The sequence below is a fragment of the Pedobacter frigoris genome (genome assembly GCF_005116445.1).
GTDB lineage: Bacteria > Bacteroidota > Bacteroidia > Sphingobacteriales > Sphingobacteriaceae > Pedobacter > Pedobacter frigoris.
In genome coordinates this window covers 346,029-576,714 of sequence record NZ_SWBQ01000003.1, presented here as the reverse complement: position 1 = coordinate 576,714, position 230,686 = coordinate 346,029, and the positions used below count along the sequence as shown (strand labels likewise).

At 40.2% G+C, this 230,686-nt stretch carries 207 protein-coding genes and 5 tRNA genes (1 of these 212 running past the window's edge); 118 read left to right on the top strand and 94 right to left on the bottom strand.

Annotation, left to right across the window (positions count from 1 at the left end; all coding sequences use genetic code 11):
- The 8 genes from FA047_RS13280 to FA047_RS13245 form a co-directional block, all read left to right on the top strand.
- On the top strand, nucleotides 1-377 hold the 3' end of the coding sequence (locus tag FA047_RS13280; RefSeq protein WP_136836542.1) for a glutaminase family protein. 2,077 nt of this gene lie to the left of the window's left edge; 377 of the gene's 2,454 nt are visible here — the last part of the coding sequence; the start codon falls outside the window, past its left edge; the stop codon is at nucleotides 375-377.
- A gap of 58 nt (nucleotides 378-435) precedes the next feature.
- Nucleotides 436-927: a regulatory protein RecX gene (locus tag FA047_RS13275; protein ID WP_136836541.1), complete on the top strand. Its 492-nt coding sequence runs from the start codon at nucleotides 436-438 to the stop codon at nucleotides 925-927.
- Nucleotides 928-1,063: 136 nt separating this feature from the next.
- Nucleotides 1,064-1,136, top strand: a tRNA-Gly gene (locus FA047_RS13270).
- A 48-nt stretch (nucleotides 1,137-1,184) separates the two neighbouring features.
- A tRNA-Leu gene (locus FA047_RS13265) sits at nucleotides 1,185-1,269 on the top strand.
- 147 nt (nucleotides 1,270-1,416) lie between these two features.
- A complete protein-coding gene (locus tag FA047_RS13260; RefSeq protein ID WP_136836540.1) occupies nucleotides 1,417-2,103 on the top strand; it encodes a substrate-binding periplasmic protein in 687 nt (228 codons plus the stop codon).
- A 155-nt stretch (nucleotides 2,104-2,258) separates the two neighbouring features.
- Nucleotides 2,259-3,779 carry a sulfatase family protein gene (locus tag FA047_RS13255; protein ID WP_136836539.1) on the top strand — a complete coding sequence of 507 codons (1,521 nt, stop codon included), beginning with the start codon at nucleotides 2,259-2,261 and terminating at the stop codon, nucleotides 3,777-3,779.
- Between the two features lie 93 nt (nucleotides 3,780-3,872).
- A complete protein-coding gene (locus FA047_RS13250; RefSeq protein WP_136836538.1) occupies nucleotides 3,873-6,332 on the top strand; it encodes a bifunctional UDP-N-acetylmuramoyl-tripeptide:D-alanyl-D-alanine ligase/alanine racemase in 2,460 nt (819 codons plus the stop codon).
- A gap of 25 nt (nucleotides 6,333-6,357) precedes the next feature.
- A complete protein-coding gene (locus FA047_RS13245; RefSeq protein WP_136836537.1) occupies nucleotides 6,358-6,948 on the top strand; it encodes a DUF502 domain-containing protein in 591 nt (196 codons plus the stop codon).
- Here FA047_RS13245 and FA047_RS13240 read toward each other — a convergent pair.
- Both FA047_RS13240 and FA047_RS13235 read right to left on the bottom strand, forming a co-directional pair.
- Complete coding sequence (locus tag FA047_RS13240; protein ID WP_136836536.1) at nucleotides 6,945-7,652, bottom strand: LOG family protein; 708 nt, start codon at nucleotides 7,650-7,652, stop codon at nucleotides 6,945-6,947. The two genes, FA047_RS13245 and FA047_RS13240, sit on opposite strands and share 4 nt — an antisense overlap.
- A gap of 19 nt (nucleotides 7,653-7,671) precedes the next feature.
- Nucleotides 7,672-9,180, bottom strand: a complete 1,509-nt coding sequence (locus FA047_RS13235) for a sodium:solute symporter (protein ID WP_136836535.1) — start codon at nucleotides 9,178-9,180, stop codon at nucleotides 7,672-7,674.
- 84 nt (nucleotides 9,181-9,264) lie between these two features.
- Here FA047_RS13235 and recR point away from each other — a divergent pair, with 84 nt between their 5' ends.
- The 6 genes from recR to trpA all read left to right on the top strand — a co-directional run bounded on the left by recR (nucleotide 9,265) and on the right by trpA (nucleotide 14,526).
- Nucleotides 9,265-9,882, top strand: coding sequence for a recombination mediator RecR (gene recR / locus FA047_RS13230; RefSeq protein WP_136836534.1), 618 nt, complete (start codon nucleotides 9,265-9,267; stop codon nucleotides 9,880-9,882).
- A gap of 2 nt (nucleotides 9,883-9,884) precedes the next feature.
- Nucleotides 9,885-10,700, top strand: a complete 816-nt coding sequence (locus tag FA047_RS13225; RefSeq protein WP_136836533.1) for an SDR family oxidoreductase — start codon at nucleotides 9,885-9,887, stop codon at nucleotides 10,698-10,700.
- A 241-nt stretch (nucleotides 10,701-10,941) separates the two neighbouring features.
- The gene (trpD, locus tag FA047_RS13220) at nucleotides 10,942-11,934 is read left to right on the top strand and encodes an anthranilate phosphoribosyltransferase (RefSeq protein WP_136836532.1); all 993 of its coding nucleotides are present in this window, start codon (nucleotides 10,942-10,944) and stop codon (nucleotides 11,932-11,934) included.
- A complete protein-coding gene (locus tag FA047_RS13215; protein WP_136836531.1) occupies nucleotides 11,931-12,563 on the top strand; it encodes a phosphoribosylanthranilate isomerase in 633 nt (210 codons plus the stop codon). Before trpD ends, FA047_RS13215 begins: the two co-directional genes overlap by 4 nt.
- Entirely contained in the window at nucleotides 12,560-13,741 is a 1,182-nt protein-coding gene (gene trpB / locus FA047_RS13210; protein WP_136836530.1) for a tryptophan synthase subunit beta, read from the top strand. The genes FA047_RS13215 and trpB overlap by 4 nt, the downstream gene beginning before the upstream one ends.
- A gap of 17 nt (nucleotides 13,742-13,758) precedes the next feature.
- On the top strand, nucleotides 13,759-14,526 hold the full coding sequence (gene trpA / locus FA047_RS13205) for a tryptophan synthase subunit alpha (RefSeq protein WP_136836529.1): 768 nt from the start codon (nucleotides 13,759-13,761) through the stop codon (nucleotides 14,524-14,526).
- Here trpA and nhaA read toward each other — a convergent pair.
- Together nhaA and FA047_RS13195 are read right to left on the bottom strand one after the other, a co-directional pair.
- Nucleotides 14,516-15,658: a Na+/H+ antiporter NhaA gene (gene nhaA, locus FA047_RS13200; protein WP_136836528.1), complete on the bottom strand. Its 1,143-nt coding sequence runs from the start codon at nucleotides 15,656-15,658 to the stop codon at nucleotides 14,516-14,518. The genes trpA and nhaA overlap by 11 nt on opposite strands.
- A 3-nt stretch (nucleotides 15,659-15,661) precedes the next feature.
- The gene (locus tag FA047_RS13195) at nucleotides 15,662-16,285 is read right to left on the bottom strand and encodes an L-threonylcarbamoyladenylate synthase (protein WP_136836527.1); all 624 of its coding nucleotides are present in this window, start codon (nucleotides 16,283-16,285) and stop codon (nucleotides 15,662-15,664) included.
- A 78-nt stretch (nucleotides 16,286-16,363) separates the two neighbouring features.
- Here FA047_RS13195 and FA047_RS13190 point away from each other — a divergent pair, with 78 nt between their 5' ends.
- The gene (locus FA047_RS13190; RefSeq protein ID WP_169304403.1) at nucleotides 16,364-18,034 is read left to right on the top strand and encodes an FMN-binding glutamate synthase family protein; all 1,671 of its coding nucleotides are present in this window, start codon (nucleotides 16,364-16,366) and stop codon (nucleotides 18,032-18,034) included.
- Nucleotides 18,035-18,107: 73 nt separating this feature from the next.
- Here FA047_RS13190 and asnS read toward each other — a convergent pair whose 3' ends face one another.
- The 3 genes from asnS to sucC all read right to left on the bottom strand — a co-directional run bounded on the left by asnS (nucleotide 18,108) and on the right by sucC (nucleotide 22,044).
- Complete coding sequence (asnS, locus tag FA047_RS13185) at nucleotides 18,108-19,556, bottom strand: asparagine--tRNA ligase (protein ID WP_136836525.1); 1,449 nt, start codon at nucleotides 19,554-19,556, stop codon at nucleotides 18,108-18,110.
- 550 nt (nucleotides 19,557-20,106) lie between these two features.
- Nucleotides 20,107-20,613 carry a plastocyanin/azurin family copper-binding protein gene (locus FA047_RS13180; RefSeq protein ID WP_136836524.1) on the bottom strand — a complete coding sequence of 169 codons (507 nt, stop codon included), beginning with the start codon at nucleotides 20,611-20,613 and terminating at the stop codon, nucleotides 20,107-20,109.
- Between the two features lie 240 nt (nucleotides 20,614-20,853).
- A complete protein-coding gene (gene sucC, locus FA047_RS13175) occupies nucleotides 20,854-22,044 on the bottom strand; it encodes an ADP-forming succinate--CoA ligase subunit beta (protein WP_136836523.1) in 1,191 nt (396 codons plus the stop codon).
- A 65-nt stretch (nucleotides 22,045-22,109) separates the two neighbouring features.
- Between sucC and FA047_RS13170 the strand changes: the two genes are divergently transcribed.
- The 5 genes from FA047_RS13170 (at nucleotide 22,110) to FA047_RS13150 (ending at nucleotide 25,808) form a co-directional block, all read left to right on the top strand.
- Nucleotides 22,110-22,760, top strand: coding sequence for an ABC transporter ATP-binding protein (locus FA047_RS13170; RefSeq protein ID WP_136836522.1), 651 nt, complete (start codon nucleotides 22,110-22,112; stop codon nucleotides 22,758-22,760).
- Nucleotides 22,761-23,066: an ATP-grasp domain-containing protein gene (locus FA047_RS13165; protein ID WP_136836521.1), complete on the top strand. Its 306-nt coding sequence runs from the start codon at nucleotides 22,761-22,763 to the stop codon at nucleotides 23,064-23,066.
- Between the two features lie 18 nt (nucleotides 23,067-23,084).
- Nucleotides 23,085-23,699 (top strand): HAD hydrolase-like protein, encoded by a 615-nt coding sequence (locus FA047_RS13160; RefSeq protein WP_136836520.1) that lies wholly within the window; start codon nucleotides 23,085-23,087, stop codon nucleotides 23,697-23,699.
- 80 nt (nucleotides 23,700-23,779) lie between these two features.
- Nucleotides 23,780-25,435, top strand: coding sequence for a S41 family peptidase (locus tag FA047_RS13155; RefSeq protein ID WP_136836519.1), 1,656 nt, complete (start codon nucleotides 23,780-23,782; stop codon nucleotides 25,433-25,435).
- Nucleotides 25,436-25,541: 106 nt separating this feature from the next.
- On the top strand, nucleotides 25,542-25,808 hold the full coding sequence (locus tag FA047_RS13150) for a hypothetical protein (RefSeq protein ID WP_136836518.1): 267 nt from the start codon (nucleotides 25,542-25,544) through the stop codon (nucleotides 25,806-25,808).
- 2 nt (nucleotides 25,809-25,810) lie between these two features.
- On the opposite strand, the gene FA047_RS13145 is transcribed toward FA047_RS13150, so the two are convergent.
- From FA047_RS13145 to lpdA, 6 genes are all read right to left on the bottom strand, one after another.
- A complete protein-coding gene (locus FA047_RS13145) occupies nucleotides 25,811-26,752 on the bottom strand; it encodes a M28 family peptidase (RefSeq protein ID WP_136836517.1) in 942 nt (313 codons plus the stop codon).
- A gap of 62 nt (nucleotides 26,753-26,814) precedes the next feature.
- Entirely contained in the window at nucleotides 26,815-28,263 is a 1,449-nt protein-coding gene (locus tag FA047_RS13140) for a glyceraldehyde-3-phosphate dehydrogenase (protein ID WP_136836516.1), read from the bottom strand.
- Between the two features lie 105 nt (nucleotides 28,264-28,368).
- Nucleotides 28,369-29,229, bottom strand: a complete 861-nt coding sequence (locus tag FA047_RS13135; protein ID WP_008242129.1) for a sigma-70 family RNA polymerase sigma factor — start codon at nucleotides 29,227-29,229, stop codon at nucleotides 28,369-28,371.
- 394 nt (nucleotides 29,230-29,623) lie between these two features.
- A complete protein-coding gene (locus tag FA047_RS13130; protein WP_136836515.1) occupies nucleotides 29,624-29,953 on the bottom strand; it encodes a YegP family protein in 330 nt (109 codons plus the stop codon).
- A 92-nt stretch (nucleotides 29,954-30,045) separates the two neighbouring features.
- Nucleotides 30,046-30,894, bottom strand: coding sequence for an MBL fold metallo-hydrolase (locus FA047_RS13125; RefSeq protein WP_136836514.1), 849 nt, complete (start codon nucleotides 30,892-30,894; stop codon nucleotides 30,046-30,048).
- Between the two features lie 162 nt (nucleotides 30,895-31,056).
- The gene (gene lpdA / locus FA047_RS13120) at nucleotides 31,057-32,445 is read right to left on the bottom strand and encodes a dihydrolipoyl dehydrogenase (RefSeq protein WP_136836513.1); all 1,389 of its coding nucleotides are present in this window, start codon (nucleotides 32,443-32,445) and stop codon (nucleotides 31,057-31,059) included.
- A 333-nt stretch (nucleotides 32,446-32,778) separates the two neighbouring features.
- On the opposite strand from lpdA, the gene FA047_RS13115 reads away from it, so the two are divergent.
- From FA047_RS13115 to FA047_RS13085, 8 genes are all read left to right on the top strand, one after another.
- A complete protein-coding gene (locus FA047_RS13115; protein WP_136836512.1) occupies nucleotides 32,779-35,364 on the top strand; it encodes a TonB-dependent receptor in 2,586 nt (861 codons plus the stop codon).
- A gap of 10 nt (nucleotides 35,365-35,374) precedes the next feature.
- Nucleotides 35,375-36,499 (top strand): hypothetical protein, encoded by a 1,125-nt coding sequence (locus FA047_RS13110; protein ID WP_136836511.1) that lies wholly within the window; start codon nucleotides 35,375-35,377, stop codon nucleotides 36,497-36,499.
- Nucleotides 36,500-36,860: 361 nt separating this feature from the next.
- Nucleotides 36,861-37,190: a hypothetical protein gene (locus tag FA047_RS13105; RefSeq protein WP_136836510.1), complete on the top strand. Its 330-nt coding sequence runs from the start codon at nucleotides 36,861-36,863 to the stop codon at nucleotides 37,188-37,190.
- A gap of 173 nt (nucleotides 37,191-37,363) precedes the next feature.
- Nucleotides 37,364-37,759: an SDR family NAD(P)-dependent oxidoreductase gene (locus FA047_RS21005; protein ID WP_262709988.1), complete on the top strand. Its 396-nt coding sequence runs from the start codon at nucleotides 37,364-37,366 to the stop codon at nucleotides 37,757-37,759.
- On the top strand, nucleotides 37,756-38,145 hold the full coding sequence (locus FA047_RS21000) for an SDR family NAD(P)-dependent oxidoreductase (RefSeq protein WP_262709987.1): 390 nt from the start codon (nucleotides 37,756-37,758) through the stop codon (nucleotides 38,143-38,145). The genes FA047_RS21005 and FA047_RS21000 overlap by 4 nt, the downstream gene beginning before the upstream one ends.
- Before the next feature lie 5 nt (nucleotides 38,146-38,150).
- The gene (locus tag FA047_RS13095; protein WP_136836509.1) at nucleotides 38,151-38,423 is read left to right on the top strand and encodes an NAD-dependent epimerase/dehydratase family protein; all 273 of its coding nucleotides are present in this window, start codon (nucleotides 38,151-38,153) and stop codon (nucleotides 38,421-38,423) included.
- Entirely contained in the window at nucleotides 38,378-38,668 is a 291-nt protein-coding gene (locus tag FA047_RS13090; RefSeq protein ID WP_169304402.1) for a LytS family sensor histidine kinase, read from the top strand. Before FA047_RS13095 ends, FA047_RS13090 begins: the two co-directional genes overlap by 46 nt.
- Nucleotides 38,646-39,416, top strand: coding sequence for a LytR/AlgR family response regulator transcription factor (locus tag FA047_RS13085; protein WP_225872725.1), 771 nt, complete (start codon nucleotides 38,646-38,648; stop codon nucleotides 39,414-39,416). Before FA047_RS13090 ends, FA047_RS13085 begins: the two co-directional genes overlap by 23 nt.
- Nucleotides 39,417-39,420: 4 nt before the next feature.
- On the opposite strand, the gene FA047_RS13080 is transcribed toward FA047_RS13085, so the two are convergent.
- Nucleotides 39,421-40,854, bottom strand: coding sequence for an aminotransferase-like domain-containing protein (locus FA047_RS13080; RefSeq protein ID WP_136836507.1), 1,434 nt, complete (start codon nucleotides 40,852-40,854; stop codon nucleotides 39,421-39,423).
- A 104-nt stretch (nucleotides 40,855-40,958) separates the two neighbouring features.
- Here FA047_RS13080 and FA047_RS20875 point away from each other — a divergent pair, with 104 nt between their 5' ends.
- From FA047_RS20875 to FA047_RS13060, 4 genes are all read left to right on the top strand, one after another.
- The gene (locus FA047_RS20875) at nucleotides 40,959-42,251 is read left to right on the top strand and encodes a PhzF family phenazine biosynthesis isomerase (RefSeq protein WP_169304401.1); all 1,293 of its coding nucleotides are present in this window, start codon (nucleotides 40,959-40,961) and stop codon (nucleotides 42,249-42,251) included.
- A 58-nt stretch (nucleotides 42,252-42,309) separates the two neighbouring features.
- Nucleotides 42,310-44,508 carry a S46 family peptidase gene (locus FA047_RS13070; protein WP_169304400.1) on the top strand — a complete coding sequence of 733 codons (2,199 nt, stop codon included), beginning with the start codon at nucleotides 42,310-42,312 and terminating at the stop codon, nucleotides 44,506-44,508.
- A gap of 164 nt (nucleotides 44,509-44,672) precedes the next feature.
- Nucleotides 44,673-46,922: a GH92 family glycosyl hydrolase gene (locus tag FA047_RS13065; protein WP_136836505.1), complete on the top strand. Its 2,250-nt coding sequence runs from the start codon at nucleotides 44,673-44,675 to the stop codon at nucleotides 46,920-46,922.
- 33 nt (nucleotides 46,923-46,955) lie between these two features.
- Entirely contained in the window at nucleotides 46,956-47,654 is a 699-nt protein-coding gene (locus tag FA047_RS13060; protein ID WP_136836504.1) for an SGNH/GDSL hydrolase family protein, read from the top strand.
- Nucleotides 47,655-47,656: 2 nt separating this feature from the next.
- Here the strand turns inward: FA047_RS13060 and FA047_RS13055 are convergent, their stop codons facing one another.
- On the bottom strand, nucleotides 47,657-48,841 hold the full coding sequence (locus tag FA047_RS13055) for an AIR synthase related protein (protein ID WP_136836503.1): 1,185 nt from the start codon (nucleotides 48,839-48,841) through the stop codon (nucleotides 47,657-47,659).
- Nucleotides 48,842-48,925: 84 nt separating this feature from the next.
- Entirely contained in the window at nucleotides 48,926-51,112 is a 2,187-nt protein-coding gene (locus FA047_RS13050) for a glutamine synthetase III family protein (RefSeq protein WP_136836502.1), read from the bottom strand.
- Between the two features lie 338 nt (nucleotides 51,113-51,450).
- On the opposite strand from FA047_RS13050, the gene FA047_RS13045 reads away from it, so the two are divergent.
- The 5 genes from FA047_RS13045 (at nucleotide 51,451) to FA047_RS13025 (ending at nucleotide 57,671) form a co-directional block, all read left to right on the top strand.
- Nucleotides 51,451-52,302, top strand: coding sequence for an energy transducer TonB (locus FA047_RS13045; protein WP_136836501.1), 852 nt, complete (start codon nucleotides 51,451-51,453; stop codon nucleotides 52,300-52,302).
- Nucleotides 52,303-52,464: 162 nt separating this feature from the next.
- Nucleotides 52,465-53,319, top strand: coding sequence for a GLPGLI family protein (locus FA047_RS13040; protein ID WP_136836500.1), 855 nt, complete (start codon nucleotides 52,465-52,467; stop codon nucleotides 53,317-53,319).
- Nucleotides 53,316-55,958, top strand: coding sequence for a hypothetical protein (locus tag FA047_RS13035; protein WP_136836499.1), 2,643 nt, complete (start codon nucleotides 53,316-53,318; stop codon nucleotides 55,956-55,958). Before FA047_RS13040 ends, FA047_RS13035 begins: the two co-directional genes overlap by 4 nt.
- Before the next feature lie 42 nt (nucleotides 55,959-56,000).
- The gene (locus FA047_RS13030) at nucleotides 56,001-56,381 is read left to right on the top strand and encodes a BlaI/MecI/CopY family transcriptional regulator (RefSeq protein WP_136836498.1); all 381 of its coding nucleotides are present in this window, start codon (nucleotides 56,001-56,003) and stop codon (nucleotides 56,379-56,381) included.
- Nucleotides 56,382-56,387: 6 nt separating this feature from the next.
- Entirely contained in the window at nucleotides 56,388-57,671 is a 1,284-nt protein-coding gene (locus FA047_RS13025; protein ID WP_136836497.1) for a M56 family metallopeptidase, read from the top strand.
- 13 nt (nucleotides 57,672-57,684) lie between these two features.
- On the opposite strand, the gene FA047_RS13020 is transcribed toward FA047_RS13025, so the two are convergent.
- The 3 genes from FA047_RS13020 to FA047_RS13010 form a co-directional block, all read right to left on the bottom strand.
- On the bottom strand, nucleotides 57,685-58,002 hold the full coding sequence (locus tag FA047_RS13020) for a hypothetical protein (protein ID WP_136836496.1): 318 nt from the start codon (nucleotides 58,000-58,002) through the stop codon (nucleotides 57,685-57,687).
- Nucleotides 58,003-58,162: 160 nt separating this feature from the next.
- The gene (locus FA047_RS13015; protein ID WP_136836495.1) at nucleotides 58,163-59,248 is read right to left on the bottom strand and encodes a metallophosphoesterase; all 1,086 of its coding nucleotides are present in this window, start codon (nucleotides 59,246-59,248) and stop codon (nucleotides 58,163-58,165) included.
- A 21-nt stretch (nucleotides 59,249-59,269) separates the two neighbouring features.
- The gene (locus tag FA047_RS13010; RefSeq protein WP_136836494.1) at nucleotides 59,270-60,193 is read right to left on the bottom strand and encodes an AraC family transcriptional regulator; all 924 of its coding nucleotides are present in this window, start codon (nucleotides 60,191-60,193) and stop codon (nucleotides 59,270-59,272) included.
- Between the two features lie 129 nt (nucleotides 60,194-60,322).
- Between FA047_RS13010 and FA047_RS13005 the strand changes: the two genes are divergently transcribed.
- The 4 genes from FA047_RS13005 to FA047_RS12990 are packed head-to-tail and all read left to right on the top strand — an operon-like array spanning nucleotide 60,323 to nucleotide 65,659.
- A complete protein-coding gene (locus FA047_RS13005; protein ID WP_136836493.1) occupies nucleotides 60,323-61,651 on the top strand; it encodes a sugar porter family MFS transporter in 1,329 nt (442 codons plus the stop codon).
- Between the two features lie 21 nt (nucleotides 61,652-61,672).
- Complete coding sequence (locus FA047_RS13000; protein WP_225872724.1) at nucleotides 61,673-65,017, top strand: DUF5107 domain-containing protein; 3,345 nt, start codon at nucleotides 61,673-61,675, stop codon at nucleotides 65,015-65,017.
- Nucleotides 65,018-65,070: 53 nt separating this feature from the next.
- Entirely contained in the window at nucleotides 65,071-65,301 is a 231-nt protein-coding gene (locus tag FA047_RS12995; RefSeq protein ID WP_136836492.1) for a DUF6965 family protein, read from the top strand.
- Nucleotides 65,288-65,659, top strand: coding sequence for a VOC family protein (locus FA047_RS12990; protein ID WP_136836491.1), 372 nt, complete (start codon nucleotides 65,288-65,290; stop codon nucleotides 65,657-65,659). Before FA047_RS12995 ends, FA047_RS12990 begins: the two co-directional genes overlap by 14 nt.
- 173 nt (nucleotides 65,660-65,832) lie before the next feature.
- On the opposite strand, the gene FA047_RS12985 is transcribed toward FA047_RS12990, so the two are convergent.
- A complete protein-coding gene (locus tag FA047_RS12985) occupies nucleotides 65,833-67,527 on the bottom strand; it encodes a hypothetical protein (RefSeq protein WP_136836490.1) in 1,695 nt (564 codons plus the stop codon).
- A gap of 371 nt (nucleotides 67,528-67,898) precedes the next feature.
- Here FA047_RS12985 and FA047_RS12980 point away from each other — a divergent pair, with 371 nt between their 5' ends.
- Nucleotides 67,899-68,342 carry a hypothetical protein gene (locus FA047_RS12980; protein ID WP_136836489.1) on the top strand — a complete coding sequence of 148 codons (444 nt, stop codon included), beginning with the start codon at nucleotides 67,899-67,901 and terminating at the stop codon, nucleotides 68,340-68,342.
- Nucleotides 68,343-68,427: 85 nt separating this feature from the next.
- Complete coding sequence (katE, locus tag FA047_RS12975) at nucleotides 68,428-70,563, top strand: catalase HPII (protein WP_136836488.1); 2,136 nt, start codon at nucleotides 68,428-68,430, stop codon at nucleotides 70,561-70,563.
- A 51-nt stretch (nucleotides 70,564-70,614) separates the two neighbouring features.
- Here the strand turns inward: katE and FA047_RS12970 are convergent, their stop codons facing one another.
- Nucleotides 70,615-71,088, bottom strand: a complete 474-nt coding sequence (locus tag FA047_RS12970) for an ankyrin repeat domain-containing protein (RefSeq protein WP_136836487.1) — start codon at nucleotides 71,086-71,088, stop codon at nucleotides 70,615-70,617.
- A 203-nt stretch (nucleotides 71,089-71,291) separates the two neighbouring features.
- Between FA047_RS12970 and FA047_RS12965 the strand changes: the two genes are divergently transcribed.
- The 3 genes from FA047_RS12965 to FA047_RS12955 are packed head-to-tail and all read left to right on the top strand — an operon-like array spanning nucleotide 71,292 to nucleotide 76,665.
- Nucleotides 71,292-72,032, top strand: coding sequence for an ImuA family protein (locus tag FA047_RS12965; RefSeq protein ID WP_136836486.1), 741 nt, complete (start codon nucleotides 71,292-71,294; stop codon nucleotides 72,030-72,032).
- The gene (locus FA047_RS12960) at nucleotides 72,029-73,534 is read left to right on the top strand and encodes a Y-family DNA polymerase (protein ID WP_317130918.1); all 1,506 of its coding nucleotides are present in this window, start codon (nucleotides 72,029-72,031) and stop codon (nucleotides 73,532-73,534) included. The genes FA047_RS12965 and FA047_RS12960 overlap by 4 nt, the downstream gene beginning before the upstream one ends.
- Before the next feature lie 2 nt (nucleotides 73,535-73,536).
- Entirely contained in the window at nucleotides 73,537-76,665 is a 3,129-nt protein-coding gene (locus tag FA047_RS12955) for an error-prone DNA polymerase (protein WP_136836485.1), read from the top strand.
- A 60-nt stretch (nucleotides 76,666-76,725) separates the two neighbouring features.
- Here the strand turns inward: FA047_RS12955 and FA047_RS12950 are convergent, their stop codons facing one another.
- From FA047_RS12950 to FA047_RS12935, 4 genes are read right to left on the bottom strand one after another with little or no spacing between them, the layout of a single operon-like run.
- Nucleotides 76,726-77,550 carry a hypothetical protein gene (locus tag FA047_RS12950; RefSeq protein WP_136836484.1) on the bottom strand — a complete coding sequence of 275 codons (825 nt, stop codon included), beginning with the start codon at nucleotides 77,548-77,550 and terminating at the stop codon, nucleotides 76,726-76,728.
- Nucleotides 77,543-78,055 carry a hypothetical protein gene (locus tag FA047_RS12945; RefSeq protein ID WP_136836483.1) on the bottom strand — a complete coding sequence of 171 codons (513 nt, stop codon included), beginning with the start codon at nucleotides 78,053-78,055 and terminating at the stop codon, nucleotides 77,543-77,545. Before FA047_RS12945 ends, FA047_RS12950 begins: the two co-directional genes overlap by 8 nt.
- 13 nt (nucleotides 78,056-78,068) lie before the next feature.
- A complete protein-coding gene (locus FA047_RS12940) occupies nucleotides 78,069-78,494 on the bottom strand; it encodes a hypothetical protein (protein WP_136836482.1) in 426 nt (141 codons plus the stop codon).
- Between the two features lie 4 nt (nucleotides 78,495-78,498).
- The gene (locus FA047_RS12935) at nucleotides 78,499-78,882 is read right to left on the bottom strand and encodes a hypothetical protein (protein ID WP_136836481.1); all 384 of its coding nucleotides are present in this window, start codon (nucleotides 78,880-78,882) and stop codon (nucleotides 78,499-78,501) included.
- 308 nt (nucleotides 78,883-79,190) lie between these two features.
- Here FA047_RS12935 and FA047_RS12930 point away from each other — a divergent pair, with 308 nt between their 5' ends.
- The gene (locus FA047_RS12930; RefSeq protein ID WP_136836480.1) at nucleotides 79,191-81,464 is read left to right on the top strand and encodes a DUF5703 domain-containing protein; all 2,274 of its coding nucleotides are present in this window, start codon (nucleotides 79,191-79,193) and stop codon (nucleotides 81,462-81,464) included.
- Here the strand turns inward: FA047_RS12930 and FA047_RS12925 are convergent.
- Entirely contained in the window at nucleotides 81,441-84,551 is a 3,111-nt protein-coding gene (locus FA047_RS12925; protein WP_136836479.1) for a DUF5107 domain-containing protein, read from the bottom strand. The genes FA047_RS12930 and FA047_RS12925 overlap by 24 nt on opposite strands.
- Before the next feature lie 90 nt (nucleotides 84,552-84,641).
- Nucleotides 84,642-85,142 carry a GNAT family N-acetyltransferase gene (locus FA047_RS12920; RefSeq protein WP_136836478.1) on the bottom strand — a complete coding sequence of 167 codons (501 nt, stop codon included), beginning with the start codon at nucleotides 85,140-85,142 and terminating at the stop codon, nucleotides 84,642-84,644.
- Nucleotides 85,143-85,568: 426 nt separating this feature from the next.
- Between FA047_RS12920 and FA047_RS12915 the strand changes: the two genes are divergently transcribed.
- Both FA047_RS12915 and FA047_RS12910 read left to right on the top strand, forming a co-directional pair.
- Nucleotides 85,569-87,266 (top strand): S1C family serine protease, encoded by a 1,698-nt coding sequence (locus FA047_RS12915; RefSeq protein ID WP_136836477.1) that lies wholly within the window; start codon nucleotides 85,569-85,571, stop codon nucleotides 87,264-87,266.
- An 88-nt stretch (nucleotides 87,267-87,354) separates the two neighbouring features.
- On the top strand, nucleotides 87,355-87,663 hold the full coding sequence (locus FA047_RS12910; protein WP_136836476.1) for a YtxH domain-containing protein: 309 nt from the start codon (nucleotides 87,355-87,357) through the stop codon (nucleotides 87,661-87,663).
- Between the two features lie 17 nt (nucleotides 87,664-87,680).
- Here FA047_RS12910 and FA047_RS12905 read toward each other — a convergent pair whose 3' ends face one another.
- Nucleotides 87,681-88,571 (bottom strand): LysR family transcriptional regulator, encoded by an 891-nt coding sequence (locus FA047_RS12905; RefSeq protein ID WP_136836475.1) that lies wholly within the window; start codon nucleotides 88,569-88,571, stop codon nucleotides 87,681-87,683.
- A gap of 84 nt (nucleotides 88,572-88,655) precedes the next feature.
- Here FA047_RS12905 and hutH point away from each other — a divergent pair, with 84 nt between their 5' ends.
- Both hutH and FA047_RS12895 read left to right on the top strand, forming a co-directional pair.
- A complete protein-coding gene (gene hutH, locus FA047_RS12900; protein ID WP_225872723.1) occupies nucleotides 88,656-90,227 on the top strand; it encodes a histidine ammonia-lyase in 1,572 nt (523 codons plus the stop codon).
- An 11-nt stretch (nucleotides 90,228-90,238) separates the two neighbouring features.
- Nucleotides 90,239-92,239, top strand: coding sequence for a urocanate hydratase (locus FA047_RS12895; protein WP_136836473.1), 2,001 nt, complete (start codon nucleotides 90,239-90,241; stop codon nucleotides 92,237-92,239).
- A gap of 26 nt (nucleotides 92,240-92,265) precedes the next feature.
- On the opposite strand, the gene FA047_RS12890 is transcribed toward FA047_RS12895, so the two are convergent.
- The 5 genes from FA047_RS12890 to FA047_RS12870 form a co-directional block, all read right to left on the bottom strand.
- Nucleotides 92,266-95,016 carry an outer membrane beta-barrel protein gene (locus FA047_RS12890; protein ID WP_262709993.1) on the bottom strand — a complete coding sequence of 917 codons (2,751 nt, stop codon included), beginning with the start codon at nucleotides 95,014-95,016 and terminating at the stop codon, nucleotides 92,266-92,268.
- Between the two features lie 131 nt (nucleotides 95,017-95,147).
- Nucleotides 95,148-96,377 (bottom strand): RNA polymerase sigma factor, encoded by a 1,230-nt coding sequence (locus FA047_RS12885; protein ID WP_136836471.1) that lies wholly within the window; start codon nucleotides 96,375-96,377, stop codon nucleotides 95,148-95,150.
- Nucleotides 96,378-96,422: 45 nt separating this feature from the next.
- On the bottom strand, nucleotides 96,423-96,761 hold the full coding sequence (locus FA047_RS12880; RefSeq protein ID WP_136836470.1) for a YciI family protein: 339 nt from the start codon (nucleotides 96,759-96,761) through the stop codon (nucleotides 96,423-96,425).
- A gap of 25 nt (nucleotides 96,762-96,786) precedes the next feature.
- Nucleotides 96,787-97,254, bottom strand: coding sequence for a carboxymuconolactone decarboxylase family protein (locus FA047_RS12875; RefSeq protein WP_136836469.1), 468 nt, complete (start codon nucleotides 97,252-97,254; stop codon nucleotides 96,787-96,789).
- Between the two features lie 130 nt (nucleotides 97,255-97,384).
- Nucleotides 97,385-97,843 carry a MaoC family dehydratase gene (locus FA047_RS12870; protein ID WP_136836468.1) on the bottom strand — a complete coding sequence of 153 codons (459 nt, stop codon included), beginning with the start codon at nucleotides 97,841-97,843 and terminating at the stop codon, nucleotides 97,385-97,387.
- A 283-nt stretch (nucleotides 97,844-98,126) separates the two neighbouring features.
- Here FA047_RS12870 and FA047_RS12865 point away from each other — a divergent pair, with 283 nt between their 5' ends.
- The 7 genes from FA047_RS12865 to FA047_RS12835 all read left to right on the top strand — a co-directional run bounded on the left by FA047_RS12865 (nucleotide 98,127) and on the right by FA047_RS12835 (nucleotide 108,787).
- Nucleotides 98,127-99,524, top strand: coding sequence for an aminopeptidase P family protein (locus FA047_RS12865; protein ID WP_136836467.1), 1,398 nt, complete (start codon nucleotides 98,127-98,129; stop codon nucleotides 99,522-99,524).
- A 245-nt stretch (nucleotides 99,525-99,769) separates the two neighbouring features.
- Complete coding sequence (locus tag FA047_RS12860; RefSeq protein WP_136836466.1) at nucleotides 99,770-100,462, top strand: DUF421 domain-containing protein; 693 nt, start codon at nucleotides 99,770-99,772, stop codon at nucleotides 100,460-100,462.
- Between the two features lie 35 nt (nucleotides 100,463-100,497).
- Nucleotides 100,498-101,988 (top strand): alpha-amylase, encoded by a 1,491-nt coding sequence (locus FA047_RS12855; RefSeq protein ID WP_136836465.1) that lies wholly within the window; start codon nucleotides 100,498-100,500, stop codon nucleotides 101,986-101,988.
- A gap of 91 nt (nucleotides 101,989-102,079) precedes the next feature.
- Nucleotides 102,080-102,673: an RNA polymerase sigma factor gene (locus FA047_RS12850; RefSeq protein ID WP_136836464.1), complete on the top strand. Its 594-nt coding sequence runs from the start codon at nucleotides 102,080-102,082 to the stop codon at nucleotides 102,671-102,673.
- A gap of 69 nt (nucleotides 102,674-102,742) precedes the next feature.
- Complete coding sequence (locus FA047_RS12845; RefSeq protein WP_136836463.1) at nucleotides 102,743-103,903, top strand: FecR family protein; 1,161 nt, start codon at nucleotides 102,743-102,745, stop codon at nucleotides 103,901-103,903.
- A 27-nt stretch (nucleotides 103,904-103,930) separates the two neighbouring features.
- On the top strand, nucleotides 103,931-107,410 hold the full coding sequence (locus FA047_RS12840; protein ID WP_136836462.1) for a SusC/RagA family TonB-linked outer membrane protein: 3,480 nt from the start codon (nucleotides 103,931-103,933) through the stop codon (nucleotides 107,408-107,410).
- 15 nt (nucleotides 107,411-107,425) lie between these two features.
- Nucleotides 107,426-108,787 carry a RagB/SusD family nutrient uptake outer membrane protein gene (locus FA047_RS12835; protein WP_136836461.1) on the top strand — a complete coding sequence of 454 codons (1,362 nt, stop codon included), beginning with the start codon at nucleotides 107,426-107,428 and terminating at the stop codon, nucleotides 108,785-108,787.
- 44 nt (nucleotides 108,788-108,831) lie between these two features.
- Here FA047_RS12835 and FA047_RS12830 read toward each other — a convergent pair whose 3' ends face one another.
- The 4 genes from FA047_RS12830 to purL all read right to left on the bottom strand — a co-directional run bounded on the left by FA047_RS12830 (nucleotide 108,832) and on the right by purL (nucleotide 114,575).
- Nucleotides 108,832-109,140 (bottom strand): hypothetical protein, encoded by a 309-nt coding sequence (locus FA047_RS12830; protein WP_136836460.1) that lies wholly within the window; start codon nucleotides 109,138-109,140, stop codon nucleotides 108,832-108,834.
- Between the two features lie 78 nt (nucleotides 109,141-109,218).
- Nucleotides 109,219-109,668 (bottom strand): MauE/DoxX family redox-associated membrane protein, encoded by a 450-nt coding sequence (locus FA047_RS12825; protein WP_136836459.1) that lies wholly within the window; start codon nucleotides 109,666-109,668, stop codon nucleotides 109,219-109,221.
- An 82-nt stretch (nucleotides 109,669-109,750) separates the two neighbouring features.
- Nucleotides 109,751-110,722, bottom strand: coding sequence for a helix-turn-helix transcriptional regulator (locus FA047_RS12820; protein WP_136836458.1), 972 nt, complete (start codon nucleotides 110,720-110,722; stop codon nucleotides 109,751-109,753).
- 181 nt (nucleotides 110,723-110,903) lie between these two features.
- Nucleotides 110,904-114,575 carry a phosphoribosylformylglycinamidine synthase gene (gene purL / locus FA047_RS12815; protein WP_136836457.1) on the bottom strand — a complete coding sequence of 1,224 codons (3,672 nt, stop codon included), beginning with the start codon at nucleotides 114,573-114,575 and terminating at the stop codon, nucleotides 110,904-110,906.
- A gap of 102 nt (nucleotides 114,576-114,677) precedes the next feature.
- Here purL and FA047_RS12810 point away from each other — a divergent pair, with 102 nt between their 5' ends.
- From FA047_RS12810 to fbp, 3 genes are read left to right on the top strand one after another with little or no spacing between them, the layout of a single operon-like run.
- Nucleotides 114,678-115,391, top strand: a complete 714-nt coding sequence (locus FA047_RS12810) for a tRNA1(Val) (adenine(37)-N6)-methyltransferase (protein ID WP_136836456.1) — start codon at nucleotides 114,678-114,680, stop codon at nucleotides 115,389-115,391.
- A 49-nt stretch (nucleotides 115,392-115,440) separates the two neighbouring features.
- Nucleotides 115,441-115,932 carry a metallophosphoesterase family protein gene (locus FA047_RS12805; RefSeq protein ID WP_136836455.1) on the top strand — a complete coding sequence of 164 codons (492 nt, stop codon included), beginning with the start codon at nucleotides 115,441-115,443 and terminating at the stop codon, nucleotides 115,930-115,932.
- A gap of 21 nt (nucleotides 115,933-115,953) precedes the next feature.
- On the top strand, nucleotides 115,954-117,039 hold the full coding sequence (fbp, locus tag FA047_RS12800; RefSeq protein WP_136836454.1) for a class 1 fructose-bisphosphatase: 1,086 nt from the start codon (nucleotides 115,954-115,956) through the stop codon (nucleotides 117,037-117,039).
- Here the strand turns inward: fbp and rnhA are convergent, their stop codons facing one another.
- A complete protein-coding gene (gene rnhA / locus FA047_RS12795) occupies nucleotides 117,040-117,513 on the bottom strand; it encodes a ribonuclease HI (protein WP_136836453.1) in 474 nt (157 codons plus the stop codon).
- Nucleotides 117,514-117,690: 177 nt separating this feature from the next.
- Here rnhA and FA047_RS12790 point away from each other — a divergent pair.
- Nucleotides 117,691-117,766, top strand: a tRNA-His gene (locus FA047_RS12790).
- A 131-nt stretch (nucleotides 117,767-117,897) separates the two neighbouring features.
- On the opposite strand, the gene FA047_RS12785 is transcribed toward FA047_RS12790, so the two are convergent.
- Nucleotides 117,898-118,461, bottom strand: coding sequence for a dihydrofolate reductase family protein (locus tag FA047_RS12785; protein ID WP_136836452.1), 564 nt, complete (start codon nucleotides 118,459-118,461; stop codon nucleotides 117,898-117,900).
- A gap of 202 nt (nucleotides 118,462-118,663) precedes the next feature.
- Between FA047_RS12785 and FA047_RS12780 the strand changes: the two genes are divergently transcribed.
- The 3 genes from FA047_RS12780 to FA047_RS12770 all read left to right on the top strand — a co-directional run bounded on the left by FA047_RS12780 (nucleotide 118,664) and on the right by FA047_RS12770 (nucleotide 120,523).
- Entirely contained in the window at nucleotides 118,664-118,864 is a 201-nt protein-coding gene (locus FA047_RS12780) for a helix-turn-helix domain-containing protein (protein WP_136836451.1), read from the top strand.
- Nucleotides 118,865-119,037: 173 nt separating this feature from the next.
- On the top strand, nucleotides 119,038-119,874 hold the full coding sequence (locus FA047_RS12775) for a helix-turn-helix domain-containing protein (RefSeq protein ID WP_136836450.1): 837 nt from the start codon (nucleotides 119,038-119,040) through the stop codon (nucleotides 119,872-119,874).
- A 73-nt stretch (nucleotides 119,875-119,947) separates the two neighbouring features.
- Nucleotides 119,948-120,523, top strand: a complete 576-nt coding sequence (locus FA047_RS12770) for an NAD(P)H-dependent oxidoreductase (RefSeq protein ID WP_136836449.1) — start codon at nucleotides 119,948-119,950, stop codon at nucleotides 120,521-120,523.
- A 195-nt stretch (nucleotides 120,524-120,718) separates the two neighbouring features.
- On the opposite strand, the gene FA047_RS12765 is transcribed toward FA047_RS12770, so the two are convergent.
- The 8 genes from FA047_RS12765 to FA047_RS12730 form a co-directional block, all read right to left on the bottom strand.
- Complete coding sequence (locus tag FA047_RS12765; RefSeq protein ID WP_136836448.1) at nucleotides 120,719-121,837, bottom strand: TlpA disulfide reductase family protein; 1,119 nt, start codon at nucleotides 121,835-121,837, stop codon at nucleotides 120,719-120,721.
- 20 nt (nucleotides 121,838-121,857) lie between these two features.
- Nucleotides 121,858-123,405 (bottom strand): PKD-like family lipoprotein, encoded by a 1,548-nt coding sequence (locus FA047_RS12760; RefSeq protein ID WP_136836447.1) that lies wholly within the window; start codon nucleotides 123,403-123,405, stop codon nucleotides 121,858-121,860.
- A 30-nt stretch (nucleotides 123,406-123,435) separates the two neighbouring features.
- Entirely contained in the window at nucleotides 123,436-124,281 is an 846-nt protein-coding gene (locus FA047_RS12755) for a DUF4843 domain-containing protein (RefSeq protein ID WP_136836446.1), read from the bottom strand.
- A 15-nt stretch (nucleotides 124,282-124,296) separates the two neighbouring features.
- Nucleotides 124,297-125,298 carry a RagB/SusD family nutrient uptake outer membrane protein gene (locus tag FA047_RS12750; protein WP_136836445.1) on the bottom strand — a complete coding sequence of 334 codons (1,002 nt, stop codon included), beginning with the start codon at nucleotides 125,296-125,298 and terminating at the stop codon, nucleotides 124,297-124,299.
- Entirely contained in the window at nucleotides 125,258-125,755 is a 498-nt protein-coding gene (locus FA047_RS12745) for a RagB/SusD family nutrient uptake outer membrane protein (protein WP_136836444.1), read from the bottom strand. Before FA047_RS12745 ends, FA047_RS12750 begins: the two co-directional genes overlap by 41 nt.
- Before the next feature lie 18 nt (nucleotides 125,756-125,773).
- Entirely contained in the window at nucleotides 125,774-129,106 is a 3,333-nt protein-coding gene (locus tag FA047_RS12740) for a SusC/RagA family TonB-linked outer membrane protein (protein WP_225872722.1), read from the bottom strand.
- A 172-nt stretch (nucleotides 129,107-129,278) separates the two neighbouring features.
- Nucleotides 129,279-130,421 carry a FecR family protein gene (locus FA047_RS12735; protein ID WP_136836443.1) on the bottom strand — a complete coding sequence of 381 codons (1,143 nt, stop codon included), beginning with the start codon at nucleotides 130,419-130,421 and terminating at the stop codon, nucleotides 129,279-129,281.
- Nucleotides 130,422-130,491: 70 nt separating this feature from the next.
- Entirely contained in the window at nucleotides 130,492-131,082 is a 591-nt protein-coding gene (locus FA047_RS12730; RefSeq protein WP_136836442.1) for an RNA polymerase sigma-70 factor, read from the bottom strand.
- Nucleotides 131,083-131,208: 126 nt separating this feature from the next.
- Between FA047_RS12730 and FA047_RS20525 the strand changes: the two genes are divergently transcribed.
- Nucleotides 131,209-131,370: a hypothetical protein gene (locus tag FA047_RS20525; RefSeq protein ID WP_169304399.1), complete on the top strand. Its 162-nt coding sequence runs from the start codon at nucleotides 131,209-131,211 to the stop codon at nucleotides 131,368-131,370.
- 54 nt (nucleotides 131,371-131,424) lie between these two features.
- Here FA047_RS20525 and FA047_RS12725 read toward each other — a convergent pair whose 3' ends face one another.
- From FA047_RS12725 to FA047_RS12715, 3 genes are all read right to left on the bottom strand, one after another.
- Nucleotides 131,425-131,862 (bottom strand): DUF1801 domain-containing protein, encoded by a 438-nt coding sequence (locus FA047_RS12725; RefSeq protein ID WP_136836441.1) that lies wholly within the window; start codon nucleotides 131,860-131,862, stop codon nucleotides 131,425-131,427.
- A gap of 341 nt (nucleotides 131,863-132,203) precedes the next feature.
- Complete coding sequence (locus tag FA047_RS21150; protein WP_449415936.1) at nucleotides 132,204-132,578, bottom strand: ISL3 family transposase; 375 nt, start codon at nucleotides 132,576-132,578, stop codon at nucleotides 132,204-132,206.
- 267 nt (nucleotides 132,579-132,845) lie between these two features.
- Complete coding sequence (locus FA047_RS12715; RefSeq protein ID WP_136836439.1) at nucleotides 132,846-133,802, bottom strand: ISL3 family transposase; 957 nt, start codon at nucleotides 133,800-133,802, stop codon at nucleotides 132,846-132,848.
- Nucleotides 133,803-134,047: 245 nt separating this feature from the next.
- Here FA047_RS12715 and FA047_RS12710 point away from each other — a divergent pair, with 245 nt between their 5' ends.
- The 5 genes from FA047_RS12710 (at nucleotide 134,048) to FA047_RS12690 (ending at nucleotide 137,815) form a co-directional block, all read left to right on the top strand.
- A complete protein-coding gene (locus FA047_RS12710) occupies nucleotides 134,048-134,647 on the top strand; it encodes a Crp/Fnr family transcriptional regulator (protein ID WP_136836438.1) in 600 nt (199 codons plus the stop codon).
- Between the two features lie 88 nt (nucleotides 134,648-134,735).
- Entirely contained in the window at nucleotides 134,736-135,491 is a 756-nt protein-coding gene (locus tag FA047_RS12705) for a LuxR C-terminal-related transcriptional regulator (RefSeq protein WP_136836437.1), read from the top strand.
- A gap of 104 nt (nucleotides 135,492-135,595) precedes the next feature.
- Nucleotides 135,596-137,038, top strand: coding sequence for a hypothetical protein (locus tag FA047_RS12700; RefSeq protein ID WP_136836436.1), 1,443 nt, complete (start codon nucleotides 135,596-135,598; stop codon nucleotides 137,036-137,038).
- A 22-nt stretch (nucleotides 137,039-137,060) separates the two neighbouring features.
- Complete coding sequence (locus FA047_RS12695; protein WP_136836435.1) at nucleotides 137,061-137,318, top strand: hypothetical protein; 258 nt, start codon at nucleotides 137,061-137,063, stop codon at nucleotides 137,316-137,318.
- 104 nt (nucleotides 137,319-137,422) lie between these two features.
- On the top strand, nucleotides 137,423-137,815 hold the full coding sequence (locus FA047_RS12690) for a DUF6266 family protein (RefSeq protein WP_136836434.1): 393 nt from the start codon (nucleotides 137,423-137,425) through the stop codon (nucleotides 137,813-137,815).
- 242 nt (nucleotides 137,816-138,057) lie between these two features.
- Here the strand turns inward: FA047_RS12690 and FA047_RS20870 are convergent, their stop codons facing one another.
- Both FA047_RS20870 and FA047_RS20865 read right to left on the bottom strand, forming a co-directional pair.
- Entirely contained in the window at nucleotides 138,058-138,429 is a 372-nt protein-coding gene (locus FA047_RS20870) for a hypothetical protein (RefSeq protein ID WP_225872721.1), read from the bottom strand.
- A 70-nt stretch (nucleotides 138,430-138,499) separates the two neighbouring features.
- The gene (locus FA047_RS20865) at nucleotides 138,500-138,859 is read right to left on the bottom strand and encodes a KilA-N domain-containing protein (RefSeq protein ID WP_225872720.1); all 360 of its coding nucleotides are present in this window, start codon (nucleotides 138,857-138,859) and stop codon (nucleotides 138,500-138,502) included.
- Nucleotides 138,860-138,952: 93 nt separating this feature from the next.
- Here FA047_RS20865 and FA047_RS12680 point away from each other — a divergent pair, with 93 nt between their 5' ends.
- The 3 genes from FA047_RS12680 to FA047_RS12670 all read left to right on the top strand — a co-directional run bounded on the left by FA047_RS12680 (nucleotide 138,953) and on the right by FA047_RS12670 (nucleotide 140,663).
- Nucleotides 138,953-139,342: a hypothetical protein gene (locus FA047_RS12680; protein ID WP_136836433.1), complete on the top strand. Its 390-nt coding sequence runs from the start codon at nucleotides 138,953-138,955 to the stop codon at nucleotides 139,340-139,342.
- 119 nt (nucleotides 139,343-139,461) lie between these two features.
- Complete coding sequence (locus FA047_RS12675) at nucleotides 139,462-139,974, top strand: C40 family peptidase (protein WP_225872719.1); 513 nt, start codon at nucleotides 139,462-139,464, stop codon at nucleotides 139,972-139,974.
- 47 nt (nucleotides 139,975-140,021) lie between these two features.
- Nucleotides 140,022-140,663 (top strand): DUF6266 family protein, encoded by a 642-nt coding sequence (locus FA047_RS12670; protein WP_136836432.1) that lies wholly within the window; start codon nucleotides 140,022-140,024, stop codon nucleotides 140,661-140,663.
- Nucleotides 140,664-140,669: 6 nt separating this feature from the next.
- Here FA047_RS12670 and FA047_RS12665 read toward each other — a convergent pair whose 3' ends face one another.
- The 3 genes from FA047_RS12665 to FA047_RS12655 are packed head-to-tail and all read right to left on the bottom strand — an operon-like array spanning nucleotide 140,670 to nucleotide 144,079.
- On the bottom strand, nucleotides 140,670-141,731 hold the full coding sequence (locus tag FA047_RS12665; RefSeq protein ID WP_136836431.1) for a glycoside hydrolase family 43 protein: 1,062 nt from the start codon (nucleotides 141,729-141,731) through the stop codon (nucleotides 140,670-140,672).
- The gene (locus tag FA047_RS12660) at nucleotides 141,728-142,450 is read right to left on the bottom strand and encodes an AAA family ATPase (protein WP_136836430.1); all 723 of its coding nucleotides are present in this window, start codon (nucleotides 142,448-142,450) and stop codon (nucleotides 141,728-141,730) included. Before FA047_RS12660 ends, FA047_RS12665 begins: the two co-directional genes overlap by 4 nt.
- Before the next feature lie 42 nt (nucleotides 142,451-142,492).
- Nucleotides 142,493-144,079 (bottom strand): beta-galactosidase, encoded by a 1,587-nt coding sequence (locus FA047_RS12655; protein ID WP_136836429.1) that lies wholly within the window; start codon nucleotides 144,077-144,079, stop codon nucleotides 142,493-142,495.
- 132 nt (nucleotides 144,080-144,211) lie between these two features.
- Here FA047_RS12655 and FA047_RS12650 point away from each other — a divergent pair, with 132 nt between their 5' ends.
- A complete protein-coding gene (locus tag FA047_RS12650; protein WP_136836428.1) occupies nucleotides 144,212-144,790 on the top strand; it encodes a PhnA domain-containing protein in 579 nt (192 codons plus the stop codon).
- 201 nt (nucleotides 144,791-144,991) lie between these two features.
- The gene (locus tag FA047_RS12645) at nucleotides 144,992-146,002 is read left to right on the top strand and encodes a hypothetical protein (RefSeq protein WP_169304398.1); all 1,011 of its coding nucleotides are present in this window, start codon (nucleotides 144,992-144,994) and stop codon (nucleotides 146,000-146,002) included.
- A 137-nt stretch (nucleotides 146,003-146,139) separates the two neighbouring features.
- On the opposite strand, the gene FA047_RS12640 is transcribed toward FA047_RS12645, so the two are convergent.
- Genes FA047_RS12640 through sufB form a run of 8 tightly spaced genes read right to left on the bottom strand, consistent with a single transcriptional unit; the run spans nucleotide 146,140 to nucleotide 152,334 of the window.
- On the bottom strand, nucleotides 146,140-146,400 hold the full coding sequence (locus tag FA047_RS12640; RefSeq protein WP_136836426.1) for a hypothetical protein: 261 nt from the start codon (nucleotides 146,398-146,400) through the stop codon (nucleotides 146,140-146,142).
- Complete coding sequence (locus FA047_RS12635; protein WP_136836425.1) at nucleotides 146,387-146,857, bottom strand: RrF2 family transcriptional regulator; 471 nt, start codon at nucleotides 146,855-146,857, stop codon at nucleotides 146,387-146,389. Before FA047_RS12635 ends, FA047_RS12640 begins: the two co-directional genes overlap by 14 nt.
- A gap of 18 nt (nucleotides 146,858-146,875) precedes the next feature.
- The gene (locus tag FA047_RS12630; protein ID WP_205943305.1) at nucleotides 146,876-147,193 is read right to left on the bottom strand and encodes a DUF59 domain-containing protein; all 318 of its coding nucleotides are present in this window, start codon (nucleotides 147,191-147,193) and stop codon (nucleotides 146,876-146,878) included.
- Nucleotides 147,190-147,636, bottom strand: coding sequence for a SufE family protein (locus FA047_RS12625; RefSeq protein ID WP_136836424.1), 447 nt, complete (start codon nucleotides 147,634-147,636; stop codon nucleotides 147,190-147,192). Before FA047_RS12625 ends, FA047_RS12630 begins: the two co-directional genes overlap by 4 nt.
- Nucleotides 147,636-148,895 (bottom strand): cysteine desulfurase, encoded by a 1,260-nt coding sequence (locus FA047_RS12620; RefSeq protein WP_136836423.1) that lies wholly within the window; start codon nucleotides 148,893-148,895, stop codon nucleotides 147,636-147,638. Before FA047_RS12620 ends, FA047_RS12625 begins: the two co-directional genes overlap by 1 nt.
- Before the next feature lie 5 nt (nucleotides 148,896-148,900).
- Complete coding sequence (gene sufD, locus FA047_RS12615; protein ID WP_225872718.1) at nucleotides 148,901-150,088, bottom strand: Fe-S cluster assembly protein SufD; 1,188 nt, start codon at nucleotides 150,086-150,088, stop codon at nucleotides 148,901-148,903.
- An 11-nt stretch (nucleotides 150,089-150,099) separates the two neighbouring features.
- Nucleotides 150,100-150,873: a Fe-S cluster assembly ATPase SufC gene (gene sufC, locus FA047_RS12610; protein ID WP_136836421.1), complete on the bottom strand. Its 774-nt coding sequence runs from the start codon at nucleotides 150,871-150,873 to the stop codon at nucleotides 150,100-150,102.
- Between the two features lie 15 nt (nucleotides 150,874-150,888).
- A complete protein-coding gene (gene sufB, locus FA047_RS12605; protein WP_136836420.1) occupies nucleotides 150,889-152,334 on the bottom strand; it encodes a Fe-S cluster assembly protein SufB in 1,446 nt (481 codons plus the stop codon).
- A 245-nt stretch (nucleotides 152,335-152,579) separates the two neighbouring features.
- Here sufB and FA047_RS12600 point away from each other — a divergent pair, with 245 nt between their 5' ends.
- Nucleotides 152,580-152,777: a hypothetical protein gene (locus FA047_RS12600; protein WP_136836419.1), complete on the top strand. Its 198-nt coding sequence runs from the start codon at nucleotides 152,580-152,582 to the stop codon at nucleotides 152,775-152,777.
- A gap of 101 nt (nucleotides 152,778-152,878) precedes the next feature.
- Nucleotides 152,879-153,211 (top strand): DUF6266 family protein, encoded by a 333-nt coding sequence (locus FA047_RS12595; RefSeq protein ID WP_225872735.1) that lies wholly within the window; start codon nucleotides 152,879-152,881, stop codon nucleotides 153,209-153,211.
- 74 nt (nucleotides 153,212-153,285) lie between these two features.
- Here the strand turns inward: FA047_RS12595 and FA047_RS12590 are convergent, their stop codons facing one another.
- Both FA047_RS12590 and FA047_RS12585 read right to left on the bottom strand, forming a co-directional pair.
- Nucleotides 153,286-154,824 carry a choice-of-anchor I family protein gene (locus tag FA047_RS12590; protein ID WP_136836417.1) on the bottom strand — a complete coding sequence of 513 codons (1,539 nt, stop codon included), beginning with the start codon at nucleotides 154,822-154,824 and terminating at the stop codon, nucleotides 153,286-153,288.
- Nucleotides 154,825-154,946: 122 nt separating this feature from the next.
- Complete coding sequence (locus FA047_RS12585; protein ID WP_136836416.1) at nucleotides 154,947-155,771, bottom strand: metallophosphoesterase family protein; 825 nt, start codon at nucleotides 155,769-155,771, stop codon at nucleotides 154,947-154,949.
- A gap of 167 nt (nucleotides 155,772-155,938) precedes the next feature.
- On the opposite strand from FA047_RS12585, the gene FA047_RS12580 reads away from it, so the two are divergent.
- Entirely contained in the window at nucleotides 155,939-158,662 is a 2,724-nt protein-coding gene (locus FA047_RS12580) for a carboxypeptidase-like regulatory domain-containing protein (RefSeq protein ID WP_136836415.1), read from the top strand.
- Here the strand turns inward: FA047_RS12580 and FA047_RS12575 are convergent.
- The gene (locus tag FA047_RS12575) at nucleotides 158,655-159,404 is read right to left on the bottom strand and encodes a DeoR/GlpR family DNA-binding transcription regulator (protein WP_136836414.1); all 750 of its coding nucleotides are present in this window, start codon (nucleotides 159,402-159,404) and stop codon (nucleotides 158,655-158,657) included. The two genes, FA047_RS12580 and FA047_RS12575, sit on opposite strands and share 8 nt — an antisense overlap.
- 146 nt (nucleotides 159,405-159,550) lie before the next feature.
- Between FA047_RS12575 and FA047_RS12570 the strand changes: the two genes are divergently transcribed.
- The 3 genes from FA047_RS12570 (at nucleotide 159,551) to uxaC (ending at nucleotide 162,828) form a co-directional block, all read left to right on the top strand.
- Entirely contained in the window at nucleotides 159,551-160,090 is a 540-nt protein-coding gene (locus tag FA047_RS12570; RefSeq protein ID WP_136836413.1) for a 5' nucleotidase, NT5C type, read from the top strand.
- Nucleotides 160,091-160,223: 133 nt separating this feature from the next.
- Nucleotides 160,224-161,417 (top strand): mannonate dehydratase, encoded by a 1,194-nt coding sequence (gene uxuA, locus FA047_RS12565; protein WP_225872717.1) that lies wholly within the window; start codon nucleotides 160,224-160,226, stop codon nucleotides 161,415-161,417.
- Between the two features lies 1 nt (nucleotide 161,418).
- On the top strand, nucleotides 161,419-162,828 hold the full coding sequence (uxaC, locus tag FA047_RS12560) for a glucuronate isomerase (protein ID WP_136836412.1): 1,410 nt from the start codon (nucleotides 161,419-161,421) through the stop codon (nucleotides 162,826-162,828).
- A gap of 6 nt (nucleotides 162,829-162,834) precedes the next feature.
- On the opposite strand, the gene FA047_RS12555 is transcribed toward uxaC, so the two are convergent.
- From FA047_RS12555 to FA047_RS12545, 3 genes are read right to left on the bottom strand one after another with little or no spacing between them, the layout of a single operon-like run.
- Entirely contained in the window at nucleotides 162,835-163,419 is a 585-nt protein-coding gene (locus tag FA047_RS12555) for a LutC/YkgG family protein (protein ID WP_136836411.1), read from the bottom strand.
- Entirely contained in the window at nucleotides 163,412-164,791 is a 1,380-nt protein-coding gene (locus tag FA047_RS12550; RefSeq protein WP_136836410.1) for a lactate utilization protein B, read from the bottom strand. Before FA047_RS12550 ends, FA047_RS12555 begins: the two co-directional genes overlap by 8 nt.
- 14 nt (nucleotides 164,792-164,805) lie before the next feature.
- The gene (locus FA047_RS12545; RefSeq protein ID WP_136836409.1) at nucleotides 164,806-165,552 is read right to left on the bottom strand and encodes a (Fe-S)-binding protein; all 747 of its coding nucleotides are present in this window, start codon (nucleotides 165,550-165,552) and stop codon (nucleotides 164,806-164,808) included.
- A 456-nt stretch (nucleotides 165,553-166,008) separates the two neighbouring features.
- Here FA047_RS12545 and FA047_RS12540 point away from each other — a divergent pair, with 456 nt between their 5' ends.
- From FA047_RS12540 to FA047_RS12515, 6 genes are all read left to right on the top strand, one after another.
- A complete protein-coding gene (locus FA047_RS12540; protein ID WP_136836408.1) occupies nucleotides 166,009-167,040 on the top strand; it encodes a LacI family DNA-binding transcriptional regulator in 1,032 nt (343 codons plus the stop codon).
- Nucleotides 167,041-167,185: 145 nt separating this feature from the next.
- Nucleotides 167,186-168,028 carry a 5-dehydro-4-deoxy-D-glucuronate isomerase gene (gene kduI, locus FA047_RS12535; RefSeq protein ID WP_136836407.1) on the top strand — a complete coding sequence of 281 codons (843 nt, stop codon included), beginning with the start codon at nucleotides 167,186-167,188 and terminating at the stop codon, nucleotides 168,026-168,028.
- A gap of 20 nt (nucleotides 168,029-168,048) precedes the next feature.
- Nucleotides 168,049-169,188 carry a DUF4861 family protein gene (locus FA047_RS12530; protein WP_136836406.1) on the top strand — a complete coding sequence of 380 codons (1,140 nt, stop codon included), beginning with the start codon at nucleotides 168,049-168,051 and terminating at the stop codon, nucleotides 169,186-169,188.
- Nucleotides 169,189-169,353: 165 nt separating this feature from the next.
- Complete coding sequence (locus FA047_RS12525) at nucleotides 169,354-170,124, top strand: SDR family oxidoreductase (protein WP_136836405.1); 771 nt, start codon at nucleotides 169,354-169,356, stop codon at nucleotides 170,122-170,124.
- A gap of 36 nt (nucleotides 170,125-170,160) precedes the next feature.
- On the top strand, nucleotides 170,161-171,777 hold the full coding sequence (locus FA047_RS12520; protein WP_225872716.1) for a beta-N-acetylhexosaminidase: 1,617 nt from the start codon (nucleotides 170,161-170,163) through the stop codon (nucleotides 171,775-171,777).
- Nucleotides 171,778-171,916: 139 nt separating this feature from the next.
- Complete coding sequence (locus tag FA047_RS12515; RefSeq protein WP_136836404.1) at nucleotides 171,917-173,347, top strand: Gfo/Idh/MocA family protein; 1,431 nt, start codon at nucleotides 171,917-171,919, stop codon at nucleotides 173,345-173,347.
- A gap of 61 nt (nucleotides 173,348-173,408) precedes the next feature.
- On the opposite strand, the gene FA047_RS12510 is transcribed toward FA047_RS12515, so the two are convergent.
- The gene (locus FA047_RS12510; protein WP_136836403.1) at nucleotides 173,409-175,259 is read right to left on the bottom strand and encodes an alpha-L-fucosidase; all 1,851 of its coding nucleotides are present in this window, start codon (nucleotides 175,257-175,259) and stop codon (nucleotides 173,409-173,411) included.
- A gap of 6 nt (nucleotides 175,260-175,265) precedes the next feature.
- Nucleotides 175,266-176,135, bottom strand: coding sequence for an AraC family transcriptional regulator (locus tag FA047_RS12505; RefSeq protein ID WP_136836402.1), 870 nt, complete (start codon nucleotides 176,133-176,135; stop codon nucleotides 175,266-175,268).
- A gap of 282 nt (nucleotides 176,136-176,417) precedes the next feature.
- Here FA047_RS12505 and FA047_RS12500 point away from each other — a divergent pair, with 282 nt between their 5' ends.
- Both FA047_RS12500 and FA047_RS12495 read left to right on the top strand, forming a co-directional pair.
- Nucleotides 176,418-176,861: a response regulator gene (locus FA047_RS12500; protein WP_136836401.1), complete on the top strand. Its 444-nt coding sequence runs from the start codon at nucleotides 176,418-176,420 to the stop codon at nucleotides 176,859-176,861.
- 29 nt (nucleotides 176,862-176,890) lie between these two features.
- Nucleotides 176,891-177,202, top strand: coding sequence for a hypothetical protein (locus FA047_RS12495; protein ID WP_136836400.1), 312 nt, complete (start codon nucleotides 176,891-176,893; stop codon nucleotides 177,200-177,202).
- Between the two features lie 31 nt (nucleotides 177,203-177,233).
- Here the strand turns inward: FA047_RS12495 and FA047_RS12490 are convergent, their stop codons facing one another.
- On the bottom strand, nucleotides 177,234-177,473 hold the full coding sequence (locus FA047_RS12490; RefSeq protein ID WP_136836399.1) for a hypothetical protein: 240 nt from the start codon (nucleotides 177,471-177,473) through the stop codon (nucleotides 177,234-177,236).
- Between the two features lie 102 nt (nucleotides 177,474-177,575).
- Here FA047_RS12490 and FA047_RS12485 point away from each other — a divergent pair, with 102 nt between their 5' ends.
- From FA047_RS12485 to FA047_RS12465, 5 genes are all read left to right on the top strand, one after another.
- Nucleotides 177,576-179,648, top strand: a complete 2,073-nt coding sequence (locus FA047_RS12485) for a sulfatase-like hydrolase/transferase (RefSeq protein WP_136836398.1) — start codon at nucleotides 177,576-177,578, stop codon at nucleotides 179,646-179,648.
- Between the two features lie 199 nt (nucleotides 179,649-179,847).
- Nucleotides 179,848-180,411, top strand: coding sequence for a UbiX family flavin prenyltransferase (locus FA047_RS12480; RefSeq protein WP_136836397.1), 564 nt, complete (start codon nucleotides 179,848-179,850; stop codon nucleotides 180,409-180,411).
- A gap of 33 nt (nucleotides 180,412-180,444) precedes the next feature.
- Nucleotides 180,445-181,764 (top strand): tRNA (N(6)-L-threonylcarbamoyladenosine(37)-C(2))-methylthiotransferase MtaB, encoded by a 1,320-nt coding sequence (mtaB, locus tag FA047_RS12475; protein WP_136836396.1) that lies wholly within the window; start codon nucleotides 180,445-180,447, stop codon nucleotides 181,762-181,764.
- A gap of 31 nt (nucleotides 181,765-181,795) precedes the next feature.
- Nucleotides 181,796-182,950, top strand: a complete 1,155-nt coding sequence (locus FA047_RS12470; RefSeq protein WP_136836395.1) for a prolipoprotein diacylglyceryl transferase — start codon at nucleotides 181,796-181,798, stop codon at nucleotides 182,948-182,950.
- A 12-nt stretch (nucleotides 182,951-182,962) separates the two neighbouring features.
- Complete coding sequence (locus tag FA047_RS12465; RefSeq protein WP_136836394.1) at nucleotides 182,963-183,757, top strand: inositol monophosphatase family protein; 795 nt, start codon at nucleotides 182,963-182,965, stop codon at nucleotides 183,755-183,757.
- A gap of 148 nt (nucleotides 183,758-183,905) precedes the next feature.
- Here FA047_RS12465 and FA047_RS12460 read toward each other — a convergent pair whose 3' ends face one another.
- From FA047_RS12460 to FA047_RS12450, 3 genes are all read right to left on the bottom strand, one after another.
- On the bottom strand, nucleotides 183,906-184,457 hold the full coding sequence (locus tag FA047_RS12460) for a NifU family protein (protein ID WP_136836393.1): 552 nt from the start codon (nucleotides 184,455-184,457) through the stop codon (nucleotides 183,906-183,908).
- A gap of 153 nt (nucleotides 184,458-184,610) precedes the next feature.
- Nucleotides 184,611-185,957 (bottom strand): adenylosuccinate lyase, encoded by a 1,347-nt coding sequence (gene purB, locus FA047_RS12455; RefSeq protein ID WP_136836392.1) that lies wholly within the window; start codon nucleotides 185,955-185,957, stop codon nucleotides 184,611-184,613.
- A 214-nt stretch (nucleotides 185,958-186,171) separates the two neighbouring features.
- On the bottom strand, nucleotides 186,172-186,387 hold the full coding sequence (locus FA047_RS12450) for a hypothetical protein (protein ID WP_136836391.1): 216 nt from the start codon (nucleotides 186,385-186,387) through the stop codon (nucleotides 186,172-186,174).
- 272 nt (nucleotides 186,388-186,659) lie between these two features.
- On the opposite strand from FA047_RS12450, the gene FA047_RS12445 reads away from it, so the two are divergent.
- The 4 genes from FA047_RS12445 to FA047_RS12430 all read left to right on the top strand — a co-directional run bounded on the left by FA047_RS12445 (nucleotide 186,660) and on the right by FA047_RS12430 (nucleotide 190,153).
- Nucleotides 186,660-187,226, top strand: coding sequence for an RNA polymerase sigma factor (locus tag FA047_RS12445; RefSeq protein WP_136836390.1), 567 nt, complete (start codon nucleotides 186,660-186,662; stop codon nucleotides 187,224-187,226).
- Between the two features lie 39 nt (nucleotides 187,227-187,265).
- Complete coding sequence (locus FA047_RS12440) at nucleotides 187,266-188,363, top strand: S1C family serine protease (protein ID WP_136836389.1); 1,098 nt, start codon at nucleotides 187,266-187,268, stop codon at nucleotides 188,361-188,363.
- Between the two features lie 101 nt (nucleotides 188,364-188,464).
- Complete coding sequence (locus FA047_RS12435) at nucleotides 188,465-189,406, top strand: DUF72 domain-containing protein (RefSeq protein WP_136836388.1); 942 nt, start codon at nucleotides 188,465-188,467, stop codon at nucleotides 189,404-189,406.
- 111 nt (nucleotides 189,407-189,517) lie between these two features.
- Nucleotides 189,518-190,153, top strand: coding sequence for a peroxiredoxin (locus FA047_RS12430; RefSeq protein ID WP_136836387.1), 636 nt, complete (start codon nucleotides 189,518-189,520; stop codon nucleotides 190,151-190,153).
- Between the two features lie 77 nt (nucleotides 190,154-190,230).
- Here the strand turns inward: FA047_RS12430 and FA047_RS12425 are convergent, their stop codons facing one another.
- The 6 genes from FA047_RS12425 to FA047_RS12400 all read right to left on the bottom strand — a co-directional run bounded on the left by FA047_RS12425 (nucleotide 190,231) and on the right by FA047_RS12400 (nucleotide 197,761).
- Nucleotides 190,231-193,227 (bottom strand): protein O-mannosyl-transferase family, encoded by a 2,997-nt coding sequence (locus tag FA047_RS12425; protein WP_136836386.1) that lies wholly within the window; start codon nucleotides 193,225-193,227, stop codon nucleotides 190,231-190,233.
- 107 nt (nucleotides 193,228-193,334) lie between these two features.
- Nucleotides 193,335-194,516: a THUMP-like domain-containing protein gene (locus FA047_RS12420; RefSeq protein ID WP_136836385.1), complete on the bottom strand. Its 1,182-nt coding sequence runs from the start codon at nucleotides 194,514-194,516 to the stop codon at nucleotides 193,335-193,337.
- Nucleotides 194,509-195,783, bottom strand: coding sequence for an aspartate kinase (locus FA047_RS12415; RefSeq protein ID WP_136836384.1), 1,275 nt, complete (start codon nucleotides 195,781-195,783; stop codon nucleotides 194,509-194,511). Before FA047_RS12415 ends, FA047_RS12420 begins: the two co-directional genes overlap by 8 nt.
- A 3-nt stretch (nucleotides 195,784-195,786) precedes the next feature.
- Complete coding sequence (locus FA047_RS12410) at nucleotides 195,787-196,611, bottom strand: DUF3298 and DUF4163 domain-containing protein (protein ID WP_136836383.1); 825 nt, start codon at nucleotides 196,609-196,611, stop codon at nucleotides 195,787-195,789.
- Nucleotides 196,608-197,075 (bottom strand): GNAT family N-acetyltransferase, encoded by a 468-nt coding sequence (locus FA047_RS12405; RefSeq protein WP_136836382.1) that lies wholly within the window; start codon nucleotides 197,073-197,075, stop codon nucleotides 196,608-196,610. Before FA047_RS12405 ends, FA047_RS12410 begins: the two co-directional genes overlap by 4 nt.
- A complete protein-coding gene (locus FA047_RS12400) occupies nucleotides 197,072-197,761 on the bottom strand; it encodes a YggS family pyridoxal phosphate-dependent enzyme (protein WP_136836381.1) in 690 nt (229 codons plus the stop codon). Before FA047_RS12400 ends, FA047_RS12405 begins: the two co-directional genes overlap by 4 nt.
- 71 nt (nucleotides 197,762-197,832) lie before the next feature.
- Between FA047_RS12400 and FA047_RS12395 the strand changes: the two genes are divergently transcribed.
- From FA047_RS12395 to FA047_RS12375, 5 genes are read left to right on the top strand one after another with little or no spacing between them, the layout of a single operon-like run.
- Nucleotides 197,833-198,336, top strand: a complete 504-nt coding sequence (locus tag FA047_RS12395; RefSeq protein WP_136836380.1) for a DUF4296 domain-containing protein — start codon at nucleotides 197,833-197,835, stop codon at nucleotides 198,334-198,336.
- Between the two features lie 7 nt (nucleotides 198,337-198,343).
- A complete protein-coding gene (locus FA047_RS12390; RefSeq protein ID WP_136836379.1) occupies nucleotides 198,344-200,716 on the top strand; it encodes an endonuclease MutS2 in 2,373 nt (790 codons plus the stop codon).
- Nucleotides 200,717-200,761: 45 nt separating this feature from the next.
- Nucleotides 200,762-201,853 (top strand): PQQ-dependent sugar dehydrogenase, encoded by a 1,092-nt coding sequence (locus FA047_RS12385; RefSeq protein ID WP_136836378.1) that lies wholly within the window; start codon nucleotides 200,762-200,764, stop codon nucleotides 201,851-201,853.
- Between the two features lie 49 nt (nucleotides 201,854-201,902).
- Nucleotides 201,903-202,604, top strand: coding sequence for a CoA transferase subunit A (locus FA047_RS12380; protein WP_136836377.1), 702 nt, complete (start codon nucleotides 201,903-201,905; stop codon nucleotides 202,602-202,604).
- 16 nt (nucleotides 202,605-202,620) lie between these two features.
- A complete protein-coding gene (locus FA047_RS12375) occupies nucleotides 202,621-203,280 on the top strand; it encodes a CoA transferase subunit B (RefSeq protein ID WP_136836376.1) in 660 nt (219 codons plus the stop codon).
- A gap of 205 nt (nucleotides 203,281-203,485) precedes the next feature.
- Here the strand turns inward: FA047_RS12375 and FA047_RS12370 are convergent, their stop codons facing one another.
- Together FA047_RS12370 and FA047_RS12365 are read right to left on the bottom strand one after the other, a co-directional pair.
- Complete coding sequence (locus FA047_RS12370; protein ID WP_136836375.1) at nucleotides 203,486-204,127, bottom strand: uridine kinase family protein; 642 nt, start codon at nucleotides 204,125-204,127, stop codon at nucleotides 203,486-203,488.
- Entirely contained in the window at nucleotides 204,117-205,286 is a 1,170-nt protein-coding gene (locus FA047_RS12365) for a LysM peptidoglycan-binding domain-containing protein (RefSeq protein ID WP_136836374.1), read from the bottom strand. The genes FA047_RS12370 and FA047_RS12365 overlap by 11 nt, the downstream gene beginning before the upstream one ends.
- Before the next feature lie 173 nt (nucleotides 205,287-205,459).
- Here FA047_RS12365 and FA047_RS12360 point away from each other — a divergent pair, with 173 nt between their 5' ends.
- Entirely contained in the window at nucleotides 205,460-205,939 is a 480-nt protein-coding gene (locus FA047_RS12360; RefSeq protein WP_136836373.1) for a Dps family protein, read from the top strand.
- A gap of 39 nt (nucleotides 205,940-205,978) precedes the next feature.
- On the opposite strand, the gene FA047_RS12355 is transcribed toward FA047_RS12360, so the two are convergent.
- Entirely contained in the window at nucleotides 205,979-207,394 is a 1,416-nt protein-coding gene (locus FA047_RS12355; protein ID WP_169304397.1) for a S41 family peptidase, read from the bottom strand.
- Nucleotides 207,395-207,460: 66 nt separating this feature from the next.
- On the opposite strand from FA047_RS12355, the gene FA047_RS12350 reads away from it, so the two are divergent.
- Nucleotides 207,461-209,299: a UbiD family decarboxylase gene (locus FA047_RS12350; protein WP_136836371.1), complete on the top strand. Its 1,839-nt coding sequence runs from the start codon at nucleotides 207,461-207,463 to the stop codon at nucleotides 209,297-209,299.
- Between the two features lie 57 nt (nucleotides 209,300-209,356).
- On the opposite strand, the gene FA047_RS12345 is transcribed toward FA047_RS12350, so the two are convergent.
- Both FA047_RS12345 and FA047_RS12340 read right to left on the bottom strand, forming a co-directional pair.
- Entirely contained in the window at nucleotides 209,357-210,874 is a 1,518-nt protein-coding gene (locus FA047_RS12345; RefSeq protein WP_136836370.1) for an OmpP1/FadL family transporter, read from the bottom strand.
- A gap of 25 nt (nucleotides 210,875-210,899) precedes the next feature.
- Nucleotides 210,900-211,853, bottom strand: a complete 954-nt coding sequence (locus FA047_RS12340) for a hypothetical protein (protein ID WP_136836369.1) — start codon at nucleotides 211,851-211,853, stop codon at nucleotides 210,900-210,902.
- Nucleotides 211,854-211,958: 105 nt separating this feature from the next.
- Between FA047_RS12340 and proS the strand changes: the two genes are divergently transcribed.
- From proS to FA047_RS12315, 5 genes are all read left to right on the top strand, one after another.
- Entirely contained in the window at nucleotides 211,959-213,431 is a 1,473-nt protein-coding gene (gene proS / locus FA047_RS12335) for a proline--tRNA ligase (protein ID WP_136836368.1), read from the top strand.
- Nucleotides 213,432-213,445: 14 nt separating this feature from the next.
- Nucleotides 213,446-214,141: a hypothetical protein gene (locus FA047_RS12330; RefSeq protein WP_136836367.1), complete on the top strand. Its 696-nt coding sequence runs from the start codon at nucleotides 213,446-213,448 to the stop codon at nucleotides 214,139-214,141.
- Nucleotides 214,138-215,277, top strand: coding sequence for a cystathionine gamma-synthase (locus FA047_RS12325; protein ID WP_136836366.1), 1,140 nt, complete (start codon nucleotides 214,138-214,140; stop codon nucleotides 215,275-215,277). Before FA047_RS12330 ends, FA047_RS12325 begins: the two co-directional genes overlap by 4 nt.
- 140 nt (nucleotides 215,278-215,417) lie before the next feature.
- Nucleotides 215,418-216,278: a TIGR02757 family protein gene (locus FA047_RS12320; RefSeq protein WP_136836365.1), complete on the top strand. Its 861-nt coding sequence runs from the start codon at nucleotides 215,418-215,420 to the stop codon at nucleotides 216,276-216,278.
- A 29-nt stretch (nucleotides 216,279-216,307) separates the two neighbouring features.
- The gene (locus tag FA047_RS12315; RefSeq protein ID WP_136836364.1) at nucleotides 216,308-216,820 is read left to right on the top strand and encodes a YdeI/OmpD-associated family protein; all 513 of its coding nucleotides are present in this window, start codon (nucleotides 216,308-216,310) and stop codon (nucleotides 216,818-216,820) included.
- A gap of 204 nt (nucleotides 216,821-217,024) precedes the next feature.
- Here the strand turns inward: FA047_RS12315 and FA047_RS12310 are convergent, their stop codons facing one another.
- From FA047_RS12310 to FA047_RS12290, 5 genes are all read right to left on the bottom strand, one after another.
- Nucleotides 217,025-217,750 (bottom strand): polyprenol monophosphomannose synthase, encoded by a 726-nt coding sequence (locus tag FA047_RS12310; RefSeq protein WP_136836363.1) that lies wholly within the window; start codon nucleotides 217,748-217,750, stop codon nucleotides 217,025-217,027.
- 33 nt (nucleotides 217,751-217,783) lie between these two features.
- Nucleotides 217,784-219,340: a peptide MFS transporter gene (locus FA047_RS12305; protein ID WP_136836362.1), complete on the bottom strand. Its 1,557-nt coding sequence runs from the start codon at nucleotides 219,338-219,340 to the stop codon at nucleotides 217,784-217,786.
- 64 nt (nucleotides 219,341-219,404) lie between these two features.
- Entirely contained in the window at nucleotides 219,405-221,174 is a 1,770-nt protein-coding gene (locus tag FA047_RS12300; RefSeq protein ID WP_136836361.1) for a peptide MFS transporter, read from the bottom strand.
- A 115-nt stretch (nucleotides 221,175-221,289) separates the two neighbouring features.
- Nucleotides 221,290-222,210 (bottom strand): hypothetical protein, encoded by a 921-nt coding sequence (locus FA047_RS12295; protein WP_136836360.1) that lies wholly within the window; start codon nucleotides 222,208-222,210, stop codon nucleotides 221,290-221,292.
- A complete protein-coding gene (locus FA047_RS12290) occupies nucleotides 222,211-223,389 on the bottom strand; it encodes an acetyl-CoA C-acyltransferase (protein WP_136836359.1) in 1,179 nt (392 codons plus the stop codon). It lies immediately after the preceding gene.
- Between the two features lie 368 nt (nucleotides 223,390-223,757).
- Between FA047_RS12290 and FA047_RS12285 the strand changes: the two genes are divergently transcribed.
- The 3 genes from FA047_RS12285 to FA047_RS12275 all read left to right on the top strand — a co-directional run bounded on the left by FA047_RS12285 (nucleotide 223,758) and on the right by FA047_RS12275 (nucleotide 226,158).
- The gene (locus FA047_RS12285; protein WP_394347576.1) at nucleotides 223,758-225,836 is read left to right on the top strand and encodes an HD family phosphohydrolase; all 2,079 of its coding nucleotides are present in this window, start codon (nucleotides 223,758-223,760) and stop codon (nucleotides 225,834-225,836) included.
- A gap of 68 nt (nucleotides 225,837-225,904) precedes the next feature.
- A tRNA-Ser gene (locus FA047_RS12280) sits at nucleotides 225,905-225,991 on the top strand.
- Between the two features lie 93 nt (nucleotides 225,992-226,084).
- A tRNA-Pro gene (locus FA047_RS12275) sits at nucleotides 226,085-226,158 on the top strand.
- Nucleotides 226,159-226,300: 142 nt separating this feature from the next.
- On the opposite strand, the gene FA047_RS12270 is transcribed toward FA047_RS12275, so the two are convergent.
- Nucleotides 226,301-226,795: a toxin-antitoxin system YwqK family antitoxin gene (locus FA047_RS12270; RefSeq protein ID WP_136836358.1), complete on the bottom strand. Its 495-nt coding sequence runs from the start codon at nucleotides 226,793-226,795 to the stop codon at nucleotides 226,301-226,303.
- A gap of 208 nt (nucleotides 226,796-227,003) precedes the next feature.
- Here FA047_RS12270 and FA047_RS12265 point away from each other — a divergent pair, with 208 nt between their 5' ends.
- The 4 genes from FA047_RS12265 to FA047_RS12250 all read left to right on the top strand — a co-directional run bounded on the left by FA047_RS12265 (nucleotide 227,004) and on the right by FA047_RS12250 (nucleotide 229,326).
- On the top strand, nucleotides 227,004-227,513 hold the full coding sequence (locus tag FA047_RS12265; RefSeq protein WP_136836357.1) for a hypothetical protein: 510 nt from the start codon (nucleotides 227,004-227,006) through the stop codon (nucleotides 227,511-227,513).
- 88 nt (nucleotides 227,514-227,601) lie between these two features.
- Entirely contained in the window at nucleotides 227,602-227,988 is a 387-nt protein-coding gene (locus tag FA047_RS12260) for a hypothetical protein (RefSeq protein WP_136836356.1), read from the top strand.
- Nucleotides 227,989-227,990: 2 nt separating this feature from the next.
- A complete protein-coding gene (locus FA047_RS12255; RefSeq protein WP_136836355.1) occupies nucleotides 227,991-228,779 on the top strand; it encodes a hypothetical protein in 789 nt (262 codons plus the stop codon).
- Complete coding sequence (locus FA047_RS12250; protein ID WP_136836354.1) at nucleotides 228,772-229,326, top strand: hypothetical protein; 555 nt, start codon at nucleotides 228,772-228,774, stop codon at nucleotides 229,324-229,326. Before FA047_RS12255 ends, FA047_RS12250 begins: the two co-directional genes overlap by 8 nt.
- Nucleotides 229,327-229,339: 13 nt before the next feature.
- Here the strand turns inward: FA047_RS12250 and FA047_RS12245 are convergent, their stop codons facing one another.
- Both FA047_RS12245 and FA047_RS12240 read right to left on the bottom strand, forming a co-directional pair.
- A complete protein-coding gene (locus FA047_RS12245) occupies nucleotides 229,340-229,636 on the bottom strand; it encodes a hypothetical protein (protein ID WP_136836353.1) in 297 nt (98 codons plus the stop codon).
- A gap of 203 nt (nucleotides 229,637-229,839) precedes the next feature.
- Entirely contained in the window at nucleotides 229,840-230,547 is a 708-nt protein-coding gene (locus FA047_RS12240) for a hypothetical protein (protein ID WP_136836352.1), read from the bottom strand.
- Nucleotides 230,548-230,686 lie beyond the last annotated feature (139 nt).

The window sequence follows — 230,686 nt, the reverse complement described above, 5'->3', positions numbered from 1 at the left end:
ATGATAAAAATACCTGGAGTCAGAAGTACAACCTGGTATGGGACAAAGTATTAAGTTTGAACCTTTTTCCTAAGGAAGTTTATGAAAAAGAAGTGAAGTATTACCTGACCAAACAGCAGAAATATGGATTGCCGTTAGATAGCCGCAAGACCTATACCAAATCAGACTGGATCACATGGACGGCCACACTAGCAAATAATCGTAAAGATTTTGAGGCATTGATTGCCCCGGTATATAAGTATGCATTGGAGACACCTGACAGAGTCCCAATGAGCGACTGGTATGAAACACTTGATGCCAGGCGTCAGAATTTTACTGCCCGAAGTGTAGTGGGCGGATTTTATATTAAAATGCTTGAAGATAAGTTGAAAAAGTAATTGGTATTTATTGCAGCGGTATTGACTCACTTAATTGCTGTATTTAGTAATATTGCATATGTTCGAATCTTCAAAAAAAGTAGTTGTTAAACTCGATAAAAAGGCTGCACTTGCAAAAGCTGAGCATTATTGTGCTTATCAGGAACGTTCACAGCAGGAGGTGAGGGATAAACTGTATGAATGGGGATTGTGGAGTAACGATGTTGAAGAAACGATTTCTGAGCTTATACAGACTAATTTTTTAAATGAAGAACGCTTTGCTATGGCTTACGTGTCAGGTAAGTTTAATATCAAAGGCTGGGGGAAGATCAAAATTAAACAGGGACTGAAGCTGAAAAAAGTTCCGGATAAGATGATCGTGAATGTATTGAAGACGATAAATTATGATGATTATCTGAGAACGATATTAACATGTGCAGAGAAGAAGTTGAAGACAATTTCTGAAAAGGAAGCCTATAAAAGAAAATATAAGCTTGTAAATTACCTTTTGACTAGAGGTTTTGAAAATGATTTAATTTTAGAGGTACTGAAAAACAATAACTTAACCTGATTGTAGCATTTTTTATGAAAAATAACTTGACGGAAATATAAATCTGCTTATATTTGCATTCCCAAACGGAAACAAAGGGTGTAATTAAAAAAAACCTTTTAGAGTTTGGAATGATATCGGAGATGTCAAAGATCATGCGAAAGTAGCTCAGTTGGTAGAGCACGACCTTGCCAAGGTCGGGGTCGCGAGTTCGAATCTCGTCTTTCGCTCTAAATGCCTTCTTTAGAAGGCATTTAATTTTAAAAGGTTATTCACCTGCTCAGATGGTGGAACTGGTAGACACGCAGGACTTAAAATCCTGTGACCTTAAAAGTCGTGCGGGTTCGATTCCCGCTCTGAGTACAAAAGTAACGAAGCCCTGTAGATTCTACAGGGCTTTTTTTATTTCACAATTATCGATTTATGAACATTTAGGGGCTATTTATTAATTTATTGCTAAAAAGATGTAAATTGGCTCATCCAAGGAACCCTCAGTCATCAGCTCCTAATATGAGTCAAAAAAGAGTACTAAAAGTCGGATTAGATTCTGCAGCACCATTTCCAATGCATTCAGATTATAATGCCGAGAATTTTGAAGGCTTTGAGGTCGATTTAATGAAAGCAATTACTGAATTGCTGGATTTGGAGGTGGAGTACGAAGTATCATTATGGTCTAACATATTGGAAAAACTCTTTAAAGGTGAACTCGATTTAATTTGCTCTGCAGTTACTGTAACGGCATCCAGAAGGCATATTTTGGAGTTTAGCAACCCTTACCTTCACTTCAGGCTTTGTGCAGTCGTTAATCAGGCTGATTCTCTTTTAGAGATCGCTGATTTTAAAAATAAGACTATTGGGATCAGAGAAGCTACTGAGGCGGAAAAATATGTACATACTCATTTTCCTGCGAATAACATGGTGCATGCAGAAACAAACAGGGAGCTTTACAGAAAATTACAGGCGGGTAAGATAGATATGCTTATTGACGACTCACCAATTGCAGGAGGTTTTCTTCAAAAAAATAAAAAACTTAAGGTAGGAATGTATCTTCCCAGAACGGATTCACAATATGCAATAGCTATGAAGAAGGGTGATCTGAAGCTTAAGGAACAGTTTGACGGGGCGCTTACAACATTAAAGGAAAATGGAATGTATCAGAACATTTATAAAAAGTGGTTCGCTGACATTCAATTTTAATTCACTGAAAAAATATTCTAAATCATGCTGTGGCTGAGTGAAATCAGCTGTAATTTTTAAATGTGTATTCTGCTGCAAGCAAAACAATACACATTAAGTATTACATAATGTTAATCAAATTATTTACTTTAGATTCCTGAACAACCAACACACAAATGAAAAAAAATACGTTACTGATCTTATCAATGTTAATAGGACATCTATTATATGCCCAGAAAAAGCCCAATATCATTGTTATTGTTTCAGACGATCATGCCTTTCAAGCCATCAGTGCTTATGGAAACAAATTGGTTAAAACACCAAATATCGATAGAATAGCTAAAGAAGGAGCAGTATTTAACAAGGCTTATGTGACCAATTCTATTTGTGGACCAAGCAGAGCGGTGATATTAACAGGTAAATACAGTCATAAAAATGGGTTTAAAGATAATGAAACCTCAAAATTTGACCATAGTCAGGATAATTTCGCGAAACATTTACAAGCAGGAGGCTATCAGACAGCCTGGGTAGGGAAAATACACCTTAGTGGAAAACCTCAGGGTTTTGATTTTTATAGTTTGTTGCCCGAGCAGGGGCAATATTATAATCCCGATTTCATTGGAATGGACGGGAAAGTGATCAGGAAAGAAGGATATGTGACCAATTTAATAGAAGATGCCTCCGAGCAATGGCTGGATTCCAGAGACTTATCTAAGCCGTTTTGTCTGGTGATTGGCCATAAGGCAACTCATAGGACCTGGCTTCCGGATACCACTGATATGGGTAGATATGATAGCGTTAAATTTCCTTTACCAGCCAATTTTTACGATGATTATAAGAACAGAGCTGCTGCAAATGTGCAAGATATGACTATTGATAAAACCATGGCTATGGGATATGATTTGAAAATGCTTTCGAATGTGAAAAATGGAGATGGAACTGTTAACCGTATGAATGTTGCTCAGAAAGCAAAGTTTGATTCCTATTATAAGCCAATTGAAGCTGATTTAAACAAAAAGAAATTATCGGGTAAAGCGTTAGTAGAATGGAAATACGAACGGTATATGAGAGATTACATGAGTACGGCGGCATCACTGGACAGGAATATTGGGAGGACCTTAGCTTACCTTGATAAACACAATCTAACTGAAAATACTATTGTAATCTACCTTTCAGATCAGGGCTTTTATATGGGAGAGCATGGGTGGTTTGATAAACGATTTATGTACGAAGAGTCTTTTAGAACGCCAATGGTGATGCGGTATCCAAGTGTGATAAAGCCTGGTACTAAATCAAATGATATGGTGATGAATCTTGATTTGGCACCTACAATTTTGCAAGCTGCAGGTTTAACTGTTCCTGCTGATTTTCAAGGAGAATCAATGCTTCCGCTATTTAAAGATAAAAATGCAAAAAGGAGAGATGCCATGTTCTATCACTATTATGAAAATGGAGAACACTCTGTGTCACCTCATTTTGGTGTAAGCACGAAGAGATATAAACTCATACGTTTTTATAAAAGAGTAGAGGGTTGGGAGCTTTATGATCTACAGAAAGATCCTTCAGAAATGAATAATATTTTTGGTAAAAAAGGATATGAAAAAATAACAGATGAATTAAAGGCAAAATTAAATAACCTGATTGCTCAATATCAGGATGAAGAAGCTAAGGAAATACTTAAATACGCAACACATTAAGTTATTGTTGACAACATCCGGCGGCCTGAATTTTATGAGTAAGCAGTAAAACTCTGTGCTGATATCATGAACTAAAATAGCTAATTTTGGTGCATGACTGACTCCAATTATAGCATTGAAAATATTGCAGGTATTTTACAGGCAAAATTATTTGTACAGAATCAGCCTGCACTGATTAGCAAGCTGGTAATTGACAGCAGAAGTGTAATAGATCCTGAGGAGTCTTTGTTTTTTGCGCTAAGTGGAAAACGGGACGGTCATTATTATATAGATCATGCTTATTCAAACGGCATTAGAAATTTCGTAGTTAGTGATGAAAATTACACGAGAACCTATTCTGACGCAAATGTAATTTTAATTGACGATGTGTTATCTGCACTTCAGATATTGTCCGGATATAATCGCAAGTATTATCATCTGCCTGTTTTAGCGATTACAGGTAGCAATGGTAAAACAATTGTTAAAGAATGGCTTTACCAATTGCTTGCAGCTGATTATAATATTGTAAGGAGTCCTAAAAGCTTTAATTCGCAGATCGGGGTACCGTTATCGGTCTGGCAAATAAATGAAATGCATACCCTTGGTATATTTGAAGCAGGGATATCCAGGGAGGGAGAAATGGATGCTTTAGCTGAAATCATAGCGCCAACAATAGGGATATTGACAAATATAGGTGAGGCCCATGCAGAAGGATTTTCATCACATACGGAGAAGCTACTGGAGAAGTTGAAGCTTTTTAAGGAAACAGAGTTGTTTATATACTCTCCTGAATATACAGCCGGATTAGATGAAAATGAATTGCCCGGAAAGACCAGGTTTTCCTGGAGTACGAAACAAAAGGCTGACCTGCAAGTTTTATTCGTAGAACCTATTGATGGTAGAAATTATATCAGAGCACTATATAAAGGTGAAGAGATTGAATGTCTGATTCCATTCAGTGACAATGCTTCTTTGGAAAATGGCATCATTTGCTGGGCAACGTTACTAGCCATGGGATACACTGCTGCGCAGGCAGATGCCAATCTGGAAAAACTAACGCTGGTGAGCATGAGATTGGAGTTAAAAAACGGTATAAACCAATGCTCTGTCATCGATGACTCTTATAGTGCAGATATTTCATCACTGGCTATTGCTCTTGATTTTTTAAATCTTCAAAACCAACATCCTAAGAGAACGCTGATACTATCAGATTTGTATGAAACCGGTAAACCAGATGAAGTACTGTATGCTGAAATAGCGGCTTTATTGAAGCAAAAGAATGTCAACAGAATCATAGGTATAGGTACCCATATTTCGGCATGCAGTGAAGCGTTTGAAATAGAATCTGTATTTTATGAAAATACTCAATCCTTTATAGATAATTTTCCTTCCGTTCATTTCAGTAATGAAACCATTTTAGTCAAGGGTGCCAGAAGGTTTGAGTTTGGAAGAATTAGTAAATTGATTGTTCAGAAAATACATGATACGGTATTGGAAATAGATCTCAATGCACTAGCCGGGAACCTGCAATTTTATCGCAATAAATTAAGACCTGGTGTTAAGGTAATGGCTATGGTCAAAGCATTTTCTTACGGAAGCGGTAGTTTTGAAATTGCGAACTTGCTACAATATCACAAAGTAGATTATTTGGCTGTTGCATATACAGATGAAGGGATTTCTTTAAGAAAATCAGGAATATCCATCCCCATTATGGTCATGAGTCCTGAGCCTTCTGCTTTTGATGCTATAATAAAACATAACCTGGAACCCGAAATCTATAACCTGGATATACTTCGAAGTTTTACCACATTCCTTGGAGAAAATGAACGCAATTATCCGGTGCATTTAAAAATAGATACAGGTATGCATCGATTGGGTTTTGAGGAACCTGATCTGAAAGACCTGCTTCTTTTGCTGAATGAATCAGATAAAGTTAAAGTTGTTTCTGTTTTCTCTCATCTTGTGGGCAGTGAAGATGAAGTTCATGATGAATTCACTACGCATCAGCTATCCAGGTTTACTGCTATTGCCGATGAAATAAGTCGGGGATTGGATTACACTTTCATCAGGCATATTTCCAATACTTCCGGAATCAGCAGGCATCCCGAAGCTCAATTCGACATGGTGAGGATTGGAATCGGATTATATGGTTTTGACGGAGGATTAAAAAATAATAGAGGATTACAAACTGTTGCAGTGTTGAAAACTACGATCACCCAGTTAAAACACGTTAAACCTAATGAAACTGTGGGATACAGCAGAAAAGGGATGCTTAGCGAAGGGGGAACAATAGCAACTGTGAAAATTGGTTATGCAGATGGATATAACCGGAAGTTTGGAAATGGAAATGGTAAGATGCTTATTAAAGGTAAACTGGTGCCAACAGTCGGTGTAATTTGCATGGATATGTGTATGATCGACGTAACAGGCTTAGATGTTAAGACCGGGGATGAAGTTATTGTTTTTAATGGTGAATTGACTATTGCAGAGTTGGCCAGACAAATTGAAACTATTCCTTATGAAATACTCACCAATATATCTCAAAGAGTGAAAAGGGTATATTTTTACGAATAGTCTTTATTTTACCTAAGTTTGCATTATGAATAGAATTGGCAGGGCCTTATTAAATTACCTGATCAAAGGTTTACTAATTGTGCTTCCTATCGCACTAAGTGTTTTTATTGTGGTATGGGCTGTAACTACGGTAGACAGCTGGTTGAATATCAACAATATACTTGGGGTAGATCCTCGTACTGGTGCAAGTAGAAATATTCCGGGACTTGGACTTGGGCTTGTCATTTCAATCATATTGGTGGCTGGGATATTTGTAACCAATTTCGTTACAGAGCCGATGTACAACTGGTTTCAAAAGATAATGGATAGGCTGCCAATACTGAAATTTATCTACTCCTCAATTAAAGATCTGACTGAAGCATTTGTTGGTGATGAGAAGAAGTTTAACAATCCGGTGTTGGTCGATGTTGAAGGGGATTTAAAACGCATAGGTTTCCTGACACAGGGCGATTTGGCATCTATTGGTCTGCCAGGTGAGTCTATTGTGTATTTTCCTTTTTCATACTCTTTTGCCGGACAGGTATATGTGGTCAAAAATGAAAAAATTAAACCTTTGAAGATGAGTGCCCCTGAAGCGATGAAGCTTGTGGTGTCAGGAGGCGTTAGTCATATCTAGAAATTTGGTTTTAATACATACTTATCATAGAACCTGAAGATATGTTCTGTAGCTTCTTCTGCAGTATCGACTAATCTGAAAAGGTTTAAATCCTCTTCATGGATGTTATGTTCTTTTTTAAGCATGGTGCTGGTAATCCAGTCAATTAACCCACTCCAGTAATCCTTTCCTACAAGTACGATAGGGAAACGTGCGATTTTCCCTGTTTGAATTAAGGTAATGGCCTCAAAGAGTTCATCCATAGTGCCCATTCCACCAGGTAAAACAATAAAGCCCTGGGAATATTTCATAAACATTACTTTTCTAATGAAGAAGTAATCAAATTCCAGTAATTTGTTGTGGTCTATATATTTGTTATGAAACTGTTCAAAAGGGAGTTCTATGTTTAATCCTACGGACTTGCCGCCATTCATATGTGCTCCTTTGTTTCCAGCCTCCATAATACCCGGGCCACCTCCGGTTATTACGCCATATCCTCTTTCTGTCAACAGGCGTCCACATTCTACTGCTATATCATAATATGGATTGGTTTCTGCAGTTCTGGCTGATCCGAATATGGATACGCAAGGGCCAATTTTTGCCAGCTTTTCAAAACCATCAACAAATTCAGCCATTATTTTGAAGATTTGCCAGGAGTCTGTTACTTTAATTTCCTGCCAGTTTTTATTTTCAAATGCACTTCTTATTTTCTCTTCACTTGTCATTCTATAGGTATTAAATGTATTAAAACTTTGTTTGCTGATCAGTCTTTTTACTGATCAATAATAATCCAATAAAGGTAATCAACCCATTCACAAGAATAAGTTCTACACTAAAAGTATAGCCTCCAAATAAAGAAGCAGAGTTTGCATTCAGGTAATAGCAAATTGCAGGGGATATGATACATATAAACGGTACAAGCTTATCATGTAGCCCCCTGTTTCTGACAAACAGACCGAAACTGTACAAACCCAGCAATGGGCCATAAGTGTATGATGCCACCTTGAAAATTCCTTTTACTACTGATTCATCATTGAATGCATTAAAGATGATGATCACCAGAAACATCAGGATAGAAAAAGCAACATGTACTGTATGTCTTTTATTTACGGATTCCTTTGAATTTTGGTTGTCTCCCTTATTCATTTGTAAAAAGTCTACACAAAATGAGGTAGTCAATGCTGTCAAAGCCGAATCAGTGGTAGCAAATGTGGCTGCAGTAAGGCCCAGCATAAATATGATTGCGGGAACAACTGTCAAATGATTGAACGCGATTTCAGGGAAAAGGAAGTCAGTTCTTGGCTTGCCTGTAATATGATCTAAAGGTATTTCTATTCCATTTTTAGAAGCATATACATATAGCAAAGCTCCTACGCTCAAAAAGAAGATATTTAGAATAACAAAAATACCTGTAAAGGTAAACATGTTCTTTTGTGCCTCACCAATAGTTTTCATACTCAGGTTCTTCTGCATTAAGTCTTGATCTAGTCCGGTCATTGCAATCGTAACAAATACTCCGCCAATGAAGGCCTTGGTGAAATGGAATCCATTGGTGAGAAAGTCTTCAAAGAAGAAAACCTTGGAATAACCACTGTTCTTGATGGTTTCAAAAGCTTGGGGAATGTCCAGATTCAGACTGCTGCAAATGAAATACAATGTCAAAAATACAGAGAGTACCAAAAAGAAAGTCTGCAGCGTATCTGTAATGATGATGGTTTTGAGCCCCCCTTTAAATGTATATGACCATATTAATAACAATGAGATCAATACTGTAACCCAGAAAGGGATACCATAGCTATCAAAAATAAAACGTTGGAGTACGATTACAACCAGATAAAGTCTGAATGCAGAACCTATTGTACGGCTGATTAGAAAGATAGAGGCAGCAGTTTTGTAACTGTAGTGACCCAAACGTTGTTCTATATAGCTATAAATGGAAGTCAGGTTCATTCTATAGTATAGGGGGAGTAGTACCGTGGCAATAATAATAAAGCCGACCGCATTTCCAAGGATGAACTGAAAATATTGAAATTGATTCCCTGCAGGTGCTCCAACTTCACCCGGTACTGAAATGAATGTTACCCCTGAGAGCGCAGTTCCTATCATTCCAAATGCAACCAGATACCACTTGGAATTTCTGTTGGCTATAAAAAATGTAGAATTGTCCGATGACTTCTTTGATGTCGCAAAAGCGATAGCAATGAGCAATAAAAAGTAACCGATTAAGAAAGATAAGAGTATAGCTGGACTCATGTTAATTATTTTGTTAAGATTCTAAATGTAAGAAACCGCTATGAGTTTATGCTCAAAAAAGATAAAATTATCTAAGTTTGTAAGATGAACTTTTCTTCTAAATTGCTTGAAGATGCTGTCAACGAATTTTCGAAGTTGCCCGGTGTTGGTCAAAAGACAGCTTTGCGGTTGGTACTGCACTTATTAAATAAGGAGCAGGAGGAAGTGGAGCATTTTGGAAATGCTATTGTGAGACTTAGGAAGGAAATTAAGCATTGCAGTGTTTGCCATAATATTTCAGATAATCACATTTGTGAAATTTGTACGGCAAGTAAACGTGATAAAGAAGTGATTTGTGTAGTGGAAGATACCAGGGATGTAATGGCAGTGGAAAATACCTCGCAATATTTTGGTGTTTATCATGTTCTGGGCGGACTGATCTCTCCTATGGATGGGATAGGCCCATCTGACCTGTATATAGATTCATTGGTACAAAGGGTTGCTACAACTCCTGTAAAAGAAATTATATTAGCGCTTAGTGCTACTATGGAAGGAGATACTACGCTTTTTTATCTTTATAAACGACTAAAGGATTTTCAAATTCCAATCACTACTATAGCCAGGGGAATTGCGTTCGGGGGTGAACTTGAATATGCTGATGAAATTACGCTGGGGAGGTCTATCGTTACGAGAGTTCCCTATGAAAACTCATTAATAAAATAAGAATGGATTTTAAGAATAAAGTAGTCATCATTACAGGTGCGTCTTCTGGGATCGGCAAATCTTGTGCAGAAGAGTTTGCAAAACGTGGTGCTAATCTTGTACTTGCTGCGAGGCAGTATGTAACATTATGCGAAATTACTTCAGATCTTGAAAAAAATTATGGAATAAAAGCTGTTGCTGTTCAGACTGATGTAAGTAAGGAATCTGATTGTGAGCAATTGGTAAAACAGGCACTGGTTACTTTTAACCGCATTGATATTTTGGTTAATAATGCGGGGCTTTCTATGAGAGCTTTGTTTAATGAGCTGGATCTTTCCGTGCTCAAAAATCTGATGGATGTAAATTTTTGGGGAACAGTATATTGTACAAAATATGCACTACCGGAAATTATTAAAAGCAATGGAAGTGTGGTTGGTATCTCTTCTATTGCCGGTTATCGTGGCTTACCTGGACGGACAGGTTATTCAGCATCAAAATTTGCGATGAATGGTTTTATGGAATCCTTACGTACCGAGTTGCTAAAAACTGGAGTGCATGTGATGGTTGCCTGTCCTGGTTTTACAACATCAAATATCAGAGTGGCTGCATTATCAAAGGATGGTGCCTCTCATGGTGAAACAAGTATGGAAGAAGGTAAAATGATGAGTTCTGAAGAAGTTGCGGTCCGGATTGTCGATGGTATTGCAGCCAGAAAACGTACATTGATCATGACTGGGCAGGGTAAATTAACTGTGTGGATTAATAAATTATTGCCCGCATTGGCTGACAAGCTGGTTTTTAATCATTTTACCAAGGAAAAAAATGCATTGATCAAATAATATTTGTAATAAAATTTCATTTTTTAGTAGAAACATTTGCTGTTTTGCAAAAACAATTCCCATATTTGTTGCAATGATTTTAACAAACGGACTTAATAACTGGTGGTGGCACAACGCAATTGCGTAGTGTAACCCCGTTTTGGACGTTTTATTTTATATAGAAAATATAATGAGGGTTGCTTAAAGCAGCCCTTTTTTGTTTTATAACCTTTTTAATTATTTGTTTGAAAAGCTAAACAGCATGAAGAAGATATTAAATCATTTATTTGAAAACAAAACCTTTAGCCGTACGGAAGCCCAGAAGATCTTGACTTCTATTGCTTTGGGAGAATTCAATACCTCACAGGTAGCTGCTTTTATTACGGCTTATGGCATGCGCAATATTACTGTAGCTGAATTGCAGGGTTTTCGTGATGCCATGCTTGATCTTTGCATAAAACTTGATTTTTCTGATTACGAACTGGTAGATCTTTGCGGTACGGGAGGTGATGGAAAAGATACTTTTAATATCTCAACACTTGCTTCTTTTGTAGTAGCAGGAGCGGGTTATAAAGTAGCTAAGCATGGTAATTATGGTGTGTCCTCAGGTTGTGGATCTTCAAACGTAATGGAATACTTGGGCTATACTTTTACTAATGATCAGGATACATTGAAACGTAGCCTTGACTCGGCAGGAATATGTTTCATTCATGCCCCTTTATTTAATCCCGCTATGAAAACTGTAGCGCCAATACGTAAAGAATTGGGTGTGAAAACGTTTTTCAATATGCTGGGTCCGATGGTAAATCCAGCCCAACCTAAAAATCAGATTGTAGGAGTGTTTAGCTTAGAGCTGGCGCGGTTATATGCCTATTTATATCAGGATACTGATAAGAACTATACCATATTACATGCTGTGGATGGCTTTGATGAGGTATCTCTGACCTGTGATTTTAAAACCTTTAGTAAAAGAGGGGAGGCATTGGTAAGTGTAGCTGATCTGGGTTTCTCTGAAATAGACGAGCAGGCCATAAAAGGTGGTGATACTGTAGAGTCTTCAGCAGAAATATTTATAAATGTTATCCACGGAAGCGGTACTGATGCACAACAAAATGTGGTATTATGTAATGCAGCATTAGCCATACAAACCATTGATAGCACCAAGTCCTTTTCAGATTGTTTCTATGAAGCAGAAGAATCCTTGTTAAGTAAAAATGCGTTAGGCAGTTTTAATAAATTAACAAATAGATCATGACAACTAAACTCAAAATATGCGGAATGAAAATTCCTGAAAATATCATGGCTGTTGCTGCGCTACAACCGGATTATTTAGGTTTCATATTCTTTAGGGAATCTAAGAGGTTTATAGAAGGATTGACACCTTCTTTTGTTAGTGGATTGCCCGCAGGGATAAAAAAAACCGGTGTATTTGTTAACGAAGAATTGAATCGGATCGCGGAATTGGCTGTTTTGTATGGTTTGCAAACCATACAATTACACGGCGATGAGCCACCAAAATATTGCATGGCGCTTAGAGGATTGCTGGCTGATACAGGTATTGAATTGGTTAAGGCTTTTGGAATAGATGAGCATTTTGATTTTCATAAGCTTGATGGCTACGCAAATATAGTTGACTACTTTTTGTTTGATACACAGACATCTGGTCATGGAGGATCGGGTACGACATTCAACTGGGCTCTTCTTGAAAAATTTAAGCTGAATAAACCGTATTTTTTGAGTGGGGGAATCGGTTTAGATCAGGTTGAACAACTAAAAGAAATAAAAGATGAGCGCTTATATGCTATAGATGTCAATAGTAGATTTGAACTGGCGCCAGGACTAAAAGATGTAGATAAATTGATTGATTTTAAAACTAAACTATGAGTTATTTTGTAAACGAAAAAGGGTATTATGGAGATTTTGGCGGAGCATATATTCCTGAGATGTTATATCCTAATGTAGAGGAACTGAGAGAGAATTATCTTAAAATAATTGAAGATGAAGATTTTAAAAAGGAATTTCATCAATTGTTAAAGGATTACGTTGGCAGGCCTTCTCCACTATATTTGGCAAAACGTCTTTCTCAAAAATACAACGCCAATATATTTTTAAAGCGCGAAGACTTAAATCATACTGGAGCACATAAAATCAATAATACGATTGGACAAATTTTATTGGCAGAACGATTAGGTAAAAAACGGATTATAGCCGAAACAGGTGCTGGTCAGCATGGTGTAGCAACTGCCACAGTATGTGCTTTGAGAGGTTTGGAGTGTGTGGTGTATATGGGAGAGGTAGACATTAAACGTCAGGCACCAAATGTAGCCAGGATGAAGATGCTCGGTGCTAAGGTAGTGCCCGCAACTTCCGGTAGTAAGACTTTAAAAGATGCGACGAATGAGGCGATGCGAGACTGGATTAATAATCCTGTTGATACACATTACATCATCGGTTCCGTAGTAGGTCCACATCCTTATCCCGATATGGTGGCAATTTTTCAATCAATTATTTCGGAGGAGACGAAAAAGCAGTTGATTGAACAAACCGGTAATGATCAGCCTGATTATGTTCTCGCTTGTGTAGGTGGCGGTAGCAATGCGATGGGTATGTTCTATCATTTTATAGACGATGAAAAAGTTAAATTGATCGCTGTGGAAGCCGGAGGTAAAGGAGTAGACAGTGGATTCTCTGCTGCAACGACAGCTCTGGGAAAAGAAGGAGTATTACACGGTAGCAGAAGTATACTGATGCAGACTCATGATGGACAGGTTGTAGAGCCACATTCAGTTTCTGCAGGTTTGGATTATCCAGGAATAGGTCCACAGCATGCTCACTTATTTAAAACAGGGAGGGGAAGTTATGTCTCTATTACCGATGATGAATCTTTACAGGCCGGACTTTTACTTACGCAGATGGAAGGAATCATTCCCGCTATCGAAAGTGCACATGCATTAGCTTACCTTGAAAAAATGACGTTTAAAGGTGGGGAGAATGTAGTGATTTGTTTATCCGGAAGAGGAGATAAGGACATGGATACTTACATGAAGTACTTTAATTTATAATGAAGTCGATTTTAACTATGAGCAGAATAACAGAACTCTTTGAGGCAAAGAAAAATATACTATCAATATACTATACCGCAGGTTATCCGAATTTGGGGGACACAGTGTCCATTGCAGAAGAATTGGAGAGATCTGGAGCAGATCTATTGGAAATAGGGTTTCCTTATTCCGATCCCGTAGCAGACGGGCCTATAATTCAGGCAAGTAGTAAAGATGCTTTGGATAATGGCATGGATTTGAAATTACTGTTCGAACAGTTAAAAGACTTGCGCAAAACAGTCAGCATCCCTGTACTTTTAATGGGCTACGTAAATCCAATGCTTCAATTTGGCGTAGAGAATTTTTGTGCAGCTTGTGCTGAAGTTGGAGTAGATGGCTGTATTGTTCCGGATTTGCCAATGATTGAATATGAAGAGTTGTATGAGCCGATTTTTACCAAGCATGGATTAAGTAATATTTTTCTAATTACTCCGCAGACATCTCCTCAGCGTATTCAGAAAATTGATGGCTTGAGCAATGGGTTTATTTATCTTCTTTCTTCATCTGCGACGACAGGGCAAAATTTGGAGGTTTCCGACACTACCGAAGCATATTTCTCAAGAATTGCAGCGCTTAAACTCAACAATCCCACTATGATTGGCTTTGGCATCAGCAGTAAAGAGACTTTTGATAAAGCTTGTCAATATGCAAATGGAGCAATTATAGGCAGCGCATTTGTTAAAAGCCTTGATGCAAAAAATGTGAAGCAAAGTGTTCAGCAATTTATGAAGAAATTCAAGGTTTAACGGTTTTTCGAATTGACTTCAGGTAAATAAAACCAGCAAGGCCAGATATAACCGAGGCGCATAGTATTGCAAACTTTGCTTCGGTTATATGCATTTTATCATCAAAAGAAAGCAATGCTATGAAAATAGACATAGTAAAGCCTATGCCGGCTAGCATACCGAGTCCTATAATATGCTTCCATCCAGATCCTGAAGGTAGGGTGCCCAACTTAAATTTTACTGCCAGCCAGGAAAATAATGTTACCCCAATTGCCTTACCGGCGAACAGACCGGCTATGATGCCCAGGCCCAAAGGAGAGCTCAACCCGCCGATCATTTCTTTCTGAAATGTAATATTGGTGTTTGCTAAAGCAAAGAGGGGCATGATAAAATAATTGACAGGCCCATTTAGCAGATGTTCCAGTTTTTCAAGCGGCGATGGTGCATTTGAAATATTGGTGGGGATAGTTAATGCCAATAAGACGCCAGCTATGGTCGCATGAATTCCCGAATGATGTATGAGATACCATAATAAAATTCCAGGAATCAGATAAAAGTAAAGTGATTTTACATTGAAAAAGTTTAGGGCAACAAGGAAAGCTGTCACTCCGCCCGCCATTAGCAGGTAGTTGAGATTAACTTCATTGGTGTAGAAAACTGCAATTACCAAAATAGCCCCCAGATCATCAACAATAGCTAATGCGGCTAAAAAAATCTTTAAAGATGACGGAACACTTCTACCAAGCATGGCAATGATTGCCAATGCAAACGCAATGTCGGTGGCCATGGGAATACCCCATCCTGAAACAGTAGCAGCGTCTTTGTTCAGAAGAAAGTAAATAAATGCAGGGATTAACATCCCTCCCAGAGCTGCTACGACAGGTAGGGTGGCTTTTTTTAAAGAAGACAATTCTCCCTCCACAAGTTCTCTTTTTATTTCCAGGCCTACCAATAAAAAGAAAATGGCCATTAAAGCGTCATTTATCCAGGCTGAAATGGTATAAGGTGTGCCAAAATCACGTGTAAGAAAAGAGCTAAAACCAGAAGCAAACCCTGAATTGGCTATGATCAATGATATAGCAACACAAACCATGAGTAAAATTCCGCCTATCTGACCCGATCTGAAAAATTCCTTAAATGCTTGTAAATTCATTTGCTATCCAATAAAATTTTCCAAATCTCCCTTTCCCTGACGAATAATCTCGAAGTCTCCGGAAGTACAGTCCACGACAGTAGATGGCTCATTGTCGCCAAAACCTCCATCAATGATAATATCTACTGTGTCTTCATATTTCTCATGAATAAGCTCGGGATCTGTTGAGTATTCTATCACATCATCATCATCATGGATAGAGGTTGAAAGTATGGGATTGCCCAACTGCATTACAATTTCTCTGGCAATATTATTATCAGGTACCCTGATACCTACGGTTTTTTTATTGGAACTAAGTAATTTAGGTACGTTATTGTTTGCATTGAGGATAAAAGTAAAGGGACCAGGGAGTGCTTTTTTGAGTACCCTGAATACAGTAGTGTCAATGGGCTTTATAAAATCTGATATGTGCCTCAGATCAGAACATATAAACGAAAAGTTAGCCTTTTCAGGCTTTATTCCTCTTAGCCGGCAAATTTTCTCTATAGCTTTCTGATTAGTAATATCACAGCCAAGGCCATACACCGTATCGGTAGGATATATAATGATTCCTCCTTTTTTTAGTATTTCTACAACCTGCTCGATTGCTTTAGGATTTGGGTTCTCCGGATAGATTTTAATAAGCATGTTTAAAATTACACAAATCTTATAATGAAATCCGATAAATATTGCTCAATTGGCATGTTTTTTAGTAAATTGATAGATATGAGAAAAGCATTTATCGCAATTGCAGCGTTTTTAGTAGCACTTACAATTATGTTAGGTCTTACTTATTCTCCACTATGGTGGATAGCTATTTTTACTGGTCCCATTGTGCTTTTAGGTATTTATGATCTTTATCAGCCTAAGCATAGTATAGTGCGGAATTATCCGGTAGTGGGTAGGCTAAGGTACTTTATGGAAGATCTCAGGCCGAAAGTTTATCAGTATTTCGTAGAAAGTGACACCAATGGAAAGCCATTTAGCAGATTAAGCAGGTCACTGATCTATCAACGGGCTAAAATGGAAAATGATACCATTCCATTTGGTACACAACTCGACGTATATGAAAACGGATACGAGTGGCTGAGCCATAGTATTTCGGCAATCAGTCACCACGAATTGAATGAAAATCCTCGGGTGCTTGTTGGAGGTCCCGACTGTATAAAACCGTATTCGGCCAGTATTTATAACATCTCCGCGATGAGTTTTGGTTCTTTAAGTCAGAATGCTATTTTAGCTTTGAACGGGGGCGCTAAACTGGGGGATTTTGCGCATAATACAGGAGAAGGAGGGATTAGTGATTATCATTCTAGTCCTGGCGGCGATTTGATCTGGCAAATAGGAACCGGCTACTTTGGCTGTAGAAATCATGAAGATGGCTCATTTAATCCTGTCGCCTTCGCTGAAAGGTCAAAATCTGAACAGGTTAAAATGATTGAAATTAAATTATCTCAAGGAGCAAAACCTGGTCATGGCGGTATTTTACCTGCACGTAAGGTGACTCCCGAGATTGCGAGAATCAGGCTCGTTAAGGAAGGTTACGATGTGATTTCTCCACCCGCACATTCAGCTTTTAGCACTCCTATAGAATTGATGAGCTTCGTAAAGCAATTGAGAGAACTGTCAGGAGGAAAGCCAATTGGGATTAAACTTTGTATAGGACGAAGAAGTGAATTCATGGCAATTTGTAAAGCCATGGTAGAGACGGGTATTTATGTAGACTTTATCACTGTAGATGGTGGTGAAGGAGGAACAGGAGCTTCGCCACAGGAATTCTCAAACGCTGTGGGTATGCCTTTAAGGGAAGCGGTTGCATTTGTTTACGATGTGCTCAGCGGCTTTGATCTGAAAAAACATATCAAAATTATTGCTTCAGGAAAGGTAGCTTCAGGCTTTGATCTGGTAAAAAATATAGCTCTTGGAGCAGATTTGTGTAATTCCGCAAGAGGTATGATGTTTGCGCTGGGGTGTATACAAGCTTTGGAGTGTAACAGTAACACTTGTCCGACGGGCGTGGCTACTCAGGATCCTAGTTTAATGAAAGGGCTGGTAGTTGAGGATAAAAGAGTGCGTGTTTTTAATTTTCACCGGCTTACAGTAGCTAGCGCAGTTGAATTACTGGGCGCTGCAGGTCTTCGGCATCCGTATCAACTGACAAGAGCTTATATTAATAGAAGGATAGCTCCTAATGTGATGCAATCTTATCTGGAGAGTTTTCCTTATATTCCCGAAGGAAGCTTATTGAATACTCCATATCCTTTAAGATTTGAATTGGGAATGGCGCTTAGTGTATCTTCCAGTTTTATACCTACGGATTATAAAGTGTCGCTGGTCGACTATGCACATGCAAATTCCTACGCTGATGACTTAGATGAAAGTAAGAGTAAACCTTAGGGTATTTGTGTTTTAAAATACAAAGGCCGTAAGTTTGTCGCTTACGGCCTTTTTTATTGGGGTTAAATGTGAATTAAAATTCTGCATTTCTTGGAAAACGAGGGAAGGCTATTACATCCCGGATGTTAGTCATGCCGCTTACAAAAAGAACCAGACGTTCAAATCCTAATCCAAAGCCCGAGTGAGGTGCGGAACCAAATCGTCTTGTGTCGAGGAACCACCATAGTTCTTCCTGAGGGACATTCATGGCTTCCATTCTTGCTGTAAGTTTGTCCAGGCGTTCTTCCCTTTGAGATCCGCCTACTATTTCTCCAATTCCAGGGAAAAGGATATCCATAGCGGCAACAGTTTGTCTTCCTTGTGCATCGGGTTCATTCTGGCGCATATAGAAAGATTTGATGTCTGCAGGATAATCTGTAAGTATTACAGGTTTTTTAAAATGTTTTTCGACAAGATAACGCTCATGTTCTGATTGAAGATCTGCTCCCCATTCATCAATAAGATATTTAAATTGCTTTTTTTGATTCGGCTTAGATGATTTTAAGATAGCGATGGCCTCGGTATAAGTCAGGCGCTCAAAATCATTGCTTAGACAGAAGTTTAATTTATCAATAAGCGACAGTTCGCTTCGTTCGTTCTGAGGTTTTGATTTTTCTTCTTCCAGCAAACGGGCGTTTAAGAATTCAAGTTCCTCTTTGCAATTTTTTAATGCATAATCTATTACGTATTTCAGCATGTCTTCTGCAAGCTGCATATTGTCTTCCAGGTCAGCAAAAGCTACCTCTGGTTCAACCATCCAAAACTCAGCAAGGTGACGTGTCGTATTAGAATTTTCAGCTCTAAAAGTGGGGCCAAAAGTGTATATCTGGCCAAAAGCCATCGCTGCTAATTCGCCTTCCAGTTGTCCTGAAACTGTTAAGTTGGCCGAACGGGCGAAGAAATCTGCTGAATAGTCAACATTTCCATCTTCAGTACGAGGAGGATTGTCCAAGTCTAATGTAGTAACCTTAAACATTTCACCTGCTCCCTCAGCATCAGAAGCAGTAATGATAGGGGTGTGCATATATACAAAACCTCTCTCATTATAAAATTGGTGTATCGCGAAAGCTAAAGCATGTCTGACTTTAAAGACCGCATTAAAAGTGTTTGTTCGAAAACGAAGATGGGCGATCTCCCTTAAAAATTCTAAACTATGTTTTTTAGGCTGTAAAGGGAATTTCTCAGGATCACTGTCTCCCAATATTTCAATGGACTCGGCTTTAATGTCAACTCTTTGACCTTTTCCTAATGATTCAACTATAGTTCCTTTTACGGAAATTGCAGCGCCTGTAGTAAGTCTTTTAAGAATTTCTTCGGGCGTGTTATTAAAATCAACCACAATCTGGATATTTCCTAAGCAAGATCCATCATTTATAGCAATAAACTGATTGTTGCGAAATGTACGCACCCAGCCCATAACCGTTACTTCTCTGTTAAATTCGCTGGTCTCTAATAGACTTTTTACTTTTTCTCTTTTAATCATGATTTTATTGTGGAGAGCGTCAAAAATAAGGAATTTCATCAATAAATAGTAGATATGTTTATTTGGTTCTGTTTTTTGGTGTTTTCGTAATTTTTCATGGTTTATTTATTGTTTGTTTGGTTTTTTATTGATGTTTTTGAGTTTTTTGTTATTCTATTTGTTCTTTTTTTAATTTTACTAGCGGTACTTTTATGATTAACGTGATTAATTTCAAATTATTTATGTTATTTTAGTAGATTTTTACGTTATTTTTGATTATTTAGTCTTTTAAATGTGTTTTTTGTGTAATTTAATTATGTGTAACTCATTTTTTATATAAAATTTATCTTTTTTATTTAAAATTTAGTGTGTAATTAATAATAATACTTATATTTGTGATGCTCGTTTAATTTATATTTGGTTAGAGAGGCCTACAATTGGATAGTTGTAGGCCTCTTCTTGTTTAAAATCGCTTTTGATTTCGCCTGATAAATTCATTTATACGTATTATAAATAAAAAATCCCTGGTTATACAACATAACCAGGGATTTTATTGGATTGGAGATCAGTTTTACTCTACAATCAGGACGCCTTTCATCATTGAAAAGTGGCCAGGGAAAGAACAGATGAATTCGTATTTACCTTTTTCAGTGATTGTAAATTCAATAACATCTTCTTCACCACCGCCTAAAAGTTTTGTATGTGCTATAACTGAAGCTGCTTCAGATGCAGGAATATAGTCTGTTGCTTTTGCTTCCAATGCTTTAGCAGCATATGCTGCAGCGTCAGTGCCTGGTTTTAAGATAACTACGTTATGTCCCATTGCTTCTTTAGCAATTGTTCCGATATGCTTAAATGTAAGTTTAATAGGTTTTCCAGCTACAGCCTTCAATTCGTTAGTGCTAAACTTCATCTGATCGTTACCTGCCAATACAAGTTCGGTTGTGGTAACTTCTGGTGTAGTAGTTGTAGTAGTAGTAGTTGAATCAGTAGCGGTTTCTTTTTTTTGTTCACTATTGCATGAAACAATTGTAGTTGCAGCTAATAAGAAGGTCAGGACTTTGATTGATGTTTTCATTGTTGATTTTGTTTTATTTGTTATGTTAATGTTTGTCAATTTTCTTTTCCGTATATAGTGTGTATTATTTACACAAACGTGCGAACAAGGTAATGAAAATCACGCTTATTTACGGATATTAAATGTAGACTTTTTTTAATCTAATGTCAGTCAGTAATAATACACTATTTTTTATTCAGGGTAGAATAAAAAAAGCCGTCTTTATAGACGGCTCTTAAATATTTCGATAAAAACGTTGTCTTATGCCAATACCTTAGTCACTAAATCAGATGCATCTTGCAATGCGATAGCTGAATAAACTTTTAAACCTGATTCATCAATCAGCTTTTTAGCTTCTTCTGCATTTGTACCTTGTAAACGGCAAATGATTGGGACAGGTACATTGCCAATTTCATTGTAGGCGTCTATAACTCCTTGCGCAACGCGGTCACACCTAACAATACCTCCGAAAATATTGATCAGGATCGCTTTAACGTTAGGGTCTTTAAGGATGATATTGAAACCAGCTTTAACTGTTTGCGCATTTGCAGTACCACCTACATCAAGGAAATTAGCAGGCTCACCACCGGCAATTTTAATGATGTCCATAGTTGCCATAGCTAGACCAGCACCATTTACCATACAACCTACGTTTCCGTCAAGTTTTACATAGTTAAGGTTTGATTCACTTGCCTCTACGTCTGTAGGGTCTTCTTCTAGTTTATCACGCATAGCAGCATAGTCAGGATGACGGAACAATGCATTCTCATCAAGATCTACTTTTGCATCAACAGCAATGATTTTATCATCAGAAGTTTTTAGCACTGGATTAATCTCAAACATTGAAGAATCAGTGCTGTCATATGCTTTATAAAGGGCGGTAACGAATTTTACCATCTCTTTAAATGCTCCACCACTTAACCCTAAATTAAAAGCAATTTTGCGGGCCTGGAAGCCTTGAAGGCCAACTTTAGGATCTATTTCTTCTTTGAAAATCAAGTGTGGGGTATGTTCAGCCACTTCCTCAATGTCCATACCACCTTCGGTAGAATACATGATGATGTTTCTTCCATTTGAACGGTTTAACAGAACACTGATGTAGAATTCTTTGGTTTCTGAAGCTCCTGGATAATAAACATCCTGTGCTACTAAAATTTTATTCACTTTCTTTCCTTCCGGACCAGTTTGAGGAGTTACAAGCTGCATACCAAGTATAGCAGTAGCTCTTTCTTTAACCTCGTCAAGATTTTTGGCAAGTTTAACACCTCCACCTTTACCTCGTCCACCTGCGTGAATTTGGGCTTTAATCACAACCCAGTCAGAATTGTAATCAGTTTTCATTTTTTTAGCAGCTTCTACAGCCTGCTCAACCGTGTCGGCTACTACGCCTTCTTGTACGGCTACTCCAAAACTTTTAAGTATTTCTTTACCTTGATATTCGTGGATATTCATTTGCTGAAAAAATTTGTCCAAATCTACAATTTCAGATTGGTTTTAAAAACAGTAAGTTTGCATTTATGCTAAAAGCAACAGGTATAAAAAAAGCTTATGGGAATTTACCTATTCTAAAAGGTGTAGATTTTGAAGTTGAAAAGGGGGAGATTGTAAGTATTATTGGTGCTTCGGGAGCTGGGAAAAGCACTTTACTCCATATTTTGGGCACATTAGATAAGCCAGATGAGGGGGCTGTTATACTTAATGGCACTAAAATAAATCAGTTGAACGGAGAACTGCTAAGTGTTTTTCGTAATAAAAATATAGGTTTTGTGTTCCAATTTCATCACCTGCTTCCTGAGTTTACTGCAATGGAAAACATTTGTATTCCAGCTTTCATTGCCAAAGTTTCCAAAAAGCAGGCTGAAATCCGTGCGATGGAGCTATTAGAGCTCCTTGGCTTACGTGATAGAGCAGATCATAAACCGAATCAACTGTCTGGCGGTGAACAGCAACGGATAGCGGTTGCAAGGGCGCTAATAAATAACCCGGCAATTATTCTGGCGGATGAGCCTTCGGGCAACCTAGACTCAGCAAATGCCAACTCATTACATGAGTTTTTCATCACTTTACGTGATAATTTCAAACAAACATTTGTCATTGTTACTCATAATGAAAATCTCGCAAAGATCAGCGATAGGGTAGTTACAATGAAAGACGGATTAATTATATAAGTGTTGAAAATATTAATTACAGGCGGAAAGTCAGTTCAGGCCTTAAAACTGGTAGACAGGTTTGCTAATGATACAGTGATTTTAGCCGACTACGGTGAAGCTCCTTCATTTCCATCAACTAAATATTTTTTTATTTCTCTAGGAGAAAGAAACGACGATGTCATTGCTCATAATTTGTTGAATCATTGTTTGAATGAAGCTGTAGATGCTATTTTGCCATTGAATACTTTTGAGAAAGAAGAAGTGTTGAAATCGACTGTCTTGTTTAAGGAATTTAATATTGATGTATTGGCATCTGATTTTTAACCCAGCTATAGAATTTACATGGCATTTCAACAATACCTAAAAGAAAAACAAGCATTTATCTTCGAATTAGACGATGTAATTTATCCTCAAAAGGATTATTTATTACAGGTTTATTACCTGTTTGCGCAGTTTATAGAATATGCCGAACAAATCAGTGCAGCTGAGATTATTTCAGAGATGCAAAATCTTTACTTTGTGGAGGGATCTGAAAACATATTTGAAAAAACAGCTGCTAAATTCGGGATCCCTGAAAAATACAAAGTGAATTTTGATTTACTGTTTTTGAGTGCCCGATTGCCGTTAAAGTTGCTTATCTTTAATGAAGTACTGAGTTTGTTGCAGGCAATTGTCATAGAACGCAAGCAAATATTTTTATTAATTGACGGGGATCCGGGGATGCAGCTGAATAAAATTAAGCAAATAGAATGGAATGGTCTCGAACAATACCTCACAGTTTATTTTACTGCTGAGACTTCTCCAAAACCCTCAAATGAATCTTTAACGCAAATCCTTGAAAAACATAACCTTGAGAAAGAACGTGTATTGATGATAGGGGAAGATGAAAAAGATGAATTATGCGCAAATAATTCAGGTATAGAGTTTTTGCAAGTCGACAAACTATTGTTACCTTAATTGCGTTTATACAGCTGATTGAATAAGCCCATTACCATAAAATTAACGAACTCACATGACTCAAGAAAAAACTCATTCTGATGAAAAGCTATAGCTATAAAAATTACGGCGTTGTTGCGGCAATGATGGTTTTAACCGTATTTGGCGCCTGTAAGAAAAATAAAACCCAGCCCAAAACAGATGAACCTACGGTTCAATCCAATACCAAGCAGACACCCACTACCAACAGGCGTGAACTCACCAATGATTCGCTGTTCCTTTATGCAAAAGAGATTTACTTCTGGAATACGACTCTGCCGACCTACGATGCTTATGAACCTAGAAAATACACTACTCAAAGCACAGATCTCGCGAATTATGAGTTGAATTTATTCAATATTGTAAAATCTTCGGGCTTAGCAGATTATGTGCCTACATCTACTTATCCAAAGTACTCTTTTATAGAGGATATTACCACAAGGAATCCTGCTGTAAAATCAGCTGCTCCAGACCCTAAAGCATCAGTAGATCTTGAAGGTAATGGCAATGACATGGGGATTTATGATATCAGTGCTGTAGGAATTGGAAATAGCATGTATAGGTTGTACATACTCGCCGTTAATAAAGATTCACCAGCAGATCTGGCACAAATAACCCGGGGGTCGTACATTACCAAAATTAATGGAACGAATATAGGTACTGTAGTTAACGTCGGAACGAGCAGTCAGATAGCTCCCGCAGAAATTACTTTAATCAATGCCACAATATTTGGAAAACCAACAACTTTACAACTTGAGGGAGTAAAAACAGATGGTAGTACATTTAATGTTACACTGCAGAAAACAGCCTACAGAAGTAATCCGATCTATAAGACGAATGTTATAACCGCAGGGACTAAAAAGATCGGTTATTTGGCTTATGCAAGATTTTCGAATGCTGAGAATTCAATAACAGCGTTGAATGCGGCCTTTGCTGATTTTACAACTAAAGGAGTTACAGATCTTGTTATCGACCTCCGTTTCAATGGCGGGGGCTATGTAAGTACTGCCAGGCATCTAATTAATCTTATTGCACCTTTGACGGCTACTGGTACGATGTATGTCGAACACTTTAACAATAACTTAAAGAACAGGAAGAAATCAGATCCTAGTATTTTAAGTAACCAGCCTTTGCTGGATGCGAATGAAAAAGTTCAGTATGAAAACGGAAAAATGGTAACCTATGCGGATATTGATTTTTCTGTAGTTAATAATACTGAAGAGTTCAGTAAGGTAGGGGGGCTCACTGGTGTGAAGAATGTAGTATTTATTGTTACGGGTAGTACTGCCTCTGCAAGTGAATTGGTAATTAATAGTTTAAAGCCACACATGACTGTTAAGTTAGTAGGCCAAAGAACTTACGGGAAACCAATTGGTTTTTTTCCGATCAGACTTGAAAATCGATATGATGTTTATTTTTCTCTTTTTGAAAGTAAAAATTCATTAGGGCAGGGAGGGTATTACAGTGGAATGGCTCCGGATTACCTAATGAGTGACGACCTTGGGACTTTTGATTTCGGAAATCCAGATGATCTATATCTTAAACAAGCATTAAATTATCTTGCTCCTAACATCACAACATTTAGTTCTGTGAATAAAGTGATGAGCGTTTCGGCAAAAACAGGTAATGTTTCATTGAGTCGGATTGAGGGTCAATTCAACAATGGGGAGCGTGGATTTGTTGGAATGATTGAGACAAATCACAAGATTAAAAAATAACTGCTACTGAGACAATACATTATACATTTTAATGTAACTCTTTTTATATATTATTGCTATTTAAGTAGATTAAATGCATATTTAAGTAAGAAACAGCCATTATAATATGTTAGGGGAATTAATAGAAAAGGAATCAATTGCAGTTAATGAAATCATACCTGCCGATCAAAATCATTCAGAAGAATTACGTGATAAGTTAAACTCTGCACAGCGATTAGGGAACGAATTTAAATCAAAGGCAGACATTACATTTAATACTAAAGATGGACCGAAAACAGTAAGTACTACTGTGTGGTCTGTTACAGAAAAGTACTTACAGCTCAAGAGTGGAATTCATATTCCTTTAAACAGTTTAATTGATATAGATTTTTAATATCACTGTTTTTTCATCTTTAGGTTTTCTTTAAAGATCTGTTGACTATCTCTTTTTTTATCGATGTTGTTGATGATTTCCAGAATTGATTCTGCAGCATCGGTAAAAAAAGTCTTGTTGATGTTCTTATATTCATCAGTCGCTTTGTGATAGTCTTTATGGTCTTCTACGCCGAAATAAATAAAAGGTATATTTTTAGCATTAAAGGCTCCCTGGTCACTTTGGTTTGTCCAGTCGTCATGACCTTGCTTAGGATCGTCATGTCCTAGTAGAACTTTAATGTTTGGATTCGTAGTAATGATGTACTTTTTTAGCCCTGGATGTTTAAAGGTGCCACAGGCATAAAGTTCTCCTTTGTCATTATGGCTGATCATATCCATATTAATGTTCAACTTAATTTTTCCCAATGGCACCGGAGGGGTTGCTACAAAAGCCTTTGCTCCCTGTAGCCCCATTTCTTCTGCATCAAAAGCAGCAAATACCAATGTATGATTTGGTTGATTCTTGGCAAAATAGGTGGAGAACTTTAGCAGTGCGGCTACACCTGAGGCATTGTCATCAGCACCATTGTATATCTCTCCCTTTATAATTCCTATGTGATCATAGTGTGCAGATATCACAATTATGCTATCGCTTTTTCCCTGGATATAGCCAATAAGGTTTTTTCCTTTTATGGTTTCTCGAGCAGACTTGAAGTCGAAAGTTTGCTCGTATCCCTGTACTTCACCTGAAAAAGTCTTCAGGCCTATTTCTTTAAATCTATTGATGATGTAAGCTCTAGCCATTTCAGCCCCCTTCGTTCCTGTTTTTCTGCCGTTATAAGCATCAGAAGAAAGTATTTCTACATCCTTCAGGAGCTGACTGCCGGGAGTCTGTCCTTCAGTTTTTTTTACAGCATTGCAGCTTAGTAGTAGCGCGAGTGAAACGAATAGATATGATTTCATTTTGTATTCAACTTAAAGGTGGCTATATAGAAAGAGGTCTTTTTCAATGCAACTATTTATAATTAATAATAGGTCAAACGCACAACACCGGCTAGCTTTTTAGCCAGCCTGATTACTTGTCTTGTGTATCCATATTCGTTGTCATACCACGCGTAAAGCACTACAGATTTGTTGTCTTTTGCAATAATTGTAGCCGGCCCGTCGATAATAGAGGCATGGCTGTTGCCAATCAGATCGCTACTCACCAGTTCATTAGAGATAGAGTATTCAATTTGCTCTGAAAGGTCACCAAATAATGATGCTTGCCTAAGAACGTCAGCTACTTCTTCCTTCGAAGTCACTTTGTTTAGTGAAAGGTTTAATATCGCTAATGAGACATTTGGCGTAGGTACACGAACCGCATTCCCTGTAAGTTTACCTCCAAGATGTGGAATTACCTTTGCTACAGCTTTATCGGCACCCGTTTCTGTGATGACAAGATTTAATGCCGCCGCACGTCCCCTGCGGTATTTCTTATGGTAATTGTCTAATAAATTTTGGTCATTGGTATAGGAATGTACAGTCTCTATATGACCTTTTTCAATTCCAAATGCATCATCTATTAGTTTTAATACTGGAACGATAGCATTAGTAGTACAAGAAGCGTTAGAAAGTATATTTTCCACTGTGAAATCGATACTGGCGTCATTAATTCCAGTGACAACATTGGGTATGTCGCCTTTCGCCGGAGCCGTAAGCAGCACCTTGCTGATACCCTTAGCTTTTAAATGCCTGCCCAAACCTTCACGATCCCTGAAAATTCCTGTATTGTCAATTAGCAAAGCGTCCTCAATTCCGTAAACTGTATAGTCTACATCCTCAGGTTGTTTAGCTTCAATGAAGTAAATGGTCTGACCATTAATTACCAAAGCTTTATTTTCGAAGTCTTCTACAATTGTACCGCTGAAAGGACCGTGGATGGAGTCTGTGCGCAGGAGCTCTCCTCGTTTGATTAATTCCTCGTCACTATAGCTGCGTGTCACAATCGCTCTCAAACGAAGTTGCTCTCCTTTTCCAGCCTGAAGAATTAATTCTCGTGCAGCTATTCTTCCAATTCTTCCAAACCCGAAAAGTACCACATCTTTCGGTTTCAGACTGATTTTGTCTTTGCCAATGTGTTTGCCCAATTTACTGATTACAAAATCATGTATAGAGGAGTAATTGCTGTTGTCTTCCAGCCATTCTGAAGCCAGACGCCCCACATCAATACGAGAGGGGGCAAGATTACATTTTCCTATAACTATTGCCAGCTCCAGAGTTTGATAGATGCTAATGTCTTTACCGCTTACTTCTTTCGCATATTGGTGGTGACTCAATATTTCACTACTGCTTACATCAAATAAAGGTTTACGGAATAATACAAGTTCAATAGATCTGTCGAACCAGAGTTGGCCAACTACATTAATTAATTCAATTGCTTTTTTTTCTTTTTCAATCCAGTTCTGAAATTCGGATTGGTATTTATTTAGCATGTTATGAAATTTTGGTTAGAATGGCACAAAAGTAAAAAGATCGGGCGAGTACCCAATCTTTTTATTTTATATATTTCAGGATGATGACCATATTGGCCTGATGCATTATCCTAAATAAGATTTTAATATTTTACTTCTTGATGTATGACGAAGGCGTTGTAACGCTTTGTCTTTAATTTGGCGAACACGCTCACGTGTTAAGTTGAATTTTTCACCAATCTCTTCAAGCGATAGGGGATGGTTTGTACTTAATCCAAAGAAAAGAACGATAATTTCACGCTCACGCTCAGTTAGCGTAGAAAGTGAACGTTTGATTTCTTCTGAAAGTGATTCGTTAATCAGACTGCTGTCAGTATTTGGTTCATGGTTTTCCAATACATCAAGTAGTGTGTTTTCCTCACCCTGAACAAACGGAGCATCCATTGAAACGTGGCGGCCTGAGTTGCTCAAAGTGTCAGATATTTTATCTACCGTAGTTTCCAGTATATCTGCAAGTTCTTCAGGAGATGGCTCACGCTCGTATTCCTGCTCAAGTTTAGAGAAAGCTTTACTGATTTTACTCAATGAACCAACCTGGTTTAAAGGTAAACGTACAATACGGCTTTGTTCCGCAATAGCTTGTAATATTGACTGACGAATCCACCAAACTGCATAAGAGATAAACTTGAAACCTTTAGTCTCATCAAAACGCTTTGCGGCCTTAATTAAACCAAGATTACCTTCGTTAATTAAGTCTCCCAGTGTTAATCCTTGATTCTGATATTGCTTAGCAACAGAAACTACGAAACGCAAGTTGGTTTTAGTTAAACGTTCTAATGCAGCCTGATCTCCTTCCCGTATCTTTCTTGCTAAAATTACTTCTTCTTCGGCGGTGATTAAATCTACTTTACCAATTTCGTGAAGATATTTGTCTAGGGATTGACTTTCGCGATTGGTAATTGATTGCGTGATTTTGAGTTGTCTCATCTATATGCTTTGGTACTCGTTATGTGTTTTGAACGTGCAAAAGTAAGAATTTAAAGGCAATTAGAAAACATAAATTACTGAAAACGTTACACTTTACACCTTTTATTTATACAATAATTCCACAGCAAAAATTATTCCAAAATACTTTTGTCAGTATAGCTACTTTTGGATGTTTTTATATGTTAATGTGTTGTTTTCCAGTTTGTTGTTTTGTAATTTCTAAGGAAGATTAAGTGTTTTGCTACCGAAATTTTATTTTGTAATGTAAGATTATATAGATAAAACTCAAAAATCTGACTTCAAAAAATAAAACGATTACACGAAAAAATGTATAATAAAAAGTCCTGTCTGCATGCTTATGCTGACAGGACTTTTAAATTTAATATTCTTTTTTCTACGTTAAATCAGAAAGTTCAGCTTCGGGAGCGTTCTTTTTCACGGACTCAATACCATTGTCTCTGCTGGCTATACTTTCGTACATTTCACTCGCTCCAATGATCTGCCCATTACTCGCTTTCAAATTGAAATAAGGTTTTCCGTTTGAGGAAGTCAGCTTGTCATATCTGCTGTCATCCTGAGAATTTTTTTTAACTGATTCTATACCGTTCAGACAAGCGCTTTTGCTTGAGTATCCTTCACTCGTTAAAATAACCTGGCCATTTCCTGCCTTTAGATTGAACTGAGTTTCGCCATTTTTTCTTGTTGTAATTTCAAATTTACCCATAATGTTTTTTATTTGTTTTTACTTAGGTTGATAACATTACCTAAATTTATAAAAAAAAAATAAACAGAAATGGTTTGGAGCTATTTTTTTGTTTATGTCGAGGTAAGCTCATTTAAATTGAATGTCTGATTGACCCTAATGCCTTTTTCAGTCTGTTGAAGTGTACAGCATTCATTTACCGGGTCATGCTCCAGGTATAGTATGTAATTGTTATCCGTTGCCTCCTGTAAAAATGACTTTTTCTCTTTCAATGTTTGTAGTGGAAACATGTCATACGACATTACATAGGGCAGGGGTATGTGTCCTGTCGAAGGCAGTAAATCTGCCATATAAACTATCGTCTTGTCTTTATATTTTATTTGCGGAATCATCATGGCATCCGTGTGTCCATAAGCAAATCTAACATTGATGCCATCATGAAACTCAATGCCGTCAGTATCTTCAATAAATCTCAATTGTCCGCTTTCCTGTATAGGCAGAATGTTATCTTTCAAAAAAGAGGCTTTCTCCCTGTCATTAGGATTTACTGCCCAGTCCCAGTGTTTTTCATTGCTCCAGTAGAACGCATTTTTAAATGCAGGGCGAAGTTTGTCGCCAACACGCACAATAGAGCCCCCGCAATGATCAAAATGAAGGTGGGTGAGAAAGACATCTGTAATATCATCTCTGCTGAATCCCTTTGCTGCAAGAGATTTATCCAGCGTATCGTCTCCATGCAAATGATAATGGCTCAGGAATTTTTCATCCTGTTTGTCTCCGATCCCATTGTCTATAAGGATCAATCTTTCACCATCTTCGATCAGCAGACAACGCATGGCCCATGTACACATGTTGTTGGCATCTGCAGGATTACTTTTTTGCCATATAGATTTGGGAACCACGCCAAACATAGCGCCACCATCAAGTTTAAAAAGTCCGGTCTCAATCGTATGTAAATTCATATTTGGAATAAGTAAGCTATGGTAAAACTAAATAAAAAAGGCCGCACACGCGGCCTTTTTTATTTAGTTTTTTGGCGGTAATTTTAGTGTCTGGGAGAGGGCATAGCGTTCTTTGCACTCCTTTAGCGCAAAGTAATGCAGCCCTCAAGCAGATCACTCAAATTACAAATGTATTACTTCTCCGTAAGCATCAGCAGCAGCTTCCATAATTGCTTCACTCATGGTTGGGTGAGGGTGTACAGATTTAATCATCTCATGTCCGGTTGTTTCCAGTTTACGCGCAACAACGATTTCAGCGATCATCTCAGTTACGTTTGCACCAATCATGTGTGCGCCTAACAATTCGCCGTATTTAGCATCAAAGATCAATTTCACAAATCCATCTTTAGCACCTGCAGCACTTGCTTTACCTGAGGCAGAGAAAGGGAACTTACCGATCTTCAATTCATAGCCTGCCGCTTTAGCCGCTTTTTCTGTATAACCTACAGAAGCAATTTCTGGACTGCAATAAGTGCATCCAGGGATGTTGTTGTAATCTAATGGTTCTGGTTTGTGTCCGGCAATTTTCTCTACACAAATGATACCTTCTGCAGAAGCAACGTGAGCTAAAGCTTGTCCGCCTACAATGTCACCAATCGCATAATATCCCTTTACCGAGGTGTTGTAAAACTCGTCAACAACAACTTTTCCTTTTTCTGTTTTTATTCCGGTTTCTTCTAAACCGATATTTTCAATATTGGCTACTACTCCTGCGGCAGAAAGGACGATGTCACATTCTAGCGTCTGCATTCCGGAAGCAGTTTTAACCTGTACCTTACAACCTGTTCCGCTGGTATCTACAGATTCAACACTTGAAGAAGTCATCACCTCAATACCTGCTTTTTTGAAGCTGCGAAGCAATTGTTTCGATACATCTTCATCCTCTACTGGCACTACATTCTCCATGAATTCTACCACGGTAACTTTAGTGCCAAGCGTAGCATAGAAATAAGCAAACTCCACACCTATAGCTCCTGATCCTACCACCACCATAGATTTTGGCTGCTCAGGTAATACCATCGCTTGTCTGTAGCCAATTACTTTTTTGCCATCTTGTTTCAGATTGGGTAATTCTCTGGACCTGCCGCCTGTAGCCAGGATAATGCTGGTTGCAGTATATTCCTTTTGAGACCCGTCAGCAGCTTTCACTTCCACCTTGTTTCCAGGTTTAGCTTTTCCGATGCCCATAATTACATCAATCTTGTTCTTTTTCATTAAAAACTGAACGCCTTTGCTCATGCCATCGGCAACGCCACGGCTACGTTTAATCACAGCAGCAAAATCAGCCTCGGCTTCAGCAGTTTTAATACCATATTCTGAAGCATGATTGATATATTCAAAAACCTGTGCACTTTTAAGAAGCGCTTTTGTTGGTATACATCCCCAGTTAAGGCAGATTCCACCCAACGACTCACGTTCCACAACTGCAGTTTTCAAACCCAACTGAGAAGCTCTTATCGCGGCTACGTATCCACCCGGACCGCTGCCTATTACAATTACATCGTAGTTCATATCTTTATTTAAAGGAATTTTAACTTTAGTAAAGGCCAAAAATAAAAAAAATGTTTGTTAATAACCTCTTTATGATTTTTGACCTCGTCATTTTAATCCTATAATTTCAGGTTCTTGAGTAAGAAACAGACGAGGAATTATGTAGAACGAGTACAAATAACTGGTAAACTGAAAGTTATAAATGTGATTTTTATGTTAAATGTTGAAAAGTTTTGACATTATTAATAATTATTTAACATGCAGATCAATTATGCTTGCATAATTAATTTTTACCTTTGCAGGTATTAATACTTATTACCCTAATAAATATCATAATTAAAACAATCAAAAAGTATGAAGAAATCTCTACTCATCATCTTCACTTTGTCACTTCAATTTCTCGCTGTCAGTGTTTTTGCCCAGCAGATTAGGGGTACGGTGGTAGATTCATTAACAAAAGAATCGTTGCCGGGAGCAGCGGTAAGTCTTAAAGGTACATCTCTGTCTGTTTCCACATCTACAGACGGCAGCTTTTCAATCAAAAAGCAAGATGGATCAAATGTTTTGGTAATTTCTTATGTAGGATACCAAAAGAAAGAAGTTGTAGTGCCTGCGGGAACTACTGATTTGGGACAAGTTATTTTGGTCTCCAATACCAATACCATGAATGAGGTAATGATCATAGCTAATGCAAGAGCTATCGACAGAAAAACCCCCGTAGCGGTTTCAACTATTAATGCCGAGCGTATAGAAGAAAAAGGAGCTCAGCAGGAATTTCCTGAATTGCTGAAATCCACGCCAGGTGTTTATGCTACAAAAGGTACCGGAGGCGGTTTTGGTGATGCCAGGATTAACATGAGGGGATTTCAAAGTGCCAATATCGCTGTCTTAATTAATGGTATTCCTGTAAATGACATGGAAGATGGTCGTGTATTTTGGAGTAACTGGTCAGGTCTTACAGACGTAACCAGTTCCATACAGTCACAACGTGGTCTTGGGGCTTCTAAAGTAGCAGTGCCTTCCCTTGGTGGTACCATCAACATCCAGACCAGAACAACAGATGCTAAAAAAGGAGGATTTATTTATCAGGGACTTGGAAACAACGGTTACAGTAAAACTACTTTTTCTTATTCAACGGGATTAACGGATAAAGGCTGGGCATTTTCTGCTATGGGCTCACGCAATGTGGGCGAGGGTTATGTAAATGGCCTTGCTTATGAAGCTTACAGTTATTTCTTTAACATATCTAAAGTAATCAACGCAAACCATAGCCTCTCATTAACAGGGTTTGGTGCTCCGCAGTACCATGGTTCAAGATTTGAACGTTTTAACCTGGCCTATTACGAGAATGCCCCTCAAGGCAATAGATTCAATCCTAACTACGGGATATTGAATGGAAAAGAGAAAACAATAAGCGGTAACTATTACCACAAACCGCAGGTTTCATTAAATCACAATTGGATCATTGACGAAACATCTACATTATCTACTGCACTTTATGGTTCTATAGGCAAGGGAGGAAACGAATTTCCCAATAACGCAGGTCTATTTTTAGAGACCAGAACAGGTAACAAGTATACACCTGTAGATATCGATGCATTAGTAGATTTAAATACGGCATCGCCTGATGGAAGTGCTAAAGCCTACCTTCAATCCTACAGAAATGACCACAAATGGGGTGGTTTGCTGAGTACTTATAAGAAAAAACTAAATGATAAAATCGACCTGCTTGCAGGACTCGACTTAAGGCAGTATAAAGGTGAACACTACAATTCTGTAAGGAATTTGTTAGGTGCTGAATATGTTTTAGAAATAGCAAATGGCAATCCTACTACTTCCCGCGGTGCCGGTGATATCAATAATCCGGTTAAGATGGCCAAAACCGGCGATAAAATCGGGTTCAATTATGATGGATTGGTAGGCTGGCAGGGAGCGTTCGTACAAGCTGAATACTCCTATGACAAGCTTTCTGCTTTTGTTTCATTATCGGGAAACAATCAATCTTATCAGCGTGTGGATCATTATAAATACCTGAATAGCGACCCAAACCGTAAGAGCGCAACCGTTAATAATCTGGGTTACCAGGCAAAAGGTGGTGCAAACTACAATATTGATGCGAACCATAACGTATTTGCCAATGTTGGTTATTTAGAGAAGGCACCTATTTTCGAAGCTGTTTTTGCAGGCTATCAAAACAAGAAGAATCCTGATGCAGTAACAGAAAAAATACTGAGTTACGAATTAGGTTACGGATACAGAAGCAGGAAGTTCTCTGGAAACTTAAATTTATACCGCACCAGCTGGAAAGACAGATCTACCATCAATCCATATTATGATCAGGCAACTCAGCAGTTTTACACGGCAAACCTAAGCGGTGTTGATGCCTTGCATCAAGGGGTAGAAGTTGATTTTAAATATATGCCGGTACACGGTCTGACTATCAATGGTATGCTATCTGTAGGTGACTGGAAATGGGATAGTAATGTTCCAAAAGCGGTAATTACTGATGTGAATGGTACAGCTTTAGCCGGCGGTTCAATTGGCCCCCTTTACACAAAAGGCATTAGGGTAGGTGATCAGCCACAAACCACTTTGGCTCTGGGTGCATCATTTGATGTAACAGAAGACTTAAGGATTGGCGCTGACTATAACTATTTTAGCCGTTTTTATTCCTCATTTGTTCCTACTGCCATTACCTCAGAGAATTTAGTGCCATGGCAATTGCCTAATTACTCGCTTGTTGATGTAAATGCAGTATTTAAATTCAAATTTGCAGGTGTAAGATCTTCTATGTTTGCCAACGTAAACAATTTGCTTGATGCTGAATATATCTCAGATTCAAATGCTCAGTTTAATAATGGGATTAGTGATGTAAACAATTCGAACGTATACTACGGTGTAGGCAGAACATGGACAGTGGGTTTAAAAGTTAACTTTTAAGATGATTATCATGAAAAAGAATATAATGTATCTGGCAGCTTTTATTAGCTTGGTTTTTGCTGCCTGTAATCCGTTAAAGGATGAGATAAATAATATAAAACCAGTCGCGGAAAACAGAACATTAACGATTGCCAGTACGACACTTTATGCGACTGCCGATGCAGCCAATACAGGTATTGCTGCAATGCTGAATACTAACTATCCGCATCTGACCAATGGATATAAAGCAAATGTAACTTACAGCTTTAAGACAAACACAATAAAGCCGGCCGACAGTGTTTTTGCTAATATACAGTACACTGTAACTACTAATGATTATACAGATGCGGCCGCAGCAGTAGGTAACGGTACATTTAAAACTTACAGCGTTGCCCAGGCAGCAGCTTTCCTGGAGTGGAAATACCCACAGGCTATAACACCTGCATACAAACTGGTGTTACTTACTTACCAGTTCTTTCAGTCCAATGCTACACCATCAGCAGGGGTTACAGTTACAGACGCGTTTCTATTGTTGCCTAACGGCTGGCAGAAAATATATCTAGTGTTGCCAGCCCAATACGCTGCTTTGGGAAGAGGAATCAACAACGGGTTTACTTCGGCTGATGTAGCCAACCTGCCTGCTTATTTTAATACGTTATTGAAATCAGATCCTAGCATAGTGGCTCCTAAAGTTGGTGATGTGAGGTATGTGACCTACAAGTATATGCAATCTGGTACTATCATGCATCAAAAGGTATATGCGCTTAGTTACGATATTACGGGCAACTGGGTGCCATCGCTTACGCTTGCCTTTCTAAAAAAGGATAGTAAATGGATACCAGACCCTACTATTTATTATACTTTGGTAAGGGCAGACTATAATACTATCGGAGGCAGCACTGCCGGAACAGCAGCCGGACGTGGCAACTTAGCACAGTTCGGTTCATTTGATGTAACTGGTGGTGCCAATAACTGGACAGAGGCTCAAATAGCTGACGGATTAATTGTAATCCTGAACGTCAAGTATCCGAATGCTCCGGTAGATCCGGGTGTTTCATATAAAGTTACTTATGCGCTTTTCAGAGGAGCAACTCCGACAGGAACTAAATCTTTTATCAAAACAGCAACAGGCTTTGTTATTGCGCCTGAGAACTAAGATCACTTTAATTTAAAAAGCCCTGCTTCATATTTTGAAGCAGGGCTTTTTTGTTTTTATGGACACCCTTAAACCACCTTATTACAAAGCTTAAACTAATCCCATAATTAACCTATACTTAATTCACAGTAACCCCACCTTTTTATATAAAAACGTGGGGTTACTGTGGGGTCATGGTGGCCTAATGGTGGGGTCAATAATAACATGCCTAAACTAATTATACTTAAAGGAAATTAAAGCCTGATCAGGCTCCGCGGATAAATATTACAGTTCATCCTGAAATATTTACACCTCATGGATTATTTGTTTCTCTACTGATCACTTATGCACAGCTTTGCATCACTAAAAAAGCAAATGTATTATGTTGACCGGTAGTTTTTCAGAAAATAATAAAGACGTACATGTTCTTGGTGATGCCTTAGACCTGACTGCATTACACCATACTGTTCGCAAAATTATGTTAGTCATCCTTGATTACCTGCCTGTTGACAATGATGCGTTCAACATCCTCGTTAGTTTTGTCGAACGGATAGAGCAGGCCTATCTGGGCAAAGCGCTTAACAAGCAGTTGCATGCCTGTCACCGTCAGTTGAGTTATCAGGGTTTTATCACCAATCATAAAGAATTACTAATCGTAAACCATCTACTCAATACTTTATCCGCATATACAGTTTTGGATGAAATGGATTAGGCGAATTTGATCTGCCTTGAAAAATTTGCAAGACAAACCGCTACATCAGTTAAGGATAAAAGCCATATAAATGATTCTGACCTGCACTTGAACATTAAGACCTTTATTGAAGGTTTCAGCTGTAGAATCACCAATTCCGGTCCAGACGATATTTTTCTAAAACAATGAACATCATGAAATATACCTTAATCACCGGAGCAAGTTCCGGATTGGGCAAAGAGTTTTCTATTCAGTGTGCCGCAAAAGTAATGAACCTCATTATGATCGCCCTGCCCGGAAGCAATACCATATCTCTGGCCGCCAACCTTCAAATAGAGTATAGCATAGATGTAAGTGTTTTTGAATTTGACCTCACAGATAGTATTTTATTGATCGAAAAACTCAATCATATTCTTGAAAGGTTTGAAATTAATTTTCTCATCAATAATGCGGGGATTGGAGGAACGGTTTCGATTAGAGAAAGCTTGATGGAGGCGATAGACAGGATTTTGCAAGTCAACATCAGGAGTATGGTATTGATCACACAAACGATGCTGCCGTATCTTTTGAAGGAACAGCCTATATCATGAACATAGCCAGTATGGCCGCTTTTACACCGATTGCTTATAAAACTGTTTATCCTGCATCTAAGGCCTTTATATCCTCATTTTCATTGGGACTAAGGGAAGAGCTGAATGATACCTCAATTTCTATAAGTGTAGTTTACCCCGGACCAATAATGACCAATTCAGGTGTCTCTGCCAGAATCATAAAGCAGGGGATAAAAGGTAAGATGGGTTTATTGTCGACACCGGAAATTGCCCGAGTAGCTTTAAGGCAAACGCTGGTTGGAAAGGCTATAATCATCCCGGGTTTCTGGAATCGACTCAATCAGCGTCTGATGGCCATGCTACCAATGGAAATCAAGCTAAAAATTGTATCGCAAGCAGTAAAAAAAGAATTAGCAATCAAATAATAGATATGGAAATTGGTAAGGTACTGGTAACCGGTGGAAATGGTTTTTTGGGTTCTAATGTTGCACGGGAGCTTTTCAGAAGAGGTTATGAAGTGAAGTTGATGATGAGGCCATCGGCGGATACTAGTGTGATTCCTGATGTTTCATGCGAATTATATTGTGGAGAAGGATCAGGCACCAAAGTAGCATTGAATTCAGCATATAGATTAGTGAAGAGATTCAGAATTCAGGAATGGTACCACCGGCCACGCTACAGATGCTTGTGGAAAATGCTGTAAAACATAACCGCTTTTCAGGAAACGATCCGCTGCGTATTTGCATAAGGGAAGAGGATGAGTTTTTGGCCATTACAAATGACCTGAGAAAAAGGATGGGGGTACAAAATTCCATTGGCGTTGGTCTGGAAAACATCAGCAAAAGATATGAACTGACCAGCGACAAAAGGATAGAGATTACAGAAACAAAAGATAAATTTATAGTTAGGGTTCCAATAATAAACAATGATGAAGGTCATCATATTTGAGGATGAAAAACACAATGCAGAACGGCTGATTCAGTTATTGGAGAAGTGTGTTCCTGATGTTAAAATAGCAGCAATCATTGAATCCGTAGAGGAAGGTTTAAAATGGTTTGCTTGCAACAATGCGAAAGATGTGGAGCTGATATTTATGGATATACAGCTCTCTGATGGGAATTGCTTTGAGTTGTTTGAGCAACAGGAAATCCTCATTCCGGTAATTTTTACTACAGCGTATGATAGCTTCGCACTACAGGCTTTTAAAGTTTATAGCGTAGATTATTTACTGAAACCCATAGACCTTAAAGACCTCAAACGTGCTTTGGAGAAATACGCTTATTTTAAGCTGCCTGCAAATCCTGCGCTAAATATATCCAGGATTGCGGAGGAATTTTCTAAGCGTGAAAACACGCGGTTTATTGGTAAGATTAACAACCAACTCATTTATGTAAAGGCTAAGGAAATTGCACACGTCCATTTTTCGGATGGACTCACCTGGGCTACTACTATGGGCAGTCAGAGAATACCTCTGGATTATTCTCTCGATCAAATGGAAAAACTGCTGGATAAGAACTTATTCTTCCGGATCAACCGTAAACTGATTGTACAGATTGATGCAATAAAGAAAATCACCATCTATTACAACAGTCGTTTTGTATTGCAGCTGGCCCCGGAAATAGATATCGATGCGATCATCAGCAGAGAAAGGGTTGCTGGTTTTAAAGCCTGGCTGGAAGGGCAGGAAATCGCGTAGTTGTCTAAATCATTGCCTTTATTAAGGTCCCAAGGATCTTGATCTTTTTCTCTATCTCATCGGTCCATTGTAATCCGAAACTTAGCCTCAGGCAATTGTCGAACTGATCCTGCAACGTAAACATTTTTCCGGGCGCTATGCTTATTTTATGCTTTATGGCACGCTCATAAAGTTCAAGTGTATTTATCTTCCCGTCCAGTTCTATCCATAGAAAATAGCCGCCCAATGGCTGACTCACACGCGTGCCTTCCGGGAAATGGCTGGCAATAGCGCTGATGTATTTCATGCTATTGTTGTACAAAGTCTGTCTCATTTTTCTTAAATGATTTTCATAACGCCCGTTTTTAAGAAAATCGGCCACCACCTCGGATGTAATGGTTGTAGAGGAGATGGAGTGATTTAATTTGAGCCTGATTACTTGCTCCTTGAAAATACCGGGGGCTACCCAGCCAACCCTGTAGCCCGGAGCAAGTGTCTTCGAAATGGAATTGCAATAAAGCACCAATCCACTTTCATCATAGGTTTTACAGGTAGAAGGACGGTTGTTGCCGAAATACAAATCGCCATATATGTCGTCTTCAATCAATGGCACATTAAAATGCTGAAGCAGCTTAACCACTTCTTTTTTATGTTCATCAGGCATAGAAGAACCGCAAGGGTTATTGAAATTACTGACCAGGATGCATGCACTGATGTTGTTCGAAGAAAGTGCTTTTTTCAGCGTATCAATCTCTATTCCTGTGATCGGGTTTGTTGGCAGTTCCAGTACATTCAGTCCAAGGCTTTTGGTCAGTTGCAGTATCCCAAAATAGGCGGGGCTTTCAATAGCAATGGTATCGCCTGGTTTGGTAAGTGCCTGTAAACAATAGGATACTGCATTCATACATCCGGAAGTGGTGATCAGATCATCCTCATTAAAACTGGCTCCCCAGGAAAATGACCATTTCGCAATCTCTCTTCTCAGTTTTTCGTTGCCCTGTACCTGATCGTAGGCTGTTCCGCTGCCTGGAAGACTCCGGGTTGCATGTATCAACGCTTTGTTTAGCTTGGCAATGGGAAGCAAGCTGACATCGGGTACGCCCAGCGATAGTAACGTGATCCCGGGGTCTGTACTGTCCTTATGTACCCTGGTGATCAGATCATCCTGATGACGGGGTTTTTGTATGCTGGCGGGCTTACTGGTATTTGGTACGTCCATTCGCTTTTTGGGCGGCAGGCAAACGTAATAGCCCGACCTGGGTCTGGTTTCAATCAACGATCTGCTTTCGAGTTCATAATATGCTTGTGTTACCGTACTCATATTGTGTCCAAGTTCGCGGCAAAGCATCCTTACAGAAGGTAGTTTATCTCCCGCCCTCAATACTTCGTCCGTAATTTGTTTTTCAATCCGGGCAGCTATCTGCATGTATAAAAAAGGTTCGGTATGTTGTTTTCTCATATCGGGCTTGCTGAACTGTGCTGGTCAAAAATAATAAAATTGTATCTGTATTGGTTGGATTGTTTTCCTGAAATTTGTTGAACACCATTAAAATATAGTACAGCATGGAAATTTTAAACAGCACAATCGAAGATATAGACACCCTTTTTAGACTTTATGAGGCAGCTACGGCTTATCAAAAAGAAGTGGGTATAAAAAAATGGAAAGGATTTGAACGTGCATTGGTCGAGCAGGAAATCCAGGAAAAAAGGCAGTATAAAATCATTGAGGATGGAAAAATTGCCTGTGTTTTTGTGATCACTTATAATGATCCCTTGATATGGAAAGAGGCGGATGCTGATCCTGCAATATACATTCACCGCATAGCGACAAATCCGGATTACAGAGGCCGTTCTTATGTAAAACATATTGTAAATTGGGCAAAGAAACATGCCGCAGAGCAGAACAGGAAATTTATCAGAATGGATACAGGAAGCGGTAATGACCGGTTGAATAATTATTATATCAGCTGCGGGTTTACCTATAAGGGAATTACAGGTATAGAACAGACTGAGGGATTGCCTGAACACTATAAAAACGGAACTTTCAGTCTGTTTGAAATTGACCTCTCAAAGCTTGCTTTTTATCATGTAGATGCTTTCACTGACCAGCTTTTTGAAGGGAATCCTGCTTGTGTGGTTCCATTGGAAAACTGGCTTCCTGATGCGATACTGCAAAAAATTGCTAAAGAAAATGCAGTGCCTGAAACCGTGTTTTTCATTCCTGAAGGTAGAAATTTTCACATCAGGTGGTTTACTCCGGAACATGAAATGGATTTATGCGGACATGCAACACTGGCAACTGCACATATTTTGAAAACTGAGCTGTACCGGGGAGAGGATAAGTTCAGGTTCCATTCAAAAAGCGGACTGCTGGAGGTGGAAGTAAATGGAGATCAGTTCACGCTGAACTTTCCTTCGAGAAAACCTGTAGCGGCAGAATTGCCGGCAATCATATCGGCTTCATTGAGTAAACAACCGAAACAGGTTTTAAAATCAAGGGACTATGTGCTGGTCTATGACACAGAACAGGAAGTACGTGAACTTGTATTGGATAGGGCAATGCTGGAACAGATAGATCTGAAACCGGGCGGTATTATTGCTACAGCAAAGGGTGAACTGGTGGACTTTGTATCCAGGTTTTTTATTCCCCAGGCCTCGATTTTTGAAGACCCGGTTACAGGATCTGCACATTGTTCGTTGATTCCTTACTGGTCAGAACAACTTGATAAAACCGAAATGGATGCCTTGCAGGTTTCTGAAAGAGGAGGAAAATTACGATGCGAACAGTTGGGAGACCGGGTGCTGATCACCGGAACTGCCGTGACCTATGCTTCTGGTTTATTGAAGGTTTTCTGATTACTCAGGACTTAAAATATTGCTTAACTTTACGTCATCACTAACTAATTAATTTATCATGAAGAAGACAGTTTATCTGTTGCTGTGTGCATTGGTTTTTTCCTTTGCCGGTACAGTAAAAGCAGATGAGGGAATGTGGATCCCAATGCTGATAGGCAAGAACTATGAGCAAATGAAAAAGCAGGGTTTTAAACTCACTGCAAAAGACCTTTACAACGCAAACGGCTCTAGTTTAAAAGATGCAATTGTACACTTTGGCGGATTTTGTACAGGGGAGATCGTTTCAGACAAAGGATTGATCTTTACCAATCACCATTGCGGTTATGATGCGATCGCTTCTAATTCTACGGCTCAGAACAATATCCTTGACAATGGTTTTTATGCTAAAAACTATGGTGAAGAAAAGCCGATCAATGGCTTATTTGTTCGTTTCCTGCAAAGGATGGAAGACGTGACAGCGAAAGTAAATGAAGCAACTAAAGGATTAAAAGGGACAGAAAAGGATTCAAAAATGCTTCAGGTATTTGATGCAATTGCAAAAGCTGCAGTTACAGGGCCTACTATCGAGGCGAATGTGAAAGATTTTTACAAATCAAACCAGTTTATCCTGTTCGTTTACGAACGTTTTGACGATGTTCGTTTGGTAGGTGCGCCGCCACAAAATATTGGAAAATTTGGCGGTGATACGGACAACTGGGAATGGCCGCGTCAGACCGGAGATTTTTCTGTATTCAGGGTATATTCAGCAAAAAGCAATGCTCCTGCGAAATACTCGGTAGAGAATGTGCCCTATAAGCCTAAAAAATTCCTTCCCGTCTCTATAAAAGGGGTTAAGAATGGTGATTTTTCTATCGTTTATGGTTATCCAGGCCGTACCGACAGGTACCTGACTTCTTACGGTGTAGACCTGGCGACTGAAAAAGTTAGTCCAACTATCGTAAAACTACGTGACATTCGTCTGAAAGCATGGAAAACAGAAATGGATAAAAGTGTAGATACCCGTTTGAAATTGTCTTCTAAATATGCAAATATTGCAAATTATTGGAAGTATTACATCGGACAGACAGAGCAATTGAAACGTCTTAAAGTTTCCGAAAACAAGCGTAAGGAAGAAAAATCATTTACGGAATGGGCTGCTCAGAAAACAGAATTTGCCGGTTTAATGGAGCAGTATGACCAGATTTATAAAAATTATGATCCTATTGCTGTTCAGCGTACTTATATCAATGAAGGCTTTTTGGCTTCGGGATGGGTAACGAATGCAATTACCATCGGTCGTTCATGGGCTGCTATAGCGCAAAAGAAGGACGATGCGGCTTTCGCCGGACAAGTTAAGACAAGTGTTGATCAGGGCATCGCTGCTTATGAGGAAACTTATAATGAAAACGCAGATAAAAAGATCTTTGCACAAATTTTAGCAGCATTTTACAATGATGTACCTGTTAAGTCCCAGCCTAAGTTTTATGCGGAGATTGCAGAGAAGTACTGGACAGGAAATCCTGAAACTACCTTCCAGAAATACACAGACTACCTGTGGGAGAACAGCAAGTTGATCAAGCCTGAGAAATTAAAAGCATTTATGGCCACCAATCCATCTTTGGATGCTATAAAAGAAGATCCAGGATATAAATATGCGATGAATCTGTATCCCGCTGATTATATCAAGGCCAATTTTGGTTCTGCGGTAGCTGATTTTGAAACTAAAAAGGCAGAACTGGATCATTTGTACCTGAAAGCAGTACTGGAGAAAAATGCTGGTAAACTGATGTATCCTGATGCAAATTCGACGATGAGGCTTACTTATGGTAATGTACAGGATTATTCTCCTAAGGATGGCATGACTTATAATACCACGACAACTATTGATGGTATCATTGCAAAATACATCCCCGGTGATGATGAGTTTGATTTACCTGCAAACCTCATAGAAAATTACAATAAGAAAAACTTTGGTCAGTATGGTAATAACGGAACCTTAACTGTTGGTTTCATTACGAATAATGACATTACAGGAGGAAACTCGGGTTCTCCGGTGATCAATGGCAATGGCGAACTGATCGGTCTTGCGTTTGATGGTAACTGGGAAGCGATGAGCGGTGATATCGCCTTTGATAAGAAATTTAAGCGTACCATTTGTGTGGATGTACGTTATGTGCTTTGGTGCATAGATGTGCTTGGCGGTGCTAAAAACTTAATTGCGGAACTGGATATCAGAAAAGATGCGCCAGCTGCTAAGAAGGTAAGCAGTAAAAAATAGAGACTTGGGTTTTCAAAGAAAATCAATGGAGAGGCTGTCTGAGAAGACAGCCTCTTTTTTATATTAGCTTTTTGCTATAAGGGTTTAGTAATATTAAAAACCTTGTTTTTTATGGATGGAGTTTTATATCTTAGCTTAACGCACGATATAAATTTAAACCAAATATGTCTTTCTTCTTTTCTAAACCTGTCAATGCAACCTTTGGATTAGCATGTACTGCTATCTTTTTATTTACCCAGGCAGCTGTCGGGCAGATAAAGACCTATGAAGGTGCTGGCAATCTTAAGTACGTAGATCCCAGGATCGGGAATGTGGGTGCGATTTTAGAACCTACACGGCCAACAATTCAGTTGCCAAATCAGTTGATCAGAATGACGCCGCAAAGGGCGGATTATATGGACGATCAGATCAGCAGCTTTCCGCTGACAGTAGTTTCTCACCGTCAGGGGCAGATATTTTCCATCAAACCGAGTACTGTAATGCCAAAACCGGGCGAATGGGGGAAAAGATTGACTTATGATCATGACCTGGAAATCAATCGTCCGTGGTATTATTCGAACTGGCTGGTAGATGAGGAAATTAAAGTTGAATTTGCACCTGGTAAGAAGGCTGGTTTCTATCAGTTTGAATTCCCTGAGAAAGGTGAGAAAATAGTCTTGTTTGACAGGTATAATGGCGGGACTAACGATTATAAGTTTCTTTCCGGCACGGAAATTACAGGGGTTGAAACTTATAACGGGATTAAAATGTACATGTATGGGGAGTTCAATACCGGCGCGCTGACAGAAACAGGCGTTATAGAAGAAGATGGTGATGGCAGGGTACGTAAAAGAGTATGGGTCAGGTTTACAGTAAATGCACCCAAAGTAATTAAGTTCAAATATGCCATTTCTTATGTAAGTCCGGAACAGGCGAAAAAGAATTTTAATAAAGAGCTTAAGGGGGTTAGTTTTGACCAACTGGCAAAACAAGGAGAAGAGGCCTGGTCTAAGGTGATCAACCAGATTAAGACCAAAGGGGGTACGGAAGCTCAGAAACGCTCTTTTTATACTGGGCTTTACCGTTCTTATGAACGCATGGTTGATATCACTGAAGATGGGCAGTATTACAGCGGATATGATAAAAAAATCCATAAAACTACCCGTCCTTTTTATGTGGACGATTGGGTTTGGGATACTTATCTTGCTCATCACCCATTACGCACTATCCTTAATCCTGAACAGGAAGCAGATATGTTGAACTCTTATGTCAACATGTATGAGCAGAGCGGCTGGGTGCCTACATTTCCTTTGATCTATGGTGATCATGCCTGCATGAATGGCTTTCATTCGACCATCAGCTTTTTAGATGCCTACAATAAGGGCATCAGGAATTACGATGTAAAAAAAGCATACGAAGGGATGCTGAAAAATGCGACCCAGGCTACCATGCTACCCTGGAAGAATGGACCGAAAGGGCCACTGGAAGATTTTTACTATGAAAAAGGCTTTTTTCCGGCACTAAAGATAGGTGAAAAAGAAACCGATCCTAATGTACATGGCTGGGAGAAACGCCAGTCGGTCGCAATTACACTTGGTCATAGCTATGACGACTGGGCGCTGGCTCAGTTTGCAAAAGAACTTAAAAAGCCGCAGGACTATGACCGGTTTATGCTGAGAAGCAATAATTATAAAAACCTGTGGGACAGCAATACACAGATGTTCCTGCCAAAAGACAAAGATGGCAACTGGATTAAGATAGATCCTAAGTTTGACGGAGGTATGGGTGGACGTGACTATTATGACGAGAACAATGGCTGGACTTATTTATGGCAGGTACAACATGATGTAAAAGGATTAATCGGACTTTTTGGAAGCACGAATAGTTTTGAAGATAAACTGGATCAGCTTTATCGTGAACCCCTTGGAAGAAGTAAATATGAGCTCTGGGCTAAATTTCCTGATTTCACAGGAATCACGGGCCAGTTTTCTATGGGCAATGAACCAAGCTTTCACATTCCTTATTTGTATAATTACACGAGTTCACCATGGAAAACCCAGAAGCGCATCAGGTTTTTGCTGGATACCTGGTTTAAAGACAACGTGTTTGGTATTCCCGGCGATGAAGATGGAGGTGGCATGTCTGCTTTTGTGGTGTTTTCTTCAATGGGCTTTTATCCGGTAACACCGGGAACTCCAGTATATACCATCGGCAGCCCTGTATTTGAAAATGTAGTTATAGACCTGCCGGGAGGTAAACAATTCCAATTGGTCGCAAACAATTGTTCGGTGGTTAATAAGTATATTCAAAGTGCTAAATTTGATGGAAAGGTACTCGATACCCCTTGGTTTACACATGAACAATTGATTTCCGGTGGCAAACTGGAACTTGAAATGGGACCTAAGCCTAATAAAACATGGGGCTTGGGTAAGTAATAGATTAATAAATAACAAAGTTTATCGGCAGATATGAATTCAATAGTTAAAAATTTACTGATCATAATGGCACTTTTATTGCCTTCAGCGCTTCTGAAAGCCCAGGACTGGGCCAATCTTAAAAGGTATCAGGAAGAAAATGCAAAATTGGGCGTTCCTGCGGCCAATGAAAACCGGGTGGTTTTTATGGGTAATTCGATTACTGAGGGCTGGAAAAATAACCGTCCTGAGTTTTTTTCTGACAGGCCTTATGTTTGTCGCGGGATTAGCGGACAAACTACTCCCCAGATGCTGGTTCGTTTTCACCAGGATGTGGTGGCGCTGAAGCCAAAAGTAGTGGTCATGCTTTGTGGTATCAACGACATTGCCGGAAATACTGGTCCCTCTACACTGGAGATGATTGAAGATAACATTGCTGCCATGACAGAGATCGCCCGCGCCAATAAAATCAGGGTTGTACTTTCTTCTGTGCTTCCGGCTTATGATTTTCCCTGGAGACCGGGTCTGGAGCCGGCCGGTAAAGTCATTGCCCTTAATAAATGGATCAAGGCTTATGCGGAGGAGCAAAAGTTCATTTACGTGGATTATTTCTCTGCGATGAAAGATGAGAGAAACGGGTTGCCGAAAAGCCTGGCCGGAGATGGTATACATCCGAACAAAGCAGGATATGCCATCATGGAGCCGCTTGTAGAGCAGGCCATTGCAAAGGCATTAAAACAGAAATTTAAATAGGCTTAGTTGTAAACAAACTCTCCGTTTTCAGTAAGAATCGTTACCTGTTTTTTACCTGAAGCCTCTACCTTACCAATAATTTGTGCGTCAATGTTAAAGCTTTTTGATATTTCAATAATATCAGCAGCAATTTCAGCAGGTACATAAAGTTCCATACGGTGACCCATATTGAATACTTTATACATTTCCTTCCAGTCTGTTTCGGATTGCTCCTGAATCAGTTTAAACAATGGAGGGATAGGAAACAGGTTGTCTTTAATGATGTGGACGTTGTCGTTCACGAAATGAAGCACTTTAGTCTGGGCACCACCACTGCAATGTACAATACCATGGATCTGCGATCTGAAGCCTTCCAGTATTTTTTTAATTACCGGTGCATAAGTACGTGTAGGAGATAATACGAGTTTTCCAGCTGTTACAGTAGTGCCAGCCTCATCGATTTGAACAGGATCGGTCAGTTTCTTTCCTCCGGAGAATACCAGGTCAAAAGGAACTGAAGGATCATAGCTTTCAGGAAATGCTGTAGCTACCGATTTGTCAAACACATCATGACGGGCGGAAGTAAGTCCGTTAGAACCCATACCGCCATTGTATTCCGTTTCATATGAAGCTTGTCCATAAGAAGATAAGCCAACAATTACATCGCCGGCCTGTATTTTATCATTGCTGATGATTTTGTCGCGTTCTATACGGCAGGTAACCGTTGAGTCAACGATAATGGTACGAACCAAATCACCTACATCTGCAGTCTCGCCTCCTGTAGAATAGATAGAGATGCCCTGTGAACGTAGTTCGGCCAGGATTTCTTCTGTCCCGTTGATGATGGCTGCAATTACTTCACCTGGAATCAGGTTTTTATTGCGGCCAATGGTAGAAGATAAGAGGATATTGTCGGTAGCGCCAACGCATATCAGGTCATCAATGTTCATGATAATGGCATCCTGTGCAATACCTTTCCAGACCGATATATCACCAGTTTCTTTCCAGTAAACATAAGCCAGGGAAGATTTAGTACCTGCACCATCAGCATGCATAATGTTGCAAAATGCTTCATCATTACCCAGAATATCAGGGATGATTTTGCAGAAAGCCTGCGGGAAAATACCTTTGTCTATGTTCTTGATGGCTTGGTGCACATCTTCTTTCGAGGCAGAAACGCCGCGCTGGTTGTACCTGTTATCACTCATGTTGCTGCAAAGATAAAAAAATAACCCCTACTAATTAAAGCAGGGGTTATAAAACTAAAAAATAGTTAGCTATTAGGGGTTTGGTTATTTCAAAAATAATAATTCCCTGAACTTAGGTAGAGGCCATACACTGTCATCTACGATTTGTTCTAATTTATCAGTATGGTAACGGATGGTATCAAAGTAAGATTTTACTTTTTCATCATAATTGATTGCTTTCTCACGAGAGTCTTCAATTGCATTTACCTTTTTACGTTGCTCAAGCATTGCATCGATGCTGGTCTTAACGATATTTAAGTGTTCAGATACTTTGTTGATGATCGCCAAAGGAGTAGCTAAAGCGTCGTTTCCTAAGCCTAGTTCTTTTAATCCTTTTGCATTTTCGATCAAAGTGTTTTGATAAGCGATAGCAGCTGGAATGATCATGCTGTTGGTTACTTCACCCATAACCCTTGCTTCGATCTGAAGTTTTTTGTAATAGCTTTCTAACAATATTTCGTGACGTGCATGTAATTCGCGCTCACTGAAGATATTTAATTTAGCAAATAACTCAGTAGATTTTTCGCTTACGTAAGCATCTAAGGCTTTAGGTGTAGTTTTGATGTTAGCCAGACCGCGTTTTTCAGCTTCTGCAGCCCATTCATCACTATAACCATTTCCTTCAAAACGAATGTCTTTAGATTCCTTGATGTATCTTTTAAGTACGGTCAATAAGGCAACATCTTTTTTCTCACCTTTTTTGATCAGCTTATCAACTTCAACTTTGAATTTAATCAACTGATCAGCAACGATCGCGTTTAATACGGTCATTGGTGCTGAAGAGTTTTCAGATGAACCAACTGCTCTTAATTCAAATTTATTTCCTGTAAAGGCAAAAGGTGAAGTACGGTTACGGTCAGTCGTGTCAAAAGAGATCTGAGGGATTTTAGGAATACCTAACCACAGAGAATCTTCATTTTTTACTTTCTTGATGATGCTTCTTGAAGATTCGATCTCATCCAGAACCTCAGCTAACTGAGAACCAAGGAAGATAGAGATGATCGCTGGAGGAGCTTCGTTGGCACCTAAACGGTGATCGTTGCTTACAGAAGCGATTGAAGCTCTTAGCAAGTCTGCATGCTCGTGAACAGCTTTGATGGTGTTAACGAAGAACGTTAAGAACATCAGGTTGTTTTTAGGCGTTTTTCCTGGTGATAATAAGTTCTTACCAGTATCAGTGATCAACGACCAGTTGTTGTGTTTACCTGATCCATTGATGCCTGCATAAGGTTTCTCATGTAAAAGCACTTTGAAGTTGTGTCTCAAAGCAACTTTTTCCATCAAGTCCATCAATAATTGGTTGTGGTCAATTGCAAGATTGATTTCTTCGTAGATGGGCGCACACTCAAATTGAGAAGGAGCAACCTCATTGTGACGGGTTTTCAAAGGAATACCCAATTTTAAGGCTTCGTTTTCAAAATCTACCATGTAAGTAAATACACGCTCAGGAATAGATCCGAAGTAGTGATCTTCTAATTGTTGTCCTTTTGCAGACATGTGTCCGAATAAAGTACGGCCTGTTAAAGCCAAATCCGGACGTGCATTGTATAGTGCAAGGTCAACCAGGAAGTATTCCTGCTCGATACCTAATGATGCATTTACTTTAGTGATGCTTTTATCAAAATACTGGCAAACATCAACAGCCGCTTTATCCATAGCAGAAAGTGCTTTTAATAAAGGAGCTTTATAATCCAGGGCTTCGCCTGTGTAAGCAACAAATACTGTAGGAATACAAAGCGTTTTACCTGCTTTGCTTTCCATGATGAAAGCCGGAGAAGAAGGATCCCATGCAGTATAACCGCGCGCCTCGAAAGTGTTGCGGATACCACCATTAGGGAAACTTGAAGCATCTGGTTCTTGTTGAACCAATGCACTACCTGCAAATACCTCAATTGCACCATCACTGCTTGGCTCAAAGAATGAGTCATGTTTCTCAGCAGTAGTACCAGTTAGAGGCTGAAACCAGTGTGTATAATGTGTCGCGCCTTTACTCATTGCCCAGCTTTTCATAGCTGTTGCGATATGGTTGGCATCTTCATGGTTAATTAATTCACCCTGTTCAATTGAGGAAATAAGTTTTTGAAATACTTCTTTTGATAAGTAGTCTTTCATCTTTTTCTTATCAAAAACATTCACGCCAAAAAAATCAGAAATTTTAGTCGAAGGAGACTTTACTTCTGGTGAAATTCTTGTTTGTGCCTCTTTTAATGCAATTGTTCTTAAGCTTTTCATCTATTTATTTAAAGTTTGGTCAAAAATAGGATTTTTATTTAAATATTTCTGTCGAATTGTTTGTAAAAATACAAATGTCGATAAATATTTAAAGATATTTTAGAGTTTTTGGTTGTTTTTGAGGGGAAATAATGTAGAAATGGCAATTATTTTGCATCCGTTAAGTAAGCCTGAGCGATACTTTAATTATGAGATATTTAAATAGAAGCCTATTTAATTGAACCCTATTTAAAGATAATGAAAAAAAAGTAGGGTTTTTTGACATTTTCTCAATTTTCTTTATGGAATAACGAATTAGGTTTCATCGTGTATTTAAATTAACACTAAAACTTACCGTTATGCTAAACATTTCATCAAGTTTGTACAAGTCTGAGTGGCTCGATCTTGTATTTAAGAACCGCAATCAAAATTATGGTGCTTATGCCCTCAGAGCCCAGTCGGCAGGTACGACTACCAGAGCCCTGTTTATTGCCGGCCCACTTTTTATTTTGTTATTTGCCGGGCCACTAATTTATAAACATCTAAATCCCACAGCAGATATAGTCCCAGATCAGGAAGACACTTTAACATTTGTTGAAGTTGCCCCGCCAATTCATGAAATGACGAAACCTGAAGAAATGCCAATGCCTAAAGCAGAACCTTTAAAGGAAAAAATTAAAACCGTAGCGCTTCCCGGTAGTCCTGTGGTAGTTAACCATGAGGTCGTTACTGATCCTCCAACTTTAGAGGAAGTAAAAAATGCTGCAATAGGTCCCACTACTCAGGATGGTTTAGAAACCAATATTGCTGTGGCACCAGCAGTGGGCCATGGAAACGGCACAGGCACAGGCAGTGCAAACGGAGGTGAAGGAACAGGAGTAGATAATGGGGTTCATGAACTAGAGGGTGTAGAAATATTCCCGGAGTTTGAAGGGGGCATGAAAGCCTGGGCAAAATTTATTCAGAGAAATATGAGGTATCCTGATGCGGCTCAGGAGCGAGGTTTGCAAGGTAAGGTGTTCATTAGTTTTGTTATCGAAAAAGACGGTTCGGTCTCAAATGTGACTATTATAAAAGGTATAGGTGGTGGCTGCGATGAAGAGGCAACCCGCGTCATTAAAAAATCGCCAAGATGGAAGCCTGGTCGCCAAAACAATCAAAATGTTAGGGTTAGGTACCAAATGCCATTGTCATTTGCTATCCAGCAGTAAGCATTCGTACGCTCTCGGTACAGATAAGACGGGTTGAATAGGGTAAAGGGTTGTAATTAATTTTACAGCCCTTTTTTGTTGTCTAATTTTTTAGACAAAATATTTGTATTTCCTTGCTTGTCTAAAAACATAGACGTATATTGGTCCTATAAATACTCGTATATGAAAAAATCACTGATAATTTTTAGTTTATGTGTGTTCAGCGCTGCTGTGTCGGGACAAGAGCAAAAAAAAGGTAAAGTCATAGACCAGGCCTCTCTAAGGTGTTATTATTTGTTTAGTAAAAAAAATGAAGGTGAAGCAAAGCCGTACCGAAAGGATACTATGGTCTTAGAGGTCGGTTCGGTTGCCTCCAGGTTTTATAATCCGGCCAGACTGACAAGAGATTCTTTGGTAAATGCGAAGATGAAAAATATTGATCCGTCTTCTATTAAAAGTATAACCGTTTTTAAAGCTGATGCTGGTAAGGATTTGACTGGAATGCCCGGAACAGCAGCTTCCAGTTCAATAGAAGGAGAAAGCTATCAAATCATTAAAGACAGGTCCGCAAAAAAGGTGACTGTAGCGGACTATGTTAGTGTGATGAGGGATAAGTTTCAGTATGTTGACGAAATTGGGGCACTGCCCTGGAAAATATCAAAAGAGACTGATACTGTAGCTTCTTACACTTGTCAGAAAGCAACATTGAATTTTAGGGGGAGAGATTATGTAGCCTGGTTTACAGAGGATGTACCAGTCAATGACGGACCATGGAAATTCGGTGGTTTGCCCGGACTTATCCTGAAGATAGAAGATACGAAAGGTTTATTCTTGTTTGAACTGATTGGTCTTGATCAATTGTCAGCTCCGATCCCTATTGGAGTTGACGATTCAAAAAGTATCAAGTGTACCCGTGCTGAATTTGAAAAACAAAAGAAAAACCAAGGCGCAGGTATGCAGATCAATTTTAACGCCGGAGCGATGATCATCGCTGAGATGCCTGGTAAATTTGAATATTTTCCCATGGAATTGGAATGATCAGGCTGCTTGTATTAATCGTATGTTCGTTCTTTAGTTACGAATTAAGTGCTCAGACAGTGATTACCGGGACTGTAAGTAATAACACAGATGGAAAGCCTTTGGCGGGAACAAGTGTAACGATAAAGGATAAAACCGGGGTACTGGTTTACGGCCTCACTAATGAGAAAGGTGATTACAAGCTGAGTTTCAAAAGTGAAGAAGACAGCTTACAGCTCATTGTTGCAGGATTGAATTTTAAAAAACAAGTCCGGATGTTCGATAATAAAAGCCAGAACCTAAACTTTGCGATTATTTCAGAAACTATTAAACTTAAAGAGATTAAAATAAAGCCGCCTAAAATCAGGCAGCTCAGTGATACACTAAACTATCTTGTAGATGCTTTTTCTGATCAGAATGACCGTAGCATAGGCGATGTGCTTAAAAAAATGCCGGGTATTACTGTTAAGGATGATGGTGCTATCTTTTATAACAATAAGCCCATCAACAAATTTTACATAGAAAATAAGGATCTATTACAGGGGCGATACGGTATTGCTACAAACAACGTACAGGCTAAAGATGTGGCTACTGTGCAGGTTTTGGAAAACCACCAGCCGATAAAGGCATTAAAGGACAAAGAATTTACGGATGAAGGTGCTATCAATCTTAAATTGAAGGATGGCGCAAAGGGAGTGCTTGTTGCCAATGCACAGTTAGGTGCAGGAGCCTCTCCTGTACTTTGGAACAACGAACTGACCAGTATGTATTTTAATAAAGACCGTCAGAACATGAATGCTTATAAAGGAAACAATTCAGGACTCGATGCAGGGGCTGAATTAGCGTCTTTTTACGGCGGATCCGGAGGTGCCTCACCAAGTGGATCATTGTATGTACAATCTCCATCTTCACCTGGAATCAGTCAGAAGCGATACCTGTTCAACCGTTCGCATGCCGCAACGATCAATAACCTATGGGCTTATGATAAAGATTTTCAAGTGACTGCCAATCTGAATTACCTGAATGACAACCAGGAAAAGGAAAGTTACTCCCAATCAGTATATTATCTGCCTGGAGACAGTATGCTTACCATAGAAGAATCTTTGGCCAGTACCAGACAAATTAATTCGCTGGATGGCAGCTTACAGGTAAACGCAAACAGGGATAAGTATTATATGGACAACACGCTGAAATTTAATGGGAAATGGGCTGCGGAAAAAGGCAACGTATTAAATGGGAGCGAACTGGTTCAGCACCTGAATAGTCCTGCAATCAGTCTGAATAATAATTTTAGCATCATCAGAAATTACAAAAAAACCACTTTGAAGGTTTATAGTTATAATGCTTATAGTCAGGCGCCGCAAACCTTAAAGGTTCAGCCACTTTTATACCCTGAGTTATTTAATCAGCCGGGTACCCCTGGCGTTATGCAGCAATCCTTACACGAATCACAGTTTTCTTCCAGAAGCAGGGTAGTCTATGGATTGGATCATGGAAGCTTCAAACATAACTATGGGATTGGTTTTAATGCAAACCTGCAAAACTTTAGGTCTGATCTGCAGGCCTTATCAACTGACGGGATTTTGAGTGGAGCTGATGATTCTTTAAAGAATGATATGCAATGGAATACGTATGAAGTATTTATCAATCCGGATTATACTTATGCGAAGAATAAATTAAGGGTAAGTCTCAGTCTTCCTCTGACGTATAATTACCTGAATGTTGTTGACAAATTTGCCGATCATGATAAAAATAGTGATAGGTTGTTTTTCAATCCCTCTTTTAGCTTGAGGTATGAATTGACTTTACTTTGGAATGTTTCCTTCAGGGCACAAAGAAGTAATAATATAGGTGGGTTAAGCAATGGTTTTAGTGGGTATATTTTGCAGTCTTACCGCAGTTTGGTTCGAAACGAAAGCGATTTGCCGGAGCGGCAAGCTCAATCTTATAGTCTGGATGTCGGCTATCGGCACCCCATACATGCAATCTTCTTTAATTTCGGCACCAGCTATTCTAAAAATAAAAGCAACCTTTTGTATGGTTATGATTATAGTGGGATCAGGAGTCAGCAACGTACTTATAACCTGACCAATTACAACGAGGGCTACAACTTGTTTGGTAAAATAAGCAAGGGTATAGACGCAATTGCAAGCACACTGGTTGTTGATGTAAATTACAGCGGTTCCAAAGCTTCACAAATCAGTCAGGGCGAAATTGTCAACTTTAAAAATGAAAACTATGGTATAAATCCTTCTATTTCTACCAAAATAAAGAAGCTGGGTAGTTTCTCCTATAGCTATCAATACAATAGGAGTAAAAATAAAACTGAGCAGGGCGATAAGTTCAGTCCCATCAGTAGCATCAGGCAGCGGGGACAGTTTAACCTTTTTCCAGCCAAAACTCTGACTTTAAATATAGCATTGGAGCATTTCTACAACAGTGCAATTCGTGGGAAGAATGGATCGGATCAGTCCATGTATTTCTCCGATCTGGGCGCTAAATATACCTGGAAACGTATGGAATTTAACCTCGAATACAACAATATCTTCAATACAAAACAATATATATCCGCAACTTACAGTGATATTAGTACATTTTTTACCTCATACAATCTGAGACCGGCGCAAGTGATGATGAAGGTGAGGTTTAAGATTCTTTAATTGTTTTGTTGTCTATAAAAATAGTCATATATTTATAACGTTATGGAGAAAACATCACAATTGACAAAGGCAGAAGAACAGATCATGCAAGCACTGTGGACATTAGGCTCGGGTAGCGTGCAAGATATACGTGATCAGATGGAAGATCCAAAGCCGGCGAGGACTACAGTATCAACTGTACTGACCATATTGGAAAATAAAGGTTTTGCTGCCCATGATAATTTAGGCAGGACCAACATATACACACCTTTGATTGCAAAAGAAGTTTATTCAAAAAGTCAGTTATCTGGATTACTGAAAAACTATTTTAACAATTCATTTGCAAGCATGGCTTCTTTTTTTGCAAAGGAAAATAATTACAGTATTGAGGAACTGGATCTTTTAATAAAAGATACCAGAGATGAATTGAATAAAGAAAAATAAGGTATTATGGAACAGCTGGCGACTTACCTTCTAAAATCTACATTATGTATTGCCGTATTTTCGGGAATTTACTGGTGTTTTTTAAAAAATGAGACTTTTTATAAGTTCAACAGGTATTTTTTGCTCAGTGGTTTGCTCTGCGCAGTGGCGCTTCCATTTTATACCTATACCTACACGGTAAGCATTCCTGCTTCTCCAGACGTCATGTCCTTACCACAGCAAGCCATCTCAATTGAAGAGAAAGGCAGCAATTTCTGGCTTTACGCAGTATTGGTTACCTATGTGCTGGGGATTTGTTTTTTGATGATCAGACATTTTATAGGTCTGAGCCGGATAAAAGAAATAATCAGTAAATACGGTTATACGTCTTTAGAAGGTTATAAATTGGTGAAAACACCTGCATTCAAAACCTCATTTTCAGTCTTTAATTACATCATCATAGACAGTGCCGCCGAAACTTCAGAAGTTGAAAAGAAACTGATCCTGGAGCATGAGTTTGCACATGTAAACCAGCAACACTGGATTGATTTGCTGGTTGTTCAATTATTTTGTGCCATTCACTGGTTTAATCCTTTATCCTGGTTATACCTGCATTTGATCAAACAAAATCATGAGTTTTTAGCTGATACAGCGGTGCTTGATAAAGGCAATTCTGCAGCGATTTATCGTGCCGCATTGATAAACCATAGTCTCGGTACTCCTGTATTTGCTTTGGCCAGTTCCTTCTCTCACTACGATAAGCTGAAACGTGTAAAGATGATGATGAAACCTGCTTCTTCATCCATGAAGAAACTCACAACAGTGATCCTGTTGCCGGCATTGTCAGTTTTTTTATGGGCTTTTGCAGAGCCTGATTTTATTATCATCGCGTCTCAGAAATCTGCTGAAACTCAGTACAAACCTCTGGTAGATACGTCTAAGTTGACACCGGCTCCGAAAACTGGTCAGCATAAGAAAGCGGCTAATCTACCTGCTGTTGAAAATAAACCGGCAATTACTCAGGTTGGACAAGAAATTGCCATCACCAAACTGCCTGATGAGCATGAAATGAATACAGTAGTACCGGATACAACAAACCTGATCGAACGACCCTTGCCACTTAAAACCATAAATTCAACCACTCAACCGCTATACATTCTAGACGGGGTTGAAGTAGCTTCGGTGAATGTTATCAGTCCTAACGACATTGAATCCATTACAGTTCTGAAAAATGAATCTGCTACCACTAATTATGGAGAACGGGGAAAAAATGGTGTGATCCTGATCGTGTCTAAACCAAAGAAGTCTTAAATAGGCTTTTGGCTTAGTATTTCAGCTTGGTATCACAATGGGCAACGAGGTATATACGATCTTTGGAATTGGCGAGTAGCTGAGATTTATTCTGCTCTTTACCTGCTCCTTCTTCAGCCGGAATAAAGATGCCCGCGAGACTGGCGAGATCTTCATATTCACACTTTACGAAAAGCACAGGATAAAATTTTTGTTCCAGAGCCAGTTTTTCACTGGCAGTAGACTGGTGGAAAATCCAGCTGTCTGTGCTCGAAAAACTATATTCGTATTTGGCACTATTGAGCTCAAACTGAAATAATTTGGCTTGCTGTGCAATTTCTCTAGCTGTCATTTTTTTTAGGGTTTCTTCACCTTACTCAGAACGAGTTATGATTGTTAGTGAATATAACTTTAATAAATGGCATTAGCTAGATAATTCGTGTGTTTAAGCAAATAGTTAGAATGATACGATCGCGATTGGTATGGATAGAGGGACATCAATGGGAAATGGCTTAACCTAATAGGTTTTCAAGTGTGGTTTCTTCCAGAATGATACGCTGTGGGATATCATTGATGTCCTTTTTCCATTCAATGAGCCTGATTTTTCCATCCTCTAATTCTATCCCGGTAATATCTCCATCATTAAAGCAACAGCAACCGGTATTGAAGTAGGTATTTTTGGAGTATTCCAACCGGGGGGAAGTATTGCCGCTGATTTTCCCGGCCAGAAGCTCTGCTTCCAATTTTTGTACAGTGGCCTTATCGCCATTTTTTCTTGCTTCATCGAGCCTGATGTAAGTACGCTCCAGGTGGGTCAGAGAGTTAAACACCGGCTGGTGGGTATGACCTGTGATCAATGCAAGATTGGTTTGTTTTGCAGTCCAGTCGTACATGATCTGGTTGTGTTCGGATTTAAGCTGGTTGTCAAAAGCAGGTGTGTTGGGATTGATGCGTAGAAAACCCTGGATAGGTCCCCATACATTGGAAACGAACCACTTGCTAAACCAGTTGCCATCACTTTGAAGGTCTCCCTGGTGTCCGTGAGTAAGCATGATGGTGAGTAGCTGATCTTTGACTGGTATATTGAAAATTATCCCTTCATAAATACGGATTTTAGTCCCATATACTTTTTCCAATGTAAACCCTGCCAGTGGATCATTATCCCAATACAGGTCATGATTGCCAAAAAGCTTAATGTAAGCATTGCGCTCCAGAAAGCGTTTTTCCGCTTCAAAAGTTTCCTTGTTGTGTTTTATAACCTGGAGCAGCATGTTTTTCCAAAGCTCTTCACTGTCGCCCATGTTACAGTACAGAAAATCCAGCTTATTGTAGTAAGACAGTGCCGCAAGGTAATTTTGCTCGCAAAGTGCAAAGTCGTCCCGGTGGCTGCGGTTTCCTTTGTGCTGGTCAGAAAACAAGATAATCCGGTGAGTATTCCCAAGTTCAATAAGTTGGCCCCGTTTTCCTGGATGCTTCAATATACCATCATATAATGCAGATAGCGCCTTATGCACGCGGTTACTGTCCGGTCTTGATGAGTACTTATTAGCCAGTCTGATGATTAGAGGGGAAAACAATCTTTGTAATAATTTACGCATCTATCTTTTGGAATTAAAAGGTTATAAAAACTTTGTTTCCCTGAGCATTTCTCTTTTTACTTTATAGTCTTGTGGCGAGACACCCATGATTTTGGAAAACATCCTGGAAAAATAGTACGGATCGTCGATACCCAGTGTTGCCGAGATCTCTTTGATTCGGAGGTCGGTAAACTGAAGGTACTGGCAGGCTTTCTGTATTTTAATGTGGTTGAAATATTTAATTGGGGCAAAACCCGTTTGTTCTTTAAATAATGCGGAGAAATGAGAGGGTGATAAATTAACAGATCTGGCAATTTCCTCAAGCGTAAAGGTGGCATGCAGGTTTTTCTGCATGAACTCTATAGAAATATCAACGGGATTAGCCATGCTTTTTTTGTAGGAATAGTTGAATTTCTCATCGAAAATAAAAGACGAAAGAAAATGGGAGAAACTGATATTTACATAGCAGAGGTTATCTATGCTGTATCCTCTTTCCAGGTTTGAATAGATCTCATCAAATAGCTTTATCCTGGACTCGTTGAACTGTACAAAACCTTTATAGCTCTTCTGTCTTTTAAGTAACAGTCTGATCAGAGATTTAACCAAATGACCTTTAAAGTGCGCCCAGTAGATAGTCCATGGGTTGTTCTTGTCAGACGCATAAGCATGAGATTTTTCAGCAGGTATGATGATGAAATTTCCTGCGGAGAGGGTATGAGCAGTCTTTTCAATTTTCACATCGCCTTTTCCATCTATGCAGTACAGGAGGATGTATTGGTCCAGGCCATGGTCGCGCTCACGGTAATGAAATTTCGCTTTGGGATAGAATCCTATATCTGTGATGTAGGTACCAGAGAGCAGGGGGTTGGTCATACAATCTTTTGAAATAATGGATCTTGGCAATACAATTGCCTTTTGACCATTAAAACCTTCTTTCTTCTTGATGTCAGCTGTTTCGTTCTCCATTTCATGCCAGTTAATCGCTGTGAATTTATATAGATTATTCCGTAATATTGTCCATCCCTTTCATAAATATTTCTATTGTATTGTTAGTTATATAACTTCAAATTTGATATAGTTAACCTAAACCTACAAATGCAGCAGTTTAAAACTTCGTATCTTTTGTCTATCTCCTTCATCTCCGCATTAGGGGGATATCTGTTTGGTTTTGATTTTGCCGTTATATCGGGAGCATTGCCATTTTTGCGTGATCAGTTTGGATTGAATGAATACTGGGAAGGCTTTGCCACCGGTTCACTTGCGCTCGGCGCTATTATAGGCTGTCTTACGGCAGGGCGGGTAGCAGATAAATACGGACGCAGACCCGGACTGTTTTTTGCAGCGGTTATTTTCGGTGTATCCTCACTTGCCATGGCTTTTTCACCGGGACTATATTCATTTATTACCTCCCGTTTTGTAGCAGGAATAGGCGTAGGGATGGCGTCATTGTTGTCACCCATGTATATCGCAGAAGTTTCTCCTGCCCAATACAGGGGCAGAATGGTGAGTATCAATCAGCTTACGATTGTACTTGGAATACTGATGACCAATCTGATCAACTATTCGCTGCGTAACAGTGGCCCTGATGCCTGGAGGTGGATGTTTGGTCTGGGGGCTGTGCCTTCGGTGCTGTTTGTCCTTGGTGTAGCCTGGTTGCCGGAAAGTCCAAGATGGTTACTCAAAGCTGGGAAAGAAAATAAGGCATTGGCTGTATTGGAGAAAATCGGGGGGAAAGACTTTTCGATCAGCTCTGTAGATACTATGAAAGCCACGTTGAAAGGCAATCAGGGGGTAAGCTACAAGGCTATATTTGAAAAGGCAGTATTCCCGGCCGTTTTGATAGGTATTGTGCTGGCAGTATTTCAACAGTTTTGTGGTATTAACGTCGTTTTTAACTACCCGTCGAATATCTTCGCAAGCATTGGCGCATCTAAGGATGATCAACTGCTTCAAACGGTGTTTATAGGTGGTGTGAATCTCTTTTTTACACTTCTGGCTATGGTTTTAGTAGATAAAATGGGCAGAAGACCATTGATGCTATTCGGGGCCGGGGCATTGGCTATTTTGTACGTGATTATAGCTCAGTTACTTTCTGTACAATCAGCATTAGTAGGGGTATTCTTACTGGCTGCAATAGGCACCTATGCCATCTCATTGGGACCAGTTACCTGGGTCTTGATTTCCGAGATATTTCCAAATCATGTAAGGGGAGCAGCATCGTCTATTGCGGTATTGTGTTTATGGGCAGCCTATTTTATACTCACTTTTACGTTCCCTGTCCTGGCAAAATGGATAGGCATGGACTATACATTTTACCTGTATTCAGGAATCTGTGTGCTGGGCTTTCTTTTTATAAGAGCGAGAGTGAAAGAGACGAAAGGAAAAACCCTGGAAGAGCTGGAATCGGTGTTTACACCACACTAATCAATATTATATCTATCAAGAATGCCAATTAATACTATGGAAGTAAAAGCATGGGTGGAACAGGTAATTATCCCCACGTACGAAACAGGTAATCCGGAGAAGAATCCAATTTTTCTGGATAAAAGAGTTTATCAGGGGAGTACTGGTGCAGTCTACCCACATCCCGTGATCGAAAAAATATCTGATGAGAAGATAGATAAAGCATATACAGCAGTATTTATTGAAAATGAATACCTGAAAATTATGGTGCTTCCGGAACTCGGGGGCAGGATACAACGGGCTTTTGATAAAGTGCGTAATCGTGATTTTATCTATTACAATCAGGTCATTAAACCCGCACTGGTAGGCCTTACAGGTCCCTGGATTTCAGGAGGAATAGAATTCAACTGGCCGCAGCATCACCGTCCAAGTACCTTCGATCCCGTGGATTTTACGATAGAAACACATGCTGACGGCAGTAAAACGGTATGGGTAAATGAACTTGAAGTGATGTTCCGTACCAAAGGAATGGCTGGTTTTACCTTATATCCTGACAAGGCGTACCTCGAAATCAAAGGCAAGGTTTATAACCGTACTCCATTTCCGCAAACTTTTTTGTGGTGGGCGAATCCGGCAGTAAAAGTGAACGATCATTATCAATCGATCTTTCCACCGGATGTATATGCTGTTTTTGATCATGGAAAGCGTGATGTTTCAGATTTTCCAATAGCCACAGGTACTTATTATAAAAAGGACTATTCACCAGGAACGGACATCTCCCGTTACAAAAACATTCCGGTGCCGACTTCTTATATGGCCATCAGATCCGATTACAATTTTATAGGAGGGTATGAACACGATACACAGGCTGGGATGCTGCATGTGGCCAACCATCATGTTGCACCAGGCAAAAAACAATGGACCTGGGGCGATGGTGATTTTGGTCAATCCTGGGATAGGAACCTGACAGATGAAGATGGACCATACATCGAACTCATGACAGGTGTATTTACAGATAACCAACCTGATTTCTCCTGGTTGCAACCTAATGAAGAAAAGACATTTGAGCAATATTTTATGCCTTATGCCAAAGTTGGGGCAGTAAAGAATGCCACCAAAGAAGCCATGCTGAATGTAGAACTTAATGGGAATACCGTCGACATAAAGGTATACGCTACTTCATCTTACCCTTCGGCAATGATAAGTCTGTTTATAGACGGAGAGTTGGAAGATAGCAGCTGCTTCGACCTTTCGCCATCAGCAGTTTTTGAAAAAAGCATTCAACTGAATGCTGAAGTCTCAGCGGCAAGTATAAAAGTACGTGTGGAGAAACAAGACCGGAGTTTGTTGGTAAGTTACGAACACGAGGAAGTGGGTGCTAAAGAAATCCCCGCAGCAGCGACAGCAGCAAAAGATCCTGCTGATATCTCTTCTATAGAAGAATTGTACCTCAATGGACTGCACATAGAGCAATACCGCCATGCGACTTATGTAGCTACCGACTATTACAATGAAGGATTGAAACGTGAACCAGGTGATATAAGATGTAACAATGCCATGGGGTTGTGGTACATGAGACGCGGTAAATTTGAAGTAGCAGAGCCATTCTTCCGCAGAGCCATTCAAACTTTAACATCACGTAATCCCAATCCTTATGATGGAGAACCTTATTATAATCTGGGCTGGTCATTAAAAATGCAGGGAAAGTTAGACGAAGCTTACGATGCAATTTATAAGTCCACATGGAATGCTGCCTGGCAGGATGCAGGTTTCTTTGCTCTAGCCAGGATTGCTTCAGAAAAAGGAGATTACGAGGATGCCTTATATCTGGTTAATAAATCATTGCTGCGTAATTACCATGCTCATTCTGTACGCCACCTTAAAACGGCAATTCTCCGTAAAATGGGAAGACATAAAGAGGCGATGTCTTTCCTTGAAGAATCCCTGGTAATTGATCCGTTCAATTTCGGTTGCCTGTATGAAAAGTATATCCTCCTGCAGGAGGCCGGAAATTTAAGTGCATCGATAACATCTTTAAATCAATTCCTGGAACTGATTCGAAAAGACGTTCATAATTATATTGAGTGTGCACTGGATTATACGCAGGCCGGATTATATAAAGATGCGACAGGACTTTTGACTTTGTACCTCGCCGAAAATGCTGCAGCAGTAAACCCAATGGTGTATTATTATATGGGCTGGTGCTGTATACAAATGGGAGATGAGCAATTGGCAAAAATGTATTTTACCCAAGGACAAAATGCAGCGCCAGATTTTTGTTTTCCTCACCGCATAGAGGATGTGAATGTATTACAATCTGCCATTCAGTTCAATCCTGCTGATGCAAAGGATCCTTATTACCTGGGCAATTTCTGGTATGGCAAACAGCAATACAAAGATGCAGTGACGTGCTGGGAGCATTCTGTAGCAATAGATGATACATTTCCTACCGCTCATCGTAATCTTTCTCTTGCTTATCAGAACCATCTGAATGATTCGGAACGTGCATTACAGACGCTTGAAAAAGCTTTCAGTCTGGATAACACAGATGCCAGGGTATTTATGGAATTGGATCAGCTGCATAAAAAAATGGGTTATGCACCGCACCAACGCCTGGCTTTACTGGAGGCATATCCACAACTCGTTGATTATCGCGAGGATTTGTACCTGGAGAAGATTACCTTATACAATCACCTGGGCTTATACGAAGAGGCCAGGAAACTTATTGCCAGCAGGCAGTTTCATCCCTGGGAGGGCGGCGAAGGTAAGGTGGTTGGACAATACTTGCTTTGTCATATTGAGCTGGCTAAAAAGTCATTGTTGGAAGGTGCATATGAAAAAGCACTGGAGTTCCTTTCGGCGGCAGAGGAGTATCCTCATAACCTGGGAGAAGGGAAGTTATACGGCGCTCAGGAAAACGATATAAATTACCTGAAGGGTTGTGCTTATCAGAAGTTAGGGCTTGCAGATCGGGCAGAAGCAGAGTTTTTACTTGCTACGAGTGGGATTACGGAACCGGTTCAGGCCATATTTTACAATGATCCACAGCCGGATAAAATCTTCTATCAGGGATTGGCATGGTTAAAGCTGAATGCCAAAGACAAGGCAAAAGAAATCTTTGAACGGTTTATCCAGTTTGGTGAGCTGCATCTGCATGACGAGATCAAAATAGACTATTTTGCAGTTTCACTGCCCGACCTGCTGGTATTTGATCAGGATCTTAATTTAAAAAATCATATCCATTGCTGTTATCTGATTGGCCTTGGTCATCTCGGACTCGGAAGAACAGCGGAAGCGAAAAAAATGTTTGTTGAGGTACTGGATAGAGACCTTAACCACCAGGGGGCTACTACACACCTAAAGCTGTTAACTATGGGGCTGCTTTAATGAAATGCCTGATCTATGGTTTAAATACTAGACTCATTTGCTAACTTTGTCTCATGACAACCGAAGAAGTACAGGATTTAGAAAACAGTTTGCATGGATTAAAATTGCCCAATGCTCCTATCGAGTTATACAGTGGAAGTACAATAGTTGATGTAGATGTTTTTATTGAGAGACAACTAAATATCCTGAGAACAGCAGTAGGGTCTAAAGGATACCCGCCGGCTTATCAGCATTTGAAAGATTTCATTAAAATAGTTGAGGAAACGCAGGATGACAGCATATAAAACGAAATCCATCAGACCGTTTATCGGTGCCAAAGATTTTGAACTCTCCCGGAGTTTCTATCGGGACCTTGGGTTTCAGGAAGAAGTAATTACGCATAATATGTCTGTTTTCAAAACTGAAAATATCGCGTTTTACCTTCAGGATGCATATGTAAAGGATTGGATTGATAACACCATGATCTTTATAGAAGTAGCTGATGTTGAGCAATATTATCAGGAACTTTTAGCATTGGACTTACCTTCCAAATATAAAGATGCCAGGCTTAGCCCCATACGTGCAGACTATTGGGGTAAAGAGTGTTTTTTACATGACCCTTCAGGGATATTGTGGCATTTTGGTGAGTTTATGGTCTCTTAATGCATTCGCTATGCGCTCGTATCATCTGGGGTATTGCTCCGTATCAACTGGGGTATTGGTTCGTTCCAGATCGAATCAACACCCTGTCAACACCGAACCAACACCCTAGCAACACCCTGGTTGATACGAACGCATAGTGAACGCGCGCCGAACTAACGGCCTCTTTAATTAAATCAATTTCTTGAGATGATCAGTGAACTGGTCGAATCATTAAAAGCTGCCGGCAGACAGGATACGTTTGTATTTGAGTTGATCACATATTTGGTGCCCCTGTAATTATCGTCGGCATACAAAGTAACTTTAAGTCCTGCCGGAACCTTTATGCTGGAAATGTCATTGTTGGTTATTCCGGCTGCTGTTAGCTGCGCTGTAGTATAACCACCAATCCCGAGGACAATATTATAACCTCCATAACTGCAATGTTTATAGAAATTGGCCTTTAAGGTATTACCGACTGCTACCGGAAGAAAAATAAATGACGAAGCCTTGTCATTAAAGCTATTGTCTGCGAGACAGTCATCATCTTTTAAAAGTGATAAAGTTGTGCCTGAAAAATTATCACCGTCATATAACGTGATTTTGTTGCCAATTCCAAGTTTTAATGCAGATATATCATTGTCGCTAATTCCTTTTGCGGTCAAGTCTGCCGTGGTATAAGAACCATATTCAACCCTTACATTGTACCCACCATAAGAACAATTTTGTGTGAGCGTAGCGGAATCGATCAACGTTGGTACGTCCCCTACAAACTTGAAACTATAATCTGTGCGTGCGATAGAACCATTGGTCAATAAAGTTCTCAATTGGATGGTGTAGTTGATGTTGGTCCGGTTTTTCAGGTCAGTTACCTTAGATACAATCTTAAAGCTGTCAGTACCAATCACAGGTGCACCCCAGGCAATTTCCCTGCTAATGGCAGACTTGTAAAATGGTAAAATGTGTGATACCGTGGCTGTAGATGTAGTTTTGCCTCCCAGTGTGATCGTTTTGTTTACGGCGTCGTATGTAAATTGGGTAATGTTGCTCGAAGTAGTTGCTGATCCATAGAAACTACCGCCGCTGGTAGACTGAAACACCTCATTGCGGTTTAGTATTGCACAATCAGCATAGGAGATAAAGGTTTTAGAATAACCAAATGTGCTATTGCCATTTCCCATTAAACTAGTGCCAAGAGGGGTAATCTCTGATTCTTTTGCATCATCATGAGGTAAGTTTAGACCATGCCCCAGCTCGTGTAGCATTCCTCCAATTAAAGTACTCGTTTGCGAAGAATTTCCGAGGTTGGCAACACTTAAACCGGAATGATCTACGGCGAAACAATTCCGGCCGTAGCCGTAATAAGGTTGATCAAAAACATCGGTGCGTTTAGGAAGCAGGATCAGGGTGTGGTTGTTGCTGCTGAATAAAGTAGGATGTGCGGCTTTATAAACAGCAATTTCATTCAATATTTTTCCGGCAGAAACGCTGGCAGAATAAGGATATCCAGCTTGGCCTTCCTGTGCGGGAATTTCGATAAACCTGACGCGGTTGGTCACAGGATCAATGGGCATTCCGAATGTTTTATCACCAAAGCCATTTCTGTTCATTTCACCTTTTACATAATTCTGGAGGTAAATCAACAAATCACTGAGACGGGTTTTATAGTCGCTGGGAGCAGGATTGTCGGTGGGAACAAAGTATACAATATTTAAGTTGACGGGATTGGTCACAAAACCACCCGCGTTTAGCGCTGCAGCCGTCACCAGTGTTGACGATTTTGCATTAATTGAATGTGATTTACCAGCTTGGTCCAGATCTGTATTTCTCTTACAAGATAGCTGAATCAAAGAAATGCCTACTGCTGTAAATAATAATAGTTTTTGTTTCATACGATTAGGTTGTTAAATGGTTGGTTATTAGGTTTTTTAAGTTTAAAGTGTGATGTGGTTAAGTTTTTATTATATGGACTTTATTTAGCTGAACAATTGTTATTATGGTAATAATGAAAACGTTTGCATTATTGAAGATTTAATCGCTACGACATTCTGGTTAACCAAAAATCATATATAATTAATTGGTAAAAGATGAAAATTTTAAAAGAATGGGTAGAAGGAGTTAAAGGAGCATGTAAGCAATTGCTCAAATGATCTCTATAAATCCACAGCATTTTACTGGACATTTCTATTCGTGCACCTTGAATGACAATTCCAGCGGTTGGTATTTCAATTGACTATACAATGGTATCTTAAATACCTACACTATGAAATTAAAATCTATTTTATTGATTCTGCCCCTTAGCTTTTGCTTTTGGGTCAACAATGCTAAATCACAAGAAATAATTGGCCGAGATTCTATTCAGGTCTTGAAGTTGGAAAAGGAAAGGATCAAGTTAACTTCAAAAGTAAATGGCTTGAAACTGAAGATTGTGGACGAGCAGAAAGCTCAGGAAAAATGGACACAGGAGATTCAGGAGAGAAGTGAAAAATCATTGAACTATGCTGAAAAGGCTAAGCGTAATGCATTAGACATGAGCAAGGATGGCGCAACTTCAGATAAAGAAGCCAAACAGATTGCTAAAGCTGCCGCAGATTCGAAAAAGAATGCAGATAACATGACTAAACTGCATTCAAAAATTGAGAAGTCTAAGGACAAGGTCAGTGAGCTTTCGACTGAAATTAAAAAACTGGAGCTCAAGCTTAAATAGCTGATAAGTTAAAATTAGACGGATATCGTTTCTAATTAAAACAATTTTCATTCCGGGTAGTTATCATGCTATCAAATCTACTACTATGGCTAAAGGAAACCAACCTGAAAATGAAAAAACAAAGAAGCTGAAACCTCATTTGGCAGATGCAACCGGGGAACAGATGACAACTGACCACGGGGTACGCATCAACGACGATCAGAATTCTCTCAAAGCAGGCGAGCGCGGGGCTACTTTGCTGGAAGATTTTATCCTCAGGGAGAAGATCACGCATTTTGATCATGAACGCATTCCTGAAAGAATTGTGCATGCAAGAGGATCTGGCGCCCATGGTGTATTTAAGTTGTATAAATCTCTGGGGGATGTGACGAAGGCAAATTTTTTGAATGACACGGAAACAGAAACACCAGTATTTGTACGCTTCTCTACGGTTGCGGGCTCACGCGGCTCTACGGATCTTGCCAGGGATGTCAGGGGTTTTGCTGTAAAGTTTTATACACAGGAAGGAAATTTTGACCTGGTGGGTAACAATATGCCGGTATTCTTTATACAGGATGCGATGAAGTTTCCTGATCTCGTACATGCTGTTAAACCAGAGCCTGATAACGAAATGCCCCAGGCTGCTTCAGCACATGATACTTTTTGGGACTTCATTTCGCTGATGCCGGAATCGGCTCATATGATTATGTGGGCAATGAGCGATAGGGCCATTCCGCGTAGTCTGCGGATGATGGAGGGCTTCGGTGTGCATACGTTTAGGTTTATCAATGAGAAAGGCGAAGGCTGTTTTGTGAAATTTCATTGGAAACCGTTGTTGGGTGTGCATTCAGTGGCTTGGGATGAGGCTCAGAACATTTCAGGTAAGGATCCTGATTTTCACCGCCGTGACTTATGGGAAGCCATCGAAAGCGGTGCTTTTCCGGAATGGGAACTGGGTGTGCAGATTGTGCCTGAAGCCGATGAATTTAAATTTGAATTTGACCTGCTGGATCCGACAAAACTAATACCTGAAGAATTGGTGCCTGTGCAACGCGTAGGTAAAATGACGCTGAACCGCAATCCGGATAATTTCTTTGCAGAGACAGAGCAGGTAGCCTTTCATGTGGGGCACATCGTGCCGGGGATAGATTTTAGTAACGACCCTTTGATGCAGGGCAGGTTGTTTTCGTATACCGATACCCAGCTGATCCGTTTGGGCGGACCTAATTTCCATGAGATTCCTATTAATCGCCCGGTTGTACCTGTTCACAATAACCAGAGAGATGGCTATATGCGTCAAACTATTAATAGGGGTAAAACCAGTTATGGTCCAAATTCTCTTGGTCATAATGATCCGCAACAGGTTAAAGCAGCTGACGGCGGTTTTACATCTTACCAGGAGAGGATTGATGCCAAAAAGGTAAGGGCCAGGAGTAAGAGTTTCTTTGATCATTTCAGTCAGGCAAACTTGTTTTTCAATAGTCAGTCCCAGCCCGAAAAGAACCACATTACAGATGCCCTGAGCTTCGAGCTTGGTAAGGTTAAAACAGTTGCCATCCGGGAAAGGATGCTGGGTATTCTTAAACTGATTGATCAAAAGCTGGCAGGGGATGTTGCTTTCGCCCTTGGCTTAAAAGTCCCTGAAAAACCGGAACGTCCGATCAATCATAGCATCCCGGCTGACGGGAAACCGGAAGATTATGATTCTCTGATTGTAAAAAGCAGTTTAAAATCATCTTCGGCACTGAGTATGGCCAATACCATTAAAGATACCATTAAAACACGTAAAATAGCGTTTCTGGCTGCTGATGGAGTAAATGGAGCCACGTTGAACGCCGTTAAAAAAGCGTTAACAGCAGAGGGCGCTGTGGTAGAAGTGATCGCTCCGAAACTCGGTGAGTTAACTGCAGCGGATGGGACTAAAATTCCTGTGGATCAAAGTTTTTTAACTGCTGCATCTGTGCTTTATGACGCGGTATATGTTCCGGGAGGGGATAAGAGTGTAGCTGCAATAGCTGCAGAGGCCAATGCTGTACATTTCCTGAACGAAGCGTTTAAGCATTGCAAGGCGATAGCGGCTGATCAGGATGCTAAGGCTGTATTGGATGCCACTTATTTTGGTTCGGCTAAACAGCCCGGGCTTGTGATTGGTGATGCTAAGAAGCTTATTGATGAATTTATTGTTGCTATTGCACAGCATCGTGTCTGGGAACGTGAAAAACCACGTCAGGTGCCGGCATAAGTGTTTACAAAGGAGTATTTAATGCGATCACATTAAATACTCCTTTACTAATTATGCTTGAAGTATGTTTATCGCTGCGGTATTTCCCTGTTGCGCAGCCAGATCCAGAACAGAAAGTCCGCGAACGTCAAGTATTGTCTTGTTAGCTCCGTGGGTTAGTAGGAGCTGTAAGACTTCATTTCTGCCAAACATGGCGGCAAACATCAGTGCTGTACCGCCGTTGCCATGCTGAAGGTCTAAATTGGCTCCATAGCTGATCAGCAATTCCGCAATGTTCGCATATCCTTTAAAAGCGACCCCCATTAGTGCAGTGTTTCCGCCACTGTCCTGTGCATTTACATTGGCTCCGGCTTCCAATAATAACTTAGCCGCCTGATATTGGTTATTGTAGCAAGCAATGATCAGAGGAGTATACCCCTTCTCATCCTGTGTATCAAGATCTGTTTTTTGGCGGATTAATTCCTGAAGTACTTCTATATTGCCTAATCTCGCAGCATGAATGATGACCTGAGTTGTTTGTGTCATAAAATTTAAATGTGATGTGTTTACATCTTGTAACCATTTAGCACTGATTAAGTTTTATGAACCTATGCTTTTCAGGAGAAATTATCTATGCCAAGCAAAATAAATCTTTTCATATTTAATCATAATACTAATATTATTAGTATTATATTTGTTGATTCATTTGTGATACTAATAAAAATCGCTAAAAAGTAAGGAAGGGTACTATGAACGCGACAAAAGAATTGATAGACAAATTGCAGCAGGATATTCTGCATTGGCAAGGTTTTAAGCAGCAGGGGACTGCCTCTGCTGAGGCCATTGGTCTTGGGGCGATTGAATGCGCTTTCCCAAATGGTGTTTTTCCAAAAAAAGCAATACATGAATTTATAACGGTAGAGCCGGAGCATGCAGCGGCAAGTGCTGGATTTATTGCCGGTATTCTTAAAACACTCCTGTTACAGGGGGGAGTGTGTTTGTGGATCAGTACTTCCAGAACGTTTTTTCCACCATCTTTAATTGCGTTTAATGTAGCCCCTGAGCAGGTTATTTTTGTTGATGCTAAAGCGGAAAAAGAAGTGCTCTGGGTAATGGAGCAAGCATTAAAATGTGGCGGACTGGCTGCTGTAATAGCGGAAGTTAAAGAAATCAATATTATCCAGTCGCGCCGATTGCAACTTGCCATTGAAAGCAGTAAGGTAACCGGTTTTTTACTGCGTAATGATCCGCAAAAGCTGGGCAGTAATACCTGTGTGGCCCGCTGGAAAATTACCCCTTTGCCAAGTGTGCTGGAGGATGAACTACCAGGAGTGGGTTTCCCGCGGTGGCAGGTTGATTTGCTCCGTGTCCGAAATGGTAACCCTGGCAGCTGGAAACTGGAATGGGTACAAGATGCTTTCAGGCCTGTCGTTGATGTGGTTGAAAAAGAAGAGGCAGTTGTAAAACTGATGACCGGACATTACGCATGATGAACAAGCGCTTTATATGTTTATGGTTCCGTTATTTATTGACGGACTGGCTGACGCTTAAACGGCCGGAACTTAAAGAAGTACCTTTCGTTTTTGCTGCATCTGTACATAACCGTGTGGTCGTTACCGCGGCTAATTCCTTAGCAGAAGCGCAGGGTGCTTTTAAGGGGATGGCACTGGCCGATGCCAAAGCAATAGCAAAAAGCCTGGAGGTAGTGCCTCATATAGAAGGACAAGAGGAGAAGTTACTGATCGCCCTGGGTGAATGGTGTATCCGGTATTCCCCTCAGGTTGCGGTCGACCTGCCCGATGGATTGATTCTGGATATTTCAGGATGCGCGCATTTGTGGGGAGGAGAGCGCGGATACTTGAAGGAAATGCTAACCCGGTTGATTTCTAAAGGTTATCATGTACGTGGTGCTTTGGCTGATACAGTAGGTGCCGCCTGGGCAATCGCACATTTAGGTAAGGTAAAACCGATTATCGAACCGGGCGGACAAGCAGAGGCGTTATTGGATCTGCCTCCTGCTGCTTTGCGTTTGGAGCCTTTGGTATTGGACCGGTTGCATAAACTGGGCTTTTATACCATAAGAAGTTTTATAAGTACTCAGCGTTCTGCATTACGCCGCCGCTTTGGTCAGGATTTTTTACTGCGTATTGATCAGGCTTTGGGCTATGAAGATGAACCTTTGACACTTTTACAGCCAGCCGAGTCCTACCTAGAGCGTTTGCCTTGTCTGGAGCCTATACGCACCAGGACAGGTATCGGGATTGCAATTAAAACATTATTAGAGTGCTTGTGCGAACGGCTTTATAAGGATGGGAAGGGTATACTCGTCGCTATTTTAAAATGTTACAGACTGGATGGAGAAATCATACAGATCCAGATTGGAAGCAGTCGTGCATCCAGTCATGTCGCACGTTTATACCAGCTGTTTGAATTAAAAATAGAGTTGATCCGGCCTAAGCTGGGCATTGAATTGTTTATGCTGGAAGCCCATAAGGTAGGTGATACGGATTCCGAACAGGAATATTTATGGCAGCCGGAAGGTTGCGGACTAGCGGATAAAAGTTTATCCGCACTTTTAGATACGCTGGCCAATAAGATTGGGGCGGATAAAATTCATCGCTATTTACCTCAGGAGCGTCATTGGCCTGAAAAATCCCTGAAGCTGGCATCTTCCCTCAAGGAACCTCCGGCTACTTCATGGCGTGAAGACCGGCCCAGGCCATCATTGCTGCTGCCTAAACCTGTAAGTATACACGTGAGCTCGATACTACCTGATAATCCCCCTATGTTCTTTATCTATAAAGGAGTACGTCATGTGGTTAAAAAGGCAGATGATGCAGAACGTATTGAACGACCATGGTGGGAAGACAAGGGGCAGCACAGGGATTATTACGTGGTAGAAGATGAGGAAGGACGCCGGTATTGGATATTCCGTTCCGGACATTATCATGATGAACGCTCTGGCTGGTATTTACATGGATTTTTTTCTTGAATATGGAATACTCAGAGCTACAGGTAACTACTAATTTTACGTTTATGCGGGGTGGTTCGCATCCAGAGGAACTGGTGACACGCGCTGCTGAACTGGGTTATGTGAAAATAGCGATCACCGACCGCAACAGTGTGGCCGGAGTAGTGCGTGCGCATCAGCAGGCAAAAATCAAAGGAATTGGTATCATCCCGGCCTGTAGGCTGGATCTGGAAGACGGCCCCAGTTTATTGGCTTACCCTACAGATATTGCTGCCTGGGGGCGCATGTGTGCCTTGCTGAGTCTGGGTAATCTGCGCACAGAAAAAGGCAAGTGCCAGCTGTACAAAAGGGATGTATATGCTTACAGGAAGGGTATTAAGTTTATTGTAATCCCTCCTGAGCAACTGAACACCCGCTTTGATTTTAATGAAGATTTTAAGGAAGACCTAAAGGAATATAAGCGGATTTTCGGGACGGAGCTATACCTGGCTATTTCACGTTATTATAGCGGAAATGACAACAAGCGCTTTCATCGGCTTGCTCATTTGGGTGTTCCTTTGGTGGCTACTAATGATGTGCATTATCATATTGCTGACCGAAGGGAATTGCAGGACATACAGACCTGCGTGCGGGAGAAATGTACCATCAGTAATGCAGGTTTTCACTTGCATGCCAATGCAGAGCGGCATTTGAAATGTAAAGAAGAACTGGAACGATTATTTAATCAATACCCTGAAGCATTGGTACGCACACAGGAGATAGCTGATGCCTGCAACTTTTCATTGGATACGCTCAAATACCTGGAGCCGGAATGGGCCAGTCCGGATGGGCGGACGGCCGATGAACATCTGGCAGAATTGACCTGGGCGGGAGCGGAAAAAATGCTGGGTGATCAAATGCCTGAAGAACTGCAGGAACAGATACAATTTGAACTGGATTTTTTCAAGCGGCGTAAACTAGCGCCTTATTTTTTGCGCATATATGCCTATACCAGCAAAGCGACAGAATTGGGTATCCTGCACCAGGGGCGTGGTTCTGCAGCCAACTGTGCCGTTTGTTTTTGCCTGGGCATTACGCCTGTAAATCCCCTTAAATCAAGATTACTTTTTTCGCGGTTCATGTCGGACGCCCGTGATGAATGGCCGGATGTGGATGTGGATTTCGAACATGAGCGGAGGGAGGAGATCATACAATGGATCTATGATACCTATGGGCGGGAGCATGCCGCTATTGTCGCAACCGTTACCCAGGAGCGGCATAAAGGTGCGGTAAGGGATGTGGGGAAGGCCATGGGTTTATCTGAAGATACAATAAAACGCCTTTCAGGCATCATCTGGCATCATTATGAAGATAATTTTGATCGGGAAAGGGTTGTTGAACAGGGATTGAACCCTGATGATCCTTTGATCCATAAAGTGCTGGAATTGACCGCCTCATTAATTGGGTTTCCCCGACAGTTGGGGCAGCATACAGGTGGTTTTGTGATCACACAATCTAAGCTTTCCGACATTTGTCCGGTGATGAATGCCCGCATGAAAGACCGAACCCAGTTGGAATGGAATAAGGACGATCTGGAAGCGCTGGGCATTTTAAAAGTTGATGTATTGGCATTGGGTATGCTGACCTGCATCCGCAAGGCTTTTGACCTGGCAAAACAACATTATGGGCTTGATCTGACTCTGGAAAATGTTCCGCAGGATGATCCTAAGGTTTATGACATGATCTGTGAAGCAGATACACTGGGGGTATTTCAAATTGAAAGCCGTGCACAGATGTCCATGCTTCCGCGGTTAAGGCCGCAAAACTTCTATGATTTGGTGATTGAAGTAGCTATTGTGCGACCAGGGCCTATCCAGGGTGATATGGTGCATCCGTATTTGAGAAGAAGAGATGGGATTGAACCGGAAGAATATCCAAAAGAAGAATTAAGGGAGGTTTTGAGTAGAACCAAAGGCGTACCGCTTTTCCAGGAGCAGGCGATGGAAATTGCGATGGTTGCCGGCGGTTTCAGTGCCGCAGAGGCCGATCAACTGAGGCGAAGTATGGCTACTTTTAAAGCCAAGGGGATGGTAAGTGAATTCCGGGAAAAGCTGGTAAATGGCATGACCAACAAGGGTTATGAAAAAGAATATGCAGAAAGGGTGTTTAAACAACTGGAAGGTTTTGGGAGTTATGGTTTTCCTGAAAGTCATGCCGCAAGTTTTGCCCACTTGGTTTATATTTCCTCATGGATCAAATGTCACTATCCGGATATCTTTGCTGTAGCCTTACTGAATAGTCAGCCAATGGGTTTTTATCAGCCAGCCCAGATTGTGATTGATGCAGAGCGCCATGGCGTGGTGATGCGCCCTGTAGATGTAAATCATTCTGAATGGGACAATACGATGGAAGAGAAAGACGGAAATTATTGTGCGGTAAGATTAGGTTTCCGGCAGGTTTCCGGGCTCAATGAAGATGATATGCATACCTTGATCAGCAACCGGCCTAAGGAAGGGTATAAAAGTATCAGTGCGCTGAATGGGGTGGGGATACCTCAGCATGTCATAGAAATACTAAGTGATGCTGATACTTTTCGCTCGATGAATATGGACAGAAGGCAAGCTTTATGGGAAGCTTCATCCCTGCAGGATCATCCTGTAGCACTTTTTAAAGGTCAGCCTTCTGAAAGTGTGCATGAGGGACAGGTGTCGCTTCCGCTAATGACAGATGCAGAGCATGTGGTACAGGATTATGCAGCTACAGGCTTGTCTATAAAAGCACATCCTGTAAGTTTTGTACGTGAAAAGTTGCGGCTGCTGCGTGTAGAGGAGACCGCACGTTTATCTGAATTCAAAAATGGTGACCTGATAAAAGTAGCCGGTTTAATCACCGTGAGGCAAAGACCGGGAACCGCTAAAGGAGTTTTGTTCATTACCATTGAAGATGAAAGTGGGTTTGCTAATCTGGTCGTCTGGCAGAAAGTTTTTGAAGAATACCGTAAGGAAATCCTCCAGTCGCGGTTATTTATGGTAGAAGGTAAACTGCAGATTGAAGGATCAGTGATCCATATAGTGGTCAGGCGCTGCTTTGATCTGACAAAGCTACTGCGTGGCCTTACTGTTTCTGATGAGAAAGAACGTGAGGTCTTTCATGGTGGAAGGAATTTTAAGTGAGATCTCCTGAGCTTTTACGTTCAGGAGATCTGCGGATTAAAGGGGGTAAATATATTTACATTATCCGGTTATTAAATGGTTCAGGTAGAATATGGACGGATATGCAGCTAAAAAAGCCCAGAAGAAGTTGTTTAGCCCCATTATTACCGCATTGTACAGGTGAAATAAAAATCCCCATATCAGAAATGGAATAAACCAGGGGCAAGGCAGGAAAATGACTGCAAAAAACAAGCATTCGACTACAATGATGTTCCAGCACAAAAAGATATTAAAGGCCCTGGAAGAAGCAGACAGCATGGTTGCAATTTTTTCATGTCCATACGTCTTGGTATTCATGATCATGATAATGGCCTGTCCGCCTCTCCATTTTTGGGAAATTCCCTTGGCAATTCCGGCTACTACATAGGAGAGGACTACTTGTCCTGAAATGAAGATGAGGCCGATTCTATAGATGAACGGATCATTAATCAGGTAAGAAATGAACAAGGTAAGCAGGATGATGGAAAATAACTGGTCTGAGCCATCGGCACCTACAATGTTTCGGAAAGAGATCATTAACGAAATCAGACAGATTATGGCAATCAAAATAGCTTTGAGCAGGTGATCCTGAGCAAAAGGCAGTATTATACAGCATCCAATAATCAGCAGCTGGCATACGATGAATGCAGTGTAGCCAAACAAAAAATCTAATCTATGGAATAGCCTGTTGTTGATGAAGTTGTGCCTTGATCTAAAGACTTTCCATGAATAAACACCATCAGGCTTAAATTCCTTATGTATAGCGAGGTATTCAAAAGAAACGATTAAAAGTCCGATACAGGTGAGCCAGGTGATCACCTGATAACACTGTTCGTAATTGCTGAAATATTGTGAAAAGTTAAACATGGTGAAAATCTGAACAAAAGGTTAACGTTGGTTCGCCATACTCAATAAATCCGCTGGAAGCCACGATGGCAAATTGTATTGATTTTGTATCCTGAGCTTTAGGGATTTTAGTAAGGAAATTTAGAATGCAGATGTAGCTGAAAGATAATTTGACAGCAGCTTCATTTACATCTTCTCTATTACAAATTCTGTTCATTTCCTGTACAAGGTCGAACAGTACTTTTTTAGATCTTTTACTGGCATTCCATATAAATGAAGATGCATGTCTGTCGTGCAGCGGGATTTCCTTGAAATCCGAAACCTGATCATTTTTGTCCATATGACGGTACAGCAGATGATAATCTGTAGTTCCCGGGTTTGGAGCAAAGAATGTCCAGCGGGGCAATATTCTGAAATAATCGAATTTGCGAATGCCGGCCACCCATTTATAATCAAATTGATGGCATATGGTTCCTAAAAACCATATGCCATAGAATGCGATAACTGCAATAAAAATGTAATTCAATTTGGATTAATTTTTAAACGACAATCGCTTTGTTACGGAGTTCAATCAACTCATCCAGAGGAAGATTCTTTGCTATGACTGTCAGTTCTTCGTTTGAAAGATCATCTAAATCAGGCTGATTTGATATTCCAATCTGTGCAAATTCATTCACGCCTATTACCTGAAAAGTGACCTGTTGTGCAGTAGGAACTGCGTCATTGTAAGTGGCTACAAATGCCAAATCTTTTGGTGTAGTACCTGCTGTATCATTGGCTTTTATTTTGAATTTTTCAGTAAAACGACAGCCCGTAACGTATAAGGTGGCATCATTGCAGGCGGTAACAGCTTTAGCAACAACGATAGCTACACGACCATCTAAATCGACGTCATTGTTTTCTCTTTTTTTGATGAGCATATCCAGACTTGAAAACTGCTCAGCGGTAAGTTCGATTTTCGACATAAGATTAACCTTCTTTAAGAATGGCCATATTCCTCAATGCAATTAATGCGTCTAATGGCATGTGTTTACCCATCTCGGTTAATGTTTTTGTCTCTTCCTCGGTAAGTGGCCTGTCTACTTGCTCATCCTGGAGTGTGCTTTCGCTTCCTAGTAAGCGGGTAGCAACTGCTGTAGCTACCGTAACTGTAGCTGCCGCCGTTGCAGCGCCTGCTACAGGTGTTGCTGTTACTGCTCCTGCGGTTACTCCGGCAGTTACTAATCCATTTGCTGCGTTAGCCAGTTGATCTGCCATTTCATCACAGTACCTTTCATCATTAGCTTGTTTCTTGCTGATCAGCAAGTCAAGACTGGCCATAGTTTTGGCCGTCATTTCAATTTTTAAAGACATAGAGTGTTATATTAGTTTAGGACAATTTTATATATAATAATCCGAAGAAAACAAGGGGTGGATTTCATGAGTATTTGTGAAAGTGTTTGAGAATTAAGGTTTTATTTAGCTAAAACGGTAAATCACCGAAAGCGGTGAAATTGATTAACTGCGTAAAAACACAGGGGAAAACGACCTCTTTTTGGCCCCTGAAATGATAGCTTGTTCTTAGTCACAATAAAGTGTCATTATTTGACAATAGAGTTGAAGTTAAAGTGTGTCTTTGAATATTATCTTTATAGCAATTAGACCAGTCCTTTAAACATCAGATGATAAAAAACAAATCAATTGGAATATTCCTGCTTTTTTTATTGATAAATACTGCGGCAATAGCACAACAAAACATCAATAAATACAATGTGCTTTTTAGCACGCCTTCTCAAAATGAAACGGGCAATGTGCCAATTGGAAATGGAAGTCTGGGCAGTAATGTGTGGGTGGAGGAAAATGGTGATCTGTTGTTTTACCTTTCGCGCAATGATGCTCATTCTGAATTGCAGCGGCTGTTAAAACTGGGACGAATACGAATTTCTTTTTCAGGTAATCCTTTTTCAACAGGGGCTGCTTATCGGCAGGTGCTCGATGTTAAAAATGGTATCTTAAATATTGATGCCGGAAAACCGGGAGAAAAAATCTCTCTGCAGATTTTCGTTCATGCCAACTCACCTGTAATGTATGTTAAAGGTCATAGTGAAAAACCGGTTACCGTAAATATCACACTTGAAAACTGGAGGAAAACCAGGCATGAGCTGAATGATGAAGAACTTGCGTCGACATGGGTTTACCGTACTGGTGTGCCAAAAGGAGCTGATAGGTGGGAGTCTCCTGATACTTTTTTGAAAAGAAAAGATGCAATAGTGTGGTATCACCGCAATGCTTACAGCTGTGTGCCTGTACATATTAAAGAGCAGTCGATGGACGAATACGGCAGTCTTATCAATGACCCATTGAAAAACAATACTTTCGGAGGATACATTCGGGCCAAAGGGTTTAAAAGTCTGTCTGATACCGTTCTGCAAGCCACAAAACCAGCTAATGATATTGATATCCGGATAGCTGGTTATACGCGTAAAACACCAGATGCCCTGACCTGGGAAAAAGAGATCGCTAAAGTGATTAATGATGCTCCGGCACCACTGCTTGCATCCGGGCATACTTCAAAATGGTGGAACCAATTCTGGAACCGCAGTTGGATTGAAATCACAGGAGATAAAAATGAGGAGCTGTCTAATTATACGCAAACCTATATCTTGTCCAAGTACCAATTGGCTTGTCAGATGCGGAATGATTTTCCCGTGAGGTTTCAAGGTGGGATTTTCAATGTTGATCCGAAATATGCTTATTATGCAACCGATGTCCGCCAAAAAAATTACTCTGCCGACTACCGGTTTTACGGTGTGAATTATTGGTGGCAGAATGTTAGGTTTTTATACCTTCCGCAATTTGCCCAGGGAAATTTTGACATGATGAAGCCTTTTTTTGATTTCTATTTTAACCAAAGGAAAACTTTTGAGTCGAGGGCCCAGAAATATTATAAGGCATCGGGAATATACATGCAGGAATGCATCACAACTTTTGGTTTGCCGGGAATGGGTGATTTCGGGTTGGGTGCAAAAGAATATTCAGAAAGTTATACTAAAGATATATGGCAACAAGGCCTGGAAATGTCTGTTATGATGCTGGATTATTATCATTATACGGGTGATCAGAAGTTTCTGCAGGAAAAGGCATTGCCATGGACTAGGAAGGCATTAGAGTTTTATAGCACCCGTTTTAAAAAGGACGAAAAGGGGAAAATACGGATTTTCCCAACACACGGTCTGGAAACCTACTGGGTTGATGTGGTAAATGATATGCCTTCCGTTGCGGGATTGCATTATGTTTTGCAGGAGCTTACAAAGTTGCCTAAGACGCTAACTACTGCAGATGATAAAAAGAACTGGAGTGCAATGCAGTCCGCCCTTCCTGATTTGCCAAAGAAACTGGATAAATCCGGTAACCTGATTGTTGACAATGCGGAGTCATACCGACCTGAAAGATCCAACTACGAAGCTCCTGATCTTTATTGTCTTTTTCCTTTTAGATTATATGGAATCAATAAGCCGAATATTAAAGAAGTGGAGAGGGCTTATTATAATATGCCAAACCCGGGAAGGGTATGCTGGTACCAGACCGGGATATTTTCTGCCCGGCTGGGTTTGGCTGATGAAGCGGCTAAAGATATTCAAGCAAGAAGCACTGCTTATTTGAAAGGTTTTCGTTTTAAAGGATATATGGATAGCCCGCATGACTGGAAACCGGATTACGATGGGGTTGGCAATATGATGAATACATTGCAGGAAATGCTGGTTCAGTGCGATGGGGATAAAATTTATCTATTCCCGGCATGGCCGAAGGAATGGGACGTGAATTTTAAAGTTCACGCTTTTAAAAACACCATTATTGAAGGTATTTATAAAAAAGGTAAACTGGAACAACTAAAGGTCTTTCCTGAAAGCCGCAGAAAGGACATAGAAGTGCTATTGCTTCAATCGAAGAATTAGACGCACGCCTGAGTCAGTTGTATCAGCTTTTGCCGGTTTATTTTCAAATACCAGTTTACACCATTTCAGTATCTTGTTATCCGGGTAACGCTTGATCTCCTTATTTAACCATTCGGTAGCTTTTGGCTTGCCGGAAAGCTTTTCCATAGCCGAAGCTGTGATGAGATGATTTGCGGCTATAAAGTTATTTACTGTGTTTTCAATTTTCGGTTTGAATTGAATGATCTTTTGCAGGGATGTCTCTGCTTCCTGGGTTTTTCCCGTACGCTGCTGACACAGATAAGTCATCCAGTCTTCTAATCGTTCATCGACATTTTCCTGGTAGGGTTTGCCAACACCCAGGTTCTGCGGCCACTTTCTTGCATCCTTGATAAAGATTAGTGCAGTGGTGTAATCTTTACTTTGCATTTTCTCCATTGCCTGCATCAGCTTTGCCTCACGGTACAATTCACGTCCGATGGTAGCACCTTCGAAGGGTAGGATATTAATTCCGGTCAGCAGTTCCGAGCATTCACTATAGCGCTTGTTGAGCAGTAATGTTTTTGCATACAACATACCCACAATGTAATTTTCAGAATTTGCCTTGTAGAAAGGTTCTATAACTTCCAGTGCATTTTGATTCTGGTTATGGCTGATATAATATTCGCTAAGCAGTTTATAATAACGCCAGTCGTTTTTATCGAGTTCTACAGCCTTTTTGAGGTCCGTCAGATCTGAAGTCCCGATTATCATAGCGGCCCTGGCAGCATAAAATGGTGCGAATTCCGGTTCATCTTCACATTGCATAAACAGTTTCTTGCTTTCATTTATGCGGTTTCTGTCTTTGTACAAAAGAGCGAGGTAGTATTTAGGTTTCCAGTTGTTGTTTTGTTGTTCGGCCCATAACAATACTTCCTCATCTTCAGAGCGGAATGGAAATACGAAGGCGGGTGTTGCATCGTTTGCTTTTTCTAAAAGCGAGGCAGCAGCTTTACCAGCTTTATTTTGTAAAAATGCCAGCCAGTAATTTACCAGAGCGTTGGCTGGTGCCAGCCGTAATACTTTTTCGCATTCCTCAAAACATCCTATCCTGTAGTAGTTAACTGCCAGTTCCAGATAAGTTTCGGTGGGCTGCTCATTGCGGATCATTGAACTGAACTTTGTTTGGTTTTCTTCTGAAGGCTGTGCGAGGTATTGCTCGAACCTTGCAAAATGATTAATTGGATCAAAAGAGAGAATGGTATCCAATACTTGTCTGGCATTAGATCTTTTATTTTGATAACGGTAGGCAATGGCTTTTACCTGTAGTGAACCAATATCAAACCGGTTAAAATCAATGGCCCTAGTAGCAAATTCAAGTGCTTTTGTCCAGTTTTTTTCTGCCAGGTGTAATTTGCTCAGTGCGCTATATGCCGGGTTTCTGTATTCCATAGATAAACTTGCGATATCAAAGCCGTCTTTGGCGTCAACCGTATTTTCCATCTGGGCATTGATCATGCCGTAATAGTAATTTGCTGCACCATCATTGGTGTCCATACTCAATGCCCTTTTTGCCAGCTCTAATGCCTCTTTGTATCTCATGTTGCGATACATTAATTCTGACATCTTTACCAATGCAGGCAGGAAATCAGGGTCTTTTTTGAGTGCAGCATTCAATTTCTCTTCTGCAGCCGCATACATTTTCTGAGCCATAAGTTCTTTGCCCTGAACGTAGAATCCATAAACTGAGTTCCAGTCAAGGTTTTTAGGAGATTCCAGTGGCCGGCTTAAGTTGTTGGCATCTGGTTTAGATTGGTAAATGAGCTTATTGCCACCCAGGGTAGCGATCAGATCTCCTTGTTTTACATCTGCTTTTATAGAATCGGCGAAAATTTTAAGTGGGGTTAGTTTGATCTTTTTGCTGTAAATCACTTTTGCACCCTGTTTCACTTCCAGTGTATCAGCAATCTTTTGAATCGGGTTGAAATAGATTTTCAACCATCCATTTTCATACTTTAGATTCAATGCGCCATATTCATTAGCTTGTACAAAGCCTTTAGTATTTAAAACCGGATACCAGTATTCTGTCCATGTATCAGTAGCGCCGGGTGAAAAGCTTTTGTGCTTAAAAGGTGTAAACGTGCTCTTATCTGCTGTTTGGTTGAATAATCTGCCGGATTGAATTTCTGAGTACTGACCATCTGTGTCAGTCAGGAGCTTCTCCCAGATCATCCCTTGCTCTGATAGGCCCCAGATCCAGATCTTTTTTCCTGCTTTATCATCATGGTTGGAATACCTTGCTATTCCAAAATCGTCATCATGCCAGTAAGCACCAAAGAAATCAGTGTATTTGCCAAACACATGGTAGGATTTGTATCCACCAAAATTGTTGTTCTCATAAAAAGAAATGTCCTTGCGGTTCTGCTTGTTTATTGGCCAGTCACTATGTTCGCCGTCATGTCCGAGGTAGTGTGTACCCGGATAAATGTATTCCAGATTTCCCGTTACTTTTATTCCTGTATTCATCCAGTGGTAATATGGCTGTTCAATAGCTGTGGAGTTGTACCAAAAGGATCTAGTAGTAAAGTAAGATTTATCTTTTGGTAAATTGACTTCCATGGTCCAGTTTGTGCGCGTTAAAAGGTCGAGAACACCAATAAAACAGCTCACACTGCCATCGTCATTTTTTCTGGTGATGTAATCTACAGGCGTTACAGAATTGGGCGTATGACCGATGATGCCATAATTGGGTTCAATTCCTCCGCTGGTCCAGGGTCCTCGCATGGCTATATCCCTGAATTTTACTACGTGATTATCATAAATGAAGGATCTGCCTGTTGATTTTTCAATGGCCGACCAGATCTTTCCGCCTATTTCTGGCAGTATGGTTAGTTTAATGTATTCATTTTCCAGCTCTATTACTTTCCATTCCTTTTGAACCGGTGTGTCTGTAAATCCGTCGTAACGGAAATAAGGGTAGATGTTGGTAAAAGAGGGGATGGGATTGGGGTCTGAAAAGGGGTAGGTCGTGAATACTTTATTGTATTCACGGATGCTTGTATTTTCCTGTCCATAGGCATTAACTATTGCTATACATATTGAAAATGTAATGAATATTATTTTTTTCATGATGAAGGATTTTAATGTTATGAAACAGTTAATCGAACATAAGGAAAAAAAATAAAATTAGGGAGCTTGTATCAGAAATGATGATGAGTTCTAGAGCAACTTTTCGTAACAAAAAAAGCGAAGGCCTGGTCGTTTGGCAAGTCCGATTTCTCCGCTGAATGTGTATCCAAGCTTTGGAAAAAGAGCCCTTGTTGCCAGGTTTTCGCTATTCGTATCTACTCTGAGAATGTTGATTCCCGAAGACCGGGCTACTGATTCTGCCTGTTCCATTAAAGCCCTGGCAATGCCCATTCCCTGACAATCCGGATCTACAGCTAAACGGTGCGTTACAACAGCTTTCTCATTGATATCCCAGCCTGCATCGGCATACTCTGGATTCTGGTCATTGGTGATCGCTGAGACGCCAACAACATTGCCTGCTATTTCAGATACCCATAACTGGCCAATTGCGATGTCTTCAGCAAATACTTCGGGATTGGGATAGTCGGCGCCCCATTGAAAATTTCCTGCAGCACGCATAAGTGGTATTACTTTGCTTACTAGTTGCATGATTGCTGATATGTCTTCTGTAGTGGCTAATCTTATTGTCATTCTGCAAAGATAACAGAATGAAGAAAACTAAAAAAACCGCATGATGAATGCGGTTTTTTTAGATTAACTTTTCCGGGGTGAATTTTTAACCTTATAAGAGTTCATTGGTAGATGTAGAGCCTTTACTTTGAAATAACGTTTAAATGACTGAGAACAGGAAGATGAGCGAATGTTTTTTTAAAAAAAATTAAGAATGATTGAAAATGAATAAGGTTTAGAAAACTGAACAAACTGAATTAATGAGATTAATTGGTAATGTTTTATTTTCGATTTCGAGAGCGTTAATAAAAAGCGGGATGTTCATAATAGGGTGATGCCCGCTTTATTATTAGAGGGATATTGTAATATATCTAATACAACAGTCAGCAATTTTAAACCATTGTGTGATTTTATGATCTTATCACAAATCATAAAACTAAACTGGAAATGAGAAGATTACTATTGATCTTAATGTTGCTGCAAGTCTGTACGCAAGGTTTTACGCAGAAATTTGATGCCAGGCGCCTGGAAAATGAGGTTAAACAAACCGGTCAAAAAGCATTTGCATCTGCTGTTTTAATAAAGCCATACGATACACTTTCAAAACGGGTCTTAAGTGGCATGTTTAGTGGGGTGGTAGTCGACGCAGAGGGTTATATTTTATCAGCAGCCCATGCAGTAAGGCCTGATAGAATCTATCAGATCTATTTTCCGGATGGCAAGACATTTTTAGCTAAGGGACTAGGCAGAATTCCTGCCAACGACGCAGCAGTCTTAAAGATTATTGAAAAAGGGGTATGGCCATTTGCAGAGATGGGGTGGTCCGGTTCTTTAAAAAAATATGAACCTTGTATAAGTATCGCATATCCGGGTAGTCTGCCTCAATTGAAACCTACATTACGTTTTGGATATGTGGTCGACAAGAATGCAAAAAATGGTTTTATTCAGACCACTTGTTTGATGGAGCCCGGAGATTCCGGAGGTCCTGTGTTCGATTTACAGGGAAGAGTGATTGGACTCCACAGTCAGATCGAATTGGGGTTGGATGGGAACTTTGAAATTGCAGTAGATCTTTACAGAAAGTATTGGAAAGCGCTGACAGTTGCTAAAAGTTATTCAGAATTGCCCTCTGCCGACAGTTTGACTGCAGATCCAATGGCAGGTAAATTAAATTCAATAAGTGGGTTGGAAAATATGAACGACAATTTTTCTAAGCTGGAATATGTTATGGAACGCAGTAGTTTCACCGTGAAAAGTCAGCTTGACGGTAAAGAAATTACGGTTTTGGGAACGGTGTTTAATGCTGAACATTTTGCAGATAAGAGCGTGACCAGGGATAAAAGTTTTTTAGTAAGTAAAAGTTCAATGGTAGGCGACACACCTTTGGTTGTGATAAAAGCTGACAAAATAATTTCGGCCAGGATCATAAAACGGGACGAAGCAAATGACCTGGTTCTTTTGGAGATCAATGGCAAAATTAAAAATGGAGTTGATTTAAACGCAAAAAAAGACAGCATTGGTTTTAATGAAATAGGAAGATTTTTAATTTCTCCACATCCTGACAATTCCGGTCAGATTAGTGTATTGGGAAACACTGGCGTTAACATAAAAAGTGTTCCGAATTCAGGTTTTTTAGGGGTTACAACAGAATTAAAAGATGGCCAGATCGTGCTTACTACACTTCAACGCAGGAGTCCGGCAAGTTTGGCAATGTTGCGGGTCGGTGATCAGTTGTTGAGTGTTAACGGCAAAAGTATCCAGGATCCTGAAGACCTTGTGAATGAAATTCAGAAATTTAAACCCCAGCAAAAGGTTAAATTGCAAATTAAGAGGGGTGAAGAAGAGTTCATAAAGGACATTACACTGGCATCCCGGTTAAATGTAAGAACACATATCGCCGATCAGTTTACTGATGGTAAGAGTGACAGAAGATTTGGTTTTGACAAGGTGTTTGTACATGACAGTAAGTTAAAACCATCTGAGTGTGGTGGACCAGTATTTGATATGGATGGTATCTTTTATGGCGTAAATATTGCCAGATTTAGCAGAACCAGCAGCATTGCAGTGCCGACAAACATCGTTGCAGATTTTGTAAAACGCAGTTTAAAAACAGGCGATGCCAAAACCCAGATTAGCGAGCTCTGAGGCTTTATAAATTTAAATCAAACTTTCGATAGCCGGTATTTGTTGACTTATCCAAATATATAATGGGAATAACTCAAAAATGCTGATTATGAAAAACAGGAAATTGATCGAGGCTTTTTTCAGACAAAAATCTGATGGAATAGCACCAGTTGTTGCTTTAATTACAGGGCTTGCTGTTGGCGCTGTTCTCGGTGTGTTGTTTGCACCTGCAAGCGGTAAAGACGCACGTGATAAAATATGTGATGCAGCACTACGTTTTAGAGGCAGTGTTTCAGTTGAAGAAGAAGTTGTTGAGAACGATTTACGTCCTCCTGTCGCGCATAAAAAGCCTAAGTCGGATATCAAATCCATCATCCATGACGCGCATGTAGCGCATACCGAGCAGGGCCTGAGCTAGACGGTTGGAAAAGACAATCATGCGGAGCCAATTAGCAGTGAGATTACATTTTTTAAAGCAGGATTGCGATTCGACTCTTTCCAGATTACAGATAGTTCTGTTCGCTGAGGAATGTCTTTTAACTCGATAAACTTTATACGAAGATTGTATCCGTGTTGTAAAGAAGTAGGGACGATGGCTACCCCAAGTCCCTGCTCTACCAATTTAAATATGGTCAGTGCGCTTACTGATTTATGAAAAACTTTTGGTCTGAAACCTTTGTCTTCACAAATACCCATAATCAGATCATAATATTGCGGGCTATCTTCACTCGAAAAAAAGATGAAAGATTCCGCACTGAGTTGCCGGATGTTTTGAAAATTGGATGTATTGATAGGATGATTTTCAGGAAGCACCAAAGAAAATGAATCCTGAAATACCCGATGTTGAGCAATTCCATTGGGTACCCGTGGCAATCTTACAAAACCCAGATCCAACTTGTCCTTTTCTATGAATTCCAGCTGCAATTTATTAGGCATTTCTTCCAGAAGCGTCTGGATGCCCGGGTAATCTTTATTTAGCCTCAAAATCAATTCAGGGATCACATTTTGCGCAGCTGAACCGAGAAAACCAATTCGGAGTTCCGTTTCCTTACCCGCTCCGATATTTTCGAGGTGTTTTTTAATGGTGTCCAAATGGTTGAAGATAAAATCAACTTCTTCTTTCAGGTAAATCCCTGCTGTCGTTAGCTCTACTTTTCTTTTTGTACGGTCAAACAAAGGGACTTTAAAGATTTCTTCCATTTGCTGGATTTGCCTGGTCAGCCCCGGCTGCGAAATGAAGAGTTTTTCTGCGGCCAGGCGAAATTTAAGTTCTTCCGCAAGAACCTTAAAATATTTGAGGTGGCGAAGTTCTATTTGATAACTCATGGTTATTGATTGATGATCTAAATGGTATTTATAATTATCAAAAGTATGAATTACATTTGTTTGAATCATATTAAAAATAGCAGCGTGAATAAGATTTTTAAATACGGAGCCGATGTGCTTACAGTAAGCAAAGCTTTGGCAATCAGCAGAGGAACGACAAAAGGGATATTGAGTGAAGAGACCCGGGAAAATGTACGTAAAAGCAGTGCCATTGTGGACAAGATTTCACTTTCGGATAAAGCAGTGTATGGTATTAATACTGGTTTCGGGCCATTGTGTACCTCCATGATATCTACTGAAGACACCAAAAAGCTACAGGAGAACATCCTTAAAAGTCATGCTGTGGGAATTGGAGAACCCGTTGCGGAAGAAATATCAAAGCTGATGCTCGTATTAAAAATACAGGCCCTGGCTCAGGGATATTCTGGTATCCAGGAAGCCACTTTAGATCGTATGATCTGGTATTTGGAAAATGATGTTATTCCTGTTGTTCCAAAACAAGGGTCTGTAGGTGCGTCAGGTGATCTTGCACCATTATCTCATCTTTTTCTTCCACTTATTGGTCTGGGGAAAGTGCATCACAAAGGGGAGATTAAAGAAGCTGGTATGCTTTTAAGTACTTATGATTTGAAGCCTATAGCTTTAGGTGCCAAAGAAGGACTGGCATTGATCAACGGAACACAATTTATAGCTGCACATGCAGTAAAAGTGGTAGAACGTTTTCATAACTTACTCGCTACCGCCGATCTTACTGCAGCGATGATGTTGGAAGGATTGCTGGGGTCAGCAAAGCCTTTTGAACAAAAACTACATTTACTCAGACCTTATAAAGGTAACCAGCATGTTGCTGCTCATATCCGTAGCCTGCTTGCAGATTCTCAGATTGTTGTTTCTCACGCCAATTGTTCACGGGTACAGGATCCTTATTCTTTGCGCTGTATCCCTCAGGTTCATGGCGCTTCGCGAAATGCCTGGCTGCATTTGAAAGAAATGCTTGAAATAGAAATTAATGCTGTAACAGACAATCCGGTAATTTTTAGTGAAGACTTTACGGTAAGCGGAGGTAATTTTCATGGGCAACCGATGGCCATGCCATTAGACTATGCCTGCCTTGCCGCCTCCGAAATTGGAAATATATCTGACAGGAGAATTTATCTTTCTCTTGAAGGGACTACACCTGGGGTACCCAAATTATTGATGAAGGAAACCGGCTTAAACTCTGGCTTTATGATTCTTCAATATACCTCAGCTGCTTTGGCCAGTGAAAATAAGGGACTTTGTTTTCCGGCAAGCGCCGACAGCATCCCAACCTCTCTGGGGCAGGAAGATCATGTAAGTATGGGGTCCATTAGCGGACGTAAAGCCTTACAGGTAATTGAAAATGTAGAAAAAATATTGGGAATAGAATTGTTCTGTGCCGCCCAGGCGATGGATTTTCATGCCCCATTGAAATCAGGAAAAATAATCAATGCCATACATGAAGCTGTCCGCAAAAAAGTGAAGCACCTGGAGCAGGATCAAATTATGTACGATGTGATGGAGGCTACTATTGATATGGTGAAAAATGGAGAGCTGCTACAAATTGCAAAAGCAACAGCTGCCGCCGAAAACCTAAATTACACCACTGAATTTAGTACTTACTTTGAGGAGTTTTAATGTCGGGACTAATGAATTTTAAAGAACAAATCTTACAGGGAATTCCAGAGGTTTTGCCTGCAAAAAAAACATACGATACAAATATCAATCATGCGCCGGTTCGTAAAGATATTTTAACTTCGGATGAAAAGAAGCTGAGTTTGCGTAATGCGCTTAGGTATTTTCCGCAGGAGTGGCATGAAGAGCTCGCACAGGAATTTTTAGAAGAGCTGAAGACTTATGGCCGTATTTATATGTACCGTTTTAAGCCGGATTATTCAATGTATGCCCGTCCGGTTCATGAATATCCCTTTAATAGTTTACATGCGGGTTGTATCATGCTCATGATCCAGAATAATCTGGATCCCAAGGTAGCCCAGCACCCGGACGAACTCATTACTTATGGCGGAAATGGTGGTGTGTTTCAAAACTGGGCTCAGTACCTGCTTACAATGCAGTATCTGGCCACGATGACGGACGAACAAACTTTAAATGTATATAGCGGCCATCCGCAAGGCCTGTTTCCATCTTCCAGGAATGCTCCCCGTGTAGTGGTCAGCAACGGAATGATGATTCCTAATTATTCTAAACCAGATGATTTAGAGCGATTTAGTGCGTTGGGTGTAACTCAATATGGACAAATGACTGCTGGTTCCTATATGTATATCGGCCCGCAGGGAATTGTACATGGTACAGCGATTACCCTAATGAATGCATTCAGGAAAAAATTGCAGCCTGGTGAAACACCTGCCGGCAGAATATTTCTAACAGCAGGGCTGGGTGGGATGAGTGGAGCACAGCCTAAGGCAGGAAACATTACCGGTTGCATTACTGTATGTGCTGAAATTAATCCAGATGCAGCCAGAAAGAGAAAAGAACAAGGTTGGGTAGACGAACTGATTGACAATTCGGATGTACTGGTGCAACGCGTTCTTCAAGCAATAGCAGCAAAAGAAACAATATCCCTGGCTTACATAGGTAATGTGGTAGAAGTATGGGAACGCTTCCATAAAGAAAACGTTAATATTGAAATTGGTTCCGATCAAACTTCCCTGCACAATCCATGGTCGGGAGGATATTATCCTGTAGGTCTGAGTTATGAAGAGGCCAATCAAATGATGGCTGAAGAACCAGAGCAATTTAAAGTTAAGGTTCAGGAATCTTTGAGAAGACATGCGGCATCTATCAATGCTCATGTAGCTAAAGGGACGTATTTTTTTGATTATGGGAATGCCTTTTTACTGGAATGCGGCAGAGCAGGTGCTGATGTGATGGCCATCAATGGGAAAGATTTTAAATATTCATCTTATGTACAGGATATCCTGGGGCCAATGTGTTTTGACTATGGTTTTGGTCCTTTTAGATGGGTATGTACTTCCGGAGATGAAAAAGACTTAAGCCTAACAGACCAACTGGCACTGGAAGTAATGGAGCACATAAAGGAAGAAGCTCCATGCGAAATTCAGCAGCAGCTGCAGGATAACATCACCTGGATTAAGGAAGCTGCACAGAATAAACTGGTAGTAGGCTCACAAGCCAGGATTTTATATGCAGATGCAGAAGGCAGGGAAAAAATAGCAGCAAGATTCAATGATGCAGTGAATAGTGGGCAATTATCAGCGCCGGTTGTATTGGGGCGAGACCATCACGATGTAAGTGGTACTGATTCTCCTTTTAGAGAAACAAGTAATATCTACGATGGGAGTAGCTTCACTGCAGATATGGCCATACAAAACGTGATTGGTGATAGTTTTAGAGGTGCTTCCTGGGTTTCTATCCACAATGGAGGTGGTGTAGGCTGGGGGGAAGTCATCAATGGTGGTTTTGGAATGGTATTAGACGGTACGAAAGAAGCTGATCAAAAACTTAAAAACATGTTGTTTTACGATGTGAACAATGGTATTGCCAGACGCAGCTGGGCGCGGAATATTGAAGCAAATTTTGCGATCAAGAGGGAAATGGAGCGAACGCCAAGCCTGAAAGTCACTTTGCCAGTTCTTGTAAATGACGATTTATTAAATGGCTTATTTTAGAGAGAACTCAGCTTGGAGCAGGATAGTTAAAATTCATTATTTACGCGGAAATGTCTTCCTCCAAACCTGGATAAGTTGTAATTTAAGTTTAGTGAAAAGATCCGGGTCTGTTGTTTATTACGGCTGTCAATAATCGTATTTCCTGAAACCATACGTGAGATATTATTGCCCTGTCCAAGAAGGTCATTGCCGCTTACAGTTAAACTCAGGTTTTTGTCTTTGAGGAAGTTTTTTCCAAGGGTTGTGTTGATGATAAAAGGATTCGAGTTCGCTAAAGCATAACCGTAATTGAGCCTTTTTGAAGTATTCAGATTAATGAAATAAGATTTGAATATCGTTAGCCGGCCAGACAAATTCATATTGATATTGCTAATATCCCGGATAGCCTGATCACCGGTTGGATCACTATGACTGGTGTTGTAATTAATCCCGGTATTCAATGTCAGATTTTTTAGTCTTAAGCTGCCATTAACAGAGGTGTTGAGGGTGATCGTTTTAAAAAAAGCAGGGGCACTGATCTGACCGATGCCTATAGGCTGATATTCAGAAAACCGGTATAGTGAACTGGCATTGTTGTTATTGGTTATGGTATAGCCGGCCTGTGTGTTCAAAGTGATTTTTTTGGTTGTCATGCTTCCTGCTAACCGCTGTGAGAAATTAATGCCTTTGCCAAAAACTTTGTTATTATTAAAGATGACTGCTCGATTCGAAAATCCCATTGAACCTGAATAGCTGACCGAATACTTGTTACTTTTAATCGGGACATGAAAGTTGTAATTGCCGCTAATCTGGTAATTCCCATCTACATTTTCGTAGCGTGTGATCTGTTTTAAGCTATTTAAGGTGTCGGGTACTAAAATTACATGATCTACAATCTCTCTTTGTGTAGCAGAGGCATTTATACCGACTTGTAAAGACCTGCCGGATTTGATGTGGGAATAATTGAAGCTTCCATTCATATTATGACTGAAGGAGGGCTTTAAGTCTGGATTGCCCACTATTATGTTTTGCAAACTTTGTGTATTTCTAATGGGTTGCAATTGCTGAATCGTCGGGTTATTATTAGACCCCTGGTAACTGATAGAAAGTGTTTTTCCTTTAGCTATCGTTCTGCCATAATTTAGGTTTGGCGAGTAGTTAAATGTATTGTTTTTTATTGTCCTTGTCAGCCTTAGGTCACGGTTAGTCATCATGTTAGGTCTCGCGTTGAAACCGAAGCTATACCGGTTCTTACTTGACCCATAGTTATAGTTGATGCCCAATGTCTGATTGAATGAAATGGTGTTGAAGGAAGTGCTTAGGGAATCTACAAAAGAAACTTCATTGGTCTTATTGTCGAAGACAAATGTAGACACTTCGTTCATAGACTGACTAACTGCTCCATTGTAGGAGAAATTAATGCTTTGTCGTCCAAGAGTATCTTTAGGTTTTTTCAATGCAATGCTGTAGTTAAAGCCAAAGTTCAAATTCTGGTTGTTGGATCTGCTATTCAAATCTCTGGTCAGAAGTGAATCTTTTAGGAATGCACCCGTATTCTTATCGTAATAAATTGTGTTTGTGCTGATGTTCTGATCCCTGCTATTCCCCGATAGTCCAAAGGAAGCTTTTGCTGAAAAAGAGTTCTTTTGATTCTTGAGTTTTTTTGATATTGAAAAGCTGGCGTTAACGTTTGGAGCGGAGCCATTTGAACGGTTGCTATTTTTCAGGTCTTGACGGATGAGACCATATTGATTGCTAAAAGATAAATTTTGATTGTCTGAATGGTTATAACCACCCATTACATATCCCTGAATGAAAAGCTTTTTGTTGTTATAATTTATATTCCAATTGATGTTGTGGTTGCTTCCGCCGTTTTCACCTTCGCGCTTGGAACTGTTGGTGAAGTTACCTTCAGGATTTATTGTCTCTGTGATTTGTTCATTTGAAAAAGCATTTGTATTGTTATTAAAACTATAAGAAAAGCCACTTTGTCCATTTTTGCCCATCTTGTCATTATGACTCAGTCCTATACCCAGAGATCTGCTGGTTCCGGCTCCGTTATTTGAGGTGCTGAGGTTTGCATCTGCGGAGCTTTGCCTGGTATCGTTCCATAAATTTATGCGGCCATTGCTGCCGATCATGTCATTGGTTCCTGCGTTGCTGGAGACGTTTCCAAATACACCTTTGTTCATGCCAGGCTTTGTAACAATGTTCAGCATTTTTATTGGTTCACCTATTTTGATGCCTGTAAAATTTGCCTCGTCGCCAAAATCGTCTATTACCTGAATCTTGGAAACAATACCTGCCGGGAGTCGTCCGATAAAATCTTTAACATTATTAGTGAAAAAATCCTTGCCGTTTATGCGAAGCTTGACCATGTCTTTGCCCATGGTTTTTACGTTGTAATTTTCGTCTATCTCCATGCCCGGAAACTGCTTCATCAGATCGGCAACATTATCACCCTCATTGACCTGAAATGCGGCGGCATTAAATTCAACTGTATCCTGCATGATCCTGACCGGATTAGGCTTGCCTTTGATCACAACTTCTTTGAGCATTTGACTGGACATTTTTAGCGTAAAAACTTCCAATCGCTTATGCTTTTCTTTTTCAGCAAAAGTATACTCAGCTTTCAGTCCATGATAACCCAACATGGAGACCTGTACAGAAAATTTGTCAGCATTGATTTTTGACATACTGAAATTTCCGTCATCATCGGTCTGCGTCGTCAACGTATCTTTACCAGTGATAATCATGACTTTAACACCAGGAATTGCAGTTTTTGTAGAGTCCATCACGGAACCAGAAACCTTGCGGTTAGTCTGAGCCGATAGTTTAAATGCATTACAGCATATAAATAAAAAGAGAATGAAAGCACAATTTTTTTTCAAGAGAGCAGGATTATTATATAGCTACTAAGGTAGTAATTTTACTCCAACTTATCTATTTTGCGCTGGATTACCTGTCGCTCCGCAGGTGTCTTCGCAAGTGCATGAGATTTCTCAAAATAGGTTTTAGACTTACTTTTATCTATATTTTTATAAATTTCTCCCAGCAGCAGAAAATAGAAATGGTTATTCTCAAGTTTTAATTTTTTTCCTTCTTTTAGCGCAGCTGCTGCTCCGTTTGCTTTATACAATGCAAATGTCCTGTTGAGCGCAACAGCCGGAGAGTAACTGATGATTAAAAGCTGATTGTAGAGTTGTAAAATCTCTTCCCATTTCTCTGCCGTATCTTCTTTTATAGAATGGTGGTAAGCAATCTTAGCTTGTATGTGATAGGTGCTTAATTCCTCTCCTCTGGCAGAAAGATCCAGAAAATAAATGCCTTTACCAATCAATTCTGTATCCCAAAGGTATTCGTCCTGGTCCTCATATAAGATCAGTTCCCCTTCATTACTTTTTCGGGCATTAAAACGGGATGAATGGAAACACATCAGTGCAATTAGTGCATTTGTTTTAGGTAAATTGGTTTTTTCGTATTCAGTAAGCATTACGCCCAGACGTAGTGCCTCTATGCAAAGCTCTTTTCGGAGAATCTCATTCTGAGTTCTGGAATAATAACCTTCGCTAAAAAGGAGGTAGATGATATGAAGCACATTATCCAGGCGTTCTGCAATTTCATTTTCTGCAGGTAGTGTCAGTTGAATTTGCGATGTGCGTAATTTTTCTTTTGCCCTAAAGAGCCTTTTATTGATGGTTTCTTTGTTAGAGAGGAATGCCTCTGCGATTTCATCGATGCCAAAACCACAAAGAATGCGCAATGCAAGTCCTATTTGAGCTTCACTGGCTATTGCTGGGTTACAAATGGAAAAGAGCATCTGTAGCTGGCTATCCTTAATGTTTTGTTGTGAAAAGTTCAACTCATGAGGATTATCCTGTAATTCCTGGTTTGCGTTTATCTCAGGAATTACCTTGTTTTCAAAGATTTTATTTCTTCTGAAATAAGCTAGCGTCTTTTGCCTGGCGACAGTGTAAAGCCAGGCATTAGGATTTGCTGGTACCCCCTTTATTTGCCAGGTTTCCGTAGCGAGCAAAAATGTCTCACTTACTATATCTTCTGCTAATTCTATATGTTGCAGGCCAAATCGGTTACTGATTACAGCAACCATTTTAGAAAATTCCTGCTGAAATAAGTGTTTTAAAAAATCCTGTTCCATTCAAATAATTAAAGCAGCTGTCCGAAAGCTGCTTCTTTATTGTGTTTAAGCAAAAATGGGTCTTATTTCAACGCTGCCATCTGCTTCCAGGGCAGGGCAGCCATGTGCAAGTGTGGTTGCTTCATCTAAAGTATCAGCCGTAACCACAATAAAGCCCCCTAATCTTTCCCTGATCTCTACAAAAGGACCATCAGTAATAATGCCCCCTGGCTTAAGTACCTTGCCTGCCGGCTGTAAATGGGCACCATAATTTTTTAATTTTCCCTGTGCAGCTATACCGCCAATCCAATCATTCCATTTTTTATTTATGGTGACAATCTCTTCAGCAGACAGATTGCTTTGCTCAGAGCCGGCCTGACGGAAAACGAATACGAAGTCTTTCATTAGCATATAAATTTAATAATTGAAGTTATGAAATTTTATGCTGACCGACTGTATAACTGCCAGCAACAGTGCGAAAGGCAATATTGATGCGGTTATAGCTATTTATGGTTGTTATGGCCAATGTCAGGTCGATCAGTTCCTCTTCCGTAAACTGTTTACGGGCACGTTCATATACCTCATCAGCAACATTACCATCTCTTATCCTGGTTACTGCTTCTGCCCACTCCAATGCAGCACGTTCACGGTCAGTAAAAAGGGGAGCTTCTCTCCAGGCATTCAATACATAAAGACGCTGTTCTGTTTCTCCTATTGCACGCAAGTCTTTGGAGTGCATATCCAGACAGTAGGCGCAACCATTGATTTGCGATACCCTGAAATAAATCAAGTGCAAAAGTTTTTGTTCAATTGAAGCTTTCCCGAGATAGGCACCAATACCATACATTGCTCTCATTGCGTTCTGGCCTTTTTCAAAGGCATTAATTCTCTGTTCCATTTTGATTATTGTTTTATACTACAATAATGTTTGAGGAACAGGGAATTGGACACCAGACCTAAAATATACTTTAAAAAAATATAAGACTCTGATTGTCAGATAGAAATTTTTGCTGTTTCGGTTTTAGAACTTATATAAAATGATACAGGAATACGACTTCTCCTGTGTATGCTGGTTTGGGCTGATCTTTGATTACAAGGGTGGCTTCGATAATAACCTTAGTCACACCCCTTAAATTTGCAATTGAAGTAAGTTTAGCTTTTAGTTGAACATCATTATCTACCAGGACAGGTTGTCCGAATTTGAAATTTTCAATGCCATAGTTTATTTCCATTTTGATGTTGCGGACGTCTGCGATCTGCTTCCATAAATATGGGATTAATGATAAAGTCAGGTAGCCATGAGCGATGGTAGCTTTAAACGGGCCTTCATTTTCGGCCTTTTCCTTATCTACATGTATCCATTGATGATCTAGTGTAGCATCGGCAAATTTATTAATCTGTTCCTGATCTATTTTATGCCAATTAGAAACACCTAGTTCTTTGCCCAGGTGCGATTGGTACTCTTCGAAATTATTGATTACAAGCATATATTTATATATCGGTTAAGGACAATTTAGTACTATTTTATACGCAAAACTTCCTTTGCGCATCATAAGCATCAATTGTGCCAGATTACAATATGGCAATTTTTCATGGAATTAAAAGAAGTTTTTGATCTTAAATCTCCTTTTGGATTCAATGGGCAGGGTTTTAAAATGCTGGAAGGAATATCCGGACTGAAAAAATAGTGTACAAATTAAATTCGAAAAGATTATAGCGGTATGGCAGAAAATTAAGTAATTAGCGAAGCAATAAGCACATCCAAAAATTATGTTCCAAAAGATCGAATACGTTAAAAGAAGAACATTGCTTTCCACAACTCTGGGATCAGGCATTATTCTGTTTATGGGGAATACCGAAAGTCCTATAAATTTTTTACACAATACCTACCATTTCAGGCAGGATAGTACTTTTCTATATTATTTTGGTATACAACAATCTGAACTTGCTGCGGTAGTCGATATCGATAACGATAAAGTCATCGTTTTTGGTGACGAAATGAGCATAGATGATATTGTTTGGATGGGGCGTCAAAAGACGCTACAGGAAAAGGTTTATGATTCAGGACTTGCTGAAGTGCTTCCGCTGTCTGCACTTGAGCGTTATATTAAAACAGCTCAAACAAAGGGAACCACGATTCACTTTTTACCACCATACCGAGCTGAAAATGCCATTAGAGTTGCTGATCTGTTGGGGATTAATATACATAGCGTAAGTCGGGAGGCCTCAATACCTTTGATTAAAGCAGTGGTGGCCCAGCGGTCATTGAAGTCTGAGGCTGAAATTGTTGAACTAAATAAAGCGGCAGTTATTTCTGCAGATATGCATCTTTTAGCCATGAAGATTGCAAGACCTGGAATGAAAGAAAGCGAGATAGCGGCAGCCATACATCAGGTGGCATTGAGTCAGGGTGGAAATATTGCTTATCCAATTATTTTCACCATAAATGGGCAGATACTGCACAACCATTATCATGGAAATGTGCTTAAAGATGGTGATTTGGTGCTCAACGATTCTGGCGCTGAAACCGAATTGGGGTATGCAGGTGATTTAACACGTACGTTCCCCGCCGGAAAAACTTTTAGCAATGTCCAAAAAGATATTTATACAATTGTTCTCAATGCCTATCATAAAGCTGTTGGCGCGTTGCGCCCTTGTACGCGTTATTTAGATGTACATAAGATGGCCTGCCTTGAGCTGGCAGAAGGACTGAAAGCTATTGGTCTCATGAAAGGAGATATGGAGGAAGCTGTTCAGCGAGGTGCGCATGCATTATTCTTTCAATGCGGAACCGGTCATATGATGGGTCTGGATGTACATGATATGGAGGATCTTGGCGAGCAGTATGTCGGCTATAGTGACGTCTTGTTGAAGAATACAGAACAGTTTGGTCTTAAATCATTGCGTTTGGGTAAAGAGCTTGAAAAAGATTATGTGTTGACTGTCGAACCTGGTATCTATTTCATTCCGGAACTGATCGATAGATGGCACTCCGAAAGCAAATTTTCCGAATATATTAACTATGATCAGGTACACGAATACCGCTCATTTGGCGGCATTCGTGTAGAAGATGATTTTGTAATAACGGCAGATGGATCTGCAATGCTGGGAAAACACCTAGCTCTGTCAATAGAGGAAGTAGAGGCATTAAGGAATTATAGTTTGTAGATGTAAGATAACTTCTTCTATTTTATTGCTTTTGACCGGATCCAGTCCTTTTAATTTGATGGGAAGGGCAATACCTATTTCATAAATAGTCGATACGTAATCCCACTATTCAATCAACCAGTGGGTTGATAAATGTGGTCTAAATGGTGCAACATCCAGATCTCTGAAACAAATCATTTAAAGCGGTGTTGTTAGGAAATCACATATTAGGGCTGCTATAATTATTATTAACTATTCTTAAAAATATGACTTCAATAGACTGGAACAAATTCTTTATAGGTGAGGAGGATTGGGAGTTTCTTTTAGAAATATCCCTGCGTACCATACTGATGTATTTTATCATACTGATCGGTTTACGGCTCCTGGGAAAACGGGGTGTAAGGCAGCTTTCGGTTTTTGAACTCGTTGTGATCATCAGTTTGGGATCTGCAGCCGGTGATCCTATGTTCTATAAGGAAATCGGACTTCTATTCCCCATTGTCATATTCGGTATTATAGTAGGCGCTTATAGATTTACAACTTATCTGATGGCCAAGAGTACAAAGATCGACGATCTTGTCGAAGGTAAATGTGTCTATTTCATTATTGATGGCGAATTTTCGATAAAAGAATTTAATAAAGAAGGCCTCGCGCAGGATGAGTTCTTCTCAGAACTGAGGCAGCAAAGTGTTTCTCATCTTGGCCAGGTTGAGACTGCGATATTAGAGACTTCAGGTAATTTGAGTATATTTTTCTATCCGGATGAAATGGTGAGGTATGGATTGCCAATTATGCCAGCGCTGTTTGACAAGGCGAGTGAAGAGATTCTTGAAAAGGGAAAATATGCCTGTTCGCATTGCGGGAATATTTTGCAAATGAATCCGGTAAAATCACATCAATGCGATAAATGCGGTCATAAGAAATGGGTTAAAGCATTGAATAGTTGCAGAGTCCGATGATTTATTTATATCAAACAATTTAACTCCCTGATTTTATGGAAAACTTTACTATGTTGCAATTTTTTGAATGGTATTTCCCAGCCAATAGTAGTTTGTGGAACCATTTTAAAGATCAGGCTCCGCATCTGAAAGGTCTTGGGATAGATACCGTGTGGCTGCCTCCGGCACACAAAGGTACTGAGGGCGCTAGGTCAAGTGGATATGATGCTTATGATGTTTATGACCTTGGAGAATTTGATCAGAAAGGATCTGTAGCAACAAAATATGGCACGAAGGAAGAGTTGATCGCTGCAATAATAGTGGGCAAACAATCAGGGTTGCAGATTTACGCTGATATTGTTCTTAATCATATGGGCGGGGCAGACGAAAAAGAAACCATTATTGCCAGAAAAGTGAATCCTGAAAATCGGAATGAGTTCATCAGCGAAGCATATGAAATTGAGGCTTATACAAAATTTACATTTCCAGGGAGAAATGGAAAGTACTCTGAATTTGTTTGGGATTTTCAGTGTTTTTCAGGTGTTGACTATGATGATGGAACCGGAGAAACAGCAATTTTTAGCATACAGAATGAATATGGAGAAGGATGGCAGGATGTACCCGATAAAGAACATGGCAATTACGACTATTTGATGCTATCTGATATTGATTTTCGCAATCCCAACGTAATGGAGGAACTGAAGCGATGGGGGAAATGGTTTTATGAAACGACAGGAGTAAATGGATTCAGGCTGGATGCCATTAAACACATGCCACACTCGTTTTATAATGAATGGTTGGATTATATGCGCGGGGAATTTAAGCAGGAATTCTTTACTGTAGGGGAGTATTGGGCACCGTATGATCTTCAGTCAATGATTAAATATATTGAAGTCACCGGACGCAGAATGTCTCTTTTTGATGCACCGCTACAGGCAAATTTCCATGAAGCTTCCAAATTGGGGAGTGGGTTTAACTTAAGTGAGATCTTGAAAGGTAGTCTGGTATCAGTTTATCCTGATCTCGCCGTTACGCTAGTTGAAAACCATGATACCCAACCACTTCAGTCGTTGGAAAATCCTGTGGAAGCATGGTTTAGGCCATTGGCCTATGCGCTTATCTTGCTTAGGACAGGCGGATATCCCTGTGTATTTTATACCGACCTTTATGGTTCAGAATATACGGATGCAGGTAAAGACGGTCAGGATCATAATGTCACCCTCGAAAAAATGGCGGATATAGACGTTATGCTTCAGGTCAGAAAGCATTTTGCGTATGGAGAGCAGTTTGATTATTTTGATCATCCAAACTGTATTGGATGGACGCGGCAAGGTGACGAAGATCATGAAAACTCGGGTTGTGCAGTTTTGTTGTCCAACGGCGAAGCTGCTCAAAAAATAATGCACATGGGGCCGAAGTTTGCAGGGAAAATCTTGAAGAACGTTTTATGTAATGAGCAGGATGGAGTCAAGATAGATGACAATGGTTATGGAGAGTTTACTGTAAATGGAGGGAAAGTTTCGATTTGGGTTTTAGCAGAAAATTAGATTTTTTGTTAAAAAATTGGCCGAAATACCCGATCTTTCATGCTTTAATGTAAAACTGGGAACAACTAGTCAAAATCCTTAATAATAGAGCATGCTCGATTGTAAAAAACTTTCTGATGCGCAGCTTGTAGACCTTTTGAAAGAATCAAACTACAAAGCTTACGACGAGATTTACAATAGGTATCATTACCTGATGATCACGCATGCCTATAAAAAACTTAAGGACGAGGATCTTGCTCAGGATGTAATCCAGGAAGTGTTTGCCAATCTTTGGGTGAAAAGAGAGAGTGACCTTACAGCAGTGAACCTGGTCGGTTATTTGTATACCTGTACCCGAAATAAAATACTGGATATCTTTGGCCATCAGAAAATCGAATCAAAGTACATTTCATCTTTTAGTGATTTTACGCTCAATAATGGTGTTGAAAATACAGATCACCTGGTAAGGGAAAAAGAGTTCAAGGCTTATATAGAAAAGGAAATTCAGGCTCTGCCTAAGAAAATGCGACAGATATTTGAGATGAGCAGAAAAGAGCATTATTCTCATAAGGAGATTGCAGAAATATTGAATACATCGGAATATAATGTTTCGAAACAAATAACAAATGCGCTGAAGATACTAAGAGCGAGATTAGGGATATATCTGTTTATAGTCTTAATACTGAATTATTTATCCTCCAAATAAATTATTTACTTAAAATCTTCCTGTTGGTCTATGGTTATCCGTTTTAGATTTAATTAACCCTCACTGATAATGCAAAAAGAAGAAGCAAAGCAATTATTATTAAGGTATGGCGCCGGAAATTGCAGTGAAGCCGAAAAGGCTTTGGTGGAGCGCTACTACGTGCTGTATAATGAGTCTGAGCCAGCTCTTTCGGAAGACAGAGTTGAGGAGCTTGGAAGACGGATTTATGCAAAACTTCCAAAATACGACGATCAAACAGCTGTAAGAAAGCTATGGCCGGCGTATTGGGTGGCTGCAGCTATTATAGTCGTATTAGGTATAGGTGTTGTATTCTATAAATTACAACAAAATGTAACGATTCCGGCTGATCAGGTAGTTAGTGCTTATGCAAATAAAGCTGTTCTGAAACTCGCGAGTGGGAAGGTTATCAATCTTTCGGATGCTGAAAACGGTGTGCTGGCTAGTGAATCAGGACTCGAAATTACAAAAATAAAAGATGGTGAAATTCTATATAAAATAACTGATGAGAAGTCTGGTATAGCATCTGTAGGTTATAATACTATTTCTACGCCTAAAGGCGGACAATATCAGATCTCTTTGTCGGATGGCTCAAAAGTATGGCTCAACGCCGCCTCCTCCCTCACATATCCCTCGACTTTCCCTTTATCCAAAGCCCGGAAAGTTACGTTGAGCGGCGAAGCCTACTTTGAAATTACCCGATTGAACGACAACAATCATGAGCCGGCTAAAGTGCCATTTGCTGTTGTAACGAAAGGGCAGGAAGTAGAAGTACTCGGTACTCATTTTAATGTCAGTGCTTATGGGGATGATCTTAACGTAAAAACCACCTTACTGGAAGGTGTAGTGAGAGTAGTGCCATCGCGGGATTCAGGTAAGACTTTAAGTAAAGATGGCATCGTACTACAGCCCAACCAGCAAGCGGTATTGACCGGTCATACTTTGGAAGTTAAAGAAATTGATCCAGATGAGGCAGTGGCATGGAAGAATGGTGAATTTATGTTCAGAAATGAACCTCTGGAAAATATCATGCGTGAAGTGGCCAGATGGTATGATATTGAAGTCGTTTATGAAAATAAACTCGTTGGTAAAGAGCTTTTTGGAGGTACGATTTCCAGATTTGGGAAGGTGTCTGAAGTATTGACAATGCTTGAATTAACAGGGGACGTACATTTTAAAATTGAAGGAAGAAAGGTTTTTGTGACGAAATAAGCAATTTAATAGCTAAATTGTGCTTATATGCGTTTGACCTTTTTTACCATGCTTTTGGGTTTGTTGCTGTTTGGGATGACAGCAAATGCTCAAAAAATTAATTATGTGCAAAAAGATGTATCACTGGTTCGCCTTTTTAAAGAAATAAAAAGGCAAACTGGCTTTAGTGTGGTTTGGAATGAGAAAAGGCTGGATGCCAATGCGTTGATTAATGCAAATTTCCAAAATGCTGACCTCCTAACGGTAATGGACAATGTCCTCAATAAGTATCCTCTGACTTATATTATTGCCAATAAAACCATCATTATAAAAGAAAAAGATCCTGTCACGGCAGAAAAAACTGTTGCAGGTAGTCTCATTGGCGTCAATGGTCTGGTGGTAAACGAGTTGGGGAATCCATTGGAAGGCGCTAACGTTCAGTTGAAAGGAACTGATCGGATGACTGTAACAGATGATGAAGGTAGGTTTTACCTCAGAAATGTTGAAAAAGATGCTGCACTTCTGGTGTCTTTTATGGGGTATAAAATCCAGGAAATAAAAGCTGTTGCGGATGCGGGAAGAATTCAACTCTTGCCAAGGGTGGATGAACTCAGAGAAGTTGAGATAGTAAATACAGGATATCAGAAAGTTCCGAAGGAGCGCGCTACGGGGAGTTTTGTGCAGATAGATACTGCACAGCTGAATCGCAGGGTGAGCACCGATATTTTAAGCCGGCTGGAAGGAATTACCAGTGGACTGTTGTTCAATAAGAACACCTTGAGCAGTAATTCAGGGAACCTGGATCTGTCTATTCGTGGTAGAAGTACTATTTATGCCAACGACCAGCCGCTGATCATTTTAGATAATTTTCCTTTTAATGGTGATTTTAATTCCATTAATCCGAATGATGTGGCGAGCATCAACGTGTTGAAAGACGCCGCTGCGGCTTCTATATGGGGTGTAAGGGCTGGAAATGGGGTGATTGTGATCATGACGAAGAAAGGAAAATATGGACAGGCTCTGAATTTGGGTTTCAATAGTAACTTGACGGTTTCGGGCAAGCCAGATCTGTCTTACAATCCGAATTATTTATCGTCTAAGGATTTCATTGATATAGAGACTTTCCTGTTTAACAATGGAAAGTACGATGTAGCACTAAACGATAAGGTAAATTATCCTGTGGTTTCGCAAGCAGTGCAGATATTGAATAGGCAGAGGCAAGGGCAATCGGCTGCTGAAACTGAAAAGCAGCTGGACGCACTGAGAGGTAATGATATTCGTAATGAAGAGTTAAAGTACTTTTACAGAAAGCCAGTTACGCAACAGTATTTTTTAAATGCCAGTAAAGGCACTGATAAATCCAGTCATTATCTATCCACAGGTTATGACAAATCTTTGTACAGTTTGGTAAATAATGAGAATAACCGATATACTATAAATACGCAGCATAGTGTGAAATTGCTGAAGAATCTGGAACTAAGCGCAGGCTTAAATTATATACGGAATAAGAGGATAGTTGATAGCACGATAGTTGGTACTTTATCCAGTTCAAACTTTACCCCGTATTATCAGTTTAAAGATGCGAATGGAAATCCGACTATTTTTGAAAGAAGTTACAGAGCGGAGTTTAGTGACCTGGCAAAAAGTAACGGTTTTTTGGACTGGAACTATGTTCCTTTGGATGAATTGAGTTTGCCGCCAACCAGTATGAAAGGAAATGACTTGCGCCTCAATGCTGGTTTGAAATATACCATTGTCCCAGGTTTAAGCGCGGAGTTGAAGTATCAATACCAAAAGATTATTAATAGTTCGGAGTTGATCAGTGGATTAGAGGCTCTTTTAACGAGGAGTTTAGTTAACCAATACTCAATTGTAACTGCTGGAAAAGTAATCGGATACAATATCCCTGTAGGTGCCATTCAATATCAGGCTACTGCAGAAGCAAAGGCCCAGAATTTCAGGGCGCAGTTCAATTATGAAAAGGAATGGGAGAAACACGGCGTTTCTGCGATTGCAGGCTATGAGCTTTCTGAATTTGATACCCAGGCTTATAAACACACCCGTTATGGTTATGATGCAGCAACAGGTAATTCAGTAGATGTGGATACGGTTAGTAATTTTAATCTTAATCCATCTGGCAGCGGTAAGATCAATGCTAGTACAGATCTTTTTGGTAGGCTGGACCGCATCCGTTCTGCCTTTGCAAATGTGGCTTATACTTATGATTATAAATATACTGTATCGGGCAGCGCCAGGATGGATGGCTCGAATTACTTTGGGGTGAAGACCAACCAGAAAAATGTGCCACTTTGGTCAGTAGGAGCTTTGTGGCACCTGGACAGGGAAGGTTTTTACAAATCGGAATGGCTACCGGTTTTGAAGCTGAGGGCAACTTACGGTTTTAACGGAAACCTGGACAAGAACAATACAGGGATTACTACATTTAAGTATAATGCATTAAATGCATTATACACGAATATGCAATATGCTGATATTTTGAATATTGGCAATCCGGAGCTAAGATGGGAAAAGATAGGCATTGCTAATTTTGGACTGGACTTTGGTTTGAAGAACCAGGTTCTTAGCGGAAGAATAGAATATTTTTTCAAAAAAGGTATAGATATGCTTGGGGATAAGTCCTTTCCATCTAGTACAGGATTAAGGATTTTAAGAGGAAATTACTCTGAAATGAAATCTAATGGCTTTGACATTACTCTGAACTCAAAGAATTTGGATAATAAATTGAAGTGGCAGACTAATTTCTTATTTTCTTCGGTTCATGATAAGGTTACACTTTATGATGTGGTGGAACCGAATAATGTTTATTACGTTGGGTATTATAACGCGAGTCCAGTATTGGAAAGGCCAGTTTACGGAATTTATAGTTATAAATGGGCAGGATTGGATCCTTTAAGTGGAGATCCTAGAGGATATGTAAATGGTCAGATTAGCACAGACTATGCGAGTATAGTGAATAAAACTAAACCGGAAGATCTGGAATATAATGGTGCAGCAAGACCTACTGTTTTTGGCGCCTTAAACAATACCTTTTCTTATTGTAAATTTACTTTGGGAATTAACATCAACTATAAAATGGGTTATTATTTTAGAAAGCCATCCGTTGACTATTTTCGTCTGTATGATAAAGCTTTGAGCAGAACTATGCATAGAGATTTTGTTGAGCGCTGGCAAAAACCAGGAGATGAAAACATAACAAGTGTCCCGTCGATGGGTAACTATAATGATGACAGTAGTAGAGACAGGTTTTATAATGGTTCTTCTGCAACCGTATTGAAGGGTGACCATATCCGTTTGCAGGACGTCAGTTTAAGCTATGATTTTGATGTAAGTAATTGGAAAAATATACCACTGAAACAATTTCAATTGTATATTTATGCCAATAACCTGGGTATGCTTTGGAAAGCAAACGGTGCTGGTTTAGATCCGGATTTGGTTCCTAATGCTGGTGAACGGTTATTGAATCCATTACCGAGGAGTTTTTCTTTTGGTTTGAAGACCAGTTTTTAAATAAAAGTGTAAATTATGCAGATAGGTTTAAACCGCATTTTAGGTTCTTTATTACTTTTATTGATCCTGCAATCCTGTGGAAAGGAATGGCTGGAAGCAAAACCAGATAAGTCACTAGTCGTTCCAGAAACCATAAAGGACTATCAATCTTTGTTAGATAATGCGGGATTATTTAATGCTGTTCAGGCTTGTGGTTTAGGTGAAATGGGGGCTGGGGATTTTTACGTTACAGATGCCAACTGGCAAAATGTTTCAACAGCTCAGGAAAGATCGGCCTATACTTGGGCTCCTACTTCAGGTTTTTATGGTGATGATATCAGTTTGGACTGGGGAAATGCTTATAAACGAGTACTGAATGCTAATGTGGTACTTACCGGTATTGAGAAAATAAAGATATTAGAATATGAACAACAGGATTGGAACAATGTGAAAGGAAGTGCGTTGTTTTTTAGGGCTTTTGATTTCTTCAACCTGGCCCAGGAATACTGTGTAGCTTATAATTCTACTTCTGCAAATGTAGATTTAGGTTTGCCACTAAGGTTGGATTATGATGTGAATATTAAACTGAAACGCAGTAGCCTTCAGCAAACTTACGATCGAATCGTTGCTGATTTGGAGGCAGCTGCTGGCCTTCTCGGTACAAAACCGCTATTTAAAACCAGACCATCTAAAGAAGCTGCCTATGCTTTATTGGCAAGAACTTATCTTTCAATGGAGAATTATGAAAGGGCCGGTCATTATGCCAATCTAGCCTTGCAAATTCAGGCTGAGCTGGTAGATTACAGTAAGTTGAATGCGAATGCTTCTTTTCCGATAGCAAGGTTCAATGCAGAAGTCATTTTTCACAGCACCTTTTATTATGGTATTTTTAATCCTTCTCGCATGAATGTAGTACCTGAGTTGTTTAATGAATACGTTGCAGCTGATTGTCGAAAAACCGTATTTTTTGGTCCAACAGGTTTAAATTTTAAGGGCAGTTATAATGGAGATAGAAGTCTGTTTGGAGGCTTAGCTACAAATGAAATGTACCTGATTCGTGCAGAAGCAAATGCGAGGGCAAATATATTGACAGCTGCGTTAACTGATCTTAATACTTTGAGACGGAATAGATGGAAAGGGATTTACACAGATTTGAATAGCACTGATCAGAGTGTTGTATTAGATTATGTTGTAAAGGAGCGAAGAAGGGAATTGTTGTTCAGGGGAGTCCGATGGTCAGATTTGAGAAGGTTAAATAAGTACAGCAAGTTTGCTGTGACTTTAAGCAGGACAATAAACGGAACAACCTACACTTTGCAGCCAAATGATAAAAGATATGTGTTTCCTATTGATGAAGAAGAAATTCACTTGAGTGGAAGTGAGCAGAACGAACGTTAAATAAAAAAGGCTACACACGTAGCCTTTTTTATTATGCAGTGATATTATAAGTCAGCATGACCACTATATACAGAACCAGTCTGGAAAGTAACTCCGCTGATTGGTAGTGCGTCTCCATCTGTCGGCGGCAAGTGAGTTCCTATATCCCATTGGGCTGAACAGGTATTGCCCCCCGGTGCGCACATGTCTCCTGAGTAATATTCATAGCCACGTGGATCATTTGCATTCGGATAGGACATATTTACCTTGTAATAAATGAGTACTGATCTTTTTTTAACCGTCGTGAATGCGCTGAAGCCAAATGCCAGGCCTGCCATTAAAATTCCTAATGCTACTTTTTTAATCTTGTTCATAATTGTGTTTTTTGTTTATTAATCCCCTTGCCGTATTTTTTTAGGCTACAGCATTTACCTGTTTTACATGTAAAATCTTTATTTCTTGTTTATGTTAATTCCTATAATACCCAAGGCTAAGAAGCCCAGATTAAACCAGATGTGTTGTTGCCAGGTCATCTTGCTAATTACACCTCCACAATGGCAGGGCAACTCACTTCCTGAAAAGACCATGTACATCAGGTAAGTAGTAAAGGCAAGCATGAGTATGAGAGATGCCCATAAGCCAGTTTTTCTTATGGTCGGGAAGATTAGTACAAGGCTGATGGCGATTTCAATGATAGGTATCGCCCATGCAACCAATAAACTATAACTCCCGATCAGTGGAGACTTAGCCAGCGTACTTGCAAATGATTTTATCGTCAATAGTTTGCTGGCTGCGGTGTACATAAAGAGTACTATGAATAAGTAAACCACAGTGTCAAAAATAATCTCCTTATTTTTTGTAGAGAGCTGAAAATGAATCTGTTTAATTGATGTTGTTCCCATGTCTTACATTTTTAGTGTTTTTGATTAATTCAAAGTTGCACTAGATTTTTGTTAAATAAAATGAACGATTCTGCCAAAAGATCTATCTGAGTTGTTGGCAGGATTGTATACCTAGAAGTACATATAAAACATTATTTTTGGTGCGGTCTACCTGGCTTGGTGGCATGCCAAAATGCTTCTTGAATGCCTTGCTGAAATAGTGCGGATCCTGATAGCCATTTTGTTTGGCTATTTCATAAATGGGTTTCTTTGTCTCGATCATCTGATGCATGCTGGCTTTCATCCTCGTCTTTATTACATGTTCATGGAGCGGGATCCCAAAAGCAAGTTTTGCGATCCTGGCTAAATTCCTTTCTGATACCATAAATCTCGAAGCCAGTTTGGGTAAGTCCTGTGCAATCTCTGTAGCAAAATGCTCTTCGATAAATTTTGCTATATCTTCCGCTTTCTGTTGATGATAGGTCTTCGTAGTCTTCTTAGAAATTAACTTGCTGTAGTATTTATTGAAGGTGTCATTTATAAAAACGTGGATGTCTGCATCAAGATCCAGGTGACTCGTCTTTTGATCCAGTTTACCAAGTGTTTTAAAAATGCTGCTTGATAATCCCGAGTGAGGTAGACTGAAGTATTGATCTGGTGCGTTTTGAAAATGAGTGATCAATGGCTGCATTTCCGGCAATCTTTTGCACTTTCTCATGGTCCAGTCGATACTAAAAGTGAGAATCAGGATAGCATGGTCACCCCGCGGTATATTCTTTTTGTAATCGCCTGGCGGACTGTAGCAGAGATGACTGCCCTGGGCTGTCACGAACATCAGGAATGAAGGTTCGCTGACAGAGAAGTTGATGACCGAGTCGGAGGTTAATGAATATTCAAAAAGTTCTATGTTTGCGAGGTAATGCGCAATAGACTGAATGAGGATGTTCCCTTCGTTGATTTTAATCCTGTTTGCATCGGCCCATTTTAATGGCAGTTTGCAGAAATGTGGAAGGCAATCAAAAGCCGTAGCTTCTGCTTTAGCAGAAACTAAATCAAGTTTGATGTTTGAGTACATTGTTAAAGCCCCTATAGTTTTTAAAATCCCTTTAATGTAGGATAGGTTTATGGGCTTTAAACGAGAACTTTAATATGAATATTTATTTAAATCTTACTTAAAAATGCTTTTTCTTAAAAACAAGGTAAAAAAAATCCGGTATTCATAAGAATGCCGGATTTAAATGTTGAGTTAACTCATCTTATGCTTGTTTTTCTTCTAACCATTTTCTGGCATTTACAAATGCTTCCATCCATGGTGATACTTCATCTTTACGTCCCTGAGGATAGTTTGCCCAATGCCATTGGAACAATGAACGTTCTATGTGTGGCATCATTACCAGGTGACGGCCAGACTCATCGCACATCATAGCAGTGTTATAGTCAGATCCGTTAGGACTGGCTGGATAGCTCTCATAAGCATATTTAGCTACAATGCGATATTTGTCCTCAGCATATGGCAATTGGAATCTTCCCTCACCATGTGAAACCCAAACTCCCAGCGTGCTTCCTGCAAGTGTTGAAAGCATTACAGAATTGTTTTCCTGTAAAGTAAGCGAAGTGAAAATACTTTCGTGCTTATGACTTTGGTTATGAAGCATTTTTGGTTTTACTTCATGATCTTTGTTGATCAATCCCAGCTCTACAAATAACTGACACCCATTACATACCCCAACTGAGAGTGTGTCCGGACGGTTAAAGAAATTCTCCAGAGCGATTCTGGCTTTTTCATTGTACATAAAAGCACCGGCCCAGCCTTTAGCAGAACCTAAAACATCTGAATTAGAAAAGCCACCAACAGCACCAATAAATTGAATGTCTTCCAGTGTTTCTCTGCCAGAGATGAGGTCAGTCATGTGCACATCCTTTACGTCGAAGCCTGCCAGATACATGGCATTTGCCAGCTCGCGTTCAGAGTTACTTCCTTTTTCACGGATGATTGCGGCTTTAAGTCTTGGTTTACTGTTGTCAATAATCGGTTTTTTACCATCAAACTGAGTTGGGAAAGTGTAGTTTAATACATGATTCTTATAGTTTTCAAAACGTTCTTTGGCTTTTACAGGACCACTTTGTTTGATGTCAAGCAAGTAAGAAGTTTTGAACCATATGTCACGTTGTTCGTCGATGTTTAAATTATAGCTGATATCGTTGTGTACGATACTTAATGTAGGGTCTGAAGTCACATGACCTAAGTGATGGAAAATGATGCCATTTGATGTTAATACGTCTTCCACATCCTTGCCTGCCTGAAAGACAATACCAATGTTTTCTGCATAGAGCGCTTTCATCAGATCAGGTTCCCCTAAAGAAGACAACTTGATGAATGCCCCCAGATTGCGGTCGGCGAAACACATTTCCAATAGTGTAGTGATTAAACCACCGCTTCCGATATCATGACCCGCAGTGATTTTTTCTGCTTTGATCAATTCCTGGATCACATTGAATGTCTTTTTAAACTGCGCTGCATCCTTCACGTCAGGAGTTTCAGAACCAACTTTGTTCATTACCTGTGCCAGGGATGATCCCCCTAATTTATAACTGTCATTAGACAGGTTAATGTAATAGATATCTCCGCCATCTTTTTGTAATACCGGCTCTACAACCTTGGTAATGTCGTCACAGTTTCCTGCGGCAGATATGATTACAGTTCCCGGCGCAATTACATCCCCATCTTTATATTTTTGTTTCATTGACAGGGAGTCTTTTCCCGTCGGGATGTTGATTCCCAGTTCGATTGCGAAATCTGAACACGCTTTTACAGCTGCGTACAGTCTTGCATCTTCACCTTCATTTTTACATGCCCACATCCAGTTCGCAGAAAGTGAAACACTTTTTAATCCATCTTTTAAAGGAGCCCAAAGTATATTTGATAAAGACTCTGCGATGGCAATGCGGCTACCTGCTGCCGGATCAATCAGCGCAGAAACTGGAGCATGCCCTATTGAAGTAGCAATACCCTCTTTTCCCTGAAAATCCAGTGCCATTACACCACAATTGTTTAGCGGCAATTGTAAAGGACCTACACATTGCTGTTTAGCCACGCGTCCGCCTACACAACGGTCAACCTTATTGGTCAGCCAGTCTTTACACGCAACAGCTTCCAGTTGTAAAACTTGTGATAAATAACTAAATACAGTACTTTCATTGTTGTCATAAACCAGCGGCGCATAATTTTGCGTAATGGTTTTATCTTCCATTACCACTTTAGGAGAACTGCCAAACATATCTTTCAATTCAAGATCCATGGGCTTCACACCTGTAGTAGCAGATTCAAAAGTGAAACGGTGATCGCCTGTAACGGTACCTACAGTATACATAGGTGATCGCTCGCGGTCGGCAATTTTCTGAAGTGTATCTATATCTTTTTGGCCAATCACCAGACCCATACGTTCCTGTGATTCATTGCCTATAATTTCTTTTGATGAAAGGGTAGGGTCTCCTACAGGAAGTTTATCCAGGTCAATTTTTCCACCGGTTTCTTCAACGAGTTCTGAAAGACAGTTTAAGTGACCACCAGCACCATGATCATGTATAGAAATGATCGGGTTGTGATCAGACTCCACCATTCCTCTTACTGCGTTTGCAGCTCTTTTCTGCATTTCAGGATTAGAACGTTGTACTGCGTTCAACTCAATCCCGGTGCCCAGAGCACCTGTGTCGGCAGATGAAACTGCTGCACCACCCATACCGATTCTGTAGTTTTCGCCACCCAGGATTACAATTTTATCACCTTCAGCAGGTTTGTGCTTTTGAGCCTGACTGGCTTTGCCGTATCCGACACCACCGGCAAGCATAATTACTTTATCGAAACCAAGTTTACGTGAATTCTCTTCATGTTCAAAAGTCAGTACAGAACCAGTGATCAATGGCTGTCCGAATTTGTTTCCGAAATCAGTCGCTCCATTGGAAGCTTTGATCAGGATGTCCATTGGAGTTTGGTATAACCATTGTCTTTCTTCTACACCTTTTTCCCAGGGACGGTTTTCTTCAAGACGTGATAAAGCTGTCATGTAAACTGCCGTACCAGCCAGAGGTAGTGAACCTTGTCCACCAGCCAGCCTGTCTCTGATCTCGCCACCAGAACCGGTAGCAGCACCGTTAAATGGCTCTACTGTAGTAGGGAAGTTATGTGTTTCAGCTTTTATTGATATGACTGATTCAAAATCACTTAGCGTATAGTAGTCAGGTACATCTGCGCGTTTTGGTGCAAACTGCTGAACTTTAGGGCCTTTGATAAAGGCAACATTGTCTTTATAAGCAGAAACAATATCATTAGGATTTTCTTCAGAAGTTTTTCTGATCAGTTTAAACAGAGAGGTAGGTTGCTCAACACCGTCGATCACAAATTTGCCATTGAAGATCTTATGACGGCAATGCTCTGAGTTTACCTGAGAGAAGCCAAATACTTCTGAGTCTGTAAGTGGTCTTCCTAATCTGTCTGCAAGGGAATTCAGATAATCAACCTCTTCATCACTTAAAGAGAGGCCTTCCTGTTTATTGTATGCTGCGATATCTGTAACCTGAAGAATTGGCTCAGGTTTGATGTTTATAGTATATATACTTTGATTTAGTGCTTCGTACTTTTGTGAAAGCATTGGGTCATAGCCAGAGAAATCTGCTTCAACTTTGTTGAATTCTTCAATACGGATGATACCCTGTATATCCATGTTTTGGGTGATCTCCACTGCATTTGTACTCCATGGTGTTACCATTGCTGCACGAGGCCCAACAAAAAAATCAGTTAATGTTGTTTCTTGTTGTAGTTTCGCGCCGCCAAACAGCCATTCTAGTTTTGTAATATCAGTTGAGGATAGTTCTCGTTCTATTTGTAAAGCGAAAACCGTATTGGATGGGCTTAAGAAGAAATAAATCATGCTTTTTTTTTGAAGATGCAAATTTAGTGTTAAAATTTTAAAACACCGACGTTAGTATGCAATATATCAGCGCTTTTTTAACTTTGTCGGAATCTGATAGATATGGGAAGCGTTTTTAAGTTCAAACAGTTTGAAGTAGATCAGGACGGTTGCGCCATGAAAATCAATACCGACGGTGTGATACTTGGTGCTACAGCCGTGCATAATAGTCCCAAAAGGTTATTAGATATAGGTACAGGAACAGGGGTAATTGCCATGATGCTTGCCCAGCGTTTTCCTGATGCTTTTATTGATGCTGTAGAAATAGACGAGTCAGCAGCTATAGCCGCAACCCGTAATTTTGAAGCGTCGGCGTTCAATACGCGTTCGGTTGTTTACCATTCAGATATCAATTCTTATGTCACTACTTCGAGGTATGACCTGATTGTTTCCAATCCGCCTTATTTTGTAAATGACTTAAAAAATACTGAGCAAAGAAAGACCATTGCCAGGCATGCAGATGAAACTTTTTTTGAGGCATTGCTGGCTAAAGTGGCAATGCTCCTGAACGAAGATGGAAGTTTTTGGATGATTTTGCCGGTAAAACAAGCAGATTTTATAGTCGAAAAGTCTTTAGAATATCACCTTGCTTTACATCGGCAGATTAATATTTGTTCAGATGAACGCAAGCCGGTGATCAGAAAAGTAGTTTGTTTAGGTAAAGCAGCGAATGAAAAAGCACAGGTGGTTGCCGAGACTTTTTATATCTATGAAAAGGAAGGTGTTTATACAGATGCCTATAAGGCATTGCTGAAAGATTTCTTCCTCGCTTTTTAGTCCTGATACCTATCTTTATGTATAGCTTTGCTGTATAAAATATTTAAAATTGATCAATATAGGCTTACTTTCTGATACGCATGGATTTTTAGATGATGCGATTTTTAGACATTTCGATGATTGTGATGAGATCTGGCATGCTGGTGACTTTGGTCCGGATGTCGCTGAGCGGCTTGCTGATTTTAAACCTCTAAAAGGGGTTTACGGAAATATCGATGGCAAAGAAATCAGGAATGTGTATCCAGAACACCTAAGATTCAACTGCGAGCAGCTGGATGTATGGATGACCCACATTGGCGGTTATCCAGGAAAGTATGCACCACAGGTAAAGGGTGAAATATACACTAAGCCTCCAAAATTATTCATCTGCGGACATTCACATATTTTAAAGGTGATGTACGATAAAAAAATTGATTGTTTGCATATAAATCCAGGTGCTGCCGGAAATTCAGGCTGGCATCGGGTGAAGACACTAATTAAATTTTGTGTTTCAGATGAAAAAATACATAACTTAGCCGCCATAGAAATAGGTAATAGATAACGTATAAAATACACTAAGTATATGTCGGGCATCAAAACATTAGGTCAGTTTATCATCGAAAAGCAGGCTGATTTCCCTTACGCCAAAGGAGAGCTTTCAAGATTATTAAGAGATATAGGCATAGCAGCCAAAATTGTAAACCGTGAGGTGAATAAGGCAGGCCTTGTAGATATCTTAGGAGCAGCAGGGACTATCAATATACAAGGTGAGGGTCAGCAGAAATTAGATGTGTTTGCGAATACGCAGTTTATCAGCGCTTTGACAAGCGGGGGAGAGTGTTGTGTGGTAGCTACCGAAGAAGAAGACGACCTTGTGCAGATTGACTCTCCGGTTTCAAAAAATGCCAAATACATCGTGTGTATAGATCCTTTGGATGGTTCATCAAATATAGATTGCAATGTAGCTATCGGTACTATCTTCTCTATTTACCGGAGAAAATCGACAAACGGAGAAGCAACTTTGAATGATGTGCTACAAAAAGGAACCCAACAGGTAGCTGCGGGTTATGTGATCTATGGCTCGTCGACGATGATGGTTTACACCACAGGTAAAGGGGTGAATGGCTTTACGCTTGATCCTTCCATCGGAGAGTTTTGTTTGTCGCACCCCAACATGAGATTGCCTGAGCATGGAAGTATCTATTCAATTAATGAAGGAAATTATGTTCATTTCCCTGAAGGGGTAAAAAAATACCTGAAGTATGCACAGGTAGAAGACAAAGAGACAAACCGCCCTTATACATCCAGATATATTGGTTCTATGGTGGCTGACATTCATAGAAACCTGATTAAAGGGGGGATTTATATTTATCCTACAACATCCGCTTCACCAAAAGGTAAACTGAGATTGCTTTATGAATGTAATCCGATGGCTTTTATTGTTGAGCAGGCAGGTGGTGTTGCTTCAGATGGTTTCAACAGAATATTGGATATAGAGCCTACAGAATTACATCAGCGGACGGCAATATTTATTGGATCAGAGCAAATGGTGAGGACTGCAGAGCAGTTGATGGCTGAATTTTCTCCTGAAAAAAATGTAAAAGCTGTTTCTGAAATTGCAACAGATCAAAAACTGGAGCAGTTAGGTGTAGTAGGTGGGATAGATTAATTAAAGCAGAGAAGGTTTATTCTTTTCTGCTTCAAACTGAGCATCAATGCCTAATGCGGCGCGGTTTTTAGAAGCGGCTACAGCAAGCTGATCACAACGTTCGTTCTCAGGATGATTGTTGTGCCCTTTTACCCAGACAAATTTCACATGATGCTGTTTGTATATATTTAGAAACAGCATCCAAAGGTCTTTATTCTTTTTACCTTTAAATCCGGTTTTCAGCCAGCCAAATACCCATTTTTTTTCTACAGAATCAATTACATACTTGGAATCAGAGAAGATGGTTACTTCCTGCCCCGGAGTTTTTAAAGCATTCAAACCAACGATAACAGCCAGTAGCTCCATGCGGTTATTGGTGGTCATCCTAAAGCCTGCGCTCAACTCTTTATAGTGCGAACCAGAGCGTAAAATTACACCATATCCACCTGGTCCAGGATTTCCGCTTGCTGCTCCGTCAGTATAAATTTCAATCATAATCTTTAACAAATCTAGGTTTTTAAGCTATAAAAGCAACTTTTGTAAGCGTATTTGTTGAATGGCTAAAATTAAATAGGCTGAAATTTAGGTGATTAAAAGAAATTGTTAATCAAAGTTTAAAATTATTTGAATAAAATATTTTTAATCGTACTTTTGTAGCGTTGAAAAACACATGGTGGTTTTAGCTCAGTTGGTTAGAGCATCGGTTTGTGGTACCGAGGGTCGTGGGTTCGAGCCCCATATTCCACCCTACTAAAATTCAACTTAGAAGCCTATTGCGGATAACACCGGAATAGGCTTCTTGCTTTTTACGAATAAGCGTAAGTTCATTGTACTAAATGTACTTTCACAGAAATATATAAGTGATTGGTTTACAATATCTCAAATACGATAATGTAATGCTACTTCGCCATTGGATATTGTATTTGTTTCTATAAGATGAAGCTTTTTCTTTTTGCCTGGAGTTGAAAACAGCGGAACTCCCGACCTGAAGAAGACGGGATTTATAAAGATCCAATATTCATCAATTAGATGTAAATCTGTAAGCAACTGACCAACTGCTGGACTTCCGAAAATGATGATGTCTTTTCCAGGTCCGCTCTTCATCTTTTGGATCGTCTCTGGTACATCACTGCTGATTACTATTGTATTTTCTATGTTTAAACTTTCCTGTGATTTAGAAAGCATAATCTTTGTTGCACTGTCATACCATTTGGCGAACTGGACTTCAGCTTGTGAAGAGTTTACATCGTCCTTTGCAATGGGCCAATAATCATTGAACATTTCATACGTAGTTCTTCCAAACAAAGCGGAATCAGAGCTTTTTATCAGCTCATTGACGAATTCAAGATGTTCACCTGCATTTTCGAACCAGTCCAGATTTCCGTTTGGTCCCGCAACAAAGCCGTCTATTGAGGTGTGTACAATTTGGATTATTTTTCTCATAGTTGACTATTTTTAATTAAAGATATAACTTTATTAAACACACGTGTCTGTTAAGTACAAGTCGTATGTATACTCTTCGCTTATCGACTAATCTCTGATACGGGACAAAATATAGAATCATAAATTTAAATTACTGGAAGAAAAAGCCAAGGGGATCCATTTATAAGGAGCTAAAGCAGATTATAATAACGAAACCAATTTTGTGAAGTTTACAGAGCAACTATTTGTTGAAAAACTGAATGCAAAAAGTAGATCACATTGGCAGCTAAAAACCGCAGAAAAGCTTCTTAAACAAAAGTGGTTTAACATTAATGAAATAGCCGAAAGACTGGACTTTACTGATGCAAGCCACTTTAACAGAATTTTCAAGAAGTACAATGGGAAAAGTCCATCGGCATTTTGATGCATAAATTTTCCGATATTGTTCCTAATTTGAAATTACAAGTAACTATCCATTAGGAAAAGCAATAAACGAATATGGTTATTTTTCGTATGCATTTAATTAAGCGAGTTTAACAGCACTAAAATGCAGCGCTTCGCTTAAATGATCTTACAAGAATAATTTGACAAGGGTAGATGAAAAAACTAAAAATTACAACAAATAATAATGGTTACCATGCCTTTAGGGTCCCTGTTTCTTCTGCCTATCAGCAAGTATTTACTCATTTTTATTTTGCAGAAAATAATACGTGCGAGACCATCACGAAAACCTTGTTGCCATCTTACCAAACCGTCCTGATTTTTAGTTTTGGAGTTGTCCCGTCATTCAATTCGGGGCAAAATACGCAAATAGAAGTAGAAAAATGTCTTATAATTGGTCCCATTAAGCATGCGTTTGAATACACTCTGCCTCCTGGTGCTGAGATATTGACAGTCAATTTTAAGGATGATGCGTTCTACCGTTTCTTTGGACACGCTACTATTGCCGAACATGTGCCCATCAATCCTGACGAACTGCTTAACGAAGACTGTTTTACGGTTTTGTGGCATGAACTAAATAAACTAGACAACACAGAAGACAGAGTAAATTATATCCTTAAATTTAGTGATCGTTACCTTATCTACCGAGATAAAGTTGCCGAACAATTGGCTAATTTTATCCAGAAATCTTTAAATCCCATTAAAGCTGTTGCTGACCTAAACAATCAAACGGAAAGGAATATCCAACTTAACCATAAAAAACATTTCGGTTATTCGGCGAAAGAGCTTTGCCGTTACCAGCGGTTTTTAAAGGCGATCGAGCTTATTGAAATTCTTATCACAAGTGCTTCCAAGATAGATTGGTTTGAAATCATTAGCGAATGCGGTTATTACGACCAAAGCCAACTGATCCACGATTTTAAACATTACATCAACCTCAGTCCCTCCAAATACCTCAAATTTCAACAAGATATTTGTAATCCGATGAGTTGATTTCGTTTTCTTACAATTATAGCCTGTAGCGGTATTTTACTTTTGTTTCATCAAATCAATAAAAAATAAAACGATGAAACAATTAATCATTTATGCCCATCCCAATCCCAACAGTTTAAACAGCCAATTTAAGGATACGCTTACAAAACATCTTGAATTGATGGGCAGCGAAGTAGTAGTTAGAGACTTATATCAGCTAGATTTTAATCCGGTACTTTCATTGGATGATATGGCTGGTCAGCGGGCTGGAATAGTATCAGATGATGTAAAGCAAGAACAGGAGTTTATCTCTTGGGCAGATTGCATCACCTTTATACATCCCATTTGGTGGACGGGCTTACCTGCAATGATGAAAGGCTACATAGACCGTGTTTTTAGCTATGGCTTTGCATACCGCTATGATAATGGCGTACATAAAGGTTTACTTGTAGGCAAACAAGTCATCATCATTAACACACATGGAAAATCCAATGCTGAATATGGGGCCATTGGAATGGATACTGCGCTTATCCTCACTTCCGATAAGGGGATTTATAGCTATTCAGGCTTGGAAATTAAAAAACATTTTTTCTTTGATGGGGCAGACAGACCAAATCCTGAAAGCATTGAACATTGGAAAGCACAAATCATATCATCATATAAAAACTAAAAAAGAAATATTATGGAAATTTTAATTTAAGTTGAAGAGTTGACCATGTTTCTGGGATGAATTTATCTGTTCTCACGAATGAATCTAAGATGGTAAGAGGGTGTCCGAAAAGATACGTTCGTCACACTGAAATAAATTCAGCATCCCGACAGCATTAAATTGACCTTTTCAGACACCCTCTTTTTGAAATAATTCTTATTTACTGAGCTCCTGTACCTTATTATAAAGTGTTTCGGCACGAAGATTAGTCGCAACAATTTTGCCACTGCTATCTACCAAAACGTTCTGTGGAATTGCACGTACGTTATATAATGCTGCAGCAGGTTCTTTCCATCCCTTTAAGCTAGAAACATGATGCCATGGCATACCATCTTTTTCGATCGCATCCTTCCATTTCTTTTCATCATCATCAAGCGAAACACTCAGCACAGTAAACCCTTTATCTTTGAATGCGTTGAAAGTTTTTACAACATAAGGATTTTCTTTTCTGCATGGTCCGCACCAGCTTGCCCAAAAATCTACCAGTGTATATTTGTTTTTAGAGATGATCTCTTTCAAACTGAGTTGTTTACCATCAGGCGTAGTAGAAACAAAGTCGATATAGGCCTCGCCGGTCAACTTACCTTTTGTAGCCATTAGTCTTTTCCCCAGTTGTAAACCAAGCGGCGTTGTTTTGATTGACTCAGTCAACCCTGAATAATAGGGGTATGTGGTTTCATAATTGGCTAAGGCGCCCGGTGCATTTTTATTCAGGTAATAAAGCGAAACGTAGGAATCAGGATTGTCTTTTACATATTGATGGATAGTTTTTCGCTTTAAATTAGAATAGGCATCCAATCCTGACATTACTTTTGTTAAGTAAGCTTTCTTCTCTTCGCCTTCTGGCATCTTTTTCCAGGCGGCTATTGCATTAAAAAATTTATCATCTTCTGGTCGAAGCAGTTTAGCCAATTGTTCATGTTCGACAGCTAGTTTTGTTCCGCTGATGTTAGAATGGTGAATTGAATCTTTCGCTGACATACGGATTGTTCCCTCAGACAGGAACAGGTCAATTCTGTCGCCATCTTCACGACCACCGAGGCTTATGATTGCCACAGTAGGGGTGCTTACGTTTCCGGTCAGTTTGAATGTTCCCTTTTTTATTAGGGCGCTATCTGCTTTCTTCGTGTTTTCATTTTCATAAAATAGCTTGATAAATCTGCCGTCAAGTTTTCGGTTTACATTACCCTCAACTGTAAATGTTTGGGATTGGGAAAATCCTGCTAAAGACACAAAGGAAAGTGTCAGTATTATTTTTATTGATTTTAAGTTCATATTTCCTGAGTTCAAATTAGTTAATTAACGGCTCTCCAATTGATGTCTTTTACTTTTACCAGGCCAGACCATGTGCTGTTATCCTGAGGCAGCAATTCTACTACGTTTGGATTTGTACCTACTCTGTAGCGCTTCATTGTCCCCTTGGTAGCGCTATTGTATGTGGCGATGTACAGACTGTTTTGCAGGTGATCTACCTGTGTATCAAACTTTAACATGGTTATTTGATCATTGCCGATTTCCGGGTATTGGTAAATTCTTTCATTTCCCGGATTGTAGTCATAAGCATATAGCTTATTTCCAGCGGCATAGAACACCACAGTACGGTTAGAGGAGAAAGCATAGAATGTTGCTTTGTCAAAATCTGTTGCGATAGCTGATACCACATAAGCTGCTCGTTTTGCCGGAGCGGAACCATTTGCATAAAATTTGTAGATGTGATGCACATTTACTGGATCTTTCATGATTGCAAACGAATTGCCATTGGTAGATCCTCCATCGGTATTTCGGGTATTTTCTGCGTATACTAAACTTCTACCAGTAGCTCCCTGATTCCATGGAAAGGCAGCACCGGCGACATCCGCTAAAACAGTTGACGAAGTTGCAAGTCCAAAGCCTGAATAATTTAGGAAGCGTTGATTCACTGTGTCGTACCACATAGCAGTGGTCATGCTCCCTGTGGCATAGAGCAGATATGGTGCTGCCGGGATGCGTACATCCTGAGCTGTGGCGACACGGTTTATCGGGTTGTTGTAAAAATCTCCGCCGTTTATAGCTAAAAACGAAGCGAAGATATCTCCGGATTTAGTCAGCATTACACGATAATTGGTGCTGCTGATCAGTCCTGCCGCCGTGCGTATCTGCGGTGCAATTACAATAGGGTGTAAGGTTTGAGGGTCGATAGTTTCAGAGATGTACAACACTCGGCTCATGTTGTTGCCTGGTGTACTTTTCATTGTTACACGATCCAAAAAGTACGATCCACTCTTTGTCATTGCCCAGAGCTTCATATAGGACTCAAGGCCACCTCCGGTATGCTGTAAACTCATAGGTTCCCGCAGCCTTGGTAATCCGCTTTCTGATAAGATATGTTTTAGATGTAAAGTATCGTTTTGCATAGAAAGCATTTCAGCTTCTGCGTAGCCCTGCTCGTCTTCACCCATAATCAACCATCCACGGGAAAAAGGTGTGCCTATCATCAAGTCAGCATTTGCCTGCCACTCTACACCGGTCTGTTTATCACGTATACGATAGAACAACTTATAAGCCAGAGGAGGAAGCGTCACTGGATAATTCAGATTTCTGAAACGACCGATGGTGTCGAGATTGGTTCCCTCTCTTACAATCCAAAGATATCGGTATCTTGTTGTATCTCCAGAATCCATTGTGGCAGTTAGTGTCGGTGTGATTCGCAGCGTATCCACACCGCGACGTGCCGAATAAGAGCCGTTAATACCAACAATTTTCACATCATTGATGTCATTATACTCGTAGGTCCCCAAGTCTTTGGCGCATGAGCTGAGGAGTAGGGCGGATACAAGTAAAACGGTATATTGAAAAATTTTCATTTGAATCTTTTTTTAGTTGATAAATAGGAATTAATGAACATAGGGTACGCCTATATAGGATGTCCATGGCACGGCTCCAATAAATATTAATCGGCCGTCAGCCTCCAAAACTGGTGTTCCAGCATCCTTAAGCCTGATTAATATAGCAGCAGCGTCACTTGCGATCAATAACTGACGTGCCATCGGCATGATGTCGGTGCTTGCAAAGTCTTCATATTTGACACCAAGGTTCGACGTCAAAAATTCCATTTTCTTCCTTGAAAATACACCCATAAGACCAGACTCTCTGTTGACGGGTTGTATGGAACCAGACCATACCACGGGCTGAACCATTACATCATTCAATCTTAATGTATGAAGGCTCGCATCAAATTCAGGAACGACTGTTCCTGAAGTGAATTCCGGAATTGCATCCCATTCTGGGAATGATAACGAAAAGTGCTCGTTGGCGACCAAGCGAAGGCCCAGGTTTTTAATCACATTTTGCAAGTCGGGTGTGCGTTTTAAACGAACGATGATGTTTGTTGATGTTGCTCCGGCCGGTATTGTCCAAAGTTCTTTTATAGCCGTGTAGTGCTGACGTGCAATAGCGGTGGTGGAGTCTGGATTTACTTCCACTTTAAAATTGCGGTCGTAATCTTTAACAGGACCCGTAATCATTACTTTTACAGGAAATTCGACTTCATCTTTTGCCAGACGGGCGAAATCTACATTGCTGTATGGTTGATACGGCCATAGGTTAGGTAGAGATTGCAGACCATTCCGCACGGCAAAGTACACCCCTTCACGTCCTTTATAACTCATGATTTCTTTTTCACAACCGGATAAAAAAATCAATGCCTGAGCAAATACCAAGTATATTAATAATCTTTTCATGCTTATATTGTTAAGTTAGTTCCTTTGAGATATTTCACTTTCCGGTAGTGGCACCACATAATTAGTCAAGACCATCGCTTTTGTTCCGGTAACCGAGGCATGATTCGGAATAGTTTGCTGAGCCGTCCGTTTGTAGAAAAAGAATTGCTGGCCTTCACCAATTGTTTCTTTTCTGAACTCGTTCATGATCGCGGTTTGTAATGTTGCCGCTGAAGTAGGATTTAAGCTCAAACTGTTTCTACTGGTTCTAACTTTATTTAGATAGGAGATACCTGTTGCTAAATCAGGATGACATTCAGCTGCAATGTGCAATACCTCTGAAAGCCTGATTAAAGGAACCATATATCGGCCAGGTGCATTTGTAACATCCATGTACTTTAGGTTGGTCAAAGCAGTTATCGTTCCTGACGAAGTATTTTGCCAGATCCTGCGACGGTAGTCATTTGCATCATCATAAAGTGCATTTACCCTGGATTCGTTGACGTCATTGTTGCTAAACGAGAGTTTATTGTTGTTATCTAAGTTCACATCAAACTGCCTTCTGAACATTTCAACTCGGTTTATGTCATAAATAGAAAACATCACTTCTGTTGAAAATACCCGGTCAGGTAGTGTAGCACTAGTAGCTGCACCAGCAGTTACATAAGGAAACACATTCTTTTGTACCTGGACTTCATTGAGCAGTTCTTCTGCCTGTATCAAGGCATTTGGTTTATCACCTTGCCACAAGTAAGCTCTTGCCAGTAATGCTTTTGTAGCATAATAGTTTAAACGATACTGACGATAGTACAAATCGTTTGGACCTGAAGGATTGTTGCCGTTTCTCACGCCAGAGGTTCTGATCGGATCAGTATTTCCCAACAGTGACAGGGCCAGCTTTAAGTCGTCCGTAATCTGTTTCGCGACTTGTTCAGCGCTCAGTATCGGTGATACTTCAAACCCGCTCTTAGTTACATAGGGGATTGAAGCTATTGTTTTATTCGCCTCGTTGTAGATAGGACCAAAAAGACGGAGCATGGTGTAAAAAAGCACGAAGCGCTATTGCTTCCCCTTTTATGATTCCATAATAGGGCTCAGGTAATTTTTGGCTCGGCGCATCTCCACATTTTTCAATAATCACATTGCAATTAGCAATTAGTTCATAAGCTTTTTTCCATGCATTGTCAAATGTAGGCTTCACCTTCCCACTTGTATAAACGAAGGTGGTGTGATCAAAATACCGGTGCGTAGAGGAAGTCAATACATAATATTGAGCAAGTACATCTACAGCGCCGGTTGTCATTTCCTGTCCATAAAGCGCTGTGTTAGCCATTTCAACGTATACACCGTTAATCGCTTTGGTATAGCCAGCCGGATCAACAAAAAGTTGGTCTTCACCTAGCCGGTCAGTAGGTTTCACATCCACCCATTTATTGCAGGATAGTGTGAACAGACTCAATAAGAGGCAGAAGAATATTTTATATCGTATTTTCATCTATTAAAGTATTAATGGTTAAAATCGAACTGCGGCTGAGAAAGAAACAGAGCGTGCAAACGGATAATCCAGTCCGCGCTCATTTTTGATCGTAGACACATAGAATATATCATTCATGTAAGCTCTGAAAGTAATTGACGAGGCCCGGATTGACTTGAGGAAGGATGCTTTGCTGGTTTCATAACCAAGGGAAAAAGATTCCCCTACAAGCATATTGTTGTCTTCCACGAATCGTGACGACATTGGTGTCGATTCGGTCCTTGAAATTGATTTGAAGCGCGCGTTATCACCAGGTTTCTGCCAGCGATCATACAATGCGCGCTTGTCTTGGTTCAATGCTACGTTTTGCGTAGTGATATTTTCCACTTTATCGTATAGCGTTTTCAAGAAAGCTTGTCCGCCTATGCGATAACGTAAATTGACTGATGCAAGAAAGCCTTTGTACATGAAACTTGTACCAATAATACCGTCAACATCCGGATCACTATTGCCAACTACTACTTCATCCTGGTAGTTGTATACAAAAGTCTGCTCATTGTTTTTGTTTAAGAAGATCTCGCGTCCCGTTGCCGGGTCTATTCCCAGTGATCTTACCGACCATAGGTCAGAAGGACTCCCACCATCATAATAGCGTACCATATTACGGTTCCTGTTGGCCAGATTAAAATTGTCCAGCTGATTACCCATCTTACGGTATTCAGATTTTATATGTCTTAAATTGAGGTTTACACGCCAATTCATTTCATCACGACGAAGAATTGTATAATCGGTGTTTAAGGTAAAACCATTTGCCTGCTGTTCGCCGATATTTTGGGCCACACGAGCCACACCCGTTGAAGAAGGGAGCGTAAGCAATACAAGCAGCGGATCAGTACTTTTAACAAAATAATCTGCGGTCAGACGAAATCTGTTTCCAAATGTCATGAAATCTAAACCGATATTTCGATCGAGGGTGGTTTGCCAGCGCAAATTGCTGTTTCCCATATTGCTGATGATGGTACTGGCACCAAATGGATTACGGTTTTCGTTGTTGTATCGGTATATCCTCATAGATATGTAATCATCAAAGTTCTGATTTCCCGGATTACCGATAGATCCTCTTAGGCGCAGTTGGTTAATCCAGCCGTAAGAACTAAGGAACGATTCCTTATGCGCATTCCAGCCAAGTCCTACTGACCATATCGTGGAGAACTGTCTGCTGGATCCGTAAATTGAAGATCCATCAGAACGTAAGGTTGCATCGATCAGGTATCGCTGATCAAACGCATAGCCTGTATTCATAAAGAAACTCGCACCACGACGTTTTGACTCCTGGTATCCCGCTCGCTGTCCTTCTTTATACCCCAAAGCAAAGTTCGGGTTAGAAAATTCATCATCAATAAAACCGCTTACCCCAAAGCTACTTTGATTGCGCACATTTTGCTCCATACGCATCCCAGCGACGGCATTAACAGAATGCTTAGCTGCAAATACTTTCCCAAACGTAAGACTCAAATCGCCGTCATAGTTCACATTTTTGCCGTTATTTTCATCATATCTTCCACGTTCCAATACATCGGTTTGTAAGAATTCTGTGTTAAAAGGCGAGCTGAACAATACCGCCTGTTCTCTTAAACTTCGGATCCCAAAACGTGCACGTGCACGAAGAGCTTCTATGATTCGCCATTCGGCTTCAAAATTGTTGGTAAAGCCTTGTGATTCCGAAGCATTGATATTCAGGTTACTTTGATTATACAAGGGACTATAGATTGGCAAAAGAGAAGGGTTTCCAAATGCACTGAAGTCTTCCAGAATCATCCTTACATTACCTTGATCATCATATTTTCTGTAATATGGATTGGCTCTGGAAAATGCAGAAAATGGTTGTGTTTCCCGGTTTGCAGAGACGTTATCAATGCTTAAAGTGTTATTTACAGATATATTGCCTTTTCTGTAAAGTAAACGTACATTGCCATTTGTCGCGGTTCTGTCAGAACCCACCATCACACCTGGCGTGAGACCATAGTTTAAGGATACGCTATATCGCAGGTTAGCATCACCACCCTCTGCAAATAAAGTATGTCGCTGCGTGATAGCGGTTTTCAAGGGTTCATGCGCCCAATAGGTATTTACGCCCCTGCGTACTTCTTTCAAGCGGTTAAAATAGTTTGCTTCATTGTTGGTGTTGGCACCGACAATGATGTCACCATCTGCATTTAGCAAGCCATAAAACTGTGATAAAAGCTCAAACTGCAGCTTTTCTTCAGCATTCATTAGGTTGTAATCACTTAAATCTGCAAAGTTAACACTGGAACTGAGGTTATAATTTATCCGCAGTGAGCCCGCTGTTGGCCTTTTAGTTTCAACAACCACTACGCCATTAGCGGCCTTCGATCCATAAATGGCACTGGCTGAAGCATCTTTCAGCAATGTAATGGATGCAACCCGATCCATACTCAAATCGGCGATGATGGCCAGGGTGCTTTCGAATCCGTCCAGGATAAATAAAGGCTGATTGGGATTCGAGCTAAATTCATCCGTAAGACCAATCACACTACTTTTTCCTCGGATTTCAATGTCTGGCAGACGATTGGGGTCTGATCCAAACAAGTTGTTTTCCACTATTGCAAAAGAAGGATCCAATGTTTTTAAACTCTGCAGGATATTCTGATTTCCTACTATTTGGAGATCTTTTGCTGAATACGTGATGGACGATCCGGTATGCGCCTCACGGTCACGTTGATAAATACCGGTAATCACCACCTCATTCATAGAAGAGTCATCCGGTTCCATTTCTACATTCAGGGTAGCTTGTTTCTGAAAGGCAATTTCCTGTGGTTTCATCCCTACATAAGAAAATACAAGCACCTGCTTTGCAGCAGAGGTCGGAATTGAAATGCTATACGCACCCTTTTCATTTGTCGAAGTACTTAAGGTGCTGCCTTTCAGCTTCACATTTACTCCTGCCAACAATTCCTTGGTTTCAGCATGCCGCACTACACCGATCAGCAACTGCTGTTGTGTGGTAGGGGCTATAGGGTTGCCAGGCTGCACTACACTGGAAAGCGATATGGTCTTGTCTTCTATTACGTAATCTATGGGTTGGTTTTCTATTACCACGTTCATAAATTGTTGCAAGGGCATGTTTTTAACATCGATGGTGACTGGTTTCGTCGATTCGAGTATTTTCTTTGTGCCAAAGACGGTGTAGCCACTTTGTTTTCTAATGGCTTCAATTACAGTTGAAAAGGGGATGTTTTTTCCTTTCAGTGTAATCTGTTGTGAATAGCTGGATGCGCTTACAGTCGTAAATCCAGCTAAAAGTAAAAACATGATGGTTTTCATCACTCTTGATAAGTAAAGTTTATTCATTAAGTTTACGTTGGTTTTGTTGATGTATGTCTACTTCTTCATTTTTGTCGACCGCAACTATCAAATCACTTCAGGGGAAGGATGGCAGTCCTTTCCCTGCTTATTTTTTTGGAGCAGTATGGTTTAGTTTCGCTGGTTTATCTCATATAGTGCTTGGGTTTAATGGGTTACTTTATTTTTTCTTGCCTTTAATGGTTAATTTCCTACGGTTTACGTCCAATTTATAATTGATTTCTGCCACGTCTAATAAGCGCAGTACGAAGCCGATATTTTGATTGCGGAAGGCATCACCCACCAGTTCTTCCGATGGTACCCCATTTTCGTAAATGATATCCAAATCATACCAGCGACCAATTTCGGCCATCGTCTCTTTAAAAGTTTTTCCATCAAAGCTAAATTTGCCATCGCGCCAGGCGGTGTAATTAGTAACCTCCACCTTTTTTACAATCGTTTTTCCGTTGGTAGTCACTGCCTGTTCATTTGGTGATAGAATTATACGACTATCATTATTGCTAAGGGCCACTTTACCCGCTATGAGCGTAGTTTTGCTGGACGCCTGATCAGGATAAGTACTGATATTAAATTCTGTTCCCAGAACCTCTACAATCTGTTGTCCGGTGGTTACTTTGAAAGGTATCTTCCCGCCATTGATATTATAAGCAGGTTTCACAGCAAAATAGGCTTCGCCGTCAAGTTCCACTACACGCTCTTCAGCACTGAAACCCGAAGGGTATTTCAAGGTAGATTCGGCATTGAGCCATACCTGGGTGCCATCTTGTAACCTAATTATATAGGTGCCCCCTCTGGGGGTATGCAATGTTAACTGCTGTGTATTGTTGGTCTGATTTACATTGGTGTTTTCAATGATACTACCATCTATATACCTGATTTCTGCGCCCGCCACTATACCTGTTTGTGCATTGCTTAAGGATATGGATTTACCATCAGGTAAGGTAAGTGTTGCTTTATTTCCTCCTGGTTCAATGCTTGTTTTTACCTGTGCCGAATGCGGCAACGAAGATTTATATTTGATCACCATCACGGCGCCGAATGCTATAACTATTATACTTGCAGCAGCAGCCAGCCACCTCAATTTAGGGTAAAGTTTAACAGACTTCGAGCGCTTATTTGCCACTCTAGCCAATAGACTTGTAAGCATACGTGATTTTACTTTTTCAGGCGGAGAGGTGACTACAGCCTTCTGGTCATCATGGCTGTTGTACCAATCCGTCAACACCTGTAATTCTTTCGGAGTTATACTTCCGTTATTAAATTTGAAAACTAAATTTTCAATATATTCCGTGTTTAAGGACATTCTAAATTGTTTTTCTATCTATATAGACAGAAAAATTTGCGAGTAGGGTGAGTGTGATGAATTATTTTTTTTAACGTTGAAAAAAAGAATGGATAAATACCATAGTAATGAGGAGCCCCATATTGCCTTGAATGTCTTTATTCGCCTTTTTAAGGTGTGATTTAATGGTGTTTTCAGACAGGTTTAATTTTTCGGCGATTTCTTTATTTGAAAGACCCTCATGGCGACTAAGTTTAAAAACCAGCTGGCATTGCGGCGGAAGTGCATTAATCGAATTGTCTATTTGTTCCTGTAATTCTCTTATAATTAATTGCCGTTCGGGTGATAGCAGGTTAATGTCCTCTACCGGAGTGTAGTTTTCAGATCTTACCCTGGCACGATGCCTCTGGTCAAGAATATTAAAGGATTGGTTGCGGATGGCGCGGGACAGGTAATTTGAAAGCTCTACTTTTAAAAGAGAAAATTCGTGACGAAGACTCCATAGCTTGTATAAGACATCCTGTACGCATTCCTCAGCTTCTTCTTGATTGCCTAAGCGATTAATAGCCACTACCAGCATTTTATCCCAATAACGATTGTAAATCTCTACCAATACATGCTCATCGTCGCTCCGCATTAGCTGGACTAATTCCTGATCTCCATATAATTTGTATTGCGCCATCTTTATACCCCCTGTTGCAAATATATAATTTTCAGTGTTTTATACAGTGTTTTCTTTTTTAGGGGGTGGTCTAGCTATAGTTTTGGCACGTTATTAGCACTGTGCATATATATTCAAATAACTCACATGAAATACTTTATACTAGCTGCATTAATCACGGTCTTAAGTTCTTGTTACACTGCCAGAACAGCTGGAAACAGTGGTAAAGTTCCACCGGGACAAGCAAAAAAGGGGACTGGCTCAAAATCTGCTAAGCCTTTTGCTCCTGGTCAGCAGAAGAAGAATTAATCCTTCCAGGTTTTTTCCGGGTTTTGAATTGTGCGTGCGGGTAGCGAGTCAAAATCACTCTTTCCTGCATGCACATTCGTGATGCTCGTTAAGATACTTAATTGATTCCATGCAGATTTCCTTCAATACCGATGTATTAATATCCGATAGTTTTTTCACATACATGCAGGCTTTGCCCATTTTGAACTTACCCAGGCTGGCTAATAACTGCTCACTACTTTCTGTCTGGGAATAAACGTAGAGTGAAAATGCCGCTTTTCTCGGCGAAAACCCAAGCATCGGAGCATCACCTTCATGTCCGCTGGCATATTTGTAATGGTAATTACCGAAGCCGATAATGGTTGGTCCCCACATTTTGGGTTTAAATCCCGACCATTCGCATAATAGCGTTACCAGTTGAAAACTGTCCGCTTTCTTTTGCTCGTTATCAACGTATGAGCTTATAAAATCCAGCACATCTGCTCCAGTGTATTCGGTCTTGGTCTTTGCCATCGTTTTGGTTTTCGTCAATCAATTTACGATTTAAATTTATCTATTACCCTGGAAGCACACTGATTAAAGACTGACGGTACTTTCCTTCGCAAATAAGTACTTATTTGTGAAGCAGGATCAAACCACTCTGCGATCAGTGTGCAAGCAGATTTTCAGTTGAAGTATTTATATCCTTTGGATAAATAATGATCAGATGAGTAATGCTCCTAAGAGTATAAATAAGGATAAGATCCGGATACTTATGGTTTTCCTTAGATATTATGTACGTTCCTGAGTATTTATTGTTTTTAATAGGAAGAGTGTATATTTCAGGGAAAGTGGTTCTTCCCCACTTTTGGTGGTTAAGTTGGTTTGAGCACCAATCTTTTTCTAAGTAATTCGAAACTTGCCCTACCATACATTTGCCGCTTGATCGTCTTTAATTTATTTACATTGCCTTCTACCGGGCCATTGCTCCAAGGCAAACTGATTGCATTTTCGATGGACTGGTATTCCCTTAATAGACGATTTGCAAAAGTGGTAATCTCGCTAATCCCTGAATGCAGCACATTTTCTATCCAGTCACGAAGTTGATTACCCAACTTGTTCTCCATAAGATGGCGGAATTCCCGTGTCAGCACTAGAGCGAGCTCTAGGGCGGATGATGATTTACATAGATTGTGTATTAGTTTTTTCTGTGTGGTAGTAAGCCTGTTTTCCGATGTTAGGAATAGCATTGCAGCATTTGAGGGCTTAAAGAACGAGCCTGACTGTTGTGGCTTCTTTGGATTCTTGCTTTTCTTTCCGATATGGATGCCATAGTAAGCGAGTGCTTCAGAAAGCGTACTATATCCTCCCCGATATCCCATATGGCGTAACTCATTCCATAACGTTTTCAGATAGAGACAGCTGTCTTCTTTCATTCGCTTTTTAATGTAGTTGAAATAGTTTTCGATCATGCCCCGGTCCTTGTATGATTTACGGACCAGATTTTCTGTCAACATCTATTTTCTAACCGTTTCCCTGTGCATACCCAGTTGGACTGCAATTCGTTTTATTGATAAGCCTTCTGCCTGTAATTTCTTCATCTCATCAAACCGTTGCTTTATAATTCCGGTAGTAGCCGATTCTTTTTCTCTTACAGGTAATTCGTCAGGCATTTCCAAAGGGCTTTCCTCAATTCTCGGCGCTAAAGAACTACTTAACCTGGCATATTCCCGAGTCATCATTTTAGTGAGCGCCTCGCCGAGGTTTTTTAACAAATGCCAGCGATCGGCCACTTGTATAGCCTGTGGAACTCCCTTAGTTGCAGCACGCCTGTACTTACCATAACGATCCCTGGTGATTATTTCAAGCTTTGGCTGCTTCTGTAACCAGTTAACTAAACTCGCTTCTTCTCTGTCAGGTAATAAATCTACTATTCTTCTTGTAGTTAGATCTACCAGAATGCTGCCATACCTTTCCCGCTTTTTGTAAGCCCAATCATCAACGCCTATGGCCGTAAAATCACCAGAATCAGGTATTGGGGCCTTGTTTATAAGTCTCAGCAGAGTAGTATCGCTGACTGGTATTGAAAAGTGATTACATATTCTTTCTGCTGGTTTGCCGCCCAATTCCAAAACAGTATCAAATAGCTTTTCTTCCAGACGCTTTGTTGTCCGCTTGCACGGCTCGAAATGATCTTTATAGCGTTCTGTAAAAATTTTAAGTGGACACTCATCGGTGAGACAATAATATTTACGGGATTTCAGAAAGATCCTGCAGGCCTTTCCAAAGGTAGGTAAGTCATTAAATTTCCTCGTATAGTAACTATGTAATTTGGTGGAGGGTTCACAGCAATTCGGACATAAACATATCTTCTGTCGGCTTTGCACGTATATATTTATCTGATCAGCATTATTATCTACCGAAATAACCTTAAATACATCAGCAGAAGAAAAAATTAGATTCGTAAGATTCATAAACTTCTAACGAACATTCACCTTCAATTCTCATAATTACCACCAAAAGTGGGGAAGAACCATTTTCCCTGAAATACCCATTTAGAGTATAAAAAAGAAATCCTGAACTGAACTTTAAACATGGAGAAATTATGAAATGACAAATTAAAATGGAGAGATCCTGAACCAAGTTCAGGACGACGAAAGGGGACAATCATATATGGAGGATCGTATTAAAACTATACATCTAACGATTTAAAACATATATGTTAACTATTAAAAATGCTTTTGAAAGATTAATGCGCTTGCTGAGGAGCATAAAACCTGAACAACCTCTTCCTGTATTGCTAGAGCCTTATCTCTGGAAAAACATGGATGAGTATAGTCCGGCTTCAGGAGAGGTGCTGGTAAAACAGGGTGAGAAACCTAAATTCGCTTACTTCATTATCAGGGGATACATTTATGTGCATCTGCATGATGAAAACGGAGGGAAGCATGTGAAACGTTTCTACAGGGAAAACAGGATTGTTGCTTTTCTGAGTTTCCTGGAGCTGACGAACTCACCGTATACGATCGTTGCCGGTCATGATACTTTGGTTTCAAAGATCGGCATTAAGGAAATGACAGTGATTTACGACACTTGGAAGGGGATGAAGGAATTTGCACAACTTGTAATGATGCAATATGATGAGGTAAAGGAAGGGCAACACCTGAAATTGCTGAATATGTCTGCAGATGACAGGGTAAGGGAATTTTACAATTTGTATCCCTGCATGTGGCCACCCCTGAAAGCGAGGATGGATGATGAGATAGCTGAATACCTGCAGATCAGTGCGAGAACGCTAAGGAGGATTAGAAAACGGTAATGGAATGATTTTAAAGACTTGGTAGAAATGCCGGGTCTTTTTTTTAATTATATTTGGGATGCAGAACTATCTGTACAACCAACCCAGAATGAACGCTGAAATACAATCACTCCACAATGTATGGTCTGCCAACAGATCAGCAGAAGTAACAGACAATCACCAGATCTCTTTTAATGAGCTGACCAATTCGATTGTAAGCACCGGTCCGTTTTCTTTTTTCATCATGGATTTTTATGATATGAGTATTTCGCATATCAGTGATTCTGTTTACGAAATGCATGGCCTCAATCCAGGTGACCTTACCATTAATGACATATTAGGTACACTCCACCCAGATGATATTGGTTTTGTGATAAAGGCAGAGGATTTTCTAACCACATTCTTTGTAAACAAGGTGGGTAGAGACAAGTTAATGCGTTATAAGATCAGTTACAATTATAGGGTCCGGTTAAAAAACGGGAGTTATGTTTTATTTAACCATCAGGCATTAATGCTGAGCCTGGATGAAAATGGAGGTTACGGAAAATCGCTGATTATCAATACGCGGATTGACCATCTGGGTCATACGCCCAACTATAAAGTTTCATTGATCGGTTTACAAGGTGAACCTTCATTCATGAATTTAAGTATTGGCGAAAATGCCAGCGCTCATGTGTCTCTATCGAAAAGGGAAATCGAGATCATTAAAAGTATTGCGGAAGGCCTGAGCAGTCAGGAAATAGCAGATAAACTTTTTATCGCGGAGTCAACAGTGAAAAAGCACCGTAAAAATATTTTAACTAAGGCTGAATGTAAAAACACCGCCCAGCTGGTTAAAACCTGCATTCTGCAGGGGATAATTTAGTTTACCCTTTTGGGTTTTTAGCCGTATTTCTTTAAAAAATACTCCTAAAGGAGTATTTTTTGCCTCGTAGTTTCCCTCTAATTTTGTTTTCGTAAACATCGAAAATGAAAAAAATATTACTTACGACCTTACTATCTATTGGTATGGCTTTTATGGTAAAAGCCCAGGTTGATTTTTCCGGAAAACTTCCTTATAGAACTACACCCGAAAATAGTTGGGACGGTATTGATGTAGATTTCAATATAGGTATAAAAGGCAGTACATCTGTAGGTGGGGTTGCATTTTATGAAACAGTTTATAGTATTAATGTTAATAGCGTGAAAATTAGACAACGGGAAATTCCGGCGTCAGAAATCCCCGCTCATGTCTTATCGAAATTGAAACAGAATATAAGTGTTGGCACTGTATCTTTTGACTTATATGTTAATAGTTCTTTTGTAAAAAAGATGACAACAAGGAGTAATATCGGATGGGCACAATTACAGGGGCTGGATAATGCAGAAGGATATAAGCAGGCTGTAAGGGATAAGGGTTTCAAATTGTTTAATAGCGGAGCATTGTCAATAAAAAATGTTTCTATAAAGGCGGGGAGTTATATGATTGATGCCGAATATCGTAATGCTATAGAAAAAGAAATAACAGGTGGTGGGAAAAAAGCAATAACAACAGCGTCTAAAGGGAAGGCCAATTCCGAAGTTACAGAGTTGGGGTTGAAAATGTCGGATTCTTCGTCCTCTGGTAGTGAGTCAAGCTCATCTGGAGCATCGTCTGAAAAAGGCTCTGCCGAAAGCAGTGCTTCTTCTTCCAGCGATGTCACAGTTCACAACAACATGTTTGCAGCAGCAGCTGCAAAAAGATACGCTGAAGAAAAGGCATATCAGGATTTAGCGACCGGGGTTTATAATTTGTTTGCACCCTCACCTGAAAGGCTGGCAAGAGAACAAAAAGAAAGAGAATATGCCCAACGGGTAGCAGTTAAGGAATTTGAGCTGGGCCAGGAGCTGATAAAAGACAATTTGGCTAAGGCATTAAAAGGAGACTCTGCTGCTCTCCAGAATACCTATTATGGTTATTTAAAAACAGGGAAAAAAGAAACTGCGATGGAATTGGTTAATAAAATGCATCAGCAGTACCGTACGAAAGCAACCCTTAACATCCTCAGCACAATTTACAAAGCAGAAGAGGCCAGATATAAAAGTGACATAGATCTGTATAAGTTTGATATAAAAACGAACCGGACTTATGCTTATATGATGCTGGGGGGAGCAGCTGCGGCGGTACCCTTGCTTTTCAAAAATCAATTGGTGACTAAGTATGGTGATGATGCGGGGATGGCAACTTATATATTGGCAGGTGCAGGTGGTGTTTCTCTCTTGTCTGCAATTATAGCGAAGATGACCATACCTCCATTGTCTTCTAAAAAGAAATATAAGGAAGCAATTGAAGGGCTAAAAAATATAAAGGGGATGAATTTGCAAGCCAATGTTTTTCCATTGTACAGCCCTTTAAGCAAAGCGCCGATGTTAGGTCTGAACATCAAATTTTAATGCGCTGGGTTTTGTTAGGAATATGAAACAGCTGGAGCAGGCAATTTGTAGTGGAGCCGGACAGGACTGCCGGTACAAACTTGGGAATGATTCGGGACTGGAATGGGTACTGGCCTGCAGGTTTGGGAAAGGTCTGGTTGCTTTGGAGCTATGGTTTCAGAAGTTTGGGTTTAATGAGCCACTGGAAACATCATTTGACTGGCAGAGGAGCGTAGCAGAGTTTCGTAATGCGGTAAACGGATTTATCGGCCGGTTGCCACGGTATAATTTCTGGAGGTAAAATTCCCGACAGGTCGGAAAACCGCGAAAAGCGGACTGTTTTATCGTCGCTAACCACAGGATAAAAGGTTGCGAATGTCAATGAACCCATAAAATTTTTAAAATATGGGAAAGTACAATAAAGGTATACTGGCCCCCTTCATGGGTAAGGTCGGAACAGTAGTTGGTTCAATCTGGAATGGAGTGCATTATCTGCGTAGTCTTGGTGATTATGTGGACAATCCGACCACAGCACAGCTGAATGTGCGCAGTAAAATGGCGTTGGTCACGCAGTTTCTTGCTGACCTGAAACCGATCATCAACATCGGGTATTCGAGTAAAGTGAAGAAAGGTGCTACGGCCATGAATATGGCAACTTCTTATCACTTGAAGAATGCGGTAACGGGGGTAGCGCCGTTGTTTTCGATTGATTATCCGGAATGGCTTGCGTTTTTTAGTGCTGACAATAAACTGGCGAGCGATAGTGCTTATGTCGGCATGGTTACCGTAGTGGCTTAGTTCGCTAGCAGAAAAAGACATGTACACTCCTCGCGGGCTGCAATGAATTTCGCTACTGTCATAGCTCAAATAAGTGCTATGCCCGCTCGGAGGTACCTGTCTTTTTCTGCTAGCGAACTAAGCTGCCCGACCGAGTCTGAACCACAGGCAACATTAAGTGCATAGCTTTCACAAGCTAGTTTAAGGTCAGCCTTGGTTCGTGTCGTCTCGGAAGAAGAATGTTCTTTGACATTATTGTAGAGTTATTTATCCAGCTTTTTTACAGTTGGGTTATTTAGCAGTGAGCGCATTTGCAGAATTGCAATCTCGTTTAGTTGCTGTAGGCGCTGAGATTGTGGTAACTCATTAGTAATTAGAACTGCATTTACACTTTCCATATTTGAGAGGACAATGAGTTGTTCCATTGTTGCTAAATCTCTAATATTACCTTTAGCAGATGGATTTTCATCGCGCCATTGTTTGGCTGTCTTTCCAAATAATGCTACATTCAATAAGTCTGCTTCATCAGCATATATAAAACTTCTTTGTTGTACGCTCAGCGTCGAGGGAATGAGCATATCCCCGATTGCATCTGTATGGATTTTGTAATTGATTTTTGAAAGTGTACGTTGCAAATTCCAATCGAGTTTCTTGGACTGGTTTTCTTCTGCTTTTAGCCGTTGGAATTCTCTTATGAAGTATAGCTTAAATTCTGCACTGATCTATGTCGGAATGTGCATAAGTACCACCATATCTTCCGGTTTTTGCGATGAGGCCAATTGCGTTAGTCTTCTCTGACCATTCTTTTACACTGATTTTAAAACTGTTCAGTCCAGCTTGACTTTTAATTACGTCGAATTCGACGTAATTAAAATTTGGGTTGTAAATTCTTTCCCAAATAGAAAGAAACTCAACAGTATTTCTATTTCTAAGCCAGTGCTCAATGAAGAAGCTGCCATCCTTTGCTTTAAGCATGTCTGTGAGGGAAATATAATCTGTTCCGTCATTTTGAATAATAGCAATTTGTGTGTTTTGTATGGTAATAAGTTGGTTCGTTGTTTTCATAATAATTCTACAATAATGTTTATAGGCGAACTTCTTCAAAAAGGGGTATTGAGTGGTTGAAATGAAAAAGAAATAATTAAAAAAAGGAAAATTATGAATGTGATCAGTTTAAATAGGAATGATATAAGGCGTGAGTACGCCTGGGGTTTTATGGCTCATGTAAAGAAGGAGCATGCAATGGTTGGGGTGCTTTTGATGGTTTTGATGGGCATGCATGGGTGGTTTGATGATGAGGCGGGGACGGTTGCTTTTATCGTGAAAAGCACAATGCCGTTGTTGTTGATGAACCTGACCAGTTTTATGGTGATAGTGGCTTTGTGCTGGTGGTTGCTTCAAAGAGCATGGGTGGCAATGGGATTGCCGGAGTTTGAAAATATGGTTTTACAATTTAAAGAGATGAATATATGCAGGCAGTTAGGTTTTTATTTTGCATCGTTTGTGCTGTTGGTATGGGCAGTGGTTTCACTGTTGGTAGGGATGTAGCAGCCCCGTCATCTCGAACCGCAGGGAGAGATCTAACTCGTAGTTTCTATGGTGTTTTTGGCTCGTTGAGCTCGCAAGCTCGGTTCTTGGTTAGGCATAGTTTAAAAGATTTACCTGCGGTGAGTTCGCGAAGGGCTCGGTTCTCGTATCCTCGATATGACGACAACCTATTAAAGATTGCCAGGGCGGCGATTGGTGTAAAGGAGGCGACAGGGAAGAATGATGGTGCTAGGGTAGAGCAGTATTTGAGGTATACGGGGCTTCCGAAAGGTAATGCGTTGTGCGCGAGTTTTGTCTTCTTTTGTTTTTGGAAGGCGGGGTATAAGGAGCCGAAGACGGCTTGGTCGCCGGCATTGTTTCCAAAGGATAGGGTGGTAGCGATTGCCACGTCGCGAAATGCTCCTCGCAATGACAAAAAATGGCGGGATGACAAAAGAGGCTTAGTGTTTGGGATTTATTTTCCGGATTTGAAAAGGATAGCACATGTTGGTTTTGTGGAGATGGAGAGAGGAAAATACATTCAGACGATTGAGGGTAATACGGGATCGGATGGGGGTAGGGAAGGAAACGGAGTCTTTCGAAGGTTAAGACACAAGAGGACGATTAGTAAGTATGCAGATTGGTTGAATTGAGATCCTTCGGTTCCCTCTGGATGACAAAAAAATAAAATAGAAGAAAAATGGCAAGGTATAAAAATGGAATAAACGGGCCTGTAAGGGGCAAAGTCGGGAATGTGGTAGCCGCAAGCTGGCGGGGTATTGATTATTTTCGTAGTCTGGCGGATTACACTGATAATCCTACGGAAAAACAAATTCTTCAACGATTGAAATTTGCATTGGTAAATGGCTGGCTAAAGCCATTAAGGGAAATCATTTGGATCGGTTTCCAGTTTTTTACAGGAAGCAAGACGCCTATGAACGGCTGCGTGTCGTATCATCTAAAAGAAGCGCTTACTGGTGAAGGGTCTGATTATGCGATTGATTTTCCGAAGGCAGTGTTTAGCAGGGGTGAGCTACTGATTTCTTTGATCAGGGAGTTGATCTGCCTCATAGATGGGATATTGCACATCAAATGGGAGAATGGGCCTGAAACAGCTTTTTCTAAACCCAATGATAAGGCTACTTTCATTGTGTACAATACGGTTAAAAACACGTTTGTAATGTTTAAAGATGTAACTGTTCGTGAGGCTCCGGAAGTAAACCTCAAGTTGCCAAAGAAGCACATTGGGGATGATGTGCACATCTGGATGCAGTATGTAAATGCTGCGGGAGATGGGGTAAGTACGAGTGTATATGTAGGTCAGGCGATACCAGTGGCCTGACCTTTCTTAAAGAGCCCGCTCAAGCTTTACCTCTCCTGAAGGCCGCTTCATTTCGCCACGACCATTAGGTATGCCGAATATCGGGTTGCCATCTTTGCCGAAAGTAAATTGTTGCAGGTAGACCTCTCTGTTGTCCCAGCCCCCTTCCAGTGCAGCCTTAGAATGGTAATAGATCCAGTATTCGCGGTCGTCAGGCGAAGTAGTCATGCTCGCATGGCCAAGGCCATGGACAGTAGGAGTACCCTGAAATACAGGCTTAGCTGATTTGACCCATGAAATTGGGTTTAATGGATCTTTTCCATTTTCCAGGCGAAGCAGACCTAATTTATAATGCTCGCTCCATGAGCCGCGTGTAGAGTAAATGATGAATACATCATCGTTGCGTTTCAAGATCTGCGGGCCTTCCTGTAACACAATGTGGTCGCCCTTTTCCCAATCGCGTTCTGGCCTGGACAATAAAACACGTTTTCCGAGTGTCCAGGGATTTTTCATCTCTGCGATATATAAAATCTGATCTACATCGTGATGATCATGGAGTGTCTCCCAGCCAGACCAGATCGCATATTTTTTACCTTTAAGTTCCAGTACGGTCATGTCAATGGCCCAGCAATTGTCCTTCTTTTGCTGAGGGTCGTCACCGGTGTACAATTTTCCTTTATCGGTATATGGTCCAAATGGACTGTCACTTTCCAGTACTCCAGCTCTTTGCGCATAAAAAGGTGTGCCTTTATGAACAGAGCCCGCATAGTAGATGTACCATTTGCCGTCTATATAATGAATCTCTGGCGCCCAAAGATTGTAGCTGTTCCATTTGTCCTGAGGTGGAGTCCATACAACTTCCTTCTTTTCAAATTTGGTCAGGTATCTGGATTCTGTAACTGCAAATCCGCCTTTTTCATTGAAGATCGTGTAGTATTTGCCGTCGTTTTTTGTGATATATGGATCGGCTCCCTTACGAAGTGGATTTATAAATGTTGCCGATACTTTGTTTTTTTCTGTCTGCTGTGCATTTAATTTCGCAGAAAATGTGGTGGTTAGGAAAATGATCCAAAAGATTTTGTTCATCATAGGATAGCTGGGTTAACTTGTTTGTCTAATTCATCAATCAACAGTGACTTAACCACTGTATAGGCATAGTCTTTGGCCTCTGCAAAGGAAATATCGTATTTCCGTTCTATGTTTTGCATGTGCTCCGGAAAATGAGCCAGTAATTTGTCGTAGTACGAATCCAATACAATTGAACCGGGCATTTCAAAACCAATCCGTAGCTGGAATCTCCTTGTTAATGCAACGTCAATAATCTCCGGATGGTTGGTCGCGCAGATCAGCAAAGCCTCTTTAGGGTAATAATCGATGAGCTGGATAATTGTATTGACCAGTCTCCTCATTTCTCCGACGTCACCGTCCTCATTGTCCCTTTCTTTACCGATCTGGTCAAATTCATCCAGGAAAAGTATAGCTTTTTCTTTACCTGCCTTATCAAAAACCATCTTCACGTTCTGTGAAGTTTCTCCTATCCTGGAGCATACTACATTGCTCAGGTTCAGGATGATGATCTTCTTGTCGAGCGCATTTGCAATCGCCTTTGCAGTAGTAGTTTTACCGCAACCGGAATTACCATACAATAGGATTTTATTGTTTACGGGCAGTCCATATTTATGGAGCTCATTCACATATTTATGTTCCTTGATAAGCTGTTCGATGCCATTCTGATTGTCATTAGTCAGAAAAACATCAGCCAGGGTCACAACTTCTTTATCGTTGATGATCAGATCGTATATATTCATTGATACATGCTGTTAATGTAGCAAAGATAGCAATTGTATAAATTACAAAACCTTTTCTACAAATACAGGAGTTTCAGTAACCTCGATTTTCAGTTTGCCATTTACAGTATTGACCGTTTTAGAACTCATTTCGTCTTTCCCAATTTGCAGTGAATGAATAACCGCTTGTTTTGCCGTACCTAAATTCAGTTCATAGGTTGTTGTTCTTCCGGTCTGGTCAGGCACCATAAGTGCATAAATTTCCTTTTTGTCCAATTTATAGAGGTCAACAAACGGATCGGTACTTATGGTAGTGTCATAATAATAATTTCCAAGCAGTTTTTTGGTCTGACCTACATAATCAGCTGCCGGTCTTTTTGAGAAATCAGCATTTACAAATCCGGAAGAAGAATATTGAATTGAACTGTTGACATCCACATCATCAAGCATATAAAAGATGCATTTTTTGATGCCTTTCCTTGCATATAAAAATGAGGTCCGGAGATTCCAGTCGGCCTGTGTAACCTGTACATTCTTTGAACCGATAGGAATGGCGCGCTGTGGTGTATTAGGGTTTATGTCGTAACCAGTCTCCGTCATCCAAACAGGCATGTTATTCGCATGTTCTTTAGACATCTTCAGGAATTTATCTGCAACATCCCCGATATCTGAAAGTTCAGGTGCAACACCGATAAAGCCGTTGCCCTCATTTGTACTTGCATTATTTGAATAGAAGTGATAATTGATGATATCAAAACACAGGTCTACCGATCCATCAGCTTTGGTTCCCCTGTTCTTTTTACACCAGGCAATCATCTTGATCACAAAATTAGGATCAGGTCTGGATAACCCGCCCATTACGACCATCATATTCGGGTCAGCTGATTTTACACCAACATTTTTACCCAGTTTACCTTTGTTGCCATCATAAAAGGCCGACATATTTGCAGCATATTCTTCAGCAGATTGCTCTGCTTTAGGGCCTTTCCACCACTTATCTCTTTCATTGTCGCACTCGATGTACTTGATTAGTCCCAAGCCTATTTTTATCGCGTTAGGCGTATCACCGGTCCACCTAATCGCGGTAATGACGCTGACCAGCTTTGGGTCCACATTCTTATTTGAACCGTACCTCGCTGCCAATTGGAAAGCAGCTTTGGCCTGTGCTATATAAGAAGCAGGATTAGCTCTGTCGAGACCGTAGGGAGCAGGGACGTTCTCTGCATCACGCTGATTTTCAGGGTAGGTGTCAACCAGCCAGTCAGGGCAGGTCTTCAGATCCAGTAAAACATCCATGCCCTCATCTTTCAATCTCTGGTAGATGACATCAAGCCCCCAGCCACCTGTATGGGCTGGATTGAAAGTATATTTGCCTTCGGTCTGCTCAATCCGTCCCCAATCCAGGTAATGGCGCACTCCGGAAAATGATTTGATCACGGAGAACTTTGCCTCATCTATACGCTCGGGCACGGCAAATTGTGCAAAATTCCATTCAAAAGCATTGATTTCCAAATATTGAGAAAAGCGGGTTTTAGAAGGAGGGATGGTTCCTTCCCGATTTTCTTCAGTTGGAGGTGTTTGGTTTTCAGTTGGTTTTTTGCAGGCACAAAAAACCAACAAGAATAGTAGGGGTAAGGTTGTATATTTCATAAAAAGTGTGGCTCACGGCTACAAAATAAATAAATATTTTCAATTTCCCATTGTAGTTCACTCTTTTTCTATCGTAAACAAATTCTTTTAAATAAGTACCTTTACACCCTCAATCATTAAAAGAACACAGCATTGGAACAACTACTACTTGAAAGAAGCGGAAATAAGTGTGAGTTATGTCAATCGGCAGCAGCGCTGAAAATATATGAAGTACAACCTCAAACTTCTCATCCGGAAGATAATACCATCGTGATCTGCGATAAATGCATTGCTCAGATTGAAAAGACTGAGGAAGCTGACCTGAAACATTTGGGCTTTTTACGAACCAGTATCTGGAGTGCAATTCCCGGTGTACAGGTTGTAACCTGGCGTTTGCTGAACAGGCTGAAAGGTGAAAGCTGGGCTGTTGATAGTTTAGATGCCATGTACCTTGATGAGGAGACACTTGCATGGGCACAGGCTGGCGCAGATGAGGACAATGATGCCGTTGAAGATATCCATAAAGATTGTAACGGAGCGCCGTTACAAGCAGGAGATACAGTAGTCCTGATCAAATCACTGGATGTAAAAGGATCTCAACTGAATGCCAAAATGGGAACTGTAGTAAAGAATATCCGTCTGGTACATAACAATACAGATCAGATAGAAGGAAAAATTGAAGGACAAACTATTGTGATCTTAACTAAATTCGTAAGAAAACAGGGGGCATAACTTTTCAATCCTATTACCTATATTTGAGAATCTCAAATTACTATAATGAAACGCAATCTCTTAATCCTTCTTCTTTTTCTTTTTTCTAATGTGGCTTTTGGCCAGACTGAAATTTTTGCTCTTTACAATGCCGTATTTGAAAATGACGGTTATTGGCAAGATAGCATCATTTACGATTTGAACTGAAAACCACAAATGGTTGTGAGAGGAACAGCTGTTGTGGACAAAACTGGTGGGATAGTGGGATGGACAGACAATGCAGGAATTTTATTTGGATTGGATGGACAGATGAAAGGATTTACCCTTAGATCACCAAAAAGTCCGGTGCTTTATAAAGAAAATATCAACTTTTCCGTTACCATTAGCGACGGCAATATTTTCATTCCTTTAAATTGTTATGATTTTATTCCTTTAGAAAAAAAGGAATTGGCCGCCCGGATATCCAGCGGACCAAAGGCTACACCTATGTACATACCTTCTGCGACTTCTAACGGACAAAGTTCCTCGGTTAGAGCTAATGAAACTTTGTCCAGCCGGGTAATAGCGATAGTTGGGGTAAGAGAAGCCGGCAGTGCCTCTGCATCAAGAAGTTCATTGTCTAATAGTAATTCATTGTCTAGCAGTAGCAGTAATAGTTCATTGTCTAGTAAGATAAGTAGTGTTAACAGCAGTATAGAAAACCGCAGGCGGACTGAGGCAGATCAACAAGAAGCTCAGCGACGTAGTTCTGAATCAAATGGAGCACCCCAGATCTTTTATGCGCCATCGGGAACGCAGCCGTCTAATGAGATTATATTCTCAAACTTAACCAAGAAATTAATATTGGGAGAACGCATTTTCTTATCAGGAGCTCCGATCACGCAAAAAGATAGCATTTCATTAAAATATTTTTCAATGTCAGCCCCTAACGAATTACCCCTGATTACCAAAGTTTATACTTACAATATTGGGTACCAACTTTTCGCTGAAGCTGATAAAGATTATAACAGTTCACTCAAAAATTTTAAAATTGCATTAGAACACTATAGAAAGGGGGGATTTATGGAAGCCATGCAATATGCTGCACAGGCTACAAAAACCAGTACCAACTATGTTAATGCTTACATACTTGCTTCTGCGAGTGCCAAGATGAACCAGTATTACGATCTGGCATTAGATTACCTCAATGCGGTTGATGATCAGGAGTATAAAGGGCAGATAGAAGCACTTTAAGCTGAGATCTATTACTTCAAGGGAGATCAGGAGAAGGCAGACAAACTGCTAAAGAAATCATATAATGATAATGCCAAAGATTGGTCTTATTTTATCAGAAAAAAATATAATATAAGCGAGGATAAATAAACTGTTTTCTAATCCTCTTCTTCCAGATATATTTCGTGAACAAGGAACCTCGCATGTTTCATGGGCTCTAAGAGTTCAAGTATGTCTTCAGAATCAATAGGATAAATGGTTTCTCCTGCATCAGGGATTTCGGAATCGGGTACCAGTTCAAAAAACTTGATGTCCAGATCTGATTCCAGTTCTACCAGTTTAATATATTTTACGCCGTTATCCTTCCAGTCTTTGTGGATTTGCGCATTGAATAAAATGTAAGGATTATCGTTTGCCATATAGCAAAGCTAAGGTATTTTGGATATTGAGGTTAGATTCTTTTTCATTACCGATTAAATCCTGCAGACTGATCTTGTCCAATAGCTGATCCACAGAGAACTGGACCATTTGCCATAAAGAGCGCACAGAGCAATCTATGCTATTGGTACATAATTTAGTTGATCCTGTAAAATCACCACAATACGTTGTGGAGTACAGGGAGCCGCCGAGTGCCTTCATCACCTCATTGATATTGATCTCCGAAGCCGGTTTAGACAATACATAACCTCCCTTGTAACCTGGCGTACTGTTGATATAACCGGCCATCCTTAAAGTACGGGTTAATTTTCCGGCATACGCAGCAGATAAACCTTCTGTCTCACTGATCATTGGAATGCTGACACCTCCTTCATTGCCAAATCTGGCAATGCGCAGTAGTATCCTCAATCCATATTCTTCCTGTGCGGTAATCTTCATCTCTTTGTTTTTAAACCGTTACATCATGCCAAGTTCAAGCCTGGCAGCTTCGCTCATCATATCCCTGTTCCAGCTTGGCTCCCAAACTATTTCTACCGATACCTCATTTACACCACCCAATGCTTTCAATTTGCTCTCCACTTCTGATGGTAGCGATTGTGCTGCCGGACAATTCGGCGCAGTCAGCGTCATGATAATCTCCACATTATTCAGGGGAGGGAAGATGTTGACTTCATAAATCAATCCAAGTTCATAAATGCTCACCGGAATCTCCGGATCGTAAATGGTTTGCAGGGTGTCTATTACCCGCTGTCTCAATACTTCTTTGTCCATCATACAGTATCCTTTCTTGCGCCTATAGCCTGATAGGCCAGTGCATAATTTTTCATCTGTTTGATCATCGCCAGCAAGCCATTAGAGCGTGTTTGTGCAAGGTGAGTCATCATTCCAATCTCTCCTATGAAATCCATTTTTGCAGCCAGTATCTCTTCCGGAGTATGTCCGGAAAGCACTTTGATCAGCATGCTGATCAGGCCTTTTACGATCACGGCATCGCTGTCTGCTTTAAAAACGATAAGTCCGTCAATGTAGTCAGCCCTCAGCCATACTGTAGACTGGCAACCCTTGATCTTGTTCTCATCTATTTTATACTGCTCTTCCAACGGAGCCAGTTTTTTACCAAGGTCTATAATGTATTCGTACTTATCTTCCCAGCTGTCAAACAGCGCAAAGTCTTCGATAATCTCTTTCTCTATTTCCAGTATCGGCTTACTATTCATTAGGTTAACATTTTTATAGTCTTATGAAGCGCTGCAATCAGCACGTCAATCTCCGTTTTCTCATTATATAACGCAAAAGAGGCTCTTACCGTTCCTGGAATCCCAAAACGCTTCATCAGCGGTTGCGTACAATGATGTCCAGTACGTACCGCAATCCCCATATTATCCAGCAATACACCTATATCCTGCGGATGAATCCCTTCAACCACAAAAGACACCAGACTCACCTTTTGAGCAGCTTCGCCGATGATCTTCAGTCCAGGAATCGCCTTCAATTCAGCAGTAGCATAAGCCAGCAGCTCATCCTCATGCGCTCTGATCTGCGCCTTGCCAATGCCGCTAATAAAATCCAACGCCGCCTTCAAAGCAATCGTATCCGCAATATTCGGCGTGCCTGCCTCATATTTATAAGGAAGATCAGCATAAGTAGTACCCTCAAAACTCACCTCTTTGATCATCTCTCCTCCACCCTGAAACACCGGCATACTTTCCAGCAATTCCCGCTTTCCGTACAAAGCTCCCACACCTGTAGGGCCATATACCTTATGTCCCGAAAAAGCGAAGAAATCACAATCCATATCTTGAACATCAATATCCAGATGCACCGCAGATTGCGCGCCATCAACCAATACCTTAGCACCAGCACGATGAGCGGCATCGATAATCTCTTTCACGGGATTTACTGTGCCCAATGCATTGGATACCTGTACTATAGAAACTAATTTAGTACGCTCAGAAAGCAACTCATGAAAGGCAGACATCGACAGCGAGCCGTCATCCTCCACAGGAACCACCTTCAGCAAGGCACCCTTTTCCGCACATAAAATCTGCCAGGGCACGATATTGGAATGGTGCTCCATACCAGAAATCAGGATTTCATCTCCTTCAGAAATATGTTTTCTGCCCCACGTATAAGCCACCAGGTTGATCGCTTCAGTAGTGCCGCGAGTGAAGATAATCTCCTCACGCTCAGCAGCACCCACAAAATCACGAACCGCATCACGCGTGGCCTCGTAAGCCATAGTCGCTTCCTCAGCCAGCGTATGTATCCCCCTGTGGATGTTAGCGTTATAATAAGAATAATAATGACTAAGCGCATCTATGACCACCTGCGGTTTCTGAGAAGTAGCCGCATTGTCGAAATAAACCAAGGGCTTACCCTTCACTTCCCTTGACAGTATCGGGAACTGCTGCCTGAGCGCCAACCAGTCGCTCAATGTCCGCGATGTATTCAACGATAACGAATCTGCTCCTTCCATAATAATTACCCTACTGATAAATGTTCCAAAATCAACCGCTCCACATAAGCACGAACGGTCATCGGTTTAATCTGTGCCACTATATCTGCAGCATATGCCTGTAACAGCAATACTTCTGCTTTTTCCCGCGGAATGCCCCTTGCACGCAAATAAAACAATGCTTCTTCATCAAGCTGACCAACGGTACAACCATGCGAACACTTCACATCATCTGCAAAAATCTCCAGTTGAGGTTTTGCATTGATGGTCGCATTATCTGACAACAATATGTTTTTGTTAGACTGATACGCATTGGTTTTCTGAGCATCAGGCTGAACCATGATCCTGCCATTAAATACGCCAGTCGAAGAGTCGTCTGCAATGCCCTTGTACAGTTGATTACTGAAACACCCAGGCTGTTTATTATCTATTAAAGTATGATTGTCTACATGCGTTTTTCCCTTCAGCAAGTACAAACCATACATATGCGCTTCATTATTTGCCGCGTCCAATACTAGGTTCATATTGTTACGGACAATCCCGCCACCCAGACTGATCACTACAGTGTGCACATAACTGCGACCAATCTGGCTGATGTGTGTCGTATTCACCTGACTCGCATGCGCCACATCATTCTGCAATTTATAGTACTCTACATACGCGTCTTGCGCCACTATGATCTCCAGCACCTCATTGCAGAAGCTGTCAGAAGTACCCAAAGTCGCATAAGTTTCGGTCAACTGTAAACGACTGCGCTCATCTGCATAGATCAGGTTGCGTGGCTGAGCCATTACCGGAGCTTGTCTGCCATCCAGTACATGATACATATAGATCGGATGCTGCGGCTTCAGGCCTTTAGGCACATAAATAAACATGCCCTCCTGCATATACTCGCCATTCAGCGCATGTACCCCATCTTTTATATAATCAGCGCTCTTGTTTAGGTGACTGCTTACTAAATCACGAAAAAAACCATTCATTGCCTCTTTTAAAGGCAGGATCACCAATTCATTTTCCGAAGAAAGCACCTGAGAGAGGGCGGGAGCATACCTCCCGTTTACAAACACCAGTTCATTTGCCTTATGATGTCCCGGCATGCGGAAAGCATTCAAATCCTCAGCACTAACCTCAGACGGCGCCGTCACATAAGCTTTTTCCAGCACGCTACTGATGTTGGTATACTTCCACTCTTCCTTAAAATTCGTCAAATCCATACTCATCGTGCTTATTGTAAACCACTTAATGCAGCCAGATCTATTTGTTCGGTGATGAAGTCGTACCCTTTTTCTTCCAGTTCCAGTGCAAGCTCCTTGGTGCCCGATTTTACGATCCTGCCTTTGTACAATACGTGCACAAAATCAGGCTGTATATAATCCAGCAAACGCTGATAGTGGGTGATGACTAAAAACGCCCGGTCTGGCCGTCTCAGCTCATTGATTCCGTTTGCCACGATGCGCAGCGCATCAATGTCAAGTCCAGAATCTGTCTCATCCAGTATCGCCAATTTAGGTTCCAGCATGGCCATCTGAAACACCTCATTGCGCTTCTTTTCGCCACCAGAAAACCCTTCATTGATCGAGCGGCTGAGCAGAGATTGGTCTATCTCTACCATCGCCATCTTTTCTTTCATCAGTTTCAGGAACGAAACCGCATCCAATGGTTCCTCTCCGTTGTATTTACGCTTTTCATTTACTGCAGCCTTAACGAAATTGGTGGTGCTTACTCCGGGTATTTCCACCGGATATTGGAAGGCCAGAAACAAACCCTCACGTGCGCGGTCTTCCGGCGCCAGGTCGAGTAAATCCTTGCCCAAAAACGCTACCGATCCTTCGGTTACTTCGTATTCTTCACGGCCTGCCAGTACAGACGAAAGCGTACTTTTGCCTGATCCATTTGGCCCCATAATGGCATGTACTTCACCGGCTTTTATCTCCAGGTTGATGCCCCTAAGGATTTCTTTGTCTTCTACTCTTGCGTGTATATTTTTTATTGATAACATGTGCTTATAAATTATTTATCCTACACTACCTTCCATACTGATGGCCAGTAGTTTCTGTGCTTCTATGGCAAATTCCATAGGCAATTGGTTCATTACTTCTTTTGCGAATCCATTCACAATCAGCGCCACTGCCGCTTCTGGATCTATACCGCGCTGGCGACAATAAAATAACTGGTCCTCACCGATTTTGGAGGTGGTAGCTTCATGCTCTATGATGGCAGTTTTGTTTTTCACCTCTATATAGGGAAATGTATGCGCCCCGCATTTATCGCCCAGCAATAACGAATCGCATTGCGAATAATTACGCGCATTAACAGCCTGCTTACTGGCCCTTACCAGTCCACGGTAGCTATTCTGACTATGTCCGGCCGATATCCCTTTAGCTACAATCCTGCTCCTGGTATTTTTCCCCAGGTGAATCATTTTCGTGCCCGTATCTGCCTGCTGATAATTATTGGTGAAAGCCACAGAGTAAAATTCTCCAATCGAATGATCACCTTTAAGGATCACACTCGGATACTTCCAGGTAATCGCTGAGCCTGTTTCCACCTGTGTCCAGGAGATTTTTGAATGGTTGCCCTTACAAATCCCACGCTTGGTCACGAAATTATAAATGCCGCCTTTTCCCTCTTTATCGCCTGGGTACCAGTTCTGTACCGTAGAGTATTTAATCTCTGACTTTTCCATCGCCACCAGTTCCACTACGGCAGCGTGCAACTGGTTCTCATCGCGCATAGGTGCGGTACAACCCTCCAGGTAACTCACATAACTCTCATCCTCAGCTATAATCAGTGTACGCTCAAATTGACCTGTGTTTTCTGTGTTGATGCGGAAGTAAGTCGACAATTCCATCGGGCATCTTACCCCTTTAGGGATATAACAAAACGATCCGTCGGTAAACACCGCGGAATTTAACGCAGAAAAGTAATTGTCGGTCATGGGCACTACCGATCCCATGTATTTTTTCACCAGTTCAGGGTGCAGTTGTATCGCTTCGCTAATGGAACAAAAGATCACGCCGATTTCCGACAACTGTTCTTTGAAGGAGGTGGCGACTGAAACGCTGTCCATCACCACATCTACAGCCACGCCGGTGAGGCGCTTTTGCTCGGAGAGCGATATGCCCAGTTTTTCAAACGTGCTTAGCAATTCAGGATCTACTTCATCCAGGCTGTTCAACTGTTTTTTAGGCTTTGGAGCAGCGTAGTATATGATGTCCTGGTAATTGATTTTTGGATAATGGAGGTTGGCCCATTCAGGTTCTTCCAGTTTCAGCCAGTATTGGTAAGCTTTCAGCCTCCACTCCAGCATCCATTCCGGTTCGTTTTTTTTGCTGGAAATCAAGCGGATCACGTCCTCACTTAATCCTTTAGGAATAGCATCTGTATCTATATCTGTGACAAAACCGTACTTGTATTCGGAAGGTGTGGTCAGGTCCAGTGTATCTTGGTTTTCTTTCATGATGTGTTGATTTTTGAAAGATTTAGAATCTATTACAAAGATAACTTGTTGAGTTTGTTTATACAAAAAAGTATAAACAGACAAATGTCAAGATTGTGGTGTTTTGAATGTTCTTTTAAAGCGGTCGTTATTACAAATGACAGCTTGTTTTAATCGTTATGCTGAACCGGTCGTCATACTGACTCGGTCGTTATGCTAAATCACTCATTATGCTAAATCGGTCGTCATGCTGAATTTATTTCAGCATGGGTATACAGAAATCGGAACCTTTTGGAGGTTTTTACAAGAAAACGGGCCCAATTATAGGTAGAAGGGGTAGGGGAATGAATATCATTACCGGTTTGCATTATAAAAGTAACAAGCCCAGCACCTCCGGACAGTTGGAGGTTCAGGATAGGTTCACGTTGCTCAACCGGTTTTTAGCAGAGATTAAAGTCTGGTAAAACTGGGTTTTAAGAAATATACGAAGAACAATAGCCCTGTAAATGCTGCTTTTAGCTAGAATTATCCCAGCGCCTTTGTTAAGGTAGGAGAATTATATAAACTGAATTATCCTGCTCTGGTGTATAGCCGCGGACATGTATCACCACCTTCTTCAGTAGTAATGCAAGTGAATGGCAATGACCTGGAGCTCAGTTGGGCTGCACAACAGGAGTCGATGTATTGCAGGAATACGGATCTGGCTACGGTGCTGGTTTATAACGCTGATAAGGGCAAAGCAACGGGTTCTGTGTTTGAGACGAGCTGGGGCGAACTGGGCTGTGTGATTGCAATTCCTGCAGGTTTCCTGGGAGATGACTTGCACTGTTACATGAGTTTTTCTTCAGCCGATGGGAAGTTGGTAGGAGATAGCAGGTATTTGGTGATTTTCAGATGAGTTTTATGAAAAAAGTCCGGCGCTGGGGGCCGGACTTTGGGTAGTTTTTAGTTTTATTTCTAAGAAAATGCAGCTTATATACTCTTAGGTGTATACACTTTAATCATTCCATCGTTTTCGCTGCTGACAACAAGTAGACTCTTCTTGGTAGGACTGTTTTTTGCAGGAATGAAAAGTACACCTTCAGGAGCATCACCACATTTGAACAGTTGAAGAAACACCGGGGCAGTTGGCGAAGTTACGTCATAGACCGCTACGGCATCTACACGTTCCATACCTACAAAAGCTACTTTTTTGTGCCCTACTGTACCAATAGTAATACCTTCTGGTTCTACGCTTTTATCATCGCTTCTGCCATCGTCATAAACGCCGGCTTCGTTGACTTTTATATCAAGTTCGTTTTTGCTATCGTACACCTGTGCCCCCGTGTTGCCGTTCCATACACTGAATGAACGTGAACCAAGAGAATATAACGCATCAAATATACCATCGCCATTGGCATCGCCTAACGTTGTAGTGATGTTTAAGCGGCCCAGTTGACCGTCCTTTTTCAGGTCCGTAGCGTTAGGGAATACAGCAGGATCGAGCGTGATGGTTTTGTCTTTCACTCGCTTCATTTCTACAAAAGCATCATATTCTCTTGCATCACCTTCATTGGCTGTGAAAAGGTATGGCGTGCCGTTAGATTCAAGAACAGCAATTGCGTCTGGCATATAGATGCCCTTTACAGACCATTTAGCAGCTAGGTATGTCTTGTCGTCGTCTGATGGATCAATCTCATTGCCGGCAAGGCTATAATCTTTAAAGCCTAAAGGAAATATGTTAGTAATGGTTTTGCCGGCGATATCTATTTTGGCAATACCGTTGTTTTCCTGAAGCGTTACCCAGGCAGTTTTAGAATCGGCAGAGATGGTGATGTATTCTGGCTCTATGTCTTTCACGAAGTTTAGTCCCGGACCGAAAATACGGAAGCCTTTTTGCATCAAAGCAGCTTGCTGTCCAGCCATAGATGAAAAATCAATGGTGGTAACTGCATAATTATTATTCACATCTATAATAGAAACGGTTCCTGAAGGGTCGTTGGTGTAATCGGCACTTGGCTCACCTTCATTGGCAGCCATGATGTACTTTCCATCTGGAGAGAACGTGACCATGTCTGGCAATGCACCTACGGTGATCTCAGCAATTTTGCTGTAGTCGCTGGTTTTAAAAACGACTACTTTTCCGTTAGCTTGTTTGTTGTTCAATTGGATTGCAGCGGCCAATTTGCCATCGTGTACAGAAACACTGTTTACTGCACCTCCATAAGGAGTCATGCTGATTGATCCTATGATAGCCATGGCTGCAGGATTTTTAAAATCGATTACTTGAATGACGTTGACCTGATTGTTCATACCTTCATTTTCATTTTTAACAACGAATAATCTGTTGGTGATCGGATCGAAAGCTGAGATTTCAGCTGCACCTATTTCTCCAACATCATAAGATCCGATCTCACTGAATGTTGCGGCATCTTCATTTACAAAAAACTCCGGTTCGGTTTCCTTCGGAGTGTCTTTTTTACAGCTGTATAAGCTGGTCAGTAATAAACTAAATAGTAGAATTCTTTTCATAACTTATTTTGTAAGTCACGAAAGTATTTGCGCTAAATTAGGCGTAGATGACGTAAACGTTATGTTATTGTTAGCGCAGGTTATGATATTGTTAAGCCCTGGCTGCTTAGCCAACAAGCTGTTTATTTTGTCTGCAGCTCATTTATCTTTTCTGTAGGGTTCATGATGTAAGTAAGCATGGAATTGTCTTTTAAAAGCTCTACCACGCGGAATCCTTTGTATTTGGTACCCCAGTTGCCGCCAATATGTGAGTCAAACAGATAAGGGATATCGTTAAGCATTCTCACCCCGTCCTGGTCATGCTCATGGCCATGGAAAACTGCTTTCACCTTAGGATATTTCTTCAATAATTCTGCGAATGCAGGGGTATCTATCGCATTTGGTGTCCATTTGGTCTGTGGAATGTGAATGAAGATAAAGGTATTGTCGAGCTTTTTATACTTACTCAACTTGCTATCCAGCCATTTCAGGTCGGGCGACAGATACTCACCTTTTTCATTAGAAGTATCTCCAAGTAATACTGCGTTCTTTTTGACTACTACATCGTGGTTGATGGGCATTTTCCATACCCCCTGCCATTCTTCTGGGGTCACCATGTCGTGGTTTCCGCGGGTTACGTAGTAGGGCATAGCCAGCAGGTCTACTTTTTGTTTCACCATAGGCATCAGATGCTTTTCATTGTGAATGAGATCTCCGTTGAGTACACAGAAATCCAGAGGGGAGTTTTTATGAAAAGCGTTGATCTGATCGGTAATGGTTTGGAAAGCTTTATCGAACTCAGTGCCCTTTTGACCGTAATGACTATCGGAAGCTACTGCAAATCTCAATTTAACATTACGCTGTAGTTGCTCCGTTTCTGCGGCAGATAAGAACTTGAAACCTCCGCTAATGAACAGGACAGAGGCAAATGATGCTTTTTTTATAAATTCCCTTCTTGATGAACTCATGGTCTTTAGGATTGCTGGTCAATATTATAATACCAAGATAATTAAATCTTTAACAGGATATTATATTATTAAAGCAATAGTGAATTTTGTCTTGTTATTTTATACTTTTATGAATCGGGAGTGTTTGTATTCCTGTGTCTGAAGAACCTTAATAACCAAATTTGACCATGAAATTGAAACGCACTCTGAGTCGTAACCTGCTTATAGCCTTTGCTTTGATATCTGCTATGGGTATCCTGGCCTTTACATCAAAAGGAGAAGATCCGATAGAAAAAATTGTTGCTGCACTACAGCGGTGGACTGACAACAGTCCGGTTGAGAAAGTTTACCTGCATACTGATAAGCCCAATTATGTAGTTGGGGATACCATTTGGTTTAAAGCTTATGTAACTACGGGCGCTCACCAGCTTTCAGCTTTGAGTGGTGCTGTATACGTTGATTTGATTACTGAATCAGATTCATTAGCCCAATCGATTAAGCTGCCTGTTACAGCCGGTATGGCGATGGGAGAATTTGTGTTGCCAGATAGCAGTATGCGTGAGGGTAATTACCGCATCAGAGCCTACACGCAATGGATGAGAAACGCTGGTCCGGAGTATTTTTATGATAAGATTTTCACAGTAGGTAATTCTGTGGTGACGGCTGTGAACAGTAGGATAGATTTTGAATATAGTGGTAAAGGGAAAGAAACTGTTGTGACTGCAGTTTTGGGGTATGATGATGAGAACGGAAAACCTTATGTTGGGAAGTCAGTTAAGTATTCGGTTTTGAATAAAGGAAAGGTGCTGAATGAGGGGAAAGGAACAACAGACGCCAAGGGGGAGTTGAGGGTTATTATGCGCAATGATAAAAATGAGGAACTGAGAAATGCCCATGTAAATACCACGATAGAGTTGGACAAAAAGGAGACGGTTGTGAAGACCTTTCCTGTAAAGATAGCATCGATAAATACTGATGTACAGTTTTTTCCGGAGGGAGGTGAGCTGGTTAATGGGGTAAGGTCCAAGGTTGGCTTTAAGGCCACAGGGACAAATGGACTTGGCGTTCCTGTAAAGGGAATTATTTTAGATGAAAAAAACGCACAGATTTCTGAGTTTGAAACTGAACATGCTGGGATGGGTTTTTTCTTGCTCGCACCCGAAACGGGAAAAAGTTATAAAGCTAAAGTTACTTATCCGGACGGGACGGAAAATCTGATTACCTTGCCTGTAGCAAAGGACGCCGGTTATGTGCTTTCGGTTTACAATAATCCGGATACGATCCTGGTCAGGATTAGTGCACACCCATCCATGTATAAAAATGGAGAACAGCATTTTAGTTTAGTGGTACAGTCGGGCGGAGTTGTTATGTTTGCTTCAGATCTGGCAATCAGCCGGGCCACTACTTCAGTGCGGATTCCTGCAAAAGAGATCATTACCGGTATAGCGCAATTTACGCTATTTTCTCCTGCTAACATGCCACTCAATGAAAGGATTGCTTTCATACAGAACGATGATCAGGCAAAGCTGAAATTGAACTCGGCTAAAAAAGTCTATGCGAAGCGTGAGAAAATAGAGATAGATGTGGATGCTGCAGATAGCGAAGGTAAGCCCATCGTAGGTAATTACTCTGCTGCGGTCATCAATGAAGATGTCGTGCCTGTAGATGAGGTTAAGGAGCAAACCATCATGTCACACCTGCTGTTGAGTTCAGACATCAACGGTTATATTGAAAACCCCAATTATTATTTTTTTAACCCTTCGGAAGAGACTAAGGCCAGACTGGATTTGTTGATGCTTACTCAGGGTTACCGAAGGTTCCTTTGGAAAGATCTGCTGACAAATAAGCCGATTACTCCTGAATTTAAAAAAGAGGGACTCATCACTGAAGTAACAGGCAGGTTGATGACTTTGGCCAATAAGCCTTTGGCTGGTGGAAAGGTAAAGCTCTTTAATGTAAAGCTGGGGCTGATGATGGATACGGTTACTGATGCAAATGGAAGGTTTAAGTTTAGTAATCTGCTGGTGACTACAGGAGTGGCGCTGACCTTGCAGGGCAGGACTGCTACTGATGGAAAGAAGGTGGAGGTACTGGTAGACCGGGTAGCCGGACAGTCTCTGACGCCCGGTTTTAATATAGGTGACCTGAACGTGAACATCAGTAAAAGTCTGGCTTCGGTACTGGAGAATAACAGGAAGCAGGACAAGGAGCTGGAAAGGTTTGGCAGGTTGAGTCGTGTTCAGGAGCTTAGGGAAGTGGTAATCCGTTCTAAAAAGAAGGTAGCGCCATCTTATGGGCTGGATGTGCCTGAAGGGCATTCCGACCAGACGGTTAAATTTGATAAACCTGAAAATTGTCCGACTTTGCTGGACTGTATGAGAAACAACATTGCTAATGTGAGCTTCAGGATGGACAATTCCAATGACTGCGGACCGGTAAATGTGCCTTATAGCAGGGGAGAGCGGATGCGCATTGTGGTAAATGGCAGATTGATCAGCGACTGCGAGTTTCAGGATGTTCTGGAAATGAACAGTGATCTTGTGGAACGCATAGAGGTGGTGCGAACAAACCAGGCTTTGATCTCGAGGATCGGGGGAACTGCCATTATAATCATCACGAAAACCAGGGGTACAAGGAGCGTTTACAATCCATCGGTAGTCAGTTTTCAGCCGAGTGGATTCAGCAATGCAAAGCAGTTTTATGTGCCTAAATACGATGCTGCAGATGTTAATCCTGTTACTGATCTGCGCACTACGGTTTACTGGAATCCTTCAATCATCACTGACGCCAACGGAAAAGCAAAGCTCAGTTTTTACAACAGTGATGGTGCCGGTCATTACCGTGTGGTTGTAGAAGGCATTGATGCATCAGGATTGCTGGGCCGTCAGGTTTATCAGTACCAGGTTAAATAATTTCTATGCCGGCATCTTTGTAATGCTGGAGATCGCTGCGGTCGGGATCAATATCGGTAATGATGGTATTGATCTCGTTGGCGGCACAGATGTAATAGTTTTCTGCGGTGTTTAGTTTTTCAAATGTAGAGAGGGCAATGATTTGCTTAGAGGTCTCTACCATTGTTTTTTTGATCTGACTGTCTTCGTAATTTAACCCCGTTACACCCAGATTGAGGTCTATGCTGCAGATCCCCAGAAAGCAGATGTCGGCACGTACGTTTTTTATGGTCTGTATGGCTTCATATCCCATGGTAGAGAAGGAGGACTTGTTCAGTCGGCCGCCTACAAATATCACTTCTGCGTTGGGATGATCCTCAAGGACATTTGCTACAGGAAAACTATTGGTGATTACCGTAATTTTAAGTTCTTTGGGTAGTTTGGTGGCTACTGCAAGCGCTGAAGTTCCTGCATCAAAAATGATAACCAGACCATTCTTGATGAACTTAAGCGCTTTTTCTGCGATGATTTCTTTATGACCTACATCATAGTGCTCACGCTCGCGGTAATGCAGGGGGATGGGAGAGTGTAATATTGCGCCGCCCCTTACCGCTTTGAGCAATCCCTCATCAGATAGTTCTTTAATGTCGCGTCTTACGGTGTCTTCCGACACGTTCAATAGTTTGCTGAGGTCGCCCAGTAATACCTTGCCTTCTTTGCCAATGTGATCAATGATCTGCTGCTTTCTCTCTTCTTTAATCATAATATATTTGCAATATTATGCAATAATAGAAAATATAATTTGCAATATGTTGCAGTATTTATGTATTTTTGTTGCATATTATTTCACGGATGTATAAAGTTATTACATTTTGTGGGGTTTTAAACAAGATTAAAAGATAGATTAAAATGAAGAAAACAATAGCAATAGACATGGATGGGGTACTTGCAGATATAGAGACCCATTTCATCGACTGGTATGAAAGAGATTATGGGGTAAAAGTGAACCGTGAGGATATGCTCGGTGTATTGGAACCGGATGGCTTTCCAGATAAAACGGCAGTGAAAAGATTTGTGTATACCCCGGGGTTTTTCAGGACAATACCGGTAATGCCCGGAGCGGTAGAGGCGGTAAAGAAATTGATGGAGACTTACGAGGTCTATGTAGTGTCGGCGGCGATGGAATTTCCTCAGTGTTTATCAGAGAAACAGGAATGGTTGCAGGAGCATTTCCCTTTCATCAGCTGGAGAAACATCGTTTTTTGTGGGGATAAGAGCATCATCGGTACAGATTACATGATAGATGACCATTGCAAAAACCTGGATTTTTGTAGAGGGAAAGCGATTATGTTTACAGCAGCACATAATGTTTACCAGAATCATCATCAAAGGGTAGACAACTGGAATGATGTATTGGCATTTTTGACTGCAGAAGAAGTACCTGCGTAAATTAATTGCGCAAACGTTTTCGATAATAAATGCCCGTAGTACTGCTTCTTATATGATGTACATGATATATATTTAGTTTTTCTATCTGGTCTGCCTGAATTAGCGATGGCTGCCGGAAGAACTAAATATAGTTATGAACGTAGATAAGAGCATATATAAAATGACCCAGACCATGCGCTGGTTTGGTCCTAATGACCCTGTTAGCTTATCAGATATCAGACAGGCAGGCTGTTCTGGTGTGGTAAGTGCGCTTCATCATGTTCCCAACGGGGAAATCTGGACTGTATCGGAGATTACAAAACATAAGCACTTGATTGAACAGGCTGGCTTAGACTGGCATGTGGTGGAAAGCGTGCCTGTGCATGAATCGATCAAGACACAATCTTCTGGATTTGAACAATACATTGCAAATTATAAATTTTCGTTGCAAAATCTTGCAACTTGTGGCATTCAGGTAGTCACTTATAACTTTATGCCTGTGCTGGACTGGACGAGAACTAATCTTGCTTTTGAACTGGAGAATGGGGCTAAGGCATTGAAGTTTGAAAAAGCAGCGCTGGTTGCTTTTGATGTGCATATGCTCGCCAGACCCAACGCCACTGCGGATTATTCTGCTGAAGAGCTAAAGGACGGTGAGTTGCGCTTCGAGCAGATGTCTGATGAAGAACGTCTGGTTTTGCAAAGAAATATCATTGCAGGTCTGCCTGGAAGTGAGGAAAGTTTCACACTTGCGCAGTTTCAGGAGGCATTGGATGCGTATAAAGGAATTGATGAAAGTCGCTTATCGGCTCACTTGATTCATTTTCTTTCAGAAATTATACCTGTAGCTGACGCTTCGGGGATAAAAATGGCCATCCATCCGGATGATCCTCCTTATGCAATTTTTGGTCTGCCAAGGGTAGTAAGTACTGCTGAGTTGGTGCAGAAGCTTTTTAATGCTGTTCCTTCTTTAAACAATGGTTTGTGTTTTTGCACGGGTTCATTTGGAGTGAGGGCAGATAATGATTTGGTGGAGATGGTTAGGTTGTTTGCCGACAGGATTCATTTTATCCACTTGAGGAGTACGAAAAGGAATGAGGACGGTGATTTTTACGAAGACAATCACCTGGAAGGGGATGTGGATATGTATGGGGTGGTGAAGGAGATTTTGAAGGTTCAACAGGAACGTGAGATCAGTATTCCTATGCGTCCTGATCATGGTCACCAGATGCTGGATGACCTTCGTAAAAAAACAAATCCAGGGTATTCTGCTATTGGTCGTTTGAAAGGGCTGGCAGAGTTGCGTGGACTGGAGTTTGGTATTGTAAATGAATTAGTGAATAAATAGTATGAAAGAAGGAAATGTAATATCTGAGCGGTTTTTACTTAACAATGAAAGGGCTTTGCGTCTTTTCAATGGCTACGCGAAAGACCTTCCCATCATAGACTATCACAATCATTTGCCTCCGCAGGAAATAGCGGAGAATAAGCAATTTGTAAACCTGACGGAGATCTGGCTGAAAGGCGATCATTATAAGTGGCGCGGTATGCGTACGCTTGGAGTAGATGAAAATCTGATCACAGGAACGGCATCTGACAAAGAAAAGTTTATGGCCTGGGCGGAGGTGGTACCCTCAACGATAAGAAACCCTTTGTTTCACTGGACCCACATGGAATTGAAAAATCCTTTTGGGGTGAACTCTTTTCTGAATAAGGATTCTGCAATGTCAGTTTACAAACACTGTAATGAATTGTTGAGCCAAGATGAATTTTCTACACAAGGATTGCTGAACCACTATAAAGTTAAAATGGTGGGTACGACTGACGATCCTTGTGATGATTTGAAATGGCATCAGCAATTGCTGGACAGTAGCTTCACTGCGAAGGTAAAACCTTCATTCAGACCGGATAAGGCACTGATGATTGAGAAAACACAACAATTTAAACAATATGTTCAGGCGCTTTCCGAGGTATCTGGTATTCAGATCAAGGACATAGAAAGTCTGGTGGCTGCGCTTAAAAGCAGGGTGGAATTTTTCGCTGCACATGGTTGCAGTATTTCGGATCATGGACTTGCAGCGCTGCCTTATAGTTACGTGCTAACTGACGCTGAGAAGCGTGAATTTGAAAGTTTCCTGAAAACCGATGGTTCGGTGTATTCTAATCCAGATGCATTTGCAGGTTATATACTGACTGAGCTGTCTAAATTGTATCATGAAAAAGGCTGGGTCCAGCAGTTTCACTTGGGTGCTATCAGAAACAACAACCTAGGTATGTTTGCTAAATTAGGAGCTGATGCAGGTTATGATTCTATTGGTGACTATAAACATGCAGAGCGCATGTCGGCATTTTTTGGGAACCTGAGCCTAACTGATCAACTAACGAAAACCATTATCTATAACCTTAATCCTGCGGATAATGAGGTTTTTGCGGCCATGACGGGAAATTTTGCGGACGGACGAATGAAAGGAAAGATGCAGTTTGGTTCGGGATGGTGGTTTTTGGATCAAAAAGACGGGATTGAGAAGCAGCTGAACACCTTGTCGAATCTGGGTATGGTGAGCAATTTTGTAGGAATGCTGACAGATTCACGCAGCTTCTTGTCTTATTCCCGCCATGAGTATTTCAGAAGGATACTTTGTAACCTGTTTGGAACGGAAATGGAAAACGGTCAGTTACCAGATGATGAGGAATGGATGGGTAAGATCATCAGTGACATTTGTTATTATAACGCTGAAGCGTATTTCAATTTGAAGTAAAGCACATTATCCCAATATAAATACCGTCATTCCCTTAGGACCATGCGCGCCCAGTACCAAAGACTGCTCTATATCGGCAGTTTTTGATGGGCCTGCGATAAATACTCCGAATCCGTACTCCGCATTGCCTATCCTGCTGTAAGCATCATGCATGGTAGGTAATATATCTGCTTTGTTGACCACCACGGCGAGTTGTTGACAAATAAATGGAACAACCCTCTGCTCCATGAGGTCTTCTGTGATCCATAGTGCAGCATTTTCTGCAACACCAAAATGGGCTTTAATGATCGCGAGATCTACATTCTCATAACTATGAGGGTCATTGTGCTGCCAATTTAATTCCGTGATCTCCTGAAGTTCAGGCAAAGTAGAGATGATGCGTTTCTTATCTTGATTTTCTTTTAGCAAGTAATCTTTGATCTCGTCGAAATTGGCTACGCGTATAACTGCTCCGCCAATAGTCGTGAGGATATTGGTAAATGCATCTATCTTATCGAAATCCGTATTTAAAGTGCTGAGATCAGCTGGAAGTGGTCTTGTGGCTGGCTGGTTATTTTTAACTTTGGCCAATATTGCGTCTCTGCTAGTCATGTTTTACGTTCTCCTTATACCATTCTCCAAATGATTGTTTTGGAACAGCCGGCATTTCCCTATGGTTGTACCAAAGATTTAATTTATTGTTTACTGCAAATGGGATGTGTTTTAAGACCCATCTTCCGGCTTTTCCCGCCGTTTTGTAGACTGCGGGTTTACTTAAAGTAAACTCCATTGCTTTCATAGCCATTGCTTTTTTAGGATCAGCATAACCTTCCTTAACGATTACCTGTCTCCATTTATACAACTGCTCATGTATGTTGATTTTTACAGGGCAAACATTGGTGCAAGAACCGCATAGGGTAGAGGCAAAAGGAAGGTCGGCATATTCCTTCATGTCCAGATTAGGGGCAAGGATAGAACCAATAGGCCCAGCTATTGCAGTGTGGTAGCTGTGTCCGCCACTTCTGCGGTAAACAGGGCAGGTGTTCATACAGGCGCCACAACGAATACATTTTAATGAATTACGGAAATCCGGTCGTCCCAACTGGGTAGTTCTACCATTATCGACCAATATGATGTGCATGGTCTGGCCTTTTCTCGGTCTTTTAAAATGACTGGAATAAGTAGTGATCGGTTGGCCTGTGGCACTTCTTGCCAGTAACCTCAAGAAAACAGAAAGGTGCTTGCGCTGAGGGACAAGCTTCTCTATGCCCATACAGGCAATGTGCACATCAGCAAGGTGGGCCCCCATGTCGGCATTACCCTCATTTGTACAGACAACGAATTCTCCCGTTTCAGCTACGGCAAAGTTGACACCTGTTATGGCCGCTTTCCTGGTAATGAATTTCTCCCTTAGATGTTCGCGGGCTGCTGCGGTAAGGAATACCGGATCGGCCATCCCTTCCGGTGTGCCAAGGTGTTCGTGAAACAAATCGCCAATTTCTTCTTTCTTTTTATGAATACAAGGAAGTACGATATGGCTTGGCGGTTCATTGGCCAATTGTACGATACGTTCTCCCAGATCGGTATCGATAACCTCTATTCCATTGTGCTGAAGATAATCATTCAAATGACACTCTTCAGTGAGCATCGACTTACTTTTTACTATGCGGTCTACGCCGCTATCTTTTAAAATAGAATGAACAATCTGGTTGTGCTCTTCTCCATTCGAAGCCCAGTGTACTTTGATGCCATTTTCCTGGGCCATGGATTCAAACTGCAGTAAATAATCGTGCAGGTTAGAAAGTACGTTGTCTTTAATCTGCGATGCGGTCTCACGCAGCATTTCCCATTCAGGAAGGTTGTGAGCTGCTTTGTCCCTTTTTGCACGCACGAACCATAAGGTTTCATCGTGCCAATTTACACGGGCCTCATCAGCATTAAATACATCAGATAATTGGGCGTGGTCCTTTGTTCCTTTACTCATGATATTGATGCTGATTAAAATTCCTGTGCGTTTAAGATTTCGGCGATGTGAATGACCTTTACATTGCTTTTTTGTCTCCGTAAAATTCCTTCCATATGCATCAAACAAGACATGTCTGCGGCTGTAATATATTCAGCACCATTATGGACATGATCTGCGACCCTGTCTTTGCCCATTTTTGCAGAAACAGCTTCTTCAGCCACGCAAAATGTTCCACCGAACCCACAACACTCATCAGGACGGTTAAGTGTAATGATCTCCAAACCCTGAACCATATTTAATAAGTGCATGGGTTTTGAATATGCAGGAGCAACGAGCTCTGTCATTTGCGCGAGCATGAGGCCGCGCTGACCGTGACAGCTTTGGTGCATTCCTACTTTGTGGGGGAAACTTGCAGTTAGCTTATCTACTTTTAACACATCAGTAAGGAACTCAGTGAGTTCATATATCTTTTTGCGGATGCTTTTTGCCTGAGCTTCATTATCACTTGATTTGGCATTGAGGTGATCTTTAAGATGCAGTACACAACTTCCGGAAGGAGATACGATATAGTCAAACTCAGCGAAATTCTCTATGAAAAGGTTGTTGCATCCCTGAGTTAAATGTTCAAATCCAGAATTTGCCATGGGCTGACCGCAACAAGTTTGTTTGGTAGGATAGACCACATCAACCCCAAGTTTTTTCAACAGGTTTAATGTCGCTATTGCAGCATTGGGATAGAACTGATCTATGTAACAAGGGATAAAAAGTCCGACAGTCATGTTTAAAAATATAGCTCTGAAAAAAAGGTATTTGTCATTATAGCTAGATTGTAAATATAGTGCTTGTATTAAAATAGCTGCTTAAGTTTTTTTGGCTAAGGATTAAGCAATTTAAGCATCATTTTAGGCTATTTTGCAGATGATGTATGCTGTGGATGATTCTTTTCAGCGCTAAACAATAATGTATTGGTGATTATTGCTGTTTTAAATTTAAGGTATTTCAGTTTAATTAAAGCCATTGTAAACGGTATTATTGCATCGATTTTTAGGTTTGTGTGTAATGTTGAATATTATTACTGAAAACGTTTTCATATAATAAAAAATAATTATTAGCTTGCAATTCATTTAGTGATAGTGGTAATCCACTATCCGCCATGTTTACAATTCTGTATGATATTTTCATAAAAATGAAATTCTTATTATAGTTCTGTAGATTTGACGATGTAATTTTTTAAAATGGCTAACGAAAAAAAAGTACAACAAAATACAATACTTGATATTGCAGAGGCACTCAAGCTCTCACCAGCTACAATTTCAAGGGCGCTAAACAATCATCCTCATGTGAAAGAAAAGACAAAGAGTGATGTTTTGAAAATGGCTGCCCAGTTGGGATACAGAAGAAATAATATGGCTTCTGGTCTTCGCAGTAATAAAACGTATACCGTAGGACTTATAGTTCCAAGGATTTCCATGTTTTTTCATGCAGAAGTAATCACCACCATTCAAAATGGCTTACATAAATATGGTTATAACCTGATTATCTGTCAGTCCAATGATTCTGTCACCATGGAAAAAGAACTTACTGAAATTCTTTTTTCGTCGAGAGTAGATGCATTGATTGCAGCTTGTACTTTATTTACCACAGATTTTAGTCATTTTGATAAGTTATTGGAAAACGGTACACCAGTTTATTTTTATGACAGGGTTCCCTTACATGATCTGGGAGCTACCATTATAAAAGGCGATGATTTTAGGGGAGGGTATATGGCCACTTCTCACCTGATTGAAACTGGCTGTAGAAAAATAGCACATATTTCCGGACCGCTTACTTCTAATCTGTATCAGAACCGTTCGTCTGGATTTATAAAAGCGATGGAACAGCATCAGATTCCTGTGAATGAAGACTGGATCTTCCATCAGGAACTGACTCAAAATAATGCAAGAGAGGCTATGAGGAAACTCTTCGAAGGAGATATTGTACCTGACGGAATTTTTACTGATAACGACTCAAGTGCTATAGCTGCTTTGGAATATGCAAAAGAGATTGGCCTCAATGTTCCTGTTGATCTTAAAATTGTTGGCTATTCGAATGATCCGAGAACATCAATCATCAATCCATCCATTACTACTGTAGAGCAGTTTCCTGCCGACTTTGGCAAAAAGATTGTAGAGGTGCTTATTGATTCATTGAAAAATCCTAATCATGAAATCACTAAAACAGCGCCGATTATTATTCCAATACAATTGATCCGAAGGATGTCTACCTAAGATAAAACGCAAGATTTAAAATGAATGCCCTTTTTATGATTTTGAAAACGTTATCATATTAAAATATAGGTTAGAATGTAGGTAGAATGACATCGAACGGATTGAAAAAATATATACTCAAGAAAACCCCAAATTAAAATAAATAATGCAAACAACTTTTGAAAGCCGCTATGCGATCAGTCCTAACGAAGCAAAGTCTATGGATACTGACGGATTACGCAAGAATTTTTTGATCAATAAGATTTTTGAAGCAGACACTATACACCTCGTTCTTTCGCATTTTGACCGGTATATCACAGGTGGTGTAATGCCGGTTAATGAAACCGTACAATTGTCTAATCCCGATTATTTAAAAGCCGGGTATTTTCTGGAAAGACGGGAACTTGGAATCATAAATGTTGGTGATAAAGGTACAGTAACAGCAGATGGCATTGCTTACGAACTGGAATATAAGGAAGCTTTATATATTGGAAGAGGCACAAAATCAGTAAGTTTTACTTCCGCTGATCAAAATAGTCCGGCAAAGTTTTATATCAATTCTACTCCGGCTCACTGTACTTATCCTACAACTAAGATATCTAAAAAAGAAGCGGATATTGTAGAATTAGGTAGCCCGGAAACAGCAAATCACCGTGTTATCAATAAATTGCTGGTGAATAGTGTCTTGTCTACCTGTCAGCTACAAATGGGAATGACAGAATTGAAAACAGGAAGTGTATGGAACACAATGCCTGCTCACACCCATGATAGAAGAATGGAAGTTTACTTTTATTTTGAAGTTCCGGAAGGACAAAGCGTTTGTCACTTTATGGGGGAGCCGCAAGAAACGAGACATATCTGGATGCAAAACGAACAGTGTGTAATTTCTCCAAATTGGTCTATCCATTCTGGTTCGGGAACCAGCAACTATACTTTTATCTGGGGAATGGCTGGCGAAAATCTTGATTATGGAGATATGGACCATTGTGCAATTAACGAATTAAGGTAAATTGATTTAATTTTATGAACATGAGAAAATCCCTGATTTTATTGGTGTTTTTTGCAGGTTTGTCTGCTGCTGTTATGGGGCAGGGCACTAGTGCTAAAGCAATAATTACGATCACGAATCCAATGAATATCAGCAGAACCGATGAGGTAGTTGCTGTTAACTGGTCAGCTGTCAAAGCCAAATATCCTAATATTGATACAGCGAATTTTAAGGTGATGAATGCATCATCTAAAAAAGAGGTGTCATTTCAATTGGAGCGCAGGGGTGGATCAGAGGTTCAGAATTTACTGGTTCAGTTGAGCCTTAGGTCTAACGAAACAGCCAAGCTCAATATTATACCGGGCAAACCGGTAAGATCTGTAGCTAAAACTTTTGGAAGGTTTGTGCCGGAACGTTATGATGATTTTGCATGGGAGAATGATAAAGTAGCTTTCCGAATGTATGGTAAGGCTTTGGAAACAAGGAAGGACAACGCATTTGGAACAGACGTGTGGGTGAAAAGAAGTACAAAACTGGTCATTAATGAATGGTATAAAACCGGAGACTATCATGCTGATCATGGAGATGGAATGGATTATTATAGTGTAGGGCTTACTTTGGGTGCCGGAGATATAGCGCCTTACGTGAAAGATTCGGTTGTTTTTTCCAAGAATTACCACCATTGGAAAGTACTGGACAATGGTCCGCTGCGTACTACTTTTGAACTGGGGTATGATGAATGGGATGTAGCAGGAAAGGCCGTCAAGGTAACTAAAACAATCTCGTTAGATGCCGGATCTCATATGAATAGGATAGAAGCGAGGTATACTTATGGAGGCGATCAGACTTTGCCCGTTGTGATCGGCATAGTGAAAAGAAAAGAGCCAGGTACGATATTAATGAATGAACAGCAGGCCATAACAGGTTACTGGGAGCCTAAACATGGTGCAGATGGTATCACTGGGGTAGGTGTAATTGTTGACGGTGGAAATGTAAAGATGAGTATCGATAAAACTCATTTACTTGCGCAGACTACCACTAGTAATAATCAGGCTATTGTGTATTACAATGGGGCTGCATGGGATAAGGCTAATGAAATTACCAGTGCCCAGCAGTGGTTCAATTATTTGGATGCCTTTAAAAGAAAGCTTTTACAGCCTTTAAAGGTGAGTGTACAGTAGGGGATTATATATTATAGTTTTTACGACTCGTCATCCTGAATTTATTTCAGTATCTCGGAAAAGAACGATTAACTAACCAGTTTGGGATCCTGAAATAAATTTGCTTCGCAGCTACTACGTGGTCAGGATGACGACAGTTTAATAAAATGTTTAACAGAAATAACAATGGCAATACTTGATTTATTTGATTTAAAAGGGAAAGTAGCTTTGGTAACAGGCTGTAAGAGAGGGATAGGTAAGGCCTTGGCTGAGGCATTGGCAGAAGCCGGTGCTGATATTATTGGTGTATCTGCAAATCTGGAACTAACTGGCAGTGAGGTAGAAAAATCAGTAACAGCTTTGGGTAGAAATTTTTTCGCCTATCAGTGTGACTTTGGTAGCAGAAATGCGTTGACCGCATTTTGCGAGCAGGTGAAAAAGGATCATCCTGTAATAGATATTCTGATTAATAATGCGGGAACTATTTTACGGAAGCCAATATCTGAACATCCGGATGAGTACTGGGATGAAGTGATTGCGGTAAATCAGACCGCCCCCTTTATTTTGACCAGAGAAATAGGTAGGGATATGGTGTCAAGAGGAAGTGGAAAGATTGTCTTTACGGCTTCTTTGCTGACTTTTCAGGGAGGCATTACAGTTCCCGGATATGCGGCCAGTAAAGGCGCTGTTGGCCAGCTGACAAAGGCTTTTGCCAATGAATGGGCAGCTAAAGGCGTAAACGTTAACGCGATTGCTCCGGGTTATATTTCTACGGACAATACGACAGCATTAAGAGCTGATGAAAACCGAAGCCGTTCCATTATGGAAAGAATTCCAGCGGGAAGATGGGGCGAACCGGAAGATTTTAAAGGACCTGTTTTGTTTTTGGCATCTGATGCGTCTAATTACATGCACGGGACAGTGATGACAGTAGATGGCGGCTGGATGGGAAGGTAGTGCTGATAGAACGACACACAATAGAACCTACATATAATGACTAAATTAAGACTTTTTTTCTTTACAGTAATAATGGCAGGCGCAGTACAGCTTGCTGCAGCACAAGATATCTGTCCGATTATTCCACAGCCTTCAGTGGCAAAAAAATCAGGTGACCAATTTACGCTGAACAATAATACACCAATTGTTGTATCCTCTGAATCATTAAGACCGGTTGCAAATTATCTGCAGCAGGAATTGCTGAAAAATCAAAAGATTCCTTTGAGTGTTCAGGCTAGTTCAGTTAAGCCTTCAATAAAATTAGTCCTTTCGGCTAAAATTAAACCGGCCTACGAACTGGATATGAATAGCAAAGGGGTAACTATAACTGCTAAAGATCCATCAGGGGCATTTTATGGCGTGGTCTCTTTATTGCAAATTGCCAGACAAACGAAGAATCAAAAAGGTACGCTTATCTTGCAGGGATGGATTATTTCTGATACTCCATTGTATGGCTGGAGAGGTTTTATGCTGGACGAGTCGAGGCATTTCTTCGGTATGGAAAAAGTGAAATCTGTATTAGACTGGATGGCTTTTTATAAACTCAACCGTTTTCACTGGCATCTTACGGATGAACCTGCCTGGCGTATTGAAATCAAGAAATATCCTGGATTGGCATTGATAGGTGGTGTAGGAGATTATTTCAATGAAATGCTGCCAGCACAATATTATACTCAGGAACAGGTGAAGGAAGTCGTTGCCTATGCCGCTCAAAGATTCATTACTGTGATTCCTGAAATTGATATGCCAGGACATGCTACTGCTGCCAATAGGGCATATCCTGAGTTTTCTGGTGGCGGAGGTCCAGGGCACCCTGAATTTACATTTAATCCCGGTAAAGAAGGTACTTATAGCTACCTGTCAAACATCTTAAGAGAAACGAATGCTTTGTTTCCGTCGGGTATGATTCATTTGGGTGGTGATGAGGTAAGTTATGGGAATCATAAATGGCCGACTAATCCTGATATTATCTCATTAATGCAGACGCAGAAGCTTGCAAATTCAAAGGAAGTAGAAAAATATTTCATGAAACGAATAGCTGATTCAGTCTATAACATGAATGCTAAATTGCTGGTGTGGGATGAAATGGCAGAGGTTGATCTGCCAGTGGATAAAACCATCATCTTTTGGTGGAGACACGATAAACCTGATATGTTGAAGCTATCGTTAGACAAAGGATTTCAAACCGTACTTTGTCCGAGACTGCCATTTTACTTTGATTTTGTGCAGGACAGTACACATACAAATGGACGCAAGTGGAACAAATTATACAATCCTTTAAAGAATGTCTACGAGTTTACGCAGGATAAATATGTAAAGCAAACCCTAAAGAAAGATCAGATTTTGGGTGTGCAGGCTGACCTGTGGTCGGAGACTATTCAAAGCGAACAGCGTCTGGATTACCTGCTTTTTCCGAGGATAACTGCTTTGGCTGAAGCGGCCTGGACGTCGCAGGATAATAAAGACTATGCGAGGTATATGGAACGGTTGAAAGGGCATTTAAATTTGTTTCAGGAACAAGGTCTGTATTATTACAATCCGTTTTCGCCAGCTAAAAGTCCTGAGCCAATAAAAATCGGTACGGGCATAAAACGTTTTGAGACGGGAGAATAAAGTATTGTAATATGAAATTTACACAACCGTTTGTGTGAAAATAAGTCTTTAAGGCATTGGAATAGCTTTGTATATTGGAGTAATAAATGAAATATTTGACTTGTTCAAATTGCTTTTAAACTAAATAATCCAACACAAAATGAAACCTAACCGTAGAAAATTTTTACAACAATTTGCATTGGGAACTGGGGCAATGGCTATAGGCCTGCCATCTTTTGCAAAAGAAAGCATTTCCGAAAATGAAGATCTGTTAACTTCTCTAAGTGGCAGCAGCGCACAGCGATTTAATATGAGCGGCTATGCTGCGCCGAAAATTGATAAAGTAAAAATTGGCTTTATTGGATTGGGCCAGAGAGGTCCTGGTGCAGTGAGTAGAATGTCATTTATTGAGGGAGTAGAAATTAAAGCGCTTTGTGATCTTTTGCCTGCAAGAGCAACTGCAGCGCAAAGATATCTTACAAGTAAAGGGCTGCCAAAAGCCAAGGAATATTCAGGTGAGAACGGCTGGAAAGAGATGATCGATAAAGAGGATCTGGATCTGATTTACATCTGTACACCTTGGAGTTTGCATACGCCTATGGCAGTATACGCGATGGAGCACGGCAAACATGCAGCTACTGAAGTTCCTGCGGCACTGACTCTTGAAGACTGCTGGAAACTTGTAGAAACTTCTGAAAGAACCCGTAAGCATTGTATGATGTTGGAGAACTGTTGCTACGATTTCTTCGAAATGCTTACTTTGAATATGGCTAGAAATGGTATGTTCGGAGAATTGGTTCATGCAGAGGGTGCTTATAATCACGATTTACTAGGGCTGAACTTCAATAAAAATGGTTATCAGGACATGTGGAGATTGAAGGAGAACATCAACTTCAACGGGAATTTGTATCCTACCCATGGATTGGGACCTATTGCCCAATGTATGAATATTAACAGGGGAGATAAAATGGATTATCTGGTTTCTGTATCTACCAATGACTTTATGATGGGTGAAGAGGCTAAGAAGAGAGCAGCAAAAGACCCGTTCTATGATCAGTTTGTTGGTAAAAACTACCGCGGAAACATGAATGTTACCACGATCAGGACTACCAATGGTAAAACAATGATGTTACAGCATGACGTAACCTCACCAAGACCATATTCCAGATTACATGTATTGAGCGGAACAAAAGGCTCAGCAGCAAAATGGCCTGAACCGGAACGTATTGCTATCGGAGAAGAGTGGGTGAGTAAAGATGAACTGAAAAAACTTTATGATACTTACAGCCCGCCGATCATTAAACATGTTGGTGAGGTCGCAAAAAAAGTTGGTGGACATGGAGGTATGGACTTTATCATGGACTGGAGATTAATTGATTGTTTGCGTAACGGACTACCTCTTGATCAGGATGTTTATGATGCAGCGGCATGGAGTTGTATTGTTCCTTTGAGTAAAAAATCAGTGTCTAAAAGATCATCTAGTGTAGATATCCCTGATTTTACAAAAGGGTCATGGAAAACAAATAAGCCTGTGAATTTAACGCTTGATGGCGGTGGTAATACTACCGTGAGAGAAGTTAAGAAAGGTTAATTATACAAAAACATATATAAAAAAGCTCCCCGTAATTTTTACGGGGAGCTTTTTTATGAAACTACATATTACTTTCAATCGCTCCGACTTTCTCTCTGTAGAGGTCCACAGGGCCGTCAAGCAGTACTGCTATAATGGTAAGGTCTTTATCGAGTCGATCTGCTGGAACGGGGATGTATACGATTCCTGGAATTGCGCTCCAATATAATTTATTGTAGATTTGGGGCTCTATCATAGTTCCTTCGCCAACAATTCTTATCCTGGCGATTTTATTCTTAATCCCTTTTAACGCAATTGGTCCGGTAGGTTTGCCTTCAACAAAAAGATAGATTGTTTGCTTATCTGCCGATAGCGCACATTTACCCTGATAATGTCCTTCCGGTAATCCTTTACCTGTTTTGTAAAGTCCCTCTGAGTTCTTAGTTATCCAATCGTATAGCATTGGTTGAAGTGCATATTTACCTTCTTTAAAATTCAAGCCATCCTGAGGCAGGGAAGTTTTTTCAAAAGGATTATTCCCCTGATGTATTGAACCCACTATATTTTTCAGTTGAAGTCTGAAATCAGTTTTCTGATCGGCCAATTGTTCAAAATCTACTGTTTCGTTGATGCCCTCAGTTAATTGAATTGCTTCATTGAATTTTAGTGCGATGACTGTTGCATCCTGGTCCCAGGCTATAGCAGGAACCTTGAGTACGATCCCATCGCGAACCTGATTTACGGTAGCATTATGGTTGGTGCCGACAATTCGAGCATCAATCACTTTCGATTTAAGGCCTTTAACAAGGAGTTGGTCCTGATTATTCAAAGACCAGTCGGCATATAAATAAAGTGTTTTTTTATCTTTCGATAAAGCGGTTTTTCCGGTAAAGTGTTTGGCTGGAATACCAGCGCGTGTTCCGTAAATGGCTTCGGCATGTTTTTTAGTCCACCTCCCCAATCCTTTTAGGATGGTTATTTGTTCCTGAGCGATGGTGCCATCTGCTTTCGGACCTATATCCAGAAGTAGATTTCCTCCCATACTGATGCAATCTACCAAAGTTCTGATGATCATGTTGGGCGATTTGTATTTGAAATCATAAGGTTGATAACCCCATGAATCATTCATGGTATAACAAAGTTCCCAATAGTCATTTCCTGGTTTTACGACCGGAATTCCCTGTTCCGGAGTTTCATAATCGCCATTATGATTCAACCGTGAATTGATAATGATATTTGAGTTGTATTTTTTTAGGTTTGCCAGTATTTTATCAGCCTGCCACTCGGTAGCAGAATGTTCCCAGTCACCGTCAAACCAAAGTAAATCAGGGTTGTATTTAGATGAAAGCTCGTTAAGTTGTCCCTGAAAATAGCTGGTGAATTTGTTCCATCTGTCAGGCTCTTCATTGAGCTTGTATCTTTTTCTATCTCTTGTAAAACCGTCGTAGTCCGGATAACTCCAGTCTGGTAAAGAAAAGTAAAGTCCTGTTTTTAATCCCGCTTTTTTTAATTCGGATACAAAAGGACTGATCAGATCTTTTTTAGCAGCGCTGTTCTTAAGTGTGGTAGTTGCATTTTCTCCATTGGTATTCCATAAAGCAACTCCATCATGATGTTTAGTGGTGATCACAGAGTATTTGGCTCCGCTTTCTTTAATAAGGTTAACCCAGGCAGTGGGATTGTATTTTGAAGCATTGAAACCATGCAGTTGCTTCATGTAATTGTCATGGTTGATATAGTTATTAAAAAAGGACCAGGACTCAGATATTCCGTTGACAGAATATATTCCCCAGTGAATGAAGATCCCAAGTTTAGCGTCTGTAAACCACTCCATTTTTTCTTGCTTATCTGAGGACTGCTTTGTGGGTTGTTGCGCTTTTAAAGAAGGGTTGAAATAGGTTAGAAATAGAACTGCAATTATTTTAGTTTTCATTCAATGTTATTTATGTAGGTAAGATTTTTGATAGGATAGTGGACTTTTTCCTGTTATCATTTTAAAGTGTTTGTGGAAGCTTGCAAAGTTGTGAAACCCACTCTCATAGCATATCTGTTTTACATTCATGCTGTCTTCGATCAGTAGCTTGCAGGCGTGGCCGACCCTGATTTCACTAATGAACTGCGTATAGGTTTTTCTTGTTCTTGATTTGAAATACCTGCAGAACGAGTTAGGACTAATATTTGCCACAGCAGCCATCTCTTCCATCTGTATTTTTCTCTTGAAATTAGTTAGAGAATAATTGTAAATGGCATTAATTCTGTCATTTTCTGTTTCTTCAAAATCATGACGGAAGCCCATCGAGGATAGTACTGTATTGTTGCTGCAATTCTCTATAGCCAATAATGCATCCATCAATGTAATGATTCTTTTGGGGCCTTCGGAGGAAAGAATGGTTTCAATCAATTCTCCAATCTGTTTTCTGCTTTTATCCTGTATTTGGATTCCTCGTTGTGCTTTTTCTAAAAGCAATTTTAAAGATTTGTTTTCAGGCAGATTTAAAAAGGAACTTCCCCAAAAATTCTCACAGAAATGGGCGACAACTACGTCAGCATTGTTTTTTTCATCTTCGTTGAAGTAGCTTTCATCAAACTTCCAGTAGTGAGGAAGGTGCGCGCCTACCAATACAACATCACCGGATCGGAACCGCTTGATGCTGTCGCCAATAAACTGAGTGCCATTGCCTTTCTTGAAATAAATGAGTTCGACTTCTGCATGATAGTGCCATCGGTTGTTTATGTATGGCACATTGTCCCGCCGGACGCTGAAAGAATTGACCGGGTTGTTTGAAACTTTTAATAATTGTGGTTTCATAGTTTAGGTGTTGTGTGTTAACCTAAAAACGTAAATTTTTTATTTACGTCATCAGGAATTTAATTTGGTTAGATATTAATTCATAAAAATACAAAAATCTTTCATAAATACATATATATTGAAAATATGATCTATGTATAGCCAATATTGCATAATAATGGAGATTTAAGCTGTAAAATTGTACTGGTGTATATGGATTTTCGCACTGCAAGAACTTATCGGTTAAAATAAAACCGAAAGCTTATTCGTTTGTTATAATAGGCTACTAATAGAGTGAATGAAATGCTGCCAAATAAAGAACGCGATACCCCGACGAATATATTAATCATTGAAAATGATGAGGGATTAGTAGAGATGCTAACTGAATTATTTGATTATGAGGGGTTTAATGTCAGGTCTTATAGAGAAGCTGATGATGTTTTTGCACTAATAGAGGATTTTACTCCTGATATAGTGCTATTAGATTATTTATTGCCAAAAATAAATGGAGGAGAGCTGTGTGCTCAATTAAAAAAGAATCCATTGACAAAGAATATCCCTGTGATTATTTGCTCGGCATACCCTCAGGTATTACTTTCTTTGGGTAGTTATGGATGTAATGCATTTATTTCAAAGCCGTTTGAGTTAAGTGATATGTTGTCGAAAATCAATACCTGCCTTAAAAACCCGTCTGAGATTTTTACAGCGGATGCGGGCAAAAGATCTTTACACGGCTTAAGGTCATAACGATATTAATTAACATTAATCGTTTCATCATGAATGCGATTGGATACATTAGAATTTCACCTCATTTGAAGACTATTGGAGATCAGGAGATCGCCATTAAAAAATTCTGCACAGAAAAAGGGTTAAATCTTTTAATGCTTTTTAAGGATTCAGGAGAGTACAATGAAGATAGAGAAAGAGAAAGCTGGCTTGCTGTAGAGGAATATGTGCAATACAGCGGTGAAGTAAATTTTTTATTATTCGTTTTACCTGAAAAAATTACGAGGTACAATAAGCTGATTGATGACGTACAGGATCACTTCAGAAGAAAATATAATGTACTACTGGTTGCAGTTGTTTAAAGAGACTAGACTAAAATTATTAGGCCTGCTATTATAGATGCAGATGCTTGTTAATTACGCTTCCTAGTTCATCTATTTGTTCTGCGTTAAGATCTCCCCATATCTGTTCCCATTTGCCTTCATGACGCAACTGAACTTCCTTACCATCAACTTCACATATGTAATAAGGTTGTCCATCTGTGGTTTCAGCTTGCTGTACAGCAATATGGCCATTTTTAAAGTTACCTGTCTTAACAGATACCGTGAATTTTTCATTTTCTGAAGCTTTCATAATTTGATAATCAGATTAATAATTGAACAATAAAAGAGAGAAAAGGTTTTATATAGTTATTTTTGGCTAAGCTTATAACACAATAACAGAAATCGTTTGACTATGCATAAAATAACTTTCAGAACACTTTTACTCATTTTATGTGGAATACTGCCCTTGTCAATAGTCAAGGCCCAATCCTTAGGCAAGAAACCGGTCAAGCCAAATATCATTTTCATATTGACAGATGATCTTGGATATGGTGATCTGGGTGTGTTTTTTCAGAATCAACGTAAACAGCAGGCAACTCATCAGCTACCTTATCAGCTTACCCCAAATTTGGATAAAATGGCTGAAAATGGTGCCCGGTTTACACATCAATATAGTAATGCACCGGTTTGCGCACCTTCCAGGGCTTCTTTATTAACCGGTGTGAATCAGGGAAATGCCAGTGTGAGGGATAACCAGTTCGATAAGCAAATTGAAAATAACCACAATATGGCTACTCTGCTAAAAGGAGCCGGGTATGCTACTGCTGCAGTTGGCAAATGGGGTTTGCAAGGCGAGACTAAAGTTATACCCAACTGGCCGGCACATCCGCTTAAAAGAGGATTTGATAATTTTTTTGGCTATATGCGTCATGCTGATGGTCACGAGCATTACCCGTTTGAAGGATTGTATAGAGGAAAGAAAGAAGTTTGGGAAAACTATAAAGACATAGCAGGCGGACTGAGCAAATGTTACACAACAGATTTGTGGACAGCCTATGCAAAAAAATGGATCATTGAGCATGAGCATACAAAAGGTGCGGATAAGCCTTTTTTTATGTTTCTGGCATACGATGCGCCCCATGCTGTTTTAGAATTACCAACTCAGCAATACCCTGCTGGAGGCGGGTTAAACGGCGGCCTTCAATGGACCGGAAAATCAGGTAATATGATCAACACTGCTTCCGGTAATATTGATACTTATGTACACCCCGATTATGCAAATACAACATGGCCGGATACCTATAAACGTTATGCAACAGCAAACAGGAGAATTGATGACGCTGTAGGTGATTTATTAAAGTTACTTCAGGATCTCAAAATCTCGGACAATACTATTGTCATATTCACATCTGATAATGGTCCGTCAATAGAATCATATTTGCCTGCTGCCCCATATAGCCCTCAGTTTTTTGGTAGTTATGGTCCGTTTGATGGCATTAAACGGGATGTTTTGGAGGGTGGTTTAAGAATGCCTACTCTGGCATTATGGCCCGGTCGTATTTCCTCAGGAAAGGTTATTGCTGAACCGAGTATGCTGTCCGACTGGATGGCAACTTTTGCTGATGCCGCACATGCAAATTTGCCCGCCAGAAGTAATGGTGTGTCCTTGCTGCCTGTTTTAACAGGTAAAGGAAGACAGGAAAAGAGCCTAATTTACTCCGAGTATTTTGAAGGTGGAAAAACTCCTGCATTCAAAGAATTCGAAGCCAGCAGACAGGGCCGCAAAAGAGGTCAGATGCAGATGATTAGGATAGGGGACTTAGTAGGTGTGCGGTACCAGATTAAATCAGAAACTGATGATTTTGAGATATATGATGTAGTTAAGGATCCTAAAGAAACTAATAACTTGGGTTTAAATAATAATTATAAGGTCTTGCAGGAACAAATGAAAGCAAAAGTTCTTCAGTTGAGAAAAGCAGATAAAGAAGCACCCCGCCCATATGATAAAGCTTTAATTCCAGCTATAGCACTTACAAAACAAAATAAATTATTGCCGGGTCTGAGTTGGAAATTTTTTAAAGGAAGCTTCGGTTCTGTTGTCTCAGAGAAGAAATTACCCGAATCCGGCAAAGGCACAATTAAAAATATATTACCGGTAGGTAGAATCACTGATAAGGGAATGACAGTTTATGAGGGGCTGATCAAAGTAGCTGCTGATGGCGAGTATCATTTTGCACTTTCAGCCACAGGTAGGGCTTATATGAGGATCCATGAAGCAGAGCTCATTGATGCTGATTTCGGCTACCAATCTGGCAGTCGGGAAGCAGGAAGTGTATACTTAAAAGCTGGTTACCATCCCATTAAACTGTATTACCTTAAAGAAAATGATAAAGGACCATTAATATCTCTTAAGAGTAAATATGGAAATACCGACTGGCAAGAGCTTAAAGTCAGTGATTTATATAGGTTAAGTCCTTTAAAATGAACAATTAAAAAAATCAGGGAAAGAATTTTATTAATTAGCAGGATAAAAAAGTGTGTTTAAACTTTCATTTATTGAAAAAGATAATTACATTTGAGCTTACCCTTTCGGGGGTATGTTTTTCATAGGTAGATGTAGGGTCGGAAATTAATTTTTCGGCCCTTTTTTGTTGTCTTGTGTTCCGTATCTTTATCAGATAGCTATGAAGAAGAAAAAGATCATTATCGCAATTACAGGTGCCAGTGGGTCGGTTTACGCTAAGTTGCTGCTGGATAATTTGTTAACATTAAAGGAGCAGGTCGATAAGGTCGGTGTGGTGATGTCCGATAATGCAAAGGAGGTCTGGCGCTTCGAATTAGGTAACGAAGATTACGACAATTATCCATTTGATTTCTATCATAAAATGGATTTCAATGCACCATTTGCTTCAGGGTCTGCAAAATTTGACACTATGATTATTATTCCGTGTTCTATGGGGACATTGGGAAGAATAGCGCATGGGATTTCTAATGACCTCATTTCAAGAGCTGCCGACGTAATCCTTAAGGAACGTAGAAAGCTGATCACAGTAGTGCGTGATACCCCCTTCAGTTTAATCCATATCAATAATATGAAGGCTGTAACTGAAGCAGGTGGGATAATTTGTCCGGCCAACCCATCCTTTTACTCAATTCCAAAAACAATAGAAGAAGTAGCGCAGACTGTGGTGAGCCGGGTAATTGATCTTGCCGGATTGGAACAGGACAGTTATCGGTGGAATGAATAGTTTTTTCTTATCTTTGCAGGCTTATTAATACTGATGAAGAAGGTTGCATTTTATACGTTGGGCTGTAAGTTGAATTTTTCCGAAACTTCAACTATCGGCAGATTATTTACCGATGCCGGTTATGCTGTAGTAGACTTTACAGATGGAGCTGATGTATATGTCATCAACACATGCTCCGTAACAGAACATGCCGATAAAAAATGTCGTAAGGTAGTTAAGGAAGCGTTAAAATATTCTCCCAATGCATATGTTACGATTGTTGGTTGCTATGCGCAGTTAAAGCCAGTAGAGATCGCCGAAATAGAAGGTGTAGACATGGTGCTCGGGGCAGCTGAGAAATTCCGTATCGTAGAATACATTTCAGACCTTACCAAACAGCCAAAAGCCGTTATTCATCAGCAAAATATTGAAAAAGTAAATCACAATTTTATTGCAGCTTATTCAATAGGGGATAGGACCCGTACCTTTTTGAAAGTACAGGATGGATGTGATTATCCATGTACTTATTGTACGATTCCTTTAGCCAGGGGTGGCAGCAGAAGCGATACTATAGAAAATGTAATCAACCGCGCAAAGCAAATTGCTGAAAGCGGTGTGAAAGAAATTGTACTTACAGGGGTTAACCTTGGGGATTTCGGGATTAGAAATGGAGAACGCGAAGATAAATTCTTTGATCTTGTAAAAGCACTTGACGAGGTAGAAGGAATAGAAAGAATTCGTATATCATCTATAGAACCCAATCTACTGAGCAATGAGATCATAGAATTTGTGTCCGGTTCTAAAAGATTTGTACCGCACTTTCACATACCATTGCAGTCTGGATCCAATAAGATATTAGGTTTAATGCGCAGACGCTACCAGCGTGAATTGTATACTGAACGTGTTGCGACTATCAAGGCATTGATCCCTAATTGCTGCATAGGTGTTGATGTGATTGTTGGTTTCCCTGGTGAGACTCATGAGGATTTTCTGGATACCTATCAGTTTTTGAATGAACTCGATGTTTCATACCTTCATGTATTTACCTATTCCGAACGCGAACAAACTCCAGCAGCCGAGATGCAAGGTAGGGTAGCGGGCAGTACACGTGCGGACAGGAGTAAGATGCTGCATATTCTTTCCGATAAAAAAAGAAGGGCATTTTACGAATCACAGATCGGATCGGTAGGAGAAGTGCTTTTTGAAGATGATCAAAAGAATGGTTATATGCATGGTTTTACCAAGAATTATGTAAAAGTAAAAGCCAAGTACGATCCTGTTATGGTCAATGAAATCAAAACCGTAAAATTAACGGCAATAACCGCAGACGGAGAAGTAGAAGTTACAGAAACCGAAGAAGTTTTAGCGCATTAATCATATATTCGCATAAAACTTTTTTATCCGTATGTTTCCTACAGTATCTCATTTTTTAGAATATCTTTTTGGTGTACAAGTCCCACTTCCATTTAACACATTTGGAGTTTTTGTAGCGTTGGCATTTATAGCCGGTTACTGGGCTTTCACTAAGGAATTTAAACGCAAAGAAGCCCTTGGACTAATTCATCCAATTAAAAAAATACTTACAGTAGGTAAACCCGCTACTACTACGGAATTGATTTCTAATGCTGTATTCGGCTTTGTAATCGGCTATAAGTTAATTTATGCATTATCAAACTATAAATTATTTGTAAGTGATGCCCAGACCATTCTGCTATCCTTAGATGGAAGTATATTGGGAGGCTTGTTTTTCGCCGGTTTGTTTGCTTACTGGGATTATAAAGAAAAGAATGCTCATAAATTGCCTAAACCAAAAACTGTAGAGGTTACTCAACATCCTTACGAATTGATGGGGACATTGATTGTCTGGGCCGCTGTGTGGGGGTTTTTAGGTGCTAAAATATTTGATAACCTGGAACACTGGGATACTTTTGTAAAAGATCCTATTGGTAGTTTGCTATCTTTTAGCGGACTTACTTTTTATGGTGGACTGATCTGCGGCGGAGCTGCTGTATTAATTATTGCACGTAAAAATGGTATCAAACCATTACATATGTTAGATATTGGCGGACCAGGGATGATGCTTGCTTATAGCGTTGGAAGGATTGGCTGTCATATGTCGGGAGACGGTGACTGGGGGATTCCTAACCTCAATCCTAAGCCGTTTACATGGCTTCCTGATTGGTTGTGGGCTTATACTTATCCTAATAATGTTGCAAACGAAGGTGATCCTATAGCGGGCTGTGTAGGAAAATTTTGCAACGAATTGCCTCAGCCTGTCTATCCTACACCTATTTACGAGGTGATTGTGGCTTTTATACTTTTCCTTATTTTGTGGCGTATACGACACATAATTAAATATCCTGGGATGATGTTTGGGATTTATCTGATGATGAATGGAACAGAACGTTTCTTTGTAGAGTTGATCAGGGTGAATACCAAATATAACTTAGGAGGAATGCAGTTTACACAAGCAGAAATGATATCAAGTATCTTATTCTTATCTGGCCTCGGACTTGTACTTTATTCTATGAAGAATAAAGAAAAGCTAGCTAACTATTAAACGTAACAGGGTTTGGATTACGAATTACTATGTACTAAAGTCATTGCCATCACCAGGTTGACAGGCAATTTTATACGCAAAGAGTCTATGAGCTTTGATGCAGGTGCAGTTGAATTTAAAGGTTTGAATGATCTTGTTTCTTATGTAGATAAGAACGCGGAAAAACAGCTAGTGAAAAATCTGGCCAAGTTAATTCCTGAGGCGGGATTCACTACAGAAGAAAAAACCATTAGCCGCAAAGGGGAAATATACAATTGGATCATTGATCCGCTTGATGGTACGACTAATTTTATACATGGAATACCCACTTATTCCATTAGTGTTGCACTTTATGAAAACGACCAGCCTGTTATCGGTGTGGTGTATGAGATCAACAGGGGAGAGATGTTTTCTGCATATAAGGATGGAGGAGCTTACCTAAACAATAAAAGCATCAGCATTTCATCAAGAACATCACTTTCAGAATGTCTGTTAGCTACGGGCTTTCCTTATTACCAGTTTGAGCAACAGGAGCAATATATGAAGCTCTTTGCTGAAATGATGAGAAGCTGTCATGGCTTAAGACGTATCGGTTCTGCGGCTGTTGACCTTGCTTATGTGGCATGTGGCAGATTTGATGCTTTTTTCGAATACAATCTCAACTCATGGGATGTCGCTGCAGGAGCTTTTATTGTTCAGCAAGCTGGAGGGAAAATTTTGAATTTCGAAGGAGGAGATGAGTTTCTTGAGAAACGTCAAATCCTTGCTACCAATGCTAAAATCGATCAGGAAATCCTGGACTTAATGGAAAAGCATTTTAATTCTTAAAATATTTATGGTTACTATTGATCAGATCTTTTTGTGAATACGTTTTGTTGAACGTGGTAATGAGGGGATGGAAGTTATTAGTAGATTTTTCAAAACAAAAAGCCCCGCTTCCAATAAGGAGCAGGGCTTTTTGTTTTAGGTCGGAAGATTAAAGTGCCTCGGAAACGACTTCTTTTACTTCAGGTACCATTCTTTGCAATAGGTTCTGAATTCCGGATTTTAATGTGATGGTAGAGGAAGGACAGCCGCTGCAAGAGCCTCTAAGCTCAACCGTTACGACACCTTCTTCAAATGATTTATAGCTGATGGCGCCACCGTCTTGTTCAACTGCCGGACGTACATAATCATGAAGTATCTGCTGAATCTTAATTTCCAGATCAGTCCCTTCAAAAGCAGGTATTTCTCCGTCTGTTTCTTCTTTAATTTTATATTCCGACTCAACTGCACCTTTAACAAATTCTTTCAGTATAGGCTCGATATCTGCCCAGTCTGTACCTTCAGTTTTTGTAATAGTCACAAAATTGCTGGCAAAAAACACACCATTCACAAAATTGAACTTAAACAATTCCTTTGCAAAAGGAGAGTGCTCAGCACTTTCCTTAGTCGCAAAATCTTCGCTCCCATTGATCAATAACTTATTGACCATGAATTTCATTGTAGCAGGATTCGGCGTTTGTTCTGTATATACGTTGATAGTCATTGTCTTCTTTTTTTACAAAAATAAATAATTCATTGATGCAATTTCCTGTGCTGTTGTCTGTTTTAGGTCATTATTAATATATACATTTAATATACCTGTTTAAACATACTTTTAAAGGCCGTCCCGTCACCCTGATATGGAACATAACCATACTTAAAATATCCCGGTGTAGTTGAAAGGAGTAATCTTTTTTAATTCCTCTTTTACAGTTTCACCAACGTTTAGGCCATCTATAAAATCTGCCATCGTAATTGCAGTTATCTTCTGGTTGGTACGTGTAAGATCTTTTAAAGCCTCGTATGGATTAGGATAGGCTTCCCTTCGCAATACGGTTTGTATTGCCTCAGCAACTACAGCCCAGTTATTTTCAAGATCAGCATGGATTGCTTCTTCATTCAGCAGCAACTTGTTCAGTCCCCTCAATGTTGATGCGATAGCTATTACGGTATGTGCCATAGGGACTCCAACATTTCTCAATACTGTAGAATCCGTTAAGTCTCTTTGCAGACGTGAAATAGGAAGTTTAGCGGCAAAAAATTCAAATAAGGCGTTTGCAATACCGGCATTACCTTCTGCATTTTCAAAATCAATTGGATTTACTTTATGGGGCATCGCAGATGATCCCACTTCACCTTCCTTGATTTTCTGCTTAAAATAATTTTTCGAGATGTACGCCCAGATATCCCTGTCCAGATCTATGACGATATTGTTGATTCTTTTTAATGCGTCGCATTGAGCCGCAAATTGATCATAGTGTTCAATTTGAGTAGTATACTGTGCACGGGTTAAACCCAATACTTCGTTGACAAAATTATTGGAAAAATCTACCCAATTGGTTTCAGGATAAGCAATATGATGTGCATTAAAATTGCCTGTCGCACCGCCAAATTTAGCACTGTTAGGTATAGCCTTTAAATTATTTAATTGGATTTCAAGACGTTCTGCGAACACCATAAATTCTTTTCCCAATTTAGTAGGGGATGCCGGTTGTCCGTGAGTATGTGCTAATAACGGTACTTGTTTCCACTCTGTAGCCAATTCCTTTATTTTGGTCACCAATTCTGTAAGCTTAGGATAATAAACTTCATTTAAGGCCAGTTTAAAAGTATACGGAATTGCGGTATTATTGATATCCTGAGAAGTTAGTCCGAAATGGATAAATTCTTTATAAGCTTCCAGTCCTAATAGGTCAAATTGCTTCTTAATGAAATATTCTACAGCTTTTACATCATGGTTTGTAATCTTTTCTGTGTCTTTTATTTCCTGTGCATGTGTGTCGTTAAACTGCTCGTGAATTAAACGAAGCCTGTTGTAGTTTGTTTTGTCAAAATTCTCCAGGCCGCGAAGACCGGTTTCACATAGTGCTATAAAATATTCCACCTCAACATAAACACGGTATTTGATCAATGCAGATTCCGAAAAATATTTAGAAAGGTTTTCAGTAGTATTTCTATAACGGCCATCTACAGGAGATATGGCTTGAAGAGGAGATAAATTCATGTATTAACTGTTTTTTACAAAATGCGAAGTTAACATTTTTCAGTCAATGATTAACAATGGGCTCAAATTTGATTGTTGCCCCGATAGAAATGAGGTTTTATAAATGACTCCGAACAAAACGTAAGGTTTCTAGTGTAGTTACCTCTTCAAATAGGGGGGTAAAACAAAAAAGGCCTCCTGATACAGGAAGCCTTTTTTATAAGTTCAACTTAGCTTAGTGAGCTGGAGCTGGAGTCTCAGTAGTAGTAGTTTTAACTGCAGTATCTTTTACAGTTGAATCAGTAACTGTAGTATCAACTTCAGTAACGATAGTAGATGAGTCAGTTACAGTTGTATCTGTAGTTTCGCCAGTTTTTTCAGCGTTGTTACAAGCTGCTACTGATAAAGAGATTGCTAAAGCTAAAAAGCCAAATTTAAATGCGTTTTTCATTCTAATTCTGTTTTAAATAATTAATTAATTTTACACTTAATACGGTAAAGTTTAAAAGGTAACCCAAGTATTTTAAAAAAAATAAAAAATAATTTGTTTACTCCTTTTTACCGGCTGCAAATGTACTGTTTAACAGTAAATAATCAAGAAAAATAAAAATAAATAAATAGGGTTACCCTAGGCAAATAGGCGGTATTAAGTCGAGTATTGTTAAAAACATTATTTTTTTTAGTTAACATTGGGTTACCATTCACGTATAAATGTATTAATTGGTGAGTAATAAGTTAAGCAGTTCAGTTCCAACAGATAGAGAGGTAGTTTTAGGGATCTTAAATAACTCAGAAGATGCGCTAAATAGGTTGTATGCCGGGTATTTCCCGATGGTTTTACAATTTATTTTGAATAATAACGGCGATGAGGATGATGCAAAAGATGTGTATCAGGAAGGAATCATTGTTTTATACAATAAAATTAAGAGTGGCAACTTTGAGTTGAGCAGTAAACTAAAGACCTATATATACTCAGTCTGCAGACGTATTTGGTTAAAGAAGCTTTCTCAGCAAAGCAGGAAGACCAGTAATATTGCGGATTTTGAAGATATTATAGCCGTGGAGGACGAAGTAGAGCAGCATGAGGAAAAGGATAGGCAATTTGAAAAAATGCAGTCAGCGCTTGTTCACCTGGGCGAACCTTGCAAGACTATTATTCAGGATTTTTATATTAACAATTTGTCCATGCAGGACATCTGTGAAAAGTTTGGCTACACCAATACAGATAATGCTAAAACACAGAAGTATAAATGCCTGCAGAGGTTAAAAAAGTTATTTTTTCAGTCGTAATCAGTGTTTTAAGCATTGTAAAGGCAAAATGAATAGAAAATGAGGAACGAGATAGAGTTAGAAAGTATCATTGAAGATTACCTGAATGGTAAGCTTACCGAAGCAGAGGCTACAGCTTTTGAGCAATTGCGTTTAAATGATCCTGCTGTGGATCATAAAGTTGTTAGCCATAAGGTGTTTATGGAGGCAATGGCAGATTATGCTGAAGTCATGAACTTGAAGGAGAAAATGGATGCTGCTCATGCACAAATTGATGTGAATACCTTGAGCAGGCAGCTTGGTCCGCATCCTTCATTTATTGTAAACATCTGGCGAAAAAATAAGGCAGCAATTGGTGTCGCTGCGTCGTTCATATTCCTGTCGATGATTATGCTGTATTCTATACAGCAAAATACTGAGCAAATCGGGAAAGTGGAGTTGATGAACAGAGACTTGGCAAAAATCAAAACTTCTACAAATAGCCTGATCCGGAAAATAAATTCAAATAATGCAGGTGCTAATAGAAATGCAAAACCGGCTAACTATGGCGGAACGGGCTTTGCTTTGACATCCAACGGCTATATTTTAACCAATTTACATGTGGTTAAAGATGCAGACTCCGTGTACGTGCAGGATAGTAAAGGAAATGATTATAAAGTAAGGGTCATTCCTATCGAGTCTCAGAAAGACCTGGCTATTCTCAAAATAGAAAGTGATTCATTTACCCCACTCCCCAATCTGCCTTATCGTTTGAAACAGAATGGCGTAGGTATGGGTGATGAAGTATACACCATTGGTTTCCCTAAGGATGGTGCTGTATATGGAAGAGGATATGTAAGTTCCAAAACCGGTTATAATGCTGATGATTCTACACAATATCAGGTTGGTATTGATGTGAATCCGGGAAATAGCGGCGGTCCGCTTCTTGACCAGTACGGCAATGTAATTGGTGTGATCAGTGCAAAATTGAGCCAGGTAGACGGTGCTACATTTGCAATAAAAGCGAAATATATCCAGGAAGCACTGAATTCTATTTCCAAAGATTCTTTGGGTAAAAGCGCAACATTTAACAAAAGAAATTCATTGCAGCGCCTAAGCAGGAATCAGCAATTCGAAAAGCTGAAAGATTATGTATTTATGGTAAAGGTATTTAAATAACCTTTCAGGAAAGCGTAATCCTATCATAACTAAATAAGATTTTTTAAACCCCGAAACTTTAGCTAAGTTTCGGGGTTTTATTTTATATATAAATTTTTGATATGGATTTTGGAAAAGTACCCGCCGACAGTATTAAAGACGTTGATTTTACCTTACCAGAAGACGGGCAGCAGACTTTAAAAACGTTAGCGCATTTGAAGCCTGTTAAAAACGCTGATTTTTATATTGGCTGCGCAAAATGGGGCAGAAAGGAGTGGCTGGAGATGATTTATCCAAAAAAGACCAAAGAAGCTGATTTCCTGGACCAGTATGTAAAACATTTCAATTCAATTGAACTGAATGCTGTATTTTATAGTATCCCAAAAGCTGAGCTAATTAGGAAATGGAGAATTAAAGCGGACGAGAATACAGCAAGCGATTTTTTATTCTGTCCAAAATTCTCCAGAACGATCAGTCACATCAAGCGATTGAAAAATGCCGAAGAGGCCACAGATCAGTATTTAGCAAGTATCTCTGAATTTGGTAGATTCCTGGGGCCATGTTTCCTGCAATTAGGAGATAATTTTGGTCCGAATAATTTTGAGGCTTTGGAAACATATCTTGAAAAACTTCCTCAGGATTTGGAGGTGTTTGTTGAATTGAGACATGAAGAATGGTTTGCAAATAAAGATATACGGACTAAGTTATTTGAAATGCTGTCGAAGCTAAAAAAAGGAGCTGCGATTACCGATGCCAGCGGCAGAAGGGACTGTGTTCATATGGAACTCACTATTCCCGAGATTTTTATTCGCTTCGTTGGTAACGGTAAGGAATTTCAGGATTCCGACTTTGCGCGAATTGATGAATGGAGAGTCAGGATAAAATCATGGTTGGATAAAGGACTGAAAAAAGTGTATTTCTTCTTGCATCAGCATGACGAAAAGGATACACCAATCTTGGCTAACTATACCATTGAGCAGTTTAATAAACATCTGGGCTCTGAAGTACCTGAAATTAAATTCATCAATACAGGAGATGACGGACCTCAACATTCCCTGTTTTAACAAGATACTTTATTACAAAAGAAGGATAATTCTTTAATTTAGTATACTTAATTTGTAGACATTATTGTTTACCTTGTTAACGTTATTATTAAGATAAAAAAATATAAAATTATGAGTTTAAGAATAGGGGACACAGCTCCCAATTTTAAGGCACAGACGTCAATTGGCGATATTGATTTTTATGAATTTCTTGGCGATAGCTGGGGAGTTCTCTTTTCTCACCCGGCAGATTATACACCGGTGTGTACGACAGAACTTGGACGTACTTCTGCCTTAAAAGGTGAATTTGAGAAAAGAAATGTTAAAGTTTTGGCACTAAGTGTAGATTCTGCCGAATCTCATATAGGCTGGATCAAAGATATCAATGAAACTCAAAATACGGAAGTAGATTTTCCTATCATCGCTGATGAGGATAAAAAGATTGCTGATCTTTATGACATGATCCATCCAAATGCATCAGAGACACTAACCGTACGTTCACTATTCATCATTTCCCCGGATAAAAAAGTGAAGCTGATGTTGACTTATCCGGCGTCAACCGGGCGTAATTTTAACGAAGTGTTAAGGGTAATTGATTCTTTACAGCTTACCGCAAATTACAGCGTTGCAACTCCTGCCGATTGGAAAGATGGTGATGATGTAGTGGTAATGAATAGCATTAAAACCGAAGATATACCTGCAAAATTTCCTAAGGGACATAAAGTGATTAAACCTTATCTGAGAACAACACCTCAACCAAATAAATAGTATAAGTTCCTTTGAAATAAACGAAGCCATCCTTTGAGGGATGGCTTTTCGTTTTGGTTACTATTTGTGTGAGCGTGTTAACTGATAAACTTACTTTCCAGTCGTTTGTATTGTTCCCTGATTTGCTGATTGAGGGATGTTTGGCTCTTTTCAGCGGTCAGTTTTTCTAACTCATTTAAAATGGATAAGCTTAGCTGTATTTCTCTGCCATGTTGAAGATACCGGGCCGGATCTAAGGAAATGATATAATTCATTTCCTGATCAATGTATCCGATTGTGCTTGCCGTTAAAGTATTCGCATTTTTAATGTCATTTAACCGGTATAGGTTCTGAATGGTACGGAACCTGTTTACTGTATCGTCAATCGAATAATTGGTCATTGGGATATCTTTCATACTTTTGACCATCAAGCTGGCTGCTTTTGTATTTTTGCCTTCCATGATCAGATTGTCAGCCAATGTATTGCTTATTTCCCATGTCCCCCTTACTACGCGCCTGCTTTCAGGATCCAGGTATTTTGCTTTTTTAAATCCGGTCAGGTCAAATTTCTGCATCAAATTGGTATACATGGCATCAGAGTTGGTCTTCTCCATCTTGTCACGTTTATCATTTGGATCCGTTTTGAGGGGTAATAATCGAAGTGCAAATCCTTCAAGATATAAATATTTATCCAGCCCGATATAGGTATCATCTGGTACATTGGTTTCAAAATATACTGGCCTCTTCCAGTTGTTGTTAGCCAGAATATCTAGTAAGGCAAGGTCAGACTTAACTATCCCATTTTTATCATAGGTCCATTCCATTTGATCTGCAATTTTAGCTTTGTCTTTGACGGGAATCGTATTTGTTCTCACTACCTGATCTGCATCAACTGTCAGTTTGAATTTCCTGGTTGGCAGGAAGTTTTCAAAGCTGCCATCATTGAGCTGCAACTTATCTTCTTTATCATCTGATGTAATTACCGCCAGCAAATCTTTTAACTCCACGCTATCCGTAAAGCCATAATCAAAATAATGAATAAAATCCCTGGTGCCATTTACATATTTTTGCTCTGGCATGGTGATGGGTAATGGTGCAGACTGATGAAGCGCTTTTTTCATTTGATTGATGTAGGCATCATCTGACAGATATTGAATGTTTACCACCCTGATGTCAGTTCGAAATCCTTCCACCTCTTGCACATACCATAACGGGAATGTATCATTGTCAGCCGTAACAAAAAGGATTGCGTTTTTTGCACAGGAATTAAGATAGTTTTTTGCCCAATCCAGCGCGGTCGTTTTACCAGAACGGTCATGGTCTCTCCAGCCTTGTACTCCCATAATAGCAGGCGCAAACAATAGACCTGCCAAAGCCGCTGTAACAAGGCTTAACTTAGGTGCATTAAGCCTGGACAGCCACTCTTTGATTGCAAATACACCAAAGCCTATGAAAATAGCAAAAGCATAAAAAGAACCTACGTAAGCATAATCTCTTTCCCTGACTTGCCTCGGGTCCTGATTTAAGTATACTATAATGGCAAGCCCCGTAAACAAGAACAGTGTCGCAATGACTAAAGTATCGTTTCTGTTTCTTCTGTACAGAAATATCAGTCCAGCAATTCCTAATATCAATGGGAGACCATAGAATCTGTTATAACCTTCATTATCAATGATGCTCGCCGGAAGCTTGTCCTGATTTCCAAGCCTAACAGCATCAAGTGATTTAATACCCGTAATCCAGTTTCCTTCAGTACGATTTCCCTGACCCTGATTATCATTTTGTCTGCCTGAAAAGTTCCATAAAAAATAGCGCCAGTACATGAATCCCATTTGATACGAACTGAAAAACTCCAGATTATTAGCAAAAGTCGGACTTTCATTGTCACCAAGATTCAACCATTGTTTGTAAAAACTGACATGATCAGGCCGCGTACTGTACATTCGTGGGAATAGTATGTTTTTATCATATTCAACTTTAAAAGCCTCACCTGCAGTTTCGTATTTTTCTTTTCCTTTTCTATATCTCATGTAAGTATCTTTTGCATCGATCTGCTTAGCGTCAAACGTCTGGCCATATAATAAAGGTGTTTCACCATAATTGGTGCGTCCCAGGTAGGCATATAGGCCAAACGGATTATCCGGATTGGAAAGGTTCAGACTTGTTTTTGCATCAGCTCTGATGATAATCAGAAAATAAGAACTAAATCCAAAGAGTACAAAAGCAAGGCAGATCATACTTAGATTAAGGTGGTATTTTCTGTGTTTGGCAGAATAGTAGATCACATAACTAATAGCGGAGGCCAATAGTATGATAAATAAAAAAGCACCATAGCCAAATCCTAACCCAAGTGTGTTTACAAAGAAAAGATCAAATTTAGCGGCAAACAAAACTGTATATTGAATAACTACAAATTGTACAGTAACCCAGATTAAACCAGCTATTGCTAATGCTTTCATAATACCGAGAGGAGTTGCTTTTGCTGTTTTTCTAAAATAATAGACCAAAACAACGGCGGGTATAGCAAGAAGACTCAATAAATGTACGCCTATAGATAAACCCACTATAAAGGCAATAAATACCAGCCAGCGGTCATCCATCTTGTGCTCCCACTTAAAGACGGCCCAAAAAACGATTGCAGTAAATAATATGGATAGGGAGTAAACCTCTGATTCAACTGCAGAAAACCAGAATGTATCTGAAAATGTAAATGCAAGTGCACCAACGACACCTGTTGCAATAACAGTAAACATGTCTATTGTCGTCTTTTCCTGCTTATAAAGCTTTGATGCAATTAATGTAATGGTCCAATAAAGAAACATAACCGTAGCTGCACTGAAAACCACCGAGCTAAAATTAATCCAGTAAGCAACTTTAGCTGCATCACCCATAGCAAGTAAAGAAAATAACTTGCCAATCATCAGGAATAAGGGAGCTCCTGGCTGGTGACCTACCTGTAATTTATCTGCCGCAGTTATAAATTCTCCGCAATCCCAAAAGCTTACGGTTGGCTCCATCGTCAGCCAATAGGTAAGTCCGGCGATCAGGAAAAGTACAAATCCGGTGAAGTTATTAATCTTTTGATATCGGTTCATGGTTTTAGATTTGGTAAACAGGTTAACCAAAATTAACTAAAACCTTGAATTTTAGATTTTTGCAAATGTTAAAGTAAGTTAAATAATGTTAAATTTTAAGCGGTTGATCAGTAGTGCTGCTGAATGGTGGCATTAATGATAACATTACCGGCTTTCTTACTCTGAGTAAAGATCAGGAAATTGTCTTGATCGGCCTTAATTTTATATTTCTTTACCAAATGCTCTGCCTTGTCCGGATAATTTCTAACGATTACATTCCCGCTCAGCCCCTTTTCTTTCTTGAGCTGTCCAGAACTGATCACACTATTGATCTTAAATATCCTTCCGGGAAATGAGCTGTCATAGTTATCCGAGTGATACAATTGAGTATTGGCATCTAGTTTTTCTAAATGGAATCTGGAGGATATTAAGTTAAATGCGCCACTTTTAAGGAGCGCAGCATCAGGCTCATAAAGGTATTTTTTAATCTCTGTTTCTAGAAATGCAGCCTCTGTTTCTTCTTCTCCCTTATAAAAAGAAAAAATCTTTTCCCTATCATTTAGTGTTACCGCAGTAATTCTGACCTTTTCAACAGGTGATTTATCGATCACCCATAACAGTTCCTTTACTTCATTTTTTGTACTGATAATATGTATTTCGGCTACATTATTTAATTCTTTTAATCCGGCACTGATATCGAGCAATGGAGCTGTTTTAATAATGATACGGGATGATCTTTCTAATAGCAGGTCAAGATGCTCAACTACATTTGGCGTACAGTCTCTAAGCATGAACACTTTTCCTGAACTACTTCTTCTGGCGGGATCTATGTAAATGCTATCGAAACGATCAACTCCTTCGGAAAGATAAGCAATGCCGTCACCTGCTAAAAACTGCATATTTTTCTGTCCCAAAACACCTGCGTTGTATCGGGCAATTTCTGAGAGTTGAGGATTGATCTCACAATGTGTAACAGCATCAGCTACCTTTGCAAAATAATAGCTGTCTACACCAAACCCGCCTGTAAGATCTATCAGTGTTGTTCCTTTAATTAATTTAGCTTTATAAGCTGCGGTTGTTTCCGATGAACATTGTTCAATAGATAAAAGGGGTGGGTAATAGACCAGTTCAGTCTGGTACCAGGTGGGCAGTTTCTTTTCTGATTTCTTTTTTGCTGCGATTTGTTCTGCCAATTCCCGTGAAGAAATCCCGCTAAAACGACTTTTACCCATAGCAATCCTGTGTACATCTGCACGGAGGTTTGCAACAATGTATTCCTGGACTTTCCTATCTAGAATTTCCTTATTCAATTCCTGTTTTATCCCTCATTACGATCTGGCATGTATTTCTGCTCTTTACCTCCAGTAATATGTTTTTATTTATCGTTACTCTGTCTATTGTTTGCTGATTATAATACCTGATGGTCACCAGCTCCAGTCCGGTATTGTATTTCACTTTGTAATGAAGCGAAAGATCAGCGATCAACGCGTGCAGTTTTTTTGCATCGTGGTTAAAGCTCACAGAGAAACTGATTGCAGAATTTAACATCGTATTGATTTTGACTTTATGCTTGTGAAACAGGCTAAATATGTCACTTAAATTCTCTTCTATAATGAATGAGAAGTCTTTTGGAAATATAGAGATCAGCGCCTGATTCACTTTAAAAATAAACGAAGGAACGGGAAGATGGTTATTAGCACCAGTTATATCGGTGCCCTCAGCATCTGGTTGCAGAAAAGACCTTACAAACAAAGGAATATTCTTGTTTTGAATCGGCTTTATGGTTTTTGGATGTATGATCGTAGCTCCATAATAAGCAAGTTCTATGGCATCATGGTAGGATAGCTGAGGGATTCTCTCTGTCTCATCAAACCATTTTGGATCGGCGTTTAATACCCCTGGCACATCTTTCCAAATGGTAACAGAACTGGCATTTAAACAAGATGCAAATATGGCAGCAGAATAATCTGAACCATCTCTGCCCAATGTAGTGGTAAAATTCTCGCTCGTACTGCCAATAAAACCCTGGGTTACTGCAATACTATTTTCAAGTATTGGCAAAAGGTTTTTTTGAATTTCCTGTTCAGTCTTTTCCCAGTTTACCTGAGCCTCACGATAGGTGTTGTCTGTATGAATGAAATTTCTTGCATCAACCCATATTACGTTACATCCGGATTCTGCTAAAAATGCAGCTGCAATTTTCGTAGAAACGATCTCTCCGATAGAAACAATCTGGTCGTAGATATAGTCAGCTGCATCATCTGGATCTTCTTCCAGCAACCAGTCTATTTCTACAAACGAATTTACAATGTCGTTATAAATGGGGTGCTGATCGTCAGGAAACAGATCGTGGAGAATATCAAAGTGAAAGGATTTAACTTCTTCAAAGATTTGCTGTACATCATCCTGACCATTCAGATAGGCATTGTTCAGTTCTTCAAGTTTATTGGTTATTTTGCCCATCGCAGAGATGACGATCAGGAGACCACTCTGCCTGCGCTTAAGAATAATTTTTGCCAGATTTCTTACTCCACCTGCATCCTTTACTGATGCGCCTCCGAATTTATATACTTCCATTAATTATTTACTGATTAAAGAATTAGGTTTTGCAATAGTTTTTAGCTCACTGAAAGGAATTAACAACTCCGTAGTCCCGTATACATAGGCCTTAATTTCGTAAGGATTATAAAGGAATTTGAGTCCTTTGTCCGTTATCGTAAAATTGTTATTGAGTTTGAACTTGTCATTTTCAAAGAAATAACCATCTTTCAAGCTCGCTGTTGTAGATAGTTCTTCGTTTTTTCTGAAAATCTGCTCCGCGATAGCGGTAAGTTTATCCATGCTTCCAGGCAATATAAGGGAATCCAGTGAGATTTCTTTGGCGGTCTTTGGGGTGTAATTCAAGTAGGTATATATACTATTTGGATGTGCACCTCCTGAATAATTTACATAGGCGATCTGCAAACCCAAATAATTCTCAGATTGTCTGATTACTTCTGTATTGATATCCAGAAACCAGGTTTGAGGATAATCTTTTTCGCTTTTCCTGAAGTCGTCAAACGCTTTAATGAAGTCATCAGCATATGCTTTATAAGAATTATACTTTTTGCCCTCATCAGCAGTTTCCATTATTTTTCCCAATACGAAATTATTTGCAGACTCATCCGCGAATACCGGATAAGAAATAACCGCTTTAGAGGTATCCGTTACCTTTTTGTCTGGAGATACCGGCGGAGTGCTGTAAACTTTAACTGAATCATATTTAAAAGAAGCTATTGAGTTCGAAGAACTAATCGCTGATGAATCAGTTAAACCTGTATTTACAGTGTTTTTTTTCTCACTCTGACATGCTGTCTGAATGGAAAGAAACCCTAAAGCTATTGCAAATAATTGTAGTTGTTTCATAGTTTTGAAATCTGTTCTTTCGAAAAAGATGCATTTAACCAATCTGCCTCATAAGTAGCAGCATATTTATCATAAAAGTTGATGGCCGGCTGGTTCCAGTCCAGCACCTGCCAGTTCATTCCATTATAACCTTTGTCTTTTGCTTCCTGTATTATGGCGTCAAATAGCAGTTTGCCGATTCCTTTACCTCTGTGGCTCTCCGTGACAATGAAATCCTCAAGGTACAGCCGACATCCTTTCCAGGTAGAATACCTCACATAATAAAGGGCAAAGCCAACTATTTTGTTTTCGTCTTCGGCAACAAAAGCTTTCCATACCGGGTTTTCGCCAAAACCGGCGTCCTCGAATTCTTCAAGCTTAACCGTTACTTCCTGCGGTGCTTTTTCATATAGTGCCAGTTCCTGAACCAACTCAAGTAAGCGTCCGCAATCTTTTCTTTCTGCAACTCTCAGGGTAGTACTCATTCTGTTTTGTAATGCTTGATTTTTCTTTTTCCGAAAATGCTGCTGCCTATCCTCACCATAGTACTGCCGGCTTCAATAGCCAGTTTGTAGTCTCCAGACATACCCATAGACACTTCTTTGAAAGAGTCTTCTTTGCGGAAGAAACTCAATTTAATTCCATCAAAAAGCACCTTGAGTTCAGTAAATTCATCTGTTGTTTGCTTCTCCGTCGCATTATTGCTCGCTATACCCATCAGGCCTACGATACGTATGTTTTTAAGCTCGGCAAACTCGTCCGACCGAAGTAATTCTATAGCCTGATCAAAGCCAAGACCAAATTTAGTGTCTTCATCTGCTATGTAGATCTGTAGCAGACAGTCAATTACACGCTTGTGTTTTGCAGCCTGCTTATTGATTTCAACCAATAGCTTCAGGCTGTCTACAGACTGGATCAACTTGATGAAAGGTGCAATGTATTTTACTTTGTTGGTTTGCAGGTGACCAATCAGGTGCCACTCTATGTCTGCGGGTAGTTGTTGTTGTTTGTCAGCCAGTTCCTGTACAATGTTCTCTCCAAAAACACGCTGACCGGCATTATAGGCTTCTAGAATGGCATCCGTATCCTGGTATTTAGAAACAGCAATTAATTCAACCTGTTCTTTATCTAATTCGCTTTTATATTTTAATAAGTTATCTGCTATACTCATTTATCAGTATTTTTGGTAAAATTAACAACCTTAGCGAATTTTGTCTAAGAAATAATGAGGTTTTACTAAGAATGAAGCAATTAATATATATAGTCATCGCTTTTTTATTGATTACAGGGTGTAAGCCAGGGGTTCCGAAGGACCTCATTCAGCCAGATGAAATGGCCAAAGTCTTACATGACATACACATCACAGATGCTTATGTAGGTATTCTGCCTGACCCGGATTCTGTTAAAATTATTGCTGCTTCTTATTATAAAGGCATTTATAAAAAGTACAATATAGATTCTGCCCTTTACAACAAGAGCATGGACTATTACTATAAGAATCCGAAAGTACTGGACGAGATCTACACAAAAGTAACTGAGGTTCTAGCGGCTGATAAAAATGCCATTGTCAAAGCTGACTCTATCCAGGGGGCAAATGAAGCCAATAAAATCAGGTTGAAAGTATTCAGAGATTCCGTAAATAGAGCAGATTCTGTTTATTGGAAGACACTCATCTTAAAGGATACGACGAAACGAAAGATAGATGTCATCAAACCAAGATTAATATTTAAAGATTTAAGAAAGTAAAAGTAATATGTTGTATCCGGAGAATTGTTTGGAGCGTTTGGGATTTAATGAGGTAAGACAACTTATTCATAAACATTGCCTCAGTCCTATGGGACAGCAAATGGTGGCAAAAATGCAGGTGATGACCAAGTTTGATCAGATCAATAAGTTCCTGAGGCAGACCAGTGAATTCAAAAGCATCCTGGAAAACCAGGAACCATTGCAGATCAGTACCTTTTTCGACATCAAGACACTTGCTGATAAAATCAGGGTAGAAGGTTCTTACCTCATGGAGGATGAACTTCATCAGATGTACGCGTCGCTGCAGACTGTATTTTCAGTGCTTAGGTTTTTTGAGGAAAGAAAAGAAATATACCCCAATCTGGAAGCGTTGTTCGAGCATCTTCCGGTAGAAAAGAACATCCTGAAAAGAATAGAAACTGTTCTTGATCCGAAAGGAAAAATCAAGCCAAATGCTTCTCCAACCTTACAGAACATCATTGGAGAAATCGCAAAAACAGAACAGGATGTAAGAAAGAGAATGGATTCCATCTATAAGCAGGCAATTGGCAACAATTGGGTGGCGGATGGAAGTTTGACCATCAGGGATGGAAGAATGTGTATTCCGGTACTGGCGGAAAATAAACGTAAGTTAAAAGGCTTTATACATGATGAATCTGCCAGTGGACAAACGGTTTACATTGAACCGGAAGAGGTGTTCTCATTAAATAATAAATTAAGGGATCTTGAATTCGATAAGCGTAGGGAGATCATTAAGATCCTGATTGCGCTAACCAATGATTTAAGACCTTACACGCCACTTTTATTGTCTTATCACGGTTTCCTTACTAAACTGGATTTCGTTAGGGCAAAAGCGTTATTTGCGATAGAAGTCGAAGCTGACATGCCGGTGCTGATAAAAGAAGCAAAAACAAAACTGGTAAATGCACGTCATCCGTTACTGTTTCTTTCTTTCAAGGAAGACAAAAAAACAGTAGTGCCCTTAAATGTGCACATTACTGAAAATTTCAGAATTCTATTGGTGTCCGGTCCAAATGCAGGTGGTAAATCTGTTTGTATGAAAACGGTAGGCTTATTGCAGATCATGGTACAATCGGGTTTATTAATCCCTGTTCACGAATCAAGTGAGGTAGGTATCTTCGATCAGATTTTTGCAGATATTGGTGATGATCAGTCTATAGAAAGTGACTTGAGTACTTACAGTGCCCACCTGACCAAGATGAGGTATTTTGTAGCACATGCTACGCCCAAGTCTCTTGTTTTGATCGATGAATTTGGAACAGGAACAGATCCTCAGTTTGGCGGACCAATGGCGGAAGCTGTTCTGGAAGTATTGAACAACAAAAAGGTAAGGGGGGTAATTACCACCCATTATTCTAATTTAAAGTTATTTGCCGGTAATACCCCGGGACTTGAAAATGCATCTATGTTATTTGATAACGACAGGATGAAGCCAATGTATGTGCTCGAAATCGGTAAGCCGGGTAGTTCTTATGCATTTGAGATTGCCCAGAACATAGGTTTGCAGAAAGAAGTACTCGAACTGGCAAGGGCTAAAACTGGAACCAATCAAAATAGAATAGATAGCCTGCTGGTAGATCTGGAACGGGAGAAAAAACAGATTTATGATACCAAGTTACACCTTTCCAATCAGCAGAACAAAGTAAAGAACCTGGTAGCCGAAAATGAAAAACTAAAGCTATTCCTGGACGAAAATAAAAAAGTCCTGATTAAGGAAGCGAAGATCGAGGCCCAGGCGATTATTAAAAATGCCAATAAACTGGTTGAAAATACAATCGCTGAGATCAAGGAAAAGCAGGCCGATAAAGTGGTAACTAAACAATTGAGGCAAAACCTCCATAAGGAACTTGTACAAAACCAGGTCAAAGAAGAGAAAAAAGTAGAAGTTACCATACCGCTAAATACGCCAATAGAAGTAGGCGATTGGGTGCAATTGAATAACAGTGAAACGACAGGACAGGTACTTGAAATCAATAGGGACAATCTCGTCATCGCATTGGGTGATCTACGCTCTGTGGTTAAGAAAAATAGAGTATATAAGGTCAGTAACAAGCAGGCAAAAAAAGCTGCGCAACAAAATTCTTATACCGGTAGTATATCAGAGGCGATTTCAAGTTTTAATGCCGAACTGGATTTGCGTGGCATGCGTGGAGAAAATGCGCTGCATGAACTTGAGAAGTACTTGGATAAATCCATTATGCTCGGTTTTCCTTTTATCAAGATCATACATGGAAAAGGTGATGGTATATTAAGAAAACTGATCCGTGAGTACCTGAAAAAATACAGTCAGGTAAATCGTATAGAAGATGAACATGCCGACCGTGGGGGAGATGGCATTACTTACGTTTATTTTAATTAGTAAACATATTTATTATTAAGGTGTTATAAGAGAAAATCATCTCTTATGAAAACGTTATTGGTTGCATCTGTCGCGCTCTTTCTATGTTTGTCGTCCTGTAAGAAAAAACATTCAGGCAATTCTGGAGAAGAATTGCCTGATGTGGAACTGAAAACCAGAGTCGTCACTTCAGCATTATCACACATATGGGAAATGGTGTATGGACCTGATCAGCAGCTGTGGATTACAGAACGTTTGGGCAAAATCAGCAGGATAAATCCCCAATCTGGTACGATAACTCCAGTATATACCATTTCAGAAGTGGTAGCCAATGGAGAGGGCGGTCTGCTCGGCATGGCTTTACATCCGCAGTTCAACACGACTCCCTGGGTATTTGTAGTGTATAACTACGGAAGTCCTTACAAAGAAAAGGTAGTCCGCTTTACTTACTCAGGCGGGACTTTGACTTCTCCTTTGGTCATTCTTGATCAGATACCTGCTTCGTCTATCCACAACGGTTCCAGGCTCCTCATCACCAGTGATCAAAAGTTGCTCATTACCACGGGCGATGCCAGCGTAAGCAGTAATGCTCAGGATATGAACTCTTTGTCCGGGAAAATACTGCGTATAAACCTGGATGGTTCTATTCCGGCAGACAATCCTGTGGCGGGTAGCAGGGTTTGGAGTCTTGGCCACAGAAATGCGCAGGGACTGGTAGAAGCTAATGGCAAACTCTATGCTTCAGAACATGGCCCTAACAATGATGATGAGGTAAATCTAATTGCCAAAGGCCGAAATTATGGCTGGCCAAGTGTGGAAGGTTACTGTAATACTTCGGGAGAACAAACATTTTGTGCGGCCAATAATGTTATGGAGCCTATGATGGCATGGACACCAACTATTGCTACCAGTGGACTTACTTATTACGATTCGGATTTTATTCCTCAATGGAAAAATTCGCTGTTACTGGTCTCTTTAAAAGGTGCCAGGCTTACACAGTTGAAACTGAATCAGGCAAGAGATCAGGTATCTGGAAGTAAAGATTTCTTTCTCAATGAATTCGGCAGATTAAGAGCAATTTGTCAATCTCCTGAAGGCAAAATATACCTGGGCAGCAGTAATGGTAATGGCGATAAAATCATAGAAATAACTAAATAAGTTGGTTCTAACGCTTCTTTTAGTATAATTTAGCATCAAATCTTTTAGTATGATAAATAAAGTTGTTTCCGGTGCTGAAGAAGCTATCAGAGATATTGAAAATGGTACTACTGTGATGCTGGGGGGCTTTGGCTTATGCGGAATCCCTGAAAATTGCATTACAGCATTGGTAAAAAAAGGGGTGAAGAACCTGACCTGCATATCTAATAATGCTGGGATCGATGATTTTGGAATAGGTCTCATGCTTCAGCAAAGACAAGTTAAGAAAATGATATCTTCTTATGTCGGAGAAAATGCAGAGTTCGAGCGCCAGTTGTTAAGTGGTGAACTTGAAGTCGAGCTCATTCCACAAGGTACGCTTGCTACCAGGTGCATGGCTGCCGGATACGGAATGCCTGCAATATTCACTCCGGCCGGTGTAGGTACAGAAGTTGCAGAAGGCAAAGAAGTCAGGAATTTCGATGGCAAGGATTACCTGATGGAATATGCTTTTGATGCAGATTTTGCAATTGTTAAGGCTTGGAAAGGAGATACTGCCGGAAATCTGGTTTATAGGTCTACCAGTCGCAATTTCAATCCGGTAATGGCCATGGCCGGAAAAGTCACCATTGCGGAAGTGGAAGAGCTTGTAGAAGCAGGGGAACTGGACCCGGATCAAATTCATACCCCGGGCGTATATGTCCACCGTATTTTTCAGGGTGCTGATTATGAAAAAAGAATAGAACAGCGTACTGTCAGAACTAAGAATTAATCCTATAAATTTCAATATGCTGGATAAAAATGGAATTGCGAAACGTATCGCAAAAGAGATCAAAGACCGTTACTATGTCAATCTGGGAATCGGTATTCCCACACTGGTAGCCAATTATATACCAGATGGTGTAAACGTCGTTTTACAATCTGAAAATGGCCTGCTGGGCATGGGTCCTTTTCCTTATGAAGGAGAGGAAGATGCCGATCTGATCAATGCAGGTAAACAAACCATTACAACATTACCTGGCTCATCTATATTCGACTCTGCAATGAGCTTCGGAATGATCAGGAGTCAAAAAATAGACCTGACCATTTTAGGTGCTATGGAAGTATCCGAGAACGGGGATATTGCCAACTGGAAGATTCCCGGTAAGATGGTTAAAGGCATGGGAGGGGCGATGGATTTGGTCGCTTCTGCAAAAAATATCATCGTAGCCATGCAGCATGTAAATAAAGCAGGTGAGAGCAAATTGCTGCCTCAATGCACGCTGCCGCTTACAGGTGTAAAATGTATTAAGAAAATAGTTACCGAACTGGCAGTACTCGATGTGCTTTCTGAGGGAGGTTTTAAGCTGATTGAAAGAGCTCCTGGAGTCAGTGTGGATTACATCAGGCAGGCGACATTAGGTAAACTGTTTGCCGATGATAATGTGCCGGAAATGAAGCTTGATTAATGGGGTATTCAAAAGGTAATTTATCCTTGCTGCCATCCTGACCTCGAAGAAGCTGCGAAGCAAATTTATTTCAGGATCCCGTTTGAGTGGGTTTTAAATATCATGCGCGGATCCTGAAATAAAATATGTAGTATTCTTGAAGACAAAAGTCAATGCATACTACTGAAAAATTCAGGATGACGAACCTACCTTTTCGGACACTTTATTACTGACAAATTCTTGCCTTAAGCTCAGTCGAAATTTCCTCTGTAATTCTGATGATATGATCAGGGACATCCAAATTGTTCACTACAATCTTATCACATTCATTTCTGTAAGGCAACAGGTATTCTCTATAAGCCGGCAAAACATGGTTGTGCCATTTATAAAGCACATCATCTTCAGGATACCCACGCTCCATCCCATCGCGTTTAATGCGTCGCTGTAATGCAATCTCGTCTTCCGCTTCCACGAAAATACGATGATCAAGCATCGCTGCAATCTCCTTGAAATGAAGTATGAATAAACCTTCTACAATAATTATAGGGGCAGGCTTTACTTCAAGAATTTTAACTACGGCTAAGGGGTTATTAAAACTATATTCTTTTTTGTACACAACATCTCCTTTTACCAGCTTTTTGATGTCCAGCAAAAACTGCTCATTGTCAATGGTCGACGGCAAATCAAAGTTGTACAGTTTATTTTCCTCCTGCGTCATGTCTCCTACAGGAAAATAGTAATCATCTTGAGACACAAGCGTTACCTCATCGTGTTTAAAATGATGAAGGAAACTATTCAGGAAGAATGTTTTGCCGGAACCACTTCCACCGGCAATACCTATGATAAATGGCTTTTTATTATTGTTCATTTTCTTCTCCACCGTACATTAAATTGCAATAAAATCTTTTGTCCAAAGCACCGAGCGCATCAGCTACAGCTTTAGTCATTACAATTATAACATCTTTTGTGGATTCGTTCTCCGTAAATTTACCAACAACCTTAGCGAAGGTAGTGCGGTTGCTCATCGGATTGGTAATTTTTATCACTTTGCCAATTGGAGCAGTACGATGTAGTACAAGCATTTTTGTGGGGTCAAGATCTGGATCAGCGATCCATACTGCAGTCCCTTTTTCTTCTATTTGGTTGAGCCCGTATCTGCTGGCTGCATACCTTAAGGAAGGATCTTTTAAAGAGTTTACGCTATCCTGATCGGCAGTATTACCCGCTATCGGAGGTGTATAAGGTTTCTTCACCGGGTATTGGCCTTTGATCAGTAACTTTTGTCCAACACTTAGAGAGGCGTCCTTTAGGTTGTTTTTAGCTTTTAATTGATCCATTGTGATTTTATAGCGTGTAGCTATAGAATACATGGTTTCATTTGATGCGACCGTATGCTCTATAAATTCTTCCTCAGCAGCTTTTGGCGGATTATTTAAAGGTTGTTTTTCAACAGGCTTTTCAATCGGTTTCGCAGGTTCTCTTTTCTCTGCAAGGACTACCGGCTTAGGATCAGGACGGTTGATCTTTTCTGAAACAGTCTCAACAGGTTTTTCCTGTTCTGCAACTTTCCCCGGTATCTTTAAAACCTGACCGATTTGCAGATTGATGCTGTTCAGGTTATTAATCCTCTTGATTTCATTCACCGTCGTCCCATATCGCTCAGCAAGCATATTTAAGTTTTCTTTCTTCTGGACAATATGTTCTTCAATGTTTTCCACTGCCTGGGCCGGTGTATTCCCTGGACGACTACCAGCCGTACCCGCATTGTCCTTAAATGGAATATTAGTAGGTACTTTAACGATCACCCCAATCTGAAGAAATTTACTGTCATTAAAGGTCATGATGTCTTTAGGGATCACATTGTACTTTCTTGCGATAGAGTAATAAGTGTCTTTTGCAGCTACCTGATGAATAATTAATTTTTTTCCGTTGCGGTTTTCAACCCCTATGGAATCCCTCGTAATTGCCTTTGCTGATGTGAAATTAAGCGCAATAGCTAATACTGGTACTATATAATATTTATACATTAATCTCTGATAAAATAAGTTAGCAATTATACGAATAATATAAATAACCCCTCGAATTGTTAATATAAACGCTCTTTGGAAAGTACTATTGTATCCGACCAATTTTTTCGAAACCAAATTAATTTTTCGTTGTTATATTAGTCTTAAATTGACAAAATAAAAAAATAAATACCATGGACGCAAAAGAAATTAGCTTGAATGAAAAGGAAGTAAAACCTGTAGTAGATATGCTAAATGATTATCTCGCAAACTATCATATTCACTATCAGAAATTAAGAGGATGTCACTGGAATGTTAAGGGACAGAATTTTTTTACCCTGCATCTCAAATTTGAAGAGCTATATATCAACGCACAGTTAACTATTGATGAGATTGCCGAACGAGTACTTACATTAGGTAAGCCACCTCATAGCCGGTTTGCAGATTATATTAAAGAGTCTACGATAAAAGAAGTAAATACTATAGGGATGAAAGATCTGGACATGGTTGATGAAGTGCTGCAAGATATGGCAACACTGATTCAAATAGAGCGCGATCTGATGGAGGAAAGTGAGAAAGCGGGTGATGATGGAACAAACGACATGGTCAATAAATTTATGCAATTCAAAGAAAAGACTACCTGGATGCTTAGGTCGTTTGCGGGAAAGAAATAATCCTCATTACTATATACGTGAATTAAAACAAAGGGAGTGTCAATTGACACTCCCTTTGTTTTTTTCGATATCTTTCAACACCCATTCCATTTCCAAATCTTTTTTCGCCAAATAATCTTCAATGGTATATTGTATGGGTACATCGGGCATTATCCCCCTCCCTATAACCTTACTTTGGTCAAGTATCTTATAGGGAACAATGCCGAATCTTATCGTTACCTTACTGTTTGGTAATATCTCGTTGATGTAAAAGCCGCCCGTACAGCCATTTCTGCCTCCACCTGTTTCTTCTCCTACAAATGTAGCGTTATTCATAGCCTGTAAGTTGGCTGCAAGCAAACTCGTAGCCGAAAAGCTGCCCCCGTTTATCAACACGTATAACTTGCCCTTAAAAGTGTTACTGTCTGGCATTACCGGATACAATACACCATAAGCCTTTAAAAAATCAAGTTGTTGCTGACGCTGCTTATTCATTGAAGGTAAAATAGCACCTTTAATCAGTTCTACCGGTCTTCTAATGAAGGCGGTAGGTTTATCAATAAATCCGGAAAATGTGTTGATACAACGCAAATAATCGCCGCCCATATTATCTCTTAAATCCAGGATGAGTACGTTGGCTTTGTTTTGCCTTATTCCCTCAAATATATGTTTGTAATCACTGCGCTGACCAACATCGTTAAACGTGCCTATTTTGAAATAAGCTACTTTAAAGTCGGGAGGGAAGACTTTAAATTCATCCACGATACCCGGCGAGGCGGTTTTAGTGACAGTGGTATTTTCAGGTTTGTAGGTTGTCAATACGATAGAGCTAACCGTGTTTTCGAGCTTTAAATCAAACTTTACCGTGTCTCTCCAGCCGTATATCGAACGGTGCACTACAGGGAATTGTCCGAAATTTAATAGGGCATATTTGAAGGTTTCATTGTAGCCATCAGATTGCACCGATCTTTTAAGTTTTGTTAAAATGTCTTTTACAGGCTCGCCATCAATGCTCAATACCTCGGTTCCCGGGGCCAGGCTTTCATCTTTCGACAGGTTTTTGGTAATGAACAGCCGGTCATTCATTATGCGGTATTCGAACTGAAAAACAGGCGGGAGTTCAAACCTGTTAAATTTTATATAATCTGCTTCGGTTAATGGATTGGTGTCTAAAAATGAGACCAGATGACCATCCCCAATAGCACTTAATACACTCATTAACCTGGCATTAAATTCTACACTTTTTAAAGGCGTTTTGATGCTGAGTTTCAGACTGTCGAATTTTTGATCCAGTTTATTTTTATCAATGTACCAGTACAGATTTGGATGCTCCTTTTCTAATTTCTTCCTGACTAGGTCAATGTCTTTTTTTAAATCCTGAGGCTGGTGTCGTTTGTTGATTAAATCATCAGCATATTGAGCTTTAGTGCTGTTAAATAATAGCAGAAAGCAGGAAAACATGAACGATAATTTCATCAGGCAAAGGTTATATTGGTACTCATAACAATGATACATAATAATTCTTTAATATCTTTGGGATGTATGGGATATAAAAGTTTAGCAGACTGTGTTGCCGATCTTGAAAAGCATGGGCATTTAATTCGTATCAGAGAAGAAGTTGATCCATATCTGGAGATGGCTGCAATACATTTAAAGGTTTATGAGCAGAAGGGACCGGCATTATACTTCGAAAAGGTAAAAGGCAGTAAATTCCCCGCAGTTTCTAACCTCTTCGGTACACTTGAACGCTCCAAATTTATGTTCCGTGACAGCTTGCCAAAGGTAGAACAGCTGGTAAACCTTCGTTCGGATCCTGTAAAAGCTCTAAAAAGCCCATTTAAGCTTCCAGGTATAGGCCTCACAGCTTTAACGGCATTGCCTTTAAAGCAAAGTCTTTTTAAAGCTACGTTTAGTAAAACGACCATCAGCGAACTGCCACAGATCGTAAACTGGCCCATGGACGGCGGACCGTTCATCACCATGCCTCAGGTTTATACAGAAGACATAGATAAGCCAGGTATCTTGAATGCAAACCTGGGCATGTACCGCATTCAGTTGGCAGGAAACGATTACCAACTCAATAAAGAAATAGGCCTGCATTACCAGATCCACAGGGGGATAGGCGTTCACCAATCGAAAGCCAATGCAAAAGGCCAGCCTTTGAAAGTAAGCATATTTGTTGGCGGCCCTCCGGCGCACCCACTTGCTGCGGTTATGCCCTTGCCTGAGGGCTTGTCAGAGATGACATTCGCCGGCGCGCTGGGCAACCGGAGATTCAGATATTTTTATGATGAAGAGGGTTTTTGCATCTCCGCAGATGCTGATTTCGTAATTACGGGAACAGTATATCCCAATGACAATAAACCTGAAGGTCCTTTCGGTGACCACCTCGGCTACTATAGCCTTACACATCCATTTCCTTTGATGAAAGTCCATAATGTTTATCATCGTAATGATGCCATATGGTCTTTTACTGTTGTAGGAAGGCCTCCGCAAGAGGATACTAGTTTCGGAGCATTGATTCATGAGATTGCGGGCTCAGCCTTACCCAAAGAAATTCATGGGTTAAAAGAAGTGAATGCCGTTGATGCAGCAGGAGTGCATCCTTTATTGTTTGCTATTGGAAGTGAACGATATACACCCTATTTAAAAGAACGCAGACCACAGGAGATCCTAACGATAGCCAACCATATTTTAGGTAAAAATCAACTCAGTCTGGCTAAATATCTTTTCATAGCTGCTCGGGAAGACAATGAGCAGCTTGACACGCATGATCTATCTGCCTTTATGCAGCATGTGTTGGAACGCATGGATTTCACCAGGGATCTTCATTTCCATACCCGAACCACTATAGATACCTTAGATTATAGTGGGGATGGACTGAATAGCGGTTCTAAAGTTGTTTTTGCAGCTGCCGGAGAGCCGAGGAGAAAATTATCTTCATCCCTGCCTTCTGGATTTAACTTACCTGAACCTTTCACCGGTCATGCCATGGCGATACCAGGCATTGTAGCAATCAAAGCACCGGAATATCTGGAACCCGAACAGGTAGGTAAAGAAATTGAATTATTGAATAACCATTTCAATCCGGAGTTGCTTCAGGGAATTGCGCTCATTGTACTGTGTGACGATCCGGAATTTACAGCGAAGGATATCAATAACCTGGTATGGATTACATTTACCAGAAGTAATCCGGCTGCAGACATCTATGGCATAGACAGCTTTACTGTAAATAAGCACTGGGGCTGCAATGGTCCTGTTATAATTGATGCAAGAAAGAAACCCCATCACGCAGCCGAACTCATCAAAGATGCAGCTGTAGAGCAGAATATACAGCGCTTTTTTACTAAAGGAGCTCCTTTATATAGCGGTTTGCAATAACATAAAAAAACCTGATCATAATTTATGATCAGGTTTTTTTATGATCAAGTATTTTAATTAAAACCTTAGTCCGAAAGTCAAAAACACATTGTTATTCGCGTTTTTAACAGCTGCCGTAGGTTCACCACCATTAGTCAAAACATAAGAACTCAATCTGTTTTCTGAAGTCGCGTGTTGATAGGCAAGATCAAAATAGTATTCATTTATTCTATATCCAAAACCTCCGCTATAATATTTTTTTGCATAAATATTATCTGTGTCGTTTTTCATCGGACTACCATTTAATCCAAATCCAGCTCGCAGGCTAAGTTTATCAATTTTATATTCGCCACCTACTCTGTAATTCATTGCAGAAGTATAAAGCTTTCTCACGTCTGCATTATTGTCAATAATAGTGCGTGAATCAATTCCTTGAGTAGAAGAAAAACGGGTGGACGAATAATCTACAAAGTCTACATCTGCCGATATAATTGCTTGTCCGCCAATCACATAGCTTGCGCCAAGCGACCCTTTCATTGGAGTCTTTAACCTGTAGGAGAAATCATCCGTATTTACTGTGTGATTTGTACTGAAAGGGCCTTTACCTGATAAGGTATTATTTAGCACTTCAGAATAGGAATCATCGATGTACAGCCATGTAGGTGTCTGAACAGTAGCGCCAAGCCTTAGGTTTTCTACAGGTCTGAAAATGAATCCTATACGACCATTAAAACCCGATCCTTTAGTTTCCTGACTTTGTATAAAAGAAAGTTTATAATTTTCATTTCCTGTGAAACCGTCGGTAGGATCGTAAGGATTGATGACACCAGTTTCTACATATTCAGCATCACTTATGTAGCGTAAGTTTACTATACCAATGCTTGCTCCAATGTAAAACTGATTAGAGATATTAAAAGCACCAGAGAAATTCATTTCAGACGTAGAGCCTGAAACCATTTCATCCTTCAGCTGAACATTGTCGCTAAACGGATCTGCGGTGTAATTATTTGCATTCTGAGGAGTATTGAAATTAATTAAATAACCGTTAAATGCCATATCCTCCAAAGATTTTGCCGGAATTACTCCCGAAGGATCTTTCGAAGAATTAGCAAGTTCGGCAAAATAATCACGCATCGTTGTTGTCGTGTTCGTACCCTCGTAAGTATAATGCTGATTAAAATCGTTATTTCTGTTGTACCCAATTCCAAATACTGTACTGATCAATCCCTTTTTTGTATCCTGACCTCTTACTTTTAGACTTGGACTATACCAAACTATGCCGGCGTGATTGATATTCATTTTATTTTGAGAAGCAGTGGTTTGCTGGCCGAGAAAATCTGCTTTTGAAGTAGAATTATTGAATTCGGGAGTAAAACTAAATTCAGATCTGGTAAACAAGCCTAATCCGGCCGGATTACCTCCCAGTGAGCTCATGTCTCCACCAACACCAATCTGAGCTCCACCCATTCCTTTAAATCTTGCTGTACTGCCATAATTGGTATTTCCGAAGCGTATAGCATCCCCGGCGTATTGCGCGTAACTTGTGCCCGTAGCAGCTATCATAGCTACCACAAACAACTGTAGTGTTTTTTTCATGTGTGTGTGTTTGCGTTAATTAAATTTATCTTCCACCTCTCGTTGGTCTGCCGCCGCCGGTTGAACCACCGCCACCGCTTGAGCTCGATCCGCTGCCGGAACTTGAACTACCTGATGAGCTACTACCGCTGCTGCTTCTTGTCGGAGGAGGATTATATGAAGATGGTGCAGGAGGAGTATAAGATTCTCTGCTTGGTCTTGCTACTTCAGTTCTTGTAGGCGCATTCTGCGAAGTGCCTGATGATGTTCTTGATGGTCTGCCAGTGCTGCTTGTACGGCTTCCTGTACCTGAAACATTTTCTCTCGCTGATCTTGCTGCACTGCTTCTCGGAGACAAGTAAGCATCGCTGCTTCCAGTAGCCATTCTACCGGTTCCATCATATCCGTCTCTGCTTCCTCTTGCCGGTCTTGCGCTATTAGGTACATTGGTTGTTCTGCCGGTATAGTAACCGCCGCCATAATAGCCGCCGCCACCGAATCCACCGCCAAATCCGCCACCGTAATAGCCTCCACCATAGTAGTTGTTCCAGCCCCAGTTATTCCAGCCCATGTTCCAACCCCAATTATTATAACTCCAGAAAGGTGAATTTAAATATCCCCATCCGCCATATGGCGAATTCCAGTAATTTCCATAGTATGAACCAAAGCCCATTCCTATGCCCATATTCCATCCGTCATAAAAATAAGGGTCGTAATATGTTCTCCAGGGACTTGAATAATAAAATCTGTTAATACGTGATGAATAATCCATATCATAATAAGGATCACTCGCGCCGTAATAGTCATCTTCGTTGTACTGATTGCTGTTTTGAGGCTGCTGTACATTCACGGGTGCAGGCGTATATTCCTTTGCCTGGGCCACACTGTTGTAAACATCATCTTCGTTTGCATTTTGCTGCGCTAATCTGGGCGCAGAGCAGGACGTAACAACTACTGTTGCTATGGCGAGCATGCTGGTGAATAAATGGTTAGGTTTCATAACTATATGTGTTGTTTGTGTGTTGCAATTTTTTTGTAGGTATAAATTTATAAATTTGTAGCCTACGATACAAGTTATTTAACACAAAAAACGTTCCAATCAGTTATGAGCAAAGGTATTACAAGTAAAAACGAAGATTATTCCCAGTGGTATAACGACATTGTTATAAAAGCTGACCTGGCAGAGCACTCATCCGTAAAAGGATGTATGGTGATAAAACCCTATGGATACTCCATTTGGGAGAAAATACAGGCGGTTTTAGACCAAAAATTTAAAGATACAGGTCATAGCAATGCTTACTTTCCTTTATTCATCCCCAAGTCATATTTTTCCAAAGAAGCATCGCATGTCGACGGCTTTGCCACAGAGTGTGCAGTTGTGACACATTATCGTCTTAAAAATGATGGAAATGGCAATATTGTAGTGGATGAAACTGCCAAATTGGAAGAAGAACTGATCGTAAGGCCTACCTCGGAGACCATTATCTGGAATACCTACAAAGGATGGATCCAATCTTACCGCGATCTGCCATTATTGATCAATCAATGGGCAAATGTGGTACGATGGGAAATGCGTACGCGCCTTTTTCTGAGAACCACAGAATTCTTATGGCAGGAGGGGCATACCGCACACGCTACTGCAGATGAGGCGATCGAAGAAACAAGAAAAATGCTCGACGTTTATGCTGACTTTGCGGAGAACTGGATGGCAGTGCCCGTTGTAAAAGGGGTAAAGACGCCTAATGAACGTTTTGCCGGGGCATTGGATACCTATTGCATTGAAGCATTAATGCAGGATGGAAAAGCTTTGCAGGCAGGAACATCTCATTTCCTGGGACAGAATTTCGCAAAAGCATTTGATGTGAAATTTACCAGCAAAGAAGGTAAACAGGAGCACGTATGGGCCACTTCATGGGGCGTATCTACCCGTTTAATGGGCGCTTTGATCATGGCACATAGTGACGACGCGGGATTGGTACTGCCTCCTAAATTGGCTCCGATACAGGTAGTAATCGTGCCCATCTATAAGACTGATGAGGAACTTAAAAACATCACTTCTTTTGTTGATGAGTTAGTGGCTAAATTGAAACGCCTTGGCGTCTCTGTCAAATATGACGACCGTGATTCACAAAGACCTGGTTTCAAATTCGCAGAATATGAATTGAAGGGTGTTCCTGTGCGTTTGGCGATTGGCGCACGTGATATGGAAAATGGTACAGTTGAACTGGCCAGAAGGGATACACGTGAGAAACAAACAGTTACACAGGACGGGTTGGAAATTTTTATCCCTCAGTTGTTAGAAGATATTCAGCAGAACATTTTTAGCAAAGCCTTGAATTTCAGACAAGATCATATCACAGAAGCCAATTCTTACGATGAGTTTAAAGAACTGCTGGATGGTAAAGCGGGCTTTATTTCCGCGCACTGGGATGGTACGCCTGAAACCGAACAAAAGATCAAAGAAGAGACTAAAGCAACCATCAGGTGCATTCCTTTAGAGAACAAGTTGGAAGATGGTGTATGTATCTATTCAGGTAAACCATCGACACAGCGTGTATTATTTGCAAGAGCGTATTAAGAAACATTAAATTGATGGATACTGAAAATTATCAGAAAATACTTGCTGAACTTGAAAATAAAGCTTCGCTTAAGCAGGCCATTTACAGAAACACGACTGAAGTTTTTGGCTTGCTGAAAAAGCAACTTTATAAAATAGCGGTCAGACTCCAAAACGATTACGGACAAAAGGACGCTTCAGTAGAAATTCATTTCAAGGAAAACAACAAGTTTGAGGGCGAACTAAAGTTCTCGGGAGATATGCTGATGGTATCTATGCACAGCAATGTTTTTGCATTTGATCCGTCACATTCCATTCACCAGACCAGTTATATGAAAAATGATGAGTCATTGAGCTATTGTGGAACCATATACATTCACAACTTCCTGGCAGATTCTATTAAATACAATAGATTGGCCGATGAGGGTTCTCTGATTGCTCGGATCCTGGTCAACAAGCAAATGCACTTTATGGTTGAGGGAGACGGTGCACTGGATTTTCTCTATCAGAGTATGGCCGATAATCAAGTTACCGAGGACAAACTTATGGACATCATTGAAAGGTCGATATTATTCTGCATCAATTCAGACCTGGTATTGCCTCCTTTCGCCGATATAAAAGACGTAACTTTACATCAAAAACAATCTATGCTGGCAGCCAGTGGTTACCCAACAAGCAAAAACCTGGGGTACCAGTTCAAATCAGAAATAGATAAAAACAATAACTTATGAAATTTGCAACTAAAGCAATACATGCGGGACAAGAGCCTGATCCTACAACAGGAGCAGTAATGACTCCGATATATCAAACTTCTACCTATTGGCAAAAATCGCCCGGGGATCATAAGGGTTTTGAATATTCAAGAGGAACCAATCCGACACGCAAAGCGCTTGAGGATTGTTTGGCGGCATTGGAAAATGCAAAACATGGACTTGCTTTCTCCAGCGGAATGGGGGCTACAGATACGGTTTTGAGGTTACTGAAACCAGGTGATGAAGTGATCACAGGCAATGACCTTTACGGTGGTTCATATCGGATTTTCACCAAAGTATATGAGAAGTATGGTATAAAATTTCATTTCCTGGATTTGTCCAAACCTGAAAATATATTGCCATATATCAATGATAAAACCAAGCTGGTCTGGATAGAAACACCAACAAATCCTACCATGCAGATCATCGATATTGAAGGGATAGCTAAAATCACAAAGCAGCATAAACTGATACTTACGGTTGACAATACCTTCGCATCTCCTTACCTTCAGAATCCTATTGATCTGGGTGCCGATATTGTCATGCATTCGGTAACTAAATACATTGGCGGACACTCTGACGTGGTGATGGGAGCATTACTGGTAAACGATGATCAGCTGTATAAAGACCTCTGGTTCATCTACAATGCATGTGGAGCCACACCAGGTCCGCAAGATGCATTTCTTGTACTGCGTGGCATTAAAACGCTGCATTTGCGCATGAAAGCACATTGCGAAAACGGAGAGAAAGTAGCGCACTTTCTTAAAAACCATCCAAGAATAGATAAAATCTACTGGCCGGGTTTCGAGGATCATCCTAATCACGACATTGCGAAGAAACAAATGCGTGGTTTTGGCGGCATGGTATCTGTAACCCTCAAGGGTGCAGATCTGCAGGAGACGTTCCGTATCGCGTCTTCTTTCAAAGTATTTACATTGGCTGAGTCCTTAGGGGGCGTAGAGTCGCTGATTAATCATCCAGTGTCTATGACACATGGCTCTATCCCTAAAGAAGAACGTGAGAAAGTAGGAGTAACAGATAATTTGCTTCGTTTAAGTGTAGGCGTAGAGGATATAGATGACCTGCTGGAAGATCTGGAACAGGCGTTGAAGTAGTATCCTAAAAATACATATGCTTATAGTACGATCGTCATCTTGAACGAAGAGAGAGATCTCTTGAAATATATCTTAAACAAGAGATCTCTCTCTTTGTTCGAGATGACGGAAAAACTTAATCCAAACCTAAACTCTTAAACTTGGAATTTTTAGAACTCAAAGAATTTTTGGATGTCAAAGTAGCCCAATATAACAGGTCCAACTTTATTCAGAATGATCCAATTTGCATTCCCCACCAGTTTTCTAAAAAACAGGATATCGAAATAGCCGCATTCTTTGCGGCTATTTTGGCTTGGGGACAGCGCAAAACCATCATCAACAAGTGTAATGAGCTGTTTGCGAGGATGGATAATGATCCTTACAATTTCATGTTGCACCACAGTGATGAGGACCTCAAAAGACTCCTGGGCTTTAAACACAGGACGTTTAACGATACCGATCTCCTGTATTTCGTCGCTTTCTTCAAGGAACATTATGGCAATTTTGATAGCCTTGAAGCGGCATTTTTATCTCCTGCAGATACATTTCAGTCCGATTACCTGAGTCCTGAACTGCAAAAGGGCTACACAAAATATGCTTCTTCTGCCTGTATGCTTACTGAAATGGCAGATCAGCAGTCCTTAATTGAAAGGTCCCTGAATTACTTCCGGTCTTATTTCTTTTCCTTGCCTGATTTTCCCCGTCGTACCATAAAGCACGTCTCTTCGCCGTTACAAAAATCTACCTGTAAACGCTTAAACATGTTCCTGAGGTGGATGGTTCGTAAAGATACCAACGGTGTTGATTTTGGTATCTGGAATACCCTCAAGCCAAAAGATCTGATCTGTCCATGCGATGTCCATGTTGACCGTGTAGCACGTAAACTGGGCCTGATTGAGAGAAAGCAGACCGATTGGAGAACCGCTGTCGAGCTGACCGGCGAACTGCTGAAGTTTGATCCTTTGGATCCGGTGAAGTATGATTTTGCATTGTTCGGATTAGGTGTAGAAGAGAAGTTTTGATCGTAAATTCTTTTTATCTTTAAACCAGTATGATCACATTCAAAGCAGAGATAGAGAAGTTTGGCGAACTGGGCGAAAAAACTGGCTGGAGTTATATTTTCATTCTTCAGGCCTTGGCAAATGAGCTTAAACCCGGTTGTAAAAAGAGCTTTCGCGTAAAAGGTAAGTTAGATCAGGTAGAGATATCCGGTGTTGCTACTGTGCCTATGGGTGAGGGAGATTTTATCATTGCTTTAAAAGCCAGTTTACGCAAACAACTCAGAAAAGAAGCTGGTGCTGTTGTAGAAGTAGTGCTGGAAGAAGATAAAGACTTTAAAATAGAGATCCCTGAAGACTTGGAGTTGTGCCTGTCAGACGAGCCTCAACTACTCGAAAGTTTTATGAAGCTGCCAATGTCACACAGAAACTGGTACATCAACTGGCTGAACTCAGCCAAGACAGAACCCACAAGAACAAAGAGACTGGTCAAGATCGTATCTGCAATGGATAGGGGACTAGACTTCGGGGAAATGATGCGGGAAGGCAAAAAGCTCCGTAATTAAATATTAGACAATGAAACAATGATCGCCATACATTCCAAAAAATACTTTTTAAGATGAGGACATCGGGAATTGCGCCCTCCTTCAGGGTGCAAGATCCAGTCCGAAGCTAAAAAGTATTTTTAAAATAAACACCCTGCTAAAAACGAAACACCCCACCTAAACAAACCTTTGCTGAAAAACAAGCGCCCTGCTAAAACGAAACCTCTAATTGTATTTTCTGAACCAGCTCCAGACCTTCATTTGTATTACGCCAATGAAAGCCTCACGGAATATTCTGGTGCTCATTTTTGAAGTTCCTTCTGTACGGTCAGTAAAAATAATCGGAACCTCCACTACTTTGAAACCGTATTTTATCGCGGTAAATTTCATTTCAATCTGAAATGCATAACCCACAAACTTAATCTTATCCATAGGCATGGTTGCCAGTACTTTTTTCTTGTAGCATTTAAAACCTGCAGTAGCATCCTGAATATTTATTCTGGTGATGATCCTTACATACATAGAAGCAAAATAAGACATCAATACCCTGCTCATCGGCCAGTTTACCACATTCACCCCATTTACATAACGTGAACCTATCGCTACATCTGCTCCGTCTACGCAGGCCTGGCGCAACCTGATCAGGTCATCCGGATTGTGGGAAAAATCAGCATCCATCTCAAAAATGTACTGGTATTGAGGCCTTGCCAAAGCCCATTTAAATCCATGAATGTAGGCCGTACCCAATCCCAACTTTCCTTTTCGCTCCTCCAGATGAAGCGCAGGATATTCTTGCTGAAGTTTTTTTACAATATCAGCAGTCCCATCCGGAGATCCATCATCAATAATCAAGAGTTCAAAAAAGTGATTTAAAGAAAAAACCTTTCTGATGATCTTCTCAATATTCTCTTTTTCATTGTAGGTAGGGATAATAACTAAGCTGTCTGACACGTAAAATGATTTATGTGGGCGAAATTACCTATTTTATTTTACTTCCTGCATCAGTTTCCTTACAATTGGAGAAATCACAATCAAGATCACACCAGCTATTAATGAATAAATAGCGAGCTGTTTATAACCTTCTGTGTAAGATATTAATTTCTGTACGGGCGTGTCATGTTCTCCCGCTTCAGCCATACCTGCACCAAGCAGTCCGGCTACATACTGTCCGTAAGCACTGGCCAAAAACCACATCCCCATCATTACACCCTGCAATTTTACAGGAGAAAGTTTTGTCATGATCGACAATCCGATAGGAGATAAGCAAAGCTCCCCAAAAGTCATTACCAGATAAGCAATGGCAAATACATCCAGTGAAGCGATACCTTCAGCATTTGCAAAAAACCTGGTGCTGTAAAAAACAAAGAATGCACCTGCCAGGAATATGAAAGCCAGTCCGAATTTGATCACCGTATTAGGCTCAATTTTCTTCTTTGCCATAGCAATCCAGATGATACTGAATATAAAAGCAAAAATGATCACAAACAGTGAGTTTGCAGAGTTATTAACTCCATTCGGGTCAAGAGTAAGGAGTCCGCCCAAAGCCTGGTTATCGAGGTTCCTGGCGGCAAATAAAGCAAGTGAGCCACCGCTTTGTTCATAGATTCCCCAGAATACTATAGAAAACAGAATGAATACCAGCGCAGCCAGTAATTTCTTCCGCTCTGCCCATCCGTATTTAGACATCTCGTAGATCAGGTAAAGTAGAGTAACCGGGCCTATTACCGACATAAACCAGTCGGTATATTGAGTTTTTGCCACCATGATCATGATCACCGGAATGATCGCAAGTGAACCGGCGTAAACAGCATAATCATACCATTTTCTATTCGCCGATTTAACCGTGATTACAGCAGGCTCAGTTTGCACCTTATCATCAATACCGCTTACCGCAATGTCGTTTACATCCTCATTTTGTCCGGGAGGCAGACCAATTGGTCCCATACTTTTCTGTGTGAAAAGGAAGGTGATCAAACTGATGGTCATTACAATCGCCGCCAGTCCAAACGCCAGGTGCCACGAATACTGTTTTCCGATAGTTATACAAGCATATCCACCAAGTAAAGCACCGATATTTATCCCTGCATAGAATACCGAAAAGCCGGCATCACGTCTCGCATCATCACTTTTATAAAGTTTACCGACCATCGTAGAAATGTTAGGTTTAAAGAAACCCGTTCCTACAACCGTAAAACTAATCCCTAAAAAGAAAAACTGGTGTGGATCATAAGCCAGAATGGCGCTGCCCGCAATCATTAGAATACCGCCCCAGAACAGGGATTTTCTGAAACCGAGGATTTTGTCGGCAAATAAGCCACCAATAAAGGTAAATGCATATACAAAAGCTTGTGTAGCGCCATACTGTAAATTGGCATCCACATCTTTCATAAACAGCTGCGTCACCATGAAATAGGTAAGCATTCCCCGCATTCCGTAAAAACAGAAGCGTTCCCACATTTCAGAGAAGAAAAGGTACCAAAGCTGTTTTGGGTACTTACCTTTAAAATTCTGAATTTCTCCCAGACTAAGGTTTTCAGGCATATTGAATCGTATTTTTTTGTAATAAAAAAAGCCTCCCGGATTATTGGGAGGCTTAATTGTTATGTTATTTTACTCCGTGCATCAATTTTTTCATTACCGGTGTAAGCAGGATAATGACTACCCCAAGGCCTACAGGTATAAAAGTAAAGATCAGGAAGAAAGTAGTCATGGAATATTTGGATGTGATCTCATCGATCATTCCACCCATTGTACCCGCTATCTTATTACCAATAGCGATAGCCAGGTACCAGATACCAAACATGATGGCGATCATACGGCCCGGTACAAGTTTACTTACATAAGATAAACCAACAGGAGAGATGAACAATTCTCCTAAAGTATGGAACAAATAAGCCAATACCAACCACATCATGCTCACTTGAGCAACGGTTGCACCCTGAGGGATCGTGCTGGCACCATAAGCAAGCGCTGCAAAACCAATACCCAGTAAAATCATGCCCAATCCGTTTTTAACGGTAGCAGAAGGATTGTATTTGCTCTCCCAGATCTTAGATACTAAAGGCGCCAGACTGATGATAAACAAAGAGTTCAGGATACCAAACCAGGTAGCAGGTACCTCAGATTTTATCTCACTATACTGATTAGAAAGCATATAAATTACAATTCCCCATATGATGATAAACCCTGATGCCAGGATGATGTTACCAAATGCATATTTTGCGAAGGTTTTGGAGAATAACCTGAAAAGTACATAAGAAATGATCAGTAGAGGGATGACGGTGATCAGCGTATTCACCACATTGAAGATCACCTTCGAATCGCCGGTAAGTATACGCGCGGTATAATCTTTAGCGAAGATGGTCATCGAACCTCCGGCCTGCTCAAAGGAAGCCCAGAAGAAGACCGTGATGAATCCAAGTACAACTACGGCGATCATCTTGTCCCTTAGCTTAGGTGTATATTGTGAAATCCTTTTGATCAGGATAAATACGAATAGAAGCAATGCAACGGTAATCATAAAATTACTGCCTTCCATGCTGCCCACCTTAAAATTGTAGAGGTTCATACTGGTGATCTTGGAAACCGGATCATTGATGATCCAGGAAAGGCCGATCACAGAGATTAGTCCGATCAATACCAGGTCGAACTTAGAGAAAGGGTTTCTGGTAGATTCTTCCAGGTTGGTTGATTCCTCGTCGATTTTATCGGCTACCGGTTTCAGACCTATATTGCCAAAAATACCTTGTGTGAAATAGAACTGCAGCATACCTATAAACATAAAGATACCAGCTAAGCCGAAGCCATAGCTCCATCCCCATTCCGGGCTTTCACCGATATAACCACAAAGTAACATACCTAAAAATGCCCCTGAATTAACACCCATGTAGAATATGGTATAAGCACCATCTTTTTTCTCCGGATGCTCTTTGTACATCTGAGCCACGATAGAAGTCATGTTAGGTTTGAAAAATCCGTTACCGATCACCAAAAGCCCAAGACCAAGGTACATGAACAAATGATCGATCTCTATGGCCATGGAAAGATGGCCTAAAGTCATCAATAATGCCCCTACAATTACCGCCCATCTGTAGCCTATGATCCTGTCGGCAATATAACCGCCAAGGATAGGAGTGAGGTAAGCTAAGCCAGTATAAGAGCCATAGATTGCAAGCGCATGTTCGCGCGGCCATCCCCATCCCGGATTGGCATCCGTCAACGTGGTGGTAAGAAAAAGCACCAGCAGGGCACGCATACCGTAGTAGGAAAATCTTTCCCACATTTCGGTAAAGAATAAAACAAACAGCCCGGCAGGATGTCCAAGAACCTTACTCTCAAAGAAGTTATTTGGAGTATCCAAATTTTTTGTATTCATGTTGTTTTTTGTGTGTAATATTTATCGAATGGTTTAGTTAGTTCAGCGCGCAAGATATGTACATCTATGCAAACTCCCAAATTTTTAATTTACATCAAAAGTGTATTTACTACACTTAAAGCTTCTTTACAGGCTTAATATTTTTGTCTTTGGGGTCGGCATAAAAATCATCCATTACATTAGGGTCATTCTTCAGCTCTACATTTTCTACCAGTTTTAGCTTACCGTTTACGATCTTATACGCATCAAAACTCAGGTCGGATGCATAGTATTCAAAATTGCCGACCATATCGGGCGAAAAAGGTGCAAGATGGTCAAATACAATCATGTTGGTGCCCTTATCCATAGTTAGTGTCATGGAGTTCAGTTTGTTGTACTCAAAAACAATCCTGTTCATGGCGCCACTGCCCTTAAAGCCTTCAAAGACAGCTTTCCCAAATACAGGCAGTTCCTTTTCAAACGACAATACATCAATCACTTTTTTAGAGGTTTTGGCATTATTTCCCTTCCATCCCATGAGGACATAATAAGGCTGCCGGCCGCTTAGTATTACCGGCACTATTTCATAATACCTTGCGCCGTACCAGTTTTTGTTGCTGGTTACTGTGTTCAGATCTTTAATGTTCTCAGTATCGTCAATCAGGGGGAACAGTTTTAGTTTGCCATCCTTAGTAGCGATCTGTACGGAACCAAAAAAGCGATAAGTGCCATCATCTACAGGTACTGCCCATGAAAATATGCGGAAGGAATTGTCCGGCGATTTTATGATTGTAATTTTTTTGAGGGAATCAAAAGGATAGCTGAACGAGGTATGTGTTTTTAAAGAATTGACCAGTGTTTTGATGAACGCTGCATTCTTTGCAAAACGGTCGGCATTGCTTTCCGCACTAAATACAGCTTCGCTAAGGTTGATCAGTGAATCCTGGTAACGGCTCATGATCGGGCCGTTATTGAAGCTAAAACTATGCTGTCCCCATGATTTGCTCAGGGTACAGCATAGCATCAATATCATTAATGGAATAAACCTTTTGTGCATTTAATTTATAGTTTCTAAAACAATTGCACTGGCACCACCACCTCCATTGCAGATTCCGGCAACTCCAGTTTTTCCATTATTCTGTTTCAATACGGAAAGCAATGTAACTACAATTCTCGCCCCTGATGCACCCAGTGGGTGACCCAAAGAGACAGCACCGCCATTCACATTGACTTTTTCTTCCGACAGTCCCAGCTCTTTGTTATTCGCCAGTGAAACTACAGAAAAAGCTTCATTTATTTCGAAATAATCTATTTCAGTCAGACTTTTCCCAGCTCTTTTTAATGCGAGAGGAATGGCTTTAGCAGGTGCGGTAGTAAACCATTCAGGTGCCTGCTGTGCATCTGCATAACCAATTATTTTTGCTAAAGGTTTCAATCCCAATTCTTTTGCTTTATCAGCACTCATCAATACAAGAGCGGCAGCACCATCATTTAATGTAGAAGCATTGGCTGCAGTCACTGTACCATCTTTTTTAAATACAGGTTTCAAACCCGGTATTTTATCAAATTTAACAGCAAACGGCTCATCATCCTTCGTGATCAAAGTCACCTCACCCTTACGGTCTTTTACTTCTACCGGAGCGATCTCTTCTTCAAACTTACCTTCGGTCTGTGCCGTTTGTGCTCTTTTGTAAGATGTAATTGCGAAATTGTCCTGATCTTCCCTGCTGATGCCGCATTCCGAAGCACACAATTCAGCGGCAGAACCCATATGATAGTCATTGTAAACATCCCAAAGCCCATCTTTTAACAATCCGTCAGTAATTTGACCGTGACCTAAACGATAACCGGTACGTGCTTTATCGAGGTAGTAAGGTACATTGCTCATGCTTTCCATGCCACCCGCAACAATGATGTCTGACTGGCCTAATGCAATGCTTTGTGCAGCCAGCATAATGGCTTTGGTTCCCGATGCACATACTTTGTTGATGGTGGTTGCAGGTACATCCGGCAATCCGGCAAATTTAGCAGCCTGGGTAGCAGGTGCCTGACCAACGTTGGCAGACAATACATTACCCATGTAAACTTCCTGTACATCGGCAGGCGATATGCCAGCTTTCTCAATAGCAGCTTTAATGGCGATCGCGCCCAGTTGTGTAGCAGAGAAACTCGATAGTGAACCTCCAAAGCTTCCTATTGGTGTTCTTGCAGCAGATACAATTACTACTTCTTTCATGTATGTTGTTATTAAGTTAGTTGAAGGCAAAGTTATATATTTACTACCAGAGGTGGTTATTTTCCATCAGTTTTAACATTTCCTAACGCTTCATTTTAAGAAATAACATAGAATCCCCGTCGTAAATCGGAACTCTTCTTAGGCTGTACTATAATTTCTTATTGTTTTTAAGCTGCTTAAGTATTGCCTCTATTTTGCTATTGTTTTGCTAAAAGCAAAAGGATAGCAAAACAATAGCAAAAGAAAAGCAAAAGAAATTAAGAGCACAACTACAACGCAAAGCCAATCTATTTTAGGATTAGAAAGTAGTTAAAGGCCATAAAAATTAAAATTTTCTCTAAGTTTGAATAAAATCAATACATACTGCTTTGGCTAAGATCAAAAAGAATTCCCACAGGGTGCTTTACAGAAAGTATTCGTCTAACATCAAATACATTATGATGGTGTTGTCTGTACTGATCATTACTATCTTCTTACCTAAACAACCCCGTTTTAGATATGAGTTTGAAAAGGGAGAGATATGGAAAAACAAAGACCTGATATCTCCATTTAGTTTTGCCATCTTAAAGACCAGTCCGCAGGTAAATACAGACAAAAAAGATGCCTTAAACAATGTATTGCCCATCTATACGCTAAATAACTTTTTAATTAATGATGTAGAAGATGCTTATTTAAGTGAATTTGATGTAAAATGGAAGAGCAATGCTTTCCCTGAAAATGATAAAGCTATAAATAAGCAGACTTCATTTAGAATACTCAAGACCATATATGATAAAGGGATTATAGCCACCGATTTAAAGCACAATAAAGGAAATAAGTATTACGATTTTTCCCTGCTGAACAACAACATTACCAAAACAGTAAGCACCCAGGATGTTTTTACTGTGCAAACTGCATTGGAATATTTTAAGGATCATTTTGATAACATCAATTTAAAGGTAAAAGAAATGGTGCTCAGTCTTGTTGAAGATCATTTGCAGCCCAATATCATCTTTAATGAAAAACTAACTGGCATCGTGCAGGAAAGTACATTAAATAGTATTTCCACTACCCGTGGTATGGTTCAGAAAGATGAATTGATTGTTGCAAAAAATGGGGTGATTGACGATGAGGTATACCAGAAACTCCAGTCCTTCAAAGAAACCTATGAGGCACAGACTAAAACAATAGGAGACAGTAAGCTTGTCTATTTTGGTCAGATCCTGCTGGTCGGTTTCGTAGTGAGTTTGCTGATGTTCTTCCTGAAGTTGTTCAGGAAGGATATTTTTGCAGACAATCGTCAGCTTTCCCTGATTCTATTAGTGAATACCACGATGTTGCTCGCACTCACCTGGGCCATTAAACTGAATTTACCGAGTTTGTACTATATTCCTTTTTGTATAGTCCCCATCATCATCAGGATCCTTTTCGATACCAGGCTTGCGCTTTATTTGCATTTGTTGGTGATCCTGATTGCCGGGTTCTTTGTGCCCAACAGCTTTGAATTTGTCTTTTATCAGGTTACATCAGGTATGGTTGCGATTTATAGTATCAGAAACCTGATTAAGAGAGAGCAGCTGCTGCTGTCTGCATTGTTTATCCTATCGGCCTATTTCATATCCTTTGTGGGGATTGCCTTGTTGCGGGAGGGCTCGGTCAGCCAGATTGAGTGGATGAATTTTGTGCCGTTCATCGTTAGTGTATTGTTGTCGCTTTTAGCTTATCCATTGATCTATGCATTTGAAAGGTTGTTTGGCATCACTTCAGATATTGCTTTGATAGAACTTACGAATACCAATAATAAACTGCTGAGAGAGCTGGCCTTCAAAGCGCCGGGAACTTTCCAGCATTCTTTGCAGGTTGCCAATCTTGCCGAGGCAGCGATATTTAAAATCGGAGGAAATTCATTATTGGTAAGGGCCGGCGCATTGTACCATGATATCGGAAAAATAGAAAACCCACAGTATTTTATAGAAAACCAGAACACGGGTTTGAGTCCGCATGATAAGTTGCCATATGAGCAAAGTGCGCAGATCATCATCAAACATGTGCATAAGGGGATTGAAATTACGAGGAAGCACCAGTTGCCGGAAAGTGTGATCGACTTTATCAGAACCCATCATGGAAATACACGGGTAGATTATTTTTACCAGTCGTTCCTGAAGAACTCTCCTGAAAAGTTTGTCGATGAAAATATTTTCAGGTATCCGGGGCCAATTCCTTTTTCTAAAGAAACCGGCGTTTTGATGCTGGCAGATTCGGTGGAAGCGGCTTCAAGAAGTCTTAAAAATCCGGATGCGCAAGGCATAAGTGACCTGGTTGAACGTATCATTAACTACAAACTGGAACAAAATCAATTAGATAATTGCGATTTGACATTAAAAGATTTAGAGACTATAAAGTTGATTTTCAAGACGATGCTGATGAGCATTTATCATGTGCGAATAGATTATCAGCAAAGTCTGTAATTTTTTTTTGCAAACATGAATGAATTACTATATTTGCACTCCCTCAGCGAGGATAGCTAAGGAAAAAAGGAGAGGTGCCTGAGTGGCCGAAAGGAACAGTTTGCTAAACTGTCGTACTGGCAACGGTACCGCGGGTTCGAATCCCGCCCTCTCCGCTGAAATAATAAAAATGCTAAAGTTAGGCTTTATGAATTTAAAGTTGTTACTTTGCAATCCCTTCGAAAAAGGGTTAAAAGAAGATACCAGTTCGGGGTGTAGCGTAGCCCGGTATCGCGCCTGCTTTGGGAGCAGGAGGTCGTAGGTTCGAATCCTGCCACCCCGACACTATAGAGTCAAACTCTATCAAAAACCCTCTAAATGTCACAGTTTAGAGGGTTTTTTCGTTTTAGTCGTAAAGAACTAGGCTAAGGGAATCGCCATAGGTATCGCTTTCCTTCAAGAGCGTTAAATATGAATAGGTTAATTTAATGTTGTACTTCTTTTATCAGTTCTCCATTTTTATCAAAATACTGCCATTTTCCCAATTTTTTCTTTTCGGACTGGTATAGATCATAATTGTTGTATTTTTCAATAGATTTTACCTTCCCATTGGGATAATATTCCTTTTTAAGAATAAATGATTTGCTTGGCAGGTCATTATGATAATAGATCGAGTGCTGAAGTGTTCCGTTTTGGTTATAGTAGTACCATGTCCCCAGATAATAGTCGGTTGATATTTCCTTGTTTGCGTAATGGCCGTGGTAGCCTTTTAGCCTGACTTTTCCATTGGGGTAATATTCGACAACCAATCGCTTTTGTGTGGTGTCTGTGTGATAATCAATATGGAAATCAACCTTGGAGATTGCAGAGACGTTAGATACATCCACGAAGGTAACGGAAAGGCCAACAAGAACGTTCAATATCATGAATTTGATATCGTCTTTGTTCCCATCCATAAGTTTCAGCCAGCTTGTTTTCATCTTCAAATGATGGTTTAGTCTATTCTCCAGCTAAATTGCAAGGGATATGAAAGTAAATTGACAATTTCCATACCATAATTATTCATGCTTCCGTGTTCAAGGCTACTGTAGTTAAGTGAATGTACATCAGTAAGGAGCTGCGTTGCTTTTCTAGTTTAGCTATGAAACAAAAACCAGTTTCGTCCGTTTTATTCTTAACCATTTAAATATGAAATTAAATAAAGTTTTAACCGCATTGTTTTTTACTACGGCAATATTTTGGCAACTTGGATGCCTGGCACAACGTAAAATGGATTTAGCAAAGATCAAATTCAATGAAGACATTAAGACAGTGATCAAAGATATACCCGGCCTCCATGAAGGAAAATTAAGTGGCAGGCAGGATATGGTATCTTATGGTTTCGACAATGACAGTAGGTTCCTATTTGCAGGAGTGATTCCGGGACATATAGAATTGCTATCCTGGAAAGGTAAACTGGTGGGTATTGCTTTCAAGATCAAGTCTTTCGCTGACCAGCAAAAATTAGAAGCATACTTTAAAGATATTTATAAAAACTCCTCTTTTCAGACCTCGAAGTTCATGAATGTATATAAACATAAGAATGATAGCGTTGCTGCGGAACTAAGAGTTCTCATTGAAGAAAAGTATAAGGAAGGTGCCAATGGTTATCTTGATATAAAAAGGGCTGATTTCTCGAAACAGTTTGAGGGATCATAAAGCGGTAGAAATTCTTATGGCGTAGTAGTTCCGTCATTAAAATATCTCAATTCGTAATAAAGATTAATTTGACCATTTAATTAACCCCATGAGATACCTGATGATTATTATGGTAAGTTTCCTGATCGCTTCTGTAGTTAGCGTTTTTGGTATATTTATTTTGCAGTCAATGGATCTTATGAACACGGCAGATACCGATATGAAAAACCTTCCCTACGGTATTGCTATAGGTTTTAATCTTTTCCTGGCTTTAGGGACTTTTCCTGTATTTCTGAATCTGAAGGCGCATTTTAGAAATCATATTCTGCTAAGCGCATTGAGCTTCTTTCTGCTTCCGCTTGTAATTTTGATATATCTCGCTTTGTCGCTGGAGGAGGAAGCATGGACTGGGGTGCTGTTCTGTATCCCTTATTTAATTGTTTTATCCGTATTTTTTGTGCGTTTTCGCAATCAAAACGGTGTTTCAAAGCGTTGATTATGAATAAAGGCTATATGTTCCAGTTCAAAAATCTATTTATACTTATGTCCTTTTTAAGTTTCTTATACAGTTGCGGTGGGCCAAAACAGGGGCGGCCTCAGGTGATTGGGCTTGGGCTGTTAACTGTCAATACCCAATATCCCATTCCTTTGTATAAAAATGAGGCGGATGAATTGCCTTTTGATACCCTGAAATTTGAGACCAGTAAATCCGGTAAGACCTTGTTTATTTCAGGGGTTGAGCTACGTCCTTATATCATGAGCGAAGGGGATTCAGATGAAGAGGGGGAAGAACATCTTAAAATGGGATTGGTTCGGTTTGGGCCGGAATTGAAATTTGCTGTTGTGGATACCGATGAAAACTTTTTCCGGGTGATCAGCAACCAGGAGAGTAGGGAAGAGTTTGTCATTAAGAAAGAACCTGGGGCGGTTTATTATTCCGAGGAAAGCATGCTATCTGAGAATAGCTGCAGCAATTGCCCCGGATCAAAATATAATCCGCGCTGGTATGTGTTCGAAACCTGGGAGCGCTATTTAAAAAGGGTGGAGTTTATTACTAGAGATAGCCTGGTTATCTATGATGTTCCCGATGGAAAGGCGGTATTTGAGCATAAGGATCAGACTTTTCTTCCTTTTGGAGTGACTGAGGTTAAGGGGGATTGGATTAAAGTGAAGAAAGGATTTGGCAGGGAGTCTAATTTTCCTGCGGACGGGAACTACGATGGTTGGATAAAATGGCGTGAAGGGACAACTTTATTGATTGACATTACAGAAAAGACGTATGAATAAATTCAGGAGACAGGTAAATAGACTTAGCGCAAAGGGTTTTGGTTCTGCATTGATCATTTTGGCCTTTTTATTAGTTTCGAGCTGTTTTGAAGCTGGTAATGGTCGCAAAGTCAGTCAGGTCGATACGGTTGTGGCGATGAAAGATTCCAGCCTGCGGCAGGTTTCATCTGCGCAGGACACTACAAAAAAGGGAAGGTATGTTCCTCCTGAAATCAGCGAGGAGGCAATGCAAAGGGCTGTAGTCTCAAAAAGTGACAGTAGTTTTCATGTGTACAATAACATCCGCGCTGACTACCGGATCATCGGGTATGAATTGCCTGACACCAATTCCAGGAAGATGGTTTTGTTTTCTGTTTTTACTTCCGATGTCAAAGACAATCCTTTTCACTGTCCTTACGGGGCTTATTATGATTCAGCGCAGCAGGATGAATTGGTGATTAAATATACAGGGGAGCAGGAATTTTTTATTAAAGCTACCATTAGCGAGAACTCGAAGAAATCATCGACGGTTTATTTTCAGAAGAAATGGGTGGAGTTTGAGGAATGATCGAACCTGTGTTTTAGAACATCCTGGGGGTGATGAACCAGGCTGCGACAAGTGCGGTTAAGCCTATAAGCAGCAATTTTAAGTGCAATTTTTTATCTGTTGCGTTCTTGCTGATAGAATAACTGATGAGCATCCAGATCAGCCATATGATGACGACGGCAAAGAGCAGTAAGCCGTAAACCAGGCCGGATAGATCATAGCCTCCGCCGCCGATACTGCCACCTGAACCGCCATCATGTAAGACAAGACTGAGGATGATGAAGGGGACGATAAGAAAAAATAGTTTCAAAATGAATTTTGTGCTGTTCATCGCTTTATGTCGATTTAAATGTTGCTTTCTTTACTGTTCTTGTTTTCTCCACTGCTCCAGGCTGAGTTCTGTAAATATCTCTGGCAATTTAAGTTAAAGGTAAGTAGAGGGCGCTGGATGCTGAGCCGAAAAGCAATTGAGGCAAGTATAAGTTGTAGACTGGCAATGCAGTCTACAACCTTGTAATGTGAATATCGTATTGGCTACATCCCAAAAACAATGCCCATCATCTGCATGCCAACCGTCATCTTGTCTTTTCCAAAGTCGTGGATTTTTGCGGTTTTCTGAATCTGCATTTCCTTAGCTGTTACTGCTCTGTTTTCTACTTTTGTAAATTCGTATAAGAATTTAAGCGGGCTTTCTTTTTCATACTGGATCATGATTTTCACGATGCCGGCGTCTTCTTTGATGTACAGCGGGTGCAGAAAGTTTACTGACTTAGGCATCTCTGTCGAAGTCCAGACTTCAAGCTGGTAAACCGATGGGGCTGGAATGGCACCTGTGGTGTTATTTGCCGGAACCGGCTTTTTTAAAGTATATATGCTTTTGCTACAGTTATATCCCGCTACGATACTTGTTTCCCCAGTCTCTTTGATGCTGTAGTCTGCTGCCTTAAGCTGGTTCTGTGCCATTTCGTTGAAGCTGTCCATCTTTTTCCTGCACATAAAAGCCATCAGGAGCGCTGATGTATGGGAAAGCACCGATTGCTGCTGTCGATCGGGAACGGTATTCCAGTCAAATTCTTTAAATGTTTCTGTGCTGCCTGCAGGTTGATCTGCAGTAACTGCTGTTGTGGTGGCAGTCGTATCGGTGGTTGTTTCCTGTTTTTGATCACCAGATCCGCAGCTGGATATTGAAGCAGTGAGGGTTAGGACGAAAAATATATTTGCAAGGGCAGTGTTTGTTTTCATAGTGGTTTTTTTGTCCCTAAGTAGCAAAAACTAAACCATAAAATGCGCTAATGGGTTGTCCGGTTTCAAATCGGATTTTCTGCTAATTATTCTGGTTAGATATATAGAAACCGGGAGTTCTTTAACCTGAAAGTGATCG

Excerpts from the sequence above, each read along its gene's own strand:
- FA047_RS12700 (WP_136836436.1), top strand. The coding sequence starts at position 135,596 with ATGAAAAAAATATTACTTACGACCTTACTATCTATTGGTATGGCTTTT.
- FA047_RS12750 (WP_136836445.1), bottom strand. The coding sequence starts at position 125,298 with ATGCTCCGTCTTTTTGGTCCTATCTACAACGAGGCGAATAAAACAATA.
- FA047_RS13170 (WP_136836522.1), top strand. The coding sequence starts at position 22,110 with ATGCTAAAAGCAACAGGTATAAAAAAAGCTTATGGGAATTTACCTATT.
- FA047_RS12485 (WP_136836398.1), top strand. The coding sequence starts at position 177,576 with ATGCATAAAATAACTTTCAGAACACTTTTACTCATTTTATGTGGAATA.
- sufB (WP_136836420.1), bottom strand. The coding sequence starts at position 152,334 with ATGAAAGAAAACCAAGATACACTGGACCTGACCACACCTTCCGAATAC.
- FA047_RS13190 (WP_169304403.1), top strand. The coding sequence starts at position 16,364 with ATGAGAAAAGCATTTATCGCAATTGCAGCGTTTTTAGTAGCACTTACA.
- FA047_RS12290 (WP_136836359.1), bottom strand. The coding sequence starts at position 223,389 with ATGAAAGAAGTAGTAATTGTATCTGCTGCAAGAACACCAATAGGAAGC.
- FA047_RS12340 (WP_136836369.1), bottom strand. The coding sequence starts at position 211,853 with ATGAAACCTAACCATTTATTCACCAGCATGCTCGCCATAGCAACAGTA.
- FA047_RS12825 (WP_136836459.1), bottom strand. The coding sequence starts at position 109,668 with ATGGGAACAACATCAATTAAACAGATTCATTTTCAGCTCTCTACAAAA.
- FA047_RS12930 (WP_136836480.1), top strand. The coding sequence starts at position 79,191 with ATGATAAAAAACAAATCAATTGGAATATTCCTGCTTTTTTTATTGATA.
- FA047_RS12265 (WP_136836357.1), top strand. The coding sequence starts at position 227,004 with ATGAAATTAAATAAAGTTTTAACCGCATTGTTTTTTACTACGGCAATA.
- FA047_RS12300 (WP_136836361.1), bottom strand. The coding sequence starts at position 221,174 with ATGAATACAAAAAATTTGGATACTCCAAATAACTTCTTTGAGAGTAAG.
- FA047_RS12715 (WP_136836439.1), bottom strand. The coding sequence starts at position 133,802 with ATGAATCTTACGAATCTAATTTTTTCTTCTGCTGATGTATTTAAGGTT.
- FA047_RS12450 (WP_136836391.1), bottom strand. The coding sequence starts at position 186,387 with ATGAAAAACGCATTTAAATTTGGCTTTTTAGCTTTAGCAATCTCTTTA.
- FA047_RS12915 (WP_136836477.1), top strand. The coding sequence starts at position 85,569 with ATGAGAAGATTACTATTGATCTTAATGTTGCTGCAAGTCTGTACGCAA.
- purL (WP_136836457.1), bottom strand. The coding sequence starts at position 114,575 with ATGATTTATTTCTTCTTAAGCCCATCCAATACGGTTTTCGCTTTACAA.
- FA047_RS13145 (WP_136836517.1), bottom strand. The coding sequence starts at position 26,752 with ATGAAATCATATCTATTCGTTTCACTCGCGCTACTACTAAGCTGCAAT.
- FA047_RS12775 (WP_136836450.1), top strand. The coding sequence starts at position 119,038 with ATGAAAAAACTAAAAATTACAACAAATAATAATGGTTACCATGCCTTT.
- trpD (WP_136836532.1), top strand. The coding sequence starts at position 10,942 with ATGAAGAAGATATTAAATCATTTATTTGAAAACAAAACCTTTAGCCGT.
- FA047_RS12655 (WP_136836429.1), bottom strand. The coding sequence starts at position 144,079 with ATGAAATATACAACCTTACCCCTACTATTCTTGTTGGTTTTTTGTGCC.
- FA047_RS12260 (WP_136836356.1), top strand. The coding sequence starts at position 227,602 with ATGAGATACCTGATGATTATTATGGTAAGTTTCCTGATCGCTTCTGTA.
- FA047_RS12470 (WP_136836395.1), top strand. The coding sequence starts at position 181,796 with ATGTTTCCTACAGTATCTCATTTTTTAGAATATCTTTTTGGTGTACAA.
- FA047_RS13010 (WP_136836494.1), bottom strand. The coding sequence starts at position 60,193 with ATGGAGAACGAAACAGCTGACATCAAGAAGAAAGAAGGTTTTAATGGT.
- kduI (WP_136836407.1), top strand. The coding sequence starts at position 167,186 with ATGCAAACAACTTTTGAAAGCCGCTATGCGATCAGTCCTAACGAAGCA.
- FA047_RS12530 (WP_136836406.1), top strand. The coding sequence starts at position 168,049 with ATGAGAAAATCCCTGATTTTATTGGTGTTTTTTGCAGGTTTGTCTGCT.
- FA047_RS12730 (WP_136836442.1), bottom strand. The coding sequence starts at position 131,082 with ATGGCGCAATACAAATTATATGGAGATCAGGAATTAGTCCAGCTAATG.
- FA047_RS12660 (WP_136836430.1), bottom strand. The coding sequence starts at position 142,450 with ATGAATATATACGATCTGATCATCAACGATAAAGAAGTTGTGACCCTG.
- FA047_RS12625 (WP_136836424.1), bottom strand. The coding sequence starts at position 147,636 with ATGAATAGTAAGCCGATACTGGAAATAGAGAAAGAGATTATCGAAGAC.
- FA047_RS12935 (WP_136836481.1), bottom strand. The coding sequence starts at position 78,882 with ATGTCTTTAAAAATTGAAATGACGGCCAAAACTATGGCCAGTCTTGAC.
- FA047_RS12330 (WP_136836367.1), top strand. The coding sequence starts at position 213,446 with ATGGATACTGAAAATTATCAGAAAATACTTGCTGAACTTGAAAATAAA.
- FA047_RS12965 (WP_136836486.1), top strand. The coding sequence starts at position 71,292 with ATGAACGCGACAAAAGAATTGATAGACAAATTGCAGCAGGATATTCTG.
- FA047_RS12840 (WP_136836462.1), top strand. The coding sequence starts at position 103,931 with ATGCGTTTGACCTTTTTTACCATGCTTTTGGGTTTGTTGCTGTTTGGG.
- FA047_RS12990 (WP_136836491.1), top strand. The coding sequence starts at position 65,288 with ATGACAGCATATAAAACGAAATCCATCAGACCGTTTATCGGTGCCAAA.
- FA047_RS12410 (WP_136836383.1), bottom strand. The coding sequence starts at position 196,611 with ATGAAACAACTACAATTATTTGCAATAGCTTTAGGGTTTCTTTCCATT.
- FA047_RS12430 (WP_136836387.1), top strand. The coding sequence starts at position 189,518 with ATGAGTTTAAGAATAGGGGACACAGCTCCCAATTTTAAGGCACAGACG.
- FA047_RS13020 (WP_136836496.1), bottom strand. The coding sequence starts at position 58,002 with ATGACAGCTAGAGAAATTGCACAGCAAGCCAAATTATTTCAGTTTGAG.
- FA047_RS12995 (WP_136836492.1), top strand. The coding sequence starts at position 65,071 with ATGACAACCGAAGAAGTACAGGATTTAGAAAACAGTTTGCATGGATTA.
- FA047_RS12665 (WP_136836431.1), bottom strand. The coding sequence starts at position 141,731 with ATGATGAACAAAATCTTTTGGATCATTTTCCTAACCACCACATTTTCT.
- FA047_RS13255 (WP_136836539.1), top strand. The coding sequence starts at position 2,259 with ATGAAAAAAAATACGTTACTGATCTTATCAATGTTAATAGGACATCTA.
- FA047_RS12255 (WP_136836355.1), top strand. The coding sequence starts at position 227,991 with ATGAATAAAGGCTATATGTTCCAGTTCAAAAATCTATTTATACTTATG.
- FA047_RS13135 (WP_008242129.1), bottom strand. The coding sequence starts at position 29,229 with ATGAGACAACTCAAAATCACGCAATCAATTACCAATCGCGAAAGTCAA.
- FA047_RS12725 (WP_136836441.1), bottom strand. The coding sequence starts at position 131,862 with ATGGCAAAGACCAAGACCGAATACACTGGAGCAGATGTGCTGGATTTT.
- FA047_RS12850 (WP_136836464.1), top strand. The coding sequence starts at position 102,080 with ATGCTCGATTGTAAAAAACTTTCTGATGCGCAGCTTGTAGACCTTTTG.
- FA047_RS12365 (WP_136836374.1), bottom strand. The coding sequence starts at position 205,286 with ATGTATAAATATTATATAGTACCAGTATTAGCTATTGCGCTTAATTTC.
- FA047_RS13250 (WP_136836538.1), top strand. The coding sequence starts at position 3,873 with ATGACTGACTCCAATTATAGCATTGAAAATATTGCAGGTATTTTACAG.
- FA047_RS12950 (WP_136836484.1), bottom strand. The coding sequence starts at position 77,550 with ATGTTTAACTTTTCACAATATTTCAGCAATTACGAACAGTGTTATCAG.
- FA047_RS12425 (WP_136836386.1), bottom strand. The coding sequence starts at position 193,227 with ATGAACCGATATCAAAAGATTAATAACTTCACCGGATTTGTACTTTTC.
- FA047_RS13140 (WP_136836516.1), bottom strand. The coding sequence starts at position 28,263 with ATGCTAAATAAATACCAATCCGAATTTCAGAACTGGATTGAAAAAGAA.
- FA047_RS13015 (WP_136836495.1), bottom strand. The coding sequence starts at position 59,248 with ATGCGTAAATTATTACAAAGATTGTTTTCCCCTCTAATCATCAGACTG.
- sufC (WP_136836421.1), bottom strand. The coding sequence starts at position 150,873 with ATGTTATCAATAAAAAATATACACGCAAGAGTAGAAGACAAAGAAATC.
- FA047_RS12540 (WP_136836408.1), top strand. The coding sequence starts at position 166,009 with ATGGCTAACGAAAAAAAAGTACAACAAAATACAATACTTGATATTGCA.
- FA047_RS13275 (WP_136836541.1), top strand. The coding sequence starts at position 436 with ATGTTCGAATCTTCAAAAAAAGTAGTTGTTAAACTCGATAAAAAGGCT.
- FA047_RS12745 (WP_136836444.1), bottom strand. The coding sequence starts at position 125,755 with ATGAAAATACGATATAAAATATTCTTCTGCCTCTTATTGAGTCTGTTC.
- FA047_RS12955 (WP_136836485.1), top strand. The coding sequence starts at position 73,537 with ATGGAATACTCAGAGCTACAGGTAACTACTAATTTTACGTTTATGCGG.
- FA047_RS12325 (WP_136836366.1), top strand. The coding sequence starts at position 214,138 with ATGAAATTTGCAACTAAAGCAATACATGCGGGACAAGAGCCTGATCCT.
- FA047_RS12385 (WP_136836378.1), top strand. The coding sequence starts at position 200,762 with ATGAAAACGTTATTGGTTGCATCTGTCGCGCTCTTTCTATGTTTGTCG.
- FA047_RS20525 (WP_169304399.1), top strand. The coding sequence starts at position 131,209 with ATGAAATACTTTATACTAGCTGCATTAATCACGGTCTTAAGTTCTTGT.
- FA047_RS12880 (WP_136836470.1), bottom strand. The coding sequence starts at position 96,761 with ATGAAAGACTTCGTATTCGTTTTCCGTCAGGCCGGCTCTGAGCAAAGC.
- FA047_RS12985 (WP_136836490.1), bottom strand. The coding sequence starts at position 67,527 with ATGAAACAAAAACTATTATTATTTACAGCAGTAGGCATTTCTTTGATT.
- FA047_RS13025 (WP_136836497.1), top strand. The coding sequence starts at position 56,388 with ATGGAACAGCTGGCGACTTACCTTCTAAAATCTACATTATGTATTGCC.
- FA047_RS12865 (WP_136836467.1), top strand. The coding sequence starts at position 98,127 with ATGTTCCAAAAGATCGAATACGTTAAAAGAAGAACATTGCTTTCCACA.
- trpB (WP_136836530.1), top strand. The coding sequence starts at position 12,560 with ATGAGTTATTTTGTAAACGAAAAAGGGTATTATGGAGATTTTGGCGGA.
- FA047_RS13110 (WP_136836511.1), top strand. The coding sequence starts at position 35,375 with ATGAAAAAGAATATAATGTATCTGGCAGCTTTTATTAGCTTGGTTTTT.
- FA047_RS13245 (WP_136836537.1), top strand. The coding sequence starts at position 6,358 with ATGAATAGAATTGGCAGGGCCTTATTAAATTACCTGATCAAAGGTTTA.
- lpdA (WP_136836513.1), bottom strand. The coding sequence starts at position 32,445 with ATGAACTACGATGTAATTGTAATAGGCAGCGGTCCGGGTGGATACGTA.
- FA047_RS21000 (WP_262709987.1), top strand. The coding sequence starts at position 37,756 with ATGAACATAGCCAGTATGGCCGCTTTTACACCGATTGCTTATAAAACT.
- FA047_RS12295 (WP_136836360.1), bottom strand. The coding sequence starts at position 222,210 with ATGCACAAAAGGTTTATTCCATTAATGATATTGATGCTATGCTGTACC.
- FA047_RS20865 (WP_225872720.1), bottom strand. The coding sequence starts at position 138,859 with ATGAAAACAACGAACCAACTTATTACCATACAAAACACACAAATTGCT.
- fbp (WP_136836454.1), top strand. The coding sequence starts at position 115,954 with ATGTCGGGCATCAAAACATTAGGTCAGTTTATCATCGAAAAGCAGGCT.
- FA047_RS12740 (WP_225872722.1), bottom strand. The coding sequence starts at position 129,106 with ATGAATAAACTTTACTTATCAAGAGTGATGAAAACCATCATGTTTTTA.
- FA047_RS12390 (WP_136836379.1), top strand. The coding sequence starts at position 198,344 with ATGTTGTATCCGGAGAATTGTTTGGAGCGTTTGGGATTTAATGAGGTA.
- FA047_RS12590 (WP_136836417.1), bottom strand. The coding sequence starts at position 154,824 with ATGAAAAGAATTCTACTATTTAGTTTATTACTGACCAGCTTATACAGC.
- FA047_RS12505 (WP_136836402.1), bottom strand. The coding sequence starts at position 176,135 with ATGAAACCACAATTATTAAAAGTTTCAAACAACCCGGTCAATTCTTTC.
- FA047_RS12270 (WP_136836358.1), bottom strand. The coding sequence starts at position 226,795 with ATGAAAACAAGCTGGCTGAAACTTATGGATGGGAACAAAGACGATATC.
- FA047_RS12835 (WP_136836461.1), top strand. The coding sequence starts at position 107,426 with ATGCAGATAGGTTTAAACCGCATTTTAGGTTCTTTATTACTTTTATTG.
- FA047_RS13090 (WP_169304402.1), top strand. The coding sequence starts at position 38,378 with ATGGTACCACCGGCCACGCTACAGATGCTTGTGGAAAATGCTGTAAAA.
- FA047_RS12545 (WP_136836409.1), bottom strand. The coding sequence starts at position 165,552 with ATGACTGTCGGACTTTTTATCCCTTGTTACATAGATCAGTTCTATCCC.
- asnS (WP_136836525.1), bottom strand. The coding sequence starts at position 19,556 with ATGATTAAAAGAGAAAAAGTAAAAAGTCTATTAGAGACCAGCGAATTT.
- FA047_RS12980 (WP_136836489.1), top strand. The coding sequence starts at position 67,899 with ATGAAATTAAAATCTATTTTATTGATTCTGCCCCTTAGCTTTTGCTTT.
- FA047_RS12570 (WP_136836413.1), top strand. The coding sequence starts at position 159,551 with ATGAAGAAAACAATAGCAATAGACATGGATGGGGTACTTGCAGATATA.
- FA047_RS12670 (WP_136836432.1), top strand. The coding sequence starts at position 140,022 with ATGGCAAGGTATAAAAATGGAATAAACGGGCCTGTAAGGGGCAAAGTC.
- FA047_RS12875 (WP_136836469.1), bottom strand. The coding sequence starts at position 97,254 with ATGGAACAGAGAATTAATGCCTTTGAAAAAGGCCAGAACGCAATGAGA.
- FA047_RS12630 (WP_205943305.1), bottom strand. The coding sequence starts at position 147,193 with ATGATGGACAAAGAAGTATTGAGACAGCGGGTAATAGACACCCTGCAA.
- FA047_RS12460 (WP_136836393.1), bottom strand. The coding sequence starts at position 184,457 with ATGACTATCAACGTATATACAGAACAAACGCCGAATCCTGCTACAATG.
- FA047_RS13195 (WP_136836527.1), bottom strand. The coding sequence starts at position 16,285 with ATGCTTATTAAAATCTATCCGGAGAACCCAAATCCTAAAGCAATCGAG.
- FA047_RS13095 (WP_136836509.1), top strand. The coding sequence starts at position 38,151 with ATGGAAATTGGTAAGGTACTGGTAACCGGTGGAAATGGTTTTTTGGGT.
- FA047_RS12350 (WP_136836371.1), top strand. The coding sequence starts at position 207,461 with ATGGGATATAAAAGTTTAGCAGACTGTGTTGCCGATCTTGAAAAGCAT.
- FA047_RS12550 (WP_136836410.1), bottom strand. The coding sequence starts at position 164,791 with ATGAGTAAAGGAACAAAGGACCACGCCCAATTATCTGATGTATTTAAT.
- FA047_RS13215 (WP_136836531.1), top strand. The coding sequence starts at position 11,931 with ATGACAACTAAACTCAAAATATGCGGAATGAAAATTCCTGAAAATATC.
- FA047_RS12940 (WP_136836482.1), bottom strand. The coding sequence starts at position 78,494 with ATGTCGAAAATCGAACTTACCGCTGAGCAGTTTTCAAGTCTGGATATG.
- proS (WP_136836368.1), top strand. The coding sequence starts at position 211,959 with ATGAGCAAAGGTATTACAAGTAAAAACGAAGATTATTCCCAGTGGTAT.
- FA047_RS13000 (WP_225872724.1), top strand. The coding sequence starts at position 61,673 with ATGCCAATTAATACTATGGAAGTAAAAGCATGGGTGGAACAGGTAATT.
- FA047_RS12375 (WP_136836376.1), top strand. The coding sequence starts at position 202,621 with ATGCTGGATAAAAATGGAATTGCGAAACGTATCGCAAAAGAGATCAAA.
- FA047_RS12885 (WP_136836471.1), bottom strand. The coding sequence starts at position 96,377 with ATGGAACAGGATTTTTTAAAACACTTATTTCAGCAGGAATTTTCTAAA.
- FA047_RS13035 (WP_136836499.1), top strand. The coding sequence starts at position 53,316 with ATGATCAGGCTGCTTGTATTAATCGTATGTTCGTTCTTTAGTTACGAA.
- FA047_RS12490 (WP_136836399.1), bottom strand. The coding sequence starts at position 177,473 with ATGAAAGCTTCAGAAAATGAAAAATTCACGGTATCTGTTAAGACAGGT.
- uxuA (WP_225872717.1), top strand. The coding sequence starts at position 160,224 with ATGAACGTAGATAAGAGCATATATAAAATGACCCAGACCATGCGCTGG.
- FA047_RS12860 (WP_136836466.1), top strand. The coding sequence starts at position 99,770 with ATGACTTCAATAGACTGGAACAAATTCTTTATAGGTGAGGAGGATTGG.
- FA047_RS12500 (WP_136836401.1), top strand. The coding sequence starts at position 176,418 with ATGCTGCCAAATAAAGAACGCGATACCCCGACGAATATATTAATCATT.
- FA047_RS12820 (WP_136836458.1), bottom strand. The coding sequence starts at position 110,722 with ATGTACTCAAACATCAAACTTGATTTAGTTTCTGCTAAAGCAGAAGCT.
- purB (WP_136836392.1), bottom strand. The coding sequence starts at position 185,957 with ATGAATTTATCTCCTCTTCAAGCCATATCTCCTGTAGATGGCCGTTAT.
- FA047_RS21150 (WP_449415936.1), bottom strand. The coding sequence starts at position 132,578 with ATGCTATTCCTAACATCGGAAAACAGGCTTACTACCACACAGAAAAAA.
- FA047_RS13055 (WP_136836503.1), bottom strand. The coding sequence starts at position 48,841 with ATGAGTGATAACAGGTACAACCAGCGCGGCGTTTCTGCCTCGAAAGAA.
- FA047_RS12855 (WP_136836465.1), top strand. The coding sequence starts at position 100,498 with ATGGAAAACTTTACTATGTTGCAATTTTTTGAATGGTATTTCCCAGCC.
- sufD (WP_225872718.1), bottom strand. The coding sequence starts at position 150,088 with ATGGATTTGACGAATTTTAAGGAAGAGTGGAAGTATACCAACATCAGT.
- FA047_RS13060 (WP_136836504.1), top strand. The coding sequence starts at position 46,956 with ATGAATTCAATAGTTAAAAATTTACTGATCATAATGGCACTTTTATTG.
- FA047_RS12895 (WP_136836473.1), top strand. The coding sequence starts at position 90,239 with ATGAATTTTAAAGAACAAATCTTACAGGGAATTCCAGAGGTTTTGCCT.
- FA047_RS13085 (WP_225872725.1), top strand. The coding sequence starts at position 38,646 with ATGATGAAGGTCATCATATTTGAGGATGAAAAACACAATGCAGAACGG.
- FA047_RS12510 (WP_136836403.1), bottom strand. The coding sequence starts at position 175,259 with ATGAAAACTAAAATAATTGCAGTTCTATTTCTAACCTATTTCAACCCT.
- FA047_RS12760 (WP_136836447.1), bottom strand. The coding sequence starts at position 123,405 with ATGAAAATTTTTCAATATACCGTTTTACTTGTATCCGCCCTACTCCTC.
- FA047_RS13130 (WP_136836515.1), bottom strand. The coding sequence starts at position 29,953 with ATGGGTAAATTTGAAATTACAACAAGAAAAAATGGCGAAACTCAGTTC.
- FA047_RS12480 (WP_136836397.1), top strand. The coding sequence starts at position 179,848 with ATGAAGAAGAAAAAGATCATTATCGCAATTACAGGTGCCAGTGGGTCG.
- FA047_RS13240 (WP_136836536.1), bottom strand. The coding sequence starts at position 7,652 with ATGACAAGTGAAGAGAAAATAAGAAGTGCATTTGAAAATAAAAACTGG.
- FA047_RS13150 (WP_136836518.1), top strand. The coding sequence starts at position 25,542 with ATGTTAGGGGAATTAATAGAAAAGGAATCAATTGCAGTTAATGAAATC.
- FA047_RS12520 (WP_225872716.1), top strand. The coding sequence starts at position 170,161 with ATGACTAAATTAAGACTTTTTTTCTTTACAGTAATAATGGCAGGCGCA.
- FA047_RS12695 (WP_136836435.1), top strand. The coding sequence starts at position 137,061 with ATGAAACAGCTGGAGCAGGCAATTTGTAGTGGAGCCGGACAGGACTGC.
- FA047_RS12845 (WP_136836463.1), top strand. The coding sequence starts at position 102,743 with ATGCAAAAAGAAGAAGCAAAGCAATTATTATTAAGGTATGGCGCCGGA.
- FA047_RS12355 (WP_169304397.1), bottom strand. The coding sequence starts at position 207,394 with ATGAAATTATCGTTCATGTTTTCCTGCTTTCTGCTATTATTTAACAGC.
- FA047_RS12910 (WP_136836476.1), top strand. The coding sequence starts at position 87,355 with ATGAAAAACAGGAAATTGATCGAGGCTTTTTTCAGACAAAAATCTGAT.
- uxaC (WP_136836412.1), top strand. The coding sequence starts at position 161,419 with ATGAAAGAAGGAAATGTAATATCTGAGCGGTTTTTACTTAACAATGAA.
- FA047_RS12580 (WP_136836415.1), top strand. The coding sequence starts at position 155,939 with ATGAAATTGAAACGCACTCTGAGTCGTAACCTGCTTATAGCCTTTGCT.
- FA047_RS12905 (WP_136836475.1), bottom strand. The coding sequence starts at position 88,571 with ATGAGTTATCAAATAGAACTTCGCCACCTCAAATATTTTAAGGTTCTT.
- nhaA (WP_136836528.1), bottom strand. The coding sequence starts at position 15,658 with ATGAATTTACAAGCATTTAAGGAATTTTTCAGATCGGGTCAGATAGGC.
- FA047_RS13260 (WP_136836540.1), top strand. The coding sequence starts at position 1,417 with ATGAGTCAAAAAAGAGTACTAAAAGTCGGATTAGATTCTGCAGCACCA.
- FA047_RS12515 (WP_136836404.1), top strand. The coding sequence starts at position 171,917 with ATGAAACCTAACCGTAGAAAATTTTTACAACAATTTGCATTGGGAACT.
- FA047_RS12870 (WP_136836468.1), bottom strand. The coding sequence starts at position 97,843 with ATGCTTGTAATCAATAATTTCGAAGAGTACCAATCGCACCTGGGCAAA.
- FA047_RS13155 (WP_136836519.1), top strand. The coding sequence starts at position 23,780 with ATGAAAAGCTATAGCTATAAAAATTACGGCGTTGTTGCGGCAATGATG.
- FA047_RS12395 (WP_136836380.1), top strand. The coding sequence starts at position 197,833 with ATGAAGCAATTAATATATATAGTCATCGCTTTTTTATTGATTACAGGG.
- FA047_RS12735 (WP_136836443.1), bottom strand. The coding sequence starts at position 130,421 with ATGTCCTTAAACACGGAATATATTGAAAATTTAGTTTTCAAATTTAAT.
- FA047_RS12245 (WP_136836353.1), bottom strand. The coding sequence starts at position 229,636 with ATGAACAGCACAAAATTCATTTTGAAACTATTTTTTCTTATCGTCCCC.
- FA047_RS12710 (WP_136836438.1), top strand. The coding sequence starts at position 134,048 with ATGTTAACTATTAAAAATGCTTTTGAAAGATTAATGCGCTTGCTGAGG.
- FA047_RS12555 (WP_136836411.1), bottom strand. The coding sequence starts at position 163,419 with ATGACTAGCAGAGACGCAATATTGGCCAAAGTTAAAAATAACCAGCCA.
- FA047_RS12620 (WP_136836423.1), bottom strand. The coding sequence starts at position 148,895 with ATGGAAGGAGCAGATTCGTTATCGTTGAATACATCGCGGACATTGAGC.
- FA047_RS12785 (WP_136836452.1), bottom strand. The coding sequence starts at position 118,461 with ATGAGAAAAATAATCCAAATTGTACACACCTCAATAGACGGCTTTGTT.
- FA047_RS12765 (WP_136836448.1), bottom strand. The coding sequence starts at position 121,837 with ATGAACTTAAAATCAATAAAAATAATACTGACACTTTCCTTTGTGTCT.
- FA047_RS12970 (WP_136836487.1), bottom strand. The coding sequence starts at position 71,088 with ATGACACAAACAACTCAGGTCATCATTCATGCTGCGAGATTAGGCAAT.
- katE (WP_136836488.1), top strand. The coding sequence starts at position 68,428 with ATGGCTAAAGGAAACCAACCTGAAAATGAAAAAACAAAGAAGCTGAAA.
- FA047_RS12415 (WP_136836384.1), bottom strand. The coding sequence starts at position 195,783 with ATGGAAGTATATAAATTCGGAGGCGCATCAGTAAAGGATGCAGGTGGA.
- FA047_RS13070 (WP_169304400.1), top strand. The coding sequence starts at position 42,310 with ATGAAGAAGACAGTTTATCTGTTGCTGTGTGCATTGGTTTTTTCCTTT.
- FA047_RS12830 (WP_136836460.1), bottom strand. The coding sequence starts at position 109,140 with ATGAACAAGATTAAAAAAGTAGCATTAGGAATTTTAATGGCAGGCCTG.
- FA047_RS12640 (WP_136836426.1), bottom strand. The coding sequence starts at position 146,400 with ATGGCAAACGATAATCCTTACATTTTATTCAATGCGCAAATCCACAAA.
- FA047_RS12400 (WP_136836381.1), bottom strand. The coding sequence starts at position 197,761 with ATGAGTATAGCAGATAACTTATTAAAATATAAAAGCGAATTAGATAAA.
- FA047_RS13005 (WP_136836493.1), top strand. The coding sequence starts at position 60,323 with ATGCAGCAGTTTAAAACTTCGTATCTTTTGTCTATCTCCTTCATCTCC.
- FA047_RS12690 (WP_136836434.1), top strand. The coding sequence starts at position 137,423 with ATGGGAAAGTACAATAAAGGTATACTGGCCCCCTTCATGGGTAAGGTC.
- FA047_RS13225 (WP_136836533.1), top strand. The coding sequence starts at position 9,885 with ATGGATTTTAAGAATAAAGTAGTCATCATTACAGGTGCGTCTTCTGGG.
- FA047_RS12635 (WP_136836425.1), bottom strand. The coding sequence starts at position 146,857 with ATGAAGATTACCGCACAGGAAGAATATGGATTGAGGATACTACTGCGC.
- FA047_RS12345 (WP_136836370.1), bottom strand. The coding sequence starts at position 210,874 with ATGAAAAAAACACTACAGTTGTTTGTGGTAGCTATGATAGCTGCTACG.
- FA047_RS20875 (WP_169304401.1), top strand. The coding sequence starts at position 40,959 with ATGGAAATTTTAAACAGCACAATCGAAGATATAGACACCCTTTTTAGA.
- FA047_RS12315 (WP_136836364.1), top strand. The coding sequence starts at position 216,308 with ATGATCACATTCAAAGCAGAGATAGAGAAGTTTGGCGAACTGGGCGAA.
- FA047_RS13125 (WP_136836514.1), bottom strand. The coding sequence starts at position 30,894 with ATGAATTTACATACGATTGAGACCGGACTTTTTAAACTTGATGGTGGC.
- sucC (WP_136836523.1), bottom strand. The coding sequence starts at position 22,044 with ATGAATATCCACGAATATCAAGGTAAAGAAATACTTAAAAGTTTTGGA.
- FA047_RS12920 (WP_136836478.1), bottom strand. The coding sequence starts at position 85,142 with ATGACAATAAGATTAGCCACTACAGAAGACATATCAGCAATCATGCAA.
- FA047_RS12680 (WP_136836433.1), top strand. The coding sequence starts at position 138,953 with ATGAATGTGATCAGTTTAAATAGGAATGATATAAGGCGTGAGTACGCC.
- FA047_RS12770 (WP_136836449.1), top strand. The coding sequence starts at position 119,948 with ATGAAACAATTAATCATTTATGCCCATCCCAATCCCAACAGTTTAAAC.
- FA047_RS13115 (WP_136836512.1), top strand. The coding sequence starts at position 32,779 with ATGAAGAAATCTCTACTCATCATCTTCACTTTGTCACTTCAATTTCTC.
- FA047_RS13080 (WP_136836507.1), bottom strand. The coding sequence starts at position 40,854 with ATGAGAAAACAACATACCGAACCTTTTTTATACATGCAGATAGCTGCC.
- FA047_RS12960 (WP_317130918.1), top strand. The coding sequence starts at position 72,029 with ATGATGAACAAGCGCTTTATATGTTTATGGTTCCGTTATTTATTGACG.
- FA047_RS13180 (WP_136836524.1), bottom strand. The coding sequence starts at position 20,613 with ATGAAAACATCAATCAAAGTCCTGACCTTCTTATTAGCTGCAACTACA.
- FA047_RS12810 (WP_136836456.1), top strand. The coding sequence starts at position 114,678 with ATGGGAAGCGTTTTTAAGTTCAAACAGTTTGAAGTAGATCAGGACGGT.
- FA047_RS12360 (WP_136836373.1), top strand. The coding sequence starts at position 205,460 with ATGGACGCAAAAGAAATTAGCTTGAATGAAAAGGAAGTAAAACCTGTA.
- FA047_RS13105 (WP_136836510.1), top strand. The coding sequence starts at position 36,861 with ATGTTGACCGGTAGTTTTTCAGAAAATAATAAAGACGTACATGTTCTT.
- FA047_RS12405 (WP_136836382.1), bottom strand. The coding sequence starts at position 197,075 with ATGAGTACTACCCTGAGAGTTGCAGAAAGAAAAGATTGCGGACGCTTA.
- FA047_RS12370 (WP_136836375.1), bottom strand. The coding sequence starts at position 204,127 with ATGAACAATAATAAAAAGCCATTTATCATAGGTATTGCCGGTGGAAGT.
- FA047_RS13030 (WP_136836498.1), top strand. The coding sequence starts at position 56,001 with ATGGAGAAAACATCACAATTGACAAAGGCAGAAGAACAGATCATGCAA.
- FA047_RS12925 (WP_136836479.1), bottom strand. The coding sequence starts at position 84,551 with ATGAAAAAAATAATATTCATTACATTTTCAATATGTATAGCAATAGTT.
- FA047_RS13235 (WP_136836535.1), bottom strand. The coding sequence starts at position 9,180 with ATGAGTCCAGCTATACTCTTATCTTTCTTAATCGGTTACTTTTTATTG.
- FA047_RS12575 (WP_136836414.1), bottom strand. The coding sequence starts at position 159,404 with ATGATTAAAGAAGAGAGAAAGCAGCAGATCATTGATCACATTGGCAAA.
- FA047_RS13045 (WP_136836501.1), top strand. The coding sequence starts at position 51,451 with ATGCTAAACATTTCATCAAGTTTGTACAAGTCTGAGTGGCTCGATCTT.
- FA047_RS21005 (WP_262709988.1), top strand. The coding sequence starts at position 37,364 with ATGAAATATACCTTAATCACCGGAGCAAGTTCCGGATTGGGCAAAGAG.
- FA047_RS12705 (WP_136836437.1), top strand. The coding sequence starts at position 134,736 with ATGAACGCTGAAATACAATCACTCCACAATGTATGGTCTGCCAACAGA.
- FA047_RS12755 (WP_136836446.1), bottom strand. The coding sequence starts at position 124,281 with ATGAAAAGATTATTAATATACTTGGTATTTGCTCAGGCATTGATTTTT.
- FA047_RS12380 (WP_136836377.1), top strand. The coding sequence starts at position 201,903 with ATGATAAATAAAGTTGTTTCCGGTGCTGAAGAAGCTATCAGAGATATT.
- trpA (WP_136836529.1), top strand. The coding sequence starts at position 13,759 with ATGAGCAGAATAACAGAACTCTTTGAGGCAAAGAAAAATATACTATCA.
- FA047_RS13040 (WP_136836500.1), top strand. The coding sequence starts at position 52,465 with ATGAAAAAATCACTGATAATTTTTAGTTTATGTGTGTTCAGCGCTGCT.
- FA047_RS12495 (WP_136836400.1), top strand. The coding sequence starts at position 176,891 with ATGAATGCGATTGGATACATTAGAATTTCACCTCATTTGAAGACTATT.
- FA047_RS12440 (WP_136836389.1), top strand. The coding sequence starts at position 187,266 with ATGAGGAACGAGATAGAGTTAGAAAGTATCATTGAAGATTACCTGAAT.
- rnhA (WP_136836453.1), bottom strand. The coding sequence starts at position 117,513 with ATGATTGAAATTTATACTGACGGAGCAGCAAGCGGAAATCCTGGACCA.
- FA047_RS12240 (WP_136836352.1), bottom strand. The coding sequence starts at position 230,547 with ATGAAAACAAACACTGCCCTTGCAAATATATTTTTCGTCCTAACCCTC.
- FA047_RS12525 (WP_136836405.1), top strand. The coding sequence starts at position 169,354 with ATGGCAATACTTGATTTATTTGATTTAAAAGGGAAAGTAGCTTTGGTA.
- FA047_RS13065 (WP_136836505.1), top strand. The coding sequence starts at position 44,673 with ATGTCTTTCTTCTTTTCTAAACCTGTCAATGCAACCTTTGGATTAGCA.
- FA047_RS12250 (WP_136836354.1), top strand. The coding sequence starts at position 228,772 with ATGAATAAATTCAGGAGACAGGTAAATAGACTTAGCGCAAAGGGTTTT.
- FA047_RS12305 (WP_136836362.1), bottom strand. The coding sequence starts at position 219,340 with ATGCCTGAAAACCTTAGTCTGGGAGAAATTCAGAATTTTAAAGGTAAG.
- FA047_RS13050 (WP_136836502.1), bottom strand. The coding sequence starts at position 51,112 with ATGAAAAGCTTAAGAACAATTGCATTAAAAGAGGCACAAACAAGAATT.
- mtaB (WP_136836396.1), top strand. The coding sequence starts at position 180,445 with ATGAAGAAGGTTGCATTTTATACGTTGGGCTGTAAGTTGAATTTTTCC.
- FA047_RS12600 (WP_136836419.1), top strand. The coding sequence starts at position 152,580 with ATGGGTATACAGAAATCGGAACCTTTTGGAGGTTTTTACAAGAAAACG.
- FA047_RS12435 (WP_136836388.1), top strand. The coding sequence starts at position 188,465 with ATGGATTTTGGAAAAGTACCCGCCGACAGTATTAAAGACGTTGATTTT.
- FA047_RS13160 (WP_136836520.1), top strand. The coding sequence starts at position 23,085 with ATGGCATTTCAACAATACCTAAAAGAAAAACAAGCATTTATCTTCGAA.
- recR (WP_136836534.1), top strand. The coding sequence starts at position 9,265 with ATGAACTTTTCTTCTAAATTGCTTGAAGATGCTGTCAACGAATTTTCG.
- FA047_RS12585 (WP_136836416.1), bottom strand. The coding sequence starts at position 155,771 with ATGAGTTCATCAAGAAGGGAATTTATAAAAAAAGCATCATTTGCCTCT.